The organism is Vibrio sp. SALL6, from assembly GCF_002002385.1.
GTDB classification, from domain to species: domain Bacteria; phylum Pseudomonadota; class Gammaproteobacteria; order Enterobacterales; family Vibrionaceae; genus Vibrio; species Vibrio parahaemolyticus.
Map to the genome: position 1 here is coordinate 1 of NZ_MQVK01000008.1, position 230686 is coordinate 230686.

Here is a 230686-nt window from a genome sequence, read left to right on the forward strand (position 1 = left end):
AAGAACTACTAGCGTAATCGAGACAGTTGTTTAAACCGGCTCTGTTGAGCGGTTGTGAGAAAAGGCCATCATGTTGATGGCCTTTTTATTGGTCTCAATATTTCCAATCTAGCGGAATACTTTGGTGAATATCTTCAAGCAGTACGGATAAGCGAAGAGGATGACGCCCTGCTGGTGTATAACAGTTGATCGTTATTGGCTCTGAAAGCCAGCCTTCAAGGCATGGGGTGATACGGCCGGGGTGATGTTTCTCATACCCTTGTGCAGTCCAAGTTGGCAAGAGACCAATGCCGTGTCCGTTGGCGATACTATCGATCTGCATAGCAATGTTGTCGCTATAGAGTCGGCTGACAAATGGTTCTAGAAAAAACTCCCCTTGTTCTGGGTGCGAGAGTAGCAAACCATTCTCTTGTATCGACCCAAAATCTATCCACGGATGTTTGTTTAGTTCTCTCGGGTGGTGGATGGGGCCATGTTTTTCGATGTAGTTTGGCGACGCGAATGGGGTGTAACGAAATACGCCAAGCGTTTCTTTGCGCCAATCCAGCCCTTTGTGTTCACCTAGCCAGATAAACAAATCTGGATCGTGGTGTGTATCGGAAAAATCACTGGTGAGCTGGACTCTGACATCAGGGTTCTCCGCCAGAAATTCATTGAGCACATCGCCTAACCAACTGCGAACTAACGCTGCGTGGCAAACGATATGTAGAGAGCCTGATACTTGATTATTTAAGCCTTGAAGCGCCTCATAACTTTCCTCGCTGAGCTCTAGGATCTGGCGGCTGTAGTCGGCAAAAATCTCCCCTGCGCGTGTCAGAATCAAGCGGTTGCCTTGTCGAGTCGTTAGCGCTTGGCCAAAGTCGGCTTCTAATTGTGCTAAGCGGCGGCTCACGGTGGATTTCGGCTGATTCAGTGCTTTGGCGGCTGCGGTCAAACTTTTGTGTTGGTTAAGCGCATCAAAAGCACGAATTGATGCTAAGTCGTGCATATCTTACTCCTTACTGCGTTATGTACGGATTCCATATATGGGAAGAACCGTTCCATAACTCTCACTATGCATCTCATTCTATTTATGAATAATTCCACTTCGAAAATAATAATCATTATCAATTATGGAGATGTAGATGTCCACTCTTAGACTGCCAGTGCTAACTGCTACTGGTGTTTTAGCCTTCGTCAGTGTCCCTCATGTATTTGCTAACGACTCAGTTTCTAAAATGGAAACCGTCGTGGTGACAGCGTCAAGTTATGAGCAATCCCAAGCGGATGCGCCTGCAAGTATTAGTGTTATCTCGCGAGAAGAATTGGACTCGCGCTACTACCGCGACGTGACTGATGCACTGAAAAGTGTGCCGGGTGTTGTTGTGACTGGTGGTGGTGATACAACCGATATCAGCATTCGTGGTATGGGCTCTAAGTACACGTTAATTCTTGTGGATGGTAAGCGCCAAAGTACTCGCGAAACTCGCCCAAATAGCGATGGCCCTGGTATTGAACAAGGTTGGTTGCCACCACTTCAAGCCATTGAGCGAATCGAAGTGATCCGCGGCCCGATGTCGACGCTGTATGGTTCCGATGCGATTGGTGGTGTGATTAACGTGATCACCCGTAAAGATGCGCTTGAGTGGACAGGTAATGTGCAGCTGGGGACGGTTATCCAAGAAAACAGCCGTTCTGGTGGTGAACAGAGTGCAAACTTCTTTGTAAATGGCCCTCTTGCAGAAAACTTGTTGCTACAGGTTTATGGTCAATACACCGCAAGGGAAGAAGATGACATTGATTATGGTTATGAAGACAAAGATATGCAGAGCATCTCTTCAAAATTGATCTATCAAATCAATGACCGTCACTCTGTGCAGTTAGAGGGTGGTACATCGGCACAAAGTCGTCGCGGTAATGTTGGTCTTTCTGTACCTACGACTGGCTGTCGTAGAGGCTGTGAAGATTCATTGAATGAATACCGTCGTAACTACGTTACGCTTAGTCACACCGGGGAGTGGGAGTTATTGGGTAACTCTGATACCTACTTGCAGCGCGAGGAGAGTGAAAACAAATCTCGCGAAATGACTATTGTAAACACCACGTTTAAATCCAGCGTAGTTAAAGGGTTGGGCGCGCATACTCTGACAACTGGTGTCGATGCGACGCATGCCGAGTTGGAAGATTTTACGTCCAACAAAGCATCATCTAAAACGAAAGCATCAAATACACAATGGGCAGTGTTCATCGAAGATGAATGGAAGATCGCAGAACCTTTTAGTCTGACATTAGGTGGTCGTTTGGATCACGATGAAAACTACGGCGCGCATTTTAGTCCGCGAGTGTATGGTGTGTGGCGTGTTGATCCTGCTTGGACGGTCAAAGGCGGTGTGGCGACAGGCTTCCGCTCTCCTCAGTTACGTGAAATTACCCCAGGTTGGGCGCAAGTCAGTGGTGGCGGCAATATTTATGGTAACCCAGATTTGGATCCGGAAACTTCACTGAACAAAGAAATCAGCGTGCTTTACCAAGGTGATTCTGGTCTTGATGTAACGTTAACCGCCTTCCACAATGAGTTTAAAGATAAGATCACTCGCGTGGTGTGCCCAGATACAATTTGTACGGATGGCCCAAACCAATGGGGGGCAGATCCTACTTACCGCATTAATGTGGATGAAGCTGTTACTCAGGGTGTAGAAGCAACGTTGGCGAAACCACTAACCGAGACTATCTACTTAAGCTCAAGCTATACCTTTACCGACTCGGAGCAAAAAACGGGTGAGTACAAAGGCATGCCACTTCAGCAACTTCCAAAGCACCTGTTTAATGTTGATGTCACTTGGCAAACAACAGACAACCTAGAGAGCTGGACGAAAGTGACCTACCGAGGAAAAGAAATGGATCCCGTCACTGGCCCATCACGCAACAGCATCGTTGAACCTGCTTATACGTTTGTAGATGCCGGCGTAACGTATCAGTTGACGGATAACACCAAGATCAAAGGTGCGATTTACAACCTGTTCGATGAAGACATCAACTACAAAGAATATGGGTACGTCGAAGATGGACGCCGTTACTGGTTAGGGTTAGACGTAGCATTCTAATTTCTTTTAAAGAAGGCTGGGCTATGTCCCAGCCTTTTTAAATCATGCTTTACTATGATTCATTAGGTGCGTTTTTCAGCCTTATCAGGTACTATCTGTGCCACGAAATTTTTGGTGGGGCGAAGGATAAATGCTAAAAGTTGCGATCAATGGATTTGGACGTATAGGTCGTAATGTTCTGCGAGCTGTCTATGAAAGCGGCAAACATCAGCAGATTAAAGTGGTAGCGGTTAATGAGCTTGCTCAACCAGAGGCAATGGCTCACCTTCTACAATATGACACCAGTCATGGCCGTTTTGGTAAGAAAATCTCCCACGATCAAGAACATTTGAATGTTCACCATGAAAGCGGTGAATATGATGCCATCCGAATTCTTCATCTCTCTGAAATTGAACTGCTTCCGTGGCGCGACCTTGAAGTCGATATCGTTTTAGATTGTACCGGCGTTTATGGTTCAAAGGCTGATGGTCTTGCCCATATCGAAGCCGGAGCGAAGAAAGTGCTCTTCTCTCATCCAGGAGCGAACGATCTCGATAACACCATTATTTACGGTGTGAACCACGAAACCCTCAAAGATGAACACCGCGTGGTGTCCAATGGTTCATGTACCACCAACTGTATTGTTCCCATCATCAAAGTATTGGATGAAGCATTTGGGATTGAGTCAGGTACCATTACCACAATCCACTCATCCATGAACGACCAACAAGTTATTGATGCTTACCATAATGACTTACGTCGTACTCGAGCTGCGAGCCAATCTATCATTCCTGTTGACACTAAGTTGCATAAAGGAATTGAAAGAATCTTCCCGAAATTTTCCAACAAATTCGAAGCCATTTCCGTTCGAGTTCCGACAGTTAACGTCACTGCAATGGATTTAAGTGTCACAATTAATACAAATGTGAAAGTTAATGACGTAAATCAAACCATTGTTAACGCATCTCAGTGTACATTACGTAACATTGTTGACTATACTGAATCGCCACTCGTTTCCATCGACTTTAACCACGATCCCCATAGCGCGATAGTGGATGGAACTCAGACAAGAGTGAGTAACGGGCAATTAGTAAAAATGCTCGTTTGGTGCGATAACGAATGGGGCTTTGCTAACCGGATGCTGGATACCGCTTTAGCAATGAAAGCTTCTTCACAAGTGGAGCTATAAAGGTGAAGAAGTGATGGAGAGAATTTTTATTTCAAGCCTTGAAATAAATCTGACGTATCTCCATATCTATAACCAGTTTGAAGAATTAACAGGCTTGGCAGGGTTGCCGAGTTTTCAAAAACTTTAATTATTAAATATTTGAGAGGACACATCATGTCTGTAATCAAGATGACTGACCTGGATCTTGCAGGTAAACGTGTATTCATCCGTGCTGACCTAAACGTGCCAGTAAAAGACGGTAAAGTAACTTCTGATGCACGTATCATCGCATCTCTTCCAACTATTAAGCACTGCCTAGAAGCTGGCGCTAAAGTAATGGTTACTTCTCACCTAGGTCGTCCAACTGAAGGTGAATACGCTGAAGAGTTCTCTCTACAACCAGTTGTTAACTACCTAAACGACGCATTAGATTGCGAAGTTAAACTTGCTAAAGATTACCTAGATGGCCTAGAGCTAAACGCTGGTGAGCTTGTTGTTCTAGAAAACGTTCGCTTCAACAAAGGCGAGAAGAAAAACGAAGAAGAGCTATCTAAGAAATACGCAGCACTATGTGACGTATTCGTAATGGATGCATTCGGTACGGCTCACCGTGCTCAAGCGTCAACTCACGGCGTTGGTATGCACGCTCCTGTAGCTTGTGCTGGTCCTCTACTAGCAAACGAACTAGAAGCTCTAGGCAAAGCAATGGACAAGCCTGCTCGTCCAATGGTTGCTATCGTAGGTGGTTCAAAAGTTTCTACTAAGCTAACTGTTCTTGAATCTCTATCTAAAATCGCTGACCAACTTGTTGTTGGTGGTGGTATTGCTAACACATTCATCGCTGCTGCTGGTCACAACGTTGGTAAATCTCTATACGAAGCTGACCTAGTAGACACTGCTAAGAAGCTAATGGACGAGTGTGCAATTCCAGTGGCAACTGACGTTGCATGTGCGAAAGCATTCGACGAGAACGCAGAAGCAGAAATCAAACACGTTTCTGAAGTACAAGACGACGACATGATCTTCGACCTTGGTCCAGAATCAACAGCTGCTCTAGCTGAAATCCTTAAAAACGCGAAAACTATCCTATGGAACGGTCCTGTAGGTGTATTCGAATTCAAGAACTTCGAAGCAGGTACTAAAGGTATCTCTGAAGCTATCGCAGCTTCTGAAGGTTTCTCTGTTGCAGGTGGTGGTGACACGCTAGCAGCTATCGACAAGTTCGGTATCAAAGCTGACGTATCTTACATCTCTACTGGCGGTGGCGCTTTCCTTGAGTTCGTAGAAGGTAAAGTTCTTCCAGCAGTAGAAATGCTAGAAGCACGCGCTAAGTAATTAAAGCAAAGCGGGGGAGTTACTCTCCCGCTTTCTTGTTTGCTGCAACGTGAGAGGAACTCTGCTAGAATAGCCTCAGTTGTGAGCAAACGTTTGCAAGATTTTCAACTTAACAAGTTTTGTTTAAAAACGACAGATAAATAGGATTACATCCATGTCTAAGATCTTCGACTTCGTAAAACCAGGTGTTATCTCTGGCGATGACGTTCAGAAAGTATTTGAAGTTGCAAAAGAAAACCACTTTGCACTTCCAGCAGTAAACTGTGTTGGTACTGACTCTGTAAACGCAGTACTTGAAGCAGCTGCAAAAGTTAAAGCTCCAGTTATCGTTCAGTTCTCTAACGGTGGCGCTGCTTTCTTTGCTGGTAAAGGTCTAAAACTTGAAGGTCAAGAAGCTCAAATCCTAGGTGCTGTTGCTGGTGCGAAATACGTTCACGCTGTAGCTGAAGCTTACGGTGTTCCAGTAATCCTACACACTGACCACGCTGCTAAGAAACTTCTACCATGGATCGACGGTCTACTAGACGCTGGTGAAGAGTACTTCGCGCAAACTGGTAAACCTCTATTCTCTTCTCACATGATTGACCTTTCTGAAGAGTCTCTAGAAGAGAACATCGAAATTTCTGCTAAGTACCTAGAGCGCATGGCTAAAATGAACATGACTCTAGAAATCGAACTTGGTTGTACTGGTGGTGAAGAAGACGGCGTTGACAACTCTGATATGGACGCGTCTGAGCTATACACTTCTCCAGAAGACGTTGCATACGCATACGAGAAACTAAACGCTATCAGCCACCGTTTCACTATCGCAGCATCTTTCGGTAACGTACACGGTGTTTACAAGCCAGGTAACGTTGTTCTAACTCCAACTATCCTACGTGATTCTCAAGCGTACGTTTCTGAGAAATTCGGTCTTCCAGCGAACTCTCTAAACTTCGTATTCCACGGTGGTTCTGGCTCTTCTCTAGAAGAAATCCGTGAATCTATCGGCTACGGTGTTATCAAAATGAACATCGATACAGATACACAGTGGGCAACTTGGGATGGTATCCGTCAGTACGAAGCTGAAAACCATGATTACCTACAAGGTCAAATCGGTAACCCAACTGGCGAAGACGCGCCAAACAAGAAGTACTACGATCCACGCGTATGGCTACGTGCTGGTCAAGCTTCAATGGTTACTCGTCTTGAGCAAGCATTTGCTGACCTTAACGCAATCGACGTACTATAATTCGTCTGAATTGAGTTATCTAAAAACCCGCTCTTTGAGCGGGTTTTTTTGTGTCTGTCATTTGGCTTTCTTCAACGTTAAATAGATTTATACCCATGCTGAATAGAATAATGGATGGGGGCATGTAAGCACGTATCAATAATGCGCCAATAATCATTAGGTTGTTTTTTAGCCGCTTCGCATGAATCTAGGTAATAGAAGTGGCGAAATGTTAAAGCATTGCGTACTCTGTAACAGGTCGATATCAGAAAATTCTGATAAAGCCTTGTTTTGCATATCTTTGCGAAACTCTGACTTTGCAAAATGTCAAAGTTGGGATATCGTGCCAAAAATCTGACACTGTTCAGTTGGGCAATAGGGATATTGTTGTAGATAAGGGCCTATAAAAAACAAGGCTCATAAGTTAACGGCAATTAGATTTATATATCTTTATTTTTGAGGATAAGAATTATGGCAGGTGAATCGATGGGTATCGATACCACTCTAACAGATGGGCTGACTCAAGCTGAGACTTGGCTTACAAACAACTCAGACCTACTTATTCAGTACGGTGTGAACATTATTTCAGCGCTGATTATCCTATTTATCGGTAATATTATCGTTAAAGCAGTCGCTGGCAGTGTTTCCAAAGTACTTGAAAAGAAAAACATGGATAAGGCGGTCGTAGAATTTATTCACGGTCTTGTTCGTTACCTACTATTCGTTATCGTACTTATCGCAGCTCTGGGCCGCTTAGGTGTTCAAACGGCATCTGTTGTTGCTGTAATCGGTGCGGCAGGTCTTGCTGTTGGTCTTGCTCTACAAGGTTCTCTATCAAACTTTGCGGCAGGCGTACTGATTGTTGCATTCCGTCCATTTAAATCTGGCGACTATGTAGAGATTGGCGGCGTAGCGGGTAGTGTTGAAGCGATTCAAATCTTCCAAACAGTTCTAAAAACACCAGACAACAAAATGGTTGTTGTACCTAACTCGTCTGTTATTGGTGGTGCAATCACGAACTACTCTCGCCATGCAACGCGACGCGTAGATTTGGTTATCGGTGTTTCATACAAAGCCGATCTTAAGCTAACGAAGAAAGTGATTCGCGAAACGCTAGAAAAAGATCCTCGTATCTTGAAAGATCCTGATATGACTATCGGTGTTCTGACACTAGCTGATTCTTCAGTTAACTTCGTAGTGCGCCCTTGGGTTAAAACTGCGGATTACTGGGGTGTGTACTTCGATTCAATGCAAGGCATTAAAGAAGCATTGGACGAGAACGGTATCGAAATTCCATTCCCACAAATGGATGTTCATTTGAACCGTGTCGAATCTTAATTCGAACGATAGATAATCTAAAAAGCGAGGCACTAGCCTCGCTTTTTTTATATTTCAAACAGAGGGTTATTACCTATCTGTAAGAGTGGTTTTAAATGAATACCTGCAATACCGAAGGTGCGCTCTGGTAGCCCTGGTGTATAAAGCAACTCTTTGTGATGATAGAGCTTGGTATCCACTACGATCGCAACCTCTGGTGGTAAACCTATTGGGCAAACGGCACCGGGTAGGCAGCCAAGTAATTCCTGCATGAGTTCATCGCAGCCAATAGAAGGTCGCTTGCCTAATATTGCTTTAATCGTTTTGGCATCAAGGCGAGAGTCTTTATCGGTAATGAACACGGCATACCCGCCACCTTTGAGTGTTAAAAACAAGCTTTTGCTATGTGTGCCTTGCCAGCCGAGTTCTTTCGCGATTTTAAGGTCGGTGTCGAAGTCGAGAATGGCTTCGTGTTGCCATTCTCGAAATGGAATCGAGAGCGAATGCAATCGCTCTTTGTTGATGCGATAGATGTTTTCCAGTGACTCCATGTCATTCATATCCTTTGGTTTGGATTACCAGTATTTAGTGATGAGCTCACTCGCGAGTACATAAGCAATGGTGAACATCATCAATGCAACGGCGATATCGATGCCTTTTTTCACTTTCGGTTTAGATAGCGTAGGCCCGAGTTTTGCGGCGCCCATCGACAAGGTATAGAACCAAACAAATGACGCCATAATAGTGCCTAACGCGAAAGCGATTCGATCATGGCCTTCAAATTGTCCACCGATTGAGCCTAAGATAACGACGGTATCTAAGTACAAATGTGGGTTGAGCACGGTGACAGCTAATGCGCCTAAAATGACCGTTCGGCGTCCGCGAGATACGACTTCCCCTTTTGATTCCGATTCATTCTCTGGCTTGAATGCGCTTTTAAGCGAAAGTAGTCCATAGAAGCTCAGGAAGGCAATACCACCAAGCGTCACCGATGTCAGTAGGATTTCATTTTGAGACAGAATAGCACCACCACCAAAGATACCTAGAGAAATGAAGATCATATCTAGGACGCTACAAATAGTGGCTGTCGTCAGGTGGTGATTGCGCTTTATGCCTTGATTCAAGACATACGCATTTTGTGCTCCGATCGGAATGATCATCGATGCCCCTAAACCAAATCCTTGCAATAAAACCCAAAAGCTCACAATACACCTCAAATAATTAAGAAAACGACAGAGAGGGGAAAGATAATGGCTTTGGTTAAATAAGTATAATTAATGATTTTAATATATTATTAGAGTTGCTTATTTAATGGTTTGATGTTGTTTTTTGGGAGAAAGTGAATGCGAGGGTTGGATTACAAATGGATAGAAGCCTTGGATGCCGTTGTTTATCAAGGCAGTTTTGAACGAGCTGCTGAGCATCTGTTTGTCTCACAATCTGCCATTTCGCAGCGTATTAAACAGCTCGAAAAATTCTTGGCGCAACCTGTGTTAATTCGAGAGCAGCCACCCAAGCCAACTCCCATTGGGAAAAAACTATTGGGGCTTTACCGCCGAGTTCGGTTGCTAGAGCACGAAATTTTACCTGAGATCAAAAACGATACTACAACGCGCCCAGTGCAACTGTCTTTGGCTACTAACGCCGACAGTTTGGCAACGTGGTTACTGCCAGCTTTGCAAGACGTCATGAAAACTCGTCAAGTAGAGTTGAAGCTGACGATTTACGGTGAATCACGTTCAATAGAAAAACTGAAAAGTGGTGAGGTCGCAGGGGCGATCAGTTTAGAGTCTCAAGCGATACCAAATTGTCGCGCCGATTACTTAGGACGAATTGATTACGTTTGTGTGGCTAACCCTGAGTTTTATCAGCGTTACTTTTCTGAAGGTGTAAACAATCAGACCTTAGCAAAGGCGCCAGCGGTTTCCTACGATCAGTATGATGACTTACATAAAAAGTTTCTCACGGAGCATTTCAATGTGCGTCCTGATAGCGTGATTCATCACAACATCAGCAGCTCAGAGGCTTTTCTCAAAATGGCGTTAGCTGGAGTGGCATATTGTTTGATCCCTCGTTTGCAAATTACTGATGAGTTAGAGCAAGGCTCGTTAATTGATATTACGCCTGGCTTCCTGATGTCTTATCGTATTTATTGGCACCATTGGCAGTTGGAAACTGGCGTATTGCAGGAGATTTCACAAGCGATTGTCAATTATGCACAGCGTCATTTACCACAGTAGTGATTGAATAGACGACCATTTCTGACGAATATTAAATGACGAATGGTTGAAATTACACCAAAGTTACACAGTCAAAGTTGTGTTAGAAGTGAAGTTAGGAGCTTGGATAATCACCGGAAGTTTCTATTATGAAACCACTTACTCCTACAGCTCGGCGACTTAACAAAGTCGGTGATGCTGATTTGTGGAGACACTTCACTATTGATATGGATGGATTTGTCGAATGAAACTGTATTCGTGTTTGCTGGCTTCAGCTCTTAGTCTTAGCAGTGTTTCAGTCTTGGCTGATGTGCCTGAATTTGCTCACGTAACAACAACGGGTTACGGTGAGGTGGTCGCAACACCAGACATGGCGACCTTTTCTGTAAAAGTGGTGGATACCACCATGACAGCGGAACAAGCAAAACAATCCGTCGATAAAACAGTCGAAGATTTTCTCCAATATCTGTCTGATGCTGGTTTATCAAAGGACAATATCACCAGCTCAAACCTGTATCTTGCGCCTCAGTATCACTACCCTAAATCGGGCAAAGCTGAGTTGGTTGGATACAGAGCATCACGCAGCATCAATGTAACAGTGACAGATTTAGCCGATCTTAACCAGTATTTGGATATGGCGTTGAAAGCTGGCATTAATCAGGTCGACAACATCCAATTGAAAGTGAGCAATCAAGCGGAATATCAACAAAAAGCGCGCATGACTGCGATCAAAGATGCGAGAGAAAAAGCGGCATCGCTTGCATCTGGCTTTGATAAAAAACTCGGAGGCATCTGGCAAATTAACTATAACCAAATGCATGTACAGCCTGTGTTGATGCGCTCAATGGCGATGGACAGCAAGCAAGGTTCGAACAGTTACCAAGATTCGACTCTTGTAATTCGTGACCAAGTGGATGTGGTTTACAAATTAAAATAATTTGTTTTGGTAACACAAAAAGAAAAGGCAGGGATAATCCCTGCCTTTGTTGTATGGATTCTTCTTAATGAAGAATACGAGCACGAATCGTGCCTTCAATGCTTTTCAGCTTAGTTAGTGCTTCTTCTGAACGCTCAGTTTCCACATCAATAACTACGTAGCCGATCTCAGCTTCAGTTTGTAGGTACTGCGCTGCGATGTTGATGCCTTCTTCTGCGAAGATGGTGTTAATTTGAGTCAGAATACCTGGGCGGTTTTTGTGAATGTGCAGTAAGCGAGAGCACTCACGACCGTGTTCAGGCAGAGATACTTCAGGGAAGTTAACGCTTGATAGTGTTGAACCATTATCTGAATATTTCGCCAGTTTACCCGCTACTTCCACGCCGATGTTTTCTTGTGCTTCTTGAGTAGAGCCGCCCACGTGTGGCGTTAGAATGACGTTATCGAATTTCTGTAGTGGAGATTCAAACGGGTCAGCGTTTGTTTTTGGTTCAACTGGGAATACGTCGATTGCTGCGCCAGCTAAGTGACCTGCTTCTAGGCTGTGGCAAAGCGCAGGAATATCAACAACGGTACCGCGAGCGGCGTTGATGAAGATTGCGCCAGGTTTCATGCGAGCAAATTCTTCTTCGCCCATCATATTCTTCGTTTCAGGTGTTTCTGGTACGTGCAGCGAAATAACATCACATTTGTTTAGCAGCTCGCTCATCGTGTGGATTTGCGTTGCGTTGCCAAGTGATAGTTTGTTTTCGATGTCGTAGTAGTACACGCGCATACCTAAGTTTTCAGCAATAATGCCCAGCTGAGTACCGATATGGCCGTAACCAATGATACCAAGGCGTTTACCACGCGCTTCGTAAGAGTTGTCTGCGCTCTTCTTCCAAATACCACGGTGTGCCAAGGCGTTCTTTTCAGGAATCCCACGAAGGAGCAGAAGAATCTGACCAAGCACGAGTTCTGCTACACTTCGCGTGTTTGAAAACGGTGCATTGAATACAGGAATGCCACGTTTTGCCGCCGCACCAAGATCGACTTGGTTAGTTCCGATACAAAAACAGCCAATCGCAACCAGTTTGTTTGCCGCATTGATCACTTCCTCGGATAGATTCGTTCGGGAGCGGATACCGATGAAGTGCGTATCTTTAACTGCTTCAATCAGTTCTTCCTCTGAAAGCGAACCTTTGTGATATTCAATGTTGGTGTAACCAGCTGCTTGAAGAACTTCAACTGAAGAAGGGTGAAGTCCCTCGAGTAAGAGGATCTTAATCTTTTCTTTTTCCAGTGAAACTTTGGCCATTTTTTCTCGTCCTTAAAATGGAAAGGTGGGCTAATGTGGCGCACATTGGGCAAAACCATTAAAAAGGGGATAATTAATAGTTTTGTAGGAGGACAAACGTTTCCTTGTGCGTCTTCTGTTCAATAAAGTAACAAAAAAAAATTGCTTTGGGTAAGAAAATTACGGAATAAGAGATAATTTTCTTAGAGAAAGGAATAAAAAACGGTGCCTTGCAGCACCGTCTGTAATGAAATAACAGAAAACTGAATCAGATAGACCGATTCATGGCTGTTATTTACTCTTCAATTTTTGCGCCTTCTGGCGTACCAGTGATCACAACATCAGCACCACGGTGAGCAAAAAGACCAACCGTTACCACACCCGCGATACCGTTGATTTTGTCTTCCATCTCTTTCGGGTTGGTGATTTGCATGTTGTGCACATCTAGGATGATGTTGCCGTTATCCGTTACAACACCTTCACGGTATGCAGGGTCACCACCAAGTTTCACCAACTCACGAGCAACGTAAGAACGTGCCATTGGAATCACTTCCACAGGAAGAGGGAACTGGCCAAGCACGTCAACCGCTTTCGTGTCGTCAACGATACATACAAACTTTTCAGAGATTGCTGCAACGATTTTTTCACGAGTTAGCGCAGCACCGCCACCTTTGATCATTTCACGCGCAGGGTTGATTTCGTCTGCGCCATCAACATATACGTCTAGCTTAATTACGTCGTTGCACTCAAAAACTTCAATACCAAGCTCTTTTAGACGCTCTGTAGAAGCAACTGAGCTAGACACTGCACCTTTGATATCATCTTTGATAGTGCCTAGTGCATCGATGAAGTGATTCACGGTAGAGCCTGTGCCAACACCGACAATGCTGCCTTTCTCAACATATTTAAGTGCTGCCCAACCAGCCGCTTTTTTCATTTCATCTTGAGTCATGCCAATCTCCTGAATAGATGTTCGTTAACGTTTGCGGGCGTGATTATAGCGGCTAAGCGTTACTTTTCCCATTGCCATATTTGGCTTGGAGTCACGATCTTAGGTAATGGAATATCCCAGCTTTCAATTGGTAAGCGTTCTACATGCTGGCAATCGTGAGCAATGCCAATCGGTTTGGCACCTTCTCCTGTCTTGAACCAATGAGAAAGAGTGCGATCGTAGTAGCCTCCGCCCATACCTAAGCGGTGCCCGATGCTGTCGAAGCCGACCAAAGGTGTGCAGATGACATCTAATTGTTTGACGGGAAGAAGGTGGCGAATGTCGAGTTTTGGTTCGAGAATGCGGTACTTATTGTAGACCAGTTGATCTTCATTCACGTATTGAAGAAACAATAACTGGCCTTTTGAGAACGGATGGATGACGGGTAAATACACCGACTTTCCCTGTTGCCATAACCATTCAATCAGTGGCTTCGTATCGAGTTCACCATCGGCAGAGAGATAAATGGCAATGTTCTGCGCTTGTTGGATTTCTGGAAGTTGGGCGAATTGAGTAACTAGGTCTAGCCCCGCTTGAAACTGCGTATCGCTACACAAGGCGTTGCGTTTTTCACGGATAAGTTTGCGGAAGTCTTGCCGGGAGCGTGATGATATGGATGGTGATGACATAAAGGAATACCCCAGGGTGCCGTTGAGGATTGTGGCCCTTGAACCAGCTGGTTCAAGGCGGATCAGCAATGATAACCGTAGGCTTCTCGGTGCATGCCAAGCTTGCTCAATAGCTATCAAGTACTAACCCTTTGGTATTGCTTATCGGCTCAGGGACTTAAATCCGTCTGACGAACACCCCAGGGTAAATTTTGTATCTACGGCTGTCCTTGCGTAACTTTGCTTAGTGCGTTCTCTAAAGACGCGGTGAGCTTTTCCATGCGCTCAGTAATTTCTTGCTGTTGACCGTTTGATTCGTATGACTTGGTGTGCAACTCATAACAAATGTTTAATGCAGCAAACGTCAGCAGTTGAATTTCATTGGTTACCTTAGTACGTTCGCTCATCTCTTTCAATCGGCGATCAAGATCTTTTGCTGCAGCAACGAGAGACTCTTCTTGCCCTGCTGGACAATTTACTCGTGTAACTTTGCCTAGTATTTCTACGTCGATCGCTTGATTGCTCATGATGAATAAACTCTATATTCGCGCTATCTAAGGTGTTGCTACGTGCAACTACCGAGGAGGAAACTATAGGAAAACCGTTATTAAGATTCAAGCATTTCCCATCACAGAAAGAGAAATGATGACGTGATCACACAGGAATTGGGCAAATTGAGCAAATGGTGTTCAAAATTGAATTTGATAGCCGTTTCAGACGACTAACCTTGATGGTAGGATATGTCGATACATTATTACGCAAGAATGAGCCAAGTTATGAGTGAAATCACCCTTCCAGAATATCAATCTATTGCTGCAGAGCTACAATCTGCAAGTTTAGCTGTGACACCTGCGGAGCTGCACGGTTTGCTTGTCGGCATGCTAAGTGGTGGATTGGCGATTAACGATCAAACCTGGCAACCAATTCTATTCGATTACACCAATGATGGCATGGGCTGGCCAACGACGGCGTTAGCTTTTGCACAGACGGTCTTCAAAGTGACGGCGAACGAGCTAACGGGTTCATCCATGGAGCTGTCACTACTTCTGCCGGATGAGTCGGGCGAAGAGGGTTTATTCGCGTTGGCAGATAGCTTGTCTGATTTTGTGAATCACTTTATCTCTGGTCTTGGTTTAGCAGGCATTGCGCTGAACAATGCATCGGATGATGCAAAAGAAGCGCTGGCTGACCTAGAAGAAATTGCCAAGTTAGGCATTGATGAAGATGATGACTTTGGTGAACAAGCACAATTGCTGGAACAAGTCATTGAACACGTGAAAGCTTGCGTACTTACCATTCATGCAGAGTTCGGAGCTCGCCCAGAAAGCAGCGAAAGCAAACCGACGATTCATTAATCTAGATAGACCAGAGGTTAACATGAAGCAATATGACGTAGTAATTGCTGGTGGTGCCATGGCTGGGGCTACACTAGCTTTAGCGATTGAGCATTTGTCTCAAGGGGCTTTGCGTGTTGCCGTTATTGAACCGTTTAAAGTGCAATCTGATCAGCATCCGGGCTTTGATTCGCGCTCGATTGCTTTGTCTTATGGTACGGTTAACCTGCTGCGTCACTTAGAGTTATGGTCTGCGATTGAACCTTTTTCGACCCCGATTGAACACATCCATGTGTCTGATCGTTCTCATGCGGGAATGACGGACATCACTAAGCACGACGTTGGCGTTGAAGCGTTAGGTTATGTTGTAGAGTTAGCCGATGTTGGTCGTGTTTACCAAGAATTGCTGACTCACAGTACCGCTATCGATTTGTACTGCCCAGACTCCGCGAAGCACATTACCCGAACTCAAGAAAATGTGACGATTGAGCTTGCTAGTGGTGAGTTGCTTAATGCGAAATTACTTGTTGCCGCCGATGGTGCGGTTTCGCAATGTTGTCAGCAAATTGGTTTGGAGCTTTCTGAGCATGATTTCGACCAAGTTGCCGTAATTGCCAATATTGTGACTCAAGAGCCGCATCAAGGTCGCGCATTTGAGCGTTTTACTGAAAACGGCCCAGTTGCCCTGCTGCCAATGAGTGATAATCGAATGTCGCTCGTGTGGTGCTTACGTCCTGATGAAGCTCAAATTGTAATGGAATTGTCCGAAAGCGAATTTCTTGAACGGCTTCAGCAAGATTTTGGTTGGCGATTAGGTGCGATGCAAAAAGTAGGGCTGCGTGCGAGCTATCCGTTGTTGCTTCGTCATCGCAAGCAAAATATTTCACACCGTTTTGCGATAGTCGGTAACGCAGCACAAACGCTGCATCCGATTGCTGGGCAGGGCTTCAACTTGGGGATCCGAGACGTGGTCACTCTCGCTGAGGAATTGGTCAAGCAAGGTGAAGATGTTGGGCGTTACCAAGGCCTGATCCGCTTTAGTCAACGCCGAGAAGCAGACCGCAACGAAACCATTTGGCTAACAAGCTCGTTAGTCCATGTTTTTTCAAACGATTTACTCGCGATGCGAATTGGGCGAAATACAGCCTTAGCCGCGATGGATAACCTTTCTATTTTTAAGCAGCCGCTCTTGCGCCATACTCTTGGCTTAGTGAAACGATGATTGACTGCAACAAACTAGGTAACAACCAGTTATTAGGTAATAAATAGCAATGATGCAAAGTGTAGATATCGCCATCATCGGCGGAGGGATGGTTGGGTTGGCGCTTGCCGCCGCATTCAAAGACAGTGACCTGCGTATCGCCGTGATCGAAGGTAACGTGCCAGATGAAACGTTGAATGAACTGCCTGATGTGCGAGTTTCTGCACTGAGCCGCTCAAGTGAAACCATTTTACGTAAGCTAGGAGCTTGGCAGGGTATTGAGCAACGCCGTGCTGCACCTTACTACGGTATGGAAGTGTGGGAGCAAGACAGCTTCGCAAAAATAGAGTTTGATGCACAAAGTATGGCGCAACCTGATTTGGGTCACATCGTTGAAAATCGCGTGATTCAGTTAGCGTTGTTGGAACAAGTGCAAAAGCTAGAGAATGTGACGCTATTCATGCCAGCGCGCTGTGCGACACTCGCGGTCGGTGAACAAGAGAGTTGGTTAACGCTCGATAACGGCCAGGCGATGACAGCGAAGCTGGTGGTGGGCGCAGATGGCGCGAATTCGTGGCTGCGTAACCAGATGGATATTCCTTTGACGCATTGGGACTACGGTCACCATGCGTTGGTTGCTAATGTGAAAACAGCGGATCCGCACCACAGCATCGCGCGTCAGATTTTTACACCTCACGGGCCTTTGGCATTCTTGCCGATGTCTCAACCAAACATGTGTTCTATCGTCTGGTCTACAGAGCCAAACCGAGCGGAAGAATTGCTGGCCATGAGCGATGAAGCGTTCAACAAAACGCTAACCAGCGAATTCGATGCTCGTTTAGGCGTGTGTGAAGTGGTGGGAGAGCGAGCGGCGTTTCCGCTAAAAATGCGTTATGCCCGAGACTTTGTAGTTGAGCGTGTTGCTCTGGTTGGCGATGCGGCTCATACCATCCACCCATTAGCAGGCCAAGGCGTGAACCTCGGCTTATTGGATGCAGCCAGTCTGGCGCAAGAAGTACTGACTCTTTGGAAACAAGGGCAAGACATTGGTAGTAAACGCAATCTGCGTGGCTATGAGCGTTGGCGTAAGGCTGAAGCGGCGAAGATGATTGCGGCGATGCAAGGTTTCCGTGATTTATTCTCTGGTGGCCATCCAGCGAAAAAACTGGTTCGCGGTATTGGCTTGAGTTTAGCGGGACAACTACCGGGTGCTAAAGATGAGATCATGAAACGTGCACTGGGTTTGAAGGGGCACCTACCAGAACTGGCTCGTCAATAGCTCTGAGTTACATTACCTAAAAACACAAAAGGCTGGATAATCCAGCCTTTGTTTTACTTGTCTTTTTGACATCGATGAAGTGCTAAGCGTATGCGCATCGGAGTTTCATTATTTCTTGGTTAATCTCTTTTACCGCTCGAAAATGACGTTGCTCCGCTTTTTCCGGTAGTATCAATTTACCGTTATCAAACTCGAATCTTCCGACCCCGTAAATATAGATTCTTCCCTTAAAAAGACGACTTATATGTTTAGCAATCATACTTGGTGTATAGCGCTTAAACAGTCTCATATTTACTTTCCTTTTCTCTTACCTAGCCCAGTTATTCTACGTTTTGGACGTAAAAATTATTGTGACAGCAATAGTATTAAGTACAGGTGAAATGTATCGCTTTGGAGAATTGTGCTGCCTTAGACAAATTGACAGACTGATATCTCAAATAGCGTGAGGATTACCCCAAAAAATTACACTGGAAGGAACCCAAATGTTTCTGTTCTCCTTCATACGTGGTGCATTAAGCAATAGTTTTGTTACAGAAATAAGAATAGAAGGAAAATGATTGTTTGCTAATTGTTTCTTTTTCAAACCTACACCTTCTATCTAAGTGTTATAGCTTGCTTACACAAGATTAGATGAGACTGCTTGAAAAAAGTTCCAAGCAAAAAAAAGCCCGCTTGAGCGGGCGAATAGTCACAGATGCATTACACAAAAGTGGATAGCTGACATCACGAGCGTGGTCATGCCTGTCAGCCGATTCACTTTATGTTGGTTAAGTGCTTGTTGAAAACTTAACCAACAGAATCAGCATATACGAGTTTTATAATGGTGACTATTTATGTTTTAATTTTGATTAAAAATTCTGCGGCGTGTTTTTATAGATATGAGGGAGATCACGCAGTGATGAGAACACTGCGCTTTATTGCATTATGAATTGGATGTTAACGACAGATTTCGGCCACGGTGGGTTGGCATAGCTGAACCAAATCGTCGATGGATAACGCCAGCCCTGCCATGCGGTCCCCACTGCTGATGGTGACTTCACGTTCTTCCAATAAGCTTGGGTCAAACACAATCGGCATCTGTCGTTTGAGTAATAACGGCGTCACAGTGCCAATTTTATAACCAGTGATGGCTTCTACATCGGCCTGGTCGACACAAGTCATGCGGCGACATTGCAGTAAAGCTCGTACCTTTTTGGGATCCACACTGCGATCACCAGGGGCGCAGGCGAGGGCGTATTGATTGCCCATGTCTCGCAGCAATATCGCTTTGACCATTTGAGAAGGGCGAATGCCGCGTTGTTGCGCGGCATCCTCAATTGTTGTGGCTGGTCTTTGATGCGGAAGCAGACGAAACGTGATGTTTTGGTCGGCAAGAAACTGCATCAAAGGAGTATGAATGGCATTATTCATCATCAAGGCTGTAAGGCAATTCTGCGATGGTCCATTCACAATCAGGCTGAGACGTCAAACGAAGGCGAGTGTCGTCATCCAGATTATTTGGTAACACGATCAAACCCATAGCTTGGTTATCACTGAATTGATAGTGAGTCAGTAACGTGCCGACTGAGCGCCAGTTGTCGCCTACGCTGCGTTCTAGTTCAATCGCATCATCGTTTAACGCGGTCGACGTTACGCCTTTCACGATGTACATAGCGCGCTTGTTTGTGCCGCGGTATTTCGCTCGAGCTACGGTTTCTTGGCCTGTGTAACAGCCTTTAGTGAAGCTAATGCCACCTAGGGCTTGAATGTTCAAGGCTTGTGGAATGTGCTCGTTTTGCGCTGTGGCAGAAACGAATGGCAGTGCAGATTCAATGTCGAACCGAGTCCAAAGCTCGCGTGTTGTCAGCGTAGCATCGCTGTTTTCGATCAGTGCTTGCGCCGCTTCTTCTGTCACAACAAGTAACCAACGGTTCGCCTCTACTTTTACCGCAGTGCCGCCATTGATGATGCGTACATCACCGGCATCTTCATTTAAAGCAGACACAAACGCATCGGCGTTGACACCTGCAACGCCAAGAATCACATCGTTAGATTCTTCAATCGTGACTTTGGAAAATACGGCGTATTTTTTTATTTCTTTCAGTTCGATTTCAATCGCAGATTTCGGCTGGATCATGCCGTAGCCATCACCATGATGGAACAAGCGGAATACACTCCACACTTTACCTTTCGCGTCGCAGTGCGCACCGAGTGTTGATTGGTCTTTTTCTAGAGAAACCACATCACAGGTAACTTGACCATGCAGGTACGATTTTTTGTCATCGCCTACCATGGTGATCATGCCTAGATGATCGAGTCGTGAGATAGACAGTTCTGGTAGAGCATCTTGAGTCGATAGGTTGAGCGGTGAAAAGCGAGTTTGCCATTCCATGATTACAATGCCTTTTGAAGATATTTTTCAGCTATGTTAAATGCAGATTCACCATTTGTCAGCTTTCAATATGCCCAAGTCACCTTAAGGTGTTCGGTTTAGCGAGAACCGCTCAGTTTTCAGATGTAGCGGTAATTTGGAAATCTAATCAACCTTGAGTAAGAAACGTCACAACGTATGCCAATCAAGGATAGGTGACGTTTTCTATCGTGATTTCATGGCAGAATAATTAGGAAAGAGCTCGCTGTTGCTAAACGTGAGGTTCAGTGGTGTTGAATCAGTGACCAGCTTTGAATCTGACACCTTGAAGTTACTTAACGTATTGTGACCCGCACACTAGTGACGTAGCACATCCCTTGTTACACTCCGCATTAATAACAAGACATCTATGAAGGAATAATGAATGTACACTCCTGAAGAAAAGGCGCGTATTAAATGGGCTTGTCGTCGTGGCATGCTTGAGCTGGATGTGGTGATTATGCCGTTTTTTGAAGAGTGCTTTGATGCGCTGAACGAACAAGAACAGCGTGACTTTGTTTCTCTGCTTGAATGTGATGATCCAGATCTGTTCACTTGGGTTATGGGACATGGTCGTAGCGAGAACCTAGGCCACGCAGCAATGGTTGATAAAATTGTTGCCCACAACCTCAGCAAAGTTCGTTAATCTTAACGTATCTTCCTCAATTACGGCTCAAGTCAGCAATCTGACCGTTTTCTTAAGCTTGACTTGGGCCGTGTCTCTTTCCGACATTCCGCTCGTATTATCGATTTATTTGTTATTACTGATTGCTAGCAAGCTACGTGATCCAGGCTTTGTCCTTTTGTCGAGTCAAGGGCATTGGTATGTGCACAGCGACGGCATGGTAAAAAATGAAACGAGTAGTTCGCATATCAAACACGTCAACCTGACGACGCTGCCTTTTAAACTCTCCTTTACGCTAGAGTCGGGTGAAATGGTGACGATTTGGCGAGACAGTTGTGATGAACGGTGCTATCGGCAACTTTCCTTGATTTTGCGTCAATGGAAAATGAAACAGGGAGCCAAAGCTCCCTGTTGATAAGCGTTAGATTCGATATTAATTATCGGTTAACTGCTTTGCTGGTACCAGAATTGTCGGACCGCTGTTTTCCAGTTGATTTGGGTAATCAAGCGTGTAGTGCAGGCCGCGGCTCTCTTTACGCTGCATTGCACAGCGAACCATAAGCTCTGCAACTTGCAGTAGATTACGCAGCTCCAACAAGTTATTAGATACGCGGAAGTTACTGTAGTACTCATGCGTTTCTTGTTGTAGCAGTTGAATGCGGCGCAATGCACGTTCTAAGCGCTTATCGGTACGCACAATGCCCATGTAGTCCCACATGAACAGGCGAAGTTCGTGCCAGTTGTGTTGAATAATAACTTCTTCATCACTGTTGGTGACTTGGCTTTCATCCCAACATGGAACACGTGAAGGCAGCTCAACGCTGGTGTGATGTTTCAGAATATCTTTTGCAGCAGACCACGCATAAACCACACATTCCAACAGTGAGTTCGATGCCATACGGTTAGCACCATGCAAGCCGGTGTAGCTCACTTCGCCAATCGCGTATAGGTTTTTCAAATCCGTATGACCGTTTTGATCCACCATCACGCCGCCACAGGTATAGTGCGCAGCTGGTACGATTGGAATAGGCTCTTTGGTCATATCAATGCCCAAGTCCATCAAGCGCGAGTAAATGGTCGGGAAGTGCTTGGTGATAAAGTCCGCTGGTTTATGACTGATGTCGAGATACATGCAGTCTGCACCCAAGCGTTTCATTTCGAAGTCGATGGCACGAGCAACAACATCGCGGGGGGCGAGTTCTTTACGCTCATCAAAATCTGGCATAAAGCGAGTGCCGTCTGGGCGACGAAGGTAAGCGCCTTCACCACGAAGGGCCTCGGTCAGCAAGAAGTTGCGAGCTTCAGGGTGGTAAAGGCAAGTTGGGTGGAACTGGTTGAACTCTAAGTTCGCCACTCGACAGCCCGCTCGCCACGCGATAGCAATACCATCACCCGATGAGACATCAGGGTTAGAGGTGTATTGATAAACCTTTGACGCGCCACCTGTCGCTAGAACCACAAATTTGGCGCGCACGGTTTCTACGTGCTCTTCGTTTCGATTCCAGATATAGGCACCGATGACTTTGTTTTTATCACCGCCGATTTTATCTTCAGTGATCAAGTCCAGAGCGTTGTGGCGTTCAAGAACATGAATATTGGGATGGTTGTGGGCGTTGTCCTGCAATGAGGTTTGCATTGCCATACCGGTTGCGTCTGCAGCGTGCAGAATACGGCGGCGGCTGTGGCCACCTTCGCGAGTTAGGTGGTAACGAGGTTCATCGTCAGAATCATCGTCTTCACGGTCAAATGGTACACCGCCGTCAATCAGCCATTGCACACATTCTTTTGAGTGTTCTGCAATGAATCTCACGGTCTCTTCGTCACAGATACCATCCCCGGCAATTTGGGTATCTTCAACGTGCGACTCAATGGTGTCGGATTCATCGAACACCGCGGCAATACCGCCTTGAGCGTAGTAAGTTGCCCCTTCGCTGCGCGGTCCTTTGCTGAGTACCATTACTTTACAGTGGTTTGCGACACGTAAAGCCAACGACAAGCCCGCAGCGCCACTCCCTACCACTAACACATCACATTCATGTTCACGATTTGTGTTCATATAACTTTTATAATCCCAAGCTAAGGTAACAACGTTACCTTGTGTATTATTTGCACACCATGTGCATTCCATATGCGTGACATCCGTCACTAAGGGCTAAGTTGGGAGACTTATCTAAATCACAGTTACTCTGGTGACTTGAGCCACTCTTCTTTTTGCATGCTTAGGTCATTGAGGCCTAATGACACACGGTTGTTTTCTGAGTTTTGGTTGAAAACGCGTTATTCAGACAGTCAATAGCCATGCAAATGAAAAGTAATAGTTTGTCAATCTCATTGCTTTTCTAGTTTCTACCCAGCACAATCTGGGACAGAGATCATCCATTATACCCATTTCCCTTTAATATGCTCGCTTGTCAAATTAGACATAAGTCAGGCAGTGCATGGGATTTGGCGCATGACATCACACTGTGAAAAAACAATGACAAAAAACTTGAGAAACCATGGAACTTTCTCATTCACATTGGAGTCACAATAGTGCTCAAGTAAGCAGTGGTGTCAATACTACGTTTTGCATAATTAGTACCCATATCTGAGAAGAGTAGGGGCATAACAAATAGGAGTATCCGCTCGAATGAACGAGCAGCTGACCGATCAAGTATTGATTGAGCGAGTTCAGAATGGTGATAAGCAAGCATTCAACCTACTGGTAACAAAGTATCAGAACAAGGTGTGTAATCTTATTTCCAGATACGTTAGTAATCCTGGCGATGTACCAGATGTAGCACAAGAAGCCTTTATCAAAGCTTACCGAGCTATCCCTAGCTTTCGCGGGGAAAGTGCGTTTTATACGTGGCTGTATCGCATTGCAGTGAATACTGCGAAAAATCACATTGTGGCTCAAGGGCGCAGACCCCCAGCGACAGATGTTGATGCTGAAGAAGCTGAATTTTACGAAACAGGTAGTGCACTTAAAGAAATTTCGAACCCTGAGAACTTAACGTTGTCCAAAGAATTGCAACGGGTAGTGTTCAGTGCAATCGAAGCTTTACCTGAAGATTTAAAAACAGCAATGACATTGCGAGAGCTTGATGGCTTAAGTTATGAAGAAATTGCTGAAGTGATGGATTGCCCGGTAGGAACGGTACGTTCACGTATCTTCCGTGCTCGTGAAGCGGTGGAAAAGAAAATCAGACCTCTTTTACAGCGCTAGTACAAGTAATAACTATGGTGAAAACAATGGCTGACAAAGAACAACTTTCAGCTCTCATGGATGGAGAATTGGTCGATAAGGCTTTAATTCAAGAGTTAGAGCAAGACCAAGAGAGCCGTGAAGCTTGGCAGAATTATCACCTAATTGGTGATGTGATGCGAGGCGAGGCGCCAGCAAAACCTGAGTGGAATATTGCTGAAAGCGTAGCGTTAGCGTTAGAAGACGAACCTGTGCATCGTGCGATCGATTCGCGCAGTGCCAATGTCATTTCAATCGCTGATGCGCCTAAAGAGTCGCAACCAGAACCGCAAAAAGCCAAACGTCAGTTGCCAGCGTGGTTAACTCAGTTTGGGCAAGTCGCTGTTGCTGCATGTGTGTCGCTAGTCGTTATCTTAGGTGTGCAGCAATACGGTGGTAGCGATCCAATGTCGCCACAAGCTGAACAGTTACCAGTTTTGCAAACCGTTCCGTTTGCAGGCAGTGCTGAACCTGTGAGCTTAACTCGTGAGTCCGTAGAGCGCTCAGTGGGTGAGGCAAATATGCAGGAGCAACGTAAACGCGTTCATGCTATGCTGCGTGACTACGAATTGCAGTTAAGAATTAACAGTGACGCATCTCAGCAAGATGCGCATCTGACTCCGGATAGTGAATGAAAAAATTTCTGATCAGCGCTTGCGCTCTGTTCAGTATGATGTCTTCGCAAGCCTTTGCTGGTGATAAGCCGGCGGAGGCTTTATTGCATCAAATGAGCGAGGCGAGTAAGAATTTAAGTTACGAACTTTCTTACATCCTTATCAAAAAGAACAGCATTGAGCCTTTGCTTTATCGTCACGCGACACACGGCGAAGATCAGTACGCTCATCTTGTTTATTTAAGTGGACCTGTACGTGAGGTGATTCGTCGCGGAACAGAAGTGAGTTATATCGAAACTGGCGTGGAACCGTTCACTATCGAATCAGGCAAAATGGTTGCACCAACGATACCGATGCTTAACACCAATATCGACGAGCTAAACCTGTATTACGACTACGTTCAAGTAGGGCGTGCGCGTGAAGCCGGTGTTCCAACTCAGGTATTACGCATTGTGCCGAAAGACGGACTACGTTATTCCTATGTCCTTTGGATTGACGAAAAGAGCAAATTGCCACTTCGCGCCGATCTTGTCGATCGTGATGGCGAGATGCTAGAGCAATACCGCACGATCTCTTACACAGTAAACCCTAAAATTGCAGAGTTGATGAGCGGCCTTGAAGACGTTCAACTTCCTGCTGTGCTTACAATGCCGAAAGGTGAAATTGGCACGAGCAATTGGACTGTGGGCTGGACTCCAGACGGTTTTCATCCAAACGATCTCAACCGCTACCGTATGGCATCAACAGACCAAATGGTAGAAAGTCAGTTGTATTCTGATGGCTTGTTCAACTTCTCTGTTTACGTAGCAAATAAAGATGAGCATTCATTAAAAGGACAACTGGTTCGTCAAGGCCGTAGAACCTTACACAGTTTTGTTAATGGTGATTATGAAATCTCGGTGGTCGGAGATATTCCGCCAGCTACGGCGCAGCGCATTGCTCAATCTGTCACATTTAATGTAACAAAGAGTAAGCAATAATGATGACTGCGTTGGCTACCGTGACCGGAGTAGAGCGTCACGGTAAGCAGTACGAGATAGATTTAAGCTGCGAGCAGCAAACGAGCTGCAGCAGCTGCTCCTCGCAAAAAAGTTGTGGCACAGGTGTTGTCACTAAAGCGATAGGTAATAAGAGCCTGTCGTGGCATCTGCGCACAGAAAAAAACGTGCAAGTCGGTCAAGTCGTGGAAATCGGCTTTCCTGAATCCAGCCTTATCAAGTCAGCCATGGCGGTGTATCTACTGCCTTTATTTGGTTTGATTCTTGGTGCTATGGTTGGTCATTTCTTACTGACTCCTCTGACCGCTGGTGGAGAAGGCATTGTTATTCTCGCATCCATGCTATTTGCAGGCGGTGGTATGTGGTTCGCAAAACGCCTATCAAAACCGCTTGAAGATGAGTCAAAACGCCAAGTCACCCTCATTCGAGTTCTCGGTGAACCTATCCAATAAGCTCTACACTTTAAATTAGGTGCGCCCGTTAACGAAATTCGGTAGAATCTGCCAACTTGATTGAAATGCCGTCAAATGATGGCTTTCTTACTGTCCCAATTTGTAAAGAGTTAGTCACCCTAAATCTATGAAGCACATTCGTAACTTTTCGATTATCGCCCACATCGACCATGGTAAGTCGACCCTATCAGACCGTCTAATCCAAGTTTGTGGAGGATTAAGCGATCGTGAAATGGCCGCACAGGTTCTGGATTCTATGGATCTTGAACGTGAGCGTGGTATCACCATTAAATCTCAGAGTGTGACGCTAAACTACACCGCTAAAGACGGTGAAACTTATCAGCTGAACTTCATCGATACTCCGGGACACGTAGACTTTGCATACGAAGTATCACGTTCTCTAGCGGCTTGTGAAGGCGCGCTATTGGTTGTTGATGCTGGTCAGGGTGTAGAAGCGCAAACACTTGCTAACTGTTACACCGCGATCGAAATGGATCTGGAAGTAGTGCCAATCCTAAACAAGATCGACTTGCCAGCCGCTGATCCTGAACGTGTAGCTGAAGAAATTGAAGAAATCGTTGGTATTGATGCGATGGACGCAACACGCTGTTCTGCGAAGACAGGTCTGGGTGTTGAGGACGTTCTAGAAAACATCGTATCAGCAATTCCAGCGCCAGAAGGTGATCCTGATGCGCCGCTACAAGCGCTGATCATTGACTCATGGTTTGATAACTATCTTGGCGTAGTATCTTTGGTACGAATCAAAAACGGTTCACTGAAGAAGAACGACAAGATCAAAGTAATGAGCACAGGCCAAGCTTGGGGTGTAGACCGTTTGGGTATCTTTACACCTAAGCAAGTGGATACTGATGTTCTAAATACTGGCGAAGTAGGTTGGGTTGTTTGTGGTATTAAAGACATCCTAGGCGCACCAGTAGGTGATACGCTAACGTTAGCGAAAAACGGCAGCGACAAGCCACTTCCTGGCTTTAAGAAAGTGAAACCTCAGGTATACGCGGGTCTGTTCCCTGTATCATCTGACGATTACGAAAACTTCCGTGACGCACTGGGTAAATTGAGCCTAAACGATGCATCGCTATTCTACGAACCAGAAAACTCAGCAGCGCTTGGTTTTGGTTTCCGTTGTGGTTTCCTTGGCATGCTGCACATGGAAATTATCCAAGAGCGTCTAGAGCGTGAATACGATCTCGACCTGATTACCACAGCGCCAACGGTAGTTTACGAAGTTGAGAAAACGGATGGTGAGCTACTGTACGTTGATAGCCCAGCGAAGCTACCTGCAATTAACGACATCGAAGAGATTCGTGAGCCGATTGCGCGTTGTAACATCTTGGTGCCTTCTGATTACCTAGGTAACGTCATTACACTTTGTGTTGAAAAACGCGGTATTCAGGTGGATATGGTTTACCACGGTAACCAAGTTGCAGTGACTTACGACATCCCAATGGCGGAAGTTGTTCTCGACTTCTTCGACCGTCTGAAGTCTACGTCACGTGGTTACGCATCTCTGGATTACAACTTCCAACGCTTTGAAGCGTCAAACATGGTACGCGTAGACGTACTATTGAACGGCGACAAAGTGGATGCACTTGCGCTTATCACGCACAAAGATCAGTCTCAGACTCGTGGTCGTCAGCTGGTTGAGAAGATGAAAGAATTTATCCCTCGTCAGATGTTCGATATCGCGATTCAAGCGGCTATTGGTAACCACATCATTGCGCGTTCTACCGTTAAGCAGCTACGTAAAAACGTAATCGCAAAATGTTACGGTGGTGACGTGAGTCGTAAGAAGAAACTTCTGAAGAAACAGAAAGAAGGTAAGAAACGTATGAAGCAGATCGGTAACGTTGAACTGCCTCAAGAAGCGTTCCTAGCAATTCTTCACGTCGGCAAAGATTAGAGTTGAACTTTGTCCCACTGTTTTTGGTCATAAGACGTTAGAACTTAAATAAGTGAAAGGGTTTAGGCTCTTTCACTTTCGTATTTTTAGATAAGGGAATTTAATGGCGAATACATTCTCACTGATGCTGGTTATCGTCACCTTGGTAACGGGGGTAGTTTGGCTACTGGAAAAGCTGGTGTTTGCAAAAAAACGTCAAGCGAAAGTAGCGGAGATTCAAGCGCAAACTACAAATGGTTTGGATGCGGTCACTCTACAGAAAGTGGAGCGCCAGCCATGGTGGATTGAAAACAGTGTGTCTATTTTCCCTGTTATCGCTTTCGTCTTAGTATTACGTTCTTTTATCTATGAACCGTTTCAAATCCCGTCAGGCTCAATGATGCCAACCTTGCTGGTTGGTGATTTCATTTTAGTTGAGAAGTACGCGTATGGTCTAAAAGACCCAGTATGGCGTACTCAGCTAGTGGAAACTGGTAAGCCTGAACGTGGTGATATTGTTGTCTTTAAATACCCACCTCAACCAAGCGTTGATTACATCAAACGTGTCGTTGGTTTGCCGGGTGATATTGTTCGTTATTCTGGTGATAAGCAGTTGTGCATTCAAAGCCAAGGCGAATCCAGCTGTAAGCCAGTTAAGCTGAGTAATGTAGAAGAGAGTCAATTCAAATCAAACGGTATCCCAATGATCCAACTGGATGAGAAATTGGGTAACGTTGAGCACAATATTTTGGTTAACCCACTTGTACGTAACCGTGTGGAGCAATACTTCCCACGTAGCGGTACAACTGAATGGGTGGTACCTCAAGGTCAGTACTTTGTGATGGGTGATAACCGTGACAACAGTGCAGACAGCCGTTACTGGGGCTTTGTTCCTGAAGCTAACCTTGTCGGCAAAGCTGTTGCCATTTGGATCAGCTTTGAGTTTGATCGTGGCGCAGATAGCGTTCTACCTTCATGGATCCCAACTGGTGTGCGTTTCAACCGCATCGGTGGTATTCACTAACTATTTAATATCGAGAGAGTATGAATTCTCCAATTGATAAACTAGAGAGAAAGCTCGGCTACCAATTTAAGGATGCTGGGCTTATCAACTTGGCGCTGACTCACCGCAGCGCCAACAGCAAGCACAATGAACGTCTTGAGTTTCTGGGCGATTCAATTTTAAGTTTTGTCATCGCTGATGATCTGTACCATCGTTTTCCGAAAGTGAACGAGGGTGACATGAGCCGTATGCGCGCTACTCTGGTACGTGGACACACATTGGCGGAACTGGGTCGTGAATTCGATCTAGGAGATTATTTAAAATTAGGTCCAGGTGAATTGAAGAGTGGCGGTTTCCGCCGAGACTCTATTCTAGCCGATGCGGTAGAAGCCATTATTGGTGCGATTTACCTAGATAGTGATATTGAGAAAGTACGCAGTATTGTTCTGAGTTGGTACAACTCGCGTCTTGAAGCCATCAAACCTGGCGTATCACAAAAAGACCCAAAAACTCGCCTACAAGAGTTCCTGCAAGGCAGAAGAAAGCCGCTGCCTGTCTACACAGTGACTAATATTAAAGGTGAAGCGCACAACCAAGAGTTTACGGTTGAGTGTGAAGTAGCAGGTGTGGATAAGCCTGTAATCGGTAAAGGCACCAGCCGCCGCAAGGCAGAACAGGCGGCAGCAGAAACAGCACTAGAGCAATTAACTAATGGCTGATAACGAATTCGACATCGATGCGTTTTTCGCATCACATGGTGAGGTGAGCTCACCGGAAAACCAGCATTGTGGTTTCATTGCCATCGTTGGTCGTCCTAACGTGGGTAAATCGACGCTTCTGAACAAAATTTTAGGTCAGAAGATTTCGATCACGTCACGTAAGCCACAAACGACGCGTCACCGTATCATGGGCGTCGACACAGATGGCGATTACCAAGCGATTTACGTTGATACTCCAGGACTTCACATTGAAGAAAAACGTGCAATCAACCGTTTGATGAACCGCGCTGCAAACTCATCGTTGAGTGACGTGAACCTAGTTTTCTTCTTGGTTGATGGTACCCATTGGACTAAAGACGATGAGATGGTGTTGACCAAGCTTCAGAAATCGAACTTCCCTGTTGTACTTTGTGTTAACAAAGTCGATAACGTGCAAGATCGTAATGAAGTGATGCTACACATGGCTGAAATGTCTAAAAAAATGGACTTTGTCGATGTAGTGCCAATCTCTGCAAAGCAAGGTAAGAACATTGATGTATTGCGCAAGCACGTACGTAATCACCTGCCGAAAGCGACGCATCACTTCCCTGAAGAATACGTAACGGATCGCTCTCAGCGTTTCATGGCTTCAGAAATCGTACGTGAAAAGCTAATGCGCTTTACTGGTGATGAACTGCCATATTCTGTAACGGTTGAGATTGAGCGTTTCGATTACAATCCAGAAACCGACGGTTTCCATATCAACGCCCTGATTCTTGTTGAACGTAATGGTCAGAAGAAGATGGTGATTGGTAAAGGCGGCGAGAAGATCAAAACCATTGGTCGTGAAGCACGTCTAGATATGGAAGAGTTGTTCGGTCGTAAAGTTTATCTAGAGACTTGGGTTAAAGTGAAGTCTGGTTGGGCAGATGACGAACGTGCACTACGCTCACTAGGTTACATCGACGATCTATAATTTGAGGCGAGAGCACTTCGTTTCAATATTAAGTAGAATCCAATATCGATTAAAATAAGGAGCCGCATGGCTCCTTATTTTTTACTATTCTGGCATTAGATTTTTAGGCACACAGATTTAGATGAGCAACTTATCCGCAGAAGGTTTTCAACGCTGCTTTGTCCTGCACCGACGCCCTTACAGTGAATCGAGCTTAATCCTTGATGTATTTAGCGAGGAGTATGGTCGTATCACGCTAATGGCCAAGGGCGCGCGTAGTAAACGCTCCAATCTAAAAGGCGCACTGCAACCTTTTACGCCTCTATTGCTTAAATGGTCTGGTAAAGGGTCGATGAAAACGTTGCGCCAAGCAGAGCCTATCAGCCTCGGTTTACCTTTATTTGGGATCAACCTGTACTCCGCCATGTACGTCAACGAGCTCGTTGGGCGAGTGCTAATGGCAGAAGTCCCAATGCCTGCACTGTTTCATGATTACCTGCATGCCTTAACCGAGCTCGCTCAGTGTGAAAACCCAGAACCCGCATTACGCCGTTTTGAGTTGGCTTTGCTCTCTTCAATGGGGTATGGCGTCGACTTTTTGCACTGTGCTGGCACGGGTGAGCCGGTCGATCCTGAGATGACGTACCGCTACCGAGAACAAAAAGGATTTATCGCATCGGTAAGGCGCGACAATCTAACATTTTTGGGTAATGAGCTGATTGCAATCAGCGAGCGGCGGTTTGTCACTAAAGAGCAGTTAAAAGCGGCAAAACGCTTTACACGTATAGCCTTAAAGCCGTATCTTGGCGGCAAACCTTTAAAAAGTCGTGAATTGTTTATTCAGACACCCAGAGCACGGAGTAATGGAAAATGAGCTCAATTTATTTAGGCGTTAATATCGACCATATTGCCACTCTACGTAATGCGCGTGGTACAAAATACCCAGATCCTGTACACGCTGCGGAAATCGCAGAGCGTGCTGGGGCGGACGGCATTACCATCCACCTGCGTGAAGACCGTCGCCATATTTTGGATCGTGATGTGCGTATTCTACGTGAGACGATTCAAACACGTATGAATCTAGAAATGGCGGTCACTGAGGAAATGGTTGAGATCGCACTAAAAACTAAGCCAGAGTTTGTTTGTCTCGTACCAGAAAAGCGTGAAGAGCTCACCACTGAAGGCGGCTTAGATGTGGTTGGCCAACTTGAGAAAGTAAAAGCGGCAACGCAAAAGCTAACGGAAGCGGGCATTAAAGTTTCTCTGTTTATTGATGCGGATCGTCAGCAAATTGAAGCGGCGAAGCAGTGTGGTGCACCATTTATCGAGCTTCATACTGGTCATTACGCTGATGCAGAAACAGAAGAAGAGCAACAAGCAGAGTTGAAGAAGATTGCTGCGGGTGCAAGCTACGCTGATGACCTTGGTATTATTGTGAATGCTGGCCACGGTCTGACTTACCACAACGTGGCACCAATTGCTGCGCTACCAGAAATTTACGAGTTGAACATTGGTCACTCTATCATTGGCCGTGCAGTGTTTGATGGCCTAGAAAAGTCTGTGGCAGAGATGAAAGCACTGATGATCGCGGCACGCAAATAACTAGGTTCTACGAATGGCTATTTTAGGTTTAGGAACCGACATTGCTGAAATCGAGCGTATAGAGAAAGCGCTAGGCCGCAGTGGTGAACCTTTTGCTCGACGTATTCTCTCTGAGGATGAAATGGCAAAGTTTTCGCAACTTAAGCAGCAAGGGCGTTATCTTGCTAAGCGTTTTGCCGCTAAAGAGGCAGCATCGAAAGCGCTTGGTACAGGAATTGCACAAGGCGTAACTTTTCATGATTTTACCGTCTCGAATGATGAGTTGGGTAAGCCAATTTTAATGCTGTCTGGCGTGGCTCAAAAAATGGCGCAGACGATGGGCGTTAATCACGTTCATTTATCCATTTCTGATGAACGTCACTACGCGGTTGCGACCGTGATTCTTGAATCCTAACCCTTTAAGCTGAATAACAAAAGCCAGAGCAAATGCTCTGGCTTTTTTGTATGAAGTTTAGTCAGAATGCTACTGCTCTAGATAAAGTTTTGCGGTGGTGGTGACCTTAATCATTTCATCTTGCAGTTCAAACATTTCAGGTTCAATTTCCTCAATGCTGGCTCCTGAACGAAGTGCGTGTTCAAGCGTAGCGCAGAGAGATTTTAGCCTTGGTACGCCACAATAAGAGCTACTGCCGTGCAGTTTGTGGATCACATGAATTAACTCTTCACGCGAATAATTGTCTTGCTCAAGTGCGTGGTCGACAACTTCTTCTACTTCTGGAATGAAATCGATCAACATACGCAGCATATCTTTGGCTAAGTCTTCCTTATTAGCGCTCTGTTTCAATGCGGCTTGCCAGTCAATAATCACATCAGGTTGTGTATTTTCAGCTGTAGCAGGTGCTTCACTTGCTGGTTCATCGACGTAGGACGGCGCAACTTTCCCTATGCTTTCTGTACAGGTATTCGGATTCCAGTGGACCAACACTTGTTGCAGTACATGCTCTTCAATTGGTTTGGTGAGGTAATCATCCATACCTGCGGCGAGCAGACGATCGCGCTCCCCGGCCATGGCGTGCGCGGTAACGGCGATCACTGGTGTGTCTTTGTTTAACTCAAGCTCTTTGATGTTCTGACAAGCGGTCACGCCATCCATTAATGGCATTTGGATGTCCATAAAGATCAGGTCGTATTTCTTCTCGGTAGCGAGATTTACGGCTTGCTGACCATTGCTACAAGCCGTTACGGTTTCAACCCTTTCTTTCAATAGTGCTGAAATCAGTTTTAGGTTTGCAGGGTTATCATCCACCGCGAGCACCGTCAGTGGCAGTCGTTCGCTTTCTTCTGTTTCAACAGGAGCGGCAATAGCTTGAGGTGCTTCAACATGTTCATTGATCAAACTTTGCAGCAGCTTACGGCGAGATAGCGGTTTGGTTAAGCACTGGATTTGATGCTCGGTCATGATTTGGTCGGCAAGCGCTAATTCGGTGCTCGGTGTACCCATGATGACACTTGGCGCCATGCGCTTCGCTTGCTCAATCCAAGCAGCGACTGATTGCTCGTCATAAGTTTGGTTAGCTGCCAAGTTCAGCAATACGTAATCGTAGTGCTCTTCGTTCTCTGGTAAGGAAGAACGATAGGTCACGAGAATACCTTCTTGACTCAAGATCTGCTGAGTCACCGATGCCGCTTGCATGTTTGGTTCTACCAACAGCAACTGTTTGCCCGTAAGTAGCTCGACTTCAATCAGATCGCTCATTGGCATTTCTGTCGAGTTGAGGCGAAGCGTAAACCAGAATGTCGAACCTTGGTGAAGACGACTGGTCAAACTGATTTCGCCGCCCATTTGACTTACCAGTTTCTGGGTGATGACTAAGCCAAGCCCCGTACCACCATATCGACGAGATATGCTGGCATCCGCTTGGCTGAATGCTTGGAATAACTGCGCTTGTTGACGCTCTGAAATACCGATACCGGTGTCTCGCACCATAAATTGCAGCTCAACCGAGTCACCTGCTTGTGAACGCATTTCGACGCTAACATCGATGTTTCCGCGCTCAGTAAACTTAATGGAGTTCCCCACCAAGTTAGTCAAAATTTGTTGGATACGTAGCGGGTCTCCGACTAGACCTGGAGGGATCTTCGGATCCACTTTCAAGGTGATCTCCAGACCTTTCTCATGCGCGCTGGTGGCTTGTAGGTTGATTACTTCTTCTAAGCTTTCGCGGAAATCAAACGGAATGTTTTCCAACGCCAACTTACCGGCTTCCAATTTCGAGAAATCGAGAATGTCATTGATGATGTTTAGTAGGTTGTTTGCGGACTTCTCAATGGTTTGCAAGTAGTCGGTTTGACTATTAGAAAGCTGCGTTTTGAGCATTTGACGAGTAAAGCCAATTACACCATTCAATGGCGTACGTAATTCGTGCGACATATTGGCCAAAAATTCTGACTTCACACGTGCGGCTTCTTGTGCGCGCTTCTTCGCAATATCGAGCTCAACGTTTTGAATTTCTAACTGTTCCAAGGTTTCGCGTAGGTCTGACGTGGCTTGGTCTATACTGTGCTGCATCTCGACATGGTATTCCGATAGCGAAACCGCCATGGCGTTGATACCGTTTTTCAGTTGGTCTAACTCGCCGTGCATTTTGCCTTCGATACGCACATCCAAGTGACCACGACGAATGCGATCAACGACGTTTTTCATGTGCGTGATTGGTTGGGTAACATCATGCATTAAGCGGGAAGCAAACACGCTAGCAAGCCCAAGACCAAGGATCAAAACAAGGAAAGCGGAGAAGACTTCTTGGTATTGCTGCAAGCGTAAAGAAGAAAGATCCATTTCTACCGCGATGTAGCCAATGGCTTTCGTGCCTTGGTTTTCGTTAGACAGTTCTGATAAATAGTGTCCTTCCGATAAAATCGGCACACGCAGGATTAGGGAGTTCTCATAGATTTCCGAATTTCCCAGCTTCGGGATCGGCTTATCTTTTGGGAACATCAGCGCTTCAAAATTAGGATGGAAGTTTGACGTGACGAACAGTTCATGGTGTTCATCAAATACGGCAATACTGCGAACGAGTTTGGAATTTTTACGGTGCGCGTAGCTAATCAGGCGACGTACGGCTTCACGGCTTTCAGCAAGTAGGTGAGATTCACTGGCGATCGCAAGAGGTTCAATAATGCTATTGCCCGTAGTGATAACTTGTTTCTCTAGGTCCTGATAGCGATTAAAGGAGAAAAAGCCGCTCAGTAATAAACCAATAATGAGAGTGGGAGCGAGAGTCAGCGTAATTACACGTGCTCGTAAGCCATATCTGGTCATGTTATCTAATTACATCGGAGTCTGGATATGGGAAAATAACGCATTATTTCTCAAGAGTAGTCATACTGCCTTGAGCAAAGAAGTGACGTCACCGGATAAACGGTAAGCATAATCAAGTCACTCGAATCACACAACGGCTGCAATCAAGAATAGTGAAGCAGCAGAGCAATTAGACACTAATCAGGCACAGAGCATGGCACGTATCTTTCAACCTAAAAAGAAAACGCAATTAAACACTCGTCACCAAGCGGTACAAGTAGAGCGTTTGGATCACCACGGCGCAGGTATTGCTTACCTTAAAAAGAAACCGTTGTTCATTGACGGCGCATTACCAGGTGAAGAAGTGGTGACGCAATTGGTGGAAGAGAAGAGCAAATTTGCTCGCGGCAAGCTGATTAAAATCCTAAAGCCAAGCGACGCGCGCGTTGAGCCATTTTGTCCGCATTATCATGAATGTGGCGGGTGCGATTTGCAGCATCTCAATTATGACCAACAATTGACGCACAAACAGCAGACGCTTCGTCAGTTAATGCGAAAATTTGCTGGCAGTGACATTGATTTGGATGCGCCAGTATTGGGCGAGTCTTTAGGTTACCGACGTCGTGCTCGCGTGAGTTTGTTTGTCGATAAGAAAACGCGTCAGTTGCACTTCGGCTTCCGCAAAAAGCAAAGCAAGCAAATTGCACAAGTGACGGATTGTCCGGTATTGGCTCCTGAGTTGAATGTGCTATTGCCTGAGATTTATTCGGTGCTAACAGCGTTCAAAAAGCCAGAGCAATTGGGGCATGTAGAACTGGTGTTGGGTGACAACGGGCCTTGTATCACGCTGCGACACTTAAGTAATTTGGCCGATGAAGAAGTCAGTGCATTAGTTGAATTAGCGACACGCCATCAAGCCTCGTTGTATCTGATGCCAGAAACTGACCAACTTAACTTAGTTGCAGGTGAGGTGCCTTTCTATCAAGAAGCGGGCGTAAAAATCCCTTTTGCTCCGAACAACTTTATTCAGGTCAACCAAGCGGTGAACCAGAAAATGGTGGAACAGGCGATTGAGTGGTTAGACCCTCAAAGTGACGAACGAGTGTTAGATTTGTTCTGTGGATTAGGCAACTTCAGCTTGCCGATCGCAAAGCGTGCTAAACATGTCGTTGGCGTAGAAGGTGTGGCTGAGATGGTCGAAAAAGCCTCAAATAATGCATCTTTGAACCAAATCAACAACGCGCAATTTTATCACGCTAACCTTGAGCAGGATTTTGACGGCCAAGTTTGGGCTGCAGAAAAGTTTGACAAAGTATTGCTGGATCCTGCACGAGCAGGAGCGAGTGGGATCATCGATCAAGTTTCTGCGCTTGGCGCTCAGCGTGTAGTTTATGTTTCTTGTAATCCTGCTACCCTTGCAAGGGACAGTCAGAGCTTGCTAGAGCAAGGCTATCAACTAACCAAATTAGGTATGCTGGACATGTTCCCTCATACCAGCCATCTAGAATCGATGGCACTGTTTGAAAAGTCTTAACTTTTAAGACGTTGGCCGTTTACTTGTGGTGGGCGGTCATAAAGCCAACACTCAACGTGGAGGCAAAGAACTAACCTGGACGGTGTTAGTCAAACCACACAAATATAATAATTAGGATGATGAGATGGTTGCGGTAAGAAGCGCGCATTTAAACCAAAATGAACAGTTTGAACTTGAAAACTGGGTGGCTAGCCTAGGACAAGAGAAAAGCACAGCATCACGCTTAATCGAAGTTTATCGAGATTGCCAAACGATTTTGGCGGGTCACGAACAAGCCGAACTCCTGTTGTGGCGAGGACGAGAGATGATCGAAATTCTGATCACCTTGTCGATGGACAAAGCAACATTAGTGGCGGCTCAACTGTTTCCTTTGGTTTCAAGTGGTGCTTTCAACAGAGAACTTCTTGAAGAAAAATACAGCAAAGAAATCATTAAGCTCATTGATGGCGTAGAAGAAATGGCCGCTATCGGTCAGCTTAACGTCACGATGGAAGGCAGCGCTGCGTCGTCTCAAGTAGACAACGTTCGTCGCATGCTGCTTGCCATGGTGGATGATTTTCGTTGCGTTGTCATCAAGCTAGCAGAACGAATTTGCAACCTTATTGAAGTCAAAAAAGCACCGGACGAAGTTCGACGTGCTGCGGCGAAAGAGTGTGCCAACATTTATGCTCCACTGGCTAACCGCCTAGGTATCGGTCAGCTTAAGTGGGAAATCGAAGACTACGCTTTCCGTTATCAACAACCGGACACTTACAAGCAAATTGCAAAGCAGCTTGCTGAGCGTCGTATTGTCCGTGAGCAATACATCAAAGATTTTGTCGAAGACTTATCTCAAGAGATGAAAGCTTGTGGCATTAATGCCGAAGTAAGTGGTCGTCCTAAACACATCTACAGCATTTGGCGAAAAATGCAGAAGAAGAGTTTGGCGTTTGATGAATTGTTTGACGTGCGTGCAGTACGTATCATCGCCGACAAACTGCAAGATTGTTACGCTGCGTTAGGTGTGGTTCATACCAAATACAAGCACTTACCGAGTGAGTTCGACGACTACGTTGCAAACCCAAAACCAAACGGTTACCAATCGATTCACACCGTGATTCTTGGCCCTGAAGGCAAAACCATCGAGATTCAAATTCGTACCAAGCAAATGCACGAAGAATCTGAGCTGGGCGTTGCCGCGCACTGGAAATACAAAGAAGGTGCGAGCAGCCGCAGTGGTTACGATGAGAAAATTACCTGGCTGCGTAAACTGTTGGATTGGCAAGAAGAAATGTCCGACTCTGGTGAGATGTTGGATGAACTCCGAAGCCAAGTCTTCGATGACCGCGTCTACGCATTTACACCACGCGGCGATGTTGTCGACTTACCAATGGGGGCAACGCCACTAGACTTTGCTTACCACATTCACTCAGAAGTCGGGCACCGTTGTATTGGTGCCAAAGTTGGTGGCCGAATCGTGCCGTTCACCCATAAACTCCACATGGGCGATCAGGTCGAAATCATCACAGCAAAAGAGCCAAACCCATCGCGAGACTGGTTAAACCCATCACTAGGCTTTGTTCATTCAGGGCGTGCTCGTGCGAAGATCAACGCTTGGTTCCGTAAACAGAGTCGTGAGAAAAACCTCGAAGCGGGACGTGAAATCCTAGAACACGAGTTGGTGAAGATTGGCGCGACGTTAAAAGATGCAGAGCATTACGCCCTAAAACGCTTCAACGTCAATACGCCGGATGAACTCTACGTCGGTGTAGGCAGTGGCGACCTGCGTATCAATCAGATCATCAACCACATTAATGCACTGGTGAATAAACCAACGGCGGAAGAAGAGGATCAGCAAGCGCTAGAAAAACTTCAAGAAGCCGAGCACAAAGCACCAGCGCAAAGTCGCCCGAAAAAAGACGCGGTAGTAGTAGAAGGTGTTGATAACCTAATGACGCACCTAGCTCGCTGTTGTCAGCCAATTCCAGGCGATGACATTTGTGGTTACATCACCCAAGGCCGAGGTATCTCAGTGCACCGCAGTGACTGTGAACAGCTCGAAGAACTGCGTCATCACGCACCAGAACGTATCATTGATACCGTATGGGGCAGCGGATTTGTAGGGTCATACATCCTCACCGTGCGTGTCGAAGCGATGGAGCGAGGCGGTCTATTGAAAGACATCACCACACTATTTGCCAACGAGAAAATCAAAGTGACCAGCATGAAGAGCCGTGTCGATTACCGTCGTCAGCTCGCCATCATGGATTTTGATCTTGAGGTGACCAATATTGAGGTGCTCTCTCGCGTTTCGAAACGTGTCGAGCAGATTAAGGATGTTATGTCGGTAAAACGCTTAGGCTAACTTTCACGTCGTACTTGTCACTTTTACTGCGTTTACTCCGGAGTGCCGGCCCAGGCTCATCACATAGGCGAGCTATGCTCAGGAGTCGCGAAAACTTGTTGCCTTGTCAAAGTAACAATTACTTAGTGAAGCTGCTGAGAAAATATAATGTAGAAGGTGAGTGGTTTTGGCTGCTCACCTTTTTCTTTAGATAGAAAGGTTTAAAGGAACGAAAATGAGTCATCCAATTGAACAATTAGAACAAATCATGGCGAAGCTACGTGACCCAGAAAGCGGTTGCCCTTGGGACTTAAAACAAACCTTTGACACCATCGTTCCGCACACCATCGAAGAAACCTACGAAGTGGTGGATGCGATTCAGAATCGTGATTGGTCAAATCTGAAAGAAGAGCTGGGTGATTTGTTGTTCCAGGTGATTTTTTACAGTCAATTAGCGAAAGAGCAAGGGCTGTTCGAATTTTCGGATGTGGTCGAAACCGTGAACGAAAAACTGACTCGTCGCCATCCGCATGTTTTTTCGGATGTTGAGTTTGAGTCTGACGAGGAAATTAATGCCAACTGGGAAGCGGAAAAAGCAAAAGAAAAAGCGCAAGTAGGCAAAGCTGAAGAAAGTATCCTAGACTCAATACCAAACTCTTTACCGGCGCTTTCTCGTGCTACAAAGATTCAGAAGAAATGTGCGAAATACGGATTCGATTGGGATTCGCTTGGGCCAGTAGTCAGTAAGGTTCAAGAAGAAGTGGATGAGGTGATGGAAGAAGCGCTTCAAATCGATCCAGATGAAGAGAAAGTCGAACTTGAGTTAGGGGACTTGTTGTTTGCCACGGTCAACTTAGCACGTCATCTTGGCAAAGACCCAGAAGTGGCATTAAGCAAAGCGAACATTAAGTTTGCCAAGCGTTTTAAGCAAGTTGAAGGTAAGGTCGCACAATCAGGAAGAACACTCACCGAGTGTACGTTGTCAGAACTCGACAATTTTTGGAATGAAGTGAAAAAAGAAGAGTGAAGTTGCAGACAAAATAGTCACAGCGCGATTTATGGGACAAGTCTGACTCAGAACATAAATAAGCACTTTGCTTTGTCTCTACCCACTTTGATTTGAAGCAAAAAATAAAAAATTACGGTGTGATAGATTTCACGTTGTGGCGGTAAGGAGCTTCTGGTATATTTATCTCCCGTCCAGAAGCACTCCATTTCCCTCATTCAACCAATTTCAGGTTAAACATGACGACAAATTACATTTTTGTTACTGGCGGGGTTGTATCCTCTCTAGGTAAAGGTATTGCAGCAGCATCTCTTGCAGCTATTCTAGAAGCTCGTGGTCTTAAAGTGACTATGATGAAGCTTGACCCTTACATCAACGTTGATCCAGGCACAATGAGCCCAACTCAGCACGGTGAAGTGTTTGTTACGGAAGATGGCGCAGAGACTGACCTTGACCTTGGTCACTACGAGCGTTTCATCCGTACCAAGATGACCAAGCGTAACAACTTCACTGCAGGTCGTGTTTATGCCGACGTACTTCGTAAAGAACGTCGTGGTGACTACCTAGGCGCAACAATTCAAGTTATCCCTCATATCACTAACGCTATCAAAGACCGCGTAATTGCAGGTTCTGAAGGCCACGATATTGCTATCGTTGAAGTTGGTGGTACGGTAGGTGATATCGAATCGCTACCATTTATGGAAGCAATCCGTCAGCTAGCAGTAGAACTTGGCCGTGAACGCGCAATGTTCATGCATCTAACTCTTGTTCCTTACCTAGCAGCAGCTGGCGAAGTGAAAACTAAACCGACTCAGCACTCTGTTAAAGAGCTACTGTCTATCGGTATCCAACCAGACATCCTAGTTTGCCGCAGCGATCGCATGATCCCAGCAAACGAGCGTAAGAAGATTGCACTTTTCTGTAACGTTCCTGAAAAAGCGGTAATCTCAATGAAGGACGTAGATTCAATCTACAAGATCCCTCAACTTGTTAAGTCTCAAGGTCTTGATGACCTAGTGTGTACTCGTTTCGGTATTGATGCGCCAGAAGCTGACCTTTCTGAATGGGAACAGGTTATCTACGAAGAAGCGAATCCAACAGGTGAAGTAACTATCGGTATGGTCGGTAAATACATCGAACTACCAGATGCGTACAAATCTGTGAACGAAGCACTTAAGCACGCAGGCTTGAAAAACCGCCTAAACGTAACCATTAAGTACGTAGACTCTCAAGACATCGAAACTAAAGGCGTTGAGCTTCTAGAAGGTCTAGACGCTATCCTAGTTCCAGGTGGTTTCGGTGATCGTGGTGTTGAAGGCAAGATCCGTGCGGCTCAATACGCACGTGAAAACAAAGTGCCTTACCTAGGTATCTGTCTAGGTATGCAAGTTGCCCTTATTGAATACGCGCGTAACGTTGCGGGTATGGAAGGTGCACATTCAACAGAATTTAACAAAGACACGAAGTACCCTGTGGTAGGTTTGATCACAGAATGGGTTGATGAAACAGGTAACGTGGAAGAGCGTACTGAATCATCTGATCTTGGTGGTACGATGCGTCTAGGTTCTCAGCTATGTCACCTAGAAAAAGGTACAAAAGCTCGTGAACTGTACGGTAGCGCGACGATCCATGAACGTCACCGTCACCGTTACGAAGTGAACAACGTTCTTCGTCCACAAATTGAAAAAGCAGGTCTTAAAGTGTCAGGCCTATCTGCGGACAAGAAGCTAGTGGAAATGATTGAGAACCCAGCTCACCCATGGTTTGTAGCAGCTCAGTTCCACCCTGAATTCACATCGACTCCTCGCGATGGTCACCCATTGTTTGCAGGTTTCGTTAAGGCTGCGGGTCAATACTCACGCGGCGAATTCGAGAAGTAAAAGGATACGGGCGGCGGCGAAGGTTGTGCTGCTGCCCTTTAAAATTGACATTTATATTTGAAACGAGAGGAAACATTAATGTCTAAGATCGTTAAAGTTCTAGGTCGTGAAATCATCGACTCACGTGGTAACCCAACTGTAGAAGCTGAAGTACACCTAGAAGGCGGTTTCGTAGGTATGGCGGCAGCTCCATCTGGCGCATCTACTGGTTCTCGCGAAGCTCTTGAGCTACGTGACGGTGACAAAGCACGTTTCCTAGGTAAAGGTGTTCTTAAAGCAATTGAAGCTGTAAACGGCCCAATCGCTGAAGCTCTAGTTGGCAAAGACGCTAAAGACCAAGCTGCAATCGACGCAGTAATGATCGAACTAGACGGCACTGAAAACAAATCTAAATTCGGTGCGAACGCTATCCTAGCAGTTTCTCTAGCAAACGCTAAAGCTGCAGCAGCAGCTAAAGGCATGCCTCTATACGAGCACATCGCTGAGCTAAACGGTACTGCTGGTCAGTTCTCTATGCCTCTACCAATGATGAACATCATCAACGGTGGTGAGCACGCAGACAACAACGTTGACATCCAAGAATTCATGATTCAACCAGTTGGCGCTGCAACTCTTAAAGAAGCTGTACGCATGGGTGCGGAAGTATTCCACAACCTAGCTAAAGTTCTTAAGTCTAAAGGCTACAACACAGCTGTTGGTGACGAAGGTGGTTTCGCTCCTAACCTTAAATCTAACGCTGAAGCTCTAGAAGTTATCGCAGAAGCTGTTGCTGCTGCTGGTTACGAGCTAGGCAAAGACGTTACTCTAGCTATGGACTGTGCTGCATCTGAGTTCTTCGACAAAGAAGCTGGCATCTACAACATGAAAGGTGAAGGCAAAACTTTCACTTCTGAAGAGTTCAACCACTACCTAGCTGGTCTAGTTGAGCAATTCCCAATCGTATCTATCGAAGACGGTCTAGACGAGTCTGACTGGGATGGTTTCGCACACCAAACTCAACTTCTAGGCGACAAGATCCAACTAGTTGGTGACGATCTATTCGTTACAAACACTAAGATCCTAGCTGAAGGTATCGAGAAAGGCATCGCTAACTCTATCCTAATCAAGTTCAACCAAATCGGTTCTCTAACTGAGACTCTAGCTGCAATCAAGATGGCTAAAGACGCAGGTTACACAGCAGTAATCTCTCACCGTTCTGGTGAAACTGAAGATGCAACTATCGCTGACCTAGCGGTAGGTACAGCTGCAGGTCAAATCAAAACTGGTTCTATGAGCCGTTCTGACCGTGTTGCTAAGTACAACCAACTAATCCGTATTGAGGAAGCTCTAGGTGAGCGCGCTCCTTTCAACGGTCTTAAAGAAGTTAAAGGCCAAGCTTAATTCTTATTGAATTAGTTTAGCTAAATAGCTTTTTGAAACCCTCGCTAAGGCGGGGGTTTTTGTTTATTGGCGTATGTTTAAAAGCAGATGGTTAAGAGCGATGAGCTGTTTTGACCGTGTTGCTGCTATACCCAAAAGAAAGCAACCAACTAATCCGTATCGAGGAAGCTCTAGGTGAGCGCGCTCCTTTCAACGGTCTTAAAGAAGTTAAAGGCCAAGCTTAATTCTTAATTGAATAAAGTTTAGCTTGAAAGCTTTCTAAAAACGCCCCACTTCGGTGGGGCGTTTTTGTGTTTAAAGGCCGGTATTTTAGAGTGATGAGCTGTTCTGACTGTACTGCGGTAATACCTAGAAGCAACCAACTCATCTGTATCTAGCAAACTCTTAGTTAGCTAACCGCCCTGATTTCTCAGGTAATTGAAACCGAATCTTCCTCTTTCTAGCACGTAAACGGTTCTTTACTTTCTCGATTAAAGAGTGCCATCGAACTTAGGCATTTTTTATTTTCGTGCTTATTTCCTGTAAGGAGCGTGTGAGTCTCCCTTTATCCCCTAGAGGCAACTCGGCATTTATGCTATATATGTCATCTTATCTAATTCCTTCCGGTACAGAATGTTAGCAGCGATATGCGAATCTTTGTTATAGCCCTTACGTTACTGTTTGGTTGGCTTCAATACACTCTATGGTTTGGTAAAAACGGGGTGTCTGACTACTACACAGTAAAAGATGAAATTGAAGTTCAACAGCAGGTGAACAGCAAGCTACAAGCTCGCAATAATGAAATGTTTGCTGAGATAGATGACTTAAAGCAAGGACTTGATGCGATTGAAGAAAGAGCACGTCATGAACTTGGCTTGGTGAAAGAAGGAGAGACCTTCTACCGCATAGTTGGTGAGGAAAACCCGTAAGATGTCAGAGAACGTTTCATCTCATATCGCTATTGTACCAGCGGCTGGTGTTGGTAGCCGAATGAAAGCAGATCGACCTAAACAATATTTGTTAATCGATGGAAAAACGGTATTGGAACATACCGTAGAGAAACTGCTTGCTCACCCTCAAATCGCGAAAGTTGTGGTTGCGGTTACAGAAGGTGACCCATACTACCCTGAACTATCGATTGCCCTGCACCCAGACGTAATACGTGTCGCTGGTGGTAAAGAAAGAGCCGATTCAGTGCTTTCAGGGCTAAACTATGTAAGTGCGCAGCTTCCGTGTGAATGGGTTCTGGTCCATGATGCCGCGAGACCTTGCGTAACATTAAACGATATTGATCGTCTGATTGATGTTTGTTGTGCTCATCCTACTGGTGGCATTCTTGCCTCGCCCGTGAGAGATACAATGAAACGAGCGAACAAAGAAAACAACATCGATCATACCGTAGACAGAGAAGCATTGTGGCATGCACTGACTCCACAAATGTTTAAAACTCAGCAGCTAACAAGAGCACTGGCAGACGCATTGCAGCAAGGTGTTGCGATCACTGATGAAGCATCGGCTTTAGAGTGGTTGGGAGAAACGCCAGCTTTAGTTCAAGGTAGTGCGAATAACATTAAAATTACTCAGCCAGAAGATCTCGCCTTAGCCGAGTTTTATCTTAGCCGTGAGCGCGGCTAGAAAATAAAGGATAAAAAATGATTCGAATTGGTCATGGTTTCGACGTACACAAATTTGGCGGTGAAGGCCCTGTGATTATTGGTGGTGTTGCAATTCCTTACGAACAAGGCCTGATTGCGCACTCAGACGGCGACGTTGCTCTGCATGCTCTCACCGACGCTTTGTTAGGTGCGATTGCTGCGGGTGATATTGGCCGTCATTTTCCAGATACCGACGATAAATGGAAAGGTGCGAACAGCCGCGAATTATTGAAAGACGTTTACCGTCGAGTAAAAGAACAAGGCTACCGCCTTGGTAATGCAGACGTCACCATCATGGCGCAAGCGCCGAAAATGGCGCCTCACATTGATGCAATGTGTGCAGCCATTGCCGAAGATCTAGAAACCGATATTAGCAACATCAACGTAAAAGCAACGACGACAGAACGTCTTGGTTTTACTGGACGCAAAGAAGGCATTGCTACAGAAGCAGTCGTGCTTCTATTTAAGCAATAATCGAATAATTTGCTCCTTAAAGCTGCATAAGCAGTGGAAATACATCATGTCGAATATTTTATCCTCATTGGCTTACCTCACAGGCAAGCCAGTCGCATCAGCAAAAATTAAAGCGCAACCAGAACACTTTCAGGTTCGCGAAGATTTGGGTTTTGCCTTCACGGGAGAAGGTGAACACTTAATGGTGCGCATTCGAAAAACAGGTGAGAACACCAGTTTCGTCGCTAACGAGCTAGCGAAAGCTTGTGGTGTTAAGTCTAAAGACGTTAGTTGGGCAGGCCTGAAAGATCGCCATGCAGTAACCGAACAATGGCTAAGTGTTCATCTGCCTAAAGGTGAGACTCCAGATTTTTCGACATTTTTGGCGCAATACCCAAGTATTGAAATTCTGGCGACCGATCGACACAACAAAAAACTGCGTCCTGGTGACTTAATCGGGAACGAGTTTGTGGTTACCTTGTCTGAAGTGACAGATGTGGCGGATGTAGAGCAACGCCTTGAAAAAGTTAAACAAGTTGGTGTGCCAAACTACTTTGGTAGCCAACGCTTTGGTAACGATGGAAATAACCTCGACGAAGCTCGTCGTTGGGGACGAGAAAATGTTCGTACGCGTAACCAAAACAAACGCAGCATGTACCTGTCTGCCGCGCGTTCATGGATTTTCAACCGCATCGTTTCTGCTCGTCTAGAAAATGGCGTGTTTGATAAATTCATCGATGGTGACATCGCACAGACATCACAAGGATTGTTGGCTGTTGATGCGAATAACCTTGCTGATATGCAAAACAAGCTTGCATTGAGTGAAGTTGAGATTACTGCCGCTTTAGCGGGTGATAATGCGTTACCGACCCAAGCTGATGCACTTGCATTAGAACAGCCATTTATTGATGAAGAACCTGATTTAATGGCTCTAATCCGTGGGAATCGTATGCGTCACGATCGTCGTGAAATCGCACTCAAACCAAAAGACTTAGCTTGGAACGTTGAAGGTAACAATATTACGTTGACCTTCTCACTCGATGCAGGCTCTTTTGCCACATCCATTGTTCGTGAGTTGGTGAATGAGGTCAAAGTAGAAAGAGAATACTAATGGAACTGGATTCACTAAATACAAAACCTTTAAGAATTCTAATTAGTAATGACGACGGTGTGCATGCTCAAGGAATTCACGCGTTAGCGGATGATCTGAGAAGCATCGCGGAAGTGATCATTGTTGCCCCAGACCGAAATCGTTCTGGTGCATCAAACTCACTGACATTGGAACAGCCTCTGCGAGTCACAGAAATTGCTCCTAATACTTATTCGGTTCAAGGGACACCGACAGATTGCGTTCATTTTGCTCTAAATGAGCTGATGAAAGATGACCTGCCAGATCTTGTATTATCTGGCATTAATCATGGTGCAAATCTGGGGGATGACGTTCTGTACTCTGGTACCGTCGCTGCAGCAATGGAAGGGCACTTTCTTGGCGTGCAAGCCATTGCATTTTCACTGGTTGGTAAACGTCATTTTGAGTCGGCTGCTGAAATTGCTCGACAGTTGGTTGAGCAACACTTGTCAGCGCCAATCCCAACCAACCGTTTGTTGAACGTAAACATACCTGATTTGCCTCTCGAGAGTCTTGGTGAAATCGAAGTGACCCGTTTAGGTGCTCGTCATCACGCAGAGAATATGATCAAGCAGAAAGATCCGCGTGGGCATGATATCTATTGGTTAGGGCCTCCGGGGAAAGAACAAGATGCGGGTGAAGGTACCGACTTCTATGCGATTGAGCACGGTCGAGTTTCTATTACCCCACTGCAAGTAGACCTCACGGCTCATGAGTCTCTGCGTGCGATGGATAGTTGGTTGAAGGAAGAGAAGTAATGAGTAACCCACATGCTGACAGGTTGATAGCGTTTCTTATCTCCAGTGGCATCAAAGATCAACGCGTTTTGGATGCAATGCATTGTTTACCGAGAGAGAGCTTTGTTTCTCAAGCGATGATGCACCAAGCCTACGATAACAATGCGCTACCGATTGGTCAGGGACAAACTATTTCTCAACCTTACATCGTCGCTCGCATGACCGAGCTGCTTGAGCTTCAACGTGCTAGTAACGTTTTGGAAATCGGAACCGGTTCTGGGTACCAAACCGCAGTTTTAGCACAAATCGTTGACCATGTTTATTCCGTTGAACGCATCAAATCTTTGCAATGGGAAGCGAAACGTCGTCTTAAGCAACTTGATATCTACAATGTCTCGACGAAGCATGGTGATGGCTGGTTAGGATGGGAAACGAAAGGTCCGTTTGACGCCATCATTGTTACCGCTGCTGCAGAAGTGATTCCCCAAGCTCTTCTCTCACAGTTAAAAGATGGCGGTAAAATGGTGATTCCTGTCGGAGATGCTGAGCAGCAACTACTTAGAATTGAACGCAAGGGTGACGAGTACCTTTCTACCGTTGTGGAAATGGTTCGCTTTGTTCCTCTTGTCGCGGGTGATTTGGCTTAAGGATCTGAGGTTAGGTGAGTAAGTTACTGCGTCATATTGGTATTAGCTTTGTATTAGCTGCGGGACTCGTTGGTTGCGCGGCTCACTCACCTGCGCCTGTTTCCAGCCTAAAGAAGGATTATTCGAGCGTTGAGCGTGGCAGTTATAGAGGGAGTTACTACGAAGTAAAGAAAGGTGACACACTTTATTTCATTGCTTACGTCACAGATAAAGATGTAAATGATCTTGTACGTTACAACGAACTCTCTCAGCCTTACACCATTTATCCAGGTCAAAAGCTAAAACTTTGGGCTCCGAAATATGTCGCGCCAAAATATGGCCAAAAAGTTGAACCCGTTGTAGTACCTGTAGTTACAACGACACCGCCTCCAGTGGTGAAGCCAACGACGACGACAAAGCCTGTGACTTCAAGTAAAAACTCTAGTCAAAAGCCTACAACAACTCCGACTAAAGTCGCACAAAAAGAGCCGCCAAAGAAAGTTGAACAAACCAAAGCAAAGGAGTATGTTGGTTCAAAAGATAACCAACCTACTAAACCGAAGCCGCCAACAACGACGGTACAAAACGACAAAGTATCGAAGTGGTTGTGGCCGACAAAAGGGAGAGTAATCAAGAGCTTCTCGGCGGGAGAACAGGGAAATAAAGGCATTGACATCGCAGGACAGCGTGGTCAGCCTATCGTTTCAACCGCAGCCGGCACGGTCGTTTATTCGGGTAATGCGCTAAGAGGTTATGGCAACCTAATTATAGTGAAGCATAACGACAATTATTTAAGCGCATACGCACATAACGACAAACTGCTGGTAACAGAAGGTCAGAGTGTAAAAAGCGGACAGAAAATTGCGACCATGGGTAGTTCAGGCGCAAAATCCGTCAAGCTGCACTTTGAAATTCGCTACCAAGGTAAATCAGTGAATCCAAAACGCTATTTACCGTAAGACTTTGAAAAACAACTTGCGAAATCATTTAGCGACATATTGAGTTGTCATGTCTTGCTAACTCGCCAGGGGGAGGCGTTATGAGTATCAGCAACACAGTATCCAAAGTTGAAGAGTTTGAATACGACAATGCGTCAGAGACGACCATTGATAACGAACTCGAAAAATCATCATCTACTACCGAAGGCAAAACAGCTGTCCGTGAAGAGTTTGACGCGAGCAGTAAAAGCCTAGACGCAACTCAATTGTATCTAGGTGAAATTGGCTTCTCACCTCTACTTACTGCTGAAGAAGAAGTCCTTTACGCCCGCAGAGCATTGCGTGGTGATGAAGCGGCTCGTAAGCGCATGATCGAAAGTAACTTGCGTTTAGTAGTAAAAATTTCTCGTCGGTACAGCAACCGTGGCCTAGCGCTACTCGATCTTATTGAAGAAGGTAACCTCGGCTTGATCCGAGCGGTTGAAAAATTCGATCCAGAAAGAGGCTTCCGTTTCTCAACTTACGCAACATGGTGGATCCGTCAAACGATCGAACGTGCGTTGATGAACCAAACTCGCACCATTCGCTTGCCTATTCATGTCGTGAAAGAGCTGAACATTTATCTGCGTACTGCGCGTGAACTTTCTCAAAAGCTCGATCATGAACCAACTGCAGAAGAAATTGCTGCTCAATTAGATATACCAGTAGAAGATGTCAGCAAAATGCTGCGTCTTAACGAGCGTATTAGCTCCGTTGATACCCCAATTGGTGGTGACGGTGAAAAAGCGCTTCTGGATATTATTCCTGACGCAAACAACTCTGATCCAGAAGTGTCGACTCAAGATGATGACATCAAATCGTCTTTGATCCATTGGTTGGAAGAGTTGAATCCAAAACAAAAAGAAGTGCTTGCACGCCGTTTTGGTTTGCTTGGTTATGAGCCGTCTACGCTTGAAGAAGTGGGACGAGAGATTGGTCTTACCCGTGAGCGTGTACGTCAAATTCAAGTGGAGGGTTTACGTCGACTTCGTGAAATCCTAATTAAACAAGGCCTAAATATGGAAAACTTGTTTAACGTCGAAGACGATTAATACTAAGCTTTCTCGAAACATAAAGGGCTATGGATAACCATAGCCCTTTTCTGTTTTAGGGGAGATTAGATATTCTCGTTAAAGCATTTTCTTCAAACGATACAGCTCTTCAAGGGCTTGACGAGGTGTTAAGTCGTCTGGATCGATGTTTGATAACGCTTGTTCAATTTCGCTAGGTTCAGGGATTAAGCTGAGCTGATTTGCTACATCCACAGTGCTTGGACGAGGCGAGTCGCTAGCTTGGCCGAGTTGCTCTAGTTGAGACAGTTTAGCACGAGCATTTTTGATGACCGTTTTAGGTACGCCAGCTAAGCCCGCAACCGCCAAGCCGTATGATTTGCTTGCGGCGCCTTCTTGAACTGCGTGCATGAAAGCAATGCTGTCGCCATGTTCTACCGCATCTAGGTGAACATTCGCTAAGTTTGGTAGCAAGTTCGGTAATTCGGTTAGTTCAAAGTAGTGCGTAGCGAAAAGTGTCATCGCACCAATTTGTGTTGCAAGCCATTCGGCACTTGCCCATGCCAATGAAAGACCATCGTAAGTACTGGTACCGCGACCGATCTCATCCATTAACACCAAGCTGTTCTTGGTTGCGTTGTGGAGAATGTTGGCCGTTTCTGTCATCTCTACCATGAAGGTTGAACGACCTGATGCCAAGTCATCTGAAGCACCGATACGAGTAAAGATGCGATCCAATGAGCCAATTTGTGCTGATTCTGCAGGTACATAAGAGCCGATATGAGCCATCAACGCAATTAGCGCAGTTTGGCGCATGTAGGTTGATTTACCCCCCATGTTTGGACCCGTGATGATGAGCATTTTACGGCTTGGGCTTAATTCTATTGGGTTAGCAATGAACGGGTCCGAGGTGACTTGCTCTACTACCGGGTGGCGACCTGCTTGAATGTGAATACCTGCGTCTTTAACTAGAGTAGGGCGGCAATAATCCAATGAGTCTGCGCGTTCTGCTAGGTTTTGTAACACGTCCATCTGTGAAACGGCAGAAGCTAGGTTTTGCATTTGTTCAAGATGAGGCATCAGCAAATCGAACAGCTCTTCCCACAGTTTTTTCTCTAGTGCGAGTGCTTTTGATTTTGAGTTCAGAACTTTGTCTTCATGCTCTTTAAGCTCAGGAATAATGTAGCGCTCGGCATTTTTCAGAGTTTGGCGACGCACGTAATGTGGCGGTACCAAATGGCTTTGGCCACGACTTACCTGAATGAAGAATCCATGTACGGCGTTGTAGCCAACTTTCAGCGTATCGATGCCATGACGCTCGCGTTCATCCGCTTCGAGCTTTTCTAGATACTCGGTTGCACCATCAGCGAGCTTGCGCCACTCATCCAATTCTTCGTTATAGCCTTCTGCAATCACACCACCATCGCGGATCACTACCGGCGGGTTTTCTTTGATAGCACGTTCAAGAAGCTCACATACTTCATCTATTGGCGCAGCATATTGAGCCAACTTCACTAGGTATGGATGAGTTAAGGATGTAGTGAGCGATTCTAGTTCAGGAAGTTGTTGCATGGCATGGCGTAGGCGAGCCATATCACGTGGACGAGCAGAACGTAGAGCAAGACGCGCTAAGATACGTTCAATATCGCCAATCTGTTTTAAAGTTGGCTGAAGATCGGTAAATAAGCCTTGATCTTTAATTTCACCAATCGCATCCAGACGGTTGTTTAGCGTATCAATACAACGCATCGGTTGATGCAGCCAACGCTTTAACATGCGGCTGCCCATCGGGGTTGAGCAATGGTCGAGAACTGCGGCGAGTGTATTGTCCGTGCCGCCAGCTAAATTTTGGGTGATTTCTAGATTGCGACGCGTAGCTGCATCTAAAATTACAGAGTGATCTTGGCGATCAAACGTTAGTGAGCGGATATGTGGTAGAGCAGTGCGTTGTGTGTCTTTTACGTATTGGATCAAACAACCTGCGGCGCACAAACCAAGAGAGGCGTGCTCAACACCAAAACCGACAAGATCACGGGTGCCAAACTGCTGGTTCAGCTGTTGTTTGGCAGTATCTAGTTCAAACTCCCATACAGGGCGACGACGGTTACCGTTACGGTTCGACATCAAGTGGACTGGCTCGAAATCTTCAGGGAACAACAACTCACGCGGTGCGGTGCGTTGTAGTTCTGCCATCATGGATTCTTCGGTTTCTGGCTCCGTTAATTGAAAACGGCCAGAAGTAACGTCTAACGTCGCATAACCAAACTTACCGTTGTGATGGTAAATCGCAGCGATTAAGTTATCGAGACGTTCAGAAAGCAGTGCCTCATCGGTTACGGTGCCTGGCGTGACAATGCGTACTACTTTACGCTCAACAGGACCTTTGCTCGTCGCAGGATCCCCAATTTGTTCACAGATTGCGACTGACTCACCAAGCTGAACTAGTTTCGCGAGATACCCTTCCACTGCATGGAATGGCACTCCCGCCATAGGAATAGGTTCTCCGGCCGATGAGCCGCGCTTGGTTAATGAAATATCAAGCAGTTGAGACGCTCGTTTCGCGTCATCATAGAAGAGTTCGTAGAAATCGCCCATGCGGTAGAACAGCAAAATTTCTGGGTTCTCAGCTTTTAGCTTGAGATATTGCTGCATCATCGGAGTGTGTTTTTGTTCAGCTTTCACAGGTAAGTTCTTTTGTTTATTTCCGTAGCGGCTTAGGATACGTGAATCCCTATCAAGTAAAAAGAGACAAAGGGCATTTTGGCTATGGAAAAAACAACAAAATTAAGTGCTGATTTAGGTGTGTTACTTGCGCGACATGGGCATGTGCTGACCACAGCAGAGTCCTGTACTGGCGGTGGCGTTGCAGCCGCAATTACTGATATTGCAGGTAGCTCCGGTTGGCTTGACCGCGCTTTTGTTACGTACAGTAATGAGGCCAAAATGGAGATGCTTGGAGTGCAGCTTCAAACACTCGAAGCGTATGGCGCAGTGAGTGAGCCAGTTGTAACTGAAATGGTGCAGGGGGCATTAAAACATTCCAATGCAACAATTGGGGTGTCTATCAGTGGCATCGCTGGTCCTGGTGGTGGCAGTGAGGAAAAGCCGGTTGGAACGGTGTGTTTTGCCTTTGCAGATAATCAGGGGTGGCAGTTAGTAGAAACCATGCATTTTTCTGGAAATCGAGCAGAAGTTCGCGAACAAGCGGTGATTCATGCATTGAGTCAATTGCACCAACACTTAATCTAGATTTTTTGGATCTGCGTAAGCCCAGAGAAAACAAGGGCTAGAGAAAACTGCACGATATTGTGAGCCAAATTTTTTTCATACAGGTATAGACACTGTATGAATCAACAGTATAATGACTTTCATTGCTGAGCAGAACTTCTGCTTAAGAAAAATGAATTACTATTCGTCGCCCAAAGAAGATGAATAAATCGGAGAAAGTAATGGACGAGAACAAACAGAAAGCGCTCGCCGCTGCGCTAGGTCAAATTGAAAAGCAATTCGGTAAAGGCTCTATCATGCGCCTTGGTGATAACCGCGCAATGGATGTAGAAACCATTTCAACGGGTTCGCTTTCTCTTGATATCGCTTTGGGTGCTGGTGGTCTACCAATGGGTCGTATCGTTGAGATTTACGGTCCAGAATCTTCAGGTAAAACAACACTAACTCTTGAACTTATTGCTGCTGCGCAACGTGAAGGCAAAACTTGTGCGTTTATCGATGCAGAGCACGCTCTAGATCCTGTATATGCAAAGAAACTTGGCGTTGATATCGATGCACTATTGGTTTCTCAACCAGACACTGGTGAGCAAGCTCTAGAGATTTGTGATGCATTAGCTCGCTCTGGCGCAATCGACGTAATGGTTGTTGACTCTGTTGCTGCTCTAACACCTAAAGCTGAGATCGAAGGCGAAATGGGCGACAGCCACATGGGTCTCCAAGCTCGTATGCTTTCTCAAGCAATGCGTAAGCTTACAGGTAACCTAAAACAGTCTAACTGTATGTGTATCTTCATCAACCAAATTCGTATGAAGATTGGTGTGATGTTCGGTAACCCTGAAACGACTACTGGCGGTAACGCGCTTAAGTTTTACGCTTCTGTTCGTTTAGATATCCGTCGTACTGGCGCAATCAAAGAAGGCGATGAAGTTGTAGGTAACGAAACGCGTATCAAAGTGGTTAAGAACAAGATTGCAGCACCATTTAAAGAAGCAAACACGCAAATCATGTATGGCCAAGGCTTTAACCGTGAAGGTGAGTTGATTGACTTAGGCGTGAAGCACAAGCTAGTAGAAAAAGCGGGCGCTTGGTACAGCTACAATGGCGATAAGATTGGTCAAGGTAAAGCAAACGCTTGTAACTACCTGCGTGAGCATCCAGAAATCGCGAAAACAATCGATACCAAACTGCGTGAAATGCTACTTTCTCCAGCTCAACCAGAAGCACCTGCTGCCGGTGAGAAGCCTGAGCAAGAAGAAGAGTTTTAATCTTCTGATAGACTAAAAATAAAGCCCTGCGTTGCAGGGCTTTGTTGTATTTGTCGAAATCAAAATCGAAGAAATTTAAGGCAAACGAAAAGCCTGTACAGCCAAATTACCTTTAGGATCACTATGTACCAAAAGCGACAAGCACCGACGCTATCTAGCAAAGAAGCCGCGATTCAGTTACTTAGTCGTCGAGATCATGGCTTATATGAGCTCCATCAAAAGCTTGCGATGAAAGGCTATGAAGAGGCTGATATTGAAGCTGCGATTAACTTTTGTTTAGAACACGATTATTTGGATGACTTGCGTTACGCCAAAAGCCAAGTGCGTCAACACGTTTACAAAGGTCATGGTGAGCGTCGTATTCGCCAAGAGCTTAACCAGAAGCGCGTTGCAGAATCTGTCATTGAACAAGCAATGGCAGAAGAGCCCCAAGATTGGTTTGAATTGGCAAAGTTGGCAGCAGAGAAGAAATTTAAAGGAATAAAGGCCAAAGACCAGAAAGAGTACGCTAAACAGGTTCGTTTCTTACAATATCGCGGCTACAGTTTTGACCAAATTAGCTATGCATTAAGCTTTGAAGACGAAGATTAGGCGTGAATTATTCACGCTGATTTTTGTTTTGCTTCAAATTTTTTCTTCTACCCCCTCTTTTCCGCAAGAAAACTAGTCTCAGCTGATTGCATGATCTACAATACGGCAAAATTCTAACTCGACTATTTTCAGGAAGAGCTGCATGTACATGAGCACTGACGAGGTTCGTAACGCGTTCCTCAAGTTCTTTGAAAGCAAAGGACACCAAATCGTAGAAAGTTCATCGTTAGTTCCACATAACGACCCAACCCTGCTGTTCACAAACGCAGGTATGAACCAATTTAAGGATTGTTTCTTAGGCTTGGAAAAACGAGCCTATACTCGAGCGACTACGGCTCAACGTTGTGTACGTGCTGGCGGTAAACACAACGACCTGGAAAACGTGGGCTTTACAGCTCGTCACCATACTTTCTTTGAAATGCTAGGTAACTTCAGCTTTGGCGATTACTTCAAAGAAGACGCGATTTCATTCGCTTGGGAATTTCTAACAGACGTTCTTAAGCTGCCTGCAGACCGTCTATTGGTGACCGTTTACGAAACTGATGACGAAGCATTCGATATCTGGAACAAGAAAGTAGGCGTTCCTGCAGACCGCATCATCCGCATTGGCGACAAGAAAGGTGGCAAACCATACGAGTCAGACAACTTCTGGCAAATGGGTGATACTGGTCCTTGTGGTCCATGTACTGAAATCTTCTACGATCACGGTGAGCACATCTGGGGGGGCCGTCCTGGCACACCTGAAGAAGATGGTGACCGTTTCATCGAGATCTGGAACAACGTATTCATGCAGTTCAACCGTCATGCTGATGGCACGATGGAACCGCTACCAAAACCGTCGGTAGATACAGGTATGGGTATCGAGCGTATCTCTGCAATCATGCAAGGCGTTCACTCAAACTACGAAATCGACGTATTCCAAGCTCTTATCAAAGCAGCCGCAGAAGTGATCGGTTACGAAGACCTATCAAACCAATCGCTACGCGTTATCGCTGACCACATCCGTTCATGTTCATTCCTGATTGTTGATGGTGTTATGCCTTCAAACGAAGGTCGTGGCTATGTTCTACGTCGTATCATTCGTCGTGCTGTTCGTCACGGTAACAAGCTAGGTGCGCAAGGTGCATTCTTCCACAAATTGGTTGGTGTACTAGCTGACATCATGGGCACTGCAGGTGAAGAACTGAAACGTCAGCAAGCTGTCGTAGAAAAAGTACTGCGTATCGAAGAAGAAAACTTCGGTCGTACGCTTGAACGCGGTATGGCGATTCTAAACGAAGCGCTAGATAACTTAGATGGTAAAGTGCTCGACGGTGAAACCGTATTCAAACTTTACGATACTTACGGCTTCCCAGCTGACTTGACTAATGATGTTGCGCGTGAACGTGAGTTCGCGATTGACGAAGAAGGCTTCGAGAAAGCAATGGAAGAGCAGCGTCAGCGTGCGCGTGAAGCGGGTCAGTTCGGTACAGACTACAACGCAGCAATTAAAGTTGATACACAAACTGAATTCTGTGGCTACGTTGGAACAAAAGGCTCTAGCTCAGTGGCGGCAATGTTCGTTGAAGGCAACGAAGTGGATTCTCTATCTGCTGGCGACAAAGCGATCATTGTGCTTGGTGAAACCCCATTCTACGCTGAGTCAGGCGGTCAATGTGGTGATGCGGGTGAAATCCGCACTGAAGCTGGTGTGTTCCGAGTAGAAGATACTCAAAAGCTAGGCAACGCAATCGCACACCACGGTGTTATGGCGGAAGGCGTTCTAGCGAAAGGCGATGAAGTCGCTACTATCGTTGACGCAGAACGTCGCGCAGCTATCTCTCTAAACCACTCAGCAACGCACTTGCTACACGCCGCACTTCGTCAAGTTCTTGGTGAGCACGTGACGCAAAAAGGCTCTTTGGTTAAAGCAGAAAACTTACGTTTTGACTTCTCTCATCTAGAAGCGGTAACGGCGGCAGAGCTAAAAGAAGTTGAACGTCTAGTTAACGCGCAAATTCGTCGCAACCACGTTATTGAAACCAACGTGATGGACATTGAGTCTGCGAAGAAGAAAGGCGCAATGGCACTATTTGGCGAGAAGTACGATGATGAAGTACGCGTACTGTCTATGGGCGATTTCTCTACAGAGCTTTGTGGTGGTATCCACGCTTCTAACACTGGCGATATCGGCTTATTCAAGATCACCTCTGAGAGCGGCATCGCGGCGGGCATCCGTCGTATTGAAGCAGTAACAGGTGAAGCAGCTCTAGATGCGATCGAAGCTCAAGCAGCAAAATACGAAGAGAAACTAGCAGAATCTGCACAAAAAGCGAAAACGCTAGAAAAAGAACTTCAGAAGCTTAAAGACAAGATGGCTGCTGCTGAAAGCGCAAACATCATGGGTAAAGCAGTGGAAGTAAACGGCACGAAAGTACTGGTTGCTGCACTAGAAGGCGCGGATAGCAAAAACCTACGTACTATGGTTGACGACATCAAGAACCAAATGGGCTCAGGTGTTGTGCTTCTAGCAAACGTAACAGATGACAAAGTTGGCTTGATTGCTGGTGTGACGAAAGATCTGGTAGGCAAAGTTAAGGCGGGCGACCTCGTTAAAATGGTTGCAGAGCAGGTTGGTGGTAAGGGCGGTGGTCGCCCTGACATGGCGCAAGCTGGTGGTACTGATGTGTCAGCATTACCAGAAGCGATCAAAACTGTTCAGCCTTGGCTAGAAGAGCGCTTATAAGCATTACATAACGAATTTACGCTCAATCAAGTTTCTTTGATTGGGCGTAATTTTTTTACGGTAACCAAGTGGTTTAATTGACCGAAAAATAACCAGGTCATTTAAGCTGCTTGGTTTTTGTTGTAACTACCGCTTATATAATTTCAACTAGTGGAATATAAGTGGTCCGAATGAGACTTTGGTCTTGGGAAGGTGAAGACTGGTGAAAAAGCCCCTTATCGTGCAAAAGTTTGGTGGAACCTCCGTGGGTTCAATTGAAAGAATCCACCAGGTCGCTGAACACATCATTAAGGCGAAAAATGATGGTAATCAAGTTGTCGTAGTTGTGTCTGCAATGTCAGGCGAAACAAACCGACTAATGGACCTAGCGAAACAAGTAGATAGTGTTCCTACGGCTCGAGAACTTGATGTTTTGCTCTCTGCTGGTGAGCAAGTGTCAATGGCGTTATTGGCGATGACACTCAATAAACTGGGCTATGTAGCTCGCTCACTTACCGGAGCACAAGCGAACATTGTGACGGATAATCAACACAATGACGCGACGATTAAACATATTGATACCTCAACGATTACGGATTTACTTGAACAAGATCAAATCGTCATTGTCGCAGGTTTTCAAGGTGTGAATGAAAATGGGGATATCACCACATTAGGTCGAGGCGGCTCTGATACGAGCGCCGTGACGCTTGCAGGCGCATTGCGCGCTGACGAGTGTCAAATCTTTACCGACGTTGATGGTATTTATACTTGTGACCCACGTGTAGTGAAAAATGCTCAGAAAATGGCGGTCATTGACTTTCCTTCAATGGAAGCAATGGCAAGTCGAGGAGCAAAAGTTCTACATTTACCTTCCGTGCAGTTCGCATGGAAGAATAATGTACCGCTACGCGTGCTTTCGACCTTTGAAGTTAATGAAGGCAGTTTGGTTAAGGGGGAATCAGGCCATCAAGCCGTCTCTGGTATAGCCATTCAACGTGACCTTGCCATTATTGAAGTCGATAAAGAACATTTATCTAGTGCTACAAAACAATGTCAGATGTTAGGCATAGACATTTGGAATGTGATCGAGGAAACAGAACGAACAGGTATCATGATAAAACAAGAAGCATGTGCCAAGTTCGATCTGGTGTTCAGCGATAAAATCCGTAATAGTGAAGCAGTAAGTCTGTTAACCGCAGTAGGGCTTGAAGCCAATGGAATGGTGGAACATGCATGCGGTTTGTTGGCTCAGCAAGATATTGCGATCAATTTCTGCGCAACGAATGCACTCACTATGATGCTGGTATTGCCACCTGAGAGTGTGGATACAGCAGCAAACATTCTTCATGATGCTTACATTACGTCTAGTGAAGCATTGAACATTCAGCAAAAACATGCCTTTTTAGGCTGATTTTCCGTGACAAGGTAGTTTACGAAAATATAACTTTTGTTGGATAATAGCTTTGTAGCAAGAAAATTTAGAGATTACTCAAGGAGCAAAGAATGCTAATTTTGACTCGCCGCGTAGGCGAAACACTTATGATTGGTGATGAAGTGACTGTAACTGTACTAGGTGTTAAAGGTAACCAAGTACGTATCGGTGTTAACGCTCCGAAAGAGGTTTCAGTTCACCGTGAAGAAATCTACATGCGCATTCAGGCTGAAAAAGGCAATGGCAACGTTGCTTCAGGTAACTACTAAGTCGCTCCTGTTTACAGAGCTTAGTTTGAATGAAAAAGGCTAGCCGATCGGCTAGCCTTTTTAGTTTCTGATAAATGTCATTTTTTAAGAGAAGATTCTCTTTTTTTCATCATAATAGAGTGATAAGGTTTGTTTTATAGTCACTTTGATTAAATCCGCATCGGTTAAGCGTTTTTTGCGTTTTTTTTCAAAGAAAGTGTTTGACATATTTTCGGTAAAACGTAATATGTGCCTCCGCAAGACGGTGAGGTGGCCGAGAGGCTGAAGGCGCTCCCCTGCTAAGGGAGTATACGGTTTATCCCGTATCGAGGGTTCGAATCCCTCCTTCACCGCCATTCTTGCAACGTTGATTTATCAACAAAAAGTGCGTCCTTAGCTCAGCTGGATAGAGTACCTGGCTACGAACCAGGCGGTCGGAGGTTCGAATCCTCCAGGACGCGCCATATCTCTTTTGAGATATAACAATGAAAACGGTGAGGTGGCCGAGAGGCTGAAGGCGCTCCCCTGCTAAGGGAGTATACGGTTTATCCCGTATCGAGGGTTCGAATCCCTCCTTCACCGCCATTCATTGACTGGCCCGATGGCCTTTTTTTTGTTTCGCAAGAAATGAATGTGATTTACTTCACAACTTCCTAGCAAGAAGATCTGCGCGTCCTTAGCTCAGCTGGATAGAGTACCTGGCTACGAACCAGGCGGTCGGAGGTTCGAATCCTCCAGGACGCGCCACTATTTAATAATTCGTTTGATAAACGGGTTATACAAAGTAAAATAAAGATTATTGCGCGTCCTTAGCTCAGCTGGATAGAGTACCTGGCTACGAACCAGGCGGTCGGAGGTTCGAATCCTCCAGGACGCGCCACTCTTTAGGGTTTCCTTGTGAACTCCTGATATTGGTAATACTGATATCGAAAACTGCGCGTCCTTAGCTCAGCTGGATAGAGTACCTGGCTACGAACCAGGCGGTCGGAGGTTCGAATCCTCCAGGACGCGCCACTCTTTAGGGTTTCTTTGTGAACTCCTGATATTGGTAATACTGATATCGAAAACTGCGCGTCCTTAGCTCAGCTGGATAGAGTACCTGGCTACGAACCAGGCGGTCGGAGGTTCGAATCCTCCAGGACGCGCCACTCTTTAGGGTTTCCTTGTGAACTCCTGATATTGGTAACACTGATATCGAAAACTGCGCGTCCTTAGCTCAGCTGGATAGAGTACCTGGCTACGAACCAGGCGGTCGGAGGTTCGAATCCTCCAGGACGCGCCACTATTTAGGGTTTCCTTGTGAACTCCTGATATTGGTAATACCGATATCGAAAACTGCGCGTCCTTAGCTCAGCTGGATAGAGTACCTGGCTACGAACCAGGCGGTCGGAGGTTCGAATCCTCCAGGACGCGCCACTTTTTAGGGTTTCCTTGTGAACTCCTGATATTGATAATACTGATATCGAAAACTGCGCGTCCTTAGCTCAGCTGGATAGAGTACCTGGCTACGAACCAGGCGGTCGGAGGTTCGAATCCTCCAGGACGCGCCACTTATCAAAAAGCCTCGCTTATGCGAGGCTTTTTTTGTATCTGAAAAACAAACACTCACTACTTATTCTCTAGTCTGCGCTGTCAAAGTAGGTTTCTTTTCTTATCTGATTGAACTGCAATGTCACTTTGCGTATCTAGTCAATCATCTCTAATAATTCATCATCGGTGCTCCATGCTTTCTTCGTTTCCAGCAAAATGATGACTAGCGTGATTTAAATAAAATATGTTAATCACATGTTGTAATGGTGTTTTTGTTTTGATCTTTACTCCTATCTTTTTGTTTTAATAGTTCTTTCTTTTAATCTCACTTGTTTTGTTTTGAAATCTTAATCGCAGTTTTCTCGTGCTCTTTGAATTAACCTGTTTATATATTGAGCATTCGTTCTAACTCGATGGTTTAAGTTTGAATTGTGATCTGGGTAGTGAATAAATAATCAATTATGGAGATTATTTAAATCCTTCCTTAAACAAAATTGACAAAATTTAACCAATCGAGATAATCCATTGGTCGGGATTTGACGCTAATAAAGTCCTGCACGTTGTCAGGATGACAAAGAAAGGAAGCAACATGACGAATATAGGAAGCCTGCTAGTAGATGCGGCCACCCTTATGGTTACGGGGATGGCGGTCGTATTTATTTTCCTCACCATTCTTGTTTATCTCGTTCGGCTATTGTCGAAACTGGTGCCAGAAGAAGTACCAGAGCCGATCGCAGCACCAAAAACAAATACCAAAGTTCAATCAACCTCTTCAGCTGTTAGTCCACAAGTAGTGGCAGCGATTTCAGCGGCGATTCATCAACATCGCGCTTCAATCGCGAAGTAGCCGAATATAGGATTAAAAAGGAGTTTAAGAGCATGTCTAAACCACTAGCTATTACCGATGTGGTCCTTCGAGACGCCCATCAATCACTGTTTGCTACGCGTATGCGTATCGAAGATATGCTGCCTATCGCAGCTGAGTTGGATAAGATTGGATACTGGTCCCTAGAAACCTGGGGTGGTGCAACGTTTGATTCGTGTATTCGATTCCTTGGGGAAGACCCTTGGGAGCGTCTACGTGAGTTGAAAAAGGCGATGCCAAATACACCAATGCAAATGCTACTTCGTGGTCAAAACCTTTTAGGATATCGCCATTATGCTGATGACGTAGTAGAGAAGTTCGTTGAGCGTGCTCATGCCAACGGTATGGATGTATTCCGTATCTTTGATGCGATGAACGATGTTCGCAATTTCCAAAAAGCGGTGAAATCGGCGGTAGATGTTGGCGCTCATGCGCAAGGCACCCTGTCATACACAACAAGCCCTGTTCACAATACGGATACTTGGGTTGATTTAGCAAAGCGTTTGGAAGATCTCGGTTGTCATTCTCTGTGTATCAAAGACATGTCTGGCTTGCTAAAGCCTTACGAAGCGCAAGAGCTAATCACACGCATCAAAGCCTCTTGTGATGTACCACTGGCACTCCACTGCCATGCAACCACTGGTCTTTCTACCGCTACGGCAATCAAAGCGGTAGAGGCTGGTATCGACATCCTCGATACGGCTATTTCTTCGATGAGCTGTACTTACGGGCATACTCCGACAGAAACGGTTGTAGCAATGCTGCAAGGTACTGAGCGCGACACCAATCTGAAACTTGATCAACTAGAACCTATTGCAGCTTACTTCCGTGAAGTACGTAAGAAATACGCGAAGTGGGAAGGGCAACTAAAAGGCGTGGATTCTCGTATCCTTATCGCTCAAGTGCCAGGTGGTATGTTGACGAATATGGAAGGTCAGCTAAAAGAGCAAGGTGCAGCGGATCGTATCGACGAGGTGTTAGAAGAAATCCCACGTGTACGTGAAGATCTTGGCTTTATTCCTCTCGTAACACCGACGTCTCAGATCGTTGGTACTCAAGCCGTCATTAACGTACTGACCGGTGAGCGCTACAAGAGCATCACTAAAGAAACCGCTGGTGTTCTCAAAGGTGAGTACGGTGCCGCTCCTGCGGCAGTGAATGCCGATCTACAAGCTAAAGTCCTTGAAGGTAAAGAGCCAATTACGTGCCGTCCTGCTGATTTGTTAGAGCCAGAAATGGAAGCTCTAACGGTGGATTTAATGGATAAGGCTCAATCAGAAGGCATTAAGCTTGCGAGTGAACGCGTTGATGACGTACTTACTTATGCGTTGTTCCCTCAAGTTGGTCTGAAGTTCCTTAAAAACCGTGGTAACCCTGACGCTTTTGAACCAGCACCTACATTGGAAAGTGCAAAACCAGTTGCAGCGCCTGCGGCTCCAGTCGCGTCTGGTAGCGTAGAAACTTACAGTGTTCGCGTTGATGGACAAGTCTACGAAGTTGAAGTGGGGCCAAAAGGACAATTGACTTCTGTGACGCCAAGTTCAGCTTCTGCACCAGTGGCCGCTCCAGTTGCGCCTGTGACGACAAATGCGGAATCAGTTCCTGCACCGCTTGCAGGAAACATCTTTAAAGTGAACGTTCAGCCGGGTGCTGAAGTCGCAGAAGGTGATGTCCTACTGATCCTTGAAGCAATGAAGATGGAAACGGAAGTTCGTGCAGCTCGCGGTGGTATCGTTCAAGAACTGAACGTTAAAGAGGGTGATGCCGTTACCGTTGGTGCACCTCTTCTCAGCTTGGCGTAAGGGAGTATCATGGACGGATTGATGACCTTATGGTCAGAAACAGGGATCGCTAACTTTGAGTTTGGCCAAATCTGCATGATGCTGGTTGGCTGTACGCTGTTGTTTTTAGCGATTCGTAAAGGCTTTGAACCATTACTTTTATTGCCAATTGGCTTTGGTGCTATCTTAGCTAACATTCCTAATGCGGGCTTCACTGAGCCAGGCGGTTTGTTGTACTACGTCTACTATATCGGGATCGAATCGGGAGTTTTCCCATTGTTGATCTTTATGGGCGTTGGTGCGATGACGGACTTTGGCGCATTGATCGCGAACCCGAAAACACTTTGGTTAGGGGCGGCAGCGCAGTTTGGTATTTTTGCGACCTTGTTTGGGGCGATTTTGCTTAACTTTGTGCCGGGGATGGAATTCTCGATGGCAGATGCATCATCGATCGCCATCATCGGTGGTGCTGATGGTCCAACGGCGATCTTCTTGGCCAGCAAGTTGTCGCCAGACTTATTGGGGGCGATTGCGGTAGCGGCATACAGCTACATGGCATTAGTTCCGATCATTCAACCGCCAATTATGAAAGCGCTGACTACCAAAGAAGAGCGTGAAATCAAAATGGCGCAGCTTCGTCATGTTGGTAAGTGGGAAAAAGTGTTCTTCCCGATGGCCGTGCTGTTGATGACGATTCTGTTCCTACCTTCTGCGACACCATTGGTTGGTATGTTCTGTCTCGGTAACCTGATGCGTGAAGCGGGTGTGGTGGATCGTTTATCGAAAACTGCACAAAATGAACTGATCAATATTGTGACTATCTTCTTGGGTTTAGGGGTAGGCTCGAAACTGCAAGCTGACCAGTTCTTAAATTTGGAAACATTAGGCATTCTTGGTCTAGGCGCTGTAGCGTTCAGTATCGGTACAGGCGCAGGTGTTCTCATGGCTAAGCTTCTTAATAAGTTCTCAGAAGAGGACATCAACCCACTCATTGGCGCGGCAGGGGTGTCTGCCGTACCTATGGCTGCGCGTGTGGTGAACAAAGTCGGGCTTGATGCAAACCCTCAAAACTTCTTGTTGATGCATGCGATGGGACCAAACGTAGCTGGTGTACTTGGCTCCGCGGTAGCGGCAGGTATTCTGTTGGCCTTGGTTGGATAAAGACTCTTGTAACACGTAAATACAGTTATCGTGTTGAAGATAAAATTATCAACCAATTTACATGCTTGCCATTAACTTGGTTAAACAAAATGGTTTATAGTCAAAGGGATGCTCCGGCATCCCTTTTTTATTTGTCCCTCAGGGAGTGAGTTATGGAACATAAACAGATTGTTATCACTGAGTTTGGCGACGCCAATGTTCTGGCGATTCAAAGCGCTGAAACTCCGATCCCTAAGTCTGGCGAAGTGTTGGTCAAGGTGCATTATGCTGGCGTGAATCCTATCGATGTCAAAACACGAGCGGGACTTGGCTGGGCTGCTTCCCAGAATAAAGACAAACTGCCTTGGGTGCCAGGTTACGATATTTCTGGGAAAGTCGCCTCTTGTGGAACTAAGACTTCTCGCTTTGCTGTGGGAGATGAAGTGGCCGGTTTTATTGGCTTTCCTCTCCAAGGTGGTGGTTATAGCCAATATGTTTGTGTTCCGGAGTCGGAGCTAAGTCACGTGCCAAGTTCGGTCACGCTAGAAGCGGCGGCGGTTTTACCATTGGCAGGGCAAACCGCAGCTCAAGCATTAAGCAAAGCGAATGTCAGCGAATGCGATAGAGTATTAATTCTCGCAGGAGCGGGTGGCGTAGGGCACTTAGCGGTGCAGATTGCTGTGGCGACAAAAGCCGAAGTGTTTACCACCTGCAGTGAACGAAATTTAGACTACCTCGCCACACTTGGCGCTCATGCAGTGAACTATCAATTTGCACCAGTGTCAGAACGTGTTGAAGGCGTTGATGTTTTAATTGATTTGGTTGGTGGTGATGCGGCTCTAGATGCTCTCAAGTGCCTAAAAGACAATGCCCGCGTGATCACGGTACCAACGATTAGCGCTGAATTAATTTATGACAAGGCCAAGCTGTTAGGCTTCGAGGCAAGCGGTATGTTGGTTGAGCCAGAACCTTCACAGTTAGACACGTTGTTGTACATGGTAGGTGTGGGATTACTTAAAACAGAAGTGCAACACATTTACCCAATGACTGAAGTTATCGCCGCACACCAACAAGTGGAATCGGGGCGAACGAGAGGCAAGGTATTACTTGATATGACATGCTAGACGCATTCAATTCAGCTTTTGAACATTTAGCCCTTTGGTTTTCTGATTCAGCATTGTGGGTGCTTTTTTTAACGGGCTTTCTGAGCGCCACCTTACTGCCTGGTGGCTCTGAAGCTGGGCTGATAGCAACTCTCTCACTCAATCAATATGCGGTTTCTTCTATTCTATTGGTTGCCACAATAGGTAATACGCTTGGTGGCTTAACCAATTACTGGCTTGGGTTATGGATCCCCAATAAAACCCAAGAAGAAAAACATGGTCATACCGCTTTAAAGTGGCTAGCAAAATATGGCTACTGGGGATTATTTTTCAGTTGGTTACCAATTATTGGTGATCCGTTGTGTCTCGCGGCTGGATGGTTAAGGATGAAATTTCTGCCGTGTGTGATTTTAATATTTTTAGGAAAAGCCGCTCGGTACAGCTTGTTGGCGGCCATTTATCTCGGATTATTTTAAGGAAAGTACATGAGAATGTTTTGGGTTGGCGCGTGCTCACTGTTAGTGATCACGGGCTGTGCATCAAATTCCCCTGTTTCATCGTTGCCAAAAGGGGTGACTTTCGTCGAATCATCGAAAGCAGAAGACGGCAAAGTTAAGATCCCATATCAAAAATACAAACTCGATAACGGCTTGACCGTAATTCTAGCGCCAGAGGGCTCTGATCCATTGGTACACGTTGATGTCACGTATCACGTCGGCTCAGCTCGTGAAGAAATCGGTAAGTCGGGCTTTGCGCACTTCTTTGAACATATGATGTTCCAAGGTTCAGAGAACGTTGGCGATCAAGAGCACTTCAAAATCATCACAGAGGCGGGTGGTACGTTAAACGGTACGACCAATCGCGATCGCACCAATTACTTTGAAACCGTTCCTGCGAATCAGCTGGAAAAAATGCTGTGGCTTGAATCGGATCGTATGGGCTTTTTACTTGATGCGGTTTCACAGCGCAAATTTGAAATTCAACGATCTACGGTGAAAAATGAGCGTGCGCAACGTTATGACAACCGTCCGTACGGTTTGATTTGGGAACGTATGTCTGAAGCGTTATACCCAGAAGGTCATCCTTACTCATGGCAAACCATCGGTTACGTTGAAGATCTTGACCGTGTTGATGTGAATGATCTTAAAGCATTTTTTCTGCGTTGGTACGGTCCAAATAACGCGACGATCACGATCGGTGGTGACTTAGATGTCGAGCAAACACTGGAGTGGGTAAACAAATACTTCGGTTCCATTCCTCGCGGTCCAGAGGTTGAAAACGCACCGAAACAACCAGCTAAGTTGCAAGAAGACAAATACATTACGTTGGAAGATCGTATCCAACAACCGATGGTAATGATTGCGTGGCCAACCACATACAGCGGCGAAGAGAGCCAAGCATCTCTGGATACGCTATCGGAAGTATTAGGTGGTGGTACCAACAGCGTGCTGTACCAAGATTTAGTGAAGACGCAAAAAGCGGTTGATGCGGGTTCCTTCCATGACTGTGCAGAGCTTGCGTGTAATTTCTATGTCTACGCGATGGGAGATTCTGGAGACAAAGGCGATCTTTCGACCTTGTATGATGAGCTTATGAAGTCGATGAGCAAGTTTGCAGAGAAAGGCGTCACTGACGATCGTCTGGAGCAGTTGAAAGGTAAAGCTGAAGCGGATGCGATTTTTGCGCTTGAAAGCGTGAAAGGTAAAGTCACACAGCTAGCGTCGAATGAAACTTTCTTTGGCCAAGCTGATTTGATTGAAAAACAATTGGAACAGATTCGCGCCGTGACTCCTCAATCTGTTGAGAAGGTGTACCAAAACTTTATTCAAGGTAAGTCGAAAGTCACCTTGAGCGTGGTACCAAAAGGCAAAACGGATCTTGCTGTTAAGTCTGCGACATTTACAACGCCAGAACGTACCTTGCCAGAGTACAAAAAAATTACCGATGATCAGTTAGCCTATCGCCGCGCAACGGACAATTTTGATCGTTCAGTGCAGCCACCGGTCGGTGAGCCAGTGAAAGCAACAATGCCAGAACTGTACAATGTGCACTTTGACAACGGCTCTGAACTACTCGGCACCGTGAGCAACGAAACTCCGACAGTCATGATGCAATTCAGCTTGCCTGCGGGCACGCGTTTTGTGGAAAAAGGCAAAGAAGGCCTAGCGCAACTGACGGCTGCTATGTTGCAAGAAGGAACGACCAAACGTAGCGTGGAACAAATTCAAGCTGAGCTCGATAAACTCGGCAGCATGATCTCTGTCGATGCAACAGGCTACACGACGAACATCAGCGTTTCTTCTTTAGAAAAGAATTTAGAGCCAACACTGAAAATCGTTGAAGAGATGCTGCTGTCGCCAGCGTTCAAACAAGAAGATTTTGATCGTGTGAAAATGCAGGCACTCGAAGGGCTTGTGTACGAACATCAAAATCCAAGTTGGATGGCATCTCAAGCAAGTCGACAAGTGCTGTATGGCGATTCTGTTTTCGCTCGTCCGAAAGACGGCACGCAAGCCGGGGTCAGTGCGCTAACGCTTGATGATGTACGTGAGTTCTACGCTAAGCACTACACACCGCAGAGTGCACAAGTCGTGGTGGTGGGTGACATTGCTAAACAAGACATTGAGCAGAAGCTTGCGTTTTGGGCTGAATGGAAAGATGAAGCGGCACCACTTTATGCTCCTCAAACAATACCAGCATTAGGTGAGCAGAAAATTCATCTTGTCGACAAACCAGGTGCACCGCAAAGTGTGGTTATGATGGTTCGTCAAGGCATGCCTTATGATGCCACGGGTGACTTTTATCTAAGCCAGCTCGCGAACTTTAACCTAGCGGGTAACTTTAACAGTCGCATCAACCAAAACCTGCGTGAAGACAAAGGCTACACCTACGGTGCTTACGGTTACTTCTCGGGGAATCCTGAAACCGGTTCGGTTGTATTTACCGCGCAAGTTCGTGCCGATTCGACGGTCGCATCGATTATCGAGATGGAAAATGAGCTGAATGAATACGCTCAATCTGGAATGACTGATGAAGAAATGAAATTTATGCGCCAAGCGGTCGGTCAAAAAGATGCACTGAAATATGAAACGCCGACACAAAAAGCGGAACTCATTAGTGATATTCTCAAATACAACCTCGATCAAGATTACTTGCAGCAAAGAAACGCTATCGTTGAGAAAGTGGATAAGCAAACTTTGAATGCATTAGCTCAAAAATGGTTTGATCCGAATGACTATCAAATCATTGTCGTTGGTGATGCTAAATCACTTCGTCCTCAACTAGAAAAGTTGGGGAAAGACGTAGAAGAGCTTGAAATCATTCGATAGAGTACACATTTAATAGCGGAGAGTGATCTCTCCGCTATTCATCTAGATAAGCGACTTTTAATGGGTTGTTTATCTAGATGCATGAACTATCAATAACTTAGCTTTCACTTGTCCCGAGCGACAAGTGTCCTGCTCCTAATATAAGCGAACCTCATTTTGACTGATTTTGCTGCGCGACTAAAAAAAGTTGCATCAAACCCCGAAGTATTTAAGCAGTTTGGACGCGGTGTTGAGCGAGAAACTTTGCGCTATCGTCAGGATGGACACCTAGCAACAACACCTCATCCAGAGGGTTTGGGCTCAGCGTTCACAAACAAATGGATCACCACCGACTTTTCTGAATCGTTGCTGGAGTTCATCACTCCGGTTTCTCATGACATTCCAGAATTGATGGCGCAACTGAAAGACATTCACCATTTCACTCAAACCAAAATGGGCGAAGAAAAGATGTGGCCACTTTCTATGCCATGTTATGTCGGCAGTGAAGATGATATTCAGCTTGCTCAGTACGGTTCATCGAACTCGGCGAAAATGAAAACATTGTACCGTGAGGGGCTAAAACGCCGTTACGGTAGCTTGATGCAGATTATTTCTGGTGTTCACTTCAACTTTTCATTCCCTGAGTCATTTTGGGATGCGCTTTATGGTGAGCAGGATGAGCAAGCTCGCCAAGACACCAAATCAGCTGCTTACTTTGCTTTGATTCGTAACTATTACCGTTTTGGTTGGATGATCCCTTACTTCTTTGGTGCATCGCCAGCGTTATGTGGTTCGTTCATTCAAGGCCGTGAGACTAAACTCCCGTTTGAAAGCATCGGTGGGACACTGTATCTCCCTAAAGCGACGTCTCTTCGCTTGAGTGATCTTGGTTATACCAACAGTGCTCAAAGCGTATTGAAAATTGGTTTCAACAGTATTGACCAATATCTTGAAGGTTTAGGTGATGCGATTCGTCGACCATCTGAAGAATTCGCAAAAATTGGAGTAAAAGTGGATGGTGACTACCGTCAGCTCAATACCAACATTCTCCAGATTGAAAATGAATTGTACGCACCAATTCGTCCGAAACGCGTAGCGAAAAGTGGTGAGAAGCCATCAGATGCATTGAGTCGCGCGGGCGTGGAATACATTGAAGTGCGCTCATTAGATGTGAACCCATTCAGTGCCGTTGGTGTTAGCGAAGAGCAAGTTCGTTTCTTAGATCTTTTCCTAACGTGGGCGGCGTTGTCAGATTCTGACCCAATGGATAACTGCGAACTAGAATGCTGGCGTGACAACTGGAACAAAGTGATCATCTCTGGTCGTGAAAAAGGTTTGATGCTGCAAATCGGTTGCCAAGGTGAACGCTTATCTTTGCAAGATTGGGCGAAACGAGTATTCGTTGAGTTGCGCCAAATTGCAGTAGAGATGGATTCTGCGGCTGGTGGCGACGCTTACCAAGCTGTATGTGACAAGCTAGAAGCATGGATTGATAACCCTGAACTGACGATTTCTGGCCAATTGCTTGAGCTAACCAAAGAACTTGGTGGACTTGGCAAAGTAGGTTGTGCTCTTGGCATGAAGTTCCGTGAAGAAAATCTGGCTCACGGTTACCAACATTACTCGCAAGATATAATGGAAACGGAAGTGGCTTCTTCAGTTGAGAAACAGCGACAAGCGGAAGAAAGCGATACGTTATCTTTTGACGAGTTTCTGGAAAACTACTTCGCTTATCTAAAACAATAATCAATAAGTAAGGATTGGGTGGGATTGAACATTAAGCCGTTGGTTGTATCGGTGCTAGGAAGTGTGTTGCTTGCGGGATGTGCGACAGCGCCACCAAAACAGCAAGATAACCTGTGTGAGATATTCCGAGAAAAATCTGGTTGGTATGATGATGCGAAAGACATGGAAAAAGAGTGGGGAACCCCCATTCATGTTGCCATGGCCATCATCAAGCAGGAAAGCAGCTTCCGCCATGATGCCAAACCACCCAAAGATTACGTATTGGGTTTCATCCCTTGGGGACGCGTAAGCAGTGCGTATGGCTATGCACAGGCTCAAGATCCAGCTTGGGATGACTTCCAAGATTCCACCGGGCAAGGTGGTTCGCGCACCAATTTTGATGATTCGATAATGTTTGTTGGGTGGTATACCCACGAGACTCGTCGCCAGTTAGGCATTTCATTGTGGGACCCTTATAACCAGTATCTGGCCTATCATGAAGGGCGAGGCGGTTATAAACGTGGAACTTACAAAAGAAAGCCTAGTTTGATGAAAGTGGCTCGGCGAGTTGAGCAAACCGCAAAGACTTATGGCTGGCAGCTGAAACAATGTCGTCAGGAATTGGAAGACAACAGCAGCTGGTTCTTTTAACCCCATTTGGGTATAAAAACCAAACCAATACCTCAAGGTGTTGGAATTACGATCAGGAGAGATGTAATGCCTTTACTCGATAGCTTCACCGTAGACCACACTCGCATGAATGCACCAGCAGTGCGTGTCGCGAAAACCATGCAAACTCCAAAAGGAGATACCATTACGGTTTTCGACTTACGCTTCACTGCGCCTAACAAAGACATTCTTTCAGAGAAAGGCATTCATACACTAGAGCACTTGTACGCAGGTTTCATGCGCAATCACCTAAATGGTGACAGTGTGGAAATCATTGATATCTCACCGATGGGATGTCGCACTGGTTTTTACATGAGTCTCATTGGTACGCCTTCTGAACAGCAAGTCGCAGACGCATGGCTTGCTTCTATGGAAGATGTGCTAAAAGTGGAAAGCCAGAACAAAATCCCTGAGCTAAATGAGTACCAGTGTGGTACTGCAGCGATGCATTCTTTAGAAGAAGCACAGCAAATTGCCAAGAACATTCTAGCCGCAGGTGTGTCTGTTAATAAAAACGACGAGTTGGCTTTGCCAGAATCAATGCTAAAAGAGCTGCGCGTAGACTAAGTTCTTTTGGAACGGCAACACAAAACAAAAAGCCTGACATGAGTCAGGCTTTTTGTTTTGGTTATTTGGACGTTGATTTTTTCTTCTTCGGATAGACTCGAACTAACTTGATTCGGTTTTCTTCGATTTCAACAATTTCCATTGGGTGGCCCGCGACACGGACACTTAAATGACTCTCTGGAATATCTTCTAGGTGTTCCAAAATCAGACCATTCAAGGTTCTAGGGCCATCGGTAGGTAAATCCCATTTCAAACCTTTGTTGATATCGCGGATATTGGTGCTGCCTTCAATTAAGAAACTACCATCGCCTTGTGGGCTGATTTCATCAGACAAACTAGGAGAAATAGACGTCGTGAACTCACCAATGATCTCTTCTAGGATGTCTTCAAGAGTGATTAGACCGATGATATCACCGTACTCGTCTACGATCAGACCGATGCGCTGCTTGTTGCGCTGGAACTTCAACATTTGTACGTTCAGCGGCGTGCCTTCAGGAATGTAATACACTTCATCTGCCGCGCGCAGTAACGTTTCTTTGTTAAACTCGTTCTTTTCTAGCATCAAACGGTACGCTTCACGTAAACGCAGCATACCAACCACTTCATCGATTTGGTCGCGATAAAAAACGATTCGACCGTGTGGCGAGTGTGTTAACTGACGAACAATGGATTTCCAGTCATCGTTAATATCGATACCCGTAATCTCATTACGTGGCACCATAATGTCATTTACAGTAACGTGTTCGAGATCGAGAATAGACACCAACATGTCTTGGTGACGACGAGGGATAAGTCCGCCAGCTTCATTTACGACCGTGCGTAACTCTTCCGAACTCAGATGATCCTCTACCGTGTGATCAGCTTTCACGCCAAGCAAACGAATGAAACCATTAGTAATAAAGTTCACCAGCATTACGAGCGGTGATAGCACTTTCATTAGGATAGTGAGCAAGATGCTGCTCGCGTAGGAAACACGCTCTGGATACAACGCTGCAACGGTTTTTGGTGTGACTTCGGCAAACACCAAGACAACCATAGTTAACGCACCCGTTGCGATCGCGACACCTAAATCGCCGTATAGGCGCATGCCGATGATGGTCGCAATTGCTGAAGCAAGAATGTTCACGAGGTTGTTGCCGATAAGAATAAGACCGATCAAGCGATCTGGTCGGTCTAATAACTTTTCGACACGTTTGGCGCCCTTATGCCCACTTTTCGCTAAGTGCTTCAAGCGGTAACGGTTCAAAGACATCATCCCTGTTTCTGAACCAGAAAAATAACCTGATATGACGATAAGACACGCGAGTAGCGCAAATAAGATACCCGTAGATATGTCGTCCAAAACGTAGCTGTTCCTTGTATGTTTTTGGCAATTCAACAGCAAAGTGAGCTGCGAATTCAATGAATTAATGCGTACTGTATTTTATCTGTCCGCGAATATAAAGGATAAAGGAGCCCGAGAGCTCCTTAATTCAAGATGATTTCTTTTACAAAACGACTGCCAAAATAGGCCAACGTTAATAACGTCGCACCAGCAACCGCAAACCACGTTACTTTTCGACCGCGCCAACCTTTATGGTAGTGGCCCCAAAGTAAGATGGAATAAACGATCCACGCAATGAAGGAAAGAATACCTTTATGCGCTTTGCCTTGCGCAAACATGTCTTGTACAAACACAAAACCAGTGATGAGTGTGCCTGTCAGCAGTAAGTTACCAATCAGAATGATTTTAAATAGCTGACGTTCAACCATTAAAAGCGGTGGTAAATTAGGGTTAATAGCCAGCGACTTCTTCGCTTTTAATTTGTGATCGAGCCAAGCCAATTGCAGCGCGTACAAAGCGCCGATGGTGAGCGTTGCATAGGAAAATAGTGCAAAAGAGATATGAATGAGCAGCTTCGGGTCATTTTCTAAGTGCTTGACAAACGTGCTTGGTAAAAATGTGGCAGCAGTTAAGTTGATGGCAGCAAAGCTATAAACGACAGGCAGTAAAAACCACAGTCGGTTTTTCAACATTGCAATGCTCATGACCAGCGAAATAATAAAACTGATCAAAGACGCGACGTTAAGAATACTCAGGTTTTGACCAGAACCATCAAATATCAGGTCACTCAAAATCCACGCATGAAAAACAAGCGCACAGGCAGCACTGGCAAACACTGTTTTTGCTTTGATTCCTGACTGTTGAGAGAGTCCAGGTATGATGGTCGCAATCGCCAAAACGTAGAGCATGGCGGCCGCGATGGCAATTAAGCTATCCATGAATCCTAAATGTTGTTGTGCACGGTGACGAAATTATACCTTGCATTACTCTTTGGGGCTACGTTATATGCGTCATCAATCATGAGAGATGAGATATTGAAATTAACAAGTTAGCCCTCAACTTAGTTATAAGAGTAGTGTTCGGGTATGACTGTGACGTTGGCTAAGGTATACTCACCCTAATTAATCGCCATTTTAGCGAAGAGACAAAGATGTTTGAGAATTTAACGGATCGATTATCCAAAACGCTGAAAAATATCAGTGGCAAAGGTCGTCTGACCGAAGACAACATTAAAGAAACCCTACGTGAAGTTCGTATGGCCCTTTTAGAGGCTGACGTTGCACTTCCTGTTGTTCGCGAATTCGTAAACCGCGTTAAAGAAAAAGCGGTTGGCGTAGAAGTTTCTAAATCCTTAACTCCGGGCCAAGAATTCATCAAGATCGTTCAAGCAGAGCTTGAAGCGGTAATGGGTGAGTCTAACGAAGCGCTTAACCTAGCAGCACAGCCGCCAGCAGTACTTTTGATGGCAGGTCTACAAGGTGCGGGTAAAACCACATCGGTAGGTAAGCTATCTAAGCTTCTAAAAGAGCGCGATAAGAAGAAAGTGCTTGTGGTGTCTGCCGACGTTTACCGTCCTGCGGCGATCAAACAGTTAGAAACACTAGCATCAGACATCGGTGTCGACTTCTTCCCATCTTCACCAGATCAAAAGCCACTTGATATTGCTAACGCAGCAATCGACCACGCGAAGAAGAAATTCTACGACGTATTAATTGTCGATACCGCGGGTCGTTTGGCTATCGATGAAGAAATGATGGGGGAGATCAAAGATCTTCACTCAGCTATCAATCCTGTTGAGACGCTGTTCGTTGTTGATGCAATGACAGGTCAAGATGCGGCGAACACAGCAAAAGCCTTTGGTGATGCACTACCACTTACTGGTGTGATTCTTACCAAGGTTGACGGTGACGCGCGTGGTGGTGCGGCGCTGTCAGTTCGTCATATCACGGGCAAGCCAATTAAGTTCTTAGGTGTCGGTGAGAAAACTGACGCACTAGAGCCGTTCCACCCTGATCGTGTTGCATCGCGTATTCTTGGCATGGGCGACGTTCTGTCTTTGATTGAAGACCTACAACGCAATGTTGACCAAGAAAAAGCAGAGAAGCTAGCGAAGAAGTTCAAAGAGAAGAAAGGTTTCGACCTTGAAGACTTCCGTGAACAGCTAGGTCAAATGCAAAACATGGGTGGCATGATGGGCATGCTAGACAAGCTACCAGGTATGTCTCAGTTACCATCTGACGTGAAAGACAAAGTCGATGACAAGATGTTCAAGCAAATGGAAGCGATCATCAGCTCAATGACGATGAAAGAGCGTCAACGTCCTGAAATCATTAAAGGCTCGCGTAAAAAGCGTATCGCTGCAGGTTCAGGTGTACAGGTTCAAGATGTTAACCGTCTACTGAAGCAGTTCACCCAAATGCAGAAGATGATGAAGAAAATGCAGAAGGGCGGCATGAAAGGCATGATGCGTAACATGCAAGGCATGATGGGCGGTATGGGTGGAGGCGGCGGCTTCAATCCATTTGGTCGATAATTCATCGATGTGACTATAGTTTCAGGGTGTTAGCTGCGTCACAAACTTGAATTTCGATTTATGTTGGTGAAAAAGTAACTAAACCCTTGCATTGCTCCGGGATAAGAGTAAAATTCCGGAGCTTTATTTTGGCACGAGACCCCAGATTGTTCAGGTTATTGAACGGTTTTTGGGGTTAATTTTATTTTTGAGAAAGCAAAGAGGACGACATGGTAACCATTCGTTTGGCACGTCACGGCGCTAAGAAGCGTCCATTTTATCAAATCGTAGTAGCGGACAGCCGCAACGCTGCAACTGGCCGTTTCATCGAGAAAGTTGGTTTCTTCAACCCAACTGCTAAAGGTCAAGAAGAAGGTCTACGTCTAGACCTAGACCGCGTTAACCACTGGGTTGGTCAAGGCGCGTCTGTATCTGACCGCGTTGCTAAGCTAGTTAAAGACGCTCAAAAAGCGGCTTAATTTTTACTTCAGAAGTAGAAACTAGTTTATGTCGATGAAAGGTAAAGAAACAATGAGCAACGAAAAGATTGTTGTAGGCAAGTTTGGTGCTACTTACGGCATTCGAGGTTGGCTTAAGGTTTTTTCCTACACAGACAATGCTGAAAGCATTTTCGATTACAGCCCTTGGTATATTAACCAAAAGGGCAAGTGGGTTGAGTACAAAGTAGAAAGCTGGAAGCGCCATAACAAAGGTATGGTGGCTAAGCTGGAAGGCATGGATGTTCGTGAAGACGCGCATTTAATGACTAACTTTGAAATTGCTATTGACCCTGCAGTACTTCCTGAATTGTCAGAAGATGAATTCTACTGGCGTGAATTGTTTGGAATGCACGTAGTAACCACTAAAGGTTACGATCTAGGTGTCGTTACTGACATGCTAGAAACTGGCTCAAACGATGTTCTGGTTGTTAAAGCAAATCTTAAAGATGCTTTCGGGCAAAAGGAACGACTAATTCCGTTCCTTGAAGAGCAAGTGATCATCAAAGTTGATCGCGAAGCTCAACGGATCGAAGTTGACTGGGATCCTGGATTCTAATCTCCAAAATTACAGAGCGAGATAAACATGTGGGTTGGCGTTATTAGCCTTTTTCCTGAAATGTTCCGTTCTGTTACTGATTTTGGAGTAACAGGTCAAGCGGTTAAAAAAGGTCTTTTGTCGATTGAGACATGGAATCCTCGCGATTTCACTCACGACAAACATCGCACTGTCGATGACCGACCTTACGGTGGTGGCCCTGGTATGTTAATGATGGTTCAGCCTTTGCGCGATGCCATTCATACCGCTAAGAAAGCCTCACCGGGTAAGACGAAAGTCATTTACCTCTCTCCTCAAGGTCGTAAGCTCGACCAAAAAGGAGTCGAAGAACTGGCAACAAATGAGAATTTGCTTCTGATTTGTGGTCGTTATGAAGGGGTAGATGAGCGCATCATTCAATCTGAAGTCGACGAAGAATGGTCGATTGGGGATTTTGTAATGACGGGTGGTGAGATACCAGCCATGACGTTAATTGATTCTGTATCTCGGTTTATTCCGGGCGTATTAGGAGATTTTGCGTCAGCAGAAGAAGATTCTTTTGCTAATGGCTTACTAGATTGCCCTCACTATACGCGTCCAGAAGTATTGGATGACAAAGAGGTGCCATCGGTACTGATGTCAGGCAATCACAAGGACATTCGTCAATGGCGACTAAAGCAGTCGCTGGGCCGAACTTGGCTTAGAAGACCAGAGCTCCTGGAAAACCTAGCTCTGACTGACGAACAGGAACAATTACTTGCAGAGTTCATTAGTGAGCATAATGCAAAGTAACCTAATTTATTTAGTATCAGTTTATTCTAGGAATTTTAAAAATGAGTAACATCATCAAGGCTCTTGAAGAAGAGCAAATGAAATCAGGCCTACCTAAATTTGCACCAGGTGACACTGTTGTAGTTCAGGTTAAAGTTAAAGAAGGTGACCGTGAGCGTCTACAGGCTTTCGAAGGCGTTGTAATCGCAATCCGTAACCGTGGCCTGCACTCTGCTTTCACTGTACGTAAGATCTCTAACGGTGAAGGTGTTGAGCGTACGTTCCAAACACACTCTCCAATCGTTGATAGCATCGAAGTTAAACGCCGTGGTGCAGTACGTCGTGCCAAGTTGTACTACCTACGTGAGCGTTCTGGTAAGTCAGCTCGTATCAAAGAGAAACTTGCTAAGAAGTAATGCTATAACTAGCGTTCTCATTAAACGGAGTCCTTTTGGGCTCCGTTTTTTTATGTTTGCCTCATAACTGGCTATTTCTCTTTCTACCGTTGTCATCGGTGCTCAGTACTGGCGTAAACTCCGTTCCTTATCCTTGCTATAGTAAAATACACCTTCGCTTAATCCTCTGAAATTAAGCCGAATTGCAGATAGAAAGGCTGTAAACCAAGAGAGAAAGAGAACTGTTTTCCGACAGGCAATAAAAAAGTTGACGCTTTCACGCCAACTTCCTCAACTTTTAGAACCTAGAACCTAGAACCTCTAGTATTGATCTTCTGACCAGCCATCACTGTCTGACATATCTGGGGCGCCAGCAATGGCATTTTCTTCATCTGCCCATTCACCAAAATCGATCATTTGGCACTTTTTACTACAGAAAGGGCGATGAGGACTTTGTTCTCCCCACTCAACGTCGGTACCACATTGAGGGCATTGAACGATAGTAATTTTAGACATAGTTGAATCGTCCCATTGTAATCTTGGTATTAAAGCGAAGTATTTAGAATAATAGCCTGATGTTTTGATTAGCTACAAACGGCTAATTCAAACTCGACATCTTGTGTGCATGCCTGACCATTTTCAAAAGCCATAAATTTAATCGCAAAACGATTTTTATGACCTGAAATCATAGGGTAGACGCCATACTTCATAGGAATATGAAGTCGGAGGATATTTGCTTCATCTGCGTCACTTTGGAAGAATCCTGCGCGCGCGATTTGGGCTTTAAAATGGCCGGTTTCACGAGCAAGTTTTAGCCACAAGGTGAGCGCATCGGAAAGCGGTTTCAAACTCTTTTGCCATTGGTTGGCATCTTGCTTTTTACGTTCAATAGGCAGATGAAGCCAATAGTGTAATGCAGGTAAATCAAAGCAGCACGAGCCTCCTGGCAGATTGAAACGTTGGCGAATAGAGCTAAGGAAGCGATCTTCTTTTAACGCTTGACCAAAACGCTCCGCACCCATTAATTGACTATGAACCACATCAATTTCATTGAGTAACGAATTGAGGGCTTCTTGATCAACACCTTCTACATTTAGCCAATGGCGATAGGAGAGTCGCTGTTTCTCAAGATCTTTAGCCAATTCACTTTTTAGTTGGATCTGCTCGAAGATCTCTACCATGTCAAAAAGGGCACGGAAAAAAAGTTGATACTGGTGATTATCGGCAAAACCAGAGGCCAAGTGAGCCTGACGCAGCAGAGACTCTACTCTTAGATAAATACGAGTTTTCTCATTTAACGGATGTTCAAATTTGTGCGTGGTCATCGACATAAGCCTTGGTGAGTTTCATTCCTATTTTCGCAGATTTTTCTTACACATGGCTAGGTACTTTTCGTGCAAATCTGTGATTTGAAGCAAAAGATCTGGGTCATTTGGATTGTTTTTAACCACATCGTCAGCGATATCGAGTCTCTGCTGTCTCGAAGCTTGAGAGGCGAGAATCGCATGTGCTTGCTCTTCACTTACGTTGTCGCGTTTAACGGTGCGAGAAATTTGAGTTTCAGGTTCTACATCTACAACGAGGACACGATCGCACAAACTATCGAGGTTGTTTTCAACGAGTAATGGCACGACCAATAACGCATAATCCGACGTGACCTGTTGAAGGTCTTCTATCATTTTTTCTCGAATGATCGGATGTAACAATGCATTGAGCCAAGCTTTTTCTTCTGGATTAGAAAAGATTTTTTCGCGTAACTTGGCACGATCTAAGGTGCTGTCGTCATGCGTAATGTCTTGACCAAAATGTTGAATGATTGCATTTAACCCGGGAGTTCCAGGTTCGACGACTTCTCGTGCGACAATATCTGCATCGACAATATCAATTTTAAACTGCTGCTTGAACAGATTCGCTACGGTAGTTTTACCGCTGGCGATACCACCCGTTAAGCCTATTACCAAAGCCATTTACACCCCTAAAATTGACGTGAAGTACCAACTTAGAATTTGGTCGCCCCAGATTAAGCTTACCCATCCTGCAATCGCTAAATATGGGCCGAAAGGGAAAGCTCTCTCTATACCTTGTTTTTGTAGTCGTAACTGAACGAGCCCGAATATCACACCGACGACGGAAGAAAGTAGGATGATCATTGGTAATGATTGCCATCCTAGCCAAGCGCCAAGGGCAGCCAGCAATTTAAAATCACCGTAACCCATGCCTTCTTTACCAGTAAGCAGTTTGAACCCCCAATATACTGACCAAAGACACAAATAACCGGCAATCGCACCAATTACGGCGTCTTGTAGACTAACAGGGCTTATTTCTGTTAATGCTAACGCAATGCCAGCCCAAGTTAATGGTAATGTTAATTGGTCCGGTAGCAGCATAGTATCGAGATCGATAAAAGTCGCGGCTATTAAGACAAATGTGAAAAAGATTAACGCAACCGTAAAGTAGCTAAAGCCGAAATGATAAGCCACAAAACCAGCGCACGCAGCAGTGAGTAATTCTATCAGCGGATAGCGAGGACTAATTGCGGTATGACAATGATGGCATTTTCCTTTTAACAATAGCCAGCTGATTACAGGAATATTGTCTCGAATACGAATTGGCGTCGCGCAGTTTTGGCACGAAGAGCGAGGCACGCTTAATGTCAAAACTTCTTGAGGTGGCTTAATCTTATATTCAGGGAATGATTCGGCGCATTCACGGCGCCATTCTAATTCCATGATTTTAGGTAGCCGATAAATGACCACATTAAGAAAACTACCCACAATTAAACCGAAGATACTGGCAAACACAACGAATAGCCAAGGGTAGTACTGCAACACTTCCATATTTGTCTCTTGAGCGATAAGTCAAATCAGCAACATGCTGTTTTGAAGGGATTAAGGGCTCATTCTAGCCCAATACACTCATTAAGTTAAAGATTGGCAAGTACATCGCTGTGACCAAGCCACCGACAACGATACCTAAAAAAACGATAATCAATGGCTCTAAGATTTTACTGAGGTTATCGACGGTGTTGTCCACTTCAAACTCGTAAATTGTGGCGACTTTATTGAGCATGTCATCAAGTCGGCCGGATTCTTCGCCGATCATAACCATTTGCAGCACCAACTCAGGGAACACGTTGCAATTGCGCATTGCAACATACATCGGCATTCCTGCTGCGGTATCGCGATAAACCTCTTCGATAGCCAATTGATAATGCATATTTCCGGACGTTTTCGAGGTGGTTTTTAAACTGGTTAAAATCGGAATGCCCGCCGTAAAGCTCGTAGCGAGGGTTCGACTAAATTTTGCGATAGCGGCTTTCGATAAAACTGCCCCAAGGACTGGAAACTTAAGCACAGAGCGGTTGAGCATTAAGCGAAAAGAGTCAGAACGCATAGAGAGTACTCTCGCGGAGATAAATAAACTGATGGAGCCAAGTGCGATAAATGGGCTCCAGTTTTGTGTCCAAGCGGAAAGATCTAAGACTTGCCTTGTAAACCATGGCAATTCAGCGCCAAAGCCAACAAACATTTTTTCAAACTCGGGAATGACCTTGGTTAGCATGATAAACGATACTCCCAGTGCAACTAGAATAACCATGGCTGGATATATTAGAGCCTTGATCACTTTGGCTCTAAGCTGCTCATTTTTTTCCCTGTAGGTAGCTAAGCGTTCGAACACTTCGGCTAAGTTGCCCGATTGTTCTCCTGTCGCAATCAGGTCGGTATATAGCGGGTCAAAATGGTTGCTGGCGGTACGCATCGCTTTGGACATCGGCGTACCCGCTTCAACAGCCCGAGTTACACTCATCAAAATGGATTTCATTTCCGCTTTTTTGTGGTTATCAGAGACCAATTTCAATGCTTGTACTAGCGGCACACCGGTTACTAGCATCGTTGAGATTTGACGAGTGAAAACCGTGATTTCTTTTCCTTTTACGCGATGGCTAAGTTTGGTCAAAAAAGAGATGCTGCTTTTCTTTAGCTTTTTGATTTTGATGTGCTGGGCATCTAAGCGCTCTCGTACTTCGATTTCGCTCATTGCCAGAGTTTGACCAGAGGTCTTTTTCCCTGAGCTGTTGACGCCTTTCCAACGGAAGTTCTTTAATTGTGGTGTCGTAGTTTTCATAGGGGGTAACTGCTGATTTAAGGATTAGAAATAGAGCACTCGTTGTAACTCACTAAAGCTTGTGATGCCTTGTTTGAGTTTTGCTATTCCGGACATTTGCAAGGTGCTCATGCCGTTCGCAATGGCAAGTTTTTCCAGTTCATGTACCGAGGCTCCTTTAATAAGAGCTTCGGATAGAGATTCATCAAAGCGCATGACTTCATAGATACCCGTTCGGCCAGAATAACCATGGGTGCATTCGTTGCAACCATCTGGATTGGCTCTAAAAATTTTGTCAGTTGTTTGAATGCCGAGGTGCTGAAGTTGAACGGTATGCTCTTGCGGTTGTTTACAATATGGACAAAGTTTGCGAGCTAGGCGTTGGGCAATAATCAAGCTAAGCGAAGAGGCGAGGTTAAAACTTTCTACGCCCATGTTTGATAAACGAATGATGGTTTCAGCTGCAGAGTTGGTATGCAAAGTAGAAAGCACTAAGTGACCGGTTTGAGACGCCTTAATCGCGATTTCCGCAGTATCTAGGTCTCGAATCTCACCCACCATTACCACATCGGGATCTTGACGCAGAAAAGAACGTAGAGCTTCTGCAAAGCCAAAACCAATCTTAGGTTGGACTTGAACTTGGTTAATGCCCGATAAGTTAATTTCTACCGGGTCTTCCGCTGTGGAGATGTTGATCTCTGGTTTATTGAGAATATTTAACCCAGTGTACAAAGAAACGGTTTTGCCGCTTCCTGTTGGGCCTGTCATCAGAATCATACCTTGTGGGCGACGCAGAGCCTCTAAATACAGCTGCTTTTGTTGCTCACTATAACCAAGCTTGTCGATATTCAGTGATGCTGAGCTGCTATCGAGCAGTCGGAGTACGATTTTCTCTCCAAACAAGGTTGGTAGCGTAGATACCCGCATATCAATCGCGGTGTCTTGATTCAGTTTGAGTTTAATTCGCCCATCTTGTGGTAAACGTCGTTCTGCAATATCAAGTTTAGAGAGAATTTTTATACGAGCTGATAAGCGACGACTCAAGTGATTTGGCGGTTGCTGAGTTTCGATCAAAATGCCATCGCAACGTAGACGAACTCGGTACATCTTTTCATAAGGCTCAAAGTGGATATCGGATGCGCCTTTACGCACCGCGTCCAACAGAATTTGGTTGATGTAGCGGCTAACGGGCGACTCGTCTTGGCTCAAGTCTTCGATGTTGTCGATTTCATCTGCACCGACATCCACCAGACTCGCTAGCTCTTCTTGGTTGATCTCTTTGATCTGGGATCGTTCTTTACCAAGCGCGCGACCATAAAGACGGCGTATTGCTGCACTGAGTTCGCGAAAATCCGCCAACACCAATTCAACCTGTAAACCAGTGGCAAAGCGGAAATCATCTTCAGCTTGTTGATTGGTGGGGTCGGCAATCGCTAATAATAACGTTGAAGGCGTGCGGTGGAGCGGGAGTGCATTATGTCGTGTGATTAATTCACGTAGGCCGAGTTGTTGGCAAAGCGAAGCATATTCATATTGAGATAACTCGGGCTGACTTAAGCCAAAAATAGAACTTAAGTGCTCGACCAGTTCGCTTGACGTGAAGAATCCAGAACTGAGTAAAGCTTCCGGCATCGAAATGCCAGAAGCTTTGACGTGCTCTATTAACGTTTCTTCTTGGGAAAACGTCAGTAACCCTTTTTGGCGAAGAACGGTTGATAGGTTGGTTAACATATTCTACAAATTAGCATCCTTAGAACATGATTTTGGAAGTAGTTTAGCATCTAGGGTGGCTTTACATGTCCATGTACCACCAGCCGCTCTGTTTAGTGCTATTTTTGCATTATTTACGTCAGGGCTATTTCCAGAGCCAGCAAAAGTTAACAGGATGTTGCTATTGGCGTCATCAAAAGTTATTGCACCATTGTTTGGCTGAATCACTCCTAAGTCTGTTGTTAGCTGGCCAGCAGTTTTGCCATCAGGAAAACTACCATTTGTAACAATGTAATCTTCAACATTAGTTCGAACTGAGGTTATTGTTGCTAGTCCAGCCCCCAACTCTGACTTGGCCACATAGTTTTGGTATTGAGGGATAGCAATCGCCGCCAAAACACCAATTACCGCCACCACAATCATCAATTCAATTAGCGTAAAACCTTGCTGTTTTTTCTGTTTACTGTGTTTCATTTTCTTTCCTTCTTAATGAAATAAATAATGCCCTTGCATTAGCGAAGGATTATGGAGACTTCATAAAGGTTGAAAATGGGGAAGAGATGGGGTCTCGAGTGAGGTAAAACTCTTTGGTGGAAAGTTGCATATCGTATGCAGAGTTTTGCGAGTAGTGCTATTTTTTTAGTGGATAAAAAGAAAGGGCCTAGTGGCCCTTTTTAATGATGAATTACTCACAACTTACTGAGTTAGTTGAAGTAATTGAAAATTGTTGCTTTTATTATTTGAAGCGCATCGAAAGATCCATCGCTTTTAGATGCTTAGTTAGTGCGCCTACCGAAATGTAATCGACGCCGGTTTCTGCGTATTCAGCGATAGTATCTAGAGTGATGTTGCCTGAGTTTTCTAAAGCGGCACGGCCTGCGTTAATCTCTACGGCTTCGCGCATCATTTCTTTCGTGAAGTTATCTAGCATGATGATGTCGGCACCTGCGTCGATCGCTTCTTGTAGCTCAGCCAAGCTTTCTGTTTCTACTTCTACTGGTTTGCCAGGATTGAGCTCTTTTGCTGTGGTGATTGCTTGAGTAATTCCGCCACAAGCGATGATGTGGTTTTCTTTGATGAGGTAAGCGTCGAACACACCGATACGATGGTTAAAACCGCCACCGCAAGCAACGGCGTACTTCAGAGCACTTCGAAGACCCGGAATGGTTTTGCGTGTGTCTAACAAACGACAATCGGTATGCGCGATTTTTGCTGCATACTCAGCGGTTGTTGTTGCACAGCCAGAAAGGGTTTGAATAAAGTTCATTGCGTTGCGCTCACCCGTTAACAGGTCACGAGCTGGGCCAGTCAGCGTACAAAGTGTTTGGTTTGGCTCGACTTTATCGCCATCTTTTACATGCCATTCGATAGTGACTTTGCCGCCAAGCTGTTTAAATACTTCATCTGCCCAAGCTTGACCACAAAACACGCCGTGTTCACGAGTGATGATGGTTGCGGTATTCATTGCATCAGCAGGAATAAGAGATGCAGTGATATCTTGTGACGCATCCAACGTGCCACCTAGATCTTCTTTTAAGGTATCGGCGACAGAGCGGGTGATTTCTAAAGGAAGTTGTTGCTTGAGGTATTCTAGGCGTTCTTGGCTGTTGTGTGTGTTCTTCATCGCAAATCTAGTCTTGAAAGGGAGATGGCATCGAATGATACTCTCCGGTGTCAATAATTTCAGCAGTTAATTTGCAAACTATAGAGGTTGATATGTCCCCAATTATCGATAATGGATGGTTGACTCACGCAAAGCATGTTCCATCACCATTTTTTGACGCACGCAACAGCGAACACGATATCTCTCTATTAGTTGTTCATAACATCAGTTTGCCACCTGGCCAGTTTGGTGGGCCGTATATTGAAGACTTTTTCAGCGGCAATCTTGATCCTAACGCGCACCCGTTTTTTGAGGTAATTCACAAAATGGGCGTTTCAGCGCATTGTTTAATAAAGCGCGACGGTGAGATTGTTCAGTTCGTTTCATTTCTTGATAGAGCATGGCATGCGGGGCAATCAAGCTTTGCCGGGAGAGACCGTTGCAATGATTACTCTATTGGCATTGAGCTAGAGGGAACAGAATTTGTGGCGTATACAGAAGCGCAATATCAATCACTTGCTCGATTAACTCAAGCCATCATGCATCAATATCCTCAAATTACCTTGCCACGAATTACCGGCCATCAATACATTGCTCCCTTGAGAAAAAGCGATCCTGGTCTAAGCTTTGATTGGGTTAAATATAGGCAGCTGGTTCAACGTTGATTTGTAGCAAAACTGTAAATTCAAAAAACGGAAATAAATAAGGCATACGATCAGGTATGCCTTTTTTTGATACGAGAAATATTAATGGTTGTTAAAAATTAACTACATTTTTACGACTAATGAGTTCGTTTTGGTGAATAAATAGACTGATCATTTTGTCATTTTTTGTATTTCTTTTCCAAAACCGCTAGCACGTCGAATTCCCATTTGTTTTGTTAATGTAATTGGTCAGACCAATTTTTTTGCCGTTTTAATAGTCAATTGTTATCAGACTGTTGGTTGTAAGTCTGTTCTATGATTTAGGTCAATTTTTGGCTGGACAGTTGCGTTTTAATTATGTTAATTTCTGCACCAACTTAAAATTGGTATTACCAATTACCTGCAAGAGTAGAAGAACAATAAATTATGGCTTATCAAAGGATTCGTCAGCCAAAGCTCTCTGATGTTATTGAACAAGAGTTAGAAAGGTTGATTGTGGAAGGAACATTGTCTCCGGGGCAACAATTGCCACCAGAGCGCGAACTGGCGAAACAGTTCGATGTGTCTCGTCCTTCAGTCCGTGAAGCCATCCAACGCTTAGAAGCGAAACGTTTGTTAACTCGTCGCCAAGGTGGCGGTACTTTCGTTAGCGAAAACATCTGGAAAAGCTTTTCCGATCCTTTGCTGAATTTGTTGTCTAGCCACTCTGAAACCCAACTTGATTTGCTTGAGTCACGTCATGCAATGGAAGGGATTTCGGCGTATTTTGCAGCTTTGCGTGGTACCGAAGAAGATTTTGCACGCATTCAAGGCTGCCTTGAGCGCATTAGTAAAGAGCAAGCAAACAACGATATCGAAGCGGAATCAGCGGAAGTTATGCAGTTTTTAATTGCGATAACAGAAGCGGCTCATAATGTCGTGTTACTGCACATTGTGCGTAGCTTAGCTCCTCTACTTGAGCAAAACATTCTACAGAATTTTAAATTACTACGTCGCCGCCCTGAGGCGGTCGAGAAAGTGAGTAAACACCGAGCTAACATTGTGGATGCGATTGTTTCTGGTCAGCCTGAAAAGGCTCGTGAGATGTCTCATTCGCACTTGGCTTACATCGAAGAAACATTGTTGGATTTGACTCGAGAAGAGTCTCGACGAGAGCGTTCTCTGCGTCGAATTCAGCAGGGTAACAACTCGTAAGAGTGTTACTTAAATAAGTAGATCCAACCAACAGAAGGATAGATCGCCATGTCTGATATGAAGCATGACGTAGATGCACTGGAAACTCAAGAATGGCTACAAGCACTTGAGTCAGTTGTACGTGAAGAAGGTGTAGAACGCGCTCAGTACCTACTAGAGCAGGTTCTAGACAAAGCACGTCTAGACGGTGTTGATATGCCAACAGGTATCACAACTAACTACATCAACACGATTCCTGCAGACCAAGAGCCAGCTTACCCTGGTGACACAACGCTTGAGCGCCGTATTCGTTCCATCATTCGCTGGAACGCAATCATGATCGTTCTTCGCGCATCTAAGAAAGACCTAGAACTAGGCGGCCACATGGCGTCTTTCCAGTCTTCTGCTGCATTCTACGAAACATGTTTCAACCACTTCTTCCGTGCGCCAAACGAGAAGGACGGTGGTGACCTAGTTTACTACCAAGGTCACATCTCACCGGGTATCTACGCTCGTGCGTTCGTTGAAGGTCGTCTAACTGAAGAGCAGCTAGATAACTTCCGTCAAGAAGTGGATGGTAAAGGTATCCCATCATACCCGCACCCTAAACTAATGCCTGAATTCTGGCAGTTCCCAACCGTATCTATGGGTCTAGGTCCGATCTCTGCGATCTACCAAGCTCGTTTCCTTAAGTACCTTGAAGGCCGCGGCATGAAAGATACTTCTGAGCAGCGCGTTTACGCGTTCCTAGGTGACGGTGAGATGGATGAGCCAGAATCACGTGGTGCTATCTCTTTCGCTGCGCGTGAGAAGCTAGACAACCTATGTTTCCTAATCAACTGTAACCTACAGCGTCTAGACGGCCCTGTAATGGGTAACGGTAAGATCATTCAAGAACTTGAAGGTCTGTTCAAAGGCGCTGGCTGGAACGTAGTGAAAGTAATCTGGGGTAACAACTGGGATTCTCTACTAGCTAAAGACACAACTGGTAAGCTTCTACAGCTTATGAACGAAACAATCGATGGCGATTACCAAACGTTCAAAGCGAAAGATGGCGCATACGTGCGTGAGCACTTCTTCGGTAAGTACCCAGAAACTGCTGCACTAGTTGCTGACATGACTGACGACGAAATCTTCGCACTTAAGCGTGGTGGTCACGAGTCTTCTAAGCTTTACGCTGCTTACAAAAACGCGGCAGAAACTAAAGGCCGTCCAACGGTTATCCTAGCTAAGACTGTTAAAGGTTACGGCATGGGTGAAGCGGCTGAAGGTAAGAACATCGCGCACCAAGTTAAGAAGATGGATATGACTCACGTACTACACCTACGTGATCGTCTAGGTCTACAAGACATCCTAACTGACGAAGCGGTTAAAGAACTTCCGTACCTGAAACTTGAAGAAGGTTCAAAAGAGTACGAATACCTACACGCTCGTCGTAAAGCGCTACACGGCTACACGCCACAGCGTCTACCAAACTTCACTCAAGAACTAATCGTTCCTGAGCTAGAAGAATTCAAGCCACTACTAGAAGAACAGAAGCGTGATATCTCTTCTACTATGGCATTCGTACGTGCACTTAACGTTCTACTTAAGAACAAGAACATTGGTAAGAACATCGTTCCTATCATTGCTGACGAAGCGCGTACATTCGGTATGGAAGGTCTGTTCCGTCAAATCGGTATTTACAACCCGCACGGCCAGAACTACACACCACAAGACCGCGACATCGTTTCTTACTACAAAGAAGCAACGTCAGGTCAGGTTCTACAAGAAGGTATCAACGAGCTAGGTGCTATGTCTTCATGGGTTGCTGCTGCGACTTCATACTCGACAAACGACCTACCAATGATCCCGTTCTACATCTACTACTCAATGTTCGGCTTCCAACGTGTTGGCGACATGGCGTGGATGGCGGGCGACCAACAAGCACGTGGTTTCCTACTAGGCGCAACTGCTGGTCGTACAACGCTGAACGGTGAAGGTCTACAGCACGAAGACGGTCACTCGCACGTCATGGCGGGTACGGTTCCTAACTGTATCTCTTACGACCCAACATTCGCGTACGAAGTAGCAGTAATCATGCAAGACGGTATCCGTCGCATGTACGGTCCTGATCAAGAGAACGTGTTCTACTACCTAACGCTAATGAACGAAAACTACGCAATGCCAGCAATGCCAGAAGGCGCTGAAGAAGGCATCCGTAAAGGTATCTACAAGCTAGAAACTTACACGGGCGATAAAGCGAAAGTTCAGTTAATGAGCTCAGGTACTATCATGAATGAAGTACGTAAAGCAGCTCAAATCCTAAGCGAAGAGTACGGTGTTGCTTCTGATGTTTACTCTGTAACGTCATTCAACGAACTAACTCGCGACGGTCAAGATGCAGAGCGTTTCAACATGCTTCACCCAGAAGCGGAAGCGAAAGTACCTTACATCCAAACAGTAATGGGTACTGAGCCAGCTATCGCAGCAACTGACTACATGAAGAACTACGCAGAGCAGGTTCGTGCATTCATTCCTGCTGAGTCTTTCAAAGTTCTTGGTACTGATGGCTTCGGTCGTTCAGACAGCCGTGAAAACCTACGCCGTCACTTCGAAGTGAACGCAGGTTACGTAGTAGTAGCAGCACTAACTGAACTAGCGAAACGTGGCGAAGTTGAGAAATCTGTAATTGCTGAAGCAATTAAGAAATTCGACATCGACACTGAGAAAACAAACCCGCTATACGCTTAATTAAGAAGGTAGATAAGAAATGGCAATCGAAATTAATGTACCAGACATCGGTGCGGATGAGGTTGAAGTTACTGAGATTCTTGTAAGCGTTGGCGACAAGGTTGAAGAAGAGCAGTCTCTGATCACTGTTGAAGGCGATAAAGCTTCTATGGAAGTTCCTGCTTCTCAAGCGGGTATCGTTAAAGAAATCAAAGTTGCAGAAGGCGACAAGGTTTCTACTGGTTCTCTAATCATGATTTTCGAAGCCGAGGGTGCAGCTGAAGCTGCACCTGCTCCTGCGGCGGAAGCAGCTCCAGCAGCAGCTCCAGCTCCAGCAGCAGCGGCAGAACTGAAAGAAGTTCACGTACCAGATATCGGTGGTGACGAAGTTGAAGTTACTGAAATCATGGTAGCAATCGGCGACAGCATCGAAGAAGAGCAATCTCTGATCACTGTAGAAGGCGACAAAGCTTCTATGGAAGTTCCTGCACCATTCGCAGGTACGCTTAAAGAGATCAAAGTAGCAGCAGGCGATAAAGTATCGACTGGCTCTCTAATCATGGTATTCGAAGTAGCAGGTTCAGGCGCTCCAGCAGCAGCTCCTGTGGCAGTAGAAGCACCAGCGGCAGCAGCTCCAGTAGCATCTGCGGCAAAAGAAGTTAACGTTCCAGATATCGGCGGCGACGAAGTTGAAGTGACTGAAATCATGGTTGCAGTTGGCGACACAGTGGAAGAAGAGCAATCTCTGATCACTGTAGAAGGCGACAAAGCTTCTATGGAAGTTCCTGCACCATTCGCTGGTACAGTTAAAGAAATCAAGATTGCAGCTGGCGACAAAGTGTCTACTGGCTCACTAATCATGGTATTCGAAGTAGCGGGCGCAGCACCTGCTCCGGCAGCGGCTCCAGCTCAAGCGGCAGCACCTGCAGCGGCTCCTGCTCCAGCGGCAGCACCTGCAGCGGCTCCTGCTCCAGCGGCAGCAGCTCCAGCAGCTGGCGACTTCCAAGACAATGATGAGTACGCTCACGCGTCTCCAGTTGTTCGTCGTCTAGCTCGTGAGTTCGGTGTAAACCTTTCTAAGGTTAAAGGTTCTGGTCGTAAGAGCCGTATCCTGAAAGAAGACGTTCAGAACTACGTGAAAGAAGCGCTTAAGCGTCTTGAGTCTGGTGCAGCAGCATCTGGCAAAGGCGACGGTGCAGCTCTTGGTCTACTACCATGGCCAAAAGTGGACTTCAGCAAGTTCGGTGAGACAGAAGTTCAACCGCTATCTCGCATTAAGAAGATCTCTGGTGCTAACCTACACCGTAACTGGGTAATGATCCCGCACGTTACACAGTGGGATAACGCAGACATCACGGCTCTTGAAGCATTCCGTAAAGAGCAAAACGCGATTGAAGCGAAGAAAGACACTGGCATGAAGATCACTCCACTAGTGTTCATCATGAAAGCGGCGGCTAAAGCACTTGAAGCGTTCCCAGCGTTCAACTCTTCTCTATCAGAAGACGGTGAGAGCCTAATTCTGAAGAAATACGTGAACATCGGTATCGCGGTAGATACGCCAAACGGTCTAGTTGTTCCTGTATTTAAAGACGTGAACAAGAAAGGCATCTACGAGCTATCTGAAGAGCTTATGGCTGTTTCTAAGAAAGCTCGTGCTGGCAAGCTAACTGCTGCTGACATGCAAGGTGGCTGTTTCACTATCTCTAGCCTAGGCGGTATCGGCGGTACGGCGTTTACTCCAATCGTAAACGCGCCAGAAGTTGGTATCCTAGGTGTGTCTAAGTCAGAAATGAAACCTGTATGGAACGGTAAAGAGTTCGAACCGCGTCTACAACTTCCACTGTCTCTATCATACGACCACCGTGTGATCGATGGTGCTGAAGGTGCGCGCTTCATCACTTACCTAAATTCATGTCTATCTGACATTCGTCGTCTAGTTCTTTAATAGAAGTTAGATGAATGAGAGGCGGCAATTTAGCCGCCTCTGCTAATAATAATTACCGGACAATTTGGTTATCTCCCTTATTCTCTACAGGGTTTTCACAATCGAATTGTTGTCTAGCTCACAGGCTAAATTGATTTACTTTTCACACCATTAACATCTCTGTAAACTGTTGGCGGTCTGAAAATAATTGTTTAAAACGAATAACTCTTAAACAGAAAAAATCGATACCCACTCAGCCTGTTAGGGATAATGACTACAAGAGGTCAAAATGAGCAAAGAAATTAAAGCCCAAGTTGTTGTACTTGGTTCTGGTCCTGCTGGTTACTCCGCTGCCTTCCGTTGTGCAGACTTAGGTCTTGAAACTGTACTTGTTGAACGTTACAGCACTCTAGGTGGTGTGTGTCTGAACGTGGGTTGTATCCCATCTAAAGCACTTCTACACGTTTCTAAAGTAATTGAAGAAGCGAAAGCGATGGCTGATCACGGCGTTGTGTTCGGCGAACCGCAAACAGACATCAACAAGATCCGTATCTGGAAAGAAAAAGTTGTTAACCAACTAACTGGCGGCCTAAGCGGCATGGCTAAGATGCGTAACGTAACAGTGGTAAACGGTTACGGTAAGTTCACTGGCCCTAACTCTATCCTTGTAGAAGGTGAAGGCGAGTCAACAGTGGTTAACTTCGACAACGCAATCGTTGCGGCTGGTTCTCGTCCAATCAAACTGCCATTTATCCCGCATGAAGACCCACGTATTTGGGACTCTACTGACGCTCTTGAACTGAAAGAAGTGCCAGAAAAACTGCTTATCATGGGTGGTGGTATCATCGGTCTAGAAATGGGTACGGTTTACCACTCTCTAGGTTCTAAAGTTGAAGTTGTTGAGATGTTTGACCAGGTAATCCCTGCAGCAGACAAAGATATCGTTAAGGTTTACACCAAGCGTATCAAAGACAAGTTCAAGCTAATGCTAGAAACGAAAGTAACAGCAGTTGAAGCGAAAGAAGACGGTATCTACGTTTCAATGGAAGGCAAAAAAGCACCTGCTGAAGCAGAGCGCTACGATGCGGTTCTAGTTGCTATCGGTCGTGTACCAAACGGCAAACTTATCGACGGTGAAAAAGCGGGTCTAGAAATCGACGAGCGCGGCTTCATCAACGTTGATAAGCAAATGCGTACTAACGTTCCTCACATCTTCGCGATCGGTGATATCGTTGGTCAGCCAATGCTTGCTCACAAAGGTGTGCATGAAGGCCACGTAGCGGCTGAAGTTATCTCTGGTAAGAAGCACTACTTTGACCCTAAAGTTATCCCTTCAATCGCGTACACTGAGCCAGAAGTGGCTTGGGTTGGTAAGACAGAGAAAGAAGCGAAAGCAGAAGGCATCAAGTACGAAGTGGCGACATTCCCATGGGCTGCATCAGGTCGTGCAATCGCATCTGACTGTTCAGATGGTATGACTAAGCTAATCTTCGACAAAGAAACTCATCGCGTAATCGGTGGTGCTATCGTTGGTACTAACGGTGGTGAACTACTAGGCGAAATCGGTCTGGCGATCGAGATGGGTTGTGATGCAGAAGATATCGCTCTGACTATCCACGCTCACCCAACTCTACACGAGTCTGTGGGTCTAGCTGCTGAAGTATTTGAAGGTTCAATCACTGACCTGCCAAACAAAAAAGCAGTTAAGAAGAAGTAAGTTCTCTTACTGAAAGAATAATAAAAACCGCTGAATATCAGCGGTTTTTTTGTATTTGAATGTTCGAAGCGGACAAACATAGAAAAGCCCACCATGTGGTGGGCTTGTTCGTGTTCAAATCTGAGCTTTAGTGTTCGCGATTGTAGATGCAAAGCATATCTAGGTAAGCGCTCACGAGCTCTTTCAACTCGGCTTCACCTTTGAAGCGGTTTGCTTGTACGAACAGCGAGTAACAAATACCGTGGAATAGGTTTGCCAAGTGTTCTGAATCGTGTTGGTCACACACTTCACCGCGTTCAATCGCTTTAATGAACATGTTTTGAACCAATAATTGGTTAGTGCGGTTGGTAGACACAAATAGAGGCCAAACTTCATCACGAGTTGATGCGCTCCACTCGAACCAAACTTTCAGCCAGTGACAATCTTGGCTTACGAGCTCGATCATCGCATTGGTGATGTTTGCGATGTTTTCACGAGCGTGTATGTCTAGGTCGATATTATCCGAAAGGAAATTCGAGAACTGACGGACAACATGGTTGAGAACTTCATCAACCAAATCTTCGCGAGTTGGGAAGTAGTTAAAAACGGTTGCAACAGACACTTGCGCAATTTCAGCAATATCTGCGTGACCACCACGGCCAATACCACGGCGTGCAAATACTTCTAACGCGATTTCCATGAGTTGTTGCTTACGTTTAAGAGGAGAAAGCCTAGTTCTAGGTCTCTTTGCAATTGAGTCCATATCCATTTTCCTTGCCATTTGAGTTGTTGTTGGGGGTAACCCCCTAATTGATTATTTTAATAATTGCTTTAAGCAGTGATGAGTGTAATGGTGCATATGCACAAGGTCAACATCTGATGGATAATTTATAGACAGTAATGTCATTATTATTGATAAGTTTTGCTGTAAACTTTCGAAAATTTGGCAGCGCTCCCAAGAATTTTCCGCAAAAGGATGTGACTTTCAACCCACTCTTCGTGGTGATACACTACACGCCGTAAGATTAGGTGATCGTTTGCGTGCGACCTACCTCAACCCACAAACTAAATTGAGCACAGTATGAAACATACAATAGAAGTCATGATTTCTGAGCAAGAAGTTCAGGAACGAATTCGTGAATTAGGCAAACAAATTACAGAGCGTTACCAAGGCAGTGAAGACCTAGTTTTGGTTGGCTTGTTGCGTGGTTCTTTTGTATTTATGGCCGACCTAGCGCGTGCTATTGAACTGACTCATCAAGTTGATTTTATGACGGCATCAAGCTACGGCAACACGATGGAAAGCTCACGAGATGTACGCATCTTGAAAGATTTGGATGATGACATTAAAGGCAAAGACGTTTTGCTTGTTGAAGACATCATCGATACAGGTAACACGCTAAATAAAATTCGCGAAATCCTATCGCTACGTGAACCTAAATCTATCGCGATTTGTACGCTACTAGACAAGCCATCTCGCCGTGAAGTAAATGTGCCAGTTGATTGGATTGGTTTCGAGATCCCTGACGAGTTCGTTGTTGGTGTTGGTATCGATTACGCTCAAAAATACCGTCACCTACCATTCATCGGTAAAGTGGTTCCTCAAGAATAATTGAGTTCACTATTCGAAATACAAAAAAAACGCCCATATAAATGGGCGTTTTTTATTTATTCAGATTTTATGGCTTAGCGACACAGAAGCTTATTGTCAGGGTTCAAAATCGTCGACAGTGCTTTCTGGTACGATGCTTCAACGGTCTCTTTAGAATTAGATCGAATACCCAAATATTCAAGGCGACCATCTTCAATTCCGTATACGACACCATGAATTTCGACATCTTGCCCGCGCTCCCATGCGTTTTGCATGATGGTTGAATTGCCTAGGTTATAAACTTGTTCTGCAACGTTAATTTCACCAAGCTTATCGGCACGATCTTCAACAGGCATTTGATCTAAGTAAGAACGATGCTTGAAGTAAAGATCTCTGATGTGCAGTAGCCAGTTATTGATAAGCCCGAGTTGAGGGTTATCTATCGCCGCGTTAACACCGCCGCAACCATAGTGGCCACACACAATAATGTGCTTCACCTTGAGTACATCAACGGCGTATTGAACAACGGAAAGGCAATTGAGGTCTGTGTGAATGACTTGGTTTGCAACATTGCGGTGAACAAATAATTCACCGGAGTAAAGGCCGGTTAATCGTTCTGCGGGTACTCGACTATCGGAGCAGCCAATCCAAAGAAAATCAGGCTTTTGGCCTTCGGCGAGCTTAGCGAAATATTCAGGACGATCAGATTTGATTTCTTCCGACCATTTTGAATTATTCTCAAATAACTGTTTAATTTCCGGCATCTTGCAAACTACTTCCCTTAAATGACAAAAGCACTCATCGCAATTGAAACATATCAAGCGATCAGTGTTGTAACTATACACAATGTTACAATTTCGATCCCGTTAAATATGCGTCAGACAGGACTCATCTGACGTGTTCTTGGAAATAAATTCGTACAATTCAGACCGCTTATTAGATAACGAATTAAGCCATAATTTATTTATGGTTTAATTTTTCACATTCCTCGTTAAAGTAATGACATTTTACTTATTTAATTTTGAAATTAATGCAGGGAGCTAAACGGTGTTCGGTAGTCGTTTTAAAGATATCAATTTCAAAGGGGATATATTTGGCGGGGTGACCACTGCCATTATTTCTCTCCCTTTGGCGTTGGCGTTCGGGGTTGCTTCGGGGGCGGGCGCAGAAGCTGGCCTTTGGGGCGCCATAATGGTGGGCTTGTTTGCCTCCTTATTTGGTGGCTCAAATACACTTATCTCAGAACCCACGGGTCCGATGACGGTGATCATGACAGCCGTATTGACCAGTATGATGGCGAAGTACCCTGAAACAGGTATGGCGATGACGTTTACTGTTGTCATGATGGCGGGTGCATTTCAGATCTTGCTTGGAACGCTGAAGATGGGTAAATACGTCACCTTAATGCCTTACAGCGTGATCTCCGGCTTTATGTCGGGTATTGGTGTCATACTCATCATTCTTCAATTGTCGCCACTCCTGGGGCACGCTGCGCCTACGGGAGGAGTGCTAGGGACATTGTCAGCGCTGCCTGAAACCATTTCTAATCTAAAATTTAACGAGCTTTTCCTTGGCTTGCTGACATTAGGCATTCTGTTCTTTTTCCCAAAGAAGTATCGCAAATATGTACCCGCCCAATTGGTGGCACTGGTTGCAGTTACCTTATTGTCGGTGATGTTGTTTGATACGGAAGATATCCGCCGTATCGGGGAAATTCCGGCTGGCCTGCCATCTTTGGTCGCGCCACATATCGACCCCGATATGTTCGTTGAAATGGTCATCGATGCATTGGTGTTAGGTACGCTCGGTTGTATTGATACCTTGTTAACTGCGGTTATCGGTGACTCACTTACCCGTAAAGAGCACGATTCCGACAAAGAGCTTCGTGGTCAGGGCTTAGCGAATATGATTTCAGGTTTATTCGGCGCACTTCCAGGAGCTGGCGCGACGATGGGCACGGTGACAAACATCCAAGTTGGCGCTCGCTCTCCATTATCTGGTGTGGTGCGAGCCTTAGTATTGGCTCTGGTTGTTTTGGTGGCTGGTGGATTAACCGAACCTATCCCAATGGCAGTGCTAGCAGGCATCGCGGTGTACGTTGGCTTTAACATCTTAGACTGGAGCTTTATCCAGCGCGCGCATAAGGTCAGTTTTTCTGGCATGGCGATCATGTATGGCGTGATGCTACTGACAGTGTTTGTTGATCTCATTGTGGCCGTTGGTTTGGGTGTGTTTGTTTCAAACATCATGATTATTGAGCGCTTGAGTCGCGAACAAGCTCGTCAGGTAAAAGCCATCAGTGATGCCGATGAAGATGATGTGCCACTGACGGACAGTGAACGAGGATTGTTAGATCGCGCCAATGGGCGAGTGTTGTTCTTCTATCTCTCTGGCCCAATGATTTTCAGTGTGTCTAAGGCCATTTCTCGTCAACACACCAGTATTTCAGATTACGACGTGATGATCTTGGATTTGACCGATGTTCCTATGCTGGATGTTACGGTGGGCCTAGCACTCGAAAACGCCATTAAAGACGCGTTAGATGCTCGCTGTGAAGTGTACTTGTTGTGTCCGAATCAGCGTACTCGTGAGCAACTAGAGAAGTTTCATGTCATCGACCTAGTGCCGGATAACAATATGTATCAGTTCCGCTACGAAGCTTTGAATGCGGCTGTCGCGCATGTTGAATCGGATCACTACCAGCGAATGACAGCTTAATTTTTACGCTCTGTATGAAAGCGCTGCTCAGTCTGTTTAGCGGCGCTTTTTTTGTTTCCCCTTAACCCCCTCAATTGAAAACCTTGAAGATTACAAGGTTGATATTTCCAATATTGTCGAAAGGTTTAATTGTAATCATCGTTATTCGACGATAAACTAATGAAACTTTCTCCAGCTTCCTACTAAGCTTCAGGTGATGCTTATCTTGGAACTGGTCATCCCAATTCACTAACAGATGGCAATCATTACGCTATGTACGCATTAGAAATTGAACAATTACGTAAAACGTATGCGGGCGGCTTTGAAGCGTTAAAAGGCATCAGTCTACAAGTTAAAAAAGGTGACTTTTACGCGCTTCTTGGACCTAACGGTGCAGGAAAATCAACCACGATCGGCATCATCTCTTCTTTGGTTAATAAGACCTCTGGAGTGGCAAAAGTTTTTGGTTATGACATTGATACTGACTTAGAACTTGCCAAGCAAAACCTTGGTTTAGTGCCTCAAGAATTCAACTTCAACCAATTTGAAACGGTTGAGCAGATCGTCATTCAACAAGCGGGTTACTATGGTGTTTCTAAAATTCTGGCAAAAGAGCGAGCCGAAAAATACCTGAAGAAGCTCGATTTATGGGAGAAGCGCAAAGAGCGTGCTCGTAACTTATCGGGTGGTATGAAGCGTCGTTTGATGATTGCTCGCGCGCTCATGCACGAGCCAAAACTGCTGATTTTGGATGAGCCGACGGCTGGGGTGGACATTGAGCTGCGTCGTTCAATGTGGGATTTCCTCAAAGAAATCAATCAGCAGCAAGGGATCACTATCATTCTTACTACGCACTATTTAGAAGAAGCGGAAATGCTGTGTCGCAACATAGGCATTATCAATCGCGGCGAGTTGATTGAAAACACCACCATGAAAGCGTTGCTCAGCAAACTCAGCGTAGAAACCTTTATTCTAGATATCGAGACTGACGGCGAAGTGCCTGAGTTGAATGGTGTCAATCGTCAAAGCTTAATCGATGGCTCATTAGAAATTGAGTTAGATAAAAGCCAAGGTCTCAATGCGGTGTTTGCTCAATTAACGGAACATGGCGTGAAAGTGCTGTCGATGCGCAATAAAGCCAACCGATTAGAAGAACTGTTTGTCAGCATTGTCAGAGAGGGGAGCAAGTAAATGTACCAACTGTATTGGACGGCATTTCGTAGTTTGCTGGGTAAAGAGGTGACGCGCTTCTCGCGTATTTGGGTACAAACTTTGGTGCCTCCAGCGATTACGATGACGCTGTACTTCATCATCTTCGGTAATCTGATCGGTTCTCGAATTGGTGAAATGAGCGGATTTAGCTACATGGAATACATCGTGCCGGGTTTGATCATGATGTCGGTGATCACCAACTCATATTCAAATGTCGCATCTTCATTCTTTAGTGCAAAACTGCAAAAGAACATCGAAGAGTTGTTGGTTGCACCTGTGCCAAACTACGTCATCATCGCAGGTTATGTCATGGGTGGTGTAACCCGTGGCTTGCTGGTTGGTGCTATTGTGACGTGCGTGTCGCTGCTGTTTGTGGATCTACAGGTTGAGCACTGGGGCATTATTGTGGCGACGGTATTTATGACGTCGGTGGTGTTTGCTCTTGGTGGATTGATCAATGCGGTTTACGCAAAGACGTTTGATGACATCTCAATCATTCCTACGTTTGTATTAACACCGCTTACCTATCTTGGCGGTGTGTTTTATTCGATTAGCCTGTTGCCTGAGTTTTGGCAAGGTGTATCGAAAATCAACCCAATTGTTTACATGGTGAATGCATTCCGTTACGGATTTTTAGGCGTATCGGATGTCGGTATCGTGACTTCATTTAGTGTACTTGGTGTGTTTGTTGTGGTGCTGTACGCCATTGCCCACTACTTGGTAACAAAAGGGATTGGGCTACGAAGCTAAGCCATGCTCATAAAGAAAAAGAGCAGCTATTTACGCTGCTCTTTTGCATGCACAACAATACATACCCATACAATCTTCCGGTTTTTATCATGATAGGTTTCAATCATTTGTAATAAATGAGTGATCCTATGAATATTGTCCCGCCGCCGCTTTTTTCCTATCAGTTACTTAAGCCCAAATATTGGTCTGTTTGGCTGGCATTTGGATCTCTAGCAATCATTGTTAATGTACTGCCGTATGTGGTTTTACGAATCTTAGGTAGAAGCATCGGTTGCGTTGCGATGCATTTAATGAAGCGCCGATACAAGATCGCTTTGCGTAATCTTCAGCTATGTTTTCCTGATTACACAGATTGGCAATGCAAGGATGTGGTACGAAAAAACTTTCAATACACGGGAATGGCGCTCATCGAAACTGGTATCGCTTGGTTTTGGCCAGACTGGCGAATTAATCGCATAACTTCTATTGTTGGCAAAGATCGTCTGCTTACAGAGGAAAAGAACGGTCGCGGTGTATTAGTGGTGTGTAGTCACCATTTGAACTTGGAAATAACCGCTCGTATCTTCAGCCAATTTGCCAAAGGCTATGGTGTTTACCGTCCAAACTCAAACCCTGCTTATGAATTTATTCAACATCGAGGCCGAACTCGTTTTGGGCATCAAATGATCGATCGAAAAGACGTGAAATCAATGCTCAAAGTTCTGAAAAATGGCCATCGACTTTGGTATTTACCTGATCATGATTATGGTGCCAGTCATTCTGTTTTTGCACCGTTCTTTGCCGTTGAACAAGCTGCGAGCACTGTGGGGTCTAGTGTGCTTATTGACGCAACAAAGTGCGCGGTCATATCAGGTGTCACAGTGAGCAGGAATCATCACTACACGTTGTATATTGGGAAAGACCTCAGTGAGTATTTTGAAAAGCGTAATGCGATGAAAGCGGCAAGTATCTTGAACCAAGAACTCGAAAAAATGATAAGACGCGATATTCCAGCGTGGATGTGGTTGCACAAACGGTTTAAAACACGTCCTGAAGGATTTGATTGCGTCTATTCGTAGAACATAAAAAAGGTCGACACAAGGTCGACCTTTTTCTTTTGAGCGTTTGGCTTATTCAGCGTTTGCTGTGGTGCCATCATTAGATTCTGCTTCATCTTTCGATTCTACAACCATATCAACAGTTTGGTTGTCGATAAGACGAGCTTGACCTAAGAATGCCGACATCAGAATGACAGCTTGCGTCGTTTCTGGTGTGATCACTTGCAGAGTACGAGCATCACGAATGAAGATCTCATCAGGATGAAGACCGGCAGCGCGTAGCTGATCATTTGCATCTTCAATGATGGATGCGTAATCATCGCGGCCACCACGAATGGCACTGCTGATCCAACGCATTGTGCGAGCCAGCACTGGAGCACGTTGACGTTCATCCAATGTCAGCAGGCCATTACGTGAACTCATTGCTAAACCGTCCATCTCTCGTACGGTTGGTACACCAATGATTTCAATATCCATTGCTAGGTCATCAACCATCTTGCGGATAACAGCAAGTTGTTGGAAGTCCTTCTCGCCGAAGCATGCTACATCCGGTTGTACGATGTTAAATAGCTTATTCACAATGGTCGTCACGCCACGGAAGTGACCTGGGCGAGACGCGCCTTCTAGAATCGTTGATAGGCCAGGAACATCGACGAAGGTTTGCTTATCCAGGCCTTCTGGGTAGATGATTTCTGGAGTTGGCGTGAATACCACATCGACGCCTTCTGCCGTCAACTTGCTTAAGTCTTCTTCAAGCGTACGTGGGTAGTTATTTAAATCGTCTGCGCGATCAAATTGCATCGGGTTTACAAAGATGCTTACGACAACGATATCAGCATATTCGCGTGCTTTACGCACTAAAGTTAAGTGACCTTCGTGAAGGTTGCCCATTGTAGGGACGAAGGCAATTTTACGACCTTCACGTTTAAAGGTTTTAAGGTGTTCACGAACTGCTGAGATTTCCGCAAAAGTTTGCATGCTTTTATCCTCTAGGCAATGGTATGAGCGTCGTCTGGGAATACACCGTTTGCTACATCTTCAATGTATTTTGCAACGGCTTTGCGCATATCACCTGTTTCAGCAAGGAAGTTTTTGGAGAATTTAGGCATGTAGTTGGCAGAGATGCCGAACATATCATGCATTACAAGAATCTGACCATCCGTTACGTTACCCGCACCGATACCGATAACTGGTACGTCGAGTACTTTAGTAATGCGCTCTGCCAGTTCTGCAGGCACACATTCTAGTAGGACGATTTGAGCGCCTGCTTCTTGTAGCGCTAACGCATCTTTTACCATGCGATCCGCTTTTTCTTGATCGCGACCTTGGATTTTGTAACCACCAAAAATGTTAACAGACTGAGGGGTTAAGCCAAGGTGAGCACAGACTGGCACTGCGCGTTCAGTAAGCATCTTAACGGTATCAACTAGCCAGTCGCCACCTTCGATTTTTACCATGTTTGCGCCTGCGCGCATCAATTTTGCCGCGTTCTCACACGCTTGCTCTGGTGTTGCGTAGCTCATGAATGGCATATCGGCCATTAGCAAGCAATTTGGGCTGCCAGCACGCACACAGCGAGTGTGGTACACGATGTCGTCTACCGTTACTGGTAGCGTATCGTTTTCACCTTGCAATACCATACCAAGTGAATCACCAACTAAAAGAACGGGCATTTCTTGGCTTTCAAAAAGTTGTGCAAAGCTCGCATCGTAAGCGGTTGAAGTTGCAAATTTACGACCTTCTTGCTTCCACTTGATAAGGTCGTTGATGGTCATCTTTTTCATTGTTTTATCCTTACTAGGAGCTGGCTATGACTGCCAAATTCTGAGGCCGTTTCTATCTACTTGTTCCAGTAGTTCAGAGACCTCGGTCCCATCAGGGAGTTGTAAACTTGGTGCAATTTCCGCAAGAGGGTAGAGTACGAATTCGCGCTCTCGCATTCCGTAATGAGGAACAATAAGTCTTTCGGAATTAATCACCTCATTGCCGTAAAGAACGATATCAAGATCCAAGGTTCTTGGTCCCCAACGTTCGTCTTTTCGGACACGCCCTTGCTCTTGCTCAATTGCTTGGGTGCAATCAAGTAGCTCAAGAGGCGTCAAATTTGTTTTGATCGCCACAACCGCATTGATGTAATCCGGCTGATTTTGTGGCCCCATAGGCGTGCTGCTGTATAGCGAAGACGCTTGTACAAACTCAGAGTTTGGTAACGTTTTTAGAGCCTCAATCGCTTGCTGAGCTTGGCTGACAGGATCAGCCAAGTTACTGCCTACCGCAATGTACGCTGTGATCATGATTTCGGCTTACTCTTTTTCTTGCGAAAGGTTTTGCGGCGACGTTGGCCCGATTTTGGCGCTTGACCATCTAGGTCTGCGGCCATCGCTTGGCGCATTTCTCGGCCTGCATTTTGGAAAGTTTCCCACCACTTAGCAAGCTTCAGAGTGTCGCCACCCTCAATTTCACCGCGCATTTCAAGAAAATCAAAGCCAGCTCTAAATTTGTTGAGTTCCATTAGGCGGAACGCACGTTTGCCATTACGTCGTGGAAGGCGCAATTGCAGCTGCCAAATCTCACGGATGGTCGCAGTATGGCGACGTGGAATTGCGATGGTGCGAACTTGATCATCAAGAATGATGTTGCTCGCTTCCATGATCGCGTCGTAATGACACAAGTTATGCTGATCCATGAGTTTGTCTGCTAGTGCACACAGCGGGTACCACAGCATCGCAGCAAACATAAATGCTGGGTTAATGCGCTTGCCATCTTCAATACGCATGTCAGTGGAATCCAACACAAGATCGAGCATTTGTTCAGTATGCGACGAGTAGTCTTCTGTGAAGTGCTCCGAAATGGCTGGGAACAGCTGTTGGAATAAGTTGTATTCACGTAGCAGGTGGTATGTCTCTAGACCGTGGCCTGATTGCAAGAGTTTGAGTGACTCTTCGAAAAGACGAGCGGAAGGAATTTCACGCAGTAGCGGCGCCATCTCTTCGATTGGTGCTGCGGTGTCTTCTTCAATATCAAAGTCCAGTTTCACAGCAAAGCGAACCGCACGCAGCATGCGCACTGGGTCTTCACGGTAGCGTGTTTCTGGATCGCCAATCAGACGAATCAGACGATCTTCTAAATCTTCGATACCGCGCGCGTAGTCGTGGATCGAGTAATCAGCGATGTTGTAGTACATCGAGTTGATCGTAAAGTCACGGCGCTCAGCGTCTTCATCAATGGTGCCGTACACGTTATCGCGTAGCAGCATACCTTCTTTGGATTGCTGAGAGATGTTTTTGTTCTTTTGCTCTTGATGGTGACCGCGGAATGTCGCCACTTCGATGATGTCTCGGCCAAACATAATGTGTGCCAGACGGAAGCGTCGGCCAATCAAGCGGCAGTTTCTAAATAGCTGCTTGATCTGTTCTGGCGTTGCGTTGGTCGCAATATCAAAGTCTTTCGGTTTTTGTCCAAGCAGTAAGTCTCGAACCCCGCCACCCACAAGAAAAGCATCGAAACCAGCACCGTTTAGTCGGTACAGCACTTTCAGTGCGTTGTCACTGATCTGCTTACGCGAAATGTTGTGCTCTTCACGAGTTATTACATTGAGAGCGAGCTCTGGAACTGTGGCAGGTTCGCTTGGTGTATAGTCGTTTGTATTCATGTGCATCTGGCAATAACTGGGTTTAATCCAATCTTGCTTTGGTTAGTTATCTGCGCCTCTAGGGCTGATTTTGCGGCTAATGATAGCCTACACAGTGCCATTTGAGAATCGCGGTGTGATCTCGATCTCTGATGGCAGTTGTTCTAAGCGCCAATTTTCGCAGCCCCAACGAAGAATTTCGTTCATGCTGGCGGCTTTTATTTCTTCAGGCACATCAAAGCCTAAAAACGTCATGGCATGCAATAAAGCTGGCTTAGGGTTTTCGATATCAATAGCTGTCGCGTGATTTTGTTTCGACAATTTGTTGCCGTTGTCATCCATCGCCAATGGTAAATGCAAGTAGCTAACTTCAGGTTGTCCAAGGATTTGGTACAAACTGATTTGGCGTCCTGTTGGTTCAATCAGGTCTGCACCTCGAACCACTTCAGTAACCCCTTGGTCGATGTCGTCCAATACTACCGCAAGATTATAAGCAAATAATCCATCTCGACGTTTAATAATGAAATCTTCATTAACCAATTGCTCTGGAATCTCAATCATTCCATGTTTCTGATCGAGGAAGCGGGCGACGGGTTTGGTCATTTTTAGGCGAATCGCGCCTTCTTTCAAGTTTTTATCTCGGCAAGTTCCCGGATAAAAGCCACCGTGCTCTTTAATTTGCTTGCGAGTGCATTGGCAATAATAGGCGTCACCGTTGTCGAGCCAAGCGTCGATCTGTGCTTGGTAAAGGTCATGACGCTCGCTTTGATACACCACTTCTCCATCCCAATGCAACTGGTAAGCTTTAAGCGCTTCTAGAATCAGTTGCGAAGCGCCGGGCATTTCTCTTGGTGGATCAAGATCTTCAATGCGTACTAACCAAATTCCGTTGTTTGCTTTGGCTTGAAAATAACTGCCAAGCGCAGCAATCAATGAGCCAAAGTGTAATGGGCCAGAAGGGGATGGGGCAAATCGACCTACGTAGCGTGCCATGGGTGTATCTCGAATTTATTAGATGTACAGTTTAGTCATCGTAAGTAACGCTTCAGCTAGGTTTTGTAAACACGAAGTGGCAATAGCGTTTTGCCTGTGGTGAGTGTTTGTGGTTCTGAGCGCTTACGGGACTGATATTAGCCAAAACAAAAAGGGAGCCTTAGCTCCCTTCAGTAATCAAATGCGTGGTGATTAACCTTGCATCTGCTTCTCTTTGATTTCTGCAAGTGTTTTACAGTCAATACAAAGGTCTGCAGTTGGACGTGCTTCAAGGCGACGAACGCCAATCTCAACGCCACAAGACTCACAGAAACCAAAATCATCTTCTTTGATTTTGTCTAATGTTTTTTCAATCTTCTTGATCAAACGGCGCTCACGGTCACGATTACGCAGTTCTAGGCTGAACTCTTCCTCTTGAGAGGCGCGGTCAACTGGATCTGGGAAGTTTGCTGCTTCGTCCTGCATGTGGTGAACGGTACGATCTACTTCAGCTCGTAGTTGGTCACGCCAAGCTGTTAAGATTTTCGTAAAGTGTTCAACCTGCGCTGGTGACATGTATTCTTCACCAGGCTTCTCCTGATATGGCTCCACGCCGGCAATGGCTAGGATGCCGATCGTTTTCTTCTTTGCTTCTGGCATACAGCATCTCCTACTTACACCTAGTCAACTGCTACGCAGTCAATTTAAGGCGGGTATCTATAGCAAAAAGAGGCGGTGCAAGCAAACACTGAATCGCAAAGTTGTCGTCAATGTGAAGACGACATCATTTTTTCTCTTAATTGATAAAATCAATAGCGGAAATTAGCTTCATTTCAGTATTGCTCAGTTCGGCTTTATAGCAGAGAACTTCTACTCCGGCGTCTTGTGCTTGTTTGAGTAATAGTGAATATTTCGCGTCTATATGGTGTGCCGCGGATACTTTTTCAATACCTGAATGTAAAACAGTGAATAAAAGTATGGCTCTACTTCCATTTTGTGCCATTTCTGTGAGCTCTCTCAGGTGCTTTTGACCACGAGTCGTGACGGCATCTGGGAAGTATCCTTGTCCAGCTGAGCCTGTCTCATCAAGAAGGGTGACGCTTTTCACTTCTATATAGCACTTTGGCTTGTCGCTTGCGCTGAGCAAGATATCAATTCGACTATTTTCATTGCCATATTTCACTTCAGTTTGAAGTGTGTCATATCCGCAAAGCTCTGAAATGACATTGTTTTCAATAGCCTCAACGGCTAATTGGTTGGCGCGGGCAGTATTGATACAAATACGATGCCCTTGCGCGGTTTCACTTAGCTCCCAGCTGTTGGGGTATTTGCGTTTTGGGTTGTCGGACGTTGAAAACCAAACTTTATTACCGGGTGTCGCGCAACCTGTCATCGCACCGGTGTTCGCACAGTGGATGGTGCGCAGCTCACCATTATCAAATTCGATATCAGCAAGGAAGCGTTTGTAGCGTTTAAGTAGAGTGGCTGACTCTAAAGCGGGTTTGAATTGCATTTGCTTATTTAGACGGGAATGTTTTTATGTACAATGTTGCCACCATTACACCACAAGGTATTTCCTTTGTCACAATTGCCGATTGAAGCCGTGATGCCCCAGCTACTTACGGCGGTCAAACATCAACATCAGGTTATTTTAAAAGCCGCGCCTGGTGCGGGTAAATCGACGTACTTCCCTTTACAACTTATCCAGAACCAAGTGGTGACTGGGAAAGTCATCATGCTTGAACCAAGACGATTAGCCGCGCGCAATATCGCGAGATATTTGGCCGAGCAACTGGGCGAGCAAGTTGGCCAGCGAGTGGGGTATCGCGTTCGTGGCGAGACAAAGGTAAGTGCTTCTACTCAGTTAGAAATTGTGACTGAAGGGGTCATGACTCGCATGATCCAAAATGACCCTGAGCTAGATGGTGTCGATTTGCTGATTTTTGATGAGTTCCATGAACGCAGTATTCATGCCGATACGGCTTTGGCGCTTAGCTTGGAAGTTCAAGAAGCATTGCGAGACGATCTTAAGCTGGTGGTGATGTCGGCAACGTTGGATCAAGAAGCGTTGCAATCTTTACTGCCGGAAGCTTGTTATATTGAATCAGAAGGGCGCTGCTTTGCTGTGGAAACTCGCTATGTTCCGCTTACTGCCAACGATCATCTTTCAACGGTAATGGCAAAAAATATAGAGAGTTTGATGAATAAAGAGTCAGGCTCTCTGCTTGCGTTTCTTCCCGGTGTGGCGGCCATTAAGCAAGTGCAAGAGCGTTTATCGCACTTACCGGACGATGTTGAAGTATGCCCGTTGTATGGTCAGTTGAGCTTTACTGAGCAACAGAAAGCCATCTCTCCTGCAGAAAAAGGTAAGCGCAAAGTCGTATTGGCAACCAACATTGCGGAAACCTCTTTGACAATTGAAGGCATTCGCCTTGTGGTGGATTCTGGTTTGGAGCGCGTTGCGCGTTTTGACTTGAAAAATGGCCTTACACGATTGGAGCAAACGCGTATTGCTCAATCGTCTGCCATCCAGCGAGCTGGTCGTGCTGGTCGGATTGAAGAGGGGATTTGCGTTCGCCTCTATTCAGAAAGTCAACTCAAGCAACAGCCACAAGTGCCACAACCTGAGATTTTGCATTCCGATCTTGCGAGCTTGGTAATCGAGCTGGCGTTTTGGGGGACGACCGATATTCATGAGCTAAAATGGCTCGATATTCCTTCTGCTGCCGCGCTGCAACAAGCTAAGCAGTTGTTGTTTTCATTAGGGCTTATTACCGAGCAAGGACAACTGACTGCGGAAGGAAAGCAGGCTCATGACTTGGGCGTAGAACCTCGCGCGGCAGCGATGTTAATTAAATCGCAATCCCACAGCGATAAGATGGTAAATGTCGCTTTGGCGGCGGTCGCCCTAATTGAAGAGCCAGAGCGTAATACAACGAATATCGCACATAGCTTGCATCGTTGGTTGTCCGGTTCTCATCCGAAAAAATCGTTGTTATTGAAGCGCGCACAATCTCTTGCGCATAAACTCGATACCACGTTTAGCCTTCGAGAAGTGGATGAAGATGCATTGCCGTTGGTGTTGAGCTTGGCGTTTCCCGACAGGATCGCTCAGCAACGCGCCAATCAATTTGGTCGCTTTGCACTAGCGAATGGTCATGGTGCAGAATGTCGTCCTGACGATATGTTAGGCGGCTGTGAGTACTTGGTCGCGATTGATCTGATGCGGTCTCATTCCAATTCGAGCCAAATACATTTAGCGTGTGAATTGGACGTCAATATATTGCAAACGACTTTTGATTCGCTATTTTCTACTAAAGAAGTAGTGGATTGGGATGAAAAGAAAGGGCGTTTAGTGGCCGAGATACAACGAAAACTCGGTCAATTGGTGATTGAAAGGGTGTCATTACCTAATCCGGGTAAAGAAAAAATGACACAAGCTTTACTCACTTATGTCCGCCGTCAGGGCTTAAGCAGTCTAAACTGGACGCCGGCAGCGGAAAGCCTGCTTGAACGTATTCGCTGTGCGGTGGATTGGTTACCTGAGCAAGCATGGCCAATGTTTGATGAAGCCAGTTTGTTGGATTCATTAGACGAATGGTTAGAACCGTACATGACGTCGGTCGCTTCGGTGAAAGATCTGAGCAAGATAAACTTGGTCGAAGCGCTTAATGCTCGATTAGGCTGGCCACTCAATCAACACTTGGATGAATGGTTGCCAGAACATTATCAGTTACCGACTGGGACTAAAAAGCGCATTCGCTATCAAAATGGGCATGAGCCCGTATTGTCAGTGCGAATGCAAGAAGTGTTTGGGGAAAGTACGTCGCCAACGGTGGCCTTTGGCCGCAAGCGTTTGGTGCTTGAACTACTTTCTCCCGCACAACGTCCACTGCAAGTGACGTCAGACTTGGCGGCTTTCTGGAATGGAAGCTACAAAGACGTTCAAAAAGAGATGAAAGGGCGCTACCCAAAACACGTTTGGCCAGATGACCCGGCAAACCACGTAGCGACAACGAAAACGAAAAGACAATTGAATAATGACTGACAGTAAGAAGCCAAGCGCCAAGAAAGCGCCTGCGAAGAAAAGTACAGCCAGCAAAGGCACCACAAAACGCCCTCGTCGCACGCCAAGTAAAAAGCCAACCAACGAGAAACGTTCTTGGCTCAAAGTGTTGTGGTCTTTTAGCTGGAAAGCCGGCGTTGCTCTTGCCGCGGTGTTGCTGTTTGTTGGTATTTACCTAGATAGTGTGGTTAAAGAACGCTTTGATGGGCAGCTATTCGAATTGCCTACCGTTGTGTACGCGCGCATTTTGAACCTCAATCCAGGTGAAAACATCACCATTCAAGAACTTCGCAACGAATTAGATGTACTGAACTACCGCAAGGTAAGCCAGCCTCGTTACCCTGGTGAGTATTCTTCTTCTTCGACTCGCGTTGAACTGATTCGCCGTCCTTTTGAATTTGCTGATGGCCCAGAACCGGATCGCCACGTCATGCTGCACTTCTCAGACAGTGGTTTACAGCGTATTCAATCTTTAGAGTCAAAAGGCGATCTAGGCTACTTGCGCCTTGAGCCAAAGATGCTTGGGATGCTTGAAAAAGATCGTGATGAGCAACGTCTGTTCTTACGTCGTGACCAATTCCCTGAAATTTTAGTTGATGCCTTGTTGGCGACAGAAGACCGAGACTTCTATCAGCATGATGGTGTTTCACCATTGGCTATTGCCCGTGCTTTAGTGGCGAATATCAAAGCGGGTCGCACCGTTCAAGGTGGCAGTACCTTAACGCAGCAGCTAGCGAAAAACTTATTTCTAACCCGTGATAAAACGCTGTGGCGTAAGGTGCGCGAAGCTTATATTGCGCTTATTCTTGATTACCGTTACAGCAAAGACCGCATTTTAGAAGCCTACCTCAATGAAGTGTATTTGGGTCAAAGCGGCGGCGAAGCGATCCACGGTTTTGGCTTAGCATCACGCTACTACTTTGGGCAGCCAATCCAAGAGTTGCGAATTGATCAACTTGCGATGCTGGTGGGCATGGTGAAAGGACCGTCGTACTACAATCCTGTTCGCTATCCTGAGCGCACCAAAGAGCGTCGAGACTTGGTGCTTCGATTGCTGATGCAACAAAACATGCTCACATCGCAGCAATATGAACAAGCTGTGAGTCGACCTCTTGATACACAAAGCAAACCACGTATTGCGAGCCGTCAGCCTGCATACTTCCAGCAATTGAATATCGAGCTGAAAGAGAAGGTCGGTGATCGCTTCAAGGCTGAAACTGGTCTGCGCGTGTTTACGTCTCTTGATCCTGTATCTCAAAGTAAAATGGAGCAGGCGATCGCGAAGAAAATACCGGATTTAGCGAAGCGAGGCGGTAAAGAACTCGAAGCTGCTGCCGTGGCTGTTGATCGCCACAGTGGTGAAATTCGTGCCATGGTTGGTGGTAAACGCGTGGGTTATGAAGGCTTTAACCGTGCGCTTAATGCTAGTCGTCCAATTGGTTCGTTGGTCAAGCCGGCAATTTACCTGACCGCGCTTGAACAGCCAGACAAATACAATTTGGGGACGACGCTGCACGACACCCCTCTAAGTTTGAAAGGTAGCAAAGGCTCGGTATGGACTCCGCGTAACTACGACCGTAAATATCGTGGTGATGTGCCACTTTACCTTGCGCTTGCGAAGTCATTGAATGTACCAACGGTAAGGTTGGGGATGGAGCTTGGTATTCCTGAAGTATCTGGCACACTTGAACGCTTAGGCGTCAACAAAGATGAGATTCGTCCTGTGCCTTCTATGTTCTTGGGCTCGTTTTCATTGACGCCATTTGAAGTGGCGCAAATGTACCAAACACTGACTAACTCGGGTAAACGTGCTAAGTTGACCGCGCTTCGTTCCGTCATCGATATGGACGGTAACGTGCTTTATCAATCGTTGCCTCGCTCCTCTCGCGCGGTTGATGAACAAGCGGCTTGGCTAACGACTTACGCGATGAAACAAGGTGTCGCACAAGGTACGGGCCGCTACCTTCAAAGCCAATTCGCTTGGGCTGCGTTGGCGGGTAAAACGGGCACCAGTAACGATACTCGTGATAGCTGGTTTGTCGGGATTGATGGTCGTGAAGTGACGACCATTTGGCTAGGCCGTGATGACAACAAGCCAATCAACCTTACGGGGTCAAGCGGTGCATTGCGTGTTTACGCGGAATACTTGGCGCAGCGAATTCCTGAGCGTTTGGAGCTGCCTTGGCCTAAAGAAGTGACGACGCTTGGCTTTAAACCGACCTCCAACGGTGGTTTAGAGATGAATTGTCGCAGCGATTACAAACTTCCAGTATGGGATAAAACGGGTCAAATCAAACAACAGTGTGAGAAAAAATCTAACTGGTTGAATAGTTTGTTTGATTGGTAGGATCTCCAAATCAACAACATGGACTTGTTTCACTGGTCAATTCTTAGTACATATTAGTGATCAAGTATTCAGTAAAGGAAGAAGTGGATGTTCAAAACGCTGTCATCAAGCCCGATGTCGCGCTATTTTGCGTTGTGGGTAAGTTTGTTTTTGATAGCCACTCCTTCTGTTGCTCAAGTCAAAAATGAGGATACTCCGACTCGTCCTAGAGTCGCGGTTGTTCTCGCTGGTGGCGGCGCAAAAGGCGCTGCCCACATTGGTGTACTCAAGGCGCTAGAAGAAATGCACATTCCTGTCGATATCATCACAGGGACAAGCATGGGAGCTTATGTTGGAGGCTTGTACGCGACAGGCATGAGCGCCGATGAAATCGAAAGTTTTATCTATTCTGTTGATTGGAACAGTGGTTATCGTGATCGCGTCGATCGCAGTCAGCGTCGCGTTCGTGACAAAGAATATGAAGACCGCTATCAAATCACGACCGACCTTGGTTTGCGGTTCGGCGAGGTTCGTGCTCCAACTGGTGTGGTTCAAGGGCAAAACATGTTGCGTGTGTTGCGCGAGACCACAGGCAACCTCGGACGTTTTGACTCCTTTGATGAGCTTGCCATTCCTTACCGTTCCGTTGCGACAGATATTTTAGAACTGGACGAAGTGGTGATCGGCAACGGTTATTTAGTTGATGCCATGATGGCCAGTATGTCTGTACCCGGCGCACTCCCTCCGTATAAGTTAAATGGCCACATGCTTGTTGACGGTGGCGTGGTCAACAACATGCCAGTGGATGTTGCGCGTGCGATGGGCGCGGATGTGGTTATCGCGGTAGACATCAGTACCGACTACAAAACCGAAGATGATTTTACTGGGCTGTTTACCGTTGCAGACCAACTCTCCAACTATCTGGTGCGTCGCAGTACCCAGCAGCAAGTCGAAACCCTGCAAGAACACGATGTTTACATTCGTCCCAATGTCGGCCAAATGGAAACCGTTGAGTTCGACAAAATGCCTTGGGCTTTTCAATCTGGTTATGACATCACCAAAGAAATGGAGTCGAAGCTAGCGGGACTGCGTTTATCAAACGCGGAGTATCAAAAGTACATCGACCATAAGCAGGAAGTTCGCAAAAAGCTCGTTTATGGTGACGATCGCGTAGTGGATGAGATTGTGATTGTAAACAATACCCACTATAGCGATGTTTTGTTGACCAACCGTTTGGAACTGGAAACTGGCCGTAAAATCGAAACGGCTGAAATCGAAAAAGCGGTAGAAAACCTCTATGCATTGGACCGATTTGAGTTAATTACTTATCACTTTGAAGAAGTCGATGGTTCGAATTTATTGGTGTTTGACGTTAACGAAAAATCTTGGGGCCCAAACTACCTCAACTTCCGTTTCTTCCTTGAAGATGACTTTGATACCGACAGCCAATACGGCATAGGGATGTCGACTAACTTTACCAACTTAAACTCGCACGGTGCTGAAATGGCACTCAACGTTGAGATGGGCACAGATAAGCTCATTGAGGCGGAGCTGTATTCTCCGGTTCTGTCGAGCCAAGAGTTTTTTGTGGCTGGTAAGGTGGCGTACAGCAGTGAAGGGCGAAACTTGCCGGTCAGTGATGATGACTCGAGTTTAAGTTCGGTGAACGATTTTTTGCCAGTGTCTTATACCGAGTTTGTTTCCGAGATAGCGATTGGCATTCAGCCTACGTTGTGGCAAGAGTTGAGATTGGGCGGTCGATACTCTTCGGGTAGCATCGAGTTATCGACATTGGCGTCTGTAGGCAATCTAGATTTTGAGCGAAGAGGCTTGTTTGCCAATTACCGCTTAGACACCCTCGATGATTTTGCTTTTCCTACGCGAGGTTTGTTGGTCGACCTAGAATATTTGGTTTCTCACGATACCAGCCCTGAAGAGATAGGTCAGTCCAAGCCTAAAGATATTGTGGAAGATACAGTGTATGAAATTGACGCTCGATTTAAGGGGGCAATGAGCTATCAGCGTCATACTTTAGTCGGACAAGCAGAATACAGCTTTGTGCAAAGTAAAAACTCGTCGATAACGCTGGACCCTCGTGAGTTAGGGGGCTTTTTGCATTTGTCAGGCATACCGAGAAACAGCTTGATTGGGCAAAACTTATTCTTCAGCAGTTTGGTATATCGCTACAAATGGTTCGACAATGATTTTGGATTGTTTGAAGCGCCAGTTTATGTAGGCGCGTCGCTAGAACATGGCGGTACATGGTCAGACAACGATCTGAAATTGAATGAAGCACCATTGTATAACGCCGCATCAATTTTCTTTGGTGTGGACTCGCCAATTGGACCTATTATGTTGGCATACGGTCGTACGGAGCAGGATATGGAAGCTGTGTATTTGATCGTAGGAACGTCGTTTAAATAATCGGGTTGTAGAAAGCAAAACCTTGGCATATTTGGTCAAAATTAGCAGGACTTTAGTCGTAAGTTGCTATGTTGGTCAAAATGATAAGATTTTAATTTAAGGTTAAATTTGCTATTCTTTTGCCCACAGTTTGGCCTCTACGGCGCTGTTTCTCAATCAGAATTGAATGAAAACAAGGGCAATGGAGAGCCAAGTTTCCAAGGATGTTCACTCCTTTACTTTAACAATAGTAATAATAGAGGAGGAACCGCAATGAGAGGAAAAAGTCGTGCTTGAAGCCTACCGTAAACACGTCGAAGAGCGTGCTGCCGAAGGAGTTGTTCCTAAACCGCTAGACGCAGAGCAAGTTGCTGGACTTGTAGAACTTCTGAAAAATCCCCCGCAAGGTGAAGAAGAGTTCATTCTTGACCTACTAGAAAACCGTATTCCACCAGGTGTAGATGAAGCTGCTTATGTTAAAGCTGGTTTCCTGACTGCAGTAGCAAAAGGTGAAGTGTCTTCACCGCTTGTAAGCCGAGAAAAAGCGGCTGAGCTACTGGGTACAATGCAAGGCGGTTACAACATCGCACCGTTAGTTGAGCTACTAGACGATGAAGCCTTGGCTGAAATCGCTGTGAAAGCTCTGTCTCATACGCTACTGATGTTTGATGCTTTCTATGATGTAGAAGAGAAAGCGAAAGCAGGCAATGCTCATGCACAAAAAGTGCTTCAATCTTGGGCGGATGCTGAATGGTTCCTATCTAAGCCTAAGCTTGAAGAAAAAATCACGCTGACTGTCTTTAAAGTGACAGGTGAAACGAACACGGATGATCTTTCTCCAGCTCCTGATGCATGGTCTCGCCCTGATATTCCAGTACACGCGCTTGCGATGCTGAAAAACGAACGTGAGGGTATTAACCCTGACCAGCCAGGCACCATCGGTCCAATCAAACAAATCGAAGAGCTAAAATCAAAAGGTCACCAGCTAGTGTATGTTGGTGATGTTGTTGGTACTGGTTCTTCTCGTAAATCTGCAACTAACTCAGTGCTATGGTTCATGGGCGATGATATCCCTTACGTACCTAACAAACGCGCTGGTGGTTACGTGCTTGGCGGTAAAATTGCACCTATCTTCTTCAACACAATGGAAGATGCGGGCGCGCTGCCTATCGAAGTTGATGTAACGAAGTTGAATATGGGCGACGTTATCGACGTTTACCCATACGAAGGCAAAGTATGTAACCACGAAACAGGTGAAGTACTTGCTGAGTTTTCTCTAAAAACAGACGTGCTGATTGATGAAGTACGTGCTGGCGGTCGTATCCCACTGATCATCGGTCGTGGTTTAACAGATAAAGCGCGCCAAGCTCTAGGTCTTGAGTCTTCTGATGTATTCCGTAAACCTGGTGAAGTTGCTGATTCTGGCAAGGGTTACACGCTCGCACAGAAAATGGTTGGTAAAGCATGTGGTGTAGCAGGTGTTCGTCCGGGCACTTACTGTGAGCCTAAGATGACAACTGTAGGTTCTCAAGATACAACGGGTCCTATGACGCGTGATGAGCTTAAAGACCTTGCGTGTCTTGGCTTCTCAGCAGACCTAGTTATGCAGTCGTTCTGTCACACATCTGCGTACCCTAAACCAGTTGACGTGAATACTCACCATACACTTCCTGATTTCATCATGAACCGTGGCGGTGTTTCTCTACGTCCAGGCGATGGCATTATCCACTCGTGGCTAAACCGTATGCTACTGCCAGATACTGTCGGTACTGGTGGCGACTCGCATACTCGTTTCCCGCTAGGTATTTCATTCCCAGCTGGTTCTGGTCTGGTTGCATTCGCAGCGGCAACAGGCGTTATGCCATTGGATATGCCTGAATCAATTTTGGTTCGCTTTAAAGGCAAGATGCAACCGGGTATCACACTTCGTGACCTAGTTCATGCTATCCCTTACTACGCGATTCAACAAGGTCTACTGACTGTTGAAAAAGCCGGTAAAGTGAATGAATTCTCTGGCCGTATCCTTGAGATTGAAGGTCTAGAAACACTAACGGTTGAGCAAGCATTCGAACTGTCTGATGCGTCAGCTGAGCGTTCTGCTGCGGGTTGTACCGTTAAGTTATCTCAAGAATCAATCGAAGAGTACCTAAACTCGAACATCGTGATGCTTAAGTGGATGATCTCGGAAGGCTACGGTGACCGCCGTACAATCGAGCGTCGTATCACTGCGATGGAAGAGTGGTTGGCGAAACCTGAATTGATGTCAGCGGACTCAGATGCGGAATACGCGCATGTGATTGAAATCGACATGGCCGAAATCCACGAGCCAATACTGTGTGCACCAAACGATCCAGATGATGCTCGTTTGCTATCTGAAGTACAAGGCACTGCGATTGATGAAGTGTTCATCGGTTCTTGTATGACGAACATTGGTCACTTCCGTGCTGCAGGTAAATTGCTTGATAAATTCAATGGTCAGTTAGCGACGCGCCTTTGGGTAGCGCCACCAACGAAGATGGATAAAGACCAACTGACAGAAGAAGGCTACTACGGCATCTTCGGACGTGCAGGGGTTCGTATTGAAACTCCAGGATGTTCACTATGTATGGGCAACCAAGCACGCGTTGCTGACAAATCGACAGTCATGTCTACGTCTACGCGTAACTTCCCGAACCGTCTAGGTACTGGCGCGAATGTTTACCTATCTTCTGCGGAGTTAGCGGCAGTAGGTGCAATCCTAGGTAAGATTCCAACCAAAGAAGAATACCTAGAATACGCGAAGCAAATCGACGCAACGGCAACAGATACTTACCGCTACTTGAACTTCCATAAAATGGAACAGTACACCAAGAAAGCTGATGAAGTTATCTTCCAAGAGCCAGCATAAGCAAAGCTAAACGACGAAAAGCACCTCACTTGAGGTGCTTTTTTTATGGACGTAATTCGTTATACTCCGCACCAAATTGATACGAAAAGGCAACCTCGATGGAATTTGAATTCATCCGTAATACGTTGATGGGCGAGTACTACGTAAAATGCAGCATGGGGCATGAGATCGTAGGGCGCTGGTTACAAGAAGAAATCGGGAAAGATCCAGCGAAGATTGCTCAAGTAGAAGCTTTAATTGATAAGGCGTTTTCTCTTCCTTCTCAAGAGCATACTTTAACAGGCACTGAGATCAGCTTGATGATTCAAGGGGATGAAGTTCTGGTGCAGGAGAACGCTCTATCGCACGATTACGATGTAGAGATGGACAGTGAGTTCGATTTCTATGATGCAGAGAGTACAGCAAGCTGCGGCATTGAAGACTTTGTTGCACTGATTGAGCAATGGAAAGACTTTTTGAACATTTAATGCACAGTTTTGGGTAATCCCATCGGGATTGCTTTATATTTGTGAAAAAGGCGCACCATATCGGTGCGCCTTTTTTGTTTATAAACCTGTAAATTACTATAAGTGCATTTAATTCAATAACTTAAAAACTTGGCACGTAGATTGGATTATTAGAAGTGTTTCAGGATGAAAGCTTCGGAGAGAATTGCATGAAAATAATCAACGCCATTATTAAGCCGTTTAAGTTAGACGATGTTCGCGAAGCATTGGCTGATGTCGGTATCGAAGGGATGACAGTATCAGAGGTGAAAGGCTTTGGTCGCCAGAAGGGCCACACTGAGTTGTACCGCGGCGCGGAATACCAAGTGGACTTTCTACCGAAGGTCAAAATAGAAATTGCGACACATGCAGACAATGTTGATCGCGTCGTAGAGGCGATCACAAAAGCGGCGCAGACCGGAAAAATTGGCGACGGTAAGATTTTTGTGTACGACCTGAACCAAGCGGTGCGCATCCGTACGGGTGAAATGGACGCAGAAGCACTTTAAGTATTCAAGGGATTGGAGACACTATTATGGAATTAGCAACAACAGTAACCGAGTTACGTTACGCACTCGACACCTTTTTCTTCCTCATTTCCGGTGCGTTGGTAATGTGGATGGCAGCAGGTTTTGCCATGTTAGAAGCGGGTCTAGTGCGTTCTAAGAACACAACTGAGATTCTAACCAAAAACTTTTGTTTGTACGCGATAGCGTGTACCACTTACCTTGTTATTGGTTACAACATTATGTACGTCGATAACGGAGAAGGCGGTTGGTTACCATCGTTCGGTGGGTTGATTGGTACCCAGGGTGAAGGCGCAGACCATTCTCTTGAATCCGACTTTTTCTTCCAAGTGGTATTTGTTGCAACAGCGATGTCTGTTGTTTCGGGGGCCGTTGCAGAGCGCATGAAGCTTTGGTCATTCTTGCTGTTCTCAGCTGTTTTGACCGCGTTCATTTACCCAATGGAAGGCTACTGGACATGGGGCGGTGGCTTCCTATCTGAAGCTGGCTTTAGCGACTTCGCGGGTTCAGGTATTGTTCATATGGCAGGTGCGTCCGCGGCGCTAGCTGGCGTGTTACTGCTTGGTGCTCGTAAAGGTAAATACGGTAAAAACGGTGAAATCTACCCAATTCCTGGCTCGAACATGCCATTAGCAACACTGGGTACGTTTATTCTTTGGTTCGGCTGGTTTGGCTTCAATGGCGGTTCTCAATTGATGGTTTCAGACTTTGAAAACGCAACGGCGGTTGGTCAAATCTTCCTTAACACGAACGCGGCTGCGGCTGCGGGATCGATTGCTGCATTGTTTGTGTGTAAAACCACTTGGGGTAAAGCAGATTTAACCATGATCCTTAACGGTGCACTGGCTGGTTTGGTAGCTATCACGGCAGACCCACTGTCACCATCACCTTTGTATGCTGTAGCAATCGGTGCGGTATCGGGTGCGCTAGTGGTATTTAGCATCATCGGTCTCGATAAACTGAAGATTGACGATCCTGTGGGTGCAATTTCAGTTCATGGTGTTTGTGGTTTCTTCGGTCTAATGGTTGTTCCTCTAAGCAACGGTGAAGCGACGTTTGGTGCGCAGCTTCTTGGTGCCGCAGTGATCTTTGCTTGGGTATTTGGTGCAAGCCTAGTGGTTTGGGCGATTCTTAAAGCTACGGTTGGTATTCGAGTTACGGAAGAGGAAGAAATGGAAGGCATGGACATGCACGATTGTGGTGTTGGTGCTTACCCTGAATTCGTAACTGTGAAGTAAATATGCCTTGTAATAAATAGTTACATTCTCGGTATGTAAAAACCTGCTCCGATGAGCAGGTTTTTTTATTTTGGTCGTTGTTTTCTTATTGAACATACATATAATAACGCAACTGATAAACGTTATCATTAGCATGGTAAAGGATTAAACAATGAAAAAACTGCTAACTCTTTCAGCACTGACTTGCGCAACTCTAGCTCCAACAGCAATGGCAGCTGAAGAAGTGAACGTCTACTCTTACCGTCAACCTTTTCTAGTTGAACCAATGTTCAACGAGTTCACTAAAGAAACTGGCATCAAAGTAAACGTTAAATTTGCGAAGGAAGGTCTAGCAGAGAAACTAGCTCAGGAAGGCGAATACAGCCCAGCGGACGTTGTCCTGACTACTGATATCAGCCGTCTAGCAGAACTGACAAACAAAGGCCTAGTTCAGAAAGTTGATAGCAAGATCATTGAAGAAAATGTACCAGCTCAGTACCAAGACAAAGAGAATGAGTGGTTTGCACTTACGCTACGTACTCGCAGTGTTTACTCTTCTCGCGACCGTGTTGGCAAACTAGGTGCGGACTTTAACTATGCTGATCTAGCCAAACCAGAATACAAAGGTAAGATTTGTACTCGCAGCGGCAAGCACCCATACAACGTATCCCTTGTTTCTTCGATGATCGCTCACTACGGCGAAGCAGAAACGAAAGAATGGTTGGAAGGCGTAAAAGCGAACCTTGCTCGTAAACCTCAAGGTAACGACCGTGCACAAGTAAAAGCGATTAAAGAAGGTCTATGTGATGTTTCTTTGGGTAACAGCTACTACCTAGGCAAAATGGTTAACGACAAAGAGCAAAAAGCTTGGGCTGATGCGGTTTACATCAATTTCCCGAATCAAGAAACAACAGGCACACACGTGAACATCTCTGGTATGGCGATGGCGAAATACGCTCCAAACCGAGATAACGCGCTTAAGCTTATGGAGTTCTTGACTGGCGAAACCGCTCAGAAGATGTACGCAGAAGTGAACTACGAGTACCCAGTAAAAGAAGGCGTTAAGCGTTCTGAACTTGTGGAATCTTGGGGCGACTTTAAAGCAGACACGCTTTCTCTAGATGATATCGCTTCTCACCATGAAGCAGCGATTAAGCTACTAGATGAAGTGAAATTTGACCTTTAATTCCTTGTGGGGGTATAACTATACCCCCATTTGATTAAAGGATATGAGATGTATTTGCACCAGCATTTGTATTTCATAAAGCCTTGCAGTAATTAGGCAATGAAAGATAGACATTCTCTATGGAAAACCAGTAGTGGAGCGATAACTCTGTTACTGGTTTTGCCGATCTTAGCGATCTTCTACACCGCAATTGGTGAAACGGATAACCTGTTTACACATTTGATGTCGACGGTGATGCCAACCTATATCTATAACACCGTCGTCTTAACGATTGGGGTTATGGGCCTGTCTCTTATTTTCGGTATTCCAAGTGCTTGGTTAATGGCAATGTGTAAGTTGCCAACGGAAAAGTGGTTACAGTGGGCGCTTGTATTGCCATTGGCAATGCCGGGTTACATTATTGGCTACATATTTACGGATTGGTTCGACTTTGCTGGCCCAATTCAAATATTCCTGCGTGATGTTACCGGGTGGGGACCTGGCGAATATTGGTTCCCAGATATTCGAACCTTGCCGGGGGCGACCTTTGTCCTGTCTCTAGTGCTATACCCTTACGTGTATCTACTGTGCCGCGCGGCGTTTATGGAACAGAATGTTTCACTGCTGCAAAGTGCCCGCTTGCTGAAATGCTCACCTTGGGAGAGCTTTTGGCGTATTTCGATGCCTTTGGTGCGGCCTTCTATTGCCGTGGGTTTGTCGCTGGTGGCGATGGAAACCATCGGGGACTTCGGCACTGTCAGCTATTTCGCCGTTAACACATTAACGACAGCGGTTTACGACACATGGCTTGGTTATTCTAACCTTAACGCGGCCGCTAAAATTTCCGCAATTATGTTGTTGATTGTTGTGCTGCTACTCAGTACAGAACGCTATAGCCGCAGAAAGCAGAAACTATTCCAAAGCCAATTTAACAGCCATGAAGATTTTCGTTACGAGTTAAGTAGCTGGAAAAAATGGGCGGCACTGGTGTGGTGTTGGGGGCTGGTTGCTGTGGCGTTCATTTTGCCATTACTTCAGTTGATTGATTACTCCATTACTTACTTTGAGCAAAGCTGGACACCAGAATTCCGTGAGTACGCGTGGAACAGTCTTGTTGTGTCTGTCATTGCTGCGATCATCGGCGTGGCCGTTGCTCTTGTGGTTAACTTTACTCACCGAGTCAATGGCAAACGTGAAAGCCTTGCTTTTATGCGTCTTTCCTCAATGGGCTACGCAGTACCTGGAACGGTATTGGCGATCGGCGTGATGGTTGCCGTGCTGTTTATGGACTATCGCGTAAACGATATTGCGAAGGCGATGGAATGGGGTAGGCCGGGGCTGATTTTCTCAGGCTCAATGTTTGCGTTGATCTTTGCGATGGTGGTGCGTTTCTCTGCTGTTGCGATTGGTAGTATCGAAAGTAATCTAAATAAAATTTCTCCATCGTTAGATATGGCGTCACGCACGATGGGATGTACGCCTAATACGATGCTGTGGCGAGTGCACTTCCCACTGGTAAAACGTGGTGCACTGATTGCGGCATTGTTGGTGTTTATTGAGTCGATGAAAGAGCTCAATGCATCTCTGCTTCTGCGTCCATTCAATTTTGAAACACTGGCAACATACGTATATAACTTTGCCTCGGATGAGCATTTAGAATTGGCAGCTCTGCCTGCTGTATTGTTGGTTCTTGTTGGGTTGATCCCGCTTGTTGTTGTTAACCGTTCACTGGAGCAAAATCACTGATGAGCTGCGCACTATCAATTAAAAACCTAACTTGCCAATACGATGCTCAAACCGTTTTAGAGTCTTTGTCGCTTGAAGTTGAACAGGGGCAAATCGTTTGTCTTTTAGGGGCGAGTGGTTGTGGCAAAACGACATTGTTGAAAGCGATTGCTGGTTTGCTGCCTCTTACTTCTGGTCAAATGAGCTTAAATTGTCAGACGATTGATGATGGTGAAAATTGGTTGCCGCCAGAAGAGCGCAATATCGGAATGATCTTCCAAGATTATGCACTATTTCCTCATCTGACAGTTGCGCAAAATATAGCCTTTGGCTTGAAGCATCAATCAGCACAGGAAAAGCGCGCGAACGTTGATGAAATGCTAGAACTCGTGCACCTTCAAGGTTATGCCGATCGTTATCCACATCAGCTTTCTGGTGGACAACAACAGCGCGTTGCGATTGCCCGTTCTCTGGCTTACAGCCCTGATTTACTGCTTTTGGATGAACCGTTTTCCAATATTGATACTCAGGTTCGTCACGAGTTAATCAGCGAGATCCGTAAGATTTTTAAGGCACAAGGCGTTACAGCGATTTTCGTGACTCACAGTCGTGAAGAAGCATTTGCGTTTGCTGACAAAATGGCGGTGATGAACCACGGTGTTATTGAGCAATACGGCACGGCTTCAGAACTCTACTACCAACCTTCGAGCAAGTTTGTTGCAGACTTCTTAGGTGGTGGTAGCTACCTAGCCGCAACGCGCATTTCAGATACGGAATACGAAACCCATATTGGTGTAGTTGAGGCGAGTGCGCAGCAAGAGATTCAAATGCAATCTGCTTGTTCATTACTACTGCGACCACAACATGTCCAAATTCAGTCGGATGAAGACAGTGCGGTCACTGTGCTTGAGCAGCACTTCATGGGTGATCATTGTCGTTATGTGATTGATGCTAATGGTGATCGTCTACTGGCTATTGCATCACAGCCGCTTCATATCGGTGAGCGCGTTGCTGTGAAGATCGAAACTCAAGGCGTGCTAGCGTTCACTTAATGCCTCTGCATACGGGATTGCGAATCCATTCTCGATTTGTAGATACAAAAAAGCCCGGCAGTGATGCCGGGCAAGTGCTCTTCTCCTGTTGATGAGCGCCTTTTCAGACAGCGTCGGCTCTCATCATTGTGCTCGAAGCGGGCACAAGGTCAGTTATAGAGACAAGAACTCTTTAAACTGTTGAAGAACACGTTCCGCAGTGTCCTTATCTTGCATTTCTGCAAAAATACGTAGTAATGGCTCAGTACCAGAAAAGCGCGCGATGATCCAACCGCCGTTCTTGAAGTAGACTTTCGCGCCATCTTCGTAGCTGACTTTTTCAATATCGAACTCAAACTCAGGCAGTTGTTTTTCAACATATATCTTGTTGAATAGGACTTCTTTTTGCGCTGGTTTGAATTTGCAATCACCTTCTGCCATGTACGCGTAGCCGTACTTGCCATAGATTTCATCCAGTAGTTCAGACAACTTTTTGCCCGTTACCGAGATCATTTCAATCAGTAAGCTCGATGCGAACACACCATCTTTACCTTTGATATGACCGCGAATAGTTAAACCACCAGAGCTTTCTCCACCAATCAGTGAGTCATCTGCTTCCATTTGCGAGCTGATGTGTTTGAAGCCAACTGGAACCTCAAAACATTTCTCACTGTGATCTTCGGCGATTTTGTCTAGTAGATGTGTTGTCGCGATGTTACGTACGACTGAGCCTTTCCAACCTTTGTATTTCAATAGGTAGTAATACAGAAGAATCAGCACTTCATTTGGATGAATGAAGTTGCCTTTCTCATCGATGATACCAAGACGGTCTGCATCGCCGTCAGTACCAATACCGATGTCGTAGCCTTCTTGCGCGACAAGGTGCATCAAGCGGTACAGGGTTGCAGCACTTGGAGAAGGCATTAAACCACCGAAGTCTGGGTTTTTTCCGTCGTTGATCACGTCTACTTCACAGCGACCGTTGATTAGGACGGTTTGTAGTGCGTTTTTCGCGACACCAAACATCGGGTCAATCAGCACACGAAGGTTGGCTTTTTTGATTGCTTCAATGTCGATAAAGTCGATGATTGAATCAACAAACTCGTTCATCGGGTTGATGATTTCAATCAACTTGTCTTCAACCGCTTGATCAAAATCGACACTTTTCACATCTTGTGCGGTAAGTGTGGAAATTTGAGTTTCAATTTTCTCGGTAATGATTTCATCTGCATCACGACCACCTTCAATGAAGACTTTGATGCCATTGTAATCTGCAGGGTTATGCGATGCGGTGATGCACGCCGAGTAAGCACAGCCCATCTCTTTTGCTTTGAACATCACGATTGGTGTTGGAACAAACTTATCGATAAAGCTAACTACAATGCCATTTGCCGCTAAAACTTCGGCAAACCAACGGCCCGCTTTATCAGACAGAAAACGTCGGTCATAGCCAATGATAAAGCCACGATCTGCCACTGATTCTCTGTTAGTGATGTTTGCTACTGCCTGAGCAACCAAACGAACATTATCTTTAGTGAATTCTTCACCGATGAATGCGCGCCAACCGCCTGTACCAAATTTGATCATGATTCGAACCTCAATAAGGGCGGCAATACACCGCGCCTTAAAATTTTGCTAGCGAACCCAATGCACAAGCTAAAGAGCAAAAGTGCATTGGGGTATTTTTAAGCGATTAACCTAGTGTTACGATCACTTCGTTCACGGAGCCTTCCGCTTGAACTGGTACTGATGCGCCAGTGATAGCTTCGCCGTTCAGAGTGATAGATTTCACGCCTTTGCTGACTGAATCAGGGTTAACAACTTTGATGTTGTAAGTCGCGCCTAGCCACTGACGAGTGACTTCAAATCCAGGCCAGTTAGTTGGAATACATGGATCGATAGTGAGACCATCAAAACCTGTGCGCACACCAAGGATAAAGTTGGTCACTGCGAAGTAAGCCCAACCAGATGTGCCAGTTAGCCATGGGTGGTTTGCACGACCGTGATCTTGGTGGTCTCGACCCATAATGAACTGCACGTAGGAGTACGGTTCTGCGATACGTTTTTCGATGATGTCGTTTTGGTTGTATGGGTTGAGTGCATCGTAGAACTTCATCGCACGGTCACCGCGCCCCAATTTTGCTTCAGCAACCCAAGCCCATGGGTTTGGATGTGAGAAGATCGCACCGTTTTCTTTTACGCCTTGGTAAACGCGCGTTACAAAGCCGATATCATCATTTGGTGTTGCGAATGATGGTGAGTTCAGATGTAGGCCGTATTCAGAGAATAGATTCTCGTCGACTGCGTCCATTGCCTTTTCACCGCGCTCTTGAGATACCGCACCAGACAGCACCGCAAGAGTGTTTGACTCAAGGTGTACACGACCTTCTTTTTGTTGCGCTGTGCCAATCTTGTCGCCGTTTTTCGTTAGACCACGGATATACCAGCCGCCTTCTTCGTCCCAAAGGTGTGTTTCACACGCTTCACGCACGTTTGCTGCCATCTCGGTGTATTTCTCAACGTCAGCTTCTTTGCCTAGGTATTTTGCAAGGTCGATGAACTCTTGTAGCGCCCAGAAGTGTAGGAAAGACACCATTGAAGACTCGCCGCCACCTAGGTTTAGACAGTCGTTCCAGTCGGCACGTAGACCTTTACAGATGCCCGTTTGACCCACGTATTCAGCTGAGAAGTCTAGCGCAGCTTTCATGTGGTCATACACGGTTGCATCACCGCCATCCGCGTAAGGAATCACTTCGTCGAAGAAGCTGTGCTCACCGGTTTCCATCACGTATTTACAGATGGTTGGTACTAGCCATAGGTGATCATCAGAGCAAGTGTCTTCAATACCGTGGATCTTATCTTCATCGGACGGAGTAGGAACAACCGTTGGAGACTTAGATGGTTTAACATCTGCTTTTTCAGGATCGAACCAATCAGGATCGAATAGGTGTAGGCCGTAACCCGCTTTTACTTGACCACGCAGTAGATCAACGATGCGCTTACGAGTCATTTTCGGGTTCGCGTGAGGAACGGAAATTGCGTCTTGCGCCGTATCGCGGTAACCAAGACCAGTACGACCACCCACTTCGATGAACGAAGCAAAGCGAGACCAAACCACACATGTTTCTGCTTGGTATAGCGTCCAAGCATTGATCATGGTGTCTAGGCCTTCGTTTGGCGATTTCACTTGGAACTTGCCACAACGCTCATCCCAGTGTGCTTTGATGCCAGCAAATGCATTGTCGACTTCTGCAAGGTCTTGGTACTTAGCACGTAGACGCTCACCGTTGCCTTTACCGATACCTAGAATGTAAGCAAAGCGAACTTCTTCTCCTGGTTGGATAGTAAATTGCTTGTGCAGAGAGCCACAGTGGTTGTAACACGTTTGTGCGGTGTTAAAACACTTACCTTGTTCTACTGCTAGTGGGTTTGCTTCGTCGCGGTATAGACCTAGGAAGCTATCACGTTGACCGTCGTATGAATCTGGATCAAACGTTGACGCTAGGTAGTAGAAGCCTTCGAAATCGTTAGTGTTGTAGTACAGGTCGTATTCAATCACGCCTTCGTTGTATGACGTACCAGCAGAGTAGAGAGACATCTGGTGGTTTTGGTTATCTGATTGAATGTGGCTGAACGAGAACTCAATAAATGAGAATGCACTGATCGTACGCGGTTTGTCAGAGGTGTTCTTGATGACCACATCCCAAATTTCTGCATCTTCGCCTTTTGGTACAAAGAGCGTTTTGGTTGCGCTAATGCCGCTGTATTCACACTTGAATTTAGAGTACGACAAACCATGACGAACTTCGTAGTTCGCTTCGTCTAGGCTTTTGGCAACTGGTTGCCAAGAGATTGACCAGTAATCTCCCGTCTCATCATCACGTAGGTAAACGTAGTGTCCTGGGCGATCGAATGTCGCATTTGGACGGAACTTAGTAACACGGTTGTATTCTGGAGAGTTGTAGAACGAATAGCCACCTGCGTTATGCGAGATAACGGTACAGAATTTTTCTGTACCTAGGTAGTTGGTCCAAGGAGCAGGTACATCAGGGCGAGTAATGACGTATTCACGATTCTCGTTATCGAAATAGCCGTATTTCATTTGTGTATTTCCTTTTTACAAAGCTGCGTCTGCAGCCAAAATTTAAAAACTCTTCAAGCGTGATGCTTCTACATCAGCTCTGTATTACTTCCACGGTTTACGGTAATTCACTCCCTGCAAATCAAGCAGCGGTAGGTGTCCTTTCAAACGTGATAAATAGTCGGTCCAGTCTCGGTGTTGCTTGTCTGTCCAACATGCTTCTGCCATTGCGGTTAAGCGCGGGAAGACCATGTAGTCCATACGAGACTGGTTGTTGATGATTTCGCACCACAATGCGGTTTGAATGCCCCAAATGCGTTTACGTATTGGATCGTCGGCTGGCACTTCAGCGAGTGGTTCATAGTTGTAAGCTTTTTCTAGCGGCAATGGGTTAGCCCAATCCACGCCCGGTTCTTCTGGTGCGTAATCTTGGGTCATATCTAAGTAGGTGGTTTGCGCAGGTTGTAGCACCACATCGAAACCTTGGCGCGCGCAGTTCAACGCCGCTTCTTCGCTTAACCACGAATAGATCACTGTGTCTTTGCTGACTTTGTCGCCATGCTGTGCTTCTTCCCAACCCAGCATGCGCTTGCCAAGTTTGCGTAGTTTGTCTTCGGCATGACGCAAGAAGTGCCCTTGTAACTCTTTGTAGTCGCTGTAACCCAGTTGTTCCATTAGTGCTTGGCATGCAGGGCTTTTTGACCATACGCCGTTAGGTACTTCATCCGCACCGATATGAACATAAGGGGCAGGGAACAACGCGGAGACTTCTTCCAACACTTTATCGATAAACTCATAGCTCCCCAGCAGAGCTGGGTTAATGACGTTGTCGTTGTAATGCTGAATGCTGCGGTATTCGGTGGTGTCTTCTGCTTCTACCAATAGGTGTGGTAACGACTTGATGGCAGCTCGGCAGTGGCCTGGTACATCGATTTCAGGGATAACAGTGATGCCTCGTTTCGAAGCAAAGGCAACCACGTCTTTGATGTCTTCTTGAGTGTAAAAACCGCCGTAACGCTCAGCAAGGTGCGTGTACTGTGGCTCATTGGTTTCATCCAACCCACGCCATGCGCCAATATCGGTTAGTTGAGGCAATGATTTGATCTCAATTCGCCAACCTTCATCATCGGTAAGGTGCCAATGGAATGTATTGAACTTGTAGTGAGCCAACTGGTTGATCAAACGTTTGACTTGCTCAACGGAGTGAAAATGGCGAGCACAATCTAGCATCATACCGCGGTAACGAAAACGTGGTCGGTCTTTGATTGAACAGCAAACCACTTCCATTGAGGCTGGTTGATCGCCAACTTTGATCAGTTGCAATAACGTTGCACAAGCATGGGTAAAACCAGACGAAGAGCCAGCTTCAATTTTGATCGACTCTTCTGTTACCTTCAGCTTGTAGGCGCCTTCATCCAAGGTTGGGTTGCCTTTGAAGATGATCTGACTGCCATTGTCTGATGCGAACTCAAATTGATGAATGCGCTTAAGCTCTTCAAGTAACCACTCTTTAGCTGCATTGGCTAGGTTTGAATAAACTGCAACGCCAGCGTGATGATTAAAGCTAAAGCAGTGATCGCTGACTTCTATATGGTTTGGTTTTGGCAATAAAGGCTGCGCATGCGTCAAGCTGGAAGGGATCTCACTACGTTCACGGTACGGCGAAGCCAATACGATCGGCGTGACATCGACTTGAGCTCGCTGCAGGTTGCCGTTGACTTCAAAGTTGACCAAGGCTTCATTGAATCCATCAGAATAGTAACGGAATGGGTTCGAACCAATACTGAACTCGCAGTAAAAATGATGGTTAGCTGCCAGCACCAACCCTTCTGGTTTGAGGGTGCAGTAGCTGCCAATTTGCTTGAGCTGACCATTCGAAATACTATCCGGCAGGATGTAGCGATCAAAAGCAAAAATCAGGCTCCAATTGTGGAGATCTTGATCGCTCAAGTTATGGAAAGTCAGTCCGAAACGGCAGTTTTGCTTTTGTTCTGATAGGACGACGAGATCAACACGATATTCCATATCTACTCCTACGCCGCACTGAGCGAGTAAAGGTTATGTTCAGGTTTACCTGCAAACATAATTGCGCCTTCAATCGCGTCAAACTGTGGCTCAACAACCCATTGCTGAACTGGTGGCGAAAGCCAACTTAAAATACGTTCAGCAATGCTGCCCATTAAACAAATACGCGTTGCGCCGCGCTTGTTTAATGCCACGAGAAACATTTCTATATCAGCTGCAGTTTGCTTCAGCATCTCAATTGCTAGTGCATCACCTTGTTCTGCATGTTGGAAAATCGCAGGAGAAAACTGGCCATAATCACGAGGAAGCGCTTGTTTAGACCAAGCCACCACGTTATCAACGTCATTTTCGAAATGTGCCATGACGTGTTGTGCTAGAGGCGTTTTCTCCCTGATGCCATCTTCTGCTAACAAAACTTGTTGAACTAGGCGAAGCCCCATCACTGCGCCGCCACCTTGATCCGAAATAGGGAATTCGCGACCACCGACAACGTGCTGCTCCAATCCTTTAAGGTAGATGCCACAAGAGCCCGTTCCTGCGATCATGATTGCGCCATCTTCGCCATTGTGTGCACCAACGCACGCGCCGTAAGCATCAGTATTAAGAGTCATACTGGCAAACGGATGAGGAAGAGACATAAAGGCTTGCCAAGATGCTTTGTGCTCAGCACCTGCAAGGGCTAAGCCGACATGCATCGATGCGAAATCTTGTTGTGTCAGATCGCCTTGCTCGGCAGCCGAAGTGATGGATTCAAGAATCGAAGCCATTGCAATTTCAGCACCTAGCATGATGTTGGCGCTGCCGCTTTTGGCCTCGCCAAGAAAATTACCTTGTGAATCTTTAATCCTGGCTCGACATGACGTGCCGCCACCATCGATACCAACAAAATACATCCCCATGATTATTGTTCCTTAATATTTTTAGAGGTTGCCAACTGAGAAATATGCTGAGCTTGACTCATTATCGCGAGTAAGTACCAAGCGCCATGCGGGATCCATTGTTCGCCCCAGCGCCAGTTTTGTAGCATGTCGTCTTTTTGTGCTGGTGGGTTAAATGCGATGTCTTCCTCGTCTTCAAAGCCGCCAGTGATTCCGTTACATACACCGCCTTTAGCGTTGAAGAAACCATATTGAGGAAGGTAATCAGGGTTGTTACGACCGTGGCCATCAAGCATGCACATGTCGTACGGGTTTAAGCCTACAATCCAGTTCAATGCATCTTGAGCAAACACGGAAAGTTGTTGCTGTATTTCTTGCGACGCTATATGCGGTTGAGCGAGATACGCCATGGTCGCGAGTGAGCCCAATCGAGCATTCTCGCCTTGCCACCAATAGCCGGATTCATTGTTGTGTGCGACAAAAAATGCATCGCGTTTTGACTCATTTACGCCTTTAACATACTGGCGAGGGTAACCGAATGGGTTGGTCACTTTATTCGATATTTTGATCTCAAACTCACACGCTCGGTTAACGATGCATTTTACTGATTCTGTCTGTACGGAGTCGTCTTCAATTGCTAGGTATTCGCATAGGGCAATACCTGGTAGACCTGCTTCGGCAGCGTGAAAGTATGGACGACTGCCGTCTTGGTTTGCTGACCAAAAGTGTTGAATCTGCTCGTCGCTCATTTGGCGGGCAACTAAGCGTTGTGCCCACAAACGGCTCTCTTCCAAGTAGCGAGTTTCTTTGGTGGCTTTAAACAGTTCTACACTAGCTAGTAGCGCACAGTATTCGTCGATAATGTTTTCTTCACCATCATTGAGGTACTGCGTATTGTGCTCTTTTAAGTGCCAGTAACCATTTTCAGCAGCGTTGCGGTATTTCTGTTGATCGTATTCGCCGTGAACACCTAAACGCGACGCCGCGGCCAGAGCTGCGATGGCGACACCGCCACCTTGTCGAAAGCCTGCTTGGTAGTCGTCAAATTTGTGACCAAGTTGCGTTTCGTAGGCACAGATTTCTCGTTGCGCAGTATCTTTGCTCCACTTATCAAAGACCGTCATGTAGAAGAAGCCTTTTTCGTTTTGCATACGAACAAGGAAGTCTGCACCGAACAGGGCTTCTTCAATAAGACGTGTGCGTGTGAAGGCTGCAATGTCTTCGCTTCCTTCAAGCAATGAAAGCCCTTTTAGGATGTTCCAAACCACCATTGGAGTTTGTTGAGGGTTCAAATAATTAGCGTATGAAAGATGACTTAAATATTTACTAACGTCTCCAGATGCGTCGTACCAGCCACCGTGAACATCAACTGTTTGATTGGCGTTGAGCACTGGCACTTGTCGATCTTGTTGATCGAAAACCCCACCGCAACGTTGTGATTTGAAGTAGTGGATCACATCTGACAGGGTTTGATTCAACAGAATATGTTCGCCAACAGTGAAATAAGAAGAACGCGAATCTTCCACTTGCAGGAAATAGTCGCCTGAATCTGTGAAAGATGAAAAGTCGATGAGGTAGAAATAGCCCTGATGCCAGTTCGCCACTTTACCTTGTTCTTCAACCGCAAAAGTTGCCACTGTTTGCTCGCTAGTGGCACAAATCAATTGAGCAGTGTAAGAAGACAAGTGTGGTTGTTCGGTCTGGATAATGGCTTTTTTGGGGCCCAGACGTTCATAACCAATGTGGTTAGTCAGTAGCAGCATTCAATGTCTCCGGGAAACGATAAAAACAGGAATGGGCCAGGCTGAACCTGACCCTCGTTATGATTAATCTTCAAATAAGTAACAGCGGACAAAGTGGTTGTCGGACAGTTGAGTGACGCCCGGTAGTCGTTCGCGACATTTGTCAGTAGCGTGCACACAACGTCCTGCAAATGGACAGCCGACAGATTCTGGTGTCCAAAGTGGGATTTCCCCTTTGTTGCCTTTCAGCTTCTCGTGAATAGACTTCGATGGATCTGGAACCGCAGATACCAACAGTTGCGTATATGGGTGTTGAGGATCGTGAATGATTTCTTCAGTATCGCCCCATTCAACCATGTGACCTACGTACATGACTGCGAGATCTTCAGCAATGTAACGCGCTGTTGCGATGTCGTGAGTGATGTAAAGCAGAGACATTTGTTTCTCGAACTTCATCTCTTCCATCAAGTTCAGAACTCCGGCACGGATTGATACATCGAGCATCGATGTTGGCTCATCCGCCAATACCACTTCTGCACCTACTGCGATGTTACGAGCTAGGTTTACACGTTGACGCTGGCCGCCAGATAGCTGGTGCGGGAACTTTTGCGCCGTTTCTTTTGGTGGAATAAGACCAACTTGTTCAAGTAGGTCGTACACACGCTCTTCCAGTTCTTTCTTGTTGCCCGGTGCTACTTTTTTATGAATAAGCAGCGGGCGCGCAATATGGTGGAAGATATTGTGCGTTGGGTTTAGCGAGCCAAACGGGTCTTGCCACACCATTTGTACGCCTTCACGATACGCCATCAAGTCTTGTCTTGAGGTGATGTCTTGAATATCACGCCCTTTGTACTCAATGATGCCGTCAGTAGGTGCGTACATTTTTGCAATCATTTTAGCGGTGGTCGATTTACCTGAACCAGATTCGCCCACTACTGACAAACCGCGGCTTTTGTACATTTTGAAAGATACGTCGTTGATAGCACGCATCTTTGACTGCTTGATTGAGTTACTGTTTAACGGGAAGTCCTTAACGACGTTTTTACCCTCAACCAGCAGTTCGCCGAGTTGTTTGCTCATAATTCTCTCCAGTGTAATTTTGTTCTTAGCTAGCGTAACTTCTGGTTTTAAACCTTGGCTTGAGCAATCGTATCGCCGTACAAGTGGCAGTTTGAATAACGACCAGGTTCAATTTGACGCAGCTGAGTAGGTACTCGTGTACAAGCTTCGTGGACACGGTCACAGCGAGCTTGGAAGCGGCAGCCTTGAGGAATCTCTAATAGGTTCAAAGGGTTGCCTGGAATACCAGTCAATTTGGTCTTAGGGCCAGTTAGTGGAGGGAAAGAGCTACCCAAACCTTTGGTGTAAGGGTGGTAAGGACTTTCCAGAATTTGTTTCGAAGGTGCGACTTCAATCAATTCACCTGAATACATGATGCCGATACGGTCAGAAAACTCGACCATCAGCGACAAGTCATGAGTAATGAACAGAATCGAGAAGCCAAACTCTTCTTTAAGCGCGTAAATCTTTTGCAGAATTTCACGTTGGACCACCACGTCTAGTGCCGTAGTTGGTTCATCCATGATGATCATCTTCGGATTCAGAGCCAGAGCAATAGCGATAACCAAACGCTGACGCATACCACCAGAGAACTGGTGAGGGTAATCGCTCAAGCGGCTAGGATGAATATCAACTATTTCCAATAGGCCTTCAGCGCGAACTCTTGCTTGAGCTCGAGTGAGTCCTGTGTGGCGCATAATTACGTCGCAGAACTGTTCTTCCATAGTGAGAACTGGGTTCAGCGCGTTCATCGCACTTTGGAATACCATCGACATTTCACTCCAACGGAATGATTGCATGCGTTGATCACTGTATTGGAGTATGTCTTCGCCATTGAAGATAACTTCACCTCCGGTGATAAACGCTGGCGGCTTATGTAAGCGCATTAGCGAGAAAGCAACGGTTGATTTACCACAGCCTGATTCACCAGCCAGACCAAAGACTTCGCCCGGTGCAATATCAAAGCTTACGTTGTTACAGGCTCGGACATCGCCCGCATCTGTAATGTAGTCTACGCATAGGTTACGGATAGAAATTAGTGGTGCAGTCATGATTATTTATCTCCGCTCCATAGTGCATTTTGCGGTGCCAATTCAGGCTCACGCTCTTTCTTGTCTTTTGCTGCTAGTTTTTTCCAGCGTTTCATACCTTTGTGAGAACGAAGCTGAGGGTTCGCAATTTCGTCAACGGCAAAGTTCAGCAGAGCAAGGCCAGTAACCAGTAGTGTTAGTGCAATACAAGGTGCGAGTACTTCCCACCATGCGCCAATCAACATTGCTGAAGATGTTTGTACGTTGTACAGCATGATGCCCCAGCTGATGGTGTTTGCGTCGCCAAGACCCAAGAACGAGATAACGGCTTCGGTGTTGATTGCCAGCATTACTGAACCGATGAAGCTTGCACCTACGATAGGAATTAGGTTTGGCAGAATTTCAACGAAGATGATGCGGAATGGAGATTCACCCAAAACTTCGGCTGCTTTAACGAACTCTTTCTCACGCAGTGCCATGGTTTGCGAGCGAACAACACGAGCGCCCCAAGCCCAGGAAGTACCTGCAATAATTAAGGCAATGGTGAGAGGACCTGCCTCGCCAATGAATGCCGCCAATACAAACAGCAATGGATATTGAGGAATTACTAACATGATGTTCATTGCAGCACTCAATACGTCATCCACTTTACCGCCGAAGTAACCTGCCGAGATACCAATGACCGTCGCTAGGAAACACACGATGATGCCAGCACCAAAGCCTACCCCTAGTGATACGCGGGCACCGTAAGCCACTTGTGACCAGATGTCGCGGCCCATACGGCTAGTACCTAATACGTGATCTGCTTTTTTAGACATAATCAGCGTGCGACGATCGTCTGCTAGGTTCTTAGCCACCCAACCATCAGGGTTACTTTGCGCTTGTTTCACAACAAAGCTTGGGTACTCATGAGGATTACCAGTACGCTTGTCTGGTGCGTGTTTTGTAATTAATGGTGCTGCCACTGCAACGAAGATGAAGATCGTGATAATGGCTAAACCAATACGTGCGAACGAGTTGCCTAAAATCAGTTTGAATAAGTTTTTCATGATTATTTGCCTCCCTTGCGTAGGCGAGGGTCTAGAATCATGTACAGCATGTCAGCCATTAAGTTGAAGCACAGCATGAACATCGTCATGATAATTAACTGACCTTGAAGTACTTGGTAGTCACGAGCGTGGATAGCGTTCAATAGAACAGTACCTAGGCCTGGGTAGTTAAAGATCATTTCGATAATCAACTGACCACCGATAGCCATACCTAGAGACATTGAAAGTGCAGTCACACTTGGAAGTAAAGCGTTACGAGCGGCGTAGTTAAATACCACACGGTTTTCGCTTAGACCCTTACCTTTAGCCATAGTGATGTAGTCTTCAGCTAGAAGGTTGATCATGTTGTTACGCATGTTTACTAGGAAGCCACCGATTTGAACAATCGTTGCACAAAATAGAGGCAGTACCGCGTGGTAACCAACGTCTTTAATGAATGCCCAGCTTGACCAATCTGGCACGGTGCCTGGTGTATAAGCGTAGCCAGATGGGAACCATTTCAAGCCAATTGAAAAGGTAAACAGCGCTAGCATTGCGATAACCATTTGTGGGATAGCTTGGATGATCAGTGTGCCTGGTGTTACGAAGGCATCGTAACGACTACCACGTTTCCAAGCGGCGAAGATGCCAAGAACTGATGCGATTGAGAAAGAAAGTACAACCGCTGTACCAGCTAGGAACAGAGACCAGCCAAATGCACTGCCAAGTAGAGAGTTTACTGAAAGCGGATAGAACTGAATTGAAGTACCTAGCTCCCAGCTTAGAATGTTTTTAATGTAGGACAGGTATTGGATGTAAATAGGACCATCAACGAAACCTAGCAATTCTTTCATTGCTGCGATTCGCTCTGGCGTTACCTGTACTGAAGCGTTCGCAAACATCATGGTAACTGGGTCACCAGGCATTGCTCGCGGAATAATAAAGTTTAACGTCGCCGCAACTAAGAGCGCGACAAGATAGAACGACAAACGTCTTAAAAAATAACCCATAACTCACACCTTACTCACCCAGATTTTTTCCCTGTTTCTGGTTTCAGGTCGCCCCTAGCGAAATTTAGAGCGAAAAATCCCCTGACGACGAGCGCCACATATTGGTTTCGTTATTAGGGGATTTTTATAGGCGGCACACGGGATGTGTGCCGCGAGAAATGAACTTCTACTTATTTAACTGGTTTTAGGTCCAGTACGTGAAGTAGACGCTCTGGGATACCAGCCCAAATGTTTGGACGGCCCTTAGGATTTTCTTCGTTCCACCAACCAGTGAAGCGAGTTGTGTTGTATTGGTACATGTAAGCGCCAGACAACACAGGGATAGTAACTTGATCCTGAGCGATGATTTGCTGGATACCATGAGCGATTTCTAGCTGCTCTTGCTTATCAGCTGTTTTGTAGAAGCTGTTAAGTAGGCTGTCTAGCTTGTCGTTCTTGTAGAAGTGCATCGCGAAACGAGGCATACCATCGCCAGATTGTAGCTTCGAGTTGTAACCGCTATCCCAGTACAAGTGTGGATCTGCACCGTGGAAGTAGTTGGTGTAAGCAACGTCGTAAGTACCTTCTAGCATTGCTTGGTTGTACACAGAGAAGTCTGGAGTACGAGCACGTGCTTTGATACCAACTTCTGCTAGTTGCTCAACCGCTAGTTGGACTGTGTTGTTGAAGTCCGTCCAACCGTTTGGCGATTGAATTAGAAGCTCAAAAGACTTACCTGATGGTGTGTCTACGAAGCCATCTTTGTTCACGTCTTTGAAGCCAGCTTTCGCTAGAAGTTTCTTAGCACCTTCAACGTTGTACGTGTTGTAGCCTTTGTACTTGTTGTGAGTTGCTTCGTCAGACCAAGCTTCGAATGCGTAGCCAAGGCCAGATGCGAAGTCGTTCACTGTACCGCCACCGTAGAATGCGATGTCGATGATAGTTTGACGGTCAAGCGCCATAGAGAACGCGCGACGGAAGTCAACGTTTGTTAGTGCTTCGTTCTTAGCAGCGTCTGGGTTTTTGAAGTTCACTACGAACGCTTGAGTACCCGCTGGCGGGTACCAGTAGTGGTGGTTCGGGCTTGCTGCAGCGTAAGTACGGTCAATGTCAGGAACGAATGAAGAAGTCCAGTCCATCTCGCCGTTAACAATCTTACCTAGGAATTGGTCGTTGTTTGCGATTTGAGGTACACGTAGACAGTCAACATCTAGGTTGTCAGCATCCCAGTAGTTCGGGTTTTGACATTGGATGTACAATTGTGGAGTGAACGTATCGATAACTGTGAATGGACCTGAACCTACAGGATTTTCGTTAGTAAACGTTGCTGGATCTTTCACTTTGCTCCATACGTGCTTAGGTACAACTGGTACTTTAGCAATTTCGTAAGGAACGTTAGAGTTTGCTTCGCTTAGACGGAATTTAACTTGGTAGTCGTTAACTTTCTCAACACCAGTAACCCAAGAGTTGATGCCTGACTGGTCTAGCTCAGGTTTCTCTTTTACTAGGTTGAAAGAGTAAACAACGTCGTCAGCAGTGAATGCTTGACCATCAGACCATTTCACGCCTTTACGAATATCGAAAGTTACGCTCATTAGGTCGTCAGCCATTTTGAAGTTTTCAGCTAGACGGAATACCGGAGTGTTACCGTGCATTTCGTTGAAAACAACTAGTGGCTCGTAGATGAAGTCGGTTGTTGTGTGCAAGTTAGTTGCACCCAAGAAAGGGTTAAAGTTACGAACGAAAGTTGTAAACTCTTTAGGGTGGATAGTCAGTTCACTGCGTTCAGCCGCAGTAGCTACCGATGCAAAACCTGTAGTAGCTGTTGCAATAATTGCTGTTGCTAGTGCTGTTTTTTTAATATTGGCAAGCATAGCTGTTCCTTACTATTTGCTTTCATTTCACTAAATGGAATTGAATGTCATCAATTGATAAACACTCTCCAAGACCTACCTCTTCGTTTTTCGTTACTTACGCTTTTCACATTAAGTCTCGTTAAGAGTGGCCTGTAGGCCTTAGGCAGGAGTAAGAAAACACCTTATCCATAAAATAATCAAACTCGATTCCCGTTAAAAACGTTAAAAACACACCCGCCCACGTCATAAACGTCATTTTGTTTGCTTTTAGCTCGTTCTTGGTTGAAAAATGAACATTGATATGTGTCGCAGTTTATATCCGTGTTTTGTTTGTGTGTTAGTGTATGCTAACGTTGAGGTGTAAGTGTTTAAAGGGGTATTTCTGTCTATCTAAGGTTCGGAGATCTAGCTCACATGCGCTGAACGCGTTAATTAATCAGGTGAAATTTAATCTGCCGTTCTGTTGTGATTGACTTCGCAATCTCTGTCAATTGTTGGTCAATTTCCGTTTGGAATATGAAAAATCGTCTTTTTTACCAGCGAAATTAAGGGGGGGATTATGCTTTTTTTACAAGAAAAATGAAGTCTAATTTCCCATTTATCAAAGAAGAATGGCGGATTGATAAATAGTGCAATACAACACTTTTTAACTACGGTGTTTTTTCGTTTAAAGAAGAGGAGAGTTCCGTCGAAGCCGCTAGGAAATGAGCTCAATTAAGAAGAGTGCTTGAGGCCGTCGCTAAGATTAATGGTGTTTGTGAAAATGTCAGCTCGTACTAGTTCGTTGAGTGCATAGGAGCATACATTCACCGTTTACATGTCATGCATTTTGTGTTTGAGAGGGGAGAGTGCGTACCACCCATAGGCAGAAAACAATAGGTATAAAAAGCCCCGCATTGAGCGAGGCTTGTATTTTATGAGAGGTTTAGCTAGTGAGCAGTCTTTGCAATTTATCGCGCTGTGCTTCGATGTAAGCACGTTCAGGGCTCTGTTCTTTACAGTGTTCAAGAATAAACTCAATCGAACTCAGAACCGTTCTCCAGCGTGGTGTTTTAGGCAGAGTTTCGATACGCATGTATTTATCGAGCGTGCGAGTTTGCAGTGTGCTTCGGTCGAGGTAGACGCGCCACAGCCCACTTTGTTCGGCAAACGCAAATTTACTTTCACCCGTAACAGACTCCCAATAGTCTAATGCATGCGTCATGGCATCGACCAACACTTCACGCATCAAATCTTGCTTATCTTTTTTGTTGCCCAAAGCCTTATCAGCCAAACGAGTAAACTCTCCACCAAGCTCTTTGAGTTTCTGCAACTGGTCTCTATCACCATCGAATGCATAACTTGAGAGTACTTCGACCGCAGTTTCTAGGTTATGAATACGCGCGGCGTTAGCTCCACCACCGACATTAAAGATGTACATCACATCTAAGCCGGAGCCTTCTGGCAGTTTTAGAATGTCGGCTTCAATGTTTTGACGAATATCCTCAATGTAGATATCAATCTTGCCGCAATAATGAGGCTGCTTCACCGTCAAATATTTTGGTGCGATCAGTTCATCAGCTGACGAGCGTTTAAGTTGCTCTAAACTGCGTTTGAATAGCTTACAAGCCGCTTCGTTGGCAAAACGAATACGCTGATCTTCTCGCAGACAAATAATAGCTTCCGGAGCAGATTCTAGCTGTTCTAACAAACGACCTTGAGTTTCAAGAAGGCTTGCTTCGACGACAGCTCGCTGTCTAAGCTCTGACTCCAGCACTTTGTTTTCCATATGGCGCATTTCCGCTTTACTTGCTGTTAAATGCGCTTGGATACGTGCCGCCAATTCTTGTTTGTTGAATGGCTTCGATAAGTAGTCATTCGCGCCTGCTTCAAAGCCTCTCACACGGTCTTCTGTTTGGCTGAGAGCGGTGAGCATAATGATAGGTAGCTCAGCATGATCATAGGTTTCACGTAGTTCACTACATACTTGGTAGCCGCTCATGCCGGGCATCATAATGTCGAGTAACAGCAGTTCCGGCTTTTCTTGTTCAACCAGCGCCAGCGTTTCTGGGCCATCTGAAACGGTACGAACGCGGTATCCTTCTAGGCGTAAGAAGCTTTCCAGTACTCGCAAGTTAACGGGTTCATCATCTGCGACGTAAAGCAGTGGGCCATCAGGGTTCTCGGGTAGCGATAAGTCGTCGCCATTTTCCAAATTAATCTCAGGAATTTGGAAGTGCCCACGCGCCACTAAGGTTTGAGTTGCTTGGATTTCCTCTTCGCTGGCCAATGGCAGTGTGAAACTAAACGTGGTGCCGACCATCGGCTGGCTGCTCACGTAAAGTGAACCGCCCATCAACTCAATCAGTTGGCGGCTAATCGATAGTCCCAGTCCCGCACCTTGACGATAGCGACTTGCATCTTGGCCAGCTTGAATTAAAGGCTCAAAAATATGCTCAAGATGTTCTGCTGGAATCCCCTGACCAGTATCGACCACTTGCACTCGGACGTGATCGTCAACAATGGTAGCGGAAATGACGATCTTACCTTCTGAGGTGTATTTAATGGCATTGCCAATCAAGTTATACAGCACTTGCTCGAGGCGTTGAGGATCGGCCGAAACGGCTTTCAGGTCGGCTGGTACTTGGTTGATGATGCGAATGGTCTTATTGCCTAGCAGGTGATTAGAAAGCTCAAGCACCAAGCGTGTTGCACTGGCTAAGCTTACTGCCGATTTTTGGATATCCATGCTGCCATAGCGCATTTTGTGGTAATCCAATAAATCGTCTACGAGGTTAGCTAAGCGTTGACCACTTTTGATAATGATATCAAGTTGGTATTTTTGACTGGCGGGAATGACTCCATTTGCTCCTGACACAAGGGTTTCTGCTATCCCAACCATGCCATGTAGCGGTGTACGCAATTCGTGCGAGGTTGTTGCGAGGAACTCATCTTTCAGTTTATCAGCCAGTTGCAACTCATCATTTTGCTTCTGAATCAGCTTGATGTTGCTTTCAAGTTCTTCGTTTTGCTGTTTGATGGTTTGGATTTTTTCTCGAATCGAGCGCTGCATACGTTCGAAGCTGATAGCCAAGCGACCGATTTCATCTTTACGTTCGGTATTGAATGTCGTTTCGTCGAGGTCGCCAGCGGATACTTTCTCCGCCGCCCAAGTCAGCTTCAGCAGTGGTGATGTAATGAAGTTGGACAAATAATGCGATGCAATCACCACAAGAATGATCGCGATTAGCATGGCGATAACGAAGAGCTTTTCCAGTTGATGAATGCGTGAAAACGCCTCTTTTTCTGGAAGTTGAACCACGAGCGCCCATGTAATACCGCGTGTTTGAATTGGGGCAAATGCAGCGATAATTTCTTCGCCAAGTCCATTGGTGTAGGTGCCAACGTCGGTTTGTCCCGCTAAAGCTTTATCGATGACTTCAAGACTGTTTTGAATACTGTCTTGCTTGGTATTAATCGTACGTGGTTGCTGATCGCTGCCGACCAGTAGAGTGTTGATGGACGATTCACGGTTCTTATCTGCGATCAGCTTGGTAATGCCGTTGTTTGGTAAACGGAACATAGCATAGCTGTGCAAATAGCCTTGTTGAACGATAGGTGCACCAAGCCAAGCGACTTGTCGACCATGTTCCAGTTCAAAATCAGAAATAATGACGGGCGTATAATCTTCATTCACTTTGCGGCGTTCGTTGACGTCATCAGCTAGACGTTTAAAGGTTTTACCTAATGCCGAGTCTTTATAGCGCCCCGTTAGTAGGTTAGTACCGTAGTTGTCGTCTTTGTTAATGGAATAGGTTACGTTGCCGTTAATATCGACCAGCAAAATATCATTAAAATCTGAGCGTTTGAGTAGCTCCAGATACGCCCAGTGATAACGTTTGTGGAGTAAGCGATAACGTTCACTGCCGACATAATTTGAGGACTCCGGCAAAATCGATGTTTTGATTTGGTCACCGCTGCCTTCGATATAACGTTGCTGAGCATTTTCACGTGCTTCTTCAATATCATTGCCTAAACGGCTAAATGCATTGACGAGGCCGTAAAAACGACCACCACTGGCATACGCGAGCTCAGAGCGTACAAATCCCATGACTTCGGTTTCTTGCGCTTCGAAGTAGTCGAGGATCTGTTGTTGTTTGGTATCACGAACAGAAAGCAGATGTGAAGTGCTCTGTTCTTGCAGATCTTTACTATGGGATTGCAGGAAAAAAATCGCAGTGATGGTAAGAGGCGTAATGCTGAGGACAAGAAACGCAGTCATCAGCGTACTCTGAAGGCGCTTAAATTTCTGTTTTTTGTAGAATTTAAACATGGATAAGATTACAACTCGTAAAGGGCTCGCACGGGTTGAAGGTGCTCGCCTAGGTTCTCGTTAAAAACGGATAAGAAGTTAAATTCGATAGAATTAACAAAATTAACGAGTTTTTTTTCTTTGACAAGAAAGTTAGTTGCAAAGCGTGCAGAGTCACGCAGTTTTTCTTACAAATGGGGCAATTTTAGGAAAGAAGCGCGCAGGTTCTTGCCTGCGCGGCTCACAATTACGATTTTTTCGCGTAGTAGATAGAGAACTTATTGGTCTTATTTAGCGTCTCGCAATTATTGAATGCGTTCTCAATAATTGGTGGGTATTTCAAGAAGCTGTTCGCAACAATGATCATCTCACCATGGTTTGAAAGATGTTGTGGCGCGTGACCTAAAAGAGTTTCAGCCGCGTTGTAATTGGTGTCTAAACCACTGTGGAATGGTGGGTTGCTGATGATAAATCGGTAGTCATTGGCCGTATCTGAGTAAATGTCAGACGCAAACACGCGACCAGACAAACCGTTGGCTTCAAGCGTTGCTTGGCTTGAGGTGATGGCATACGCGTTGATGTCACACATCTCAATCGCAATTTCTGGGTTTGCTTTCGCCATGAACGCGCCTAAAACACCGGCACCACAACCAAAATCGAGCACTTTGCCTGACAAGTTAGGTAAGGTTTCCAGTAGTAGACGGCTGCCTAAGTCAAATTCACCATGACTGAATACGCCCGGTAGACTTTTTACTGTAAGTGACTGCTCACCAAGGGTTACCGTGTAAGACTTAAACCAATCTTCTTGATTGAATGGTTTTGGCTCATTTAAGCAATTACCCCAGTAGAAAGAGCAGCGGCGAGCTGAGTCGTATTTGTTCACCGGGCCATATTCTTTGAACATCTTTTCAATGCTCTTTACGCCGGAACGGTTTTCACCGACAACCACAATCTCCGTGTTCACGCCGAGTTTAGCCATGAGCATGGCAAGCAAATATTCGGCTTCTGCTTTCGCTTTTGGCCAATACAGCAGGAGCATGTCGGCTTGAGTATCCACATCAAATTCAGAACCAAAATGGCTTTTTATTTTATCTGAGTGACGGATTTGACGGAAATAGCTGTAGTTTGAAGTAAAGACTTCGACCGATTCACAGTGTGCGGTCAGTTCCAGAGGGAACATATCTTCGACTTCACCTGCAACTAAAACATGTTTTCCGTTGAAGTACTCTAGCTGACGCTGAGCGATTTGGCTTGGAGCGATATAGGCAGACATAAATTTGGTTCATCAGAAATAATTAGGGCCAGATTTTCGCACAATCTGGCCCAAGCTTGAAGCTGTTGCTTACTATTCAGTGGCGGCTAGCTGTTGTCTTGTTGGTTGAGGAAGTCTTTGAATTCCTCTTCATAGATATTAAACAGCACCATGGTGACCGCAAAAATCAGTGGGCCATAAATCAAACCAATCAAACCAAATAAGTGCAGACCACCTAATAATGAAAAGAAAATCATTAAGGTATTCATGCCTGCGCTGCCTTGCATCAACAATGGACGCAGCAAGTTATCAATCGAGCCGACGATGACTACACTCCATGCGGTTAGGAAGATTGCCCACGTCATATCACCGGTGAGGAACAAGTACGCGGCGGCTGGTATCCAGATCAACGCCGTACCGACAACTGGAATGAAGGAAGCAAAGCCCATCATGGTGCCCCAGAATAGACCAGGGAAGCCAGCTAGCCACATACCGATACCGCCCGCTAAGCCTTGCGCGATAGCCGTTAAAAACGAGCCCATGACTGCGGACTTCGAAACTTGTTCTATCTCGGTCAAGATTCTATCTTCTTGGCTACGAGAGAGTGGCAGAATATGTCGAATTGCCGAAATGATTTTGTCGTGGTCACGTAATAGGAAGAAAAGCACAAACAGCATTAGGAAAAAATCCATCAAGAAGTTTGTTGCATCACCCAGAATTTTCGCACTGATCGCGACAAGGTTTGAACCAAAAGTGGTAGCAAATTGCCCGATTTTTTCGGCGATGGCTTTTGGCTCGATTTTATCGAAAGGTAAGTACTCATTAACAATGGATAGACCTTTGATAACCCAAGGATGTTGGAAGATGTCTTGAATACCACCATTGGTGACCCATTTGTACGTATTCTGAGAAAAAACGGAGCCTTGTTGAACAATTGCAGCAAACACAAACAGTAGTGGAATGACAATAATGAAAGTCAAAACTACGCACGTGAGCAGCGATGCCGAATTTTTGTGTTTTGGCATTTTACGCTCAAACCACTCATGCACAGGAAACATAAGCAGTGAGATAATGAAAGCCATTACGATCGAATTGATGTAAGGCTCGACCAATAAATAGCAAGCAAAAGCAGCGGCGAGTAGAGCGATCATTAATACACGATGACTCGACGTGATTTTTACGTTGTTTGGCATGAGATAAATCCAACTTACGGATGACGTTTACAATGGCTCGCGTTGATATCAGCGCGAAACCTTTATTACTTTGCACCGGCTTTCCTTTCAGCCTTATGACACAGCTGAATTGGGAAGGGGTAAATGACCTTGTTATAATGACTACAAATCAGATGGTTATCAATCAAGAGATGAAAAATGGGTTGTTGTAACGGCGATAAGAAATGTAAATCTGAGAAGAAAACCAAACGTATTCCGTGGTTTGGCATTGTTCTAGGCGTGTTAGCTGTCTTGGTAATTTTGAACTGGCAATAAAAAAGGACCTTCCGGTCCTTTTCTTATAACTTGCGTATAGCGCTTATTTTGCTTCTGCCGCAATGATTGCAAAACAGCGATCCGCCGCTTCTAGTGTCGCGTCGATCTCTTTTGAACCGTGTGCTAGAGACGTAAAGCTTGCTTCGAATGCTGATGGCGCAAGGTATACGCCGTGATCTAGCATTAAGTGGAAGAATCGCTTGAATCGTTCGATGTCGCACTTAGTTACGTCTTCGTAGCAAGTTACTGTTTCTTGGTCAGTGAAGAAGAAGCCGAACATGCCGCCCACTTGGTTAACAACTAGTGGGATACCGTGTTTTTCTGCTAGAGACTTAAAGCCATCTGCCAGTTGCTTAGTTTTAGAAGCTAGGCGTTTTTCATTGCCTTCTTCTTTTAGAAGGTTCAAACAGGCAAAACCTGCAGCCATTGCCACTGGGTTACCAGAAAGCGTACCAGCTTGGTAAACAGGGCCTGTAGGCGCAACGTATTGCATCACTTCTTTACGGCCACCGAAAGCACCCACTGGCATACCGCCGCCGATTACTTTACCTAGCGTGGTTAGATCTGGTTTGATGTTGTAGTGTGCTTGTGCGCCGCCAAGTGCAACACGGAAGCCTGTCATTACTTCATCAAAAATCAGCAGTGCGCCTTCTTGATCACAGATTTCACGCAGGCCTTCGTGGAAGCCTTCTACTGGTGGGATACAGTTCATGTTGCCCGCCACTGGCTCAACGATGATACATGCGATTTCACCTTTGTTCGCTGCAAACAGTTCGCGTACAGAATCTAGATCGTTAAATGTTGCTGTTAGCGTGTGCTTAGCAAAGTCTGCAGGAACACCTGGAGAGCTTGGTTGGCCTAGAGTTAGTGCACCAGAGCCAGCTTTTACTAGCAAACTGTCTGCGTGACCGTGGTAACAGCCTTCAAACTTCATGATCTTGTCACGACCAGTAAAGCCACGAGCGAGACGAATCGCACTCATGGTTGCTTCTGTACCAGAACTTACCATGCGGATTTGTTCCATTGATGGTACGAGTTCAGACACTAGTTCTGCCATCGCGATTTCCATCTCTGTTGGTGCGCCAAAGCTCAGGCCACGTTGTGCAGCGTCGATGACCGCTTCACGGATAACGGCGTGGTTGTGGCCAAGAATCATTGGACCCCAAGAGCCAACGTAATCGATGTACGCTTTACCATCGGCATCAAAAATCAGTGCACCGTCTGCTCGTTCGATAAATAGCGGAGAACCGCCAACGCCATTGAATGCACGAACTGGTGAATTTACACCGCCAGGAATGGTTTGCTGAGCTTTTTGATACAGCTCTGATGATTTGGTCATGGGGTTATCCTCTTTTGATTGCTCGGACCAAGTGGGGCGCATTGTACCTAGCTATAATCAAGTTAGAAACGTTTTGCTTAATTTATGTGTTGTTTCGCAGTGTAATCTTACATATCAGCGACCAATCTAAAGAATCGGCGGCGAATACTTGAACGAGTTTGTCAGGTATTGGATAATCGTCCTCAATTAGCACAAATTTGACGTCTTGCTCCAGGCTTGACGCATTACACGAGTGAGAGAGGTCTTCGTGAGCGAAGTAAACGTACCATTATCTTTTTCTGATGCTGCAGCATCTCGCGTTAAGGCACTGATTGCAGAAGAAGAAAACCCAGCATTGAAATTGCGCGTATACATTACTGGTGGCGGTTGTAGCGGCTTCCAATACGGCTTTACTTTCGATGAGAACGTAAATGACGGCGATACAACCATCGAAAACAGTGGCGTGACACTGGTTGTTGACCCAATGAGCCTGCAATACCTGATTGGTGGCATTGTGGATTACACCGAAGGGTTGGAAGGCGCTCGCTTCTTCGTTAACAACCCGAATGCAACAACCACATGTGGTTGTGGTGCATCATTTAGCGTGTAATTGACACGATCACAGGCAGCCAATTGGCTGCCTGAGTTTTACGTAGCAGGATGTCACGTAAACATGCTCTCAGCGCTCCGCAGGAGAGAATAATAAAAAGGACTTTGTATGTCTGGAACTTCGTTTGGGCGACGTTTTGTCGAACGTCCGTGGCTAGTATCTCTCATCCTTATTTTGCTACTTGTTGCTTGGTTGGCTGCAGGGCAGCTCAAAGCACAAGGTGACCACACCTCATCCCCATCTCTCCAATCTGAAAACACGCCCTTAGCTAAGGTGATGTTTGATACTTTCACCGCAAAACCTACCAGTAAAACGATAGAACTTTATGGCCGAACCGCACCCAATCGCCAGGCTCGTCTTGGTGCAGAAGTGGCCGGCAAAATTGTCAGTCTCAACATCAATAAAGGGCAACTTGTTAAGCAAGGACAAGTGATTGCTAACATTGATAAGCGGGATTTGGACAGTCAGCTCAAACGCGCTCAGGCCATGCTGCGAGTGAAAGAAAAGGAGTTTAATGCCGCAAAATCGCTCAAAAGCAGGGGGTTACAAGGCGAGGTGGCCTTTGCGACTGCGGAAGCCGCGTTAGTCGATGCAAGAGCGAACCTCAATAATGTCCAAACCGCTGTCAAGAATACCGAAGTTAAAGCGCCCTTTGATGGCATTGTTGATCATCATTTTGTCGAAGTGGGTGACTTTGTCGGTGTGGGCGATCCAATAGCGACAGTGATTGATTTAGAGACTCTGGTCATTGAGGCCGACGTTAGCGAGCGCCATATCCAGTATCTTAAAGAAGGTCTTCAAGCGGATGTCAGAACTATCAATGATCAGCATCACTTGGGGACTTTACGTTATATTGGTCGCGTTTCCTCCGTATCGACCAATACGTTTCCGATTGAAATCGAAATAGATAATCGTAATTCGCTTATCCCTGCGGGGATCAGTGCGGAAGTGCAGCTCCCTTTGAATGAAGTGCTAGCGATTAAAATTACCGCTGCAATGTTGGCGTTAGATGAAGAAGGGAATTTAGGTGTCAAAATACTGCAAGATGAACACGTTAAGTTTGTTCCTATCCAGTTAGTCAAAGCAGAAGAAGATGGCGTTTGGTTATCTGGGCTTGGCGAGCAAGCGGACATCATTGTATTAGGACAGGGGTTTGTTCGTGATGGCGATACCGTGATTGCGAATAAAGTCGGTGATGTCGCTACCGATGCGGCCGAAAAATAGGGAGGCAGCATGTTTAGTATAATTGACGCTGCGTTATCCCGATCAAGAACGATGTTGACCTTGTTGGTGATGATCCTCATCGCAGGGGTCATTACTTACGTCACCATCCCAAAAGAATCTAGTCCCGATATCACTATTCCTATCATTTACGTCTCTGTGGGGCATCAAGGTATTTCTCCAACTGATGCTGAGCGTTTACTGGTTCGTCCTATCGAACAAGAACTGCGCTCAATTGAAGGGGTGAAAGAGATGACATCGGTTGCCTCCGAAGGCCACGCCTCAGTCACTTTGGAGTTTAGCGTTGGCGTGGATCTCGATAAAGCGATGGCGGATGTTCGCGACGCGGTCGATCTGGCGAAACCTAAGTTACCTGCAGACAGTGATGAACCGACGGTCAATGAAGTTACTTTTGCTTCAGAGGAGCCAGTTTTAACCGTTGTGCTTTATGGCACGGTGCCAGAGAGAACCATTGTTCAAATCGCACGAACGTTGCGTGACAGATTAGAAAGCTTCCGTCAGATCTTGGAAGTCGATATTGCTGGTGATCGTGAAGATATTGTCGAGATCGTGGTTGATCCCCTTCTAATGGAAAGCTATGGATTGGATCAGGCCGATATCTATAACTTGATCGCACTAAACAACCGAGTGGTTGCGGCTGGGTTTGTCGATACCGGATATGGGCGCTTTTCGGTCAAAGTTCCGTCGGTGTTTGATTCTCTGAAAGATGTTCTCGAATTGCCTATCAAAGTGAATGGCAAAGAAGTGATCACCTTTGGTGATGTGGCCACAGTTCGCCGAGCGTTTCGTGATCCAGAAAGCTTTGCCCGCTTGGATGGTGAGCCTGCCATTGTGCTTGACGTGAAAAAGCGTGCTGGCGAGAACATTATTGAAACCGTCGCGTTAGTTAAAGAGGTGATTGCTCAAGGGCAACTGCGAGCAGAGTGGCCAAGTAATTTGCAGGTTAAATACACTTGGGATCAGTCGGATGATGTCAAGCTGATGCTTAGTGATCTGCAAAACAACATTCTCTCGGCAATCATTTTGGTGGTCATCGTTATTATCGCGATCTTGGGGGTAAGAACGGCATTGTTGGTTGGGATCTCTATTCCAGGCTCTTTCTTAACGGGGCTGTTAGTCCTCTCTGTTTTTGGTCTTACCGTAAACATCGTGGTGCTGTTTGCCTTAATCATGGCGGTCGGCATGCTGGTGGATGGTGCAATCGTCGTCACTGAGTTTGCCGATCGGAGAATGCAAGAAGGCACGCCGCGTAAAGAGGCATACCGAGACGCAGCCAAACGCATGGCATGGCCGATCACCGCCTCTACCGCGACTACGTTGGCGGCATTTGCTCCGCTTCTTTTTTGGCCGGATATTACCGGTGAATTTATGAAGTACTTACCGTTAACGCTAATCGCGACGTTAGCGGCGTCATTGGTGATGGCTTTGCTATTTGTGCCTGTTATTGGCGGCATTATTGGTAAACCTCAGGTTATCAATCCTAAAGCCCAACAAGAAATGGTGGAGCTACACAACGGAAACTTTGAGAAAGCGACAGGAATTACCAAGCTTTATTACAAAACCTTGTTTGTGGCGATTCAACATCCTTGGAAAGTGCTGCTGAGCGCGGTATTGCTGGCGGGTGGTGTTGGATTTACTTACAGTAAAGCGGGGTTAGGAGCTGAGTTTTTCCCTGAAGTCGACCCGCCATTTTTCACCGTAAAAGTACGCTCTTATGGGGATCTTTCCATTAATGAGAAAGATATCGTAATGCGAGAAATTGAAAAGGTCATGCTTGGTCATGATGAGTTTGAAAGTGTCTACACTCGCACTGGATCGAGCGACAATGGTGACGAAATCGGTCAGATTCAAATAACTCCTGTGGATTGGCAATATCGTCGTAAAGTCAAAACGATCATTGAAGAGCTAAAATCTACCACTGACCAATTTTATGGCGTTGAGTTAGAGTACAAATTCCCGGATGCCGGCCCTCCGGTTGAACATGATTTGGTGATTGAAGTTTCTTCTCGAAGCAGGAGTATAGGCGAGCTAGATGACGCCGCGAAGCTAGTTAGGCTTTGGGCAGATAGCAACCCAGCACTGACTAATTTGAGTGATACCACCAATAAAGAGGGGATTGACTGGCAAATTGACATTCGACGCGACGACGCTTCTCGTTTTGCTGCCGATGCAACTTTGGTGGGAAATACAGTTCAATTTGTTACGAATGGTCTGAAAATAGGGGACTATTTACCTGACGATGCGGATGAAGAAGTCGATATTTTGGTGCGCTACCCACAAGAGAAGCGAGATATTGGTCGATTCGATCAGCTAAGAGTGAAAACCGCTGCAGGTTTAGTGCCTATAACCAACTTTGCTCAAATTAAGCCAGACCACAAGCAAGATACTATCCGTCGTGTTGATGGTCATCGAGTTATCAACATTAAAGCGGATATGGTGGAAGGCTACAATTTGGCGCTTGAGTTACCAAAAATTGCGGCTGAAATGGAACAGCTCGGTTTACCGGAAGGCGTTGAATATAAGATTCGGGGTCAAAATGAGGAGCAGGAAAACTCATCAGCATTCTTGCAAAACGCTTTTGTTGTGGCTCTTGGCGTCATGGCGCTCATTCTCATCACGCAGTTCAACAGCTTTTATCAGGCATTTTTGATTTTGAGTGCGGTGCTGTTTTCAACGGTCGGGGTTTTTGCTGGGTTGCTTATTTTCCAAAAACCATTCGGCATCATCATGTCTGGCATTGGTGTGATTGCCTTGGCTGGTATCGTAGTTAATAACAACATTGTACTGATTGATACTTATAACCAAATGCGAAAAAGAGGACTGGACAAAGCAGAGGCTATCCTGCGGACCGGTGTGCAACGTTTGAGACCGGTGCTATTAACCACAATTACGACCATTTTAGGGTTGTTACCGATGGTTCTAGAAATGAACATCGATTTAGTTAATCAAAAAGTCGAATTTGGTGCGCCGAGTACGCAATGGTGGTCTCAGTTAGCGACGGCAGTAGCGGGGGGATTGGCATTCGCTACGTTGTTGACGTTGGTGCTTACGCCTTGTTTGCTTATGTTGGGAAGAGATCATCTTGCTAAGTCCGAACCTGATGAAAGCGAAGAGGCAGCGTAATGCTGCCTCTTTTTACTTTTCCGTTTATCTCATTGCCAGTAACTTACTGTAACGATCCAGCTTGTCCATACTGACTTTTGCATTCGCCATGAAGGTTTGTCTTGCTTTACCTGTTAACGATTTGGATTGCGGCAAATTCACTGTTCTTGGGTTTTTGTGCACGCCATTTACTAGGAACTCATAATGTAAGTGAGGTCCTGTCACACGACCTGTTCCACCAAGCGTACCGATAGTTTGACCTTGTTTAACACGTTGACCCGTTTTGACTGTGCGCTTCGTTAAGTGCAGATACTTGGTAATGTAAGTGTTGCTGTGCTTGATGAACACGTAGTTCCCGTTGAACTTGTTGTAAGCCGATTTTTGCACCACACCATCACCAGCGGCCCAAATTGGCGTACCAACAGGTGCTGCGTAGTCAGTGCCTCGGTGAGGACGTACTCGCCCCGTCACTGGGTGAAGACGACGTGGGTTAAAGTTTGAAGTCACGCGACGGAAATCCAGTGGAGCGCGCAAGAAGGCTTTTTTCATCGCTCGGCCATTTTCGTCGTAATATTTGCCCGTTTTTTCATCTAAAATAGCCGTAAACGTATCGCCCTGGTTTTTGAATATCGCAGCGATGATTTTTCCGCGACCAATGACTTCACCTTCTACAACTTCTTCTTGATACAGCACTCGGAAAGAGTCGTTTTTGCGAATATCGAGTGCGAAGTCGATATCCCAGCCAAAAATTCCTGCTAGCTCCATGATTTGGTTACCATTCAAGCCAGACGAAATTCCTGCGTTCCAGAAGTTGGATTTGATGGTTGCCTCGGCGTAGTTGAATTGGTAATCGACCTCTTTTTTATCGACCTCAGAAACGTATTTGCCGTCTTGCAGTTTGATGCGAAAGGTTTCGAATGCGCTTAGCGTACGGCGCAGTTGAACCAAGTCGTTTTTCTCATCAAAACCAAATTGCAATTTATCGCCCGGACGAAGACGAGTTAACTGCTGTTCAATTTCTTTATCGGAGGACACTAACTCGTGCAGTAGACGAGCAGAGAGTCCCACTCGATTAAATAGAATGGCGGCGCTCTCGCCATTTTTTACTTTGTAAGTTTCCCAGCGCAAAACCGAAGACATCTGAGAAGAGCCATTTAATGTCGTCAATTCAAGTGAGATCGGCACAGGATAGTGTTGACCAACTTTTAATCGGCTTTGTTGCGGGTTGAGGTCTTGCGGATCGGGCAGAAAGAACAGTGCAATGATGATCAGAGCACTAAAAAAACCGATCAATACTTTGTGCAAGAGTGGAAGTCGGACAAAAATCGAATGCATGAGGTACTTGATTGCTAAATTAAACGGAAAAAGTGACAACTACCTAGTCTAACGTGTTTCAAAATGCATCGCTATTCAAGTAATATGTTCAGCTATTATATTTTTGCCAAATCTGTGGGAGTGAACAAGAATGGCGAGCATTGAAGCTGCACTAGCCGAGATTAAGCGCGGTGTTGAAGAGCTGATTCCAGAAGAAGAGCTAATCGCAAAACTAAAAGAAGGTCGTCCTCTACGTATTAAATTGGGCGCCGATCCAACAGCACCTGACATTCACCTAGGCCATACGGTTATTTTCAATAAGCTTCGCTTGTTCCAAGAACTAGGTCATGAAGTGACGTTCCTAATCGGTGACTTCACTGCAATGGTTGGTGACCCAACAGGTAAAAACACCACTCGTCCACCGCTAAGCCGCGAAGACGTACTGCGTAACGCTGAAACGTACAAAGAACAAGTGTTCAAAATTCTAGATCCTGCGAAGACTAAAATTCAGTTTAACTCTGAGTGGCTGTCTGAGCTGGGCGCAGAAGGTATGATTCGTCTTGCTGCAAACCAAACCGTTGCTCGTATGCTAGAACGTGACGACTTTAAAAAGCGTTACGCAGGCGGCCAACCAATTGCTATCCATGAGTTCATGTACCCACTTCTGCAAGGTTGGGACTCAGTTGCGATGGAAACGGACGTTGAATTAGGCGGTACAGACCAGAAGTTCAACCTTCTAATGGGTCGTGAACTGCAAAAATCTCACGGTCAAAAGCCTCAAGTTGTACTTATGATGCCGCTTCTTGTTGGTCTAGACGGCGAGAAGAAGATGTCTAAGTCTGCGGGTAACTACATTGGTATCAGCGAAGCGCCAAGCGAAATGTTTGGTAAGATCATGTCGATCTCTGATGACTTAATGTGGAGCTACTACGAGCTGCTATCGTTCCGTCCTCTAGAGGAAATCGAACAGTTTAAAGCGGATGTTCAAGCGGGTAAAAACCCACGTGATATCAAAGTGCTACTTGCTAAAGAGATCATTGCGCGTTTCCACAGTGAAGCCGATGCAGATGCGGCAGAGCAAGAGTTTGTGAACCGTTTCGCTAAGAACCAAATCCCTGACGAAATGCCAGAATTTGACTTTGATGCTGGTACTCCAGTAGCGAATCTTCTAAAAGATGCTGGTCTGTGTGCGTCAACGTCTGAAGCAATGCGCATGGTAAAACAAGGTGCAGCAAAGGTTGAAGGCGAGAAAGTTGCCGACGCTAAATTTGCACCAGAAGCTGGTACTTACGTATTCCAAGTTGGTAAACGTAAATTTGCACGTATTACGATTAAGTAATCCATAATTATTACGTATGGAAGCGCCCTATGGGCGCTTTTTTTGTTCTTAAAATTGGCAAAAAAAGAACAAAGCCCACCTGTAAATATGGATTAACTTTGCTACTATACTTGCGCTGCTAATCAGGGCAGCGATATCGGAGATTTACATGAACAATACCGACCATCCTCCCAGTCGTTGGGTGAGTAAGATTAAGGGAGCGAAATAACCCGCTTCGGTATTGGCGATCTCCGTCTTACCCGAGTGGTGAGGCATCTTTTCTAATTTTCTTCTCGTTATTTCCTTCATACATTCTGAATAGACAGTGCTTTTGCATTGGTGAATTCGCGTGTTTGTGTCATCTATCGGCATAAAGGCGTGATGAGCTTGTGCTTGTGTTGTCGATGGTCGTTACCAATGCCAATCGGGAGATTCGCCATGACGGTAATGAACAACACTTTTATTGAAACAACACCAAACTTTTCTGAAGTAGAAATTGGTGCAGCTCGCAATGCGTTTTTGAAATACGATCAAGAGCAGCAACTTCATTTGCTCACCATCATGCCAATAGATGAAGCGGTGGGGATTTTGAAGCACTGTTCTGTAGGGTATGTGAACAGTTTGATGTCTCAGCTTGAGCATGCGGGTCATGATAAGCGTGCGCGTCACTATGCGCACCAATTGGGTTTGCATGTGTCGGAAGTTGATACTCCTGACGGTTACTTATCAACAGGCGTACTAGAGCATGTAAAGCAGCGAATCGGCTGGATTATTGCTCTCGCTTTATTGGGGATCGTTTCTGGGCTGATTATTGCTCAGTATGAAGATACATTGAGCCAACTGGTTTTACTTGCAGTGTACATGCCGGTGATTGCGGCGGCTGGTGGTAATACGGGTACTCAAGCGGCCACATTGGTCATTCGTGCATTGGCCACAGGTGAGCTTAAAAAGCGTCAGTGGTTAGCAGTACTTTGGAAAGAAAGTCGCGTAGCGCTGTGTCTCGCATTAGCGATCGCAATAGTTATGGTTGGACGCATTATGCTTTTTAGTGCCGGCCAATCTACGGGGAGCTTTGAACTGACAGACATCGCACTTGCAATCGCCGTTGCTTTGTTTATTCAAGTCTCAATTTCCACAACGCTTGGAGGTTTGTTGCCAATAATTGCCCGTGCTTGCAAGCTAGACCCAGCCGTATTGGTGAGCCCTGTGCTTGCATCAATCGTTGATATATCAGGTATGTGGATTTACTTTACTGTGGTGAATTACTTCTTAGGTATCGCCTGACTAAAATTCACGATGTCACGGTAAAATAACTGCTCAAAATGCGTAATAGGGGCGATGACAGGTTTGTTATCGTCCCTTTTTTCTGGGAAGTAGTCTGAGACAAACTGGACGAAAATAGTATTCGGCTGGCCATTTTTATCTAAACCATAACCCGCCATGTTGTAGGTTCCGTACAATGAACCACTCTTCGCAATCAGTTGACCTTTAATTGGGGCATTCCGCATGCTTTGGCGGTATTGCAGCGTACCCGACTCGCCTGATTTAGGCATGATGGCAATCAGCTTCAGTGTTTTTTCGTTTTTCCAAATATAACGTAGGATTTCTGCCATTTTGGTCGCAGAAATACGGTTGTTTCTTGAAAGGCCCGATCCATCTTCCAAGCGTGCGTTACGAATATCGATGCCAGTATTGGCGAAAATGATCTGTTTGATCGCTTCTGTACCATTGGTAAAACTTCCGGGTTGAACAAAAAACTTCGCACCCAATGTTTTCGTTAATGTGTCTGCGATCAAATTGTCAGAATGCTTGAGCATGTCATCAAGTAAATCGGATAGCGGCTTTGATTGATGTAATGCCATCAATTTACGTTGTTTCTGTGGCGCTGAGCCAATCTTAATTTTGCCTTTGAGCTCAATACCTAATTGCTTGAGTAACGTACTGATATTTTGACTGGTATAACGTTCAGGATCTTGAACCGCAAATTTGAGAGGCAGCGGCTTTTCTCGTTCGACTAAGCATCCTTTTAATTCGTAGCGATTGTCTGGGTTAGCAAGCAGGTCTAAATCGCAATGGCGGCTCTTTTGAATCGTCTTAGAAACGGTCTCGACCGAACTTTTAACACGAATAGGTTGATGCTCTGGCACATAGACTCGAGTCCCGCCATCTTTTTGTGTATAGATAGAAGCTTGGACACAGTTGTTGTTGAGTGTAATGCTAGAAGCCGGAGCGCTGTAGCAAACCCCCAGAATGTCCCACGGCCAACCCACCGCTCGGTCATACCCTGTAAAGGCACTGTTGTCTAACCACAGGTCACCGTTAATGCGCGTTAAACCATTTTTTTTCGCTAATGACAGCAACGCTTTCAAATCTTGTGTTTGTAGGGTGGGATCTCCGACAAAGTAGATAACGGCATCGGAACTCGAGGTTTCAAGCTTTGTTCGAAATGCAAAGCTGTCCCCTAACTCTAATTTAGCAGCTAAGGCTGTGACAATTTTTAAGGTGCTCGCAGGTGGAAATAGTTGGTCTGTTGGACGGATACCATCGAGCGTGGAACTTTCGGTTAGTTTTTCTGCAACTAAGCTGATACGGGCGCCCTCTGGCAATACCTCTTGATGAGGATACGCATAAGACAATAGCGGAAAAATAAGAGAAGAAATGAGTAGAGGCCAACGTAAACGCATAGTGAGATTTTCTAGGGTTAGTTATGTGATTGAGTATACGCAAGTCCACTCAATATGCTAGGCGCATCCAAGAATGCTTTGTTCATCATTAATATTGAGACAAAGTGGTTAGAAGAACGCGCTATTAAGATGAAAAATGAAAGATAAAAAAATGCCCGCGATAAGCGGGCACTGAGTATTCAAGTCTAAAGACTGGAATTAGAAGTCGTAACGTAGACCTAGAGCTAGCTCGTCTTCTGCATCAGCTTTAGATGCTGTAGTGTTGCCACCAACTTTACCTAGTTTATCGCCAGAGTCGATTAGGTTGAAGTTGTATGAAACGTAACCACGGAAGTTAGGCTTGAAGTAGTAAGATGCATCAACAGCGAAGTTGTTAGCAGAAGTTTCGTTGTTAGTTTCTGCGTTGTTGTACGTTGTTGTGAATACTGTTTGACCTAGAGTGTAAGCACCAGCTAGTTCGTAACCAGTGTAGTCACCTTCAGTTTTCGCTTTTTCACCGTCAGTGAAGATACCAGCGAAGTATAGGTCACCCATAGTGTAAGATGCAGCTAGCATGTATTCGTTAGCTTCGTCTTGGTCTGCGTAACCAGCACCTAGCTCAAGACCTGTGTCTGCTACTGCGTAGATTGCAGATAGAGAGTAACCGTCTTGTTTGTTGTCTGAGTAGTGATCAACGCGATCGTTTTCACCAGCAGGAGTACCGTCTGCTTTTAGCTCTGTACGGTCAGCAAAGCGGTAGCTAGCTTTAACGCTTAGGTTTTCGAATTGACCTTTGTAAGACATCATGTTGTCTGAACGGTCAGCCACTGCTAGTTTGTCAGCTGCTGAGTTGCCGTGGTAAGCCATGATATCTGTGAAATCAGTGATAACGCCTAGTGCACCTTCGTTTTTACCGTAAGTGAACTCACCCCATGCACCGCCAAGACCAGCGTATGCGTAACGAGTGTCTAGGTTGCTGTTTCCATCCACACCGCCGTTTTCAGCTGTAGTAAATTCACCTTCCCAGAAACCAACACCGTAAAGGTTGTCGTTGATAGCTTGAGTACCAAGGAAGTTTAGACGGATACGAGAGTTGTCTTGAGCGTCGCCATCTTTCATAGATAGACGTGCTTCAGCGCGGCCGCCCATTTCTAGAGAAGTGCCGTCTTGGTTGTAAAGTTCAGCTGCGTTAACGCCAGTTGCCATAGCTGCTGCAGATACAGAAAGAGCAATTAGAGTCTTTTTCATCTTATTTGTCCTAGTTAGCTGTCCATAATCATTGTTGTATGGGGGGAGAGATGACCTCTCACAAGTTATTGGTCTATATTTGGCTTCATCTGCGAGAGTTTTCCGCAACTGTAAGCCTTTGATGTAACAACTTGCTGTACATGTTTTACTGCTAAAGTTTCATGATGAGTTAGTAAAATGATATAAATCATGCTGATGAACACTGTTCGATTGTAACTGGTTGTTTATTAAGTGGTTGTTTTTAAATAGTTAATGCTTCAATGACATTGGCCTGACATTGATTAGTTTTTATGTTTTTTGATGTTTTTAGTGTAATGAACAGTGTTGTTTTTCAATAAATTGCGATAATGATTGGATCTAAAATTGATTCGGTTCGTTATGCTGCAAAGGCATAGCAATGTTGAATTTCGAATTAAGATGATTTCGCTCAGGAGTTTGTTTACACTAGTTGAAAATACATCTTTAACCGCACTACCTAGTCCTACGACTGGGTGGGCTTTTTATTGTCCAAAGACCCATTTGGGCTTGAGGTTACATAATGGAAAAAGTTCCAATGACACTACGTGGCGAACAAATGCTACGTACAGAACTAGAACGTCTACTTAAGCTACGTCCTCAAATTTCAGAAGCGATTGCTGAAGCACGAGAACTAGGTGATTTGAAGGAAAATGCTGAATATCATGCCGCTCGAGAAGAGCAGGGTATTTGTGAAGCGCAAATCCGTGACATTGAATATAAGCTATCTGTTGCGCAAGTAATTGATGTAACTAAAATGGAAAACACTGGCAAGGTTATCTTTGGTTCAACGGTGACTTTGATTGATGTCGATACCGATGAAGAAAAGACATATCAGATTGTTGGTGACGATGAAGCAGATATTAAAGCTGGCCGTATTTCAGTGAGCTCTCCAATTGCTCGTGGCTTGATCGGCAAGATGGAAGGCGACGAGGTTGCTATCCAGACTCCTGGTGGAGCGAAAGATTTCGAAATTGACCGAGTTGAATACATCTAAGTGGCATCTTGAATGCCCACTATTTGTTAAATGCAAAAAAGGTCGCCAATGGCGACCTTTTTCTTCAACAACGTAAGTGAATTACTTACGAGGAATTTCGATTTTACGCTCTTCAGACTGGCGGTATAGCACAAGCACTTTACCAATTGTCTGAACTTTTTCAGCGCCTGTCTCACGTACGATAGCGTCAATGATTAGCTGTTTTGTTTCACGATCTTCTGAAGCAACTTTTACTTTGATCAGTTCGTGATGATTTAGAGCGATTTCAATTTCTGCTAGCACGGCTTCTGTAAGTCCATTTGCGCCCATTAGCACAACAGGTTTTAAACTGTGAGCCAGGCCTTTTAGGTGCTGCTTTTGTTTGGTGCTTAGGTTCATTACGCGGCCAATTTTCTTTAAAATAAGGGTTGAAAAAAGCTATTTTAACGCCATCTATTGCTGAAGACTATAATTTATTGAGTAATAGGTTGTGCCTATTAAAACAATAGCTCCTATTTGCGCCTTGTTGGGATTAAAATGAGTAAACAAAAACATTCGGCTAGTTCTGGTCGTTGGTTGAAAGAACACTTTGATGATAAATACGCGAATGAAGCCCGTAAAAAAGGATATCGTTCACGTGCGTACTTCAAGATTGATGAAATCCAAACAAAAGATAAGTTGTTAAAACCTGGCATGACAGTGGTCGATTTAGGTGCTGCTCCGGGTGGATGGTCTCAATATGCTGCTAAAATAGTAGGAGATAGTGGGCAGATTATTGCTTGTGATTTACTTCCTATGGATCCAATAGCTGGTGTAAGTTTCTTGCAAGGTGACTTCCGAGACGATGCCGTGTTAGAGGCGTTGCTTGATAGAATTCAACCATCAATGGTTGATGTTGTAATGTCTGATATGGCGCCGAACATTGCAGGTAACAACTCAGTCGATCAACCACGCGCAATGTATTTAGTTGAATTGGCTTTAGATATGTGTCGACAAGTTCTAGCGCCTAATGGTAGCTTTGTCGTAAAGGTTTTCCAGGGTGAAGGCTTCGATCAATACGTGAAAGAAGTCCGAGACATGTTTAAAGTCGTAAAAATCAGAAAACCAGACTCATCGCGAGCGCGCTCCCGAGAAGTCTTTGTTGTAGCCACTGGTTACAAAGGTTAACTATTTTGCTCTTTCGGGAGCGTGTTAACACTATAGCTACAGTGAGTGAACTGTAGTACCCTACCTTTAATTACAATTAGTTATCGAGAGGCTTACACCTTGAGTGACATGGCAAAAAATTTAATTCTGTGGCTTGTTATCGCTGTCGTATTGATGTCGGTATTCCAGAGCTTTGGCCCTGGAGAAAGCAATGGCAGAACCGTGGATTACACCACGTTTGTACAGGAAGTTGGCCAAGGCCAGATTCAAGAAGCAACTTTTAAAGACGGTGAAATTAGCTTTGTTCGTCGTGGCGGCGGTGCCAAAATGGTCACTTACATGCCTGTGTATGATCAGAAGCTTCTAGATGACCTAATTAACCAAAACGTGAAAGTGCAAGGTACGCCTCCTGAAGAGCAAAGCTTGCTTGGCACAATTTTCATTTCTTGGTTCCCAATGATCTTACTGATTGGTGTGTGGATTTTCTTCATGCGTCAAATGCAAGGCGGCGGCGGTAAAGGCGCTATGTCTTTCGGTAAGAGTAAAGCTCGTATGATGAGCGAAGAACAAATCAAAACCACTTTCGCTGATGTTGCAGGCTGTGACGAAGCAAAAGAAGACGTAAAAGAACTTGTTGATTACCTGCGTGATCCGAGCCGTTTCCAAAAACTGGGTGGTAAAATTCCAACTGGTGTTTTAATGGTTGGTCCTCCAGGTACGGGTAAAACGTTACTTGCAAAAGCTATCGCAGGTGAGGCAAAAGTACCGTTCTTTACTATTTCAGGTTCCGATTTCGTAGAAATGTTCGTTGGTGTTGGTGCGTCTCGTGTACGTGACATGTTCGAGCAAGCGAAGAAAGCCGCGCCTTGTATTATCTTTATCGATGAAATCGATGCTGTAGGTCGTCAGCGTGGTGCTGGTGTAGGTGGTGGTCACGATGAACGTGAGCAAACACTGAACCAAATGCTAGTAGAAATGGATGGTTTTGAGGGCAACGAAGGTATTATCGTTATTGCTGCGACCAACCGCCCAGACGTATTAGACCCTGCATTGCTACGTCCGGGTCGTTTTGACCGTCAAGTAGTTGTAGGTCTTCCTGATGTACGTGGTCGTGAACAGATTCTAAAAGTACACATGCGCAAAGTGCCATTAGCTGGTGACGTAGAGCCTTCTCTAATCGCTCGTGGTACGCCAGGTTTCTCTGGTGCTGACCTAGCAAACTTAGTTAACGAAGCTGCACTATTTGCTGCACGTGGCAACAAACGCAATGTCTCTATGGTTGAATTTGAGCTTGCGAAAGACAAAATCATGATGGGTGCAGAGCGCCGTTCTATGGTGATGTCAGAAGAGACCAAAGAGTCAACAGCGTACCATGAAGCTGGTCACGCGATTGTTGGTCGTTTAGTACCTGAGCATGATCCTGTGTACAAAGTGTCTATCATTCCACGTGGTCGTGCACTTGGTGTAACGATGTACTTGCCAGAACAAGACCGCGTAAGTATGTCTCGTCAGCACTTAGAATCTATGATTTCAAGCCTGTATGGCGGTCGTCTTGCTGAAGAGCTAATTTACGGTCCTGAAAAAGTATCGACAGGTGCTTCCAACGACATTGAACGTGCGACAGATATTGCTCGTAAGATGGTGACACAATGGGGCTTCTCTGAAAAACTTGGTCCTCTACTTTATGCAGAAGATGAAGGTGAAGTATTCCTTGGTCGTAGCGTAACGCAGACTAAACACATGTCTGATGATACTGCGAAGTTGATCGATGATGAGGTTCGACAAATCATCGACCGCAACTACGACCGTGCGAAAAAGATTTTGGAAGACAACATGGACATCATGCATGCGATGAAAGATGCGCTAATGAAGTATGAAACCATTGATGCTCGCCAAATTGATGATCTCATGGAACGTAAAGCGGAAATTCGTGAGCCAGCAGGCTGGGGTGATAACCCAATGAATAAGCCAAAGGATGACGATAAGCCTCAAGCAACCCCTGAAGTGAAAGAGGAAGAGAAAGCAACGGATTCTGCGAATGTCGCAGAGCAAGTTACTTCTCAAGATTCTGCTTCAAGTGAAGTTCCAGAAAAGAAAGACTCTGAATAAAGAGTGTTGATAATAATAAACCCCGAGTTAGCTCGGGGTTTTTGTATTTATTATGATTATTACAGCAAATAACAAATCTCTCGACCTTTCTCGTCCACATGTAATGGCGATTCTTAATGTTACCCCTGATTCATTTTCTGATGGTGGTAAATTCAATTCTTTAGAACTTGCTCTTGCTCAAGTCGAAAAAATGATTACCGCAGGGGTTAGCATCATTGATGTCGGTGGTGAGTCTACACGCCCTGGTGCGCCAGATGTCTCTCTAGAAGAAGAGCTGCAACGCGTTGTTCCTGTTGTAAAGGCCATCCGCGAAAAATACGATGTATGGATCTCTGTCGATACTAGTAAAGCAGAAGTAATGCGTCAGGCTATCGCTGTTGGTGCGGATCTAATTAACGATATCCGTGCGTTACAAGAACCTGGGGCACTTCAAGTTGCGGCTGCATCAAAACTACCTGTTTGCTTAATGCATATGAAGGGGCAACCTAGAACTATGCAGGAAAGCCCTCAGTACGAGAACTTGATGGATGACGTTGCTCAGTTTCTGGAAGAGCGCATAGCTGCTTGTGAAGCTGTAGGTATCAATAAGTCTCAACTTATCCTCGATCCTGGTTTTGGCTTTGGCAAAACCATTGAACACAATTATCATATGCTCGCTCATCTCGAGAAGTTTCATGAGTTCGGTCTGCCTATCTTGGCGGGCATGTCTCGTAAATCAATGATTTTCAAGCTGCTTAATAAGCCCGCAGCAGATTGCACTAACGCCAGTGTCGTTTGTGCCACGATTGCTGCCATGAAAGGCGCGCAGATCATTCGTGTTCATGATTTTGAAGAAACTATTGAAGCAATGAAAATTGTCGAAATGACGCAAAACAATATTTAAAAATAATAAAGGTAAGTTTATGTCGAATAAAAGACGTTACTTTGGTACGGACGGTGTACGCGGTAAAGTTGGACAGTACCCAATCACTCCAGACTTCGTACTTAAGCTTGGCTGGGCTGCTGGTCGTGTACTAGCAAAACAAGGCACAAAGAAAGTTATTATTGGTAAAGATACTCGTATCTCTGGTTACATGCTTGAATCTGCACTAGAAGCAGGTCTTGCTGCCGCAGGTCTGAAGGCAACTTTCACAGGTCCAATGCCGACACCTGCTGTCGCTTACTTAACGCAAACTTTCCGCGCAGAAGCGGGCATTGTGATTTCTGCATCGCATAACCCATATTACGACAACGGTATTAAATTCTTCTCATCTGAGGGCACAAAATTGCCTGATGATATCGAGCTTGCTATCGAAGCTGAATTGGACAAAGACATTGAATGTGTTGAGTCTTCTGAATTGGGCAAAGCGACTCGTTTAAATGATGCTGCAGGTCGTTACATCGAGTTCTGTAAAAGCACATTCCCATCGACACTCAGTCTCTCTAACTTAAAGATCGTCGTTGATTGCGCTCATGGTGCTACCTACCATATTGCTCCAAATGTCTTCAAAGAACTTGGTGCAGATGTAATCGCGATGGGTGTTGAGCCAAATGGTATCAACATCAATGAAGAAGTCGGTGCTACAGACGTTCGCGCGCTACAAAAACGCGTTGTAGAAGAGCAAGCTCATCTTGGTCTTGCATTCGATGGTGACGGCGACCGTATCATCATGGTTGACCATTTAGGTAATAAAGTCGATGGTGACCAAATTGCTTACATCATCGCACGTGATGCTCTGCGTCGTGGTGAACTAAAAGGTGGCGTGGTTGGTACATTGATGACTAACCTAGGTATGGAAAATGGCCTGAAGCAATTAGGCATTCCATTTGTTCGTGCTGCTGTCGGTGACCGCTATGTAATGGAGCAATTGCTGGCTAAAGGCTGGAAGATCGGTGCCGAAAACTCTGGTCACGTTATCTTGCTAGATAAAGTAACAACGGGAGACGCGATTGTTGCTGCTCTGCAAGTGCTTGCTTCTGTTGTTGGTAGTGACATGTCACTGCACGACTTGTCGCAAGGCATGACGCTTTACCCACAAGTTTTAGAAAATGTACGTTTCGCCGGTGAAAATAACCCTCTAGAAGCGCAAGCAGTACTGGCTGCTGTAGAAGAAGTTGAAGCTGAACTAGGCGATAAAGGTCGCGTTTTACTACGTAAATCAGGTACAGAGCCTTTGATTCGCGTAATGGTAGAAGGTGAAGATGCCGAGCTTGTTCAAAGCTCAGCGCTTAAGATTGCGGATGCAGTAAAAGCAAGTTGTTAATCATTGCTTTAACGTGTTTAAAGAAAGAAAAGGGCAAGTTTTGCCCTTTTTTTGAGCGCTTAACCCGCCGACATTGATTTTTTACTAATTTTCCCTTGTCAGCGTTACTGGCTTTCGCTAGTATTGCTCCGCCTCCCGTTAGGAGGTCGCTAGCCTTGTTCATTAACGATGTTTCGATATTGAACGGCGCTGGCTCAACAATTTGGAACATAGGTGGAAAAAATGTTTTCAGTTCTACTTGTGATTTACCTGTTGGCAGCGCTTGGTGTGATTGGCCTTGTGTTGATTCAACAAGGTAAAGGCGCAGATATGGGAGCCTCGTTCGGTGCTGGTGCTTCAAACACAGTGTTTGGTGCTAGTGGCTCAGGTAATTTCTTAACCCGAACAACTGCTATTTTAGCAACCGTATTTTTTGTCGTTAGTTTGCTACTTGGTCGTATGTCTACACACAAGACCGAGTCTCAATGGGTAGACCCAACGTTAGGTCAACCAGTAGTTGAACAAGTTAAAGACGCAGCGAGTGAAGTTCCAGCATCTACTGGTGATGAAATTCCTCAATAAGCTGTAAGGTTTTATGCCGAGATGGTGAAATTGGTAGACACGCTAGCATGAGGTGCTAGTGCCTTAGGTGTGAGGGTTCGAGTCCCTCTCTCGGCACCATGTATTTACAAACTTGTAAATCACTTGTTTGCGAGTATAATGCTCAGCAAGTCGGACGCGGGGTGGAGCAGCTTGGTAGCTCGTCGGGCTCATAACCCGAAGGTCGTCGGTTCAAATCCGGCCCCCGCAACCAATCTCCTTCTTTGAATAAAGAAGTGGCAGATTGGCAAGTTTGCGTAGTGCTAACCACACTACGAGTTAAGAAAAGTAATTTTGACTATTCTTAACGTATCAGGGTCCAGCAGCATAAAACCCCGACTATCGGGGTTTTTTGTTATCTGAGTTTTTTAAATGACTCAGGTCACTGCTTGGTTTTTTGATTGGGCTCTGAGCCCTTTTTTTGTTTCTGGAGTGGTTTAAATGACTGGTTTAGAAAGACAACTTACTGAAATGCTTGAAGCGCCAGTAGAGGCATCAGGCTATGAGTTAGTTGGATTAGAATTCATTCGTGCTGGCGCGCATTCAACGTTACGCATCTACATCGACCATGAAAATGGTATTAACGTGGACGACTGTGCAGAAGTTAGCCACCAAGTAAGTGCAGTGTTAGACGTTGAAGATCCAATTTCTGTTGCTTACAGCCTAGAAGTGTCTTCTCCAGGTTTAGAAAGACCACTATTCAAAGCAGCACATTACGAGCAATTTATTGGTCACGAGGTCAGCATCGTTTTGAAAATGGCTGTAGCAAACCGTCGTAAGTGGAAAGGCATTATCCACGGCGTGGATGGCGAAACAGTGACAGTTACTGTTGAAGGTCAGCAAGAAGAGTTTGCTTTAAGTAACATTTCAAAAGCTAACCTGATCCCTAAATTTTAGGTCCCTAAAAAAGTTTAAGCTTAGAGGCTAAATACAATGAGTAAAGAAATTTTAGCGGTAGCAGAAGCGGTATCGAACGAAAAAGCGGTACCTCGTGAGCGTATCTTTGAAGCTCTTGAGATTGCTCTAGCAACTTCTACAAAGAAAAAGTACGAAATCGAAATCGACGTTCGTGTTGCTATTGACCGTAAAACTGGTGAGTTTGTAACTTACCGTCGTTGGTTGGTTGTTGACCAAGTAGAAAGCCCAACGAAAGAGATCTCTCTAGAAGCTGCTCAATATGAAGATGATTCAGTTGAGCTAGGCGATTACGTAGAAGATGAAATCGAATCAGTAACGTTTGACCGTATTACGACTCAAACGGCTAAGCAAGTTATTGTACAAAAAGTTCGTGAAGCTGAACGTGCACAAATCGTTGAGCAGTTTATCGATAACGAAGGTGATCTAATCACTGGTGTTGTTAAGAAGGTAAACCGCGACACAATCGTTCTTGACTTAGGTAACAACGCAGAAGCGGTAATCCTACGTGATGACCAACTTCCTCGTGAAAATTTCCGTCCAGGTGACCGTGTACGTGGTCTTCTGTACAAAGTTGCTCCAGAAGCGCGTGGTTTCCAATTGTTTATCACTCGTTCTAAGCCTGAAATGCTGGAAGAACTATTCCGTGTAGAAGTTCCAGAGATCGCTGAAGAAATCATCGAACTGAAAGGTGCTGCTCGTGATCCTGGTTCTCGCGCTAAGATCGCAGTGAAAACAAATGACAAACGTATTGACCCTGTTGGTGCGTGTGTTGGTATGCGTGGCGCACGTGTACAAGCTGTTTCTGGTGAGCTTGGTGGTGAGCGTATCGATATCGTGCTTTGGGATGATAACCCAGCGCAATTCGTTATCAACGCAATGGCTCCAGCAGACGTAGCTTCTATCATCGTGGATGAAGATGCACACTCAATGGACATCGCAGTTGAAGCCGACAACCTAGCACAGGCTATCGGTCGTAACGGTCAGAACGTACGTTTAGCATCTCAGCTAACGGGTTGGGAGCTGAACGTAATGACAGTTGCAGATCTTCAGAAGAAACACGCTGAAGAATCACAAGCGTCTATCGAAAACTTCATGAAGTACCTAGACATCGAAGAAGACTTTGCTCAGCTGCTTGTTGAAGAAGGCTTCTCTACTCTAGAAGAAATCGCATACGTTCCAGTTAACGAGCTTCTAGAAATCGACGGCCTAAACGAAGAGCTTGTAGAAGAGCTACGTGGTCGTGCGAAAGACGCGCTAACAACAATTGCATTAGCACAAGAAGAATCTTTTGAAGGTCTAGAGCCTGCAGACGATCTACTAGGTCTTGAAGGTCTAGAGCGCGAAATGGCATTCAAACTGGCAGCTAAAGGTGTAGCGACACTGGAAGATCTAGCTGACCAAGGCATTGACGATTTAGAAGGTATCGAAGGCCTGACCGAAGAACGTGCAGGCGAGCTAATTATGGCCGCACGTAACATCTGTTGGTTCGGCGAAGAAGCATAATTTCGGCAAGGAGGAAAGCGGCATGACACAATTAACAGTTAAAGCACTGAGTGATGAGATTGGTACGCCAGTCGACCGCTTGATTGAACAACTTGCTGACGCTGGCATGAAAAAGGCGAGCTCTGACAATGTAACTGATGAAGAGAAGCAAAAGCTTCTCTCTCATCTAAAGAAAGAACACGGTGATAAATCTGGTGATGCAGAGCCGACTCGCCTAACGCTTCAGCGTAAAACTCGTAGTACACTTAGTGTGAATGCGGGTGGTGGTAAGAGTAAGAATGTTCAGGTTGAGGTGCGCAAAAAACGTACATACGTGAAGCGTAGCACAATTGAAGATGAAGCTAAGCGCGAAGCAGAAGAAGTAGCAAAACGTGAAGCAGAAGAAGCAGCAAAACGCGTAGCAGAGGAAACTGCTAAGCGTGAAGCTGAAGAAGCTGCAAAACGTGAAGCTGAAGATGCTGTAAAACGTGAAGCGGAAGAAAAAGCGAAACGCGAAGCTGAAGAAAAAGCGAAGCGCGACGCAGATACGAATGCACAACGTAATGCTGAAGAAAAAGCAAAACGTGATGCTGAAGAGAAAATTAAGCAAGAAGCAGCGCGAAAAGAGGCCGACGAGCTTAAACGTCGTCAGGAAGAAGAAGCTAAGCGTAAGGCTGAAGAGGAAAGTCAGCGCAAGCTTGAGGAAGCTCGCGAATTGGCTGAAAAGAATAAAGAGCGTTGGTCTGCTGCAGAAGAGAAAAAGGGTGATATGGAAGATACAGATTACCATGTAACGACTTCACAATACGCACGTGAAGCCGAAGATGAAGCAGATCGCAAAGAAGAAGCCGGTCGTCGTAATAAGAAGAAGAAAAAACCTTCGACTAAAGACGAGCAGGCACGCAATAGCGGTCGTAGCCAACGTGGCGGTAAAGGCGGCCGTAAAGGTAAGCTAGCTAAACCAACATCAATGCAGCACGGCTTTGATAAGTCGGCGACTGTTGCTAAGCAAGATGTTGTGATTGGCGAAACAATTGTTCTTTCAGAACTTGCTAACAAGATGTCGGTTAAAGCGACAGAAGTTATCAAAGTGATGATGAAGATGGGCGCTATGGCGACTATCAACCAAGTGATCGACCAAGAAACAGCACAGCTTGTTGCTGAAGAAATGGGTCACAAAGTTGTTCTTCGTAAAGAGAACGAACTGGAAGAAGCAGTACTATCTGACCGCGATACTAATGCCGAATCAGTACCTCGTGCTCCAGTTGTTACTATCATGGGTCACGTTGACCACGGTAAAACGTCAACACTTGACTACATCCGTCGTACACACGTTGCTTCAGGCGAAGCGGGTGGTATTACACAGCACATCGGTGCTTACCACGTTGAAACTGAAAACGGTATGATTACGTTCCTTGATACTCCTGGACACGCGGCGTTTACTGCTATGCGTGCTCGTGGTGCTCAAGCGACAGATATCGTTGTTCTTGTAGTTGCAGCAGATGATGGCGTAATGCCACAAACAGTAGAAGCGATCCAGCACGCGAAAGCGGCAGGCGTTCCTTTGATTGTTGCTGTGAACAAGATCGATAAAGAAGATGCGAACCCAGACAACGTTAAGAATGAGCTAGCTCAATACGACGTAATCCCTGAAGAATGGGGCGGTGAGAACATGTTCGTTCACATCTCTGCAAAACAGGGTACAAACATTGATGGCCTTCTAGAAGCAATCCTTCTTCAATCTGAAGTTCTAGAACTTACAGCTGTGAAAGAAGGTATGGCGTCTGGTGTGGTAGTTGAATCTCGTCTTGATAAAGGTCGTGGTCCAGTTGCTACAGTACTAGTTCAATCTGGTACGCTACATAAAGGCGACATCGTACTTTGTGGTCAAGAGTACGGCCGTGTTCGTGCAATGCGCGACGAACTAGGTCAAGAAATCACAGAAGCAGGCCCGTCTATTCCTGTAGAGATCCTTGGTCTTTCAGGTGTGCCAGCTTCAGGTGACGAAGCTACTGTAGTACGTGATGAACGTAAAGCGCGTGAAGTTGCTAACTACCGTGCTGGTAAGTTCCGTGAAGTGAAACTTGCTCGTCAGCAGAAATCTAAACTAGAGAACATGTTCTCTAATATGACTGCTGGTGAAGTTGCAGAGCTTAACGTTGTACTTAAAGCTGACGTTCAAGGTTCTGTAGAAGCTATCGCAGACTCACTACTGAAACTATCGACTGACGAAGTGAAAGTGAACATCGTTGGTTCTGGTGTTGGTGGTATTACTGAGACTGACGTAGTACTAGCAGAAGCTTCAAACGCAATCATTCTTGGCTTTAACGTACGTGCTGATGCATCTGCTCGTCGTGCAGTTGAAGCCGCAGCAGTTGACCTACGTTACTACTCAATCATTTACCAATTGATTGACGAAGTGAAACAGGCAATGGGTGGTATGCTTGCTCCAGAATTCAAGCAAGAGATCATTGGTCTTGCTGAAGTTCGTGACGTGTTTAAGTCACCGAAACTGGGCGCAATCGCTGGCTGTATGGTTACTGAAGGTCTAATTAAGCGCAACAACCCTATCCGTGTTCTACGTGATAACGTTGTTATTTACGAAGGTGAACTAGAGTCACTACGTCGCTTTAAAGATGACGTTCAAGAAGTTAAGAATGGCTACGAATGTGGTATCGGCGTTAAGAACTACAATGACGTTCGCGTTGGTGACCAAATCGAAGTATTCGAAATCGTTGAAATTCAACGTACTCTAGACTAATTGACTAAAATTACTCATATTATCTTTGATAGATAAGTAGTAATTGGTTGTTGAATACACCATGGGGGGCTGGCTTTGACCAACCCCCCATTCTTTCTATATAAGAGAAAAGATATGTCAAAAGAATTTAGCCGCACGCAGCGTGTTGCACAGCAGCTGCAAAAAGAATTAGCAATGATCCTTCAACGTGAAGTTCGTGATTCACGTTTGGGTATGGTTACCATTTCCGATGTGGAAGTCTCTCGTGACCTTGCTTACGCAAAAGTGTTCGTGACTTTCCTATGTGTAGGTGAGCAAACACCAGAATCATGCCTATCGGCACTACGTGAGCATGAAGTTCACATTCGCATGATGCTTGGTAAGCGTATTCGTCTGCGTCTAACTCCAGAAATCCGCTTCTACTACGACAACACGCTCGTAGAAGGTATGCGTATGTCTAACCTAGTAACCGAAGTGGTTAACTCAGACAAGCAGAAGCAAAAGAACTCTGGCCGTGAGGACGAAGAATAATGGCCCGTCGTCGTAAAGGTCGTCCAATTAATGGTGTTATCTTGTTGGATAAACCAACAGGTATCTCTTCCAATGATGCACTGCAAAAAGTAAAGCGAATCTACTTTGCTGAGAAAGCGGGTCACACTGGTGCGTTGGACCCTCTAGCGACGGGTATGTTGCCGATCTGTTTAGGTGAAGCAACCAAGTTTTCTCAGTTCCTACTGGATTCAGACAAACGCTATCGCGTGATCGCAAAACTTGGCGAACGTACTAACACTTCAGACTCTGATGGTGAAGTGGTAGAAACGCGTCCAGTAGATGTGACTCTCGAGAAACTAGAAGCGAGTATCGAGAAGTTCCGTGGCGAATCTGACCAAGTGCCTTCGATGTTTTCTGCTTTGAAGTATCAAGGCAAACCTCTGTACGAGTACGCTCGTAAAGGTATCGAAGTTCCACGTGAGTCTCGTAAAATTACGGTATACGAAATCATTCTTCACCGTTTTGAAGGTGATGAAGTTGAGATGGAGGTGCACTGTTCAAAAGGCACTTACATTCGTACTATCGTCGATGACTTGGGCGAAATGCTCGGTTGTGGTGCTCACGTAACTATGCTGCGCCGCACAGCTGTAGCCAAGTACCCTTACGAGAAAATGGTGACTCTTGAGCAGCTTAATGAGCTGCTTGAGCAAGCTCATCGTGAAGAAATCGCTCCTCGCGAGTTGCTCGATCCACTGCTTATGCCAATGGACACTGCAGTTGAAGACTTACCAGAAGTAAACCTAATTCCTGAATTAGCGGATATGGTTCAGCATGGCCAACCGGTTCAAGTATTAGGTGCACCAGAGCAGGGGCCTCTGCGCCTGACTATGGGCGAAGAGCGTTTGTTCATCGGTGTTGGTGAAATGAACGATGATGGTAAGATCGCACCAAAACGTTTAGTCGTTTTCCGCGACGAAGAGTAATCTCTATCTCACTTGAAAAATACCGGCATTTAGGCCGGTATTTTTATATTGCGCCTATAAGCAAACTTCCTTATAATTCGCGCTTCTCGTGTCGGCTGAATCAGAGATTGGCTGGCACAAACATTAACTTACTCTTATTAGGAGAGAATTATGTCTCTGAATGCAGAAACTAAAGCAGCAATCGTTGCAGAATACGCACAATCTGAAGGCGACACTGGTTCACCAGAAGTTCAAGTAGCTCTACTTACAGCTTCTATCAACCACCTACAAGGTCACTTCAAAGCTCACAAAGGCGATCACCACAGCCGTCGTGGTCTTCTACGTATGGTTTCTCGCCGTCGTAAGCTTCTAGATTACCTAAAAGGTAAAGATCTAGCTCGCTACCAAGACCTAATCAAGCGTCTAGGCCTACGTCGCTAATAAGCGACTGCATAGCAGTTTGTCAAAAAAGGGGCTTTATGCCCCTTTTTTGTTGCCTAAATTTAGCCAAATCATCCTTAAGCCGTTATAATACTGGCGGCTTAATCTTTTGATACCGTTCTAGATGAGTGATTAGTCGCTGTTTAGTCTGGTATATTAGATTTTTATTAAACTCATAGCATTACAGTCAACCTCGTCGACCAAAAGGTCGCGGCTATTAAAAAGAAATTTAGGTAAGTTTCTTTTCACTAGTCGCGATTCGTAATGCCTTGAGTGTTTATTAACACACCTAAGCGGCTATTTATCGGTGCGCTTAGAAACAAGGAATAACAATGTTCGAAAAACCAGTTGTTAAAACGTTCCAGTACGGTAACCACACGGTTACTCTAGAAACTGGCGTTATCGCACGTCAAGCTACAGCAGCAGTTATGGTTACAATGGACGATACAGCAGTATTCGTTTCAGTTGTTGGTAAAAAAGAAGCAGTAGCGGGTCAAGATTTCTTCCCACTAACTGTAAACTACCAAGAGCGTACTTACGCTGCAGGTAAAATCCCAGGTGGCTTCTTCAAACGTGAAGGTCGTCCATCTGAAGGCGAAACGCTAACAGCTCGTCTAATCGACCGTCCAATCCGTCCACTATTCCCGGACGCGTTCAAAAATGAAGTGCAAGTTATTGCAACGGTTGTATCTGTAAACCCAGACGTTCAACCAGATATCCCAACAATGATTGGTACATCTGCGGCTCTTGCTATCTCTGGTATTCCATTCAATGGTCCTATCGGTGCAGCACGTGTTGGTCACATCGATGGTCAGCTAGTTCTTAACCCTAGCCAAACTGAGCTAAACGCATCGCGTCTAGATCTAGTGGTTGCAGGTACAGAGTCTGCGGTACTAATGGTTGAGTCAGAAGCTGACAACCTAACTGAAGAAGAAATGCTAGCAGCAGTTGTGTTCGGTCACGATCAACAACAAGTTGTAATCAATGCTATCAACGAGTTCAAAGCTGAAGTTGCGACTCCAGCTTGGGATTGGGTTGCTCCAGAAGAAAATACAGCACTTAAGACTAAGATTGCTGAACTTGCTGAAGCTAAGCTTGTTGAGGCTTACCAAATCACTGAGAAAATGGCTCGTTACGACCGCATCCATGAGATTGCAGCAGAAGTAAACGAAGCACTGCTTGCTCAAGATCCTGAAGCGGATACTAAAGAAATCCACACAATCTTCCACGATCTAGAGAAGACTGTTGTACGTCGTAGTATCATCGCGGGTAACCCTCGTATCGATGGTCGTGAGAAAGACATGGTTCGTGCGCTAGACGTACGCACTGGTGTTCTTCCTCGTACACACGGCTCTGCACTGTTCACTCGTGGTGAAACTCAGGCTCTAGTGACAGCTACTCTAGGTACTCAACGTGATGCACAAATCATCGATGAGCTAACTGGTGAGCGTAAAGATCACTTCCTACTACACTACAACTTCCCTCCATACTGTGTGGGTGAGACTGGTTTCGTAGGTTCTCCTAAGCGTCGTGAAATCGGCCACGGTAAACTGGCTAAGCGTGGTATTGCAGCTGTAATGCCATCTGTTGACGAGTTCCCATACACAGTTCGCGTTGTATCAGAAATCACGGAATCTAACGGTTCATCTTCAATGGCTTCTGTATGTGGTACATCTCTAGCACTTATGGATGCTGGTGTGCCAATCAAAGCATCTGTTGCGGGTATCGCGATGGGTCTTGTGAAAGAAGGCGATGACTTTGTTGTTCTTTCTGACATCCTTGGCGACGAAGACCACCTAGGTGACATGGACTTTAAAGTAGCAGGTACTAGCACTGGTGTTACTGCACTTCAAATGGACATCAAGATCGAAGGTATCACTAAAGAGATCATGCAAATTGCGCTTAACCAAGCACAAGGCGCACGTAAGCACATCCTATCTGTAATGGATGAAGCGCTTGCTGGTGCTCGTGACGATATCTCTGAGTTCGCTCCGCGTATCCACACAATGAAGATCAGCGCAGAGAAGATCAAAGACGTTATCGGTAAAGGTGGTGCAGTTATCCGTGCTCTAACTGAAGAGACTGGTACAACTATCGAAATCGAAGACGACGGTACAATCAAGATTGCAGCAACTGAAGGTGCAGCAGCGAAAGAAGCTATCCGCCGTATCGAAGAGATCACTGCTGAAGTTGAAGTAGGCCGTATCTACACTGGTAAAGTGGCTCGTCTAGCTGACTTTGGTGCGTTTGTAACGGTTCTACCAGGTAAAGATGGTCTAGTACACATTTCTCAAATCGCTGAAAAACGCGTTGAGAAAGTGTCTGACTACCTAACTGAAGGTCAAGAAGTTCAAGTTAAAGTTCTTGAAATCGACCGTCAAGGCCGTGTACGTCTAAGCATGAAAGAAGCGGTAGAGAAGCCTGCTGAAGAAGCAGCTGCAGAAGCACCAGCAGCGAAAGAAGAGTAATCTGAAACTCGCCTTTCGGTCTTTTATTAGCTTAAGAGCCTGAAAGCATGCTATAAAGGGGAGCATTTTCGCTCCCTTTTTTTTTGGCCTGTTTCGAGGAGTTTGACCTCAAATGAGGTTATTTATCCTATAGTGCATTAAGGAAACAGACCCAAGGCGGTCCAAACAGGAGTATCAATTAGTGAAATGGTTTCAAACCGCAAGTTTATGTGTTGCTATCGCGCTGACCGGTTGTGCAAATACTTCTCAACATTCAGCACTGAAGTGGCTTTACCCACCAATGGCTGTGCCTTTACAACCGAGCGTTCAACAAGAAGTTCAAATTGCGCGTTTATCACAACTACTGCAGCGCCCTGATCTCAGCGATGAAGTGCGTGCCAAAATGCACTATGAACGTGGTAATTACTACGACAGTGTTGGCTTGCGTGACCTTGCTCGTTTGGATTTCAACCAATCATTGCAGTTGAACCCAGCTCAGCCAGATATATTTAATCTTCTCGGCGTTTACTTTACTCAGGTTGGAGAGTTTGATGCGGCATACGAAGCATTTGATTCAACACTCGAACTTGCACCAGATAACTCTTACGCAGAGCGCAATCGGGCGATAGCGCTATACTACGGCGGTCGTATTGATTTGGCCTTAGAAGATATGACCAAGCATTATCAAGAGATGCCAAGCGATCCATTTCGCGCATTGTGGTTATACATCATTGAAGCGGATCAAAACCCTGAGCAAGCAAAAGCAAACCTTCAGCAGCGTTACCAACAAGATCGCAGTGAAGAATGGGGTTGGGTGTTAGTCGCTCTTATGCTACGCGATGTTTCTGATGAAGCGGCTCTTGCTGCGATTATGGATGGGACGCGAGAAAACTATCGCCTTGCTCAGCGATTGACGGAAACCTATTTTTATCTCGGTAAACGTCATCAATTGGAAGGTGACATCGCCAGCGCGATTTCGTTGTATAAGCTCGCCATTTCGTTGAATGTGTACGAGTACGTTGAGCATCGTTACTCTTTCTTGGAGTTAGCACAAATTTATGACCAACTTCAGCAAGATAGGTTGGCCAAGCTAAAAGCCGCCGAGCAACAAGAACAGCAATAATGATAAAGCCGCTTCCATAAGCGGCTTTTTTACGCTTGATGATTGAGATAACTCGCTTTAGAATAGTTAGCCTTGCTAACTAATTGGTGAATCTTTATGGCTTTAGAAGAGAGTTTGATCGATTTGGAGCGTTTTTGCGCCAAAGCTTGGCGTGTTTACGCTAAAGAAGATCCATTGTCTCATCTTAGCTTTAACGAATTTGATTACTTACGCGTAATTCAGGTGTTTCCTGAAGGCGTTCGTATTACTGATCTTGCCGACGAGTTACAGGTAACCAAACCTTCTGCCTCCAATATGGTGGTGCGTTTAGAAAAGAAAGGGTTAGTGAAGCGTATTGCTTGCAATGAAGATGCTCGCGCAAAGCGTGTCTTACTGACGGAAGAGGTCGCTGAAAAAATGTCTTTAGAGCAAATTGTTTATAAGGATATTTCGGATCAAATGATGCTAAAGCTAAACGAACAAGAAGCCAAACAATTGCAGTCGCTACTCAATAAAGCGCTTGGAAATTAATTCAAAAATTCATTTATTTAACTATTTAGTTAGCTTTGCTAACTATTGGTGAGAATCATGCAAAACTCCATTTATAAACAGTTTTGGAAATATACCATTCCAACTGTCGCAGCCATGTTGGTCAATGGGCTGTACCAAGTCGTCGACGGTATTTTTATTGGCCGTTACGTCGGCGCTGACGGATTGGCGGGCATCAATGTCGCTTGGCCAGTGATTGGTAGCATTCTGGGAATAGGGATGATGGTTGGTGTTGGTACGGGAGCCCTGACTTCCATCAAGCAAGGAGAGCAAGATCAACAAGGTGCGAAACGGGTCTTAACCACAGGCTTGCTATTTTTGTTGGCCCTGATGCCTATTGTCGCAACGATTCTGTTTTTCTTTGCTGATGACTTTATTCGTTGGCAAGGCGCTCAGGGGCGAGTGTACGAGTTGGGCTTGCAATATCTCCAGATACTAATCGTCGCGTGTATTTTTTCACTTGGCTCTATTGCGGTTCCATTCTTGCTACGTAACGACAACAGCCCTAACTTAGCTACAATTTTGATGGTGATAGGTGCAATCATTAATATTGTGTTGGACTATGTTTTCATTGCTTGGATGAACTGGGAGCTAACAGGAGCGGCTATTGCGACCGCATTGGCACAGATGGTTGTCACCGTGCTAGGTGTGGGCTACTTCTTCTCTTCTAAAGCGAAGTTACGTCTAACATTTAGAGAGTTGAAAGTGCAATTGGATGCTATTCCTAAAATTGTGCTTATCGGGACATCCAGCTTTTTTATGTACGCTTATGGATCTACGATGGTAGCTCTGCACAACGCGTTATTTGCACAATACGGCAGCCCGCTTTTGATCGGCGCTTACGCCATTTTAGGCTATATCGTGACGGTCTATTATCTCGTGGCGGAAGGCATTGCCAATGGTATGCAGCCTTTGGTGAGCTACAACCATGGCGCACGAAATCAAGATAACATTCGTAAGTTGCTACAAATTGCTATGGGGACATCGGTTTTAGGTGGTGTTGTGTTCGTGGTATTGATGAACCTTTTCCCGTACCAGCTCGTATCCGTCTTTAATGACGCGGATCAGCAGCTTATCGAAAGTGCTGTGGTGGGAATTCGTCTCCACATGTTCGCACTGTTTCTGGATGGTTTCTTAGTGGTAGCAGGGGCTTACTATCAATCGGTCAACAAAGGCAGTAAGGCGATGTTTGTGACGGTGGGTAATATGCTTATCCAACTGCCGTTCTTATTCATCATGCCAAAACTGTTGGGTGTGACAGGCATTTGGATTGCATTCCCGCTATCCAACATTGCGTTAAGTCTGGTTGTGATGAGTATGCTTTGGCGTGATATCAAAAAGTTGATGGTGGATAGCCCAGTAGAACCGAGCATCCAAGCGTCTTAAGTTGGTAGCAGAAAAGCGAGGCTAGTGCCTCGCTTTTTACTTTGTCGGAAGAGTTAAATGTTCTTCACTTCTAAGCCAGCCAATTGATGCCAGTAACCGTTGCATTGGCGGCTTGATAGTTTGTCTGGGTCTGAGCCTTGCTCGTTAGAACGGAAGCGATCCAATTCTGAGAAGGTACTTACGCCTAATGGACTCAAGCGAACGACATCAACGAGTCCTTGCATGCTTGGCAGATCGTTGATCAGGTTGTAACAGTAGCCCGATTGCGTTTGGATGCCATTCAAATTGAAGACTTCTTGTCCCTCTTGGCTGCTTACTTGGATACCGGTTGGGTATTTGATGCAGCAAGTTTCGCAATCATCCTTCGCTTTATTTTCTGCACGCGCCGTGAAGCAGCGAGCCGAGTAGGCTAATGGCAAATAGCCGTGGCTAAAGACTTCGACTTCGAATTTGTTACGAATCCCTAAGTCTTCACATTGTGTCAGAGTATCGCTTAGCCATTCACGAGATAGCTCAACCGGCATACACCAACGAGTCATCCCTTGTTTTAAAAACAGGTTCAAGGTGTGTGCGTTGTAAGTGTTAATTGCTGGGCCAACGACAAATGGGACTTTGTGTTCAGACGCCAGTTGAACTGCGGACACGTCATTTGCTTCAATCGCAAAGTCACCATTATCGATATATTTCTTCATGATCTTGACTTCGCTTGGTGCTTCCAACAATGCCATGGTGGAAAGCACCACTTGCTTACCGGATGCCGACAGGTCTTTGGCAATATCGAACCAATGAGCAGGTTTCATCTCGCGACGTTTTGAACAAACGGTTTCACCCAAGTAGATAATGTCTGCCGAGCTTTCTTTCGCTTGTAAGTAAAATGCTTCGATATCTTGTTTTGGCCAGAAGTACAGCAGTGGGCCAAGTGCGTATTTCATTGAATTTTCCATCTTAACCTCTACTGCCATTTACGGTGGTATGCACCCAGCGTGGTTTGCGTACCTTCAGAAACGTTAGCCAGGGCGGCATCCCAAGCTGCTTCGACTTGGTAAGCTTCTGGGTTTGCTTGGTAACGATCAATTGCTGCGCGCCAAGTGCGAGTAACTTGCTCTACATAGGCAGGGCTGCGTTGACGGCCTTCAATTTTTACCGACGCTACGTTTGCTGCAAACAGTTCAGGAAGCATAGAAAGAGTATTTAAACTGGTTGGTTCTTCCAGCGCGTGGTAACGTTTTTTCTCGCCTTCAATTTCAGCTTCAAAGCGGCCTTTACAAAGCGTTGGATAGCCTGCGTTTTCACCCGAGCAGTAACGGTCGATCAAAATGTTGTTTAATCGAGACTCCAAGCCTTGTTCAGTTTCTTGCCAGCGCACGTATTTCGCTGGAGAGCAGGCTCCGACCGTATTTGGCGATTCACCCGTCATGTAAGACGACAAGTAACAACGACCTTCAGACATGATGCACAGACTGCCAAACGCAAATACTTCCAGCTCGACATCACTGGTGATGTTACGCGACAGTTGTTTCACCTGATGAATGGACAACACGCGAGGCAATACCACACGTTTAACGTTGAAGTTTTGCTTGTAGAAATCAATTGCAGCTACGTTGGTAGCAGAAGCTTGCACGGAAAGGTGTAGCTCAAGCTCAGGGTATTTGCGAGCAGCGTACTCAAGAACAGCAATGTCAGCGACAATCAGTGCATCTACGCCCAATGCCGCTGCGTTATCGACGGCGTTTGTCCAGCGTTCAAAACCGTTTGGATGAGCAAAGGTATTGAGTGCAACGTGGATCTTTTTGTTGTGGTCATGCACATATTGCACGGCCTTTTCTAGTTTTTTACCGTTGAAGTTCAAACCAGCAAAGTGACGCGCGTTGGTATCGTCTTTGAAGCCGATGTACACGGCATCTGCACCGCAATCAATCGCGGTTTTTAGCGCAGGCAGGTTACCCGCAGGACACAAGAGTTCCATATGCTCACAATCATAGAGAAGGAAAAGGTGCCCGCATTTTATGAAGAATTATGAATAGCTAATTTGACCTAAGTTAGGTTTAGCTCAATAAACTCAATATTTACCCCTTGAGAGTAGGGGTAAAGGTTTGATTTGACGAAGTAGGGGGGATCAGTTTTTGTGGCGGCGGTTTTGCACAAACAACTCTTCGATTTCATGTTTTGGCTGAGGTCGGTAGAAATGAAAACCTTGAATCGAGTTGCATTGAAGGTTGGAAAGCAAAGTAGCTTGCTGATGCGTTTCTACGCCTTCTGCAACGACCGTTAATTCCAAAGATTTGCCCAAGTTGATGATGTTCTCGATGACGGTCACCTGTTTTGGCAGGGCATCAATGTCATTAATGAACGCACGGTCGATTTTTAGTTCATCAATCGGGAAACGAGCTAAATACGACAGTGACGAATACCCAGTTCCAAAGTCGTCGATCGATAAAGCAAAGCCCAGCTTTTTAATCGCATTCAGCATTTGCAGCGTATGTTCGCTGTCACTCATCACCGCGCTTTCCGTGAGCTCAAACGTGATGCAACTTGGATCAAGTTCGGTTGTGCGCAGCAGCTTCTCCATAAAGTCGATCAACTGAGGGTTGCCAAACTGTTCTGGAGACAAGTTGATCGCGACGCGACCCGGCAAAATGCCTTGTTGTTTCCAGCGTTTTACGGTGTTGAATACATCACGCATCACCACGCGACCCAGATGCTCAATCAAACCTGCTCGTTCCGCCACAGGAATAAATGATCCTGGGCTAATGTAGCCCTCAACCGGATGTTTCCAACGTACTAAAGCCTCTGCGCCATTGATACTGAAATCACGGGCGTTCACTTTGGGCTGATACCAAACTTCGAGACCATTTTGCTGCAGGGCTTTTTGCAGTTCGATTTCGAGCCACAAACGCATACGCGCTTCTTTGTTCATTTGGTCATTGAATTTGATCAGACGGTTTCGCCCGCGATCTTTCGCTTCGTACATTGCGGTATCGGCATTTTGTAGCAAGATACGAGCATCCTGCCCATCTTCCGGATAGCGGACGCTACCAATTGAGCAGGCAAGACGTTTACTGAAGTGGTGCAGATCAAAAGGTTGGTTTATCAAAGAAATAATGCGATCTGATAACACTTCTGCCATGCGCGAGTTTTCTGGCTCAGGAAGGATGATGCCGAACTCATCACCGCCAAGATGACCGATGATCGCTTGGTTTGGTAGCAGTCGTTTTAAACGCGCAGAAACTTCTTGGATGACTTTGTCACCGATGTGATGACCCAGCGAGTCATTTATGTTCTTAAAGTTATCGATATCGAGGTAAAACACCAATAGCGGTGTTTGGCTTTTGATCAGTTGTTCTAGGCGCTTGGTGAAACCAAATCGGTTATACAGTTTGGTTAAAGAGTCGATATGAGAATCTTCACTGGAGGCTGACGACAGGTGTTTTGGTGTGTCATCCGCATCTTGGATAAGAATAATTTGAGATTCACTGCCTAGAATTGCCGTCGAGTCCGCATGCAATTGGACTCTGCGCTCAAATCCGCAACGCGCGCTAGTCAGGCAAACAAACGGTTTGTCCGAAATAAGCGTGCTGAGTCGGTGACTGAAAACTTTTTTGGTGTTTTCGTCGATGAACAAGCGAGAGAGCTCTTCACCGAGCAGCTCGTGAGGGGAGTTAAGCCCAAGCAAACGAGCCGAGGCTGGGTTTGCTGAGATGATGGTGTCATCTTCAATCAGCAGCAGGCCATCGGGCAATAGTTGGGTCAACTTGGCAAATTTGTTTTCGGCTTCTTCCAGAGAGCGGACAAGTATTTGCTTTTCGGAGGTGTCGACGGCGTGAAACACCACGAAACGTACCTCATTACCTTCATACACTGGTGACAAACTAAAGTGAAGGCTGGTCTCTAAATCGGTTTCATCTAAGGTAATTTCAGCTTCGACATGCACGCCTTTGAATGCGCGTTGGTAGTAAGGTGCCAGCTTCTTATAAAACTGCTCACCTAGCACCTGGCAATCGTTTAACCCGATGATTTCTTCATGATTTAAGCCTGCAATATCACAATAGCGGTCACTCACCATTCGATAATTGTGTTTTTTATCAAGAATGGCAAAAAAGAAAGGGCTATTTGAGGTTAGCGTGGCAAACCAATGTTGTAATTGCTGGGAAGGCATTAGGGTATTACCGATCTCCAATGAGCCAGATTAATTCGTCCGTGTAATCAAAAGCGCTACCCTGGCGAACATGCCGCCGTGCTTCTCAAGCCTGCATAGTGAGTCATTTTTAAGTGGTTGACTCGGCTTTATTCTGTGACTTGATATCACGAGGATACGCTCGGATAACTATAACTTTGAAAATACGGTTATTAAAGCGTTTATCAAGCTGTTCGCATCAATAATACACGTAAGGTCAAAAAACGACACGTTAGTGGACAATAAACCACCAACTGAAAACAAACAGTTTATTGATACATAACAGGTATCGCGGTGGTGCGATTGCGTAATATGAGCGACCTAATGACAAAGTAACGGATAATGAACGTGTTAAACAAGATTCGCAGTCAACTAGTAAAGAACGCAGCCAACATTTTGCGTTCTCCAGTCCAGTTATTACCACAAACAGTTCAACAAAAAGCCTTACTTGAAGGGCTGAAAATGGTATTCAAAGAAGCGTTAGAAGATGGCGACTTTGAATTCCTTGAAGACAAGTGGTTAAAAGTTGCGATTAAAGACTTGAACTTAGCATGGTACATCAGCTATCAAGATGAAAAATTAGTCGTCGCTGAAAAACCAGTTCAGGAAGATGTGAGTTTTAGTGGTAATCTAAACGACCTAGTACTGATTGCTGGTCGTAAAGAAGACCCTGATACACTGTTCTTCCAACGTCGCCTTTCAATTGAAGGTGACACTGAGCTTGGCTTAGAAGTGAAAAACTTGATGGACAGTGTCGACTTAGAGCAGTTACCAAAAGCAATGCAAGTAGCGCTGAACCAACTGGCTGACTTTGTCCAAAAAGGGGTTCAAGAGCCTGCACAACAACCCGGAGTAGCGAATGCTTATTCGAACTGAAGCCCCTGCGGACATTCTGACCATTGACCGCCTATTGAAACATGCGTTTCCAACCGATGCAGAAGCCAACTTGGTGATGCGTTTACGTGAAAACGGCAAGCTGACCTTGTCGCTGGTGGCGTGTACGGATGAAGGTGAGGTAATTGGCCATGCTTTATTTAGCCCAGTTACATTAAATGGTGAAGATTTGTCGTGGCAAGGGCTTGCACCATTGGCTGTTCATGAGGACTATCGCCGTCAAGGCATTGGCGCTGAACTCATTAAAGAAGGTTTCGAATCTCTGCGTGATTTCGGTTATCCAGTCTGTGTCGTGTTGGGTGAACCTAACTACTATGCACGACAAGGTTTCGAAGCTGGTGAAGAGATGGGCTTTGAATGCGCTTGGGAAGTGCCTGAAGGTGCGTTTCGAGTAGCTGAACTCGTCGAGGGCCAATGTGCAGGACGTTCTGGACGTATTGATTACGCGCCAGAGTTCTCAGAGCTTTAAATATTGAAACAGCCCGCTGAAATAGCGGGCTGTTTGCTTTTCATCAGTCAATCGACAAGCATGACGTTTATTGAGCGTTTTTGGTTCTTTTTTTGCCCCAGATTTCGACTTTTGCTTTTTTGCTGACACCCAACACGTCGAGCTTCATGTTTCCCCAACTGCTGTATTTCATTTCAAGGTGCTTAAGTTTCGCGTCCTCCGCTCCTGGTAGTGTCCAAGCTCGCGTTGACATTCCGTTGGTGAGCGTGCCCATTGATGTGAGTTTTTTCTCGCTGCCGTCGGTCATGGTGACTTTGATGTCTTTTAAATCGACGGTGCCTTGAATGCACTTTATTTTGATTTTACTGAAGTTACGGTTTTTGAGCAGACTATTTGGCGTAACGGTGTCTGTCTCCGTTTGGAAGTTGACGGTCTTGGTTGCGATCAGCTCCCAGTCATCATTATTGCTGCTCGCAAATGTGGAAAAACTGATGGTCGCTACCATCATCACAGTAAAGAGTGATTGGAAAAGCTTCATAACACCTCTGACTTTTTGATAGGATTGCCTCGTTCAAACAGGTGACGAAAAATGTCAATTAACGAGAAACAGTATTTACACGAAATGGGAATCACCTCGTGGGAGTTGATTCATCCAGAAAGGTTGGCAGGCTATCAACCGCCAACTATAGATTTGCCAAGTTCTTGCAAACTTCTGCTGGTCTCACCCATCTGTCCTACGAATGAGACAGCGATACTGTTCGAGAAGATACTTAAAAGTATGAAGTTAACGCTTGAACAAGCCATGCATATCGAGTCTGAGCGCCTTGCAATGCTTGGTGAACATCAGTTGGAGTGGGTATGGTTTGCAGGCTGTGAAAGTAACAGCATGGAAAATGCTAAGCAGCTAACCTCGCCGTTATTGCAAGACATTGATGGCAACAATGAACAAAAACGCGCACTTTGGCAGCAAATTTGTTCTTACTCGTAACGTTTGTAAAAGATCGCATACCAAGCTCTATTATGGCGCGGTATTTCGACCTAATAGGTTAAATCATGACGATTGAAATTCTCCCAATATGCAGTGAGCATGTGGAGCAAGTTTGGCAAATTGAACAGCAAGCGCATTCTCACCCATGGGCAGAGTCGTTAGTGCGCGATTTGTCGAGTCGCGGTGCATGCCATCACGTGATGGTCGAAGACGGCTCGGTAGTTGGTTACTTTTATGCACAAAATATTGTGGGTGAAGTGACGTTACTCAATATTGCGGTTGCCCCTGCTCTACAAGGAAAAGGCTACGGTCAAAAGCTATTGGATGCTTTTCTGAATCACTGTGAGCAAGCCAAAGCAGACAGCGCGTGGCTAGAAGTAAGAGAAAGTAACCGTCCGGCGATTCATATTTATGAGCAAGCTGGTTTTAACGAAGTGGATCGTCGTTATGATTACTATCCAGCCAAAACAGGCAATGGAAAAGAAGACGCGATCATCATGAGTTATCTCTTCTTTAACTAGACGCACTACTCGGGAAGTTGCCCCTAAAGCAATAATAGGCGAGAATACCGCGCAAAATTGAATCTACAAAAAGCGTGTTTGCTTTTCAGCAGGCATTCAGACATCAAAGAAGACCAGTTTCATGTCAAATACACCTTTTCTAAGCGAAGTTTCTAAACGTAGAACGTTCGCTATTATTTCTCACCCGGATGCGGGTAAAACAACCATTACCGAAAAAGTCCTTTTATTCGGAAACGCGATCCAAAAAGCAGGTACTGTAAAAGGTCGTGGTAATGCACAGCACGCAAAATCTGACTGGATGGAAATGGAAAAGGAACGTGGTATCTCGGTAACCACTTCTGTGATGCAGTTCCCGTACAACGATTGCCTAGTAAACCTGCTTGATACTCCAGGACACGAGGACTTCTCGGAAGATACTTACCGTACTCTAACGGCAGTTGACTCGTGTTTGATGGTTATCGATGCGGCGAAAGGTGTCGAGGATCGTACTCGTAAGCTAATGGAAGTAACACGTCTACGTGATACGCCAATCGTAACTTTCATGAACAAACTTGACCGTGACGTTCGTGATCCAATGGAAGTATTGGACGAAGTAGAAAACGAATTGGGTATGATGTGTGCACCGATCACTTGGCCGATCGGCTGTGGTAAAGAATTTAAAGGTGTTTACCACATTCACCGTGACGAAACGATCCTTTATGAATCTGGCCACGGTCATGAAATTCAAGAAGTTCGTATCATCAAAGGTCTGGATAACCCAGAACTTGATGAAAAAGTTGGTGAAAGCCTAGCGGCAAGCGTTCGTGAAGAGCTTGAGCTTGTAATGGGGGCATGTCCTGAGTTTGATAAAGAACTGTTCCTAACGGGTGAACTGACACCGGTTTATTTCGGTACTGCACTGGGTAACTTTGGTGTTGACCATATGCTAGATGGTCTGACTGAATGGGCGCCAGCGCCGAAAACGCGTCAAGCGGTTGAGCGTGATGTTGAAGCGACAGAAGATAAGTTCTCTGGCTTCGTATTCAAGATCCAAGCAAACATGGACCCTAAACATCGTGACCGTATCGCATTCATGCGTATCGTATCGGGTACTTACACTCAAGGTATGAAGATGAACCACGTTCGTCTAGGCAAACAAGTAAGTATCTCTGATGCGGTAACCTTCATGGCTGGTGACCGTTCACGAGCAGAACACGCTTACGCGGGTGACATCATTGGTCTGCATAACCACGGCACTATCCAAATTGGTGATACTTTCACGCAAGGTGAGTCACTGAAGTTCTCTGGTATTCCAAACTTTGCGCCTGAATTGTTCCGTCGTATTCGTTTGAAAGATCCATTGAAGCAGAAGCAGCTACTAAAAGGCTTGGTTCAGCTTTCTGAAGAAGGTGCGGTACAGGTATTCCGTCCACTGCAAAACAACGATCTGATCGTTGGTGCGGTAGGTGTGCTTCAGTTTGACGTGGTTGTGGCTCGCTTGAAGTCAGAATACAACGTTGAAGCAATCTACGAAGGCGTTAACGTAGCGACAGCTCGTTGGGTTGAGTGTGGCGATGCGAAGAAACTGGATGAGTTCCAGCGTAAGAACCAAGCGAACTTAGCATTGGATGGTGGTGACAACCTAACGTACATTGCCCCAACTATGGTTAACTTGAACCTTGCAAAAGAACGCTTCCCAGACGTTGAATTCCGTGCGACTCGAGAGCACTAATCAACCGCCGCGTTAAAGCAACTAGATTTTAAATCGCCCTTGGCTATAGACTTAGTCAAGGGCGTTTTTATATAAGGAAGAAAAATGAACTGGTTCAAACGTGGGTTAAAGCGTTACGACGATTGGTGCAAACAAATGGGATTAACGCCCGATCAAAAACGCAGCTGCGTCCCTTATCGAAAAGATCCTGCCCATCAAAACGAAGAGAAGGGCGAAGCTCTGTCTTTTTCTGACTCTCCGTCTGCTGGCGTCGATAAAAAGTCTCAAGATGAAGTTCTTTGATACGCACTGCCACTTTGATTTTGATGTGTTTCAAGATGACTTTGCGCATCAACTTGAGCTTGCTCAAACGCAAGGCGTCGCAAGAATTCTGATTCCTTCCGTCGGCCCGCAAAATTGGGCTCGTATTCAAACGTTGGCAGAGCAACACGCCAATTTGTATTACGCGCTCGGTTTTCATCCGTATTTTCTAGAAGATAACGTTGAGCAACACCTTTCAGAACTAGAACGCTATCTCAACCAAAAATCGCCACAGTGTGTGGCAATCGGAGAGTGCGGACTAGACTTTGCAGTTAACGTAGATCCTGAGCTACAAGAAAGGGCGCTTGAAACTCAATTTGAGCTGGCAAGGCGTTTCAATCTTCCTGTCATTTTGCACAGCCGGAAAGCACACAATCGACTCATTCAAATGGTCAAAGCGGCGAAGTTACCTCGTGGTGGCGTTTTGCACGCGTTTGCTGGTAGTTATCAGCAGGGAATGGAGTGGGTCAGATTAGGTTTTTTCATCGGTGTTGGTGGAACCATTACCTATCCGAGAGCCCATAAAACTCGCGACGCAATTCAAAGATTACCACTCGAAAATCTGGTTATAGAAACAGATGCTCCAGATATGCCTATACTTGGTTATCAAGGGGAGCCGAATCACCCTGCCAAACTCATTCATGTATTCAATGAGCTCGCAGAGTTGCATAGTGTGCGAAAGCAATCGATTGCCACTCAGCTGTGGGAAAATAGCAATTTTGCTTTCTCTATCTGTGAATAAAATCTAAAGATGTAGTCTGAAATAGAAAACGTTTCCCTGCTTATTGTGAGATAACTCACAAAGGTGGGTGAATCAATGATGAATCTTATAAGAAAGTGTGAGGGTGGCATTACTTTAATTGATTCTGCGTGAGTATAATTGCCCCCGCTTTATAGCTCCATTTTGTAACACGCCAATAAATAACTTATAAGGAAGTCATAAACTATGAGCCTGTTTATGAGCCTAGTCGGTATGGTAGTGCTTCTTGCTATTGCATTTGCATTTTCTAATAACCGTAAAGCTATCAATCTAAGAACTGTGGGTGGCGCATTCGCTATCCAATTCGCATTAGGTGCATTCGTACTTTATGTACCTTGGGGCCGTGATCTACTAAACGGTTTCTCTACTGGTGTTTCTAACGTTATCAACTACGGTAACAATGGTTCATCGTTCCTATTCGGTGGTCTTGTTTCTGACAAGATGTTCGAAGTATTCGGCGGCGGCGGTTTCATCTTCGCTTTCCGTGTTCTTCCTACACTGATCTTCTTCTCAGCACTGATTTCAGTTCTTTACTACGTTGGCGTAATGCAGTGGGTTATCAAGATTCTTGGTGGTGCACTTCAAAAAGCGCTTGGTACTTCTCGTGCGGAATCAATGTCAGCAGCAGCTAACATCTTCGTAGGTCAAACTGAAGCACCTCTAGTAGTTCGTCCATTCGTTCCAAAAATGACTCAATCTGAGCTATTCGCGGTAATGTGTGGTGGTCTAGCTTCTGTAGCTGGTGGTGTACTAGCAGGTTACGCATCTATGGGTGTTCCTCTAGAGTACCTAGTAGCAGCATCATTCATGGCGGCACCAGGTGGTCTACTGTTCGCTAAGATTCTTCACCCAGAGACTGATCAGCCTCACGAAGATATCGAAGAAGCAATGGACGGTGGCGACGACAAACCAGCTAACGTAATCGACGCAGCAGCGGGCGGTGCGGCTTCTGGTCTACAACTTGCGCTAAACGTAGGTGCAATGCTAATCGCATTCGTTGGTCTGATTGCTCTAGTTAACGGTATGCTAGGTGGCATCGGTGGTTGGTTCGGCATGCCTGAGCTAACTCTAGAACTAATCCTAGGTTACGCATTCTCTCCACTAGCATTCCTAATCGGTGTTCCATGGAACGAAGCAGTTGTTGCTGGTTCATTCATCGGTCAGAAACTAGTTATCAACGAATTCGTTGCTTACTTGAACTTCACACCTTACCTAGGTGACAGCGCTCAAGTAGTAGCAGCAACTGGTGAAGTAATGTCTGAGAAGACAACAGCTATCATCTCATTCGCACTATGTGGCTTCGCGAACCTTTCTTCTATCGCGATCCTACTTGGTGGTCTAGGTAGCCTTGCACCAAACCGTCGTTCAGATATTGCTCGCATGGGTATCAAAGCAGTTCTTGCAGGTACGTTGTCTAACCTTATGGCAGCGACAATTGCAGGCTTCTGCCTAAGCCTTGCAGCATTTTAATTAGAATCGGTTCTTAATATATAGACGCCGTTTTAAACCATGCCCTGTAGCAAGAGATTGCTGCGGGGCATTTTTCGTTTTTCAGGACCAAAATTTTTACGCTGAGTAAACCCAAGACATTGGTTTACGCAGCGAATGGAATAGCGGCTTGGAAATTTTGAGATACAAACCGTTTGCGCTCTATTTGGTGCTACAGTTTTGCGGTGAATATCTATAATGTAGTAATCACGAGATCATGGTTACGATAACCACTTAATCATAGAGTGAATATTACATACTCGATGGGCAAATGAATTGCCCTGCAATATCAGATCTAATAGGCGTTTCGCTGTGTGATGTGATATTAAAGACACCGCAATCATAGATTGTTGTGCCATAGGCCAAACTGGTACTGTGCGGTGACAAGGATAGCAATTGGCATATGAATTTTTCGCTGTATATGCCGAGTCTTCAGGGAACCAAGTCCGTTCATAAATAGACTGTTTAGCCAATTTCTCACACTATCTCGACTTGTTGATTATAGTTAGAGAAGTGATGTGAGGCTGAGTAGTGAATTTTTTGAATATTGATCGGAGATAGAAATGAGCGATTTAAAAGCAGCAGCGCTACGTGCACTAAAACTTATGGACCTAACTACGCTGAATGATGATGACACTGATGCAAAAGTGATCTCACTATGTCATGACGCGAAAACAGCAGTAGGCAACACAGCTGCAATCTGTATTTACCCTCGCTTTATTCCTATTGCTAAGAAGACACTTCGTGAGCAAGGTACGCCAGAAGTTCGCATTGCAACAGTAACGAACTTCCCACACGGTAACGACGATATCGACATCGCTGTTGCTGAAACAAAAGCGGCTGTTGCTTACGGTGCAGACGAAGTTGACGTAGTTTTCCCATACCGCGCGCTAATGGCGGGTGATGAGAAAGTAGGCTTCGAACTAGTTAAGCAATGTAAAGAAGCTTGTGGTGACATTCTTCTTAAAGTGATCATCGAAACTGGTGAACTAAAAGAAGAAGCACTAATCAAGAAAGCATCTCAAATCTGTATTGAAGCAGGTGCTGACTTCATTAAAACTTCAACTGGTAAAGTGCCAGTAAACGCAACACCAGAATACGCTCGCATGATGCTTGAAGTTATTCGCGACATGGGTGTTGCAGAAACTGTTGGTTTCAAACCAGCAGGTGGTGTGCGCACTGCTGAAGACGCAGCGGCATACCTAGCAATGGCTGACGAAATCCTAGGTGACAACTGGGTTGATGCTCGTCACTACCGTTTTGGTGCGTCTAGCCTGCTAACCAACCTACTAAATACATTAGAAGTGTCGGACGACGTCGCTGATCCAACAGCGTACTAATTCCAATAATACGTCTGAACGGTAGCACCTAAACGGGTGCTACCAAACCTCTTCTATCCTACTACAACCATGGCTCAAAAGAGCTTGGGAGGCACTAATGTATTTACCACAAGAAATCATTCGTAAAAAACGTGACGGCGAAGTCCTAACAGCCGACGAAATCAACTTCTTTATTCAAGGCGTAGCGAACAACACGGTATCTGAAGGTCAGATTGCGGCGTTTGCTATGACGATTTTCTTTAATGAAATGACCATGGATGAGCGCATCGCCCTAACGTGTGCAATGCGTGACTCAGGCATGGTAATCGACTGGAGCCACATGAACTTCGGTGGTCCAATTGTCGACAAACACTCAACCGGTGGTGTGGGTGACGTAACATCTCTGATGCTTGGCCCTATGGTGGCAGCATGTGGCGGTTTCGTACCTATGATCTCTGGTCGTGGCCTTGGCCACACAGGCGGCACGCTAGATAAACTTGAAGCGATTCCTGGCTACAACATCACACCAACGAACGAAGTTTTTGGTCAAGTAACCAAAGATGCGGGTGTGGCGATCATCGGTCAAACGGGCGATCTTGCTCCGGCAGATAAGCGCGTGTACGCGACTCGTGATATCACGGCTACCGTAGACAACATCTCACTGATCACGGCATCGATCCTGTCTAAGAAATTGGCAGCGGGTCTGGAATCTCTAGTGATGGACGTAAAAGTCGGTTCTGGCGCATTTATGCCAACTTACGAAGCGTCTGAAGAGCTAGCAAAATCTATCGTTGCTGTAGCAAATGGTGCAGGCACGAAGACTACGGCGATCCTTACGGACATGAACCAAGTACTGGCTTCTTCTGCGGGTAACGCGGTGGAAGTTCGTGAAGCGGTTCGTTTCCTAACAGGTGAATACCGCAACCCGCGTCTACTTGAAGTGACGATGGCATCATGTGCTGAAATGCTCGTGCTTGGCAAACTGGCTGAGAACACAGACGACGCACGCGCGAAACTGATGGAAGTGCTAGACAACGGTAAAGCAGCAGCTTGCTTCGGCAAAATGGTTGCGGGTCTTGGCGGTCCAGCTGACTTCGTAGAAAACTACGACAACTACCTAGAAAAAGCAGAAATCATCAAGCCAGTTTACGCGACAGAAACAGGTATTGTCTCTGCAATGGACACGCGTGCTATCGGCATGGCTGTGGTTTCTATGGGTGGCGGTCGCCGTGTTGCAACTGATGAAATCGACTACGCGGTAGGTTTTGATAACTTCATCCGATTGGGTGAAGTCGCTGATAGCGATAAACCTCTAGCAGTTATCCACGCTCGCAGTGAAGAGCAGTGGGAAGAAGCGGCAAAAGCACTACGCAGTGCAATCAAAGTGGGTGGTGAATACACGCCAACTCCAGAAGTTTACCGTCAAATTCGTGCAGAAGACATCTAAAAGATTAAGTAATTACATAAGGCCTACTCAACCATAATAATTCGCCGAGTGGGCCTAAGGAAAGAGCAATGAAAAGAGCATTTATTTTAGTACTAGACTCATTCGGTATCGGTGCAACTGCTGATGCAAAAGAATTTGGTGATGTAGGTTCAGACACTCTAGGTCATATCGCTGACCAGTGTGAAAAAGGCTTAGCAGATAACGACAAACGTCAAGGCGCACTTCGCCTTCCAAACCTATCTAAGCTTGGTTTGGCGATGGCACACAAAGAATCAACAGGTCGCTTTGCTCCTGGCCTAGACGCTGATGCAGAAATCATCGGTGCTTACGGTCACGCTGCTGAGCTTTCTTCTGGTAAAGACACTCCGTCTGGTCACTGGGAAATTGCTGGCGTACCGGTTCTGTTTGACTGGGGCTACTTCACAGATAAAGCAAACAGCTTCCCTAAAGAGTTGACTGACCGCATTCTTGAGCGTGCAGGTCTAGATGGCTTCCTAGGTAACTGCCACGCATCTGGTACTCAAGTTCTTGATGACCTTGGTGAAGAACACATGAAGACTGGCCAACCAATCTTCTACACTTCTGCGGACTCTGTATTCCAAATCGCATGTCACGAAGAGACATTCGGTCTAGATCGTCTACTAGAGCTTTGCCAAATTGCTCGTGAAGAACTAGAAGATTACAACATCGGCCGTGTAATCGCGCGTCCATTCATCGGTCCTGGTAAAGGTCAATTTGAGCGTACGGGTAACCGTCGTGACCTATCTGTAGAGCCACCATCAGCAACGGTTCTACAAAAGTTAGTCGAAGAGAAACAAGGCAATGTGGTTTCTATCGGTAAGATTGCAGACATCTACGCAAACTGCGGTATCACCAAGAAAGTGAAAGCGACAGGTATTCCTGCATTGTTCGAAGCAACGCTAGAGCAAATCAAAGAAGCGGGTGATAACACCATCGTATTCACTAACTTTGTTGATTTCGACTCCGCTTACGGCCACCGCCGTGATGTAGCGGGTTACGCTGCGGCGCTTGAGTACTTTGATGGTCGCATCAACGAAGTGCTCGAACTGATGGGTGAAGATGACGTGCTAATCCTAACGGCTGACCACGGTTGTGACCCAACATGGCCAGGTACTGACCATACTCGTGAGCACATTCCAGTATTGGTTTACGGTCAAAAAGTGCCAGCTGGCTCTCTTGGCCGTCGCGAAACATTCGCAGATATCGGCCAAACATTGGCGAGCTACTTCGGTACTTCTCCAATGGATTACGGTAAGAATTTCCTATAATTAGGATATTAAAAACTAGGAGCTGAGTGCTCCTAGTTTTATGTTTGCAGTATGCAAGTACTGCTTGTCGGAAATGAGAATACTCTGGCTTACATCGCCTTAAGCGCGGAGCGCTAGAGAAAGGTTAAGGAAAAGAAAAATGGCAACTCCACATATCAATGCTGAAATGGGTGCATTCGCAGACGTAGTACTGATGCCAGGTGACCCGCTACGTGCAAAATACATCGCAGAAACCTTCCTTGAAGATGTTGTTCAAGTGTGTGATGTGCGCAATATGTTCGGTTACACAGGCACTTACAAAGGCCGTAAAATCTCTGTGATGGGCCACGGTATGGGTATCCCATCATGTTCGATTTACGCGACTGAGTTAATCAAAGACTTCGGTGTGAAGAAAATCATCCGTGTCGGTAGCTGCGGTGCGGTGAATGAAGACATCAAAGTACGTGATGTTGTGATCGGCATGGGCGCGTGCACGGATTCAAAAGTAAACCGCATTCGCTTTAAAGGCCATGACTTTGCGGCTATCGCAGACTACAAAATGGTTCGTGCAGCAGAAGATGCAGCAAAAGCACGTGGTATTGATGTGAAAGTCGGCAACCTATTCTCAGCGGAGCTTTTCTACACGCCAGATCCAGAAATGTTCGACGTAATGGACAAGTACGGCATTGTTGGTGTTGAAATGGAAGCGGCGGGTATTTACGGCGTAGCAGCAGAGTACGGCGCAAAAGCTCTGACAATCTGTACGGTTTCTGACCATATCAAAACTGGCGAGCAAACCACATCAGACGAGCGTCAAACAACATTTAACGACATGATGCTAATCGCGTTAGATTCAGTATTGCTAGGCGACGCAGAATAAGCGACAAAGATTCGTCTTCGCTTTCAAGAACTAAAAAAACAGCCCGCTCAAAGCGGGCTGTTTTTTTATTTGAAGTTGGCTGTTGGAATTACTTGGTCAGCAGCAAGTTTTCGGCTTTTTTACGGCGGATCGGCTGTCTACGTAAAATCATAATAAACAACATGCCACACACAAAACTCATCAAGACCATCATGTACATGTAACGATCACTCTTACGATAATGGTGATCAGAAATCGCCGTCACTCGGCCTGTCTCAAACGTCACACGTACAAAACCAATCACAGCACCATCAGCTAGGACAGGCTCGACCAATTGCTGGCGACCAATAGATGCGGTGGCTAGTGGGGTATCTAATCCTAGGACTTCACGGACAGACAGCGCCTCGTCACTCGATGCTAATCGCACACCTTGTGAGTCATAAATCGTGGCATCAAATACCAAACGGTCTTGCGCGAGCTGGTTGGTCAGCTTGAGCAATCGCTCTTGGTCTTTGGTTAATATCATTTCGCTGGCAGACAAAGATGCCTGCGAGATCAAAACCTTGGTGAGTGTTTCAAGCTGCTGCGCTTGAATCTTCTCGTTGCCCTTACTGATCACAACACTGTTTTTGATGGTGATGAATAACATCACGCACAGTAGGATTAGTGCCAGAATTCGCAGGGCATTCCTTACTGAGAACAAGGATTCACTCATGCTCTTTACTCATCCATTTAAAACAAAACAAAGACTTGCCTTTTTAGTTTGTTGAGGTAACGTTTTAGCAAAGTCATAAGGGATTATATACATGGACGCGTCAAAAAGCTTGCCTATCAGAAAACATACGACACTTTTAAACCGACTGCCCGAAACTCGATTTGCTACCCAGTTAGATAAAGCGAAAGCGAATTGGGTCGTTTTTGCTGAATATCTTTCCCCTCGCCACTTTGAAGATATCGACTTCTTTACTGGTTTCTATAACCCGGTGTTAGAAACATGGAAAGTCGGTCAGTATGAAGTAGCATTGATGGCGGGCGAATTAACATCTCAACACGAAACCATCTTAAAAAGCCTCAACATTGATTATGCTTCTCTGAATGAAGTGCCGGATCTCTCTGCGCCTGGCTTAGTGGTGTTCGATATGGATTCCACAGCGATTCAAATTGAATGTATTGATGAAATTGCCAAACTGGCTGGAGTAGGGGAAGAAGTCGCCGAAGTAACTGAACGTGCGATGCAAGGTGAGTTGGACTTTGAACAAAGCTTGCGTCAACGGGTTGGTAAACTAAAAGGCGCAGATAAAGCAATTTTAGAACAAGTGCGTTCTGAGCTTCCATTCATGCCAGACTTTGAAGCGTTGATTGCGACCTTTAAAGCGCTCGGTTGGAAAACCGCCATTGCATCTGGTGGGTTCACGTATTTCTCTGATTACATCAAAGAGAAAGTCGGTCTGGACTTCGCTCGTTCAAATCAGCTTGAGATCATTGACGGAAAGTTAACTGGGCAAGTGATTGGTGACGTGGTATCTGCGCAAACCAAGTCCGATATTTTGGTTGAACTGGCGGATGAATACGAAATTGAACAGCATAATACCGTTGCCGTTGGTGATGGTGCCAACGACTTAGTGATGATGTCCGCCGCAGGCCTTGGTATTGCCTACCACGCGAAACCTAAAGTAGAAGCGCAAGCACAAACCTCGGTGCGTTTTGCTGGGTTAGGTGGGGTGCTCTGTATTTTGTCTGGTGCGCTCGTGAAGCAGCAAAAAATCAGTTGGAAAGCGAAGCCTTAATAGAATCAGAAAGAAAAACACCGCCTATTTTGGCGGTGTTTTTTATTCCGTTAGTTCAAGTCGCACGACGACTTCTTCGGTTATGTCTTCAAACTCGCTGTAGCCAACCAAAGCCGTCAGCTCCTTTTCTAGTTTACTGGCTTGATGAACGCCAAACTGAGTAAGGTCACTCAAGTCCTGTCGTAGCAGCGACGTCATAGGATCAAAAATGGGTGCGGTGGACATTCGAAATACATAGAAATCGCCCATCATGCGCGCTTTTTTGATGAACTGAATTCGCTCTTTCACGCTATTAAATTCTTGGTGCAGTTTGGATTCGATAGCAGTGATCTTATTGCCGATTTTCGCCGCACTAATGTAGATGTCTTGGTGTCTCGCTTGTGCTCCGTCGACACGCTTAATTGGTTCTGCAATCAGCGTGCTAGAGCGGCCTTTAAAAATTGGCTCTAAAGAGAATTTTTGGTCGTGACCCAAGCGTGCAAACAGCTCAATGTGTTTTGGCAACGGCAGGTTCACCCCAACCACCGGAGTTTTTAGTGCCGACGCTGTACTTTTGCTGATAAAGATAGGTGTGCTTAACGTCCTTGATAGCAAAACGCTGTGCAGTCTTTCCAGTAATGCATTGCTTGGTAACATCTCTTTTTGTGGGATCAGCTTATCTTGGTTGTGTCCAATGATGCTGTTGAAGAAAGCGATCACACGGATCGTTTTGCTGTTTTCATCAATAACCAATTGTACGCTGCAACCGTCAGGGCTGACTCGAATAACGCGATATGGAACGGCCATGAGAGGCAGCTTTTTATCGTAAAGTTGTAACTCACGAAAGTTAACTTGCACTTCTTGTCCCGAGCGTAACATCGTTGGCTCATCTAAACGAATCCCCAAGCCTCGCTTAGAAATATCAACGGTTGAACCTGCTGCTTTTAACTCACCCGAACTGAGTTCAAGCGGCGTTTTGAATCGATAGCGTGGTTCTTTACGGCGCGATTGAGCATCGAAATAGATACCTTTAGGGTTGCCAGTGATTTTTCGAGGATGACGAAAGGCATTTAACGTGTTGGCTGGCAAACGCGGCTTTTCTGTTAATAGGTAATCTTGCCCCGACTTTTCGTCAGCGATTTCTTGCAAAATGCCGATATGAGTCAGTGACTGAGAGGTTTCGGCTAACTCTGGAGAGAATAGTGCGAGATCTTCTTTCTCTTGCTCAGATAACTCAAAAATAGAAATTCGAAACGCACGCCAACTTTCTCGCTTAGCCCCTAAATGCCAAAACAGCTGGCGTTGTTCGCGAGTCGCTTCGGGTCTAAGCATCGAGTAGAAGTACGTTTTGTTTTCATGTTCATGAGTAAACGAGTACAAAACGTTACTGGTGCCTTTCACGCCTTGTTTGATCAAAGAAGCGACGCGTTGCTTGTTAAACAAGGAGCCAAAGACTTGTTGATTTCTCTCATCGTGCCAGTACTGCCACAACTTTTGGTTGTTTGGTGTCAGCATTGCTAGCTTGAGTTCGTTACCATCAAAAAACAGTGGTAAGTTGCTCGTGTGTTTGAGTGCAATGTGCTCATAACCGCGTGTGCGTGCACGAATGATTTTATCTTGGTTGTCATGACGTGCGCGTTTGGCGGCACTGTTTAATGCTTCGTCGATGACGCGCGCAACGACATTGGTTTCCGTTAGACGAATGGTTCGTAGATAGCGCACGGCATCATTTTCATAGCAATCGTCCACGGCCAATACTCGATACGACAGTGGCTTTTCGATGCCCGCGACTTGCGACTTGCCTGCAAACTCGGTAAACGAAACGTGAATGATTTCACCAAGGTTGTATTTAAATGCGCTCGGGACTTTAAATTTCGCTCCAGAGCTCGACAAATCGATGCTTAATCCATGAAGGATTTGCCCTTTGGCGCGGCGAATTTCTACCTGCGACTGAACCTTCAAGCGCTTTTCTTGGCGTTTTAAGTCGTAACCGAGGTGAACCGGCTCTGCGAGAAAGGGGCTTTTAGGATCGGTTAATGAATGAGACTTTTCCTGTGTGGCGAGCTTGCTCATCACACGAAAGTTATTGCGCGTGTTGACCAATGCTTCCCACATGCCTTCGGTGTAGGTGCCAAACTTTTTAATATTCTTGTGATAAGCATTAAAAGCGACATCGTCCAACCAATGCGAAATGCCATCTATAACATATTCACGACATTCGCCTTTGACGCGACCACGTAAATCAATGCTCTTCTTACATGGTGCCATAAGACGGTTCAGTTCCATCTTCACTAAGATTTTGGCCGACGGCGGCTCTTCCTCGGTCAATTGACCAAGGACAAAATCAAAGTCTTCAGAACCATAAACGGGAATGAGTCTTTCAGCGAGCGAGAGAATTTCAGATTGCTGCATTATTTCTGTTAGAGTATGTCGTTACTTTAATTTGTATCGACTAAGTAAAGTAAAACTTAAGTATATCAATAGTTCATTTCAGATTAGATCTGACTTGGCTGTGCTTGGTCACATTTGTAGAAAAAATCGAGGCATCATGGCGAAAGCAAAACGAGCGTATGTTTGTAATGATTGTGGCGCGGATTTTCCACGTTGGCAGGGACAATGTAATGCGTGTGGTGCATGGAATACGATCACAGAGGTGCGCATTGCTGCTTCGCCAACCGTTGCTCGCAATGAACGCTTAAGCGGTTATGCTGGTTCGGCGACAGAATCGAAAGTCCAAACCTTATCTGAAATCGATCTGCAAGAAGTGCCGAGATTCACTAGTGGTTTTAAAGAGCTCGATCGTGTGCTTGGTGGTGGTGTCGTACCTGGCGCGGCGATTCTGATAGGTGGTAACCCTGGCGCGGGTAAGTCGACGTTGCTTCTTCAAACTATGTGTACGTTATCAGGGCTGATGCCGACACTTTACGTTACGGGTGAGGAATCGCTTCAACAGGTTGCGATGCGCGCGTCTCGTCTTGGTCTGCCAAAAGAGCACCTGAAGATGCTATCAGAAACCAACGTCGATAAAATTTGCCAAATTGCAGAGAAAGAGCAGCCCAGAATTATGGTGATTGACTCGATTCAGGTTATGCACGTTTCTGATGTTCAATCGTCACCGGGCAGTGTTGCTCAGGTGCGAGAATCTGCGACGGCACTGACGCGATACGCAAAACAGAACAATGTTGCGGTATTTATTGTTGGTCACGTAACGAAAGATGGTACTCTTGCCGGCCCTAAAGTCCTTGAGCACATTATTGACTGTTCTGTCTTGCTTGATGGCGGAACAGATAGTCGTTTCCGTACACTGCGCAGCCACAAAAACCGTTTTGGTGCGGTAAATGAATTAGGCGTGTTTGCGATGACGGGGCAGGGACTGAAAGAAGTAAGTAACCCATCGGCGATTTTCCTTTCTCGTGGCGAAGAAGAGACGTCAGGATCTTCGGTCATGGTTGTGTGGGAAGGTACACGTCCTCTATTAGTAGAGATTCAAGCGCTGGTGGACTACTCGCAATTGGCAAACCCTCGTCGCGTAGCGGTTGGTTTGGAGCAGAATCGTCTCTCCTTATTATTAGCCGTACTGCATAAGCACGGTGGTCTGCAAATGGCCGATCAAGACGTGTTTGTGAATGTAGTCGGCGGCGTTAAGGTAACAGAAACCAGTGCGGATCTTGCTTTAGTGATGGCGTTACTATCAAGCTTTCGCGATCGTCCGTTGCCAAAAGATGTGGTGGTATTTGGCGAAGTTGGTTTAGCTGGCGAGATTCGTCCGGTACCTAGTGGCCAAGAGCGTTTGAACGAGGCATTTAAGCACGGCTTCAAAAAGGCAATTGTCCCGGCTGCTAATATGCCAAAAGGTGGCATTCCGGGGATGCAAATCCACGGCGTTAAGAAGTTGTCAGAGGCTATTGAGGCTTTTGACGAGCTGTAATGCTGAAAAAGAATGGTATTTGTGGGCTCACAAACTGTTCATTCCGTCCTGAATATAGAACGAATAAAGTACATAAATCGCTATGTTTGACTATCCTTTGAGGACGGAAAATTCACGTTAAAATTTTTTTTCTTCCATCTGCACGCAAGGGTATCAGTATTGACAGAATGTGATATACTCTGCGCGCACTTTATACCTTATTAACAGAGTAAGACAATGACTGATTTATCAAAATACAGAAACATTGGTATTTTTGCTCACGTAGACGCGGGTAAAACTACCTCTACAGAGCGTATCCTAAAGCTAACTGGTAAGATCCATAAGATCGGTGACACTCACGACGGTTCAACTACTACTGACTTCATGGAGCAGGAAGCTGAACGTGGTATCACTATCCAGTCTGCAGCAACAACTTGTTTCTGGAACGATCACCGTCTAAACATCATCGATACTCCTGGACACGTTGACTTCACTATCGAAGTTTACCGTTCTCTAAAAGTACTTGACGGTGGTATCGGTGTATTCTGTGGTTCTGGTGGTGTTGAGCCTCAGTCAGAAACTAACTGGCGTTACGCTGACGAATCACACGTATCTCGTCTGATCTTCGTTAACAAACTAGACCGTATGGGCGCAGACTTCTACAAAGTTGTAGACCAAGTACAAAACGTTCTAGGTGCAACTCCTCTAGTAATGACTCTACCTATCGGTATCGAAGAAGATTTCGTAGGTGTTGTAGACGTACTAAGCCAACAAGCTTACGTATGGGACGAGTCTGGCCAGCCAGAGAACTACGAAGTTCAAGAAATCCCAGCAGACATGGTAGACAAAGCAGCTGAATACCGTGAAATGCTAATCGAAACTGCTCTAGAGCAAGACGAAGATCTAATGATGGCTTACCTAGAAGAAGGCGAAGAGCCATCTGTAGAAGACATCAAACGTTGTATCCGTAAAGGTACACGTGACCTAGCATTCTTCCCAACTTACTGTGGTTCAGCGTACAAGAACAAAGGTATGCAACTTATTCTTGACGCGGTAGTAGATTACCTACCATCGCCAACAGAAGTTGATCCACAGCCTCTAACTGATCCTGACACAGGTGAAGCGACTGGTGAAGTTGCAACTGTATCTGCAGACGAGCCACTAAAAGCGCTTGCGTTCAAAATCATGGACGACCGTTTCGGTGCTCTAACCTTCATCCGTATCTACTCTGGTAAGATGAAGAAAGGCGACACAGTTCTTAACTCTGCAACTGGTAAAACAGAGCGTATCGGCCGTATGGTTGAGATGCACGCAGACGAGCGTAACGAGATCGATTCAGCACAAGCTGGTGACATCATCGCTGTAGTTGGTATGAAGAACGTTCAAACTGGTCACACTCTATGTGATCCTAAACACGAATGTACTCTAGAACCAATGATCTTCCCTGAACCAGTAATCTCTATCGCTGTTAAGCCTAAAGATAAAGGCGGTTCTGAGAAGATGGGTATCGCTATTGGTAAGATGGTTGCAGAAGATCCATCATTCCAAGTTGAGACTGACGAAGAGTCTGGCGAAACTATCCTAAAAGGTATGGGTGAACTTCACCTAGATATCAAAGTTGATATCCTAAAACGTACTTACGGCGTTGAGCTAGAAGTAGGTGCTCCTCAGGTTGCTTACCGTGAAACTATCACTCAAGCAATCGAAGACAGCTACACTCACAAGAAACAGTCTGGTGGTTCTGGTCAGTTCGCGAAAATCGACTACCGTATCAAACCAGGTGAAGTTGGTTCAGGCTTCACGTTCAAATCAACAGTTGTTGGTGGTAACGTACCTAAAGAATTCTGGCCTGCAGTTGAGAAAGGCTTCGCTGGCATGATGGAAACTGGTGTTCTAGCTGGCTTCCCTACTCTAGACGTAGAAGTTGAACTATACGACGGTGGTTTCCACGCAGTTGACTCTTCAGCTATCGCTTACGAAATCGCTGCTAAAGGCGCATTCCGTCAGTCTATGCCTAAAGCTGGCGCGCAACTTCTTGAGCCAATCATGAAAGTTGACGTGTTCACTCCAGAAGATCACGTTGGTGACGTAATCGGTGACCTTAACCGTCGTCGTGGTATGATCAAAGACCAACAAGCTGGTACTACTGGCGTACGTATCAAGGGTGATGTACCTCTATCAGAAATGTTTGGTTACATCGGTACTCTACGTACAATGACATCTGGTCGTGGTCAGTTCTCTATGGAGTTCTCACACTACTCACCATGTCCAAACAACGTTGCTGAGCAAGTAATTGCTGACGTTAAAGAGCGTAACGCTAAGAAGTAATTCTTAAGTTAACTCTATGATTTTAAAGCCCCGCCTCGTGCGGGGCTTTTTATATCTATGGCCGAAAGTTGTTTGAAGAGTCATCAACGTTCATCTTTTAAGTTTGCTTTACTTTGACGCTGAGATGCTGGCTAACATTCATCACCGAACTTGGTCGTTCTCTTGCTGTTTAGCAAAACTCCTTTTGAAGTAAGACGCGCTTATTTATCGAGCTCGATAATTTCAAAATCTTGTGTCACTGACTTTTCAAATGTGTCTATCTCTTCTTTTAACCACTGGGCAAATAGTTGTGCTTTTGGTCGCTTCAAGTAACCCTTGGGTGCACATAGGTAGTACGCAAATCTAGGTTTTATCGCGATGTCGCCAATACGAACCAGTTTACCCGTCCGAAAATATTGATACGCCAAGCTGTGTTTGACGAGCGCTACACCTTGTAGGGATAACGCAGCTTCCAACACTAAGTGCGAGCCACTGTATTTTAAAGCGGGCTTTGCCGCTGAGTGTCCAAGTCTTGCTAACCACATGTTCCAGTCGAGATCGGGCCAAACGTCTTCGATGAGCTCTGCTTTGCTTAAATCTTCGATGCTATAGATGCCATGTTCTTTCTGATACATCGGATGACATGCTGGGTAAAAGGCTTCGTCCATCAGCCATTGCGATTCTAAATTTGGGTATCTTCCTAATCCGTAGCGAACGCACAAATCTATCTGACTATCTTGAAAAGAGACAAGATCATTTGTTGGCTCTAGTAATAGGGCAATATCAGGATGACGTTGACGAAAGGCGGTGATTTTAGGCACCAACCAATGGTGGGCAAAGGAGGGCAGTGTGGATATTGAAAGGTGGTTCGGGTTTGGATCCTGGTTGACAAGACGTACGCCTTGTTGCAAATGGGCAAACCCTCTTTCTGCCTGAGTAAATAGCAGTTCCCCTTCTGGCGTCAGCACAATTTTTCTGTGTTGACGAACAAACAAGTCCGTCCCTAAAAACTCCTCAAGCTGACGAATTTGTTGGCTGATGGCTGCGGGGGTAACAAATAGATTCTTGGCTGCGGTTTTAAAACTGCCTTCCTTTGCTGCGATGAAAAAATAGTACAAGCCCTGTAATGGTGGCATTCGATCTTTCACATTAGTTTTCCTTAACTCAATGGCAGATTCTATCGTTTGAGGATATCAGCGTAGTCTCCGATTATTAACTGGTCAATATTGTAATAGGAAGCCGAAACATGGAAAACGTGACGCAAACTTGTGAACAAGTGATCCCAGTCAGTCGTCAGACTTGGTTACAGTTAATTTATTCTAAACTGGTTGTTTGGCGAAGGAACTATCGGACGCGCCGACACTTGAAGGACTTACCTGAACATTTGTGGGATGACATCGGATTAGAAGCGAATGAGATTCGTGATGAAGTCAGCAAACCATTTTGGAGAGAGTAGTTTGAAGCAAGAATAAAGAGCACTCCCCAATGGCTTTGAGGAGTGCTTTGCTTGGTTACAAGTCTTCTTCCCACAAGACTAATTCATCTTTCGGCCAGTTGTGGCCAAGCTCGTGGTATTTTTGTTCCAATACATGACGTTTGATTTTAAGTGTTGGTGTCAACACACCATTTTCAATACTCCATGGCTCTTTGATCATCAATACGCCTTTGATCTGCTCATGAGAGGCCAACTCTTGATTCATGCGCGCAATGACTTTTCTTGTCGTACGAGCATAACGCTCCTTGTCGAAATGAGGAAAATCATGCGGCACCACAAGAAGAATAGGACCAGGTAAGCCTAAGCCAATCAGGCACATCATTTCTACACGGCTGTACTCGAAGAGTTTTTTCTCAATCGGTACTGGAGAGACAAATTTACCCTTGGCGGTTTTGAACGTGTCTTTTTTGCGACCTTGAATGGTGAGGTAGCCATCTTTATCAATTGCGCCAATATCGCCGGTGTGCAGCCAACCGTCTGAATCAAAAGATTCTTGAGTTGCGATGTCATTCTTGTAGTAGCCAGAGAACAATCCTTTACCGCGCACCATGATTTCGCTGTCATCGGCAATTTTTAACTCAATGCCGGGGCCTGCGTTACCCACGGTACCAATTTTATCTGCCCTAAATGGATAGTTTATGGTGCTGTAAGCGAAGGATTCCGTCATCCCCCATGCTTCGGTGATGTTTAGGCCAACGCTGTGGTACCAATCTAATAGTGCGGGTGATACCGGAGCAGAACCACAACCCAAAACTCGCGCTTGATCTAACCCCAGCCCTTCGGCGAGCTTTTTCTTAATCAGCGAATTTACGAACGGTATTTTTAGTAAGAAATTCAATTTTTTCTGTGGAAGTTTGTCTTGAATGCGTTGCTGGAACAGAGTCCATAATCTCGGTACAGAAATGAACAAGGTTGGGCGGTGCATTTTCACGTCTTCGATAAAAGTATCGAGCGACTCAGGGAAAGCCGTTGGTACGCCACCCATGATGGATGAACCAAAAATATAAACGCGTTCAGTAATATGTGCCAATGGTAGGTAGGAAAAGAGTCGGTCGTTAGCTTGAATGCCGATGTGGTTGATCAGCTGTTGTACCGACCAACTAAACGCTCCGTAAGTCAGCATTGCGCCTTTTGGCAAACCTGATGTGCCGGACGTATACACCAATGACATCAACTTATCGTCGTAGTGTTGTGGACGCTCTTCACTTGGCACGGCATCCGCAATCAAAGCGTTGAACTGGTATTGGCATTGTGGTGCTGAATCATACGGCAGCGCGATGCTGATAAGCTCTGGCATGGCATCAATGACTTGCTGAGTTGCTGCTGGGTCATCAAGCTTCCCCCCGATCAGCGCCTTACTTTCACTGTGAGTTACACAGTATTCAATCGTGTCGGCCCCTGCGGTAGGGAAAATAGGTACGCTTACGTAATCCCCTAGCATCATGGCCAAATCGCAGATAAACCACTCTGCGCAGTTTTTCGATACCAGTGCGACTTTATCGCCAGGCTGAATACCCAGCCCACGTAGCGCGCTGACGAGCTTGAGAGCCTGATCGGCGACTTCTGCGTAAGTAAATTCGACAAACTGTCGGTTAATGATTTGTTTTAGGTAGACCTCATTCGGGCGCTCCGTTGCCCATTTAAGAATCATTTCATTTGGTGGTGGGAGAGCGCAACCAGCAGTGCTATTTATTTTCGGCTGATTCATGTTTGGTGACTCCATGTCTTCTCGTTGTATTTATAATTGTTAATGCATTGTTAACTTTAGCATGTTGAATTACGACACGGGAACGCATTTTGATGAATTCTGTGGGAAAGTTAGCGTTAGATCGGCAAAAAACGCTGTGATTTGAGCTTAAAACTGTTGGCGATAATTCGCCGGGGAAAGCCCCGTTTTCTTTTTAAAGATACGAGAAAAGTACGAGACATCGCGATAACCACATTGGTAAGCGATATACGCGATTTTCATGGATTCGTTCTCGATCAGCATTTTTTTGGCTAATGAAATGCGTTTCGCAGTCACATAGTCACGAAAACACATACCAACTTTGCGGTGAAACACCTTTGAGAAGTAAGTCGGAGAGTAATGGCACAGTGCTGCGGCTTCTTCTTCTCTTAGGTCTTTATGAACATTGTTGGCGATGTAATTGACGACATCTGAGAAATTGGACTTGCCATTGCGGGAAAAAATATTGTCCGCAGAAATTTGTGCGTCATCGACTTTGGCGTGTAAAAAGTATTTGAGCTTAGCTTGAGAAAGCCACACTGGTAGCGTATTTTCATTGAGCTCATAACACTCAGCGGTGATGTGACTTGGCGGTAAGCAACACTCGGTATTTTCTTTTGTGACAACAATCAGTTTCTTATCAAGGTTTTCACAAAGGGTAGCAATGCTTTTGGCATGGTCGGTTGGGTCATGGGTGATGTAGTAAAAGAAGTAGCAAAACTCTTTATCACTCAATACTGATATGTCGTTGCTGCAATCTAGCAAATCAAAATGCTGCTCAAACTCTGCCTTAAATTCTTCAGGCAGAGTGTGTAACGGCTCTCCAATCCAATAAGCTTTTGTCACTCTTTCCATATGACATCCTTTCAGCTTGAGTCGAAACAACGTTGTCCATGCGGTGTAAGTCGAGTCTCATTCCTTGAAATCAATAACTCACCCTTTCGTTTAAGCTTAGGTCTATTAATTCATACTGCAAGTGTGAGATATGTCGCATATAGTGTGGTTTTGTGTCTCATTTTTGATACATTTTAACGCTAAACACAAGGTGGGCAAAAAAGTACTAGTCGTTGGCAAAAAAGTCCTAACTCCCCATTTTTTCGGTGACTAAGGTTTAATCATGATTCAGGTGGATATGCACTTGCATCATTAACAAGCGAGAAAATGTTAAACAAGGGGATAAACTTATGGACAACTTTCGCAACCTAATCAAGGACTTCATGGAAGATGAAGAAGGTCTAACACTGCTTGAATACATCTTGGGCGCCGCTCTGATTGTAACTGCTTTCCTAACCTCTGGTTTCTGGACAACGTTAGCGGGCAAGTTCACATCAGTAGCATCTAAAATCAATGGCTCATAATGCTTAGCGAGTTGGTGATTTGGTCATTGCTAATTGCGATAGGTGTATCAGACGCCCAGAAGCACAGAATTCCTAATAAATCCGTTTTGTTGCTTCTGGTCGCTGTCACTGCAAACGTATTGTACAGCCCGAGCGTGAGTCTTTTGGATCATGCGTATGGTGGACTGGTTGCGTTTGCAGTGTGCTTTGTACTCTACCTCATTAAAGCAATGGCTGGAGGAGACGTTAAATTACTCGCCGTCATAGGGGCATGGTTGGGACTGAGTAATCTGTGGGAAGCGTCTATCGGAATTATTCTCGCAGGGGGTATTGTTGGCATCTTTTATTTGATGCTGCACATTGCTTCAACGAGCGTTGCTCTAACTCATCAGGTCAAGGGCTACTGCATTGAAAAAGTTACACCAGGCTTTAGGTCTAATAAGCCACTAGTGATTCCTTTCGCGCCTGTAATCGTAATCGGATTAGCTTATTTCTCCTACACGCACTAATACTTATAAATAGAAAAACATACGACATCAGTTGACTAGGCAACTTCAAGAGGGGAAGTATGATGGGCTCTGCGTATTGGGAAAAACTAGTGCCACAAATCAATCCACCAAAGGTGCCTTCCGCAGTGGAAGGTCTTGGGATCCCAGCTTCAGTCGTTGAAAACCTAGTTCTGAAACATCTGGCTGCTTATCCCAAATGTGATTTAGTTGAACTGACTCAACGTTTGTGTGTGGTTTCAAACATCGTTGAGCTTGCACTCGCGCAGTTGAGAAAACGCAGTTGGGTTGAGGTGTATCAGCCTGCGTCAGACAAACTAAGTCATTCGTATTCTAATGTTCGATATAGCCTTACCGAATTTGGTTTGGCTGAGGCGGATATTGCTTATCGAAAAGATCCCTACATTGGCCCAGTTCCTGTGTCGTTGGAAGATTATTGGACGGTTGTGGAAGGGCAAGATCTGCGTAAAAACCCGATCATGCGCGCTGATGTGGAGCGTGCGCTGTCCGATGTATTTGGCTCCGAGCATTTAATTCCAGTGCTTGGCCCGGCGATTAACTCAGGTCGAGCAATGCTGCTATACGGGCATGCTGGTACTGGTAAGAGTTACGTGGCTGCGCGTGTTTTGAATGCGATGAGTACGTCGGTTTTCATTCCTTACGCTATTTATGCTGATGGCAACATCATCAAAGTATTTTCCGAGCACCATCACCGTCGTTTAGACAACTCCCATTCTCAAGTATTCGTTAAGTTGGAAACGCATTACGACAAACGCTGGGTTCTGTGTGAAAGACCAAATATCCAAGTCGGTGGCGAACTTACGATGGATATGTTGGAAGTTAACCATAGCGAGCACAATAGAGTTTGGATTGCGCCGCTGCAAATGATGGCAAACAACGGCATTTTGGTTATTGACGATTTAGGACGTCAAGCCATGCCCGTTGATGCGTTGTTGAACCGCTGGATTGTGCCGATGGAGTATTTGTTCGACCATCTAGCACTGCCTAACGGCCAACAAGTTACCGTGCCATTTATGCTGACATTGGCTTTCTCATCCAACTTTGCACCGAGCAAAATTGCAGACCCTGCTTTTTTACGTCGTCTTGGTTACAAAATCGAGTTTAAACCACTGAGTTTGACTGACTATCAAGCCTTGTGGATGTCTCTCGCTAAAGACTATCTGATGACGTTAGTACCAGAGTTTTTCGAAACGTTAAGCCAACTACACCGTGACAATGATGTCGCTTACTTCCCTTGCTTACCAAAAGATTTATTGGGCATTAGCCGAGATATTTTGGTGTTCGAAGGGAAAGAGAAGATCGTCTCGTCAGACATATTAACTCGTGCCTGGGGACTGTACTTCACAGTGGATGAATAGGGAGATTTAAATTATGAGTCGGACTCAAGTCATCATGTTATTGCTGCTCTCCATTGTTTTCGGCCTTGCTGCCGTATTAATTGCCAAACAGTGGATGGACGGCAGAAACCAGCCAACAGTAGAGCTCGAAGAGGTGGAACGTCATCCTGTTGTAGTCGCTACGATGGAGCTGGAGCCAGGCACCATTTTGGATGAAAAGCATTTAACCACCAAGTTAATGGAAGTGGACTGGATAGACGACGAAACACTCAAAGTGCCTGAGCAAGCTTTGGGACGTATCGTTGCAAACACCATTTACGCGGGCGAGTTGGTCAATCCTAATCGTCTTGCTCAACCTGGAGAGGGCGCAACGCTTGCGGCCTTAATTCCTGAGAACAAGCGAGCAGTCACCATTCGTGTAAATGACGTTATCGGCGTAGCAGGTTTCCTACTGCCGGGTAACAAAGTGGATGTGTTGAGCACGGTGAGCTATGGCAAAGGCAAGCAAGCGACCACACTCACGGTGTTAAAAAATATCAATGTATTAGCAGTCGACCAAACAGCAAAAACTAACGACAACAAACCCGTGATCGTTCGTGCAGTCACCTTGGAAGTTACCCCGAAAGAAGCGGAAAAACTGCTTTCTGCTAACAGCAAGGGTGAGATCCAACTGGCTTTGCGTAACCCTCATGAAGTCGATAAACCTGTTGTTGCAAAAAAATATACCCCTCGACCTAGTGTGACCATCATTAAGGGATCTCAGGCATCCAGTGTCCGAGTCAGTAATTAGGTGAATTATGAAAACAATAATATTACTCGTTAGCCAGTTACTTTTTGTTAGCTTGTCTGTTCATGCGGCAACCGCGCAGTCTGGGAGAGTTGTTTCTGTTGCGCATCATCAATCTACACAATTGGTGATTTCAGGTAAGGCCAAAAAGGTGACGTTAGGGGATCCAGAAGTCTTGGATATCGTAGTTCTAAGATCGAATGAACTGTTCTTGATTGGTAAAAAACTAGGAACGACCAATGTGTCGGTTTGGGATAGTCGTGGCCGATTGATCGAACAGTTTAATGTCGAAGTCACTCACGATTTAAATACGCTTAAATCTAAGTTGTTCCAGTTCTTGCCGGACGAAAGCATCGAAGTGCATAGCGCTCAAGAGAAAGTCGTTCTCAGAGGTTTGGTCAGCAGTCAGCAAAACATGGATATCGCCGTCAAAATTGCCGAAACCTTTGCTTTAGGTGATGCCGCTGATGAAGAAGATGACAACGCGAAAGATGATGAAAGCTCAGTCATTAACTTGCTTTCTATTGGTGGCGCGCAGCAGGTGACGTTAGAAGTGACGGTCGCGGAAGTGCAGCGTTCATTAGTAAGACGTTTTGACTCGAACTTCCATTTCTTCCAAAAAAGCGGTGACTTCACTTGGGGTGCGACAACCGCGGGTGGCGGTATCGACAACATTGGCCCGATTTTAAATGTGCCAACAGTGGAAGATTTCGGGTTCTTGGGATCGTTCATTGATAGCAATACTTTGTTTACGTTTGCTCTGGATGTCGCGAAGCAAAACGGTGTGGCTAAAGTGTTGGCAGAGCCAAGTCTTACTGCACTAAGCGGTACTCAAGCGGAATTTGTTGCGGGTGGTGAATTCCCAATTCCTGTACCGAATGAAGATGGAATTACCATCGACTACAAAGAGTACGGTGTTCAACTGGACTTTGTACCTTTCATTCTCAGTGATAAGAGAATCAACCTGAAACTCAATGTCAACGTGAGTGAAATTTCTAACTCTGGTGTGCTGACGTTTAATCCGAACGAAGTCAACGCAACGTTCTTTATTCCGCCAATCACTAAGCGTAGCGCGGGAACCACAATCGAATTAGCGGACGGACAAACGATCGGTATCGCAGGCTTGTTGAGTGAAAACGCGCGTAATGTTGCGGATGGTATTCCGGGAGCCAGTGACCTTCCAGTACTTGGACGCTTGTTTAAGAGTGAAGAGTTTACATCTGGTGAAACCGAGCTGGTGATTTTGGTAACACCACGATTAGCGACGCCAATCGATAGACGCAGAGTGACTCTGCCGACCGATGGGTTCGTAGCTCCAAACGATGTGGAGTTCTATCTGTTGGGTAAAGGCGCGAAACTCGATTTCGACCGCTATCAACTCAATGACATCAGAGAAGAAGATACAAACAATAATTTTAATCAGTACGGTTCGTCAGAAGGTGGCTCTGAGGGCAAGTTTGGGCACAGTCTATAAATGGAGAGCAAGATGAAAAGCATAATGATCATGACCATTTGTTTCACATCATTCGGCTTGTTTGGCTGTGCGAATGACCCTGATCTTGGAATCTCGGTAAGCCAATTGCGCGCAGAACAAACGCTAAATCCGGAAGCATGGTATGAAAACCTAGGTTATCTACCAGAAGGAAGCGGTGAGCGCACGCAGGTCAGCTTAGAGGTATACAACAATAACGGGGTAGCCAAAGAAAAATAAGTGATTCGTTCACTTATAGGAGGGGCTATGCGAAGGAAAATGCAGACAGCAACAAGGCGAACCCAGAAAGGGATCACCTTGGTGCTCATCAGTATGGTTCTGCTGATTCTGTTAGGCGTCGCTGCGTTCGGTATTGATTTAAACCATCAAGTACTCAACAAAACACGCCTACAGAATGCAGTTGATACGGCGGCACTCGCCGGGGCTGTGGTTGCAGATAAAACGGAAGATGTTGATCAAGCTGAAGCTGCGGTTATCGCAACGCTAAGCAGCATCGCATCGGAATCAGGTAATACTGAACTATCGTTTACTGACGGCAACACATCCGTGACGTTTTCGCACGACATGCAGACATTTGTAAATGCGGCGAGCTTTACGCCACCGACAGGCGAGTACGATATTTATGTTCGCGTCGCGGTAACTGACATGGGGATTTCTCAGTATCTGAGTGCTGTATTTGGGATTGTTAAGAACGTTTCGGCCAGTGCCGTTGCGGGACGAAGCGCGGCGATTGCTTACACATGTAACTTAACGCCGATTGCGATGTGTGGCGATCCAAATGGTACGGTTGAAGATGCATGGGGGTATCGTCCACCGGGTTATGATCCGAATGTGGATATGGATCCGTCGCTTGTGCACGAGTTAAAAGTTGGCGATCAGAATAATACCGATATGGGGCCGGGTAACTTTCAATTGCTCGATTTTGGGCAAGCGACTGGCAATAGCGGTGCGGCTTTGGTTCGTGATGCATTGTCTGGTGCTTACAACGGTTGCGCAGCCGTTGGGAATACCGTGACAACCAAACCAGGTAATAGCGCTGGCCCCGTTGCGCAAGGGTTGAATGTAAGACTTAACGACTTCTCTGGCCCGATTAAAAACGACGGTACGGTTCTACCAGACAAGTATGTAAGAGAGCCTGATATTTTGGCTGAAACCGACGCTGAATATGCGGGTGACTTATATTACGCCAACTATCGTCAGGAGCTGAGTTCTTGTGAAAGTGGCGGTTCTTGTGATTACGACAGTTACACTGGTGATGGTGGTTCGAACGGACGCCGAATCTTACGTATCCCAATTGTTAATTGTACAGAATCGACAGGTAAGTCCGACTTCGATGTGTTGGGATTTGGTTGCTTCTTTTTGCTACAAAAAGTCAGTAATTCTGGTCAAGCATCTGTCTTTGGGCAGTTCCTTTACGATTGCTTGATCAATAACGGTTCAACAGGAACAGACCCAACCGATAAAGGTTTCTACCGGATCCAGCTATATAAAGATCCATTCAGCGGAGCCTCTTAATATGTTGTATTTGAAATTCAAAACTCAAATGAGAAGAGGTCGGCACCAAGAAGGGCTTGCGATTATTGAATTTATTCTCGCATTGCCAGTGTTGTTGATGCTTACGGTTCTGGTTATCGATGTCTGTCGTGCTTTTATTCAGTACACCGAAGTCAATAAAGCGCTGCAAAATGGCGCTCGCTATGCGGTGGTGGACACGTACGGCACGTTGGATTTTGAAGGTATTGCCGATGAAACCAAAATCAAAAACGTGGTGGTATACGGCTCACCAACCGCATCGACCACTCCAGTAATCGACTATATTGGCGTGGATGACATTGTGATTACTCAACCAACCGGCACAAATAAAGTGGTCACATTGTCAGCAACTTACAATTACGTGCCAATCTTTTCGACCTTACCTTTTTCGAGCACTTCTTTGCAATTTAGCATTGGAGCGACCACGTCTATGAGGACAGGTCCATGAAACGATTAATAGCGAAACAGAAAGGGGTAACTCAAATTGAGTTCTCGTTGATAGCGCTGGCGGTGATATTGGTGCTGTTTTTGATCATGGAGTTTGCGGTGTACTTTTTTTCCGTGCAAATGGTCAATGAGGTCACCAGAAGAGCTGCAAGGCTTGCGACCGTGTGTTACATCGCCGATAGGGATGACATTCCGAGCTTGCCGTCGGTGTCTAACCTTTACCCATCAGGGTTCACCGCCAGTAATTTGCAGATTGATTATCTTGATGAAGCAGGTGCAAGCGTCGATGTTTCTGGATTTTTATCCACACCACCTGCGTCAAGTGACGTATTAAACGCGCAATTTGCACAAATCAAATACGTTAGAGCAAGGGCGGTTAATTATACTTTTCAGTTTTTTGTTTTAGCTGCTTTAATTAATGCAGTAGGGAGTACTCCAGCTTTTGAAACCATATTGCCTGCCGAGAGTTTAGGAATACTAAGGCCTGAAGGTGCCAATGTTATTACGGATTGCTAATGGAGTAGCTTTATGTTGAAACCAGTAAAAATAAATGACGAAACATATAAAAGTTTAAAAACAAACTTGATTGTTTGGGTAGTCTATTCTACGTCCAATTTTAAACTTCATATAGCAGATGAATTATCTGGTTGCGTCAATGTCAATGTCGATTGGATAGAGCTGGATTTATTTAATATTGATTTGGTTAAGAGCAAATCAATACCTGATCTAATTTATATTGAAACCGGGGAAAACTGGGCGCAAAAAGTGGCTCATGTTTATTCCAGTGACAGTAGTTTACAGCACAGCCATACGGCATTAATTGTTTTCGGTGATGAAAGCGATACCGCTTCACTCAAAATGGCGTTGCGACTGGGTGCGACAGATTATTTCTCGCGTTCAGTTGAACTCGGCGAGCTATACCCATTGTTGAAATCGACGGCTGAGGAAAAAGTTTCCAATAAGCAAATGGGTGATTTGACCTTATTTATCAATACCAAAGGCGGTTCTGGGGCGACAACCTTAGCAACTAATACGGCTATTGAACTTTCAAGTTACGCCAAAAGTAAAGTATTGCTGATCGATCTCGATATGCAGTTCAGTGATGCTGCGGATTATTTAAACTGTAAGCCGAAATATAACATCAACGATGTAATTGATTCCGTAAACGATTTAGATGAATTGTCACTAGAAGGTCTCGTTTATCAACATCCTTCTGGGTTGAATTACCTCTGTTTTAATCAAAATGATCCAAGGAATAACCATAAGCATGCGGCTCAAGTGAGTAAGCTTTTGCCTATTCTTCGTCAGTTTTATTCGCATATTATTGTCGATTTGTCTCATGGCGTGGATCATGTTTATCAACAGATTGTTTCCCCTGCTACGCATATATTTTTGATCATGCAGCAGAATGTGACCTCAGTAAAACATGCGGTCAGTTATATACGTTCATTAGAATTAGACTATGGTTTAAGTAATCATCAGGTTGAACTCATAGTTAATCGTTTTGAAAAGAAATCAACAATATCCTTAAAAGATATTGAAAACGCAGTTGGTGGCCATGCGATACATTTAGTTCCAAATAATTTTGCTATTGCGATAGAGAGCGCCAATTTAGGTAACCCAATTGTTCAATCTAAGAAAAATAGTGCTTTAAAAGCTTCGTTAGCGGAAATATCGCACTTATTAGAAAGCCCAACACAAGAGCACCAAAGTTGGATTAAGAAATTCTTTTCTTAGTAAGGGGGAGTTATGTTTTTCAAACGGAAAGGCGTCGGGAGTTCATTCAATTCCGTAGATGAAGAAAAAGAATCGAAAGTCGTCAAGGTCGATCTTGCTGCGAAAGCAGAAGACGAAGATTACGTCAGTGAAAACAAACCATTAACGCCGGTTGAAGCGAAACTGAAAGCGATTGAAGAGCAGAAAAAACAGCTCGAGCAAGATCTGGCTATTAAGCACTACTACCATAAGAAATTGCTGGATACTTTAGACCTTGGCTTGTTATCACATCTGCAAGAAGATCGCGCGAAAGAAGAGTTAAGGGAAGCGGTGATTCAGTTGATCGCCGAAGACCAAACGCATCCTTTAAGTTCAGAAGCGCGCAACCGCGTGATCCACCAAATCGAAGACGAAGTGTTTGGTCTTGGGCCGCTTGAGCCACTGCTTGAAGATCCAACCATTTCAGATATTTTGGTCAATGGCCCTAAAAACATTTATGTCGAGCGCTTTGGTAAGCTAGAAAAAACGCCGCATACGTTTTTGGATGAGCGCCACCTTCGCAACATCATTGACCGCATTGTAAGCCAAGTAGGCCGACGTATTGATGAGGCGTCGCCTATGGTTGATGCGCGTCTAAAAGATGGCTCTCGTTTCAATGCCATCATCCCTCCACTTGCCATTGATGGGCCATCGGTATCCATTCGCCGTTTTGCGGTCGAACGTTTGAATATGGACAACTTATTAGGGCTTGGTTCGCTCTCACCAGAAATGGGCAAATTCTTGAATGCAGCCGTTGTCGGGGAACTTAACATTCTTATCTCGGGCGGTACAGGCTCAGGTAAAACAACCACGCTTAACATCCTGTCTGGTTTCATTCCGAGTGACCAACGTATCGTTACTATCGAAGATTCGGCCGAGTTGCAGTTACAACAACCACACATTATTCGTTTGGAAACACGTCCATCCAACATTGAAGGAAAGGGGGAAATCTCCCAGCGTGATCTGGTGAAAAACTCACTGCGTATGCGTCCTGACCGAATTGTGATTGGTGAGGTGCGTGGCTCGGAAGCGGTCGATATGTTGTCTGCGATGAACACCGGTCACGACGGTTCACTTGCGACCATTCACGCCAATACACCAAGGGATGCACTCAGCCGTATTGAAAACATGTTCTCTATGGCGGGTTGGAACGTTTCAACCAAAAACTTAAGGGCGCAGATCGCGTCAGCCATCAATATCGTGGTGCAAATGGAGCGTCAGGAAGACGGTAAGCGCCGCATGGTCAGTTTGCAGGAAATAAACGGCATGGAAGGGGAAGTCATCACCATGTCCGAGATCTTTACCTTCCAGAGAAGAGGGGTGGATCAAGATGGCAATGTGTTAGGGGAATACATAGCAACAGGCATCGTGCCAAGTTGCCATGATCAATTGATTAAACGAGGCTTAGACGTTCCATTTGAAATATTTAACGAAAAAGTCCGTTAGGAGGGTGTGCTATGGAAAGTCAATTCCCCCTATTTCTTCTTTTGCTGTTTTTGTCGGTGTTCTTTATTAGCCAAGCTTTGATCCTGCCTTCGGCGGGTAAAAAGGTGAAACACAAACAGCTCATTAAGAGAATTCACGAAAGCCACAAGCATATCGATCAAGAGAGTATCTCGCTGCTAAGAGAAAACTCTTTGAAGAATCTCTCGCCACTAGAGCGATGGTTAGTACGTTTTAGCTTGTTTGAAAGCTTTAAGAAAAAGCTCGAACTCGCGGGTATTTCGATGGGGTTTAGCCGCGTTATCTTCTTCACCTTTTTATCTGGGGTGGCGGTCGGTTTACTGCTCTATTTGTGGGGGCAAGTCTGGTACTTGTGTGCTGGGGTGGCGGTCGCTTGTTGGGTCTCTGCGTACTTTTATTTGCAAAAGAAAATTGCCGACCGTTTGATGAAATTTGAGGAGCAATTGCCAGAGGCCTTAGACATCATCAAGCGTGTATTGCAAGCCGGTCAGCCCATTACTCAAGCGTTTGGCGAAGTGGGCAGGGAAGTCAGCGCGCCACTTGGCCCTGAGTTCTTGAATACCTTCAACTTGCTCAATTATGGTTATGATCTGCGTTTAGCCATCATGCAAATGTCTGAGCGAACTCCAACGGTTTCCATGCTTGCGTTTTCCAGTGCCGTGCTATTGCAAAAAGAGACGGGCGGTAACCTGGTGGAGAACATTGAAAAGCTATCTCATATCTTGCGTGCTCGCTTCAAACTGGCTCGAAAAATCAAAACCATTTCAGCGGAATCTCGCATGTCAGCTTGGGTGCTGGTGTTAGCGCCCTTCGCCTTATACGTGATCATTTCTCTGGTTCGGCCCGAATACATCGAGCTGCTGCACACTCATCCAATGGGGATAAAAATGGTCATTGGTGGGATGGTCGCTCTGTTTATCGGGACGTTGTGGATTCGCAAAATCGTTAATATTGAGGTGTAGCCATGGAAAGTATTCAAGGATGGTTGAACGGTTTTGCCATTAATCAAGAAACCTTACTGATGGGTCTTATCTTGGTCACGACGGTACTCGTGGTGATGACGTTGGGCTCCATCATCGTCGGGGTCAATTCGCCTATCAAGCGCAAGCTGGCAGAGTTGTCAGGTGATAAGAAACCGCTTCCAACGCACAACAAAAAAATGGCCGATACGTTGGAGTCTCTTGCGCCTTTAACCTCGCCAACCAGTGAAAAAGAACGCCAAACCACACGCAACAAACTGATGCATGCGGGTTTCCACCAAAGTAACTCGTTGTCGATGTTCTACGCCATTAAGTCGATCACCACTATTTTGGGCATCATGATTGCCGTTTTGGTCTACTTGACGGTGCCAGAGTCGAAATACCTCTACACTTACATGGCCTTGTCCGCATTTATTGGTTTGTTGATCCCAGATTTTATGCTGCGCCGCATGGTGAATAAGCGCCAACAAGCGATTCGTGCTGGTGTGCCAGATATGCTTGATTTGCTGGTGGTCTGTACGGAATCAGGGCTTGGGTTTAATGCCGCGTTACGTCGTGTTGCCGACGAGATAGTCATTTCTCACCCTGAACTTGCGGATGAAGTAGATACGGTATGTAACAAGATTCAAGCAGGTAAACCGATGCCTGAATCATTACGAGAACTGGTAGTAAGAACCGGTTTAGAAGAGTTGATGGGGCTGGTGAGTATGCTTAGCCACGCATCTCGAATTGGGGGGAGCTTAGTCAACTCCTTACGTGAATACACAGAAGATTACAGGGATAAGCGTCAACAAGCAGCGGAAGAAATTGCTGCAAAAATCCCAGTCAAGATGATGTTTCCAATGGTGATATTTATTTGGCCATGCTTTTTCATTGTGGCTATCGGACCTGCGTTAATTTCATTGGCTGAGGCATTTTCTAATTAGATAAAAATAGGGATAGTTATGTTGTGGATTAAGAAATACGTCATCATCTCGTTGTTGGTGCTCACTGCATGTGCAACAAATGAACAAGCATCCGATTTTGATTCCAGCTTGTATTCTGGCAAACCCGTTGAGTCGCTCACCAATGATGAGCCGCCCAAAACTGAGGAAGAGGCTATCTCGCGCGGTGATATTGCGCTTACCAACAAAAATGTCGATTTGGCATTGTATGAATACATTCGTTCCCTTTCTTTCCCTAACGCGGTGCATAAAGACAAAACGCTATACACCGTCGGGCGTATTCACTTAGCTCGCGAGAACTACGAACTGGCGGATAAAGCCTTTCGTGCATCGCTTGCAGAAAATCCTGACAACATTGGTTCCTTACAAGAACTTGGCACGCTGTACACCAAGCGTGGAGAAAAAGACGTCGGTAAGAGTTATTACATTCGCGCACTTAATGCCGACCAAATCCGTATGAAAGGCAACCCGAACATTACCAACGACAACATCACGGCAGAGACTGTAGCCACTTATCGTTACGACGATAAATCGCCAGTGGCTGCGTATTCTGGTTTAGGCGTATTGTATGACGTCCGTGGCGATCACGGCGTAGCACAAGCGCTGATCAGAAAAGGGTTGGATATTGACCCGAGAAACGTTAACGCATTAGTCAGTTTGGGATACTCGTACTACATGGAAAAAGAGTACTCAAAAGCGGCGCACTTTACTCAAGCGGCTTTGAGCATCAAACCGAGTGATGAAAGGGCAATTAACAACTTAGGATTGATTGCGCTTGCGAAAGACCAACCAAGACAAGCGCTGAGCATTTTCAGCCGTCATATGACCGAGCCTGAAGCGTTAAATAACGTGGGGTACTTTTTGATTCTGCAAGGCAAGCCGGACGAAGCGATTCCTTACTTGCAGCAAGCGATTGATAAGAACCCGGCCTACTATGAGTTAGCCAACAAAAACCTAGAGCGCGCTCTTGCGATAGTTCGCGAGCGACAAGATACATCGAAAGTGTTCTTACAATAGGATAACGAAACCCGAGGCGATTTCTTCAATCACGGCCGTTATCTGACAGAGTAAATATTCAATGAAAAAGCCACTCCGCTACTAAGGCGAGAGTGGCTTTTTATTTTGGGTTTTGATGGTGAGCTCATAACGTTAGGTAACTTTTGGTTAAGTAACTTTTGTTTGGGGAGTATGGCTCGTTAGCGCCCATCCTACCGCTTTCCAAATCGCCAAGGTTGAAAGCACAGAAAAATAGCCATCAACCGCGTAATGCCATCCCAAATGAACCGAACCTATTTGAATGATGATCGCAAAAGCGCAGGCAAAGTATCCCAATGTTTTATTGAGACGGTAAGTGCATAGCGCCATTAACACCGCAATGGATACGTGCATACTTGGCATGGCAGAGATGCCAGAACCGATGCCATTTACCTGTGTTACATAGCCTTGCCAAAGGTAATCCTGAGTTTGTAAAGCCCATAATGGAAATGCACCAATGCTTTCCAAAAACGTACTTTGCTCGTTCAATCTCTGCATTAAAGGAGCAAAAAGATCATCACCGCTCAAAAGCTCCAAATAACACGGCCCTACTGATGAAAACGTGGTCGCAAATAGGCTGCCGTTGATCATCCAAGTCAGCAGAAACGTGAGTAAAAACTGTAAGCGTAACACTCGTGCCTTCTTGTACAGAACAAAGAAAAACAGTGTCACCCACATAAAAAAGAACCAAGCATTGTAGGCGGTATTGATTGCCAGAGATGCCCAAGGGCTTGAGAAAATAGCGTGAGTAATCACCCACGGGTCGTTGCCAAAATGTAGCCAGCGGTCGAGTTCAATCAAGCTCTGATCAACGCCGTAAGGGTGTAGCAAGGGGATGATGGATTTTAAGAAGGTGTAATTTGAAAAGACGATGTTGAGCGCCAACAACAAAATCAGAATTGAGCAGGTTCGACTGAGCGGGAAAACGATGGTCTTGAGCTTACGTAGAAACTGTTTGGTGGGGTGTTTTTCTCGGCGAACAAGCAGATACAAATAGTAGTAACTGCACCACACAAGCCCTGCGCTGTAACAAGCTAGATAAAGAGTTTCGAGGTAGGTAGTAAATGAGTATTGAACTGGGAGTTTTAAGTACACTGCTAAGGCATAAAGCAGGATGGTTGTGATAAGGCAATACAGGTAAACACTTTTGTCTGCAGCTATTTCCTCTCGCAATTGATTGAAGAAAGCGACGCTCTTTTTCTGCCAGCTCAGGTTGAGCTCGTAATTGTTGTCTTGTTCCATCGATGATCCGTCATCTCTATCCTTCCAATATCATTAAGCTTAGTTGAGAAAACGGGCACTCGTATTTGAGTACCCGTGGTTTATCTGGATTCAATAGTTGGCGTATCAGCAGGCTACATCATGCCCGTGACAAGGCCTGCCGCCACAAAAAACACGATCATCCACAGCACCGAAAGGTTGAGCTTTTTGTGTAGATAGAAACCCGCGATCACTAACGCCATGTCGATTGGGGCTACGACCGCGCTGCTAAATACTGGCTGGTAAAGTGCCGCGAGTAGCAACCCCACCACCGAGGCGTTTACACCGTTGATGGCGCCGGAGACCAGCGGTTTGCCTGCCAGTGCTTGCCAGTTTTTCAGTACGCCGAGTAATAGCAGAAAACCCGGCAGGAACACACCAAGCGTTGCGATCAGCGCACCTAAAATTGGCGTATCCGAAAGCTCATAACCAATAAAAGTCGCAAAGGTGAACATTGGCCCTGGTACAGCTTGTGCAGCGGCGTAGCCTGTTAAAAATGCATCTTGGTTGAGCTGGTCGCCAACAATGTTTTGCAGAAGCGGCAGCACCACATGACCACCACCAAACACTAAGCTACCAGCTTGGAAAAAATCACTAAACAGCCCAAGCAAAGGCAACATATGAGCCACTAACGGTAAGCCGAGTAAAAGCACCGCAAATAGAGCCAATGGCGCGATAGACGGTTTAAACGGCTCGGCTGATGGCGCGGAGTCTTTCTTCAGATATCGCGTACCGACAAAACCAGCTGCGATCAACACGAACATTTGCGTCATGATGCTTGGTGCCACCAGCAACGCAATCGCAGTCGCGACGCACAAACCCACGGTCAGTTTGTTTTGGCAGAAGTTTTTGTACATGCCCCAAGTCGCATCCGCCACGACGACGACTGCGAGCAGTTTTAGGCCGTGAACGATGTTTTGGAACACTGCGGTGTCGGTGATTTGGCTGCTCACCATTGCCAGCGCCAACATGATGATCACCGAAGGAAGCGTGAATCCGACAAATGCTGCGTATGCGCCACCTAAACCGCCACGTTTATAGCCTAAAGCAAAGCCAACTTGGCTTGAGCCCGGTCCCGGCAAAAACTGACTGAGCGCGACAATTTGCGCGTACTCGCTGTCATCAAGCCATTTCAGTTTCTCAACAAAGGTTTGGCGAAAATAACCAATATGAGCCGCCGGGCCGCCGAAGTTGAACCAACCCAGCCAGAAAAAAGTTTTGAAGATGGTGAACATGTCGAGCCTGTTTATCTAAAAAGCATTGTTGCTAATTTATCGGATGCTCTAAAATGACTCAAATTGATAGATTTAATTTCATTTATGAATGAAATGGGATGAAGGTGTTGAGGTGAAAGAGGACATTCAGTGGCGCAACATTGACTTGAACTTATTGGTGACGTTTTCCTACTTGTATCGACATCGAAGCGTTAGCGTCGCGGCAGAGAAAAGTTACGTTAGCCAGTCGGCGATGAGTCATAGTTTGTCTCGTTTAAGGTTGTTGTTTGACGACCCGCTTTTTGAGCGAAAAGGACACAAGATGGAGCCCACTGAGCACGCTCACCACATCGCGCCAACTGTGCATCACTTGTTGGACTCTATCGCCAAAGACTTGCTCACTAAGTCTGCCTTTCAACCTGAAAATTACGCGGGTGTATGCCGCATTGGGTTAACGGATTATGCTGAGTTTATTTTTGCTCCTCGGCTTTATGACGAAATACGCCAGCGCGCACCAGAGGCCCAGATCAGTTTTATTAACGTCAATCGTAGCAACTACGTGGCATTAACTGAGCACGAAAAGCTCGATGTCATTATTGGCAGCATGCCGGTGTTGGATGACAACTTTGAGAGCTTGTACTTGTACACGGAAAAACATGTGTGTATGTGTGATAAACAGGTATTGAAAGGGGAAACACAGCTGTCTCTGGAAGCGTTCGCGAACATAGAGCAAGCTCTGGTAAGTCCCGATGGGAGCTTAAAGACACAAGTAGACCAAAAGCTCGCAGAACATGGCTTGAGCCGTAAAGTCACCGTGGCGTCGCGCAACTTTCTCACTATTCGGCATTTATTGAAAAAGCGCGATCTCATTGCCATCGTGCCAGAAAAAATGGCGTTGGCGGAGGGCTTTTCGGACGATCTCATTACTGTTAAGCCGCCGATCGCCGTTGCGGATTTTGATATTGCCATGCTGTGGCATTCCAGCCGAAACAATGAAGACAAAGGCATTTGGCTACGCGAGTTGGTTTCTTCGACCATCACCTCTCACATATAAAAAAGGGCACCAAAGGGTGCCCAGAATGTTTGTCATTGAGAGTCTGTGTTATACCGCTTGCGAAGCTGGCGCGGCTTCTTTTATACGCTCTTCCTGATTCAATGATTTCTCGTATTGGCTGTACTTCCACCAAGCAAAGCCAAGGAAAATCACGATACCACCAACGTTGTAGAAAATGATGGTCATGATGTCGGCCCCTGTAGGGAAGGTCGATGCTAAGAAGCCAACCGTAAAGATAGCGATCAGTACCGATACGGTAGCAATGCCCATTTTGCGTGAGCCCATTCTGAAATCACGCTCGACGTGATCCAGTTTCAAGCGCAGATTCAGGTACGCCAGCATGATGAACAGCGGTGGCAGCATCGAAGCGGCTGCGGTCATGTTGATCACCGTATTCATCAGATCTTGAGCGGTGTTAGAACCTAATGTTGGGATGATCATCAATGGGATAACGATAAGGAACTGATACCAAGCTGCGCGAGCTGGCACGCCGTTTTCGTTCAGCTCTACGGTTTTCTTACCAAAAATGCCTTCTGGAATCTCAGAGAAGAAGATTTTCACTGGCGTTGCTGTCCACATCAGTAGAGAGCCAAACATAGCGGTGAAGGATACCAAGCCTACGAAGCGGTTCATCAATATTTCTGGCAAACCAAAGTACGCAGCCAAACCTTCAAATACTTGAACCGATCCGCCCGTGTATTTTAGGGTTTCGCTAGGAACAAACACGTTAATCAAAACAGACGCAATTGAGTAAAGCACGCCGATAAAGATACCTGCGATGATGATGACTTTAACGAACGATTTCGAGCCGCCTTTTACATCGTTTACGTAAACCGCGACCGATTCCGCACCGCCTGCCGCCATAAAGATCCATGTAGTAATGCCTAAAAATGCCCAGCTGAAATCAGGGACCATCGCTTCTACGGTAATTGGATCAGCCGGTTCTACGCCGCCGATCAACGCAGCGCCAGCCAGTAAAATGTACGACATTGTCAGTAGCAGCATGAGGGAGGAGGTCACCGACGTAATTGGCCCCAACATTTTCGCGCCGTTTGTCGATACGTAGGTCGCAAACGCAAACAAAATCATACTGAGCACGGTAGTGGTGAATGGCGTCAGAATGTATTCATAGCCCAAGAACGCGTAAGACGCATAAGCGATAACACGCGGCAGCAAGGACGTGAAGAAGAATAGGTTAACGAACCAGTAAGTGTAGGCAGAGATAAACGCCCAGCGACCGCCAAGTGAGCTTTTTACCCATGCGTAGACCCCCGCTTCAGAATCTTTATTCAGAGATACGAATTCTGCGATGATCAAACAGAAAGGGATGAAATAAAAAATGGTCGCCAGAAAGAACATTGGCGCAGACGCTAGACCGATCTCGATGTTGTTATTGATTACGTTATTAAAGCTAAATACTGCAGCAAAGGTGAGGGACAACAACCCGAATTTGCCTATCGTATTACGTTTGGATTCAGACATGTTCTATCTCCGGTGAATCACGTTGGAATTGTAGGGAGGAAGGGCTTGTAATGCTGTGACCACAGCCCTTCTCTTGTTTTATTTATTTAGGAAGTAGCCATCTTCGATGGTCACTTTGAGCACCACTTTTCTTACGCGGTTGTCTCCATGGAAGCGGTACGCTTCACTGTTTTCAAAAATCGCCACTTGGCCTTCGCAAAGCTCACGTGTTTCACCCTGACCAGAAAAAAATTCGCGGTCGGTTTCATCACGATAAGCTTGTTCTAGTGTCAACGCGGTTTTATCCGCGAACTCAACGGTTTCTCGGCCTTCGAGGTAGTAATGCACATCGAAGTAACGACGGTTACCGATGAACGTTTCGGTTTGTTTCGCGATGCCATCTTCAACCATGTAAACCAGTGAATCGCCAATCGAGTGCATCACGCCATCTTTGATGTTGCCGATGTTGCCAATGGCTTCCACACAGCGGTTCCATTTACGACCGTTGCGATATACCTGTTTGAATTGCTCTAAGCTGTCTAACACGATCATGGGTTACGCCTCGTTGACTGATTGAGTATTGGTTTGAGTGAAAAACGCGTTGTCGAAATCATGGTTTGCCATCACTTGTGCGTTGCAATCGCCTGCTTGCAAAGGCATCAGCGTCAAACCGTAACGGAACTCGTCCATGTACACGCGGTAAGAGTCGAGCACTTCGCTGCCCCATGAGTTCGAGCCTAACCCCATCACTTGATGGTCAAGGTTAAGGGTGATGTAGCCACTCTTTTCTAGCTCGATCGTATGTTGCGCTTGATGCAGGTTTTGGTTGGTGTAGAACCACGCGCTGAAGTTGATTTCTTGCTGAGGTTTCACCAATAACCCTGTGCCATGACGGTTGGTGAGCGATGCCCAGCGCACGTGTTGGCGGTTGCCGTTGTTTTGCGGGAACGGGTAGTTCTCGAACATGTCCGCCACATTGGTGTGGTAAACATCAATGAGGTTAGCTTGGCGACTGTCTTGGTAGTTTTCTTCTGGGCCGCGACCGTAGTAGCTCACTTGGTCAAAGTTGCCGTTGATGCCCAAATCCAAGCCAATCACCGGAATCACGTGAGGGTAGTCGCCGTAACGTTCGCCGCTCAGTTCCACGTTCAAATGGCCTTGAGCATTGATTTGATAGCGATAGGTACAACGCATGCCAAAATCAAAGACCGGCGGCGCAATGATGCTGGTGGTCGTAATCAAGACGGAATCATCAGTTGCTTCCACAGCAAGTGTGCGGAAGTGCTCCTGCATGATTTGCAGATGCGCTGGGTACCACAAACCTTCATACTCTTGTTTGTGGTTATCAATCATCGGTTTGAAGAAGTTCAGTCTCGGCTCAGATTGAATGATCTCTTCGCCATTTACGCGCCAAGAAGTCAGCTTGCCGTTTACTTTGGAGAAGGTAAGCGTGAAGTTATGACCTGTGATAACGTGCTCTAGGCGGCTTTCTTCAAGCACCAAGGGTTGAATATTGTGGTTGACCAGCGCAGGCAACGTCGCGGTGTTGTCTTTCAGTTGGACCTGATACACCGCAATTTCATGGTTGGCTTCGCTGTAAAGCGTGCGACTGTCTTTGCGTACGGTGAAGTTGATGAAGGCTTCGCGCTCATCCAATTCTGGCAAGTCGATGGTCACTTCACGTTCGCTGTTGGCGACCAAAGCTTCGACTTTGAATTGCACGCTACGCAGGGTTTCACCTTCGGCACGCACGTCGGCAGTAATGGTGTAATCATCGAGGTTGGAGAACCACAATTTGTTCTCAACGATGAAGCGGTCATGGCAACCTTCTACGGCGCGGATTTTCACCGGTGCAATGACTTGTTTGTATTCTTTCAGGCCAGGGCCCGGGGTTTGATCTGGGTAAATCAGACCATCCATGCAGAAGTTGTAGTTGTTTGGGTAGTCGCCATAATCGCCGCCGTATTTGTAGAACTCTTGGCCGTGCTCATCACGCGCTAGAATGCCGTGATCACACCATTCCCAAACGTAGTGACCTTGAATGTGGTCGTGCGCATAGAACACGTTTTGGTATTCGGTTAAACCACCCGGCCCGTTCCCCATCGCGTGTGCGTATTCGCAGATGATGCGTGGCTTCTCGTGTGGGTGTTCGCCAAAGTAATTCATCAGTTGAGCGCGTGAGTACATCGTCGAAATCACATCGACGACTTCAGCATCGCGGTCTTCTTCGTAGTGAACCAAACGGGTGTCATCAATTGCTTTGGTCGCGGTATACATCGCACGGATGTTACAGCCATAACCCGATTCGTTACCGAGTGACCACATGATGATAGAAGGGTGGTTTTTCTGTGCGTGCACATGGCGCACTGCGCGATCAACAAACACCGCTTCCCATGCTGGATCATTGGTGATACGGCTCAGGTCGCCAACGTTGGCAAAGCCGTGGGTTTCCACATCGGTTTCTGCCATCACAAACAGGCCGTAAATATCACACAACTCGTAGAAGCGTGGGTCGTTCGGGTAGTGTGCGGTGCGAACTGAGTTGATGTTGTGTTGCTTCATCAAAATCAGATCTTTTTCCACGCGGTCCATGCCCACTGCGCGACCTTTTAGGTGGTCGTTGTCATGACGGTTGACACCATGCAGCATCACGTATTGATTGTTGATGTAAAACAGGCCATCGCGCACTTTGATGTCACGGAAACCCACGCGTTGTGGGATCACTTCCACTACGTTGCCTTGGTGATCTTTTAAGGTGATGAACAAGTGGTAAAGGTAAGGGTTTTCAGCTGTCCAATGCGTTGGCTTCACCATATCAATCGCAAAGCTTGTTGAGTGGTGGTTTTGGATAGTCAGTGAATCGCATTGACCACTGGCTACGACAGTGCCTTTGTCATGCAGCGCGTATTCCAGCGTATAGCCAGACGCGATAGCGGTGGAAAGGTTTTCCAATTCGATTTGAGCACTGAGCGTCGCACTTTGGTAATCGTCGGCGAAATCGGTGCGAATGGTGAGATCTTGGACGTGAACGTTCTCTTTTCCGATTAGATAAACATCACGGAAGATCCCCGCCGTCCACCACATGTCTTGGTCTTCAATGTAAGTGGAATCGGCCCACTGCATCACGCGTACAGACAGCAAGTTTTCGCCTTGGTGTACGTAGGCAGAAATGTCGAACTCCGCAGTAAGACGGCTGCCTTTACTAAAGCCGACGTACTCGCCGTTTACGTACACTTCAAAGTAGGTTTCCACGCCATCGAACTTGATGATGGTTTGTTGGTTATCCCACTGTGGGCCAAGTGTAAATGTGCGTTGATAAGCGCCCGTTGGGTTGTCGGTTGGTACAAACGGGACATCGATCGGGAATGGGAAGCCCTCATCGGTGTATTGCAGATCGCCGTGGCCTTCCATTTGCCACATGTTTGGGACGGTAATGTGTCCCCAGTCGTTCATTGTTTGTGAGTAAAACTCATCAGGTACCAACATTGGGTTGGTGAAATAACGGAATGTCCATTGGCCGCTGAGCAACATAAAGCGGCGACTCAGTTCACGTTGAAAGGTTTGTGCGCTCTGAACAGAGTCGTAGGAGAAAAAGTACGCACGCGGTGCCATACGATTCTCGTGTAAGTGTTGGAAGTTTTCCCAATTGTTCACGTTTTGATCTCCCCTCGGCTTGGTGCGCTTATGTTGGAGTGCGGATTGGTTTCATCGCGGCTCAACATCAGTGCAAAAACAACGGCCGATGTATTGTGAAAAATGCTTATGAATAATCTGAGAAAGATATTAGTAAAAGTTTTACTAAAATAAATTAGTGGAAACGTTTTACTTTAACTTGATCACGTTTTAAATGACCAATGTTGAGCAAGATGTGATCAGCGTAAAGGAATGCGTTCTAGATTGTTTTGGAAAGTAAAAACAGTAAAAATTCGGTAGGAAATAAAAGAAGAAATAAAAAAGCACTGAAAATTCAGTGCTTTATTTGAGCAGTTTTGAGGGGGTTTTTATCGAGTTGTGCCGCGTAGCTTGAGCTTGCTTGGAACGTACACTTGAAGGGGCAGTGCGCGTCCGTCACGGTATTTTTCTACTAACAAGTTCACGCCTTGAATACCCATCATTTCAGAATGAATACGAACGGTAGATAGAGGTGGGAAGGTAAAGCGCGCGGTAGGGATGTCGTTCACGCTGATCAGCGCAATATCATCAGGAATGTTTAAACCAAACTCATGCACTGCTCGTAACACACCAATCGCAATGGAGTCCGAAGCAATGAACATCGCTTTTGGGAAATCGCCTTTGGCCAGCATCTCTTTCGCTAAGTCATAACCGGACAAGCTAGAGAAATCGCCACGATAAATGTCGTCTTCAGAAACCACACCTTTTAGACTGCCGTAGTCCACAAACGCATTTTCACGAATGTCTGCGGTGTTGGGCTCGTCTTGTCCACCAATAAATCCGATGCGCTCGTAGCCTTGTTGCACAAAGAAATCAACCACTTGCTTGCTGATTCTTACAAGGTCGATATCAACGCAATCGTAAGGACTAGTTGGATCTGAAAAGTCGATGTAACAGATGCTATCGGCTAGGCGTTTAGGTAACTTATTGACCACCTTTTGGTCGACTTTCCCGACTAAAAGGACACCGGTGATCTTTTGCGTTTCAACATCAATTTCGTTGTTGTAGCAATTGGTTAGCGTAATGCCGAGTTTGTCGCACTGAGTTTCAATCCCATGACGAATCGACAAGTAGTACGGGTCATTCACTTCTGCTTCTTGTTTGTAATTGTACAAGGCCAAAAAGTGATGTTTTTGCTTGGCTTCTTTGGTGGCTTTCTTCGAGCTGCTGGTGCGGTACTCCAGCTTTTCTGCGATTTCTAAAATGCGGCGTTTGGTTTCTTCTTTAACGCTCAACGTCGGATCGTCATTCAAAACTCGCGATACGGTTGCAAGTGAGACGCCCGCTTCAGTGGCGATATCTTTTAGTGTTGCCATGTACATTTCCCGTTGGCATTGCTCACAGTCCAAGTGAGAACTCAATAATCTGGCTATTGTAAACAGCTACTTAGGGATGCACAAACTTTTAGTAAAATCGTGCGATCCATGAAAGAGAGCGGTATCTGCTCGACTCATCTTCACTGCTCATCATCTTCCCGGTTTAATTTAACTAAAGTCTGCATCTAAAATAAGGCTTTTGTGTAATTTTGTGGAAACGTTTACACAATTTGAATTCGATCACGGATCTGGATCGAGATTGGTTGCTAGACTTTTAGCCAGTTAAGAAATGGGCGTACTGATTCGATGCAATGGCGATTGGCTTTTAGCGCATCAGAGTGAGGTATGAACAGAAAGCAGCAAACGTGGAGAAGCAAAAGTGAAAGTTCTTGTCACAGGCGGTATGGGATATATCGGTAGTCACACTTGCGTTCAGATGATTGAAGCGGGAATAGAACCTATCATCGTCGACAACTTGTGTAACGCCAAACTGGAAGTGTTAAACCGTATTGAAGCGCTGACAGGCAAGCAGCCTGCGTTCCACCAAGGTGACATCCGTGACGAAGCATTTTTGGATACGGTATTCGCGCAGCACGACATCCAGGCCGTGATCCACTTTGCTGGCCTCAAAGCGGTTGGCGAATCGGTGGCAAAACCACTTGAGTACTACGACAACAACGTCAATGGCTCATTGGTGTTGGCGCGCAGCATGCGTAAATCGGGTGTGAAAAGCATCGTATTCAGTTCATCGGCAACGGTTTACGGTGACCCAGAAATAGTGCCGATTACGGAAGATTCACCAACAGGCGCAACCACCAATCCATACGGTCGCAGTAAATATATGGTGGAGCAGTGCTTCAGCGATCTGTTCCATGCTGAAAACGACTGGAGCATCACCTTACTGCGTTACTTCAACCCAGTTGGCGCCCATTCATCGGGCAGCATGGGGGAAGACCCACAAGGCATTCCCAATAACCTGATGCCATTTATCGCCCAAGTCGCTGTTGGTCGCCGAGAAAAACTCGCGGTATTCGGTAGCGACTACCCAACCCCTGACGGCACTGGCGTACGTGATTACATCCATGTGATGGATCTGGCCGACGGCCACATCGCCGCATTGAAATCGGTGGGTGAGAAATCGGGTTTGCACATTTACAACTTAGGTACAGGTAAAGGCTCGAGCGTACTTGAGATGGTGGATGCGTTCGCGACCGCTAGCGGTAAACCAGTGCCTTACGAGTTATGCCCGCGTCGTCCTGGGGATATTGCTGAATGTTGGGCAAGCACGGAAAAAGCTGAGCGTGAACTAGGCTGGAAAGCAATACGCACGGTGGCTGAAATGACCGCTGATACGTGGCACTGGCAGTCAAAAAATCCCAATGGCTATTCCCCTAGTTTGAAGAATTTTAAAGAGTTGAGTAAGTAACATGTCGAATGTCGAATTTAACCCAGTGGATCATCCACACCGCCGTTACAACCCCCTGACTGGGCAATGGATTTTGGTTTCACCTCACCGTGCAAAACGCCCTTGGAGCGGCGCAGATGAAAAGCCCGCATTGGATGAGCTACCAAGTTATGACGGTAAATGTTTCCTTTGTCCAACCAACGAACGTATCTCTGGCGATGTTAATCCAGATTACGAAGGCACCTATGTGTTCAATAACGATTTTGCTGCGCTGATGGTGGATTCACCAGATGCACCGGAGTCAAACAACCCGCTATTCAAAACGCAAGGTGTGCGTGGTTTGAGCCGAGTGATTTG

Annotated in this window: 195 protein-coding genes, 12 tRNA genes and 1 other RNA gene (1 of these 208 cut by a window edge); 142 read left to right on the plus strand and 66 right to left on the minus strand. The window is 45.7% G+C overall.

What is annotated here, in order from left to right:
• Positions 1–94 precede the first annotated feature (94 nt).
• A complete protein-coding gene (locus BIW15_RS04300) occupies positions 95–988 on the minus strand; it encodes a LysR family transcriptional regulator (RefSeq protein WP_005493888.1) in 894 nt (297 codons plus the stop codon).
• A 136-nt stretch (positions 989–1124) separates the two neighbouring features.
• Between BIW15_RS04300 and BIW15_RS04305 the strand changes: the two genes are divergently transcribed.
• The 5 genes from BIW15_RS04305 (at position 1125) to mscS (ending at position 8113) form a co-directional block, all read left to right on the plus strand.
• Positions 1125–3083, plus strand: coding sequence for a ligand-gated channel protein (locus BIW15_RS04305; RefSeq protein WP_015297287.1), 1959 nt, complete (start codon positions 1125–1127; stop codon positions 3081–3083).
• A gap of 130 nt (positions 3084–3213) precedes the next feature.
• A complete protein-coding gene (epd, locus tag BIW15_RS04310; RefSeq protein ID WP_005461726.1) occupies positions 3214–4251 on the plus strand; it encodes an erythrose-4-phosphate dehydrogenase in 1038 nt (345 codons plus the stop codon).
• A 153-nt stretch (positions 4252–4404) separates the two neighbouring features.
• Entirely contained in the window at positions 4405–5565 is a 1161-nt protein-coding gene (locus tag BIW15_RS04315) for a phosphoglycerate kinase (protein ID WP_005482432.1), read from the plus strand.
• A 154-nt stretch (positions 5566–5719) separates the two neighbouring features.
• Positions 5720–6796 carry a class II fructose-bisphosphate aldolase gene (gene fbaA, locus BIW15_RS04320; RefSeq protein ID WP_005482445.1) on the plus strand — a complete coding sequence of 359 codons (1077 nt, stop codon included), beginning with the start codon at positions 5720–5722 and terminating at the stop codon, positions 6794–6796.
• Positions 6797–7246: 450 nt separating this feature from the next.
• Positions 7247–8113, plus strand: coding sequence for a small-conductance mechanosensitive channel MscS (mscS, locus tag BIW15_RS04325; RefSeq protein ID WP_005482477.1), 867 nt, complete (start codon positions 7247–7249; stop codon positions 8111–8113).
• 47 nt (positions 8114–8160) lie between these two features.
• Here the strand turns inward: mscS and BIW15_RS04330 are convergent, their stop codons facing one another.
• Positions 8161–8643: a YbaK/EbsC family protein gene (locus tag BIW15_RS04330; RefSeq protein ID WP_179115224.1), complete on the minus strand. Its 483-nt coding sequence runs from the start codon at positions 8641–8643 to the stop codon at positions 8161–8163.
• A gap of 24 nt (positions 8644–8667) precedes the next feature.
• Positions 8668–9297 (minus strand): LysE/ArgO family amino acid transporter, encoded by a 630-nt coding sequence (locus tag BIW15_RS04335; RefSeq protein WP_005482474.1) that lies wholly within the window; start codon positions 9295–9297, stop codon positions 8668–8670.
• Between the two features lie 138 nt (positions 9298–9435).
• On the opposite strand from BIW15_RS04335, the gene BIW15_RS04340 reads away from it, so the two are divergent.
• A complete protein-coding gene (locus BIW15_RS04340; RefSeq protein ID WP_005482449.1) occupies positions 9436–10332 on the plus strand; it encodes a LysR family transcriptional regulator ArgP in 897 nt (298 codons plus the stop codon).
• Positions 10333–10555: 223 nt separating this feature from the next.
• Positions 10556–11248: an oxidative stress defense protein gene (locus BIW15_RS04345; RefSeq protein ID WP_077280630.1), complete on the plus strand. Its 693-nt coding sequence runs from the start codon at positions 10556–10558 to the stop codon at positions 11246–11248.
• 64 nt (positions 11249–11312) lie between these two features.
• Here BIW15_RS04345 and serA read toward each other — a convergent pair whose 3' ends face one another.
• The 5 genes from serA to BIW15_RS04370 form a co-directional block, all read right to left on the minus strand.
• Complete coding sequence (gene serA, locus BIW15_RS04350) at positions 11313–12545, minus strand: phosphoglycerate dehydrogenase (protein ID WP_005482463.1); 1233 nt, start codon at positions 12543–12545, stop codon at positions 11313–11315.
• A 274-nt stretch (positions 12546–12819) separates the two neighbouring features.
• Complete coding sequence (gene rpiA / locus BIW15_RS04355; RefSeq protein ID WP_005493901.1) at positions 12820–13476, minus strand: ribose-5-phosphate isomerase RpiA; 657 nt, start codon at positions 13474–13476, stop codon at positions 12820–12822.
• A gap of 59 nt (positions 13477–13535) precedes the next feature.
• Complete coding sequence (locus BIW15_RS04360) at positions 13536–14129, minus strand: 5-formyltetrahydrofolate cyclo-ligase (RefSeq protein WP_024699283.1); 594 nt, start codon at positions 14127–14129, stop codon at positions 13536–13538.
• 19 nt (positions 14130–14148) lie between these two features.
• Positions 14149–14333: non-coding RNA, 6S RNA (gene ssrS, locus BIW15_RS04365), on the minus strand.
• Positions 14334–14341: 8 nt separating this feature from the next.
• Positions 14342–14650 (minus strand): cell division protein ZapA, encoded by a 309-nt coding sequence (locus BIW15_RS04370; RefSeq protein ID WP_005484120.1) that lies wholly within the window; start codon positions 14648–14650, stop codon positions 14342–14344.
• A gap of 249 nt (positions 14651–14899) precedes the next feature.
• Between BIW15_RS04370 and BIW15_RS04375 the strand changes: the two genes are divergently transcribed.
• Genes BIW15_RS04375 through BIW15_RS04385 form a run of 3 tightly spaced genes read left to right on the plus strand, consistent with a single transcriptional unit; the run spans position 14900 to position 17937 of the window.
• Positions 14900–15478: a YecA family protein gene (locus BIW15_RS04375; RefSeq protein WP_005457285.1), complete on the plus strand. Its 579-nt coding sequence runs from the start codon at positions 14900–14902 to the stop codon at positions 15476–15478.
• A gap of 22 nt (positions 15479–15500) precedes the next feature.
• On the plus strand, positions 15501–16679 hold the full coding sequence (gene ubiH / locus BIW15_RS04380; RefSeq protein ID WP_077280631.1) for a 2-octaprenyl-6-methoxyphenyl hydroxylase: 1179 nt from the start codon (positions 15501–15503) through the stop codon (positions 16677–16679).
• Positions 16680–16728: 49 nt separating this feature from the next.
• Positions 16729–17937 carry an FAD-dependent 2-octaprenylphenol hydroxylase gene (locus BIW15_RS04385; RefSeq protein ID WP_042762079.1) on the plus strand — a complete coding sequence of 403 codons (1209 nt, stop codon included), beginning with the start codon at positions 16729–16731 and terminating at the stop codon, positions 17935–17937.
• 82 nt (positions 17938–18019) lie between these two features.
• On the opposite strand, the gene BIW15_RS04390 is transcribed toward BIW15_RS04385, so the two are convergent.
• From BIW15_RS04390 to ygfZ, 3 genes are all read right to left on the minus strand, one after another.
• Positions 18020–18226 (minus strand): DUF1107 domain-containing protein, encoded by a 207-nt coding sequence (locus BIW15_RS04390; RefSeq protein ID WP_005380970.1) that lies wholly within the window; start codon positions 18224–18226, stop codon positions 18020–18022.
• Between the two features lie 647 nt (positions 18227–18873).
• Complete coding sequence (locus tag BIW15_RS04395) at positions 18874–19347, minus strand: aminoacyl-tRNA deacylase (protein WP_005481229.1); 474 nt, start codon at positions 19345–19347, stop codon at positions 18874–18876.
• On the minus strand, positions 19340–20308 hold the full coding sequence (gene ygfZ, locus BIW15_RS04400; RefSeq protein ID WP_005481243.1) for a tRNA-modifying protein YgfZ: 969 nt from the start codon (positions 20306–20308) through the stop codon (positions 19340–19342). Before ygfZ ends, BIW15_RS04395 begins: the two co-directional genes overlap by 8 nt.
• Before the next feature lie 403 nt (positions 20309–20711).
• Here ygfZ and BIW15_RS04405 point away from each other — a divergent pair, with 403 nt between their 5' ends.
• Together BIW15_RS04405 and BIW15_RS25450 are read left to right on the plus strand one after the other, a co-directional pair.
• Positions 20712–20972 (plus strand): succinate dehydrogenase assembly factor 2, encoded by a 261-nt coding sequence (locus BIW15_RS04405; protein WP_005458651.1) that lies wholly within the window; start codon positions 20712–20714, stop codon positions 20970–20972.
• Entirely contained in the window at positions 20944–21366 is a 423-nt protein-coding gene (locus BIW15_RS25450; RefSeq protein ID WP_373270247.1) for a protein YgfX, read from the plus strand. Before BIW15_RS04405 ends, BIW15_RS25450 begins: the two co-directional genes overlap by 29 nt.
• 18 nt (positions 21367–21384) lie before the next feature.
• Here the strand turns inward: BIW15_RS25450 and nadB are convergent, their stop codons facing one another.
• Positions 21385–23007 carry an L-aspartate oxidase gene (gene nadB, locus BIW15_RS04415; RefSeq protein ID WP_005490333.1) on the minus strand — a complete coding sequence of 541 codons (1623 nt, stop codon included), beginning with the start codon at positions 23005–23007 and terminating at the stop codon, positions 21385–21387.
• 573 nt (positions 23008–23580) lie between these two features.
• Between nadB and rpoE the strand changes: the two genes are divergently transcribed.
• The 11 genes from rpoE (at position 23581) to acpS (ending at position 32793) form a co-directional block, all read left to right on the plus strand.
• A complete protein-coding gene (gene rpoE / locus BIW15_RS04420; RefSeq protein WP_005493913.1) occupies positions 23581–24159 on the plus strand; it encodes an RNA polymerase sigma factor RpoE in 579 nt (192 codons plus the stop codon).
• Between the two features lie 26 nt (positions 24160–24185).
• Positions 24186–24812: a sigma-E factor negative regulatory protein gene (locus BIW15_RS04425; RefSeq protein ID WP_005481241.1), complete on the plus strand. Its 627-nt coding sequence runs from the start codon at positions 24186–24188 to the stop codon at positions 24810–24812.
• A complete protein-coding gene (gene rseB, locus BIW15_RS04430; RefSeq protein ID WP_005490311.1) occupies positions 24809–25771 on the plus strand; it encodes a sigma-E factor regulatory protein RseB in 963 nt (320 codons plus the stop codon). Before BIW15_RS04425 ends, rseB begins: the two co-directional genes overlap by 4 nt.
• The gene (locus BIW15_RS04435) at positions 25771–26241 is read left to right on the plus strand and encodes a SoxR reducing system RseC family protein (RefSeq protein WP_005493915.1); all 471 of its coding nucleotides are present in this window, start codon (positions 25771–25773) and stop codon (positions 26239–26241) included. Before rseB ends, BIW15_RS04435 begins: the two co-directional genes overlap by 1 nt.
• 127 nt (positions 26242–26368) lie before the next feature.
• Entirely contained in the window at positions 26369–28162 is a 1794-nt protein-coding gene (gene lepA, locus BIW15_RS04440; RefSeq protein WP_025517489.1) for a translation elongation factor 4, read from the plus strand.
• A 103-nt stretch (positions 28163–28265) separates the two neighbouring features.
• Positions 28266–29165, plus strand: a complete 900-nt coding sequence (gene lepB / locus BIW15_RS04445) for a signal peptidase I (protein ID WP_005460682.1) — start codon at positions 28266–28268, stop codon at positions 29163–29165.
• Positions 29166–29185: 20 nt separating this feature from the next.
• A complete protein-coding gene (gene rnc, locus BIW15_RS04450) occupies positions 29186–29863 on the plus strand; it encodes a ribonuclease III (protein WP_005460683.1) in 678 nt (225 codons plus the stop codon).
• On the plus strand, positions 29856–30818 hold the full coding sequence (era, locus tag BIW15_RS04455; protein ID WP_005460684.1) for a GTPase Era: 963 nt from the start codon (positions 29856–29858) through the stop codon (positions 30816–30818). Before rnc ends, era begins: the two co-directional genes overlap by 8 nt.
• A 121-nt stretch (positions 30819–30939) precedes the next feature.
• Positions 30940–31671 (plus strand): DNA repair protein RecO, encoded by a 732-nt coding sequence (recO, locus tag BIW15_RS04460; protein ID WP_005482573.1) that lies wholly within the window; start codon positions 30940–30942, stop codon positions 31669–31671.
• Positions 31668–32399, plus strand: a complete 732-nt coding sequence (gene pdxJ / locus BIW15_RS04465) for a pyridoxine 5'-phosphate synthase (RefSeq protein ID WP_005484124.1) — start codon at positions 31668–31670, stop codon at positions 32397–32399. Before recO ends, pdxJ begins: the two co-directional genes overlap by 4 nt.
• A gap of 13 nt (positions 32400–32412) precedes the next feature.
• Complete coding sequence (gene acpS, locus BIW15_RS04470) at positions 32413–32793, plus strand: holo-ACP synthase (RefSeq protein WP_017449143.1); 381 nt, start codon at positions 32413–32415, stop codon at positions 32791–32793.
• Between the two features lie 69 nt (positions 32794–32862).
• Here acpS and barA read toward each other — a convergent pair whose 3' ends face one another.
• Positions 32863–35661 carry a two-component sensor histidine kinase BarA gene (gene barA / locus BIW15_RS04475; RefSeq protein WP_045588333.1) on the minus strand — a complete coding sequence of 933 codons (2799 nt, stop codon included), beginning with the start codon at positions 35659–35661 and terminating at the stop codon, positions 32863–32865.
• A gap of 193 nt (positions 35662–35854) precedes the next feature.
• Here barA and rlmD point away from each other — a divergent pair, with 193 nt between their 5' ends.
• From rlmD to rpoS, 13 genes are all read left to right on the plus strand, one after another.
• Complete coding sequence (gene rlmD, locus BIW15_RS04485; protein WP_023585671.1) at positions 35855–37174, plus strand: 23S rRNA (uracil(1939)-C(5))-methyltransferase RlmD; 1320 nt, start codon at positions 35855–35857, stop codon at positions 37172–37174.
• A 124-nt stretch (positions 37175–37298) separates the two neighbouring features.
• Positions 37299–39518: a GTP diphosphokinase gene (gene relA / locus BIW15_RS04490; protein ID WP_005490307.1), complete on the plus strand. Its 2220-nt coding sequence runs from the start codon at positions 37299–37301 to the stop codon at positions 39516–39518.
• A 214-nt stretch (positions 39519–39732) separates the two neighbouring features.
• Positions 39733–40524 carry a nucleoside triphosphate pyrophosphohydrolase gene (mazG, locus tag BIW15_RS04495; protein WP_024699982.1) on the plus strand — a complete coding sequence of 264 codons (792 nt, stop codon included), beginning with the start codon at positions 39733–39735 and terminating at the stop codon, positions 40522–40524.
• A 218-nt stretch (positions 40525–40742) separates the two neighbouring features.
• Positions 40743–42383 carry a CTP synthase gene (locus BIW15_RS04500; RefSeq protein WP_005455581.1) on the plus strand — a complete coding sequence of 547 codons (1641 nt, stop codon included), beginning with the start codon at positions 40743–40745 and terminating at the stop codon, positions 42381–42383.
• Positions 42384–42461: 78 nt separating this feature from the next.
• Positions 42462–43763 (plus strand): phosphopyruvate hydratase, encoded by a 1302-nt coding sequence (gene eno / locus BIW15_RS04505; protein ID WP_005455579.1) that lies wholly within the window; start codon positions 42462–42464, stop codon positions 43761–43763.
• Between the two features lie 626 nt (positions 43764–44389).
• A complete protein-coding gene (ftsB, locus tag BIW15_RS04510) occupies positions 44390–44671 on the plus strand; it encodes a cell division protein FtsB (RefSeq protein ID WP_005455577.1) in 282 nt (93 codons plus the stop codon).
• A gap of 1 nt (position 44672) precedes the next feature.
• Entirely contained in the window at positions 44673–45377 is a 705-nt protein-coding gene (gene ispD / locus BIW15_RS04515; protein WP_005478544.1) for a 2-C-methyl-D-erythritol 4-phosphate cytidylyltransferase, read from the plus strand.
• A 17-nt stretch (positions 45378–45394) separates the two neighbouring features.
• A complete protein-coding gene (ispF, locus tag BIW15_RS04520) occupies positions 45395–45871 on the plus strand; it encodes a 2-C-methyl-D-erythritol 2,4-cyclodiphosphate synthase (RefSeq protein ID WP_005380896.1) in 477 nt (158 codons plus the stop codon).
• Between the two features lie 46 nt (positions 45872–45917).
• The gene (gene truD, locus BIW15_RS04525) at positions 45918–46961 is read left to right on the plus strand and encodes a tRNA pseudouridine(13) synthase TruD (RefSeq protein WP_005455570.1); all 1044 of its coding nucleotides are present in this window, start codon (positions 45918–45920) and stop codon (positions 46959–46961) included.
• Positions 46961–47737 (plus strand): 5'/3'-nucleotidase SurE, encoded by a 777-nt coding sequence (gene surE, locus BIW15_RS04530; protein ID WP_077280633.1) that lies wholly within the window; start codon positions 46961–46963, stop codon positions 47735–47737. The genes truD and surE overlap by 1 nt, the downstream gene beginning before the upstream one ends.
• Positions 47737–48363: a protein-L-isoaspartate(D-aspartate) O-methyltransferase gene (locus BIW15_RS04535; RefSeq protein ID WP_005455562.1), complete on the plus strand. Its 627-nt coding sequence runs from the start codon at positions 47737–47739 to the stop codon at positions 48361–48363. Before surE ends, BIW15_RS04535 begins: the two co-directional genes overlap by 1 nt.
• Positions 48364–48377: 14 nt before the next feature.
• Positions 48378–49301: a peptidoglycan DD-metalloendopeptidase family protein gene (locus BIW15_RS04540; protein WP_024699751.1), complete on the plus strand. Its 924-nt coding sequence runs from the start codon at positions 48378–48380 to the stop codon at positions 49299–49301.
• An 80-nt stretch (positions 49302–49381) separates the two neighbouring features.
• Complete coding sequence (gene rpoS / locus BIW15_RS04545; RefSeq protein WP_005478537.1) at positions 49382–50371, plus strand: RNA polymerase sigma factor RpoS; 990 nt, start codon at positions 49382–49384, stop codon at positions 50369–50371.
• A 78-nt stretch (positions 50372–50449) separates the two neighbouring features.
• On the opposite strand, the gene mutS is transcribed toward rpoS, so the two are convergent.
• Positions 50450–53011, minus strand: a complete 2562-nt coding sequence (gene mutS, locus BIW15_RS04550; RefSeq protein WP_074545645.1) for a DNA mismatch repair protein MutS — start codon at positions 53009–53011, stop codon at positions 50450–50452.
• Between the two features lie 84 nt (positions 53012–53095).
• On the opposite strand from mutS, the gene pncC reads away from it, so the two are divergent.
• The 25 genes from pncC (at position 53096) to luxS (ending at position 72485) form a co-directional block, all read left to right on the plus strand.
• The gene (gene pncC / locus BIW15_RS04555; protein ID WP_005455551.1) at positions 53096–53578 is read left to right on the plus strand and encodes a nicotinamide-nucleotide amidase; all 483 of its coding nucleotides are present in this window, start codon (positions 53096–53098) and stop codon (positions 53576–53578) included.
• 200 nt (positions 53579–53778) lie between these two features.
• Entirely contained in the window at positions 53779–54822 is a 1044-nt protein-coding gene (gene recA / locus BIW15_RS04560; protein WP_005478550.1) for a recombinase RecA, read from the plus strand.
• Between the two features lie 123 nt (positions 54823–54945).
• Positions 54946–55413 carry a recombination regulator RecX gene (gene recX, locus BIW15_RS04565; protein WP_025636075.1) on the plus strand — a complete coding sequence of 156 codons (468 nt, stop codon included), beginning with the start codon at positions 54946–54948 and terminating at the stop codon, positions 55411–55413.
• A 142-nt stretch (positions 55414–55555) separates the two neighbouring features.
• Positions 55556–58138 carry an alanine--tRNA ligase gene (gene alaS / locus BIW15_RS04570; protein WP_005455546.1) on the plus strand — a complete coding sequence of 861 codons (2583 nt, stop codon included), beginning with the start codon at positions 55556–55558 and terminating at the stop codon, positions 58136–58138.
• A 202-nt stretch (positions 58139–58340) separates the two neighbouring features.
• A complete protein-coding gene (locus BIW15_RS04575; protein WP_005478552.1) occupies positions 58341–59528 on the plus strand; it encodes an aspartate kinase in 1188 nt (395 codons plus the stop codon).
• A 92-nt stretch (positions 59529–59620) separates the two neighbouring features.
• Positions 59621–59818, plus strand: coding sequence for a carbon storage regulator CsrA (gene csrA / locus BIW15_RS04580; RefSeq protein WP_004415691.1), 198 nt, complete (start codon positions 59621–59623; stop codon positions 59816–59818).
• A gap of 243 nt (positions 59819–60061) precedes the next feature.
• Positions 60062–60153: transfer RNA gene (locus tag BIW15_RS04585), tRNA-Ser, on the plus strand.
• 31 nt (positions 60154–60184) lie between these two features.
• A tRNA-Arg gene (locus tag BIW15_RS04590) sits at positions 60185–60261 on the plus strand.
• A gap of 29 nt (positions 60262–60290) precedes the next feature.
• Positions 60291–60382, plus strand: a tRNA-Ser gene (locus tag BIW15_RS04595).
• 85 nt (positions 60383–60467) lie between these two features.
• Positions 60468–60544: transfer RNA gene (locus tag BIW15_RS04600), tRNA-Arg, on the plus strand.
• A gap of 56 nt (positions 60545–60600) precedes the next feature.
• Positions 60601–60677: transfer RNA gene (locus tag BIW15_RS04605), tRNA-Arg, on the plus strand.
• A 57-nt stretch (positions 60678–60734) separates the two neighbouring features.
• Positions 60735–60811, plus strand: a tRNA-Arg gene (locus BIW15_RS04610).
• Between the two features lie 57 nt (positions 60812–60868).
• Positions 60869–60945 (plus strand) — tRNA-Arg (locus tag BIW15_RS04615).
• Positions 60946–61002: 57 nt separating this feature from the next.
• Positions 61003–61079 (plus strand) — tRNA-Arg (locus BIW15_RS04620).
• A 57-nt stretch (positions 61080–61136) separates the two neighbouring features.
• Positions 61137–61213, plus strand: a tRNA-Arg gene (locus tag BIW15_RS04625).
• A gap of 57 nt (positions 61214–61270) precedes the next feature.
• A tRNA-Arg gene (locus tag BIW15_RS04630) sits at positions 61271–61347 on the plus strand.
• 569 nt (positions 61348–61916) lie between these two features.
• Complete coding sequence (locus BIW15_RS04635) at positions 61917–62174, plus strand: oxaloacetate decarboxylase subunit gamma (protein WP_005493951.1); 258 nt, start codon at positions 61917–61919, stop codon at positions 62172–62174.
• Positions 62175–62206: 32 nt separating this feature from the next.
• Positions 62207–63994: a sodium-extruding oxaloacetate decarboxylase subunit alpha gene (gene oadA / locus BIW15_RS04640; RefSeq protein WP_025633468.1), complete on the plus strand. Its 1788-nt coding sequence runs from the start codon at positions 62207–62209 to the stop codon at positions 63992–63994.
• A gap of 9 nt (positions 63995–64003) precedes the next feature.
• Entirely contained in the window at positions 64004–65134 is a 1131-nt protein-coding gene (locus tag BIW15_RS04645; protein ID WP_005462536.1) for a sodium ion-translocating decarboxylase subunit beta, read from the plus strand.
• A 152-nt stretch (positions 65135–65286) separates the two neighbouring features.
• Entirely contained in the window at positions 65287–66237 is a 951-nt protein-coding gene (locus BIW15_RS04650) for an NADP-dependent oxidoreductase (RefSeq protein ID WP_077280634.1), read from the plus strand.
• Positions 66231–66692: a YqaA family protein gene (locus BIW15_RS04655; RefSeq protein ID WP_005462564.1), complete on the plus strand. Its 462-nt coding sequence runs from the start codon at positions 66231–66233 to the stop codon at positions 66690–66692. The genes BIW15_RS04650 and BIW15_RS04655 overlap by 7 nt, the downstream gene beginning before the upstream one ends.
• 9 nt (positions 66693–66701) lie before the next feature.
• A complete protein-coding gene (locus BIW15_RS04660) occupies positions 66702–69545 on the plus strand; it encodes a pitrilysin family protein (RefSeq protein WP_077280635.1) in 2844 nt (947 codons plus the stop codon).
• Between the two features lie 156 nt (positions 69546–69701).
• Positions 69702–71270: a glutamate--cysteine ligase gene (gshA, locus tag BIW15_RS04665; RefSeq protein WP_025635790.1), complete on the plus strand. Its 1569-nt coding sequence runs from the start codon at positions 69702–69704 to the stop codon at positions 71268–71270.
• A gap of 24 nt (positions 71271–71294) precedes the next feature.
• Complete coding sequence (locus BIW15_RS04670) at positions 71295–71900, plus strand: hypothetical protein (RefSeq protein WP_015297256.1); 606 nt, start codon at positions 71295–71297, stop codon at positions 71898–71900.
• A gap of 66 nt (positions 71901–71966) precedes the next feature.
• Positions 71967–72485 (plus strand): S-ribosylhomocysteine lyase, encoded by a 519-nt coding sequence (luxS, locus tag BIW15_RS04675; protein ID WP_005462534.1) that lies wholly within the window; start codon positions 71967–71969, stop codon positions 72483–72485.
• Between the two features lie 61 nt (positions 72486–72546).
• On the opposite strand, the gene BIW15_RS04680 is transcribed toward luxS, so the two are convergent.
• Positions 72547–73827: an HlyC/CorC family transporter gene (locus BIW15_RS04680; RefSeq protein WP_005462557.1), complete on the minus strand. Its 1281-nt coding sequence runs from the start codon at positions 73825–73827 to the stop codon at positions 72547–72549.
• A 125-nt stretch (positions 73828–73952) separates the two neighbouring features.
• Positions 73953–74747, minus strand: a complete 795-nt coding sequence (locus BIW15_RS04685; protein WP_005462565.1) for an inner membrane protein YpjD — start codon at positions 74745–74747, stop codon at positions 73953–73955.
• 212 nt (positions 74748–74959) lie between these two features.
• On the opposite strand from BIW15_RS04685, the gene ffh reads away from it, so the two are divergent.
• The 5 genes from ffh (at position 74960) to rplS (ending at position 78543) form a co-directional block, all read left to right on the plus strand.
• Complete coding sequence (gene ffh / locus BIW15_RS04690; RefSeq protein ID WP_005462555.1) at positions 74960–76342, plus strand: signal recognition particle protein; 1383 nt, start codon at positions 74960–74962, stop codon at positions 76340–76342.
• Between the two features lie 209 nt (positions 76343–76551).
• Positions 76552–76800 (plus strand): 30S ribosomal protein S16, encoded by a 249-nt coding sequence (rpsP, locus tag BIW15_RS04695; RefSeq protein WP_005379962.1) that lies wholly within the window; start codon positions 76552–76554, stop codon positions 76798–76800.
• Positions 76801–76828: 28 nt separating this feature from the next.
• Positions 76829–77377 carry a ribosome maturation factor RimM gene (gene rimM / locus BIW15_RS04700; RefSeq protein WP_005462552.1) on the plus strand — a complete coding sequence of 183 codons (549 nt, stop codon included), beginning with the start codon at positions 76829–76831 and terminating at the stop codon, positions 77375–77377.
• A gap of 27 nt (positions 77378–77404) precedes the next feature.
• Entirely contained in the window at positions 77405–78148 is a 744-nt protein-coding gene (trmD, locus tag BIW15_RS04705) for a tRNA (guanosine(37)-N1)-methyltransferase TrmD (RefSeq protein ID WP_005462562.1), read from the plus strand.
• A 41-nt stretch (positions 78149–78189) separates the two neighbouring features.
• Positions 78190–78543 (plus strand): 50S ribosomal protein L19, encoded by a 354-nt coding sequence (gene rplS, locus BIW15_RS04710; RefSeq protein ID WP_005462554.1) that lies wholly within the window; start codon positions 78190–78192, stop codon positions 78541–78543.
• A 300-nt stretch (positions 78544–78843) separates the two neighbouring features.
• On the opposite strand, the gene yacG is transcribed toward rplS, so the two are convergent.
• From yacG to nadC, 8 genes are all read right to left on the minus strand, one after another.
• Positions 78844–79038 carry a DNA gyrase inhibitor YacG gene (gene yacG, locus BIW15_RS04715; RefSeq protein ID WP_005462546.1) on the minus strand — a complete coding sequence of 65 codons (195 nt, stop codon included), beginning with the start codon at positions 79036–79038 and terminating at the stop codon, positions 78844–78846.
• Positions 79039–79106: 68 nt separating this feature from the next.
• On the minus strand, positions 79107–79847 hold the full coding sequence (zapD, locus tag BIW15_RS04720) for a cell division protein ZapD (RefSeq protein ID WP_015297254.1): 741 nt from the start codon (positions 79845–79847) through the stop codon (positions 79107–79109).
• Between the two features lie 27 nt (positions 79848–79874).
• Positions 79875–80489 (minus strand): dephospho-CoA kinase, encoded by a 615-nt coding sequence (gene coaE, locus BIW15_RS04725; protein WP_025523092.1) that lies wholly within the window; start codon positions 80487–80489, stop codon positions 79875–79877.
• Entirely contained in the window at positions 80490–81359 is an 870-nt protein-coding gene (locus BIW15_RS04730; protein WP_015297252.1) for an A24 family peptidase, read from the minus strand.
• A 64-nt stretch (positions 81360–81423) separates the two neighbouring features.
• Positions 81424–82647, minus strand: a complete 1224-nt coding sequence (locus BIW15_RS04735; RefSeq protein ID WP_077280636.1) for a type II secretion system F family protein — start codon at positions 82645–82647, stop codon at positions 81424–81426.
• A 24-nt stretch (positions 82648–82671) separates the two neighbouring features.
• Positions 82672–84357, minus strand: a complete 1686-nt coding sequence (pilB, locus tag BIW15_RS04740; RefSeq protein ID WP_025523096.1) for a type IV-A pilus assembly ATPase PilB — start codon at positions 84355–84357, stop codon at positions 82672–82674.
• A 3-nt stretch (positions 84358–84360) separates the two neighbouring features.
• On the minus strand, positions 84361–84810 hold the full coding sequence (locus BIW15_RS04745) for a pilin (RefSeq protein ID WP_024699421.1): 450 nt from the start codon (positions 84808–84810) through the stop codon (positions 84361–84363).
• Between the two features lie 262 nt (positions 84811–85072).
• Positions 85073–85960, minus strand: coding sequence for a carboxylating nicotinate-nucleotide diphosphorylase (gene nadC / locus BIW15_RS04750; protein WP_015297249.1), 888 nt, complete (start codon positions 85958–85960; stop codon positions 85073–85075).
• A 92-nt stretch (positions 85961–86052) separates the two neighbouring features.
• Between nadC and ampD the strand changes: the two genes are divergently transcribed.
• The 5 genes from ampD to lpdA all read left to right on the plus strand — a co-directional run bounded on the left by ampD (position 86053) and on the right by lpdA (position 94109).
• Positions 86053–86604, plus strand: coding sequence for a 1,6-anhydro-N-acetylmuramyl-L-alanine amidase AmpD (gene ampD, locus BIW15_RS04755; protein WP_025525953.1), 552 nt, complete (start codon positions 86053–86055; stop codon positions 86602–86604).
• 405 nt (positions 86605–87009) lie between these two features.
• Positions 87010–87777 carry a pyruvate dehydrogenase complex transcriptional repressor PdhR gene (pdhR, locus tag BIW15_RS04760; protein WP_005462576.1) on the plus strand — a complete coding sequence of 256 codons (768 nt, stop codon included), beginning with the start codon at positions 87010–87012 and terminating at the stop codon, positions 87775–87777.
• A 48-nt stretch (positions 87778–87825) separates the two neighbouring features.
• A complete protein-coding gene (gene aceE / locus BIW15_RS04765) occupies positions 87826–90489 on the plus strand; it encodes a pyruvate dehydrogenase (acetyl-transferring), homodimeric type (RefSeq protein WP_077280637.1) in 2664 nt (887 codons plus the stop codon).
• A gap of 19 nt (positions 90490–90508) precedes the next feature.
• A complete protein-coding gene (gene aceF / locus BIW15_RS04770) occupies positions 90509–92413 on the plus strand; it encodes a pyruvate dehydrogenase complex dihydrolipoyllysine-residue acetyltransferase (protein ID WP_077280638.1) in 1905 nt (634 codons plus the stop codon).
• Positions 92414–92681: 268 nt separating this feature from the next.
• Positions 92682–94109, plus strand: coding sequence for a dihydrolipoyl dehydrogenase (gene lpdA, locus BIW15_RS04775; RefSeq protein WP_005479684.1), 1428 nt, complete (start codon positions 92682–92684; stop codon positions 94107–94109).
• Positions 94110–94236: 127 nt separating this feature from the next.
• Here lpdA and opaR read toward each other — a convergent pair whose 3' ends face one another.
• Positions 94237–94851, minus strand: a complete 615-nt coding sequence (gene opaR, locus BIW15_RS04780) for a transcriptional regulator OpaR (protein WP_005479697.1) — start codon at positions 94849–94851, stop codon at positions 94237–94239.
• Between the two features lie 318 nt (positions 94852–95169).
• Here opaR and hpt point away from each other — a divergent pair, with 318 nt between their 5' ends.
• Positions 95170–95700, plus strand: coding sequence for a hypoxanthine phosphoribosyltransferase (gene hpt / locus BIW15_RS04785; RefSeq protein ID WP_005479701.1), 531 nt, complete (start codon positions 95170–95172; stop codon positions 95698–95700).
• A gap of 74 nt (positions 95701–95774) precedes the next feature.
• On the opposite strand, the gene can is transcribed toward hpt, so the two are convergent.
• Positions 95775–96443, minus strand: coding sequence for a carbonate dehydratase (can, locus tag BIW15_RS04790; RefSeq protein ID WP_005462578.1), 669 nt, complete (start codon positions 96441–96443; stop codon positions 95775–95777).
• A 283-nt stretch (positions 96444–96726) separates the two neighbouring features.
• On the opposite strand from can, the gene BIW15_RS04795 reads away from it, so the two are divergent.
• The 4 genes from BIW15_RS04795 to BIW15_RS04815 all read left to right on the plus strand — a co-directional run bounded on the left by BIW15_RS04795 (position 96727) and on the right by BIW15_RS04815 (position 101396).
• Positions 96727–98397: a SulP family inorganic anion transporter gene (locus BIW15_RS04795; RefSeq protein WP_005493993.1), complete on the plus strand. Its 1671-nt coding sequence runs from the start codon at positions 96727–96729 to the stop codon at positions 98395–98397.
• A 252-nt stretch (positions 98398–98649) separates the two neighbouring features.
• Entirely contained in the window at positions 98650–99567 is a 918-nt protein-coding gene (locus tag BIW15_RS04800) for an ABC transporter ATP-binding protein (RefSeq protein WP_005462584.1), read from the plus strand.
• Positions 99568–100338, plus strand: coding sequence for an ABC transporter permease (locus tag BIW15_RS04805; RefSeq protein WP_005479696.1), 771 nt, complete (start codon positions 99568–99570; stop codon positions 100336–100338).
• A gap of 128 nt (positions 100339–100466) precedes the next feature.
• Entirely contained in the window at positions 100467–101396 is a 930-nt protein-coding gene (locus BIW15_RS04815) for a Kdo(2)-lipid IV(A) acyltransferase (RefSeq protein ID WP_021486820.1), read from the plus strand.
• Positions 101397–101447: 51 nt separating this feature from the next.
• On the opposite strand, the gene panC is transcribed toward BIW15_RS04815, so the two are convergent.
• The 7 genes from panC to sfsA form a co-directional block, all read right to left on the minus strand.
• The gene (gene panC, locus BIW15_RS04820) at positions 101448–102353 is read right to left on the minus strand and encodes a pantoate--beta-alanine ligase (RefSeq protein ID WP_005494000.1); all 906 of its coding nucleotides are present in this window, start codon (positions 102351–102353) and stop codon (positions 101448–101450) included.
• A gap of 11 nt (positions 102354–102364) precedes the next feature.
• Positions 102365–103159, minus strand: coding sequence for a 3-methyl-2-oxobutanoate hydroxymethyltransferase (gene panB / locus BIW15_RS04825; protein WP_005454450.1), 795 nt, complete (start codon positions 103157–103159; stop codon positions 102365–102367).
• Positions 103160–103183: 24 nt separating this feature from the next.
• A complete protein-coding gene (folK, locus tag BIW15_RS04830; protein WP_005494002.1) occupies positions 103184–103669 on the minus strand; it encodes a 2-amino-4-hydroxy-6-hydroxymethyldihydropteridine diphosphokinase in 486 nt (161 codons plus the stop codon).
• Positions 103666–105033: a polynucleotide adenylyltransferase PcnB gene (pcnB, locus tag BIW15_RS04835; RefSeq protein ID WP_015297242.1), complete on the minus strand. Its 1368-nt coding sequence runs from the start codon at positions 105031–105033 to the stop codon at positions 103666–103668. The genes folK and pcnB overlap by 4 nt, the downstream gene beginning before the upstream one ends.
• Before the next feature lie 81 nt (positions 105034–105114).
• On the minus strand, positions 105115–105999 hold the full coding sequence (gluQRS, locus tag BIW15_RS04840; protein ID WP_021450009.1) for a tRNA glutamyl-Q(34) synthetase GluQRS: 885 nt from the start codon (positions 105997–105999) through the stop codon (positions 105115–105117).
• 192 nt (positions 106000–106191) lie between these two features.
• Positions 106192–106638: an RNA polymerase-binding protein DksA gene (dksA, locus tag BIW15_RS04845; RefSeq protein WP_005490361.1), complete on the minus strand. Its 447-nt coding sequence runs from the start codon at positions 106636–106638 to the stop codon at positions 106192–106194.
• 136 nt (positions 106639–106774) lie between these two features.
• Complete coding sequence (gene sfsA, locus BIW15_RS04850; RefSeq protein WP_017447689.1) at positions 106775–107491, minus strand: DNA/RNA nuclease SfsA; 717 nt, start codon at positions 107489–107491, stop codon at positions 106775–106777.
• A gap of 66 nt (positions 107492–107557) precedes the next feature.
• Here sfsA and hrpB point away from each other — a divergent pair, with 66 nt between their 5' ends.
• From hrpB to BIW15_RS04900, 10 genes are all read left to right on the plus strand, one after another.
• Positions 107558–110026 (plus strand): ATP-dependent helicase HrpB, encoded by a 2469-nt coding sequence (hrpB, locus tag BIW15_RS04855; RefSeq protein WP_077280639.1) that lies wholly within the window; start codon positions 107558–107560, stop codon positions 110024–110026.
• Positions 110019–112391, plus strand: a complete 2373-nt coding sequence (gene mrcB / locus BIW15_RS04860) for a penicillin-binding protein 1B (RefSeq protein ID WP_005494015.1) — start codon at positions 110019–110021, stop codon at positions 112389–112391. Before hrpB ends, mrcB begins: the two co-directional genes overlap by 8 nt.
• Positions 112392–112478: 87 nt before the next feature.
• Positions 112479–114794 (plus strand): patatin-like phospholipase family protein, encoded by a 2316-nt coding sequence (locus tag BIW15_RS04865; protein WP_015297239.1) that lies wholly within the window; start codon positions 112479–112481, stop codon positions 114792–114794.
• 268 nt (positions 114795–115062) lie between these two features.
• Positions 115063–117660: a bifunctional aconitate hydratase 2/2-methylisocitrate dehydratase gene (acnB, locus tag BIW15_RS04870; protein WP_077280640.1), complete on the plus strand. Its 2598-nt coding sequence runs from the start codon at positions 115063–115065 to the stop codon at positions 117658–117660.
• Between the two features lie 98 nt (positions 117661–117758).
• Entirely contained in the window at positions 117759–118127 is a 369-nt protein-coding gene (locus BIW15_RS04875) for a YacL family protein (protein WP_025526356.1), read from the plus strand.
• Positions 118128–118315: 188 nt separating this feature from the next.
• Positions 118316–118654, plus strand: coding sequence for a P-II family nitrogen regulator (locus BIW15_RS04880; protein WP_005386570.1), 339 nt, complete (start codon positions 118316–118318; stop codon positions 118652–118654).
• Between the two features lie 26 nt (positions 118655–118680).
• Positions 118681–119910 (plus strand): ammonium transporter, encoded by a 1230-nt coding sequence (locus tag BIW15_RS04885; protein WP_005490371.1) that lies wholly within the window; start codon positions 118681–118683, stop codon positions 119908–119910.
• Positions 119911–120061: 151 nt separating this feature from the next.
• A complete protein-coding gene (locus BIW15_RS04890) occupies positions 120062–121075 on the plus strand; it encodes a Fe(3+) ABC transporter substrate-binding protein (RefSeq protein ID WP_005479089.1) in 1014 nt (337 codons plus the stop codon).
• A gap of 99 nt (positions 121076–121174) precedes the next feature.
• On the plus strand, positions 121175–122800 hold the full coding sequence (locus BIW15_RS04895; RefSeq protein WP_025572590.1) for an iron ABC transporter permease: 1626 nt from the start codon (positions 121175–121177) through the stop codon (positions 122798–122800).
• A complete protein-coding gene (locus BIW15_RS04900; RefSeq protein ID WP_077280641.1) occupies positions 122800–123831 on the plus strand; it encodes an ABC transporter ATP-binding protein in 1032 nt (343 codons plus the stop codon). The genes BIW15_RS04895 and BIW15_RS04900 overlap by 1 nt, the downstream gene beginning before the upstream one ends.
• A gap of 153 nt (positions 123832–123984) precedes the next feature.
• Here the strand turns inward: BIW15_RS04900 and BIW15_RS04905 are convergent, their stop codons facing one another.
• The 14 genes from BIW15_RS04905 to hemL all read right to left on the minus strand — a co-directional run bounded on the left by BIW15_RS04905 (position 123985) and on the right by hemL (position 146868).
• Positions 123985–125397: a phosphoglucomutase/phosphomannomutase family protein gene (locus BIW15_RS04905; protein WP_077280642.1), complete on the minus strand. Its 1413-nt coding sequence runs from the start codon at positions 125395–125397 to the stop codon at positions 123985–123987.
• A gap of 106 nt (positions 125398–125503) precedes the next feature.
• Positions 125504–127912, minus strand: coding sequence for a GH36-type glycosyl hydrolase domain-containing protein (locus tag BIW15_RS04910; RefSeq protein WP_077280643.1), 2409 nt, complete (start codon positions 127910–127912; stop codon positions 125504–125506).
• Between the two features lie 84 nt (positions 127913–127996).
• On the minus strand, positions 127997–129916 hold the full coding sequence (locus BIW15_RS04915) for a beta-N-acetylhexosaminidase (protein WP_077280644.1): 1920 nt from the start codon (positions 129914–129916) through the stop codon (positions 127997–127999).
• A gap of 8 nt (positions 129917–129924) precedes the next feature.
• A complete protein-coding gene (locus tag BIW15_RS04920) occupies positions 129925–130815 on the minus strand; it encodes an N-acetylglucosamine kinase (protein WP_077280645.1) in 891 nt (296 codons plus the stop codon).
• A gap of 2 nt (positions 130816–130817) precedes the next feature.
• The gene (locus tag BIW15_RS04925; protein WP_005479087.1) at positions 130818–132557 is read right to left on the minus strand and encodes a glycoside hydrolase family 9 protein; all 1740 of its coding nucleotides are present in this window, start codon (positions 132555–132557) and stop codon (positions 130818–130820) included.
• 63 nt (positions 132558–132620) lie between these two features.
• Positions 132621–133616, minus strand: a complete 996-nt coding sequence (locus BIW15_RS04930; protein WP_005461254.1) for an ABC transporter ATP-binding protein — start codon at positions 133614–133616, stop codon at positions 132621–132623.
• Between the two features lie 47 nt (positions 133617–133663).
• Positions 133664–134647, minus strand: a complete 984-nt coding sequence (locus BIW15_RS04935) for an ABC transporter ATP-binding protein (protein ID WP_005461267.1) — start codon at positions 134645–134647, stop codon at positions 133664–133666.
• A gap of 2 nt (positions 134648–134649) precedes the next feature.
• Positions 134650–135675, minus strand: a complete 1026-nt coding sequence (locus BIW15_RS04940) for an ABC transporter permease (RefSeq protein ID WP_005461261.1) — start codon at positions 135673–135675, stop codon at positions 134650–134652.
• Between the two features lie 2 nt (positions 135676–135677).
• Positions 135678–136664: an ABC transporter permease gene (locus tag BIW15_RS04945; RefSeq protein WP_005461259.1), complete on the minus strand. Its 987-nt coding sequence runs from the start codon at positions 136662–136664 to the stop codon at positions 135678–135680.
• Between the two features lie 170 nt (positions 136665–136834).
• Entirely contained in the window at positions 136835–138517 is a 1683-nt protein-coding gene (locus tag BIW15_RS04950; protein WP_005461274.1) for an ABC transporter substrate-binding protein, read from the minus strand.
• Between the two features lie 907 nt (positions 138518–139424).
• Positions 139425–142811, minus strand: coding sequence for a response regulator (locus tag BIW15_RS04955; RefSeq protein ID WP_005461251.1), 3387 nt, complete (start codon positions 142809–142811; stop codon positions 139425–139427).
• A gap of 226 nt (positions 142812–143037) precedes the next feature.
• Positions 143038–144063, minus strand: a complete 1026-nt coding sequence (gene rsmC / locus BIW15_RS04965) for a 16S rRNA (guanine(1207)-N(2))-methyltransferase RsmC (protein ID WP_020841242.1) — start codon at positions 144061–144063, stop codon at positions 143038–143040.
• Between the two features lie 86 nt (positions 144064–144149).
• Positions 144150–145235 (minus strand): AI-2E family transporter, encoded by a 1086-nt coding sequence (locus BIW15_RS04970; protein ID WP_005461253.1) that lies wholly within the window; start codon positions 145233–145235, stop codon positions 144150–144152.
• Between the two features lie 337 nt (positions 145236–145572).
• The gene (hemL, locus tag BIW15_RS04975) at positions 145573–146868 is read right to left on the minus strand and encodes a glutamate-1-semialdehyde 2,1-aminomutase (RefSeq protein WP_005488434.1); all 1296 of its coding nucleotides are present in this window, start codon (positions 146866–146868) and stop codon (positions 145573–145575) included.
• Positions 146869–147115: 247 nt separating this feature from the next.
• Here hemL and erpA point away from each other — a divergent pair, with 247 nt between their 5' ends.
• The 3 genes from erpA (at position 147116) to vmeK (ending at position 151822) form a co-directional block, all read left to right on the plus strand.
• Complete coding sequence (gene erpA, locus BIW15_RS04980) at positions 147116–147457, plus strand: iron-sulfur cluster insertion protein ErpA (protein ID WP_005461279.1); 342 nt, start codon at positions 147116–147118, stop codon at positions 147455–147457.
• Between the two features lie 108 nt (positions 147458–147565).
• Positions 147566–148681, plus strand: coding sequence for a multidrug efflux RND transporter periplasmic adaptor subunit VmeJ (vmeJ, locus tag BIW15_RS04985; RefSeq protein WP_030000174.1), 1116 nt, complete (start codon positions 147566–147568; stop codon positions 148679–148681).
• Positions 148682–148690: 9 nt separating this feature from the next.
• The gene (vmeK, locus tag BIW15_RS04990; protein WP_077280646.1) at positions 148691–151822 is read left to right on the plus strand and encodes a multidrug efflux RND transporter permease subunit VmeK; all 3132 of its coding nucleotides are present in this window, start codon (positions 148691–148693) and stop codon (positions 151820–151822) included.
• 24 nt (positions 151823–151846) lie between these two features.
• Here vmeK and BIW15_RS04995 read toward each other — a convergent pair whose 3' ends face one another.
• Positions 151847–153136, minus strand: coding sequence for a peptidoglycan DD-metalloendopeptidase family protein (locus tag BIW15_RS04995; RefSeq protein WP_005490383.1), 1290 nt, complete (start codon positions 153134–153136; stop codon positions 151847–151849).
• Between the two features lie 130 nt (positions 153137–153266).
• Between BIW15_RS04995 and tyrS the strand changes: the two genes are divergently transcribed.
• Together tyrS and BIW15_RS05005 are read left to right on the plus strand one after the other, a co-directional pair.
• Positions 153267–154454 carry a tyrosine--tRNA ligase gene (gene tyrS, locus BIW15_RS05000; RefSeq protein ID WP_005479092.1) on the plus strand — a complete coding sequence of 396 codons (1188 nt, stop codon included), beginning with the start codon at positions 153267–153269 and terminating at the stop codon, positions 154452–154454.
• 417 nt (positions 154455–154871) lie between these two features.
• Positions 154872–155717 (plus strand): magnesium transporter, encoded by an 846-nt coding sequence (locus BIW15_RS05005; RefSeq protein ID WP_179115225.1) that lies wholly within the window; start codon positions 154872–154874, stop codon positions 155715–155717.
• Here BIW15_RS05005 and dacB read toward each other — a convergent pair.
• Positions 155696–157117 carry a serine-type D-Ala-D-Ala carboxypeptidase gene (dacB, locus tag BIW15_RS05010; protein ID WP_029816584.1) on the minus strand — a complete coding sequence of 474 codons (1422 nt, stop codon included), beginning with the start codon at positions 157115–157117 and terminating at the stop codon, positions 155696–155698. The two genes, BIW15_RS05005 and dacB, sit on opposite strands and share 22 nt — an antisense overlap.
• Before the next feature lie 198 nt (positions 157118–157315).
• The gene (locus BIW15_RS05015; protein WP_021486773.1) at positions 157316–158344 is read right to left on the minus strand and encodes a porin; all 1029 of its coding nucleotides are present in this window, start codon (positions 158342–158344) and stop codon (positions 157316–157318) included.
• A 538-nt stretch (positions 158345–158882) separates the two neighbouring features.
• On the opposite strand from BIW15_RS05015, the gene greA reads away from it, so the two are divergent.
• Positions 158883–159356, plus strand: coding sequence for a transcription elongation factor GreA (greA, locus tag BIW15_RS05020; RefSeq protein ID WP_005485311.1), 474 nt, complete (start codon positions 158883–158885; stop codon positions 159354–159356).
• An 81-nt stretch (positions 159357–159437) separates the two neighbouring features.
• On the opposite strand, the gene yhbY is transcribed toward greA, so the two are convergent.
• A complete protein-coding gene (gene yhbY / locus BIW15_RS05025) occupies positions 159438–159734 on the minus strand; it encodes a ribosome assembly RNA-binding protein YhbY (RefSeq protein ID WP_005380066.1) in 297 nt (98 codons plus the stop codon).
• A 138-nt stretch (positions 159735–159872) separates the two neighbouring features.
• On the opposite strand from yhbY, the gene rlmE reads away from it, so the two are divergent.
• The 17 genes from rlmE to vmrA all read left to right on the plus strand — a co-directional run bounded on the left by rlmE (position 159873) and on the right by vmrA (position 177931).
• Complete coding sequence (gene rlmE, locus BIW15_RS05030) at positions 159873–160502, plus strand: 23S rRNA (uridine(2552)-2'-O)-methyltransferase RlmE (protein ID WP_005494062.1); 630 nt, start codon at positions 159873–159875, stop codon at positions 160500–160502.
• Between the two features lie 108 nt (positions 160503–160610).
• Positions 160611–162590 carry an ATP-dependent zinc metalloprotease FtsH gene (gene ftsH / locus BIW15_RS05035; protein ID WP_021822672.1) on the plus strand — a complete coding sequence of 660 codons (1980 nt, stop codon included), beginning with the start codon at positions 160611–160613 and terminating at the stop codon, positions 162588–162590.
• Between the two features lie 52 nt (positions 162591–162642).
• The gene (gene folP / locus BIW15_RS05040) at positions 162643–163473 is read left to right on the plus strand and encodes a dihydropteroate synthase (protein WP_021454076.1); all 831 of its coding nucleotides are present in this window, start codon (positions 162643–162645) and stop codon (positions 163471–163473) included.
• 19 nt (positions 163474–163492) lie between these two features.
• Positions 163493–164833 carry a phosphoglucosamine mutase gene (glmM, locus tag BIW15_RS05045; RefSeq protein WP_005481562.1) on the plus strand — a complete coding sequence of 447 codons (1341 nt, stop codon included), beginning with the start codon at positions 163493–163495 and terminating at the stop codon, positions 164831–164833.
• 222 nt (positions 164834–165055) lie between these two features.
• The gene (gene secG, locus BIW15_RS05055) at positions 165056–165394 is read left to right on the plus strand and encodes a preprotein translocase subunit SecG (RefSeq protein ID WP_029840078.1); all 339 of its coding nucleotides are present in this window, start codon (positions 165056–165058) and stop codon (positions 165392–165394) included.
• A gap of 15 nt (positions 165395–165409) precedes the next feature.
• A tRNA-Leu gene (locus BIW15_RS05060) sits at positions 165410–165493 on the plus strand.
• A 56-nt stretch (positions 165494–165549) separates the two neighbouring features.
• Positions 165550–165626, plus strand: a tRNA-Met gene (locus BIW15_RS05065).
• A gap of 227 nt (positions 165627–165853) precedes the next feature.
• On the plus strand, positions 165854–166309 hold the full coding sequence (rimP, locus tag BIW15_RS05070) for a ribosome maturation factor RimP (RefSeq protein ID WP_005456065.1): 456 nt from the start codon (positions 165854–165856) through the stop codon (positions 166307–166309).
• Positions 166310–166345: 36 nt separating this feature from the next.
• Complete coding sequence (gene nusA, locus BIW15_RS05075) at positions 166346–167833, plus strand: transcription termination factor NusA (RefSeq protein ID WP_005456069.1); 1488 nt, start codon at positions 166346–166348, stop codon at positions 167831–167833.
• Positions 167834–167855: 22 nt separating this feature from the next.
• On the plus strand, positions 167856–170573 hold the full coding sequence (gene infB / locus BIW15_RS05080; RefSeq protein ID WP_005481598.1) for a translation initiation factor IF-2: 2718 nt from the start codon (positions 167856–167858) through the stop codon (positions 170571–170573).
• Between the two features lie 114 nt (positions 170574–170687).
• A complete protein-coding gene (rbfA, locus tag BIW15_RS05085; protein WP_077280648.1) occupies positions 170688–171083 on the plus strand; it encodes a 30S ribosome-binding factor RbfA in 396 nt (131 codons plus the stop codon).
• Positions 171083–172027 (plus strand): tRNA pseudouridine(55) synthase TruB, encoded by a 945-nt coding sequence (gene truB / locus BIW15_RS05090; RefSeq protein ID WP_025441384.1) that lies wholly within the window; start codon positions 171083–171085, stop codon positions 172025–172027. Before rbfA ends, truB begins: the two co-directional genes overlap by 1 nt.
• A 150-nt stretch (positions 172028–172177) precedes the next feature.
• Entirely contained in the window at positions 172178–172447 is a 270-nt protein-coding gene (rpsO, locus tag BIW15_RS05095) for a 30S ribosomal protein S15 (RefSeq protein ID WP_005456110.1), read from the plus strand.
• 332 nt (positions 172448–172779) lie between these two features.
• Positions 172780–174915 carry a polyribonucleotide nucleotidyltransferase gene (pnp, locus tag BIW15_RS05100; RefSeq protein WP_005456067.1) on the plus strand — a complete coding sequence of 712 codons (2136 nt, stop codon included), beginning with the start codon at positions 172780–172782 and terminating at the stop codon, positions 174913–174915.
• A gap of 181 nt (positions 174916–175096) precedes the next feature.
• Positions 175097–176017: a lipoprotein NlpI gene (gene nlpI, locus BIW15_RS05105; protein ID WP_005481586.1), complete on the plus strand. Its 921-nt coding sequence runs from the start codon at positions 175097–175099 to the stop codon at positions 176015–176017.
• 96 nt (positions 176018–176113) lie between these two features.
• Positions 176114–176527: a MarR family winged helix-turn-helix transcriptional regulator gene (locus tag BIW15_RS05110; protein WP_024702430.1), complete on the plus strand. Its 414-nt coding sequence runs from the start codon at positions 176114–176116 to the stop codon at positions 176525–176527.
• Positions 176528–176584: 57 nt separating this feature from the next.
• Complete coding sequence (gene vmrA / locus BIW15_RS05115) at positions 176585–177931, plus strand: sodium-coupled multidrug efflux MATE transporter VmrA (RefSeq protein ID WP_017447713.1); 1347 nt, start codon at positions 176585–176587, stop codon at positions 177929–177931.
• A gap of 53 nt (positions 177932–177984) precedes the next feature.
• Here the strand turns inward: vmrA and BIW15_RS05120 are convergent, their stop codons facing one another.
• The 3 genes from BIW15_RS05120 to BIW15_RS05130 all read right to left on the minus strand — a co-directional run bounded on the left by BIW15_RS05120 (position 177985) and on the right by BIW15_RS05130 (position 182087).
• Positions 177985–178863 (minus strand): U32 family peptidase, encoded by an 879-nt coding sequence (locus BIW15_RS05120; RefSeq protein ID WP_179115226.1) that lies wholly within the window; start codon positions 178861–178863, stop codon positions 177985–177987.
• A 20-nt stretch (positions 178864–178883) separates the two neighbouring features.
• On the minus strand, positions 178884–179897 hold the full coding sequence (locus BIW15_RS05125; protein ID WP_024699397.1) for a peptidase U32 family protein: 1014 nt from the start codon (positions 179895–179897) through the stop codon (positions 178884–178886).
• Positions 179898–180047: 150 nt separating this feature from the next.
• Entirely contained in the window at positions 180048–182087 is a 2040-nt protein-coding gene (locus BIW15_RS05130; RefSeq protein ID WP_025505883.1) for a bifunctional diguanylate cyclase/phosphodiesterase, read from the minus strand.
• 366 nt (positions 182088–182453) lie between these two features.
• Here BIW15_RS05130 and BIW15_RS05140 point away from each other — a divergent pair, with 366 nt between their 5' ends.
• Positions 182454–182981, plus strand: coding sequence for an SCP2 domain-containing protein (locus BIW15_RS05140; RefSeq protein ID WP_005490392.1), 528 nt, complete (start codon positions 182454–182456; stop codon positions 182979–182981).
• The gene (locus BIW15_RS05145) at positions 182965–183468 is read left to right on the plus strand and encodes a GNAT family N-acetyltransferase (protein WP_025508524.1); all 504 of its coding nucleotides are present in this window, start codon (positions 182965–182967) and stop codon (positions 183466–183468) included. The genes BIW15_RS05140 and BIW15_RS05145 overlap by 17 nt, the downstream gene beginning before the upstream one ends.
• A gap of 67 nt (positions 183469–183535) precedes the next feature.
• Here the strand turns inward: BIW15_RS05145 and BIW15_RS05150 are convergent, their stop codons facing one another.
• Positions 183536–183985, minus strand: a complete 450-nt coding sequence (locus BIW15_RS05150) for a hypothetical protein (RefSeq protein ID WP_005456073.1) — start codon at positions 183983–183985, stop codon at positions 183536–183538.
• A 51-nt stretch (positions 183986–184036) separates the two neighbouring features.
• Here BIW15_RS05150 and BIW15_RS05155 point away from each other — a divergent pair, with 51 nt between their 5' ends.
• The 10 genes from BIW15_RS05155 (at position 184037) to deoD (ending at position 194129) form a co-directional block, all read left to right on the plus strand.
• The gene (locus BIW15_RS05155) at positions 184037–184435 is read left to right on the plus strand and encodes a DNA polymerase III subunit psi (protein WP_025587961.1); all 399 of its coding nucleotides are present in this window, start codon (positions 184037–184039) and stop codon (positions 184433–184435) included.
• Between the two features lie 65 nt (positions 184436–184500).
• Entirely contained in the window at positions 184501–184956 is a 456-nt protein-coding gene (rimI, locus tag BIW15_RS05160) for a ribosomal protein S18-alanine N-acetyltransferase (RefSeq protein WP_077280649.1), read from the plus strand.
• A gap of 121 nt (positions 184957–185077) precedes the next feature.
• Positions 185078–186667, plus strand: a complete 1590-nt coding sequence (gene prfC / locus BIW15_RS05165; RefSeq protein ID WP_005456063.1) for a peptide chain release factor 3 — start codon at positions 185078–185080, stop codon at positions 186665–186667.
• An 84-nt stretch (positions 186668–186751) separates the two neighbouring features.
• Positions 186752–186949: a DUF5363 family protein gene (locus BIW15_RS25050; protein ID WP_005456108.1), complete on the plus strand. Its 198-nt coding sequence runs from the start codon at positions 186752–186754 to the stop codon at positions 186947–186949.
• Positions 186936–187709 (plus strand): TatD family hydrolase, encoded by a 774-nt coding sequence (locus tag BIW15_RS05175; RefSeq protein WP_023584076.1) that lies wholly within the window; start codon positions 186936–186938, stop codon positions 187707–187709. Before BIW15_RS25050 ends, BIW15_RS05175 begins: the two co-directional genes overlap by 14 nt.
• Positions 187710–187913: 204 nt before the next feature.
• Entirely contained in the window at positions 187914–189197 is a 1284-nt protein-coding gene (locus tag BIW15_RS05180) for a NupC/NupG family nucleoside CNT transporter (protein ID WP_005456066.1), read from the plus strand.
• 581 nt (positions 189198–189778) lie between these two features.
• Positions 189779–190555: a deoxyribose-phosphate aldolase gene (gene deoC, locus BIW15_RS05185; RefSeq protein ID WP_005456105.1), complete on the plus strand. Its 777-nt coding sequence runs from the start codon at positions 189779–189781 to the stop codon at positions 190553–190555.
• A 97-nt stretch (positions 190556–190652) separates the two neighbouring features.
• Entirely contained in the window at positions 190653–191981 is a 1329-nt protein-coding gene (deoA, locus tag BIW15_RS05190) for a thymidine phosphorylase (RefSeq protein WP_005494080.1), read from the plus strand.
• A gap of 68 nt (positions 191982–192049) precedes the next feature.
• Positions 192050–193270: a phosphopentomutase gene (locus BIW15_RS05195; RefSeq protein WP_005456086.1), complete on the plus strand. Its 1221-nt coding sequence runs from the start codon at positions 192050–192052 to the stop codon at positions 193268–193270.
• Between the two features lie 139 nt (positions 193271–193409).
• Positions 193410–194129: a purine-nucleoside phosphorylase gene (deoD, locus tag BIW15_RS05200; protein ID WP_005456104.1), complete on the plus strand. Its 720-nt coding sequence runs from the start codon at positions 193410–193412 to the stop codon at positions 194127–194129.
• Between the two features lie 88 nt (positions 194130–194217).
• On the opposite strand, the gene BIW15_RS05205 is transcribed toward deoD, so the two are convergent.
• Positions 194218–194823: a YtjB family periplasmic protein gene (locus tag BIW15_RS05205; protein ID WP_005481596.1), complete on the minus strand. Its 606-nt coding sequence runs from the start codon at positions 194821–194823 to the stop codon at positions 194218–194220.
• Positions 194824–194914: 91 nt separating this feature from the next.
• On the opposite strand from BIW15_RS05205, the gene serB reads away from it, so the two are divergent.
• Positions 194915–195895, plus strand: a complete 981-nt coding sequence (gene serB / locus BIW15_RS05210; protein WP_077280650.1) for a phosphoserine phosphatase — start codon at positions 194915–194917, stop codon at positions 195893–195895.
• 42 nt (positions 195896–195937) lie between these two features.
• On the opposite strand, the gene BIW15_RS05215 is transcribed toward serB, so the two are convergent.
• Positions 195938–198286, minus strand: coding sequence for a PilZ domain-containing protein (locus BIW15_RS05215; protein WP_077280651.1), 2349 nt, complete (start codon positions 198284–198286; stop codon positions 195938–195940).
• 136 nt (positions 198287–198422) lie between these two features.
• On the opposite strand from BIW15_RS05215, the gene radA reads away from it, so the two are divergent.
• Positions 198423–199802 (plus strand): DNA repair protein RadA, encoded by a 1380-nt coding sequence (gene radA, locus BIW15_RS05220; protein ID WP_005456064.1) that lies wholly within the window; start codon positions 198423–198425, stop codon positions 199800–199802.
• Between the two features lie 216 nt (positions 199803–200018).
• The gene (gene fusA, locus BIW15_RS05225) at positions 200019–202109 is read left to right on the plus strand and encodes an elongation factor G (RefSeq protein ID WP_005456593.1); all 2091 of its coding nucleotides are present in this window, start codon (positions 200019–200021) and stop codon (positions 202107–202109) included.
• 200 nt (positions 202110–202309) lie between these two features.
• Here fusA and BIW15_RS05230 read toward each other — a convergent pair whose 3' ends face one another.
• On the minus strand, positions 202310–203236 hold the full coding sequence (locus tag BIW15_RS05230; RefSeq protein WP_005494094.1) for a LysR substrate-binding domain-containing protein: 927 nt from the start codon (positions 203234–203236) through the stop codon (positions 202310–202312).
• A 98-nt stretch (positions 203237–203334) separates the two neighbouring features.
• On the opposite strand from BIW15_RS05230, the gene BIW15_RS05235 reads away from it, so the two are divergent.
• A complete protein-coding gene (locus BIW15_RS05235; RefSeq protein ID WP_005456575.1) occupies positions 203335–203544 on the plus strand; it encodes a DUF1127 domain-containing protein in 210 nt (69 codons plus the stop codon).
• 55 nt (positions 203545–203599) lie between these two features.
• On the opposite strand, the gene BIW15_RS05240 is transcribed toward BIW15_RS05235, so the two are convergent.
• Both BIW15_RS05240 and BIW15_RS05245 read right to left on the minus strand, forming a co-directional pair.
• Complete coding sequence (locus BIW15_RS05240) at positions 203600–205291, minus strand: AMP-binding protein (RefSeq protein ID WP_025508858.1); 1692 nt, start codon at positions 205289–205291, stop codon at positions 203600–203602.
• Between the two features lie 147 nt (positions 205292–205438).
• On the minus strand, positions 205439–206164 hold the full coding sequence (locus BIW15_RS05245) for an AraC family transcriptional regulator (protein WP_005456623.1): 726 nt from the start codon (positions 206162–206164) through the stop codon (positions 205439–205441).
• A gap of 329 nt (positions 206165–206493) precedes the next feature.
• Here BIW15_RS05245 and BIW15_RS05250 point away from each other — a divergent pair, with 329 nt between their 5' ends.
• From BIW15_RS05250 to BIW15_RS05315, 14 genes are all read left to right on the plus strand, one after another.
• Positions 206494–206667: a Flp family type IVb pilin gene (locus tag BIW15_RS05250; protein ID WP_021822577.1), complete on the plus strand. Its 174-nt coding sequence runs from the start codon at positions 206494–206496 to the stop codon at positions 206665–206667.
• The gene (locus tag BIW15_RS05255) at positions 206667–207155 is read left to right on the plus strand and encodes a prepilin peptidase (RefSeq protein ID WP_077280653.1); all 489 of its coding nucleotides are present in this window, start codon (positions 206667–206669) and stop codon (positions 207153–207155) included. The genes BIW15_RS05250 and BIW15_RS05255 overlap by 1 nt, the downstream gene beginning before the upstream one ends.
• 62 nt (positions 207156–207217) lie before the next feature.
• On the plus strand, positions 207218–208531 hold the full coding sequence (locus BIW15_RS05260; protein ID WP_179115235.1) for an AAA family ATPase: 1314 nt from the start codon (positions 207218–207220) through the stop codon (positions 208529–208531).
• Positions 208532–208544: 13 nt separating this feature from the next.
• Positions 208545–209300, plus strand: coding sequence for a Flp pilus assembly protein CpaB (gene cpaB, locus BIW15_RS05265; RefSeq protein ID WP_005456561.1), 756 nt, complete (start codon positions 208545–208547; stop codon positions 209298–209300).
• Between the two features lie 7 nt (positions 209301–209307).
• Positions 209308–210771 (plus strand): type II and III secretion system protein family protein, encoded by a 1464-nt coding sequence (locus BIW15_RS05270; RefSeq protein ID WP_005456668.1) that lies wholly within the window; start codon positions 209308–209310, stop codon positions 210769–210771.
• Positions 210772–210783: 12 nt separating this feature from the next.
• Entirely contained in the window at positions 210784–211008 is a 225-nt protein-coding gene (locus BIW15_RS05275) for a hypothetical protein (RefSeq protein ID WP_005482341.1), read from the plus strand.
• A gap of 27 nt (positions 211009–211035) precedes the next feature.
• A complete protein-coding gene (locus BIW15_RS05280; RefSeq protein WP_021451008.1) occupies positions 211036–212304 on the plus strand; it encodes a TadE/TadG family type IV pilus assembly protein in 1269 nt (422 codons plus the stop codon).
• A 28-nt stretch (positions 212305–212332) separates the two neighbouring features.
• The gene (locus BIW15_RS05285) at positions 212333–212770 is read left to right on the plus strand and encodes a TadE/TadG family type IV pilus assembly protein (protein WP_086027876.1); all 438 of its coding nucleotides are present in this window, start codon (positions 212333–212335) and stop codon (positions 212768–212770) included.
• Complete coding sequence (locus BIW15_RS05290; protein ID WP_005494108.1) at positions 212767–213285, plus strand: TadE/TadG family type IV pilus assembly protein; 519 nt, start codon at positions 212767–212769, stop codon at positions 213283–213285. The genes BIW15_RS05285 and BIW15_RS05290 overlap by 4 nt, the downstream gene beginning before the upstream one ends.
• 12 nt (positions 213286–213297) lie before the next feature.
• On the plus strand, positions 213298–214506 hold the full coding sequence (locus tag BIW15_RS05295; protein WP_005494112.1) for an AAA family ATPase: 1209 nt from the start codon (positions 213298–213300) through the stop codon (positions 214504–214506).
• A gap of 12 nt (positions 214507–214518) precedes the next feature.
• The gene (locus BIW15_RS05300; RefSeq protein ID WP_025504336.1) at positions 214519–215970 is read left to right on the plus strand and encodes a CpaF family protein; all 1452 of its coding nucleotides are present in this window, start codon (positions 214519–214521) and stop codon (positions 215968–215970) included.
• Between the two features lie 11 nt (positions 215971–215981).
• Positions 215982–216950, plus strand: a complete 969-nt coding sequence (locus BIW15_RS05305) for a type II secretion system F family protein (protein ID WP_005456615.1) — start codon at positions 215982–215984, stop codon at positions 216948–216950.
• 2 nt (positions 216951–216952) lie between these two features.
• Entirely contained in the window at positions 216953–217894 is a 942-nt protein-coding gene (locus tag BIW15_RS05310; RefSeq protein WP_005456630.1) for a type II secretion system F family protein, read from the plus strand.
• 21 nt (positions 217895–217915) lie between these two features.
• Complete coding sequence (locus tag BIW15_RS05315; RefSeq protein WP_024702424.1) at positions 217916–218929, plus strand: lipopolysaccharide assembly protein LapB; 1014 nt, start codon at positions 217916–217918, stop codon at positions 218927–218929.
• Positions 218930–219076: 147 nt separating this feature from the next.
• Here the strand turns inward: BIW15_RS05315 and BIW15_RS05320 are convergent, their stop codons facing one another.
• Positions 219077–220189 (minus strand): phosphatase PAP2 family protein, encoded by a 1113-nt coding sequence (locus BIW15_RS05320; protein WP_077280655.1) that lies wholly within the window; start codon positions 220187–220189, stop codon positions 219077–219079.
• Between the two features lie 113 nt (positions 220190–220302).
• A complete protein-coding gene (gene chrA / locus BIW15_RS05325; RefSeq protein WP_077280656.1) occupies positions 220303–221442 on the minus strand; it encodes a chromate efflux transporter in 1140 nt (379 codons plus the stop codon).
• Between the two features lie 88 nt (positions 221443–221530).
• On the opposite strand from chrA, the gene BIW15_RS05330 reads away from it, so the two are divergent.
• The gene (locus tag BIW15_RS05330; protein ID WP_005484982.1) at positions 221531–222475 is read left to right on the plus strand and encodes a LysR family transcriptional regulator; all 945 of its coding nucleotides are present in this window, start codon (positions 221531–221533) and stop codon (positions 222473–222475) included.
• Positions 222476–222523: 48 nt separating this feature from the next.
• On the opposite strand, the gene BIW15_RS05335 is transcribed toward BIW15_RS05330, so the two are convergent.
• The 4 genes from BIW15_RS05335 to ebgR form a co-directional block, all read right to left on the minus strand.
• On the minus strand, positions 222524–223957 hold the full coding sequence (locus BIW15_RS05335; protein WP_077280657.1) for an amino acid permease: 1434 nt from the start codon (positions 223955–223957) through the stop codon (positions 222524–222526).
• A gap of 78 nt (positions 223958–224035) precedes the next feature.
• Positions 224036–224488 carry a beta-galactosidase subunit beta gene (locus BIW15_RS05340; protein WP_020835434.1) on the minus strand — a complete coding sequence of 151 codons (453 nt, stop codon included), beginning with the start codon at positions 224486–224488 and terminating at the stop codon, positions 224036–224038.
• 3 nt (positions 224489–224491) lie between these two features.
• The gene (gene ebgA, locus BIW15_RS05345) at positions 224492–227590 is read right to left on the minus strand and encodes a beta-galactosidase subunit alpha (RefSeq protein WP_077280658.1); all 3099 of its coding nucleotides are present in this window, start codon (positions 227588–227590) and stop codon (positions 224492–224494) included.
• A 347-nt stretch (positions 227591–227937) separates the two neighbouring features.
• Entirely contained in the window at positions 227938–228924 is a 987-nt protein-coding gene (ebgR, locus tag BIW15_RS05350) for a transcriptional regulator EbgR (RefSeq protein ID WP_029815325.1), read from the minus strand.
• Between the two features lie 379 nt (positions 228925–229303).
• Here ebgR and galE point away from each other — a divergent pair, with 379 nt between their 5' ends.
• Positions 229304–230350, plus strand: coding sequence for a UDP-glucose 4-epimerase GalE (gene galE, locus BIW15_RS05355; protein ID WP_077280659.1), 1047 nt, complete (start codon positions 229304–229306; stop codon positions 230348–230350).
• 1 nt (position 230351) lies between these two features.
• Positions 230352–230686, plus strand: partial view of a UDP-glucose--hexose-1-phosphate uridylyltransferase gene (locus BIW15_RS05360; protein WP_005485008.1) — the beginning only. 718 nt of this gene lie beyond the right edge of the window; only the first 335 of its 1053 coding nucleotides appear in the window; its start codon is at positions 230352–230354; its stop codon lies beyond the right edge, outside the window.

Bases quoted from the DNA above. Each gene is read 5' to 3' on its own strand.
- BIW15_RS04300 (WP_005493888.1), bottom strand. From the start codon at position 988: ATGCACGACTTAGCATCAATTCGTGCTTTTGATGCGCTTAACCAACAC.
- BIW15_RS04305 (WP_015297287.1), top strand. From the start codon at position 1,125: ATGTCCACTCTTAGACTGCCAGTGCTAACTGCTACTGGTGTTTTAGCC.
- epd (WP_005461726.1), top strand. From the start codon at position 3,214: ATGCTAAAAGTTGCGATCAATGGATTTGGACGTATAGGTCGTAATGTT.
- BIW15_RS04315 (WP_005482432.1), top strand. From the start codon at position 4,405: ATGTCTGTAATCAAGATGACTGACCTGGATCTTGCAGGTAAACGTGTA.
- fbaA (WP_005482445.1), top strand. From the start codon at position 5,720: ATGTCTAAGATCTTCGACTTCGTAAAACCAGGTGTTATCTCTGGCGAT.
- mscS (WP_005482477.1), top strand. From the start codon at position 7,247: ATGGCAGGTGAATCGATGGGTATCGATACCACTCTAACAGATGGGCTG.
- BIW15_RS04330 (WP_179115224.1), bottom strand. From the start codon at position 8,643: ATGGAGTCACTGGAAAACATCTATCGCATCAACAAAGAGCGATTGCAT.
- BIW15_RS04340 (WP_005482449.1), top strand. From the start codon at position 9,436: ATGCGAGGGTTGGATTACAAATGGATAGAAGCCTTGGATGCCGTTGTT.
- BIW15_RS04345 (WP_077280630.1), top strand. From the start codon at position 10,556: ATGAAACTGTATTCGTGTTTGCTGGCTTCAGCTCTTAGTCTTAGCAGT.
- serA (WP_005482463.1), bottom strand. From the start codon at position 12,545: ATGGCCAAAGTTTCACTGGAAAAAGAAAAGATTAAGATCCTCTTACTC.
- rpiA (WP_005493901.1), bottom strand. From the start codon at position 13,476: ATGACTCAAGATGAAATGAAAAAAGCGGCTGGTTGGGCAGCACTTAAA.
- BIW15_RS04370 (WP_005484120.1), bottom strand. From the start codon at position 14,650: ATGAGCAATCAAGCGATCGACGTAGAAATACTAGGCAAAGTTACACGA.
- BIW15_RS04375 (WP_005457285.1), top strand. From the start codon at position 14,900: ATGAGTGAAATCACCCTTCCAGAATATCAATCTATTGCTGCAGAGCTA.
- ubiH (WP_077280631.1), top strand. From the start codon at position 15,501: ATGAAGCAATATGACGTAGTAATTGCTGGTGGTGCCATGGCTGGGGCT.
- BIW15_RS04385 (WP_042762079.1), top strand. From the start codon at position 16,729: ATGATGCAAAGTGTAGATATCGCCATCATCGGCGGAGGGATGGTTGGG.
- BIW15_RS04390 (WP_005380970.1), bottom strand. From the start codon at position 18,226: ATGAGACTGTTTAAGCGCTATACACCAAGTATGATTGCTAAACATATA.
- BIW15_RS04395 (WP_005481229.1), bottom strand. From the start codon at position 19,347: ATGAATAATGCCATTCATACTCCTTTGATGCAGTTTCTTGCCGACCAA.
- ygfZ (WP_005481243.1), bottom strand. From the start codon at position 20,308: ATGGAATGGCAAACTCGCTTTTCACCGCTCAACCTATCGACTCAAGAT.
- BIW15_RS04405 (WP_005458651.1), top strand. From the start codon at position 20,712: ATGTACACTCCTGAAGAAAAGGCGCGTATTAAATGGGCTTGTCGTCGT.
- nadB (WP_005490333.1), bottom strand. From the start codon at position 23,007: ATGAACACAAATCGTGAACATGAATGTGATGTGTTAGTGGTAGGGAGT.
- rpoE (WP_005493913.1), top strand. From the start codon at position 23,581: ATGAACGAGCAGCTGACCGATCAAGTATTGATTGAGCGAGTTCAGAAT.
- BIW15_RS04425 (WP_005481241.1), top strand. From the start codon at position 24,186: ATGGCTGACAAAGAACAACTTTCAGCTCTCATGGATGGAGAATTGGTC.
- rseB (WP_005490311.1), top strand. From the start codon at position 24,809: ATGAAAAAATTTCTGATCAGCGCTTGCGCTCTGTTCAGTATGATGTCT.
- BIW15_RS04435 (WP_005493915.1), top strand. From the start codon at position 25,771: ATGATGACTGCGTTGGCTACCGTGACCGGAGTAGAGCGTCACGGTAAG.
- lepA (WP_025517489.1), top strand. From the start codon at position 26,369: ATGAAGCACATTCGTAACTTTTCGATTATCGCCCACATCGACCATGGT.
- lepB (WP_005460682.1), top strand. From the start codon at position 28,266: ATGGCGAATACATTCTCACTGATGCTGGTTATCGTCACCTTGGTAACG.
- rnc (WP_005460683.1), top strand. From the start codon at position 29,186: ATGAATTCTCCAATTGATAAACTAGAGAGAAAGCTCGGCTACCAATTT.
- era (WP_005460684.1), top strand. From the start codon at position 29,856: ATGGCTGATAACGAATTCGACATCGATGCGTTTTTCGCATCACATGGT.
- recO (WP_005482573.1), top strand. From the start codon at position 30,940: ATGAGCAACTTATCCGCAGAAGGTTTTCAACGCTGCTTTGTCCTGCAC.
- pdxJ (WP_005484124.1), top strand. From the start codon at position 31,668: ATGAGCTCAATTTATTTAGGCGTTAATATCGACCATATTGCCACTCTA.
- acpS (WP_017449143.1), top strand. From the start codon at position 32,413: ATGGCTATTTTAGGTTTAGGAACCGACATTGCTGAAATCGAGCGTATA.
- barA (WP_045588333.1), bottom strand. From the start codon at position 35,661: ATGACCAGATATGGCTTACGAGCACGTGTAATTACGCTGACTCTCGCT.
- rlmD (WP_023585671.1), top strand. From the start codon at position 35,855: ATGGCACGTATCTTTCAACCTAAAAAGAAAACGCAATTAAACACTCGT.
- relA (WP_005490307.1), top strand. From the start codon at position 37,299: ATGGTTGCGGTAAGAAGCGCGCATTTAAACCAAAATGAACAGTTTGAA.
- mazG (WP_024699982.1), top strand. From the start codon at position 39,733: ATGAGTCATCCAATTGAACAATTAGAACAAATCATGGCGAAGCTACGT.
- BIW15_RS04500 (WP_005455581.1), top strand. From the start codon at position 40,743: ATGACGACAAATTACATTTTTGTTACTGGCGGGGTTGTATCCTCTCTA.
- eno (WP_005455579.1), top strand. From the start codon at position 42,462: ATGTCTAAGATCGTTAAAGTTCTAGGTCGTGAAATCATCGACTCACGT.
- ftsB (WP_005455577.1), top strand. From the start codon at position 44,390: ATGCGAATCTTTGTTATAGCCCTTACGTTACTGTTTGGTTGGCTTCAA.
- ispD (WP_005478544.1), top strand. From the start codon at position 44,673: ATGTCAGAGAACGTTTCATCTCATATCGCTATTGTACCAGCGGCTGGT.
- ispF (WP_005380896.1), top strand. From the start codon at position 45,395: ATGATTCGAATTGGTCATGGTTTCGACGTACACAAATTTGGCGGTGAA.
- truD (WP_005455570.1), top strand. From the start codon at position 45,918: ATGTCGAATATTTTATCCTCATTGGCTTACCTCACAGGCAAGCCAGTC.
- surE (WP_077280633.1), top strand. From the start codon at position 46,961: ATGGAACTGGATTCACTAAATACAAAACCTTTAAGAATTCTAATTAGT.
- BIW15_RS04535 (WP_005455562.1), top strand. From the start codon at position 47,737: ATGAGTAACCCACATGCTGACAGGTTGATAGCGTTTCTTATCTCCAGT.
- rpoS (WP_005478537.1), top strand. From the start codon at position 49,382: ATGAGTATCAGCAACACAGTATCCAAAGTTGAAGAGTTTGAATACGAC.
- pncC (WP_005455551.1), top strand. From the start codon at position 53,096: ATGGAAAAAACAACAAAATTAAGTGCTGATTTAGGTGTGTTACTTGCG.
- recA (WP_005478550.1), top strand. From the start codon at position 53,779: ATGGACGAGAACAAACAGAAAGCGCTCGCCGCTGCGCTAGGTCAAATT.
- recX (WP_025636075.1), top strand. From the start codon at position 54,946: ATGTACCAAAAGCGACAAGCACCGACGCTATCTAGCAAAGAAGCCGCG.
- alaS (WP_005455546.1), top strand. From the start codon at position 55,556: ATGTACATGAGCACTGACGAGGTTCGTAACGCGTTCCTCAAGTTCTTT.
- csrA (WP_004415691.1), top strand. From the start codon at position 59,621: ATGCTAATTTTGACTCGCCGCGTAGGCGAAACACTTATGATTGGTGAT.
- BIW15_RS04635 (WP_005493951.1), top strand. From the start codon at position 61,917: ATGACGAATATAGGAAGCCTGCTAGTAGATGCGGCCACCCTTATGGTT.
- oadA (WP_025633468.1), top strand. From the start codon at position 62,207: ATGTCTAAACCACTAGCTATTACCGATGTGGTCCTTCGAGACGCCCAT.
- BIW15_RS04645 (WP_005462536.1), top strand. From the start codon at position 64,004: ATGGACGGATTGATGACCTTATGGTCAGAAACAGGGATCGCTAACTTT.
- BIW15_RS04650 (WP_077280634.1), top strand. From the start codon at position 65,287: ATGGAACATAAACAGATTGTTATCACTGAGTTTGGCGACGCCAATGTT.
- BIW15_RS04655 (WP_005462564.1), top strand. From the start codon at position 66,231: ATGCTAGACGCATTCAATTCAGCTTTTGAACATTTAGCCCTTTGGTTT.
- BIW15_RS04660 (WP_077280635.1), top strand. From the start codon at position 66,702: ATGAGAATGTTTTGGGTTGGCGCGTGCTCACTGTTAGTGATCACGGGC.
- luxS (WP_005462534.1), top strand. From the start codon at position 71,967: ATGCCTTTACTCGATAGCTTCACCGTAGACCACACTCGCATGAATGCA.
- BIW15_RS04685 (WP_005462565.1), bottom strand. From the start codon at position 74,747: ATGGATAGCTTAATTGCCATCGCGGCCGCCATGCTCTACGTTTTGGCG.
- ffh (WP_005462555.1), top strand. From the start codon at position 74,960: ATGTTTGAGAATTTAACGGATCGATTATCCAAAACGCTGAAAAATATC.
- rpsP (WP_005379962.1), top strand. From the start codon at position 76,552: ATGGTAACCATTCGTTTGGCACGTCACGGCGCTAAGAAGCGTCCATTT.
- rimM (WP_005462552.1), top strand. From the start codon at position 76,829: ATGTCGATGAAAGGTAAAGAAACAATGAGCAACGAAAAGATTGTTGTA.
- trmD (WP_005462562.1), top strand. From the start codon at position 77,405: ATGTGGGTTGGCGTTATTAGCCTTTTTCCTGAAATGTTCCGTTCTGTT.
- rplS (WP_005462554.1), top strand. From the start codon at position 78,190: ATGAGTAACATCATCAAGGCTCTTGAAGAAGAGCAAATGAAATCAGGC.
- yacG (WP_005462546.1), bottom strand. From the start codon at position 79,038: ATGTCTAAAATTACTATCGTTCAATGCCCTCAATGTGGTACCGACGTT.
- zapD (WP_015297254.1), bottom strand. From the start codon at position 79,847: ATGACCACGCACAAATTTGAACATCCGTTAAATGAGAAAACTCGTATT.
- coaE (WP_025523092.1), bottom strand. From the start codon at position 80,489: ATGGCTTTGGTAATAGGCTTAACGGGTGGTATCGCCAGCGGTAAAACT.
- BIW15_RS04730 (WP_015297252.1), bottom strand. From the start codon at position 81,359: ATGGAAGTGTTGCAGTACTACCCTTGGCTATTCGTTGTGTTTGCCAGT.
- BIW15_RS04735 (WP_077280636.1), bottom strand. From the start codon at position 82,647: ATGAAAACTACGACACCACAATTAAAGAACTTCCGTTGGAAAGGCGTC.
- pilB (WP_025523096.1), bottom strand. From the start codon at position 84,357: ATGTTAACCAACCTATCAACCGTTCTTCGCCAAAAAGGGTTACTGACG.
- BIW15_RS04745 (WP_024699421.1), bottom strand. From the start codon at position 84,810: ATGAAACACAGTAAACAGAAAAAACAGCAAGGTTTTACGCTAATTGAA.
- nadC (WP_015297249.1), bottom strand. From the start codon at position 85,960: ATGAAGAACACACACAACAGCCAAGAACGCCTAGAATACCTCAAGCAA.
- ampD (WP_025525953.1), top strand. From the start codon at position 86,053: ATGTCCCCAATTATCGATAATGGATGGTTGACTCACGCAAAGCATGTT.
- pdhR (WP_005462576.1), top strand. From the start codon at position 87,010: ATGGCTTATCAAAGGATTCGTCAGCCAAAGCTCTCTGATGTTATTGAA.
- aceE (WP_077280637.1), top strand. From the start codon at position 87,826: ATGTCTGATATGAAGCATGACGTAGATGCACTGGAAACTCAAGAATGG.
- aceF (WP_077280638.1), top strand. From the start codon at position 90,509: ATGGCAATCGAAATTAATGTACCAGACATCGGTGCGGATGAGGTTGAA.
- lpdA (WP_005479684.1), top strand. From the start codon at position 92,682: ATGAGCAAAGAAATTAAAGCCCAAGTTGTTGTACTTGGTTCTGGTCCT.
- opaR (WP_005479697.1), bottom strand. From the start codon at position 94,851: ATGGACTCAATTGCAAAGAGACCTAGAACTAGGCTTTCTCCTCTTAAA.
- hpt (WP_005479701.1), top strand. From the start codon at position 95,170: ATGAAACATACAATAGAAGTCATGATTTCTGAGCAAGAAGTTCAGGAA.
- can (WP_005462578.1), bottom strand. From the start codon at position 96,443: ATGCCGGAAATTAAACAGTTATTTGAGAATAATTCAAAATGGTCGGAA.
- BIW15_RS04800 (WP_005462584.1), top strand. From the start codon at position 98,650: ATGTACGCATTAGAAATTGAACAATTACGTAAAACGTATGCGGGCGGC.
- BIW15_RS04805 (WP_005479696.1), top strand. From the start codon at position 99,568: ATGTACCAACTGTATTGGACGGCATTTCGTAGTTTGCTGGGTAAAGAG.
- BIW15_RS04815 (WP_021486820.1), top strand. From the start codon at position 100,467: ATGAATATTGTCCCGCCGCCGCTTTTTTCCTATCAGTTACTTAAGCCC.
- panC (WP_005494000.1), bottom strand. From the start codon at position 102,353: ATGCAAACTTTTGCGGAAATCTCAGCAGTTCGTGAACACCTTAAAACC.
- panB (WP_005454450.1), bottom strand. From the start codon at position 103,159: ATGAAAAAGATGACCATCAACGACCTTATCAAGTGGAAGCAAGAAGGT.
- folK (WP_005494002.1), bottom strand. From the start codon at position 103,669: ATGATCACAGCGTACATTGCGGTAGGCAGTAACTTGGCTGATCCTGTC.
- pcnB (WP_015297242.1), bottom strand. From the start codon at position 105,033: ATGCACATGAATACAAACGACTATACACCAAGCGAACCTGCCACAGTT.
- gluQRS (WP_021450009.1), bottom strand. From the start codon at position 105,999: ATGGCACGCTACGTAGGTCGATTTGCCCCATCCCCTTCTGGCCCATTA.
- dksA (WP_005490361.1), bottom strand. From the start codon at position 106,638: ATGCCAGAAGCAAAGAAGAAAACGATCGGCATCCTAGCCATTGCCGGC.
- sfsA (WP_017447689.1), bottom strand. From the start codon at position 107,491: ATGCAATTCAAACCCGCTTTAGAGTCAGCCACTCTACTTAAACGCTAC.
- mrcB (WP_005494015.1), top strand. From the start codon at position 110,019: ATGACTGACAGTAAGAAGCCAAGCGCCAAGAAAGCGCCTGCGAAGAAA.
- BIW15_RS04865 (WP_015297239.1), top strand. From the start codon at position 112,479: ATGTTCAAAACGCTGTCATCAAGCCCGATGTCGCGCTATTTTGCGTTG.
- BIW15_RS04875 (WP_025526356.1), top strand. From the start codon at position 117,759: ATGGAATTTGAATTCATCCGTAATACGTTGATGGGCGAGTACTACGTA.
- BIW15_RS04880 (WP_005386570.1), top strand. From the start codon at position 118,316: ATGAAAATAATCAACGCCATTATTAAGCCGTTTAAGTTAGACGATGTT.
- BIW15_RS04885 (WP_005490371.1), top strand. From the start codon at position 118,681: ATGGAATTAGCAACAACAGTAACCGAGTTACGTTACGCACTCGACACC.
- BIW15_RS04890 (WP_005479089.1), top strand. From the start codon at position 120,062: ATGAAAAAACTGCTAACTCTTTCAGCACTGACTTGCGCAACTCTAGCT.
- BIW15_RS04895 (WP_025572590.1), top strand. From the start codon at position 121,175: ATGAAAGATAGACATTCTCTATGGAAAACCAGTAGTGGAGCGATAACT.
- BIW15_RS04900 (WP_077280641.1), top strand. From the start codon at position 122,800: ATGAGCTGCGCACTATCAATTAAAAACCTAACTTGCCAATACGATGCT.
- BIW15_RS04905 (WP_077280642.1), bottom strand. From the start codon at position 125,397: ATGATCAAATTTGGTACAGGCGGTTGGCGCGCATTCATCGGTGAAGAA.
- BIW15_RS04910 (WP_077280643.1), bottom strand. From the start codon at position 127,912: ATGAAATACGGCTATTTCGATAACGAGAATCGTGAATACGTCATTACT.
- BIW15_RS04915 (WP_077280644.1), bottom strand. From the start codon at position 129,916: ATGGAATATCGTGTTGATCTCGTCGTCCTATCAGAACAAAAGCAAAAC.
- BIW15_RS04920 (WP_077280645.1), bottom strand. From the start codon at position 130,815: ATGGGGATGTATTTTGTTGGTATCGATGGTGGCGGCACGTCATGTCGA.
- BIW15_RS04925 (WP_005479087.1), bottom strand. From the start codon at position 132,557: ATGCTGCTACTGACTAACCACATTGGTTATGAACGTCTGGGCCCCAAA.
- BIW15_RS04930 (WP_005461254.1), bottom strand. From the start codon at position 133,616: ATGAGCAAACAACTCGGCGAACTGCTGGTTGAGGGTAAAAACGTCGTT.
- BIW15_RS04935 (WP_005461267.1), bottom strand. From the start codon at position 134,647: ATGACTGCACCACTAATTTCTATCCGTAACCTATGCGTAGACTACATT.
- BIW15_RS04940 (WP_005461261.1), bottom strand. From the start codon at position 135,675: ATGAAAAACTTATTCAAACTGATTTTAGGCAACTCGTTCGCACGTATT.
- BIW15_RS04945 (WP_005461259.1), bottom strand. From the start codon at position 136,664: ATGGGTTATTTTTTAAGACGTTTGTCGTTCTATCTTGTCGCGCTCTTA.
- BIW15_RS04950 (WP_005461274.1), bottom strand. From the start codon at position 138,517: ATGCTTGCCAATATTAAAAAAACAGCACTAGCAACAGCAATTATTGCA.
- BIW15_RS04955 (WP_005461251.1), bottom strand. From the start codon at position 142,811: ATGTTTAAATTCTACAAAAAACAGAAATTTAAGCGCCTTCAGAGTACG.
- rsmC (WP_020841242.1), bottom strand. From the start codon at position 144,063: ATGTCTGCCTATATCGCTCCAAGCCAAATCGCTCAGCGTCAGCTAGAG.
- BIW15_RS04970 (WP_005461253.1), bottom strand. From the start codon at position 145,235: ATGCCAAACAACGTAAAAATCACGTCGAGTCATCGTGTATTAATGATC.
- hemL (WP_005488434.1), bottom strand. From the start codon at position 146,868: ATGACCAAATCATCAGAGCTGTATCAAAAAGCTCAGCAAACCATTCCT.
- vmeJ (WP_030000174.1), top strand. From the start codon at position 147,566: ATGTCTGGAACTTCGTTTGGGCGACGTTTTGTCGAACGTCCGTGGCTA.
- vmeK (WP_077280646.1), top strand. From the start codon at position 148,691: ATGTTTAGTATAATTGACGCTGCGTTATCCCGATCAAGAACGATGTTG.
- BIW15_RS04995 (WP_005490383.1), bottom strand. From the start codon at position 153,136: ATGCATTCGATTTTTGTCCGACTTCCACTCTTGCACAAAGTATTGATC.
- tyrS (WP_005479092.1), top strand. From the start codon at position 153,267: ATGGCGAGCATTGAAGCTGCACTAGCCGAGATTAAGCGCGGTGTTGAA.
- BIW15_RS05005 (WP_179115225.1), top strand. From the start codon at position 154,872: ATGACGGTAATGAACAACACTTTTATTGAAACAACACCAAACTTTTCT.
- dacB (WP_029816584.1), bottom strand. From the start codon at position 157,117: ATGCGTTTACGTTGGCCTCTACTCATTTCTTCTCTTATTTTTCCGCTA.
- BIW15_RS05015 (WP_021486773.1), bottom strand. From the start codon at position 158,344: ATGAAAAAGACTCTAATTGCTCTTTCTGTATCTGCAGCAGCTATGGCA.
- greA (WP_005485311.1), top strand. From the start codon at position 158,883: ATGGAAAAAGTTCCAATGACACTACGTGGCGAACAAATGCTACGTACA.
- yhbY (WP_005380066.1), bottom strand. From the start codon at position 159,734: ATGAACCTAAGCACCAAACAAAAGCAGCACCTAAAAGGCCTGGCTCAC.
- rlmE (WP_005494062.1), top strand. From the start codon at position 159,873: ATGAGTAAACAAAAACATTCGGCTAGTTCTGGTCGTTGGTTGAAAGAA.
- ftsH (WP_021822672.1), top strand. From the start codon at position 160,611: ATGGCAAAAAATTTAATTCTGTGGCTTGTTATCGCTGTCGTATTGATG.
- folP (WP_021454076.1), top strand. From the start codon at position 162,643: ATGATTATTACAGCAAATAACAAATCTCTCGACCTTTCTCGTCCACAT.
- glmM (WP_005481562.1), top strand. From the start codon at position 163,493: ATGTCGAATAAAAGACGTTACTTTGGTACGGACGGTGTACGCGGTAAA.
- secG (WP_029840078.1), top strand. From the start codon at position 165,056: ATGTTTTCAGTTCTACTTGTGATTTACCTGTTGGCAGCGCTTGGTGTG.
- rimP (WP_005456065.1), top strand. From the start codon at position 165,854: ATGACTGGTTTAGAAAGACAACTTACTGAAATGCTTGAAGCGCCAGTA.
- nusA (WP_005456069.1), top strand. From the start codon at position 166,346: ATGAGTAAAGAAATTTTAGCGGTAGCAGAAGCGGTATCGAACGAAAAA.
- infB (WP_005481598.1), top strand. From the start codon at position 167,856: ATGACACAATTAACAGTTAAAGCACTGAGTGATGAGATTGGTACGCCA.
- rbfA (WP_077280648.1), top strand. From the start codon at position 170,688: ATGTCAAAAGAATTTAGCCGCACGCAGCGTGTTGCACAGCAGCTGCAA.
- truB (WP_025441384.1), top strand. From the start codon at position 171,083: ATGGCCCGTCGTCGTAAAGGTCGTCCAATTAATGGTGTTATCTTGTTG.
- rpsO (WP_005456110.1), top strand. From the start codon at position 172,178: ATGTCTCTGAATGCAGAAACTAAAGCAGCAATCGTTGCAGAATACGCA.
- pnp (WP_005456067.1), top strand. From the start codon at position 172,780: ATGTTCGAAAAACCAGTTGTTAAAACGTTCCAGTACGGTAACCACACG.
- BIW15_RS05110 (WP_024702430.1), top strand. From the start codon at position 176,114: ATGGCTTTAGAAGAGAGTTTGATCGATTTGGAGCGTTTTTGCGCCAAA.
- vmrA (WP_017447713.1), top strand. From the start codon at position 176,585: ATGCAAAACTCCATTTATAAACAGTTTTGGAAATATACCATTCCAACT.
- BIW15_RS05120 (WP_179115226.1), bottom strand. From the start codon at position 178,863: ATGAAATACGCACTTGGCCCACTGCTGTACTTCTGGCCAAAACAAGAT.
- BIW15_RS05125 (WP_024699397.1), bottom strand. From the start codon at position 179,897: ATGGAACTCTTGTGTCCTGCGGGTAACCTGCCTGCGCTAAAAACCGCG.
- BIW15_RS05130 (WP_025505883.1), bottom strand. From the start codon at position 182,087: ATGCCTTCCCAGCAATTACAACATTGGTTTGCCACGCTAACCTCAAAT.
- BIW15_RS05145 (WP_025508524.1), top strand. From the start codon at position 182,965: ATGCTTATTCGAACTGAAGCCCCTGCGGACATTCTGACCATTGACCGC.
- BIW15_RS05150 (WP_005456073.1), bottom strand. From the start codon at position 183,985: ATGAAGCTTTTCCAATCACTCTTTACTGTGATGATGGTAGCGACCATC.
- BIW15_RS05155 (WP_025587961.1), top strand. From the start codon at position 184,037: ATGTCAATTAACGAGAAACAGTATTTACACGAAATGGGAATCACCTCG.
- rimI (WP_077280649.1), top strand. From the start codon at position 184,501: ATGACGATTGAAATTCTCCCAATATGCAGTGAGCATGTGGAGCAAGTT.
- prfC (WP_005456063.1), top strand. From the start codon at position 185,078: ATGTCAAATACACCTTTTCTAAGCGAAGTTTCTAAACGTAGAACGTTC.
- BIW15_RS25050 (WP_005456108.1), top strand. From the start codon at position 186,752: ATGAACTGGTTCAAACGTGGGTTAAAGCGTTACGACGATTGGTGCAAA.
- BIW15_RS05175 (WP_023584076.1), top strand. From the start codon at position 186,936: ATGAAGTTCTTTGATACGCACTGCCACTTTGATTTTGATGTGTTTCAA.
- BIW15_RS05180 (WP_005456066.1), top strand. From the start codon at position 187,914: ATGAGCCTGTTTATGAGCCTAGTCGGTATGGTAGTGCTTCTTGCTATT.
- deoC (WP_005456105.1), top strand. From the start codon at position 189,779: ATGAGCGATTTAAAAGCAGCAGCGCTACGTGCACTAAAACTTATGGAC.
- deoA (WP_005494080.1), top strand. From the start codon at position 190,653: ATGTATTTACCACAAGAAATCATTCGTAAAAAACGTGACGGCGAAGTC.
- BIW15_RS05195 (WP_005456086.1), top strand. From the start codon at position 192,050: ATGAAAAGAGCATTTATTTTAGTACTAGACTCATTCGGTATCGGTGCA.
- deoD (WP_005456104.1), top strand. From the start codon at position 193,410: ATGGCAACTCCACATATCAATGCTGAAATGGGTGCATTCGCAGACGTA.
- BIW15_RS05205 (WP_005481596.1), bottom strand. From the start codon at position 194,823: ATGAGTGAATCCTTGTTCTCAGTAAGGAATGCCCTGCGAATTCTGGCA.
- serB (WP_077280650.1), top strand. From the start codon at position 194,915: ATGGACGCGTCAAAAAGCTTGCCTATCAGAAAACATACGACACTTTTA.
- BIW15_RS05215 (WP_077280651.1), bottom strand. From the start codon at position 198,286: ATGCAGCAATCTGAAATTCTCTCGCTCGCTGAAAGACTCATTCCCGTT.
- radA (WP_005456064.1), top strand. From the start codon at position 198,423: ATGGCGAAAGCAAAACGAGCGTATGTTTGTAATGATTGTGGCGCGGAT.
- fusA (WP_005456593.1), top strand. From the start codon at position 200,019: ATGACTGATTTATCAAAATACAGAAACATTGGTATTTTTGCTCACGTA.
- BIW15_RS05235 (WP_005456575.1), top strand. From the start codon at position 203,335: ATGGAAAACGTGACGCAAACTTGTGAACAAGTGATCCCAGTCAGTCGT.
- BIW15_RS05240 (WP_025508858.1), bottom strand. From the start codon at position 205,291: ATGAATCAGCCGAAAATAAATAGCACTGCTGGTTGCGCTCTCCCACCA.
- BIW15_RS05245 (WP_005456623.1), bottom strand. From the start codon at position 206,164: ATGGAAAGAGTGACAAAAGCTTATTGGATTGGAGAGCCGTTACACACT.
- BIW15_RS05250 (WP_021822577.1), top strand. From the start codon at position 206,494: ATGGACAACTTTCGCAACCTAATCAAGGACTTCATGGAAGATGAAGAA.
- BIW15_RS05255 (WP_077280653.1), top strand. From the start codon at position 206,667: ATGCTTAGCGAGTTGGTGATTTGGTCATTGCTAATTGCGATAGGTGTA.
- BIW15_RS05260 (WP_179115235.1), top strand. From the start codon at position 207,218: ATGGGCTCTGCGTATTGGGAAAAACTAGTGCCACAAATCAATCCACCA.
- cpaB (WP_005456561.1), top strand. From the start codon at position 208,545: ATGAGTCGGACTCAAGTCATCATGTTATTGCTGCTCTCCATTGTTTTC.
- BIW15_RS05270 (WP_005456668.1), top strand. From the start codon at position 209,308: ATGAAAACAATAATATTACTCGTTAGCCAGTTACTTTTTGTTAGCTTG.
- BIW15_RS05275 (WP_005482341.1), top strand. From the start codon at position 210,784: ATGAAAAGCATAATGATCATGACCATTTGTTTCACATCATTCGGCTTG.
- BIW15_RS05280 (WP_021451008.1), top strand. From the start codon at position 211,036: ATGCGAAGGAAAATGCAGACAGCAACAAGGCGAACCCAGAAAGGGATC.
- BIW15_RS05285 (WP_086027876.1), top strand. From the start codon at position 212,333: ATGAGAAGAGGTCGGCACCAAGAAGGGCTTGCGATTATTGAATTTATT.
- BIW15_RS05290 (WP_005494108.1), top strand. From the start codon at position 212,767: ATGAAACGATTAATAGCGAAACAGAAAGGGGTAACTCAAATTGAGTTC.
- BIW15_RS05295 (WP_005494112.1), top strand. From the start codon at position 213,298: ATGTTGAAACCAGTAAAAATAAATGACGAAACATATAAAAGTTTAAAA.
- BIW15_RS05300 (WP_025504336.1), top strand. From the start codon at position 214,519: ATGTTTTTCAAACGGAAAGGCGTCGGGAGTTCATTCAATTCCGTAGAT.
- BIW15_RS05305 (WP_005456615.1), top strand. From the start codon at position 215,982: ATGGAAAGTCAATTCCCCCTATTTCTTCTTTTGCTGTTTTTGTCGGTG.
- BIW15_RS05310 (WP_005456630.1), top strand. From the start codon at position 216,953: ATGGAAAGTATTCAAGGATGGTTGAACGGTTTTGCCATTAATCAAGAA.
- BIW15_RS05320 (WP_077280655.1), bottom strand. From the start codon at position 220,189: ATGGAACAAGACAACAATTACGAGCTCAACCTGAGCTGGCAGAAAAAG.
- chrA (WP_077280656.1), bottom strand. From the start codon at position 221,442: ATGTTCACCATCTTCAAAACTTTTTTCTGGCTGGGTTGGTTCAACTTC.
- BIW15_RS05330 (WP_005484982.1), top strand. From the start codon at position 221,531: ATGAAATGGGATGAAGGTGTTGAGGTGAAAGAGGACATTCAGTGGCGC.
- BIW15_RS05335 (WP_077280657.1), bottom strand. From the start codon at position 223,957: ATGTCTGAATCCAAACGTAATACGATAGGCAAATTCGGGTTGTTGTCC.
- BIW15_RS05340 (WP_020835434.1), bottom strand. From the start codon at position 224,488: ATGATCGTGTTAGACAGCTTAGAGCAATTCAAACAGGTATATCGCAAC.
- ebgR (WP_029815325.1), bottom strand. From the start codon at position 228,924: ATGGCAACACTAAAAGATATCGCCACTGAAGCGGGCGTCTCACTTGCA.